Below are 224595 nucleotides of genomic sequence, written 5' to 3'. Positions count from 1 at the left end.
CGGCCGCAACCAGCGCGAAGGCGCCAAAACGGTCCAGCCGGCGCAGTTCCTTGGCGGGAATGAGGGCTTCGGGACTCCAGCCGCCTTCCGGATCTTCTTCCAGCGAAGGCACGCGGCCCGCCACGGAGGCGCCGGTGCCGGCACTGACTTCGGGGTCCAGAGGACGCACGCCCGACTGCCCGGCCAGCAGCCGCTGCCAGGCCAGTTCCACGTTGCAACCCAGCGGAGAAACCAGCCCCAAGCCGGTGATCACGACACGTCGACCCATAACCGCACCTTTCGCTTGCCAGGGCTGCAGCATGCCGGCCCGGCTCTATTGATGATGGCCGTCATCATAATTGAGTTTTGATGATGGGTATCATCTAACCCATGAAAGTCAGCAAAGCCCAAGCCGCCGAACACCGCGCCGGCATTGTCGATGCCGCGGCCCGGCTGTACCGCGAGAAAGGCCTGGAGGGCGTCGGGGTCGCGGAGATCACGCGCGATGCCGGCCTCACGCATGGCGGGCTCTACCGCCACTTCGAGTCCAAGGATGCGCTGGCGCGCGAGGCCTGCCTGCGCGCTTTCGAATGGACCATCACGCCGCTCGACGGCCTGGAGCAGGACGCCCATGCTTCGTCCATGGAAAAGCTCCAGGCCATGGTCGACAGCTACCTGTCCACCAGCCACCGCGACCATCCTGGCGAAGGCTGCCCCGCCGCCGCGCTGGCCACCGATGCGGCGCGCGCCGGCCCGGAAATGTCCGAAGTCTTTGCCCAGGGCGTGGAGCGCAACATCCAGCGCTTCATGCGCGTGCTCGAAGGCGGGCCCGCGCAAAAGCGCGCCCAGACCATCGCCCTGCTGAGCAGCATGGTCGGCGCGCTGGCGCTGGCGCGCGCCACGGCGGCCGGCAATCCCGCGCTGTCGGAAGAAATCCTGCGCACGCTGCGCGAACAGCTGGTTGCGGGCGCGCGGGCCGCGGGATAGAGGAATTTGCCCCTGGGGACGATGCAGATGCTGGCAGCCATGGCCAGGGAAAACCCTAGGAAAATGTAAACTGCGGTCGAGGTTTTGCCATTTCGCGCTCCCGGCCTTTTTCCTGATTTCTCCATCGCATCCGTCGCCGGCCTCCTGGGGCCGGTGGCGTTCCCATTGCCCGCCCGCCCATGGTCAACCCCGTCATACCATCTCCATCCCATCCGGCCTCCGCCAGCAGTTCCGACCGTTCCTTCCTCAAGGCCCTGCTGGCCCTGGGCGTGGGCGGCTTCAGCATCGGCACCGGCGAATTCGTGATCATGGGCCTGCTGCCCGATGCGGCCCGGGACCTGGGCGTTTCCATTCCGCACGCCGGCCATCTGATCAGCTCCTATGCGCTGGGCGTGGTGATCGGCGCGCCGGTGCTGGCCGTGCTCGGCGCGCGCATGCAGCGCCGCGCGCTGCTGATGGCGCTGATGCTGCTTTACGCCATCGGCAATTTCGCGAGTGCCATCGCGCCCGGCTATGCGGCCATGGTGCTGATGCGCTTTCTCAGCGGCCTGCCGCACGGCACCTACTTTGGCGTCGCGGCGCTGGTGGCCGCGCACCTGGCGCCGCCGGGCCGGCGCGCACAGGCCGTGGGCTATGTGATGCTGGGGTTGACCACGGCCACCCTGGTCGGGGTACCGCTCGCGGCCGGACTGGGCCAGTGGCTGGGCTGGCGCGCGGCGTTTGCGCTGGTCGGCGCCATCGCGGTACTTGCCGTGGCCCTGGTCTGGCGCTGGATTCCTGCGCTGCCCGCGCCCGCCGGCGCAAGCCCGTGGCGCGAACTGGGCGCGCTGCGCAGCAAGCAGGTCTGGCTCACGCTGGGCATTGCCGCGATCGGCTTTGGCGGCATGTTCTCGGTGTTCAGCTACGTCAAGCCGACGCTGATGAACCTGGCCGGCCTGCCCGAGCACGGCGTGCCGCTGGTGCTGGCGCTGTTCGGTGTCGGCATGGTGGCCGGCAACCTGGTCGGCTCGCGCCTCGCGGACAAGGCCCTCATGCCCACCATTGGCGGCCTGCTCACCTGGTCGGCCGCGGTGCTGCTGCTGTTTTGCTTCACCGCCCACCACCTGTGGCTGGGCGCGTTCAACGTGCTGCTGGTGGGCACCGCCGTGGCGCTGGGCCCGGCCTTGCAGATCCGGCTGATGGACGTGGCGGGCGAGGCCCAGACCCTGGCCGCCGCGCTCAACCACTCGGCCTTCAACCTGGCCAATGCGCTCGGCGCCTGGCTGGGCGGCATCACCATCTCGCTGGGCCTGGGCTGGGAATCCACCGGCTGGGTCGGCATGCTGCTGGCGCTGGGCGGCCTGGTGATCTTTGCCTGGACCTGCGCCGACAAGAAGCGCAACGGCTGAGGCCGCGCCCGGATCACGCGCCGAAAAGCAGCGCCTTCAAGTCCATGCTGAGGATGCAGGCGCCTGCCAGCATGAGCAGGCCGCCGATGCAGCGGCGCGCAATGGTCGCCGGCCGCAGATGCCGGCGCCCGTGCCCCGAGGTGCGAAGAGAAAAAGCCATGGCGAACTCCTTGTCTGCCAACGCTGGACCATTGTGCGCGCCGGCCCACCCGCCCGCAAGCGGGTGGACCGGCAGCGCCGTCAGGCGTAGGCGCTGCTCATCACCAGCGAACCATTGACGCCGGCCGGGAAGAATCCGCCCTTCGAAGCCGCTTCCTTGTTCAGGTAGACGATGTTCAGCACATCGCCAGGCGAGCGGCTGTAGGCGATGCCGTTGGCATCGAGCGGCACGATGTTCGAGGTCGTGGCGTCGCCGGTGATGCCCTGGTCCACATCGCTGGCGCCATCGAGCGTGTCGCGCGCGTCGGAGATGGCACCAGCGGCATCGCGCAGCGCCGGCGTGGCCAGCCCCTTGGCGTACAGCACGGTGCGCACCAGGCCGGCGTGGTAGGCCTCGGCCGCCAGGATGCCCGCCGCGGCTTCGAGATAGGTCTTGTTGGTGATCAGCGGCGACGCGCCCTTGTAGGCCGTCACGCCCACGTCCTCGAAGATGAACGCGCCCAGCAGGAAGTTCTCGTCGCTGGCATAGGGATCGAAGGCCACGCCGGCGCCGACCAGCCCCGCGGCGCGCGCCGCGACTGAAAACGCACCGTTGGGATCGGTGCCGCCAATGTCGATCTGCGGCTGCGCCACGGCGGCGGCACCCAGCGCCTGGCGCAGGAAGGCCACATGCGCGATCTCGTCCTGAGCGATCTCCTTGGCGTACTGCGCCACCACCGGATCGCGGAAGGCCACGGCGCGCCCGCCGATCACCGCCCCCTGCGGGCCCACACCGGCTTGCAGGTTGGCCGGCAGGCCGGTGCCGAACACCGCGTAGTGATAGAACTGCGACTCCAGATATTCCAGGTTGAGCGCGAAGTTCAGGATCTCCTCGTCGGTCGGCCCCGAGGACTGGGCAATCGCATCGCCGCCCCCGCCGCCGCAGGCGGTCAATATCGCGCCGCCCGCCATCCCCACGGCAACCCCGCCGGTTTTGCGGAAGAACTGGCGCCGGTCTTCGAGCTTCTGCGCACGTTTTTGCAAGACACCCATCAACACTGATTCGTCGGACATGGTGATTCCTCTCGATTCGCGCCAAGCGCGGGTACCCAGGTGAGATGCGCCTTCGGTGGAAAGCACATGGTGTGGCAAGGGATGCAGGCAGCCATCCCCTGCTGTCTGGAAGTACGCACTGCCGCAGCAGGCTGGATGCAGGTTTCTGGTCGGATTTGTAACCAGATCACCACTTTTGCCTGGCTCTGAACGAATCCACGCCGTGGCGCGAAATTGTTGAATCCAGTGCCCTCACTTCTTGCGTATTCGTAGCAGCTGAACCGATTCGGCTATCCCCCCAACTCAAGGAGCATTCCATGGCATCGATTCAAACCACCCGCAAGATCGCCTCGTTCGGCCTGGCCGTCGTGATGTCGGCCGCCTCCGTGGCGGCCATGGCCGATGTGATGGTCGGCGGCGCGCCCATGCTGGCGTCGAAGGACATCATCGACAACGCGGTCAACTCCAAGGACCACACGACCCTCGTGGCCGCGGTCAAGGCCGCCGGCCTGGTCGACACGCTCAAGGGCCCGGGCCCGTTCACGGTGTTTGCACCGACCAACGCGGCTTTTGCCGCGCTGCCCGCCGGCACCGTCGACACCCTGCTCAAGCCCGAGAGCAAGCCGGCGCTGACCAAGGTGCTGACCTACCACGTCGTGGCCGGCAAGTGGGATGCGGCGGCGATCGCCAAGATGATCAAGGACGGCAACGGCATGGCCAGCATCAAGACCGTCAGCGGCGGCACGCTGGTGGCGAAGTCGAATGCCGGCAAGGTCATGCTGACCGATGAGATGGGCGGCACGGCCACGGTGACGATTGCCGATGTCTACCAGTCCAACGGCGTGATCCATGTGATCGACAAGGTGCTGCTGCCCAAGTGATCGCGCGGCACGGCGGCGTGGCGGGCCGCGTGCCGCCCGCCGGCCGCTCTCAGCGCCCCCGGGCCTTGCGCCAGGCGGCGAAGTCGTCGCGGCGGGCTTCATCGGTAGGCGGATAAAGGCCCAGGATCGAGCGGCCCGCCATGACCTGCTCCTGCACGAAGTCCTCGAACACCGTCATCTCGCTGGCCTCGGCGCTCACCTCGTCGGCCAGATGGGAGGGAATCACCACCACGCCTTCACCATCGCCCACGACCACATCGCCGGGAAACACGGCCACGTCGCCGCAGGCGATGGCGCCGTTGATCTCGATGGCCTCGTGCAGCGTCAGATTGGTCGGGGCGCTGGGGCGGCTGTGGTAGGCGGGCATGGCGTAGCGCGCGATCTCCGGGCTGTCGCGCAAGCCGCCATCGGTGACCACGCCGGCCGCGCCGCGCTGCATCAATCTCGCCACCAGGATGCCGCCGGCCGAGGCGGCGCGCGCGTCCTTGCGGCTGTCGATCACCAGCACCGCGCCCGCCGGGCATTGCTCCACCGCCTGGCGCTGCGGATGCTGGCGGTCCTGGAACACCGCGATGCCGTTGCGGTCCTCGCGCGCCGGGATGTAGCGCAGCGTGAACGCTTCACCCACCATGTTGGGCAGGCCCGGGTTGAGCGGGCGCACGTCCTGGATGAACTGGTTGCGCAGGCCGCGCTTGAACAGCGCGGTGCAGAGCGTGGCGGTGCTGACCTTTTGCAGCGCGGCGCGGGTTTCTGGGTGCATGTCGTGGCTCCGGGTCAGAAGATGTCGGGTTCGGGCACGGGTTTGCCGAACGTGGTTTCAAGGAAGTCGAAGTCGCAGCCATCATTGGCTTGCTTGATGTGGCGACCGAACATCCAGCCGTAGCCGCGCTCGTAGCGGGGCGGCGCGGGCGTCCAGGCGGCGCGCCGCGCGGCCATCTCCTGATCGGAAATCTCCAGGTGAATGGAGCGCGCGGGCACATCGACGCGGATGCGGTCGCCGGTCTGCACCAGCGCCAGCGGCCCGCCGACCGCGGCCTCGGGCGAGCAGTGCAGCAGGCAGCCGCCGTAGCTGGTGCCGCTCATGCGCGCGTCCGACAGCCGCAGCATGTCGCTCACGCCCTGCTTGAGCAGCTTGGTGGGAATCGGCAGCATGCCCCATTCCGGCATGCCCGCGCCCAGCGGGCCGGCGTTGCGCAGCACCAGGATGTCCTCGCCGGTCACGTCCAGATCGGGATCGTCGACGGCCTGCTTCAGGCTGGGATAGTCGTCGAACACCAGCGCGCGCCCGGTATGGCGCAGCAGGTGCGGCGCGCAGGCGCTGGGCTTGATGATGACGCCGTCGGGCGCAAGGTTGCCCTTGAGCACGGCCAGCGCGCCCTCGGCGTAGATCGGGTTGTCCAGCGGCCGGATCACGTCGTCATGGAACACCTCGCTGCCCGCGACGTTCTCGCCCAGGGTCTTGCCGTTCACGGTCAGCGCCTCGGTCTTCAGGTGCGGGCGGATGCGCTCGAGCAGCGCGCGCAGGCCGCCGGCATAGAAGAAGTCCTCCATCAGATAGGTGCTGCCGCTGGGCCGGATATTGGCAATCACCGGCACCGTGCGGCTCATGGCGTCGAAGTCTTCCAGGCCCACGGGGTGGCCCGCGCGGCGCGACATCGCAATCAGGTGGATGATGGCATTGGTCGAGCAGCCCATGGCCATCGCGCAGGCGATGCCGTTCTCGAAATTGGCGCGCGTCAGCAGCCGCGCGGGCGTCTGGTCCTGCCACACCATCTCGACGATGCGGCGACCGCATTCGGCGCTCATGCGCACATGGTTGGCATCGGCGGCCGGGATGCTGCTCGCGCCCGGCAGCGTGAGCCCCACGGCTTCGGCAATGCCCATCATGGTCGCGGCCGTGCCCATGGTCATGCAGGTGCCGTGGCTGCGCGCGATGCCGGATTCCATCTCCTGCCAGGCCTGGTCGGACAGGCGGCCCGCGCGGCGCTCGTCCCAGTACTTGAAGGCATCGGAGCCCGAGCCCAGCACCTTGCCGCGCCAGTTGCCGCGCAGCATCGGGCCCGCGGGCAGGTAGATGAAGGGCAGGCCCATGGATAGCGCGCCCATGGTCAGTCCGGGCGTGGTCTTGTCGCAGCCGCCCATCAGCACCGCGCCATCGACGGGGTGGCTGCGCAGCAGCTCCTCGGTCTCCATGGCAAGGAAGTTGCGGTACATCATGGTCGTGGGCTTGACCATGCTTTCGGACAGGCTGATGGCCGGCAGTTCCAGCGGAAACCCGCCGGCCTGCAGCACGCCGCGCTTGACGTCCTCCACGCGCTGCTTGAAGTGCGCATGGCACTGGTTGGCATCGCTCCAGGTGTTGACGATGGCAATGACGGGCTTGCCCACCCAGTCTTCATAGCCGTAGCCCATCTGCAATACGCGCGAGCGATGGCCGAAGCTGCGGAAGTCGTCGGGGGCAAACCAGCGCGCGCTGCGCAGGCTCTCGTAGGTTCTTTGCATGCTTGTTTCTCTCCGGGCCCGGCCCTGCCAGGGCCCCTGGATATGGGAAGGACTGCGCGCTCAGTAGCTGCCGGCAAATGCCGGCTTCCCGGTTTCGGGCCGGCCGCGAAAGCGCGCGGCCGCGCCGTCCAGGCCGTCGCGCAGCAGCACGGTATCGAGCGCCACGGCGACGAACTGCGCACCCAGTTCCAGGCATTCCCGGGCCCGGGGCTCGTCCACCATCAGGATGCCGGGCGCCTTGCCGCAGGCACGGATGCGGCGGATCGCGTCATCGATGGCGCGGTTCACCGCGGGGTGGCGCGCCTGGCCGGGATAGCCCAGGCTGGCCGACAGGTCGGCCGGGCCGATGAAGATGCCGTCGATGCCGTCAACGGCCGCAATCGCCTCGATCTGCTCCAGCGCCTCGGCGGTCTCCACCTGCACCAGCAGGCACAGTTCCTCGGCGGCGCGGGCCACATAGTCGGTGGTGCGGCCGAAGTTGGCGGCGCGCGTCGAGCCGCCCATGCCGCGGATGCCGGCCGGCGCATAGCGGATGGCGCGCACCGCGGCCTCGGCTTCCTGCGCGTTCTGCACGAAGGGCAGCAGCAGCGTCTGGGCACCGATGTCGAGATAGCGCTTGATGAGCACCGGGTCGTTCCAGGCGGGGCGCACCACCGCCTGCGTGGGCAGCGCACCCGGCGCCGGCTGGGCCGCGGCCACGGCCTGGAGCTGATTCAGCATCAGCGGCACGTCGGTCGGGGTGTGCTCGGTATCGAGCAGCACCCAGTCGTAGCCTGCGCCGCCGATGATCTCGCAGACGAAAGGCGAGGGAATGGTGGACCAGAGGCCGATCTGCGCCTGGCCGGCGTGCAGCGCACGCTTGAAATGATTGGTGGGTAGCATGCTCATTGGACCTGGATGTTGGCTTTCTTGACCACGTTGCTCCAGCGCGCCACTTCCGCGGAAATGAAGCCCATGGCCTGCTCAGGCACGCCGGGCGTGGCCTCGTTGCTCATGCTGGCCAGGCGCGCGGCGAAATCGGGTTCCGCCAGGATAGCCTGGCAGGCGTCGTTGAGTTTCTTCACGATGTCGGGCGGCATGCCGGCCGGGCCGGCAAGACTGGTCCACGAATAGTTGATGACGCGCGGCTGCCCGGCCTCGGGCATGGTCGGCACATCGGGCAGCGCCGCGAGGCGCCGGTCGCCGGTCACCGCCAGCGCGCGCAGCTTGCCGCCCTGCACGAAGGGAATGGCCGACGTCGCCGGCACGAACAGCAGGTCGGCCTGGCCGCCGATCACATCGGTCATGGCCGGCACGTCGCCCTTGTAGGGCACGTTGTTGAAACCCACGCCCGCGGATTGCTTGAGCAATTCGGTCGTCATGTGGCTGGAAGAACCGATGCCTGTCAGCGCCATGTTCAGCGAATCGGGCTTGGCCTTGGACAGCGCCACCACCTCGGCCACCGAATTCGCCTTCAGCGTGGGCGAGGCCAGCAGCAGCATCGGGCCGCGGGTGAGCATGGCGATATGCGTGAAGTCCTTGCGCGTGTCGTAGCGCACATTGGAGTTCACCAACTGGTTGATGGCATGCGTGCCCGGCCCGCCGATCACCAGCGTGTAGCCGTCGGGCTTGGCGCGTGCCACCAGATCCGATGCCAGCGAGCCGTTGACGCCGGGCTTGTTCTCGACGACGACCGGCTGGCCCAGGCGCTTCGACAGGCGGTCGCCCACCAGCCGGCCGATGGCATCGGTCTGGCCGCCGGGCGGAAACGGAATGACCAGCGTGATGGGCTTGGCGGGATAGGCCGTCTGGGCGCCCGCCGCCAGCGGCGCGAGCGCGGCGGCGATCGCCACTGTCAGGACAACGCGTCGGCCGGGCGTGAACTTTTGCATGAACGTCTCCTTGCTTTGCATGATTGCGCAATCATTCCAGTTCGCGAGCCACACTTCCATTCGGGCGTACACGGAGGTTCGGTCTGGCGACGATGACAGCAATCATGGCTATCATGACAGCGCAATCATGTGTCGCACACGCACGCACCGAAGGATCCGCCATGCCGAACCGCTCCACCCGCAGCTCCGCTGCCCCCACCCTCAAGGATCTGGCCCGGCTGGCCGGGGTCTCGCCGATCACGGCGTCGCGCGCGCTGCACCGGCCGGAACTCGTGGCCGAGGCGACGCGCGCGCGCGTGGTGCAGGCCGTCGAGCAGTCAGGCTATGTGCCCAACTCGCTGGCCGGCGGCCTCACCTCGCGCCAGACGCGCCTGGTGGCGGCCATCGTGCCCTCGGTGGGCCATTCGCTGTTCTCGGACATGCTGAGCGCGCTGATCACCACGCTGGCGGCGCAGCGCTACGAGACCACGCTGGGCATTTCCAGCTATGAAGTCGAGCACGAGGAAACCTGGCTGGCGGCCATGCTCAGCCGCCGCCCCGACGGCGTGGTGCTCACGGGAACGGAACACACGGCGCGCACCCGGCGCCTGCTGCTCAACGCCGACATTCCGGTGGTGGAGCTGTGGGACTACATGCCCCACCCGCTCGACGTGGCCATCGGCTTTTGCCAGGAGGATGCGGGCCGGGCGGCGTTCCGCCACCTGCGCGCCTGCGGCTACCGCCGGCCCGCCATCGTGCGTTCGGACGACAGCCGGGCCCAGCGCCGCGCCCAGGGTTTCCTGCGCGCTGCCGCCGAGGCGGATGCGCCCGAGCCGGCGCAGATCGTCTTCTCCGAGCAAAGCCCGCAGGCGGGACGCGGACGCAAGGTGCTGGATGCGTTGCGCGCCGAAGCGCCGCAGGCCGACGCCGTGTTCTGCAGCTCGGATGCGCTGGCCCAGGGCGTGCTGGCGCATGCCCACGCGCTGGGCCTGCAGGTGCCGCAGCAGCTGGGCGTGCTGGGGTTTGGCGACCAGGCGCTGGCCGCCGACTGCATTCCCCCCTTGTCCACGGTGCGCGTCGATGGCGCCCAGATCGGCCGCCTGGGCGCCGAGGCATTGATGGCGCGCATGCGCGGCGCGGCCGTGGCCGCCGCGCAGGACGTGGGCTTCGAGATCATCGCGCGGGCCAGCACCAGCCTGGGAGCGCCCCCAGCCTCCTGAGGCGGCATGACGCCGGGCTCTGCAACGGTTCAGCCGCACGCCCCGGCAGCCGCGGTCATGGCGCTGTGCTGCCAATGCATGCGCGCCAGGCCGATGGCACAGGCCGTGCCCTCGAAGCACGGGATGCCGCAGGCCTGCGCCAGCGCCGGCCCGCAGCCGCACAGCACGGCTCCGGCCAGCACGATGCTGTCGGCGCCGCGCGCGCGCAGCGCGCGTGCGCCCTGCGCCAACAGTGCGGCCGCGGAGGCGGGCAAGGCATTGTGCGCTCCGGCCGCGAATGCCTCGGGCGCATCGGGCGCCTCGACGCCGACGCAGCGCGCCTCCAGTCCCAGCGCGCGCACATGCGCGGCATACAGCGGCGCCATGGCCGGGCCCACGGTCAGCAGGCCAAAGCGCGCGCCGGCGGTGCAGGCCGCCAGGCAGGCCGCCTCGGTCATGCCGATCACCGGCTGCGGGCCGCGCTGGCGCCGTGCCGCGTCAAGGCCGCAGTCCAGCGAGATGCCCAGCACCAGCGCGTCATAGCCGCCGCCATGCCGCGCGGCCAGCGCCAGCACCTCGCTTTCGGCGGCGCCGACCTGTTCGGGCGTGCGCACCATTTCGGGGCCGTCTTGCGAGGTCAGCGTGTCCAGCCGTTCGCCGGGCAGCAGCATCGCGCGGGCGGGCGCGGCCAGCCGTTCGGTGACCCACGCCGAGCGGTTGGGATTGATCAGCAGGATGCGCATGCCATGTCACTCCCGCAGAATGCTCTCGAGGTCGTCCCCGCCCTCGCCAGGCCACAGCACCAGGCTCTGCTCGATGTGCGCCAGATGCTCGCGCACCAGCTGCTGCGCCTTGGCCACGTCATGCTGCGCGATGGCATCAATCAGTTCGGCATGTTCGTCGGAACGGCAGCTGTGCCTGGTGGGAGCGTTGTACAGCGAAATGATCAGGCAGGTCACCGCGCACAGGTCGCGCATGGCGCGTGCCAGCGCCGAGTTGCCCGCGAGCTCGGCCAGCAGCACATGGAACTCTCCCGACAGGCGGATGATGGCGCGCTGGTCGCCGGCCAGCCGGGCCGCGGTCTCGGCGGCCACATGCCGGCGCAGCTGCGCCAGCTTGGCCGGCGTCAGCGTGGCGATCAGCCGCTGCACGACGGCCGGCTCCACGACCTGGCGCGCCTCGAAGACATCGCGCGCCTGCTCGGGGCTGGGGCAGGCGACGAAGGCGCCGCGCTGCGGCACGATCTCCACCAGCTGCGCATGCGCCAGCTGGGTCAGCACCTGGCGGATGCGCGCGCGGCTGACGGCGAAGATGTCCGCGAGCCGGTCCTCCCCGAGTTTGGTGCCGGGCAGCAGGCGGTGCTCGAGGATGGCGTTCTGCAGCCGCGCATGGATGTCGCTGGCGCCGGGCCGGGACGTATGCGCGGCACCATCGCCAGCCTGCGGCGCGCGCAGGGCGGCCGATTTACTCCCAGCCATACAGCCGCCCCCAGCCCTTGACCTGCTGCGTCGGCACGCCGATCTTGCGCAGCATGCCCCACACCGTGGTGCTGACCGTGTCGAGCAGTGGAATGCCGGTCTGCTGCTCCACCTCGGCCGCGAGCTGGGCCGCGCGCAGGTTGGTGCAGTAGGTCACGATGGCCTGCGGCGCGGCGGCGGCGACCTGCGCGATGCGCTGCTGCAGCAGCTGCGGCGCCAGCGCGGCGAAGTCATGGTTGACGCTGATGCCCTCGTGCGTCTCGGCCACGACTTCGATGCCCGCCGCGCGGTAGTTGCCGACGATGCGCTGCTGCACGTCCGCGGTGTAGGGCGACACGATGCCCAGGCGCGTGGCGCCGCGCAGCGCCAGCAGCTCGTTGAGCGCCAGGATGGCCGTGGTCGCGGCAATGCCGGTATGCGCCTCGATGCGCTCGGCCAGCAGGACGTCCTTCTCGAAGCCCAGCCAGCCAGCCGCGGTGCCGCTCCAGCCGATCACGTCGACCCTGGCGTCCGCAAGCAGGTCGGCCGCGGCAAGGATATGGCTGTCGTCGAACTGGCCCGATGACGCAGCACCCAGCGAAATCTCGGTGACCTTGAAGCGCGCGAAATGCACCGACACATTGGGCAGGCCGGCGACGATCGCATGCGTCAGCGGCTCCAGCGCGGTATTGGACGATGGCGTCAGCACGCCCAGCTTGAATTTTTCTGGCATCGGTAGTGGCTTTCGGAAATGTCGACAAGAAAATGCCCTGGGCGACCAGGATTGTCGACATTGCTGCAAGCACGTTTGGTGCCAAACCCACGCCATCGGCGCGATCTGGCACAGCAATTGCGTTGAACGGTGACCATGAGCACCTTCAAGCCCTTTTTCGCACCAACATGTTCCGTCGACACCGGTGTCGACACTTTTTCGGTGCATGCGTGCCCACGCAGGGGCGCCGCATGAACGCGCCGCTTGACCTGATCGTGCGCAATGCCCGCGTCGCGACCGCCAGCGACTGCTTCGACGCGGACATCGGCATCCAGGACGGCCGCATCGTGCAGCTGGGCCAGGGCCTGCGGGGCGCGGCGCGCAGCATCGACGCGGCCGGCCGCGTCGTCACCCCGGGCGGCGTCGACGCCCACTGCCATCTGGACGAGATCACCAGCGGCCCGGTGCGCATGGCGGACGACTTCGACACCGGCAGCCGCGCGGCCGCCTGCGGCGGCACCACCACGCTGATCCCGTTCGCGGCGCAGCAGCGCGGCCATTCGCTGCGCGCCGCGGTCGAGCAGTACCGCGAGCGCGCGGCCGGCAAGGCGCATGTCGACTACGCCTTCCATCTGATCGTCACCGACCCCACGCCCGCGGTGCTGCAGCAGGAGCTGCCGGCGCTGATCCGCGAAGGCTTCACCTCGTTCAAGATCTACATGACCTACGACGACATGAAGCTCGACGACGGGCAGATCCTCGACGTGCTGTCGGTGGCCAAGGCGCATGGCGCGCTGGCCATGATCCACGCCGAGAACGCCGACTGCATCCAGTGGCTCACGCGGCGCCTGCTGGCCGCGGGCCGCAGCGCGCCGCGCTTCCATGCCCAGTCCCGGCCGATGCTGGTCGAGCGCGAGGCCACGCACCGCGCGATCGCGCTGGCGGAACTGGTCGACACACCGATCCTGATCGTGCATGTGTCCGGCCGCGAGGCCATGGAGCAGATCCGCTGGGCGCGGGCGCTGGGGCTGCAGGTCTTTGCCGAGACCTGCCCGCAATACCTGTTCCTCACCGCCGACGACCTGGGCCTGGACGACAGCTACCACGGCGCGCGCTGCGTCTGCAGCCCGCCGCCGCGCGACGCCGCCAACCAGCAGGTGGTCTGGAACGGCCTCACCGAAGGCCTGTTCTCGGTGTTCTCCTCGGACCACGCGCCGTTCCGCATGGACGGCAGCCAGGGCAAGCGCCCCGAGGGCTGCGAGGTGTCGTTCGACCGCATCCCGAACGGCATTCCCGGCATCGAGACGCGCCTGCCGCTGCTGTATTCGGAAGGCGTGCTCGGCGGCCGCATCACGCTGCAGCGCTTCGTCGAACTGACCGCCACCAACCCGGCCAAGGCCTATGGCCTGCACCCGCGCAAGGGCTCGATCGCCATCGGCTGCGATGCCGACCTGGTGATCTGGCAGGAGGGCGAGCGCGTGCTGCGCAACGCCGACCTGCACCACAACGTCGACTACACGCCCTACGAGGGCCGCACCCTGCGCGCCTGGCCCGCGCTCACGCTGGCGCGCGGCCAGGTGGTGTGGGAGGGCCAGTTCCATCCTTGCCACGGCCGCGGCCAGTTGCTCGAATGCGGCCCCTCGTCCCTGGTCCCTGCGCGCCGCGCCCACTGATTCCCCTGTGCCGACCTTCCACTTCGCCCCTCAGATAGGACTTTCCATGAACCGCACCTCACGCCTTTGCCGCACCGTCGCCGCCGTCTCCGCCGCCTGCGCCCTGTGGTCTTCCGCACACGCCCAGGCCCCCGTGACCTACAAGGTGATCGGCCAGCCGGCCGCCACCGGCCTGGTCCAGAAGAACGTGGAAAAGCCCTTCTTCGATGATTTCGCGGCGCGCACCGGCCTCAACATCCAGGCCGACTACAAGCCCGTCGACCAGCTCGGCATCAAGGACACCGAACAGCTGCGCGTGATGAAGGCCGGCCTGTTCGACATCGTCTCGCTGCGCGTGTCGCAGAACTCGCGCGACGAGCCCACGCTGCTGGGCCTGGACCTGGTCGGCGCCGCGCCCGACTACGCCACCGCGCGCAAGGTCTACGACGCCTACAAGGGCGTGCTCGACACGCGCCTGCAAAAGCAGTTCCAGGTGAAGCTGCTGGGCGCCTGGCCCTTCGGCCCGCAGATCCTGTTCTGCAAGAAGCCCGTGGCCTCGCTGGCCGACCTCAAGGGCCTGAAGGTGCGCACCTACGACCAGAACCTCTCGAAGTTCATGGAAAGCGTGGGCGCCACGCCCGTGCCGCTGTCCTTCACCGAAGTGCACCAGTCGCTGTCGCTGGGCGTCGTGGATTGCGCCATCACCGGCCCCAGCTCGGCCAACAGCTCGGGCTGGCCCGAGGTCACCACGCACCAGTACGGCCTGGGCGTGCAGATGGCGGTCAATGCCTATGCCATCAGCATGAAGGCCTGGAACAAGCTCAAGCCCGAGGAACAGGCCAAGCTGCAGGCGGCGTTCACCAAGCTGACGGATGACATCTGGGCCTACTCGCAGGAGCTGACCATCGACGCGATGGACTGCAACACCGGCAAGCCGTCGTGCAAGCTGAACAAGCCCTACAAGCTGGTCGATTCGCCGCTCAAGGAAGCCGACAAGAAGACCCTCACCGACGCCGTCGCGCGCATCTCCGTGCCGACCTGGGCCGAGATCTGCGACAAGGCGAACAAGAGCTGCTCCGCCGACTGGAAGGCCACGGCCGGCAAGGTGCTCGGCATCCAGTAAACCCTGCGGGGCGGCGCGGGCCGCCCCCATCATCCCTTCCATCGAGGTCACCCCATGAAAATCACCATGGAACGCTGCCTGAGCATCATTTTCGGATTGATCTTCCTCGGACTTTCCGTGGTGGTGGCTCTCGAAACCGTGCTGCGCAAGCTTTTCAACGTCTCGCTGCAGGGCGCGGACGAGCTCGGCGGCTATGCGCTGGCCATCGGCGCCACGCTGGCTTTCACCGTGGCGCTGATCGGCCGCAGCCATGTGCGCGTGGACGTGCTGCTGGTGCGGTTTCCCAGGCGCGTGCAATCGGTACTGAACTGCATCTCGGCGGTGTGCCTGATGGGCTTTTCCGTCCTGCTGGCGGTGCTGGCCGGCTTCACGCTGCAGGACTCGCGCGAGTACCAGAGCGTGTCCCAGACACCCTGGGCCACGCCGCTGGCCTATCCGCAGGCGCTGTGGCTGCTGGCGCTGGCGATCTTTGCCGTGCTGGCCAGCTGGCAGGCGCTGAACGCGCTGCGCTGGCTCTGGCGCCGCGACTGGCAGCGCATCGACGCGATGCTCGCGCCGCGCTCCGCGCAGGACGAGGTGCAGGATGAACTCGAGGACCTGCGCGCCCGCAGCGGCGAAGGGCCGGGCGTCGCCACGCCGGGCGTCGTCACGCCGGGCGTCGCCACGCCGGGCGTCGCCACGGCCGACGCCGCCTCCTCCGCAACACCGCTGTCCGCCAAAGGAGTTTCCGCATGATTGCCGCCGTCCTGTTTGGTTTCGCCGGCATGCTGGCGATGATGCTGGTCGGCCTGCCGATCGCGGTGTCGATGGCCGTGGTCGGCATCGTCGGCGGCATCGCCGCCTATGGCCTGCCGTTCATGAACTCGATAGCGCCCGTGGTCTGGGGCGTGCACAACGACAACCTGCTGACCTCGATTCCGCTGTTCGTGCTGATGGGCGAGCTGCTGCTGCGCTCGGGCATCGCCGACCGGATGTTCGGCGCGCTGGCCGCCTGGCTGGGCCGGCTGCCCGGCGGCCTGCTGCACACCAACATCGGCTGCAGCGCGCTGTTTGCCGCGACCTCGGGTTCCTCGGTGGCGACCGCAGCGACGGTGGGCACCGTGGCCCTGCCCTCGCTGTACAAGCGCGGCTATCCGATGAGCATGTCGCTGGGCTCGATCGCCGCCGGCGGCACGCTGGGCATCCTGATCCCTCCCTCGGTGAACATGATCGTCTACGGCTCGCTGACCGATACCTCGATCGGCCAGCTGTTCATCGCCGGCCTGCTGCCCGGCCTGCTGCTGACCGGCATCTTCATGCTGTGGATCGCCGCGCACGCGCTGCTGACCGGCAACCACCGCACGGAGGACAAGGTGCCGCTGCGCCAGCGCCTGCACCTGCTCAAGGACCTGATCGCGCCGGGCGTGGTGTTCTTCGTGGTCATGGGCAGCCTCTACTCGGGCGTGGCGACCACCACCGAGTCGGCGGCGCTGGGCCTGATGTGTGCGCTGTTCTTCACCTGGCGCAGCGGCAAGCTGTCGTGGCGCCTGCTGGAGAACTGCTTCATCCAGACCGCGCGCACCAGCGGCATGATCCTGCTGGTGATGACCGCGGCCTTCATCCTGAACCTGGCCATCGGCCTGACCGGCGTGGCCGAGGCCATGACGCAGTGGGTCACCTCGTTCGGGCTGTCCACCACGGCCATGCTGCTGATCCTGGTGATCTTCTACCTGCTGCTGGGCATGTTCATGGACGTGATGAGCATGATGGTGGCGACGGTGCCGATCACCTTCCCCATCGTCAGCGCGATGGGCGTGGACCCGGTCTGGTTCGGCATCTTCATCGTGCTGATGTGCGAGCTGGGCCTGATCACGCCGCCGGTGGGCATGAACCTGTTCGTGGTGCATGGCATCCGTCCGGACCGCGGCTCGATCCGCGATGCGATCACCGGCGCCGTGCCCTACGTGCTGATCCTGCTGTGCTTCACGCTGCTGCTGATCCTTTTCCCGGCCATCGTGACCTGGCTGCCGGAGCAGTTGCGGTGAGCGCGGCGCCACGGACTCCCCTGTGGCAGGCCAGCGCCGCGGCGCTGCAGCAGGCCTTCGCCAACGGCACGGCGACGCCGCTGCAGGCGCTCGACAGCTGCCTGCAGCGCATCGCCGAAGTCCAGCCGCAGCTCAATGCCTTCGTCGCGCTGCGCACCGCCGCGGCGCGCGACGAGGCCCGGGCCAGCACGCAGCGCCATGCCGCGGGCCGGCCGCTGTCGCCGCTCGACGGCGTGCCGGTCTCCATCAAGGACAACCTGCTGACCCGCGACCTGCCGACCACCTGGGGCACGCGCGCGCTGCGGCAGTACCAGCCGGGGCACGAGGAACTGGCCGTCACGCGGCTGCGCGCCGCGGGGGCGATCATCGTCGGCAAGACCAACGTGCCCGAATTCACGCTCGAGGGCTATACCGACAACCCGCTGTTCGGCGTCACGCGCAACCCCTGGAATCCGGCGCTCACGCCCGGCGGCTCCAGCGGCGGCGCGGCCGCGAGCCTGGCCGCGGGCTGCACGCCGCTGGCACTGGGCACCGACGGCGGCGGCTCGATCCGCCGGCCGGCCGCGCATTGCGGCGTGCTGGGCCTCAAGCCGACGCTGGGCACGATTGCGCGCACCCACGGCCTGCCGACGCTGCTGCTCGACTACGAGGTCGTGGGACTGATGGCGCGCACCGTGTCCGACCTGCGCCTGCTGCTGGCCGTGGTCGAAGGCCCCGACATCGGCGATACCTCCTCCTGGGCCGCGCAGGCGCTGCGCGCGCGCGCGGATGGCGCGCATGCGCCGCTGCGCATGCTCTACGCCGCGACGCTCGACGCCGCGCCGGTCGACCCCGGCATCGCCGCCGCCTGTGCCCGGGCCGTGCGCCAGGGCTGCGCCGAACACGGCCACCGGCTGGAGCACGGCGCCCTGCCGCTCGACCTGCAGGCGCTCAACCAGGGTTGGCCCCGGGTGGCGCAGATGGGCCTGGCGCAGATGTTCGGCGCGCATCCCGAATGGGGCGCGCAGGCCTCGGAAAAATACCGCGCCATGGCGCGCCAGGGGATGGAGCGCGGCGCCGCCGAGCTCTGGCAACTGCTCGACACCACGGCGCAGCTGCGCCGCGACTGCGCGCAGATGTTCATGCAGTGGGACGTCGTCGCCATGCCCTGCACGGCGGCCCAGCCCTGGCCGGCGCGCGAAGCCTATCCCGCCGAGATCGACGGCCGGGCTGTCGGCCCGCGCGGCCATGCGGTGTTCACCGGCTGGGTCAATGCCGCGGGCCTGCCGGCGATCTCGGTGCCCGTTGGCTTCGACGCCAACGGCCTGCCGATCGGCCTGCAGCTGGTGGCCCGGCCCGGCGCCGAGCCGCTGCTGCTGCAGCTCGCGCAGCAGTTGCAGCCGCGCCCCGGCGGCGCGCCCGCATGGCCGCCGCTCTAGGCGCCAGGCCCCTGCCGCGCGGGGGCCTGGCGCTACAGCTGCACGCTGGCCTGTCCGATGCCGGCAAACGCCACCTGCACCAGATCGCCGGGCCGGGCCTGCAGCAGGCCGACCCAGGTGCCGGTGGTGACCACGGTGCCGGCGGGGATCGCCGCCACCTGCGCCGTGGCCTGGCGCAGCCAGGGCAGCAGCACGGCCGCCGGGTCGCCCAGCGAATGGCTGCCCTGGCGCTGCACCGCGGGCGCAGCGCCGCAGCGCGCCGTGCAGGCCTGGGCCTGCCAGTCCAGCCGGCGGTAGGGTTGCCAGGCGCCCAGCACCAGCGCGCTGTGCGACTGCAGGTCGGCCAGCCTGAGCAGGTCCGGCGCGTCCATCGCCTGCTGCCAGCGGCTGTCGACCAGCTCGATGGACACCGCCATGGCATCGACCAGACCATGCACCGACTCCGGCGTCAGCCGCGCCACCTGCGCGGCGGTGACCGGCTGCCCCAGCCGCAGCGCGATTTCCGCCTCCACGCCGCGCATCTGCATGGGCCAGGCGCGCGCATCGGCGGGGCTGTCCCAGATGCCGCGGTCCGGCAAGGGCGCGCAGGTCACGGGCGACCCCGCGTCCGGCGCGCCCGCCTTCCAGCGGAGCGGCACCGGCGTGGCCCACCAGTCCAATGCCCGGCCCAGCGCCCAATGCACGGCGCCGGCCTGCGCCAGCGTCTGCAGCGCGGCGGCCCCGGGCTGCAACGCATCGGCGGCCACCCCGCTGCGGTGTGCCTGCTGCAAGGCTGCGGCCACGGCGTTCACTGCTTCATCCATTTCATCACTCCAGGTTGTCATGCCTGACCCTGCTTGCAGATTGCATGCCAACCCAACACCTCCAGCCATGAGCCATCGCCTATTCAATCCGCAGATCTCCCGCTCGCCCTTGCGCTGGCCCGAAGGCCGCGGCCTGGCCATCTCCTTCGTGCTCAATATCGAGGAAGGCGCCGAACACCACCTGAGCGCGGGTGATGCCGGCAACGAAGGCGTGCACGAAGTGGTCAACGCGCTGCACGGCGTGCCCGACTTCTGCATGGAGACGCATTTCGAGTACGGCGCGCGCGCCGGCTACCCGCGCATCGCCCGGCGCTTCATCGATGCCGGCCTGCCGCTCACGCTCAATGTCTGCGGCCGCGCGCTGGGCATGACGCCCTGGGTCGCGCGCGATGCGCTCGCGCACCACTCGGAGCTGTGCGGCCATGGCTGGCGCTGGGAGTCGCCCGCGCATTTCAGCGCCCCAGAGGAGCGCGCCGACATCGCCCGCACCTGCGCGGCCATCCGCGCGCACTGGGGCCGCGCGCCCGCAGGCTGGCACTGCAAGTCCTCGGCCTCGGCGCACACGCGCACGCTGCTGCAGGAGCTCGGTTTTGCCTATGACAGCAACGACTACGGCGGCGAGGTGCCGCGCCTGGAGGCGACGCCCGCGGGCGCGCCCTATGTGGTGCTGCCGTATGCGTTCGACACCAACGACATGCGCTTCTACCAGCAGGGCGGTTTCGTGCATGCCGAGGACTTCGCGCGCTACACCGCCGCGGCCGTGGACTGCCTGCTCGAGGAAGCCCGGCACGCGCCGCGCCTGCTGACCATCGGCCTGCACACGCGCATCCTGGGGCGTCCCGCGCGCATCGGCGCGCTCGATCAGATCCTGGCCCACATCGGCCGCCGGCAGGAGGAGACCGCAGCGATCTGGGTCGCCACGCGCGAAGCGATTGCCATGCATTGGCGCGAACTGCACCGACACGCCGCGCCGGCGCAATGAGCGCCGGGGCGCGCCCGCGCTTCAGCGCGTTCCTGCCTCCGGCGTCCAGCCATAGCCCAGCGCCTCGAAGACCGGCGCATGCGCCTGTCCAATGGCCTGCGCCAGCTCCTGCGGCATCAGCTTTTGCCAGTGGCCGGGCGCGCCTTTCCAGAAATGGTTGTTCGACGAGGTCGGCCGCAGCTTTTCCAGGGTCAGCTCCGGCAGCACCTCTTCGAACGGCTTCAACGGCGGGCCATGGCGCTCCGTCACGGCTGCGAGCGCCGTGGCGGGATCGCGCACCAGCTCCTCATAGCGCACCTGCAAGCCGCCGGACTGGTTCCACCACTGCGGCGTGACCGACAGCAGCGTGGCCGCACGCGGGCCGGTGGCATAGGCATGGAATTCCGGGCTATCCACGGCCTTGCCTTTGATGGTGTCCTCATTGCCTTCCCGGCCGGACAGCCAGCTCCCGGTGTCCGGTTCATGCGTGGAAAACTGGTGGATGGACAAAAGCACATCGAGTGGATGGCGCGCGATCGTCAGCGCATCGAACCCGGACTCGGCCAGCGTGGCCAGGAATTGCGGCGTGCGGTCCCAGTGCAACTGCACGATGCAGCGGTCGGGCAGCTGCTTCCAGTCCAGCGCATCGGGCGTGTGCACCGCGTGCTGCTCGAGTTGATAGAGGTTTGCGAGCATCAGCCGCAACCAGGTGTTTCCCGAGCGCGGCGTGCTGGTCAGCAACAGCTTCATGCAAGTCTCCCGTTTGTTTTAGTAAGAAAAAACCGTTCATCTATAAAAAAACCCCGCGGATCGGGTCCTGCGGGGTTCCTGGGCGGCATGCCGGGCATGCCGGGCATGACGCGGTGGCGCGGTATCAGACGTTGCATACCATTGGCATATTTTATGAAATATGAACACATTAGAAGCTAAGAAAAATAACAACTTAGCCGAAATAATGTGTCAATGTTTGGAGTCCTCAATATAGACACATGATGGCTCGAAGTGTTCATCGATTGGAGGCTAGTCGGCCCCTTGAATCGCCCCACATTGAAGCGCCGTCCTCCAACGCTGTTGGCGCCGATTCAAAATTGAGCCACCGTGCCGATTGAATTTTGAGCCAGGGCTAATGGCCAACCTGTGAAGGTCGGCTGTGGATAAGTGTAGTGCCTTGGGTCGGTTTTGGTCTCCTTGGTGATCGAGCTCGGTGGTCGTCCGTTGAGGGCAAGCCGCGCAGGGCGAAGCCCGTAGCGGCTTGCCCTTGAACCGCTCAGAACGGCTCAGCCTTCTTGGCCTGTTCGCGTGCCTTGATGCGTTTCTTGGCCACGGCTGTGCTGTGCATGAACCTGTGGGACTCGTTGCCCGTCTCGACGATGTGGCAGTGGTGCGTGAGTCGATCCAGCAGTGCCGTGGTCATCTTGGCGTCGCCGAACACGCTGGACCATTCCTTGAAGTCCAGGTTGGTGGTGATCATCACGCTGGTCTGCTCGTAGAGCTTGCTCAGCAGGTGGAACAGCAAGGCGCCGCCTGCCTGGCTGAAGGGCAGGTAGCCCAGCTCATCAAGGATGACCAGGTCCATGCGCTGCAAGCTCGCTGCGATGCGGCCTGCCTTGCCTTGGGCCTTCTCCTGCTCCAGTGCGTTGACCAGATCCACCGTGGAGTAAAACCGCACGCGTGAGCCATGGCGCGTGATGCCCGCCACGCCGATGGCCGTGGCCAGATGCGTCTTGCCCGTGCCGGGGCCACCCACTAGCACCACGTTGTGCGCCTGCTCGGTGAACGCCATGCTGGCCAACTGCTCGATGAGCTTTTTGTCCACGGGCGAGCATTCGAAGTCGAAGCCCGCCAGGTCGCGGTGCACGGGGAACTTCGCCGTGTGCATCTGGTAGCTCACTGAGCGCATGGCCCTGTCCGTGACTTCCGCTTGCAGCAGGTGCTCCAGCAGCCAGCGCGAGCTCTCCAGCGTGGCGTGGCCGCCTTGCTTGACCAGGTCCTCCCAGGCCCCGGCCATGCCGTACAGGCGCAGCTCTTTGAACTCCTTGTCCAGCTCACGCATGATCGGCCTCCTGCATGTCGCTGCCAGCGCGCAGGCTGTCATAGCGCGCCGTGTCGGCCAGGGGTGTCTGGCTCACTTGCAGGTTGGTCGCAACCGTCTCGGGCAGGGGCTGCGCTTGCAGGCGGCCGAGCACGTTGATGAAGTGCTCGGTGCTCACCCGCCCCGATGGCGGCGCACTCTCCAGGGCCAACTCCACCGCCACCAGCACGGCGTCCAGCCCTTGCTTGGGCACCTCGGCCAGTACCTGCGCCATCACCCTGTCGCCCCCCTCCTGGTGCAGCAAGCCTTTGCGCATGCGCTGCAATGGCTCGGGCAGGTCTGCAAAGGGCGCGCCGTTGCGCAGCGCGCCCGGCTTGCGCTCGATCAGCGGCACGTAATGCTGCCAGTCGTAGCGGGTCTGGTTGCGATCGCTCAGGCGCTCGTGCGTGGCCACCATAGCATCGCCGGCCACCACCACGATCTGCGCCGGGTACAGGTGTGTGCTGACCATTTGCCCCGCCCATTCGCAGGGCACCGAGTAGCGGTTGCGCGCCACCGTCACCAGGCAGGTGCTGCTCACCTTGGCCGGGTTCTCAACATAGCCATCAAAGGCCACCGGCATCGGCATCAGGTGGCTTTGCTCCAGCTCCAGCATCTCGGCGATGCTGAACGCTTTGTGCTGCGGGTGGCGCAGCTCTCGCCACAGAGCCCGGCAGCGCTCGCCCAGCCACGCATTGAGCTCGGTAAAGCTGCCAAAGCGCCGTTGCCCCGCCTCCACCCAGATGCGACGGCGGCTGTCTTGCACATCCTTCTCCACGCGCCCCTTCTCCCAGCCGCTGGCACGGTTGCAAAAATCAGGGTCGAACAGATAGTGCGCGCACATGGCTGCAAAGCGCGCATTGACCACGCGGCCTTTGCCCTTCTTGACTTTGTCGACCGCCGTCTTCATGTTGTCGTAGATGCCACGGCGTGCCACGCCACCCAGCGCTGCAAAGCTGCGGGTGTGCGCATCGAACAGCATCTCGTGGCCTTGGCTGGGGTAGGCCACCAGCCAGAAGGCCCCACTGGCACACAGCTTCATGTGCGAGACCTGCATGCGGTAGTACACCCCGCCCACCAGCAAGCCGTCTTCGCTCCAGTCGAACTGGAAGGCCTCGCCAAGCTCGAAGGTCAATGGCACGAAGGCCTTGCAGGCCGCCTGTTGGCCTTCACCTTGGCGCCACTTGCGGATGAAGTCCGTCACCCGCGTGTAGCCACCTTCGTAGCCCGCTGCCTTGATCTGCGTGAACAAGGCCTTGGCCGTGCGCCGCTCCTTCTTGGGCCGCTTGGCATCGGCCTTCAAGGCTTGCTTGAGCTCCGCCTCGTGCGCCGACAGCTTGGTCGCCTTCGCCGCCTCCCGGCGGTACTTGGGCTCGACCGGCTGCGCCTCGTCCAGCCACTTGGCCACCGTGTTGCGCGACAGACCCGTGGCCCTCGATATCTCCCGCTTCGTCTTCTTGTCCCGGCGATGCATCCGCCGTATCTTGCCAATCATGTCCATGGTGATCACCCTCTTCATTCCCTTGCTGCACAAAACAGCAGGGTAGGTAAAACACCTGGCTCAGTTTTAGGTCGGCATCACACCAAAAAGTGGCTCAGTTTTCGGTCGGCGTCAACACTGGATTGGCAGCAGCACCAGAATGATGAATACAAGTGCTTTGCGCTCGTAACTAATGGTAGCAGCCTCAATGGCCAGGACCAATGAATCTGCCGAGTTCGCGCGCCTTCTTGGCCTGCGCTGGCACAGTTGGCAATGCACAGTCATACAACCATACCTGGGATCGAGAGCAGCACCTCTCGCAAGTAGTCCACGAAGGTGCTGATGAGCCATGGTCCGGCAATGAGCAGCACGACGATGGCGGCCACCAATTTGGGGATGAACGACAGCGTGTTTTCATTGATTTGCGTCACCGCCTGGAAGGTGCTAACGATCAGGCCCACCAGCAACACTACGAGCAGGATAGGCGCGGCGGTCATCAGCAACATGTGCAGTGCCGCCTGCGCAATGGTCAGGACTTGTTGCGAACTCATAAGGGGGTCCTCAAAGAAGGAGCCATAGGGAAATGTTCGGACGAGTGCCGCTGCGAACTAGCGGCGCGGTCCGGCACCTCACTGCGCATCGAGTCACGACGGGACGTTTGATGGTTTACCGCCTGCGCGCGGACTGCCGCGCACAGGGGCAGTCACGCGAAGGCTTCGTGCAGAAAGGGATATTTGGGGGGCCACCGCACACTGGTGGCAGACGCGCGCCGAGGACGCGTATTCAGGCCAGCGCCATCGGGGGACGCAGCAGGCCGTCCAGTGAGGGCGGCGAATAGCGTGGTGCCTGCTCAGGAATTAGGTCCGCCCGAGGCACGCTCGGAACTCCGAGCGCCAATGTCAGGATCAGCCCCGCAAGCATCAGCCCCTCATCTGTATGCAGATGAGAGGCTGATGCGTTTTCATGCATGAACCGGTCTTCATTAGCTTGGTGCGCCACGTGTGTGAAAACTACCAGGTGCTCAAACTGGTCGGCGCGGGGTGCTCCTGCAAAGGGATTGACCATGCTAATTGCCTGCCAGAGAAGGGCAAGCACGAGCATGGCCGATTGCACGCGGTGGGACATGACGCCGGATTCTAGGCTAGCCACACGCGAACCGACACACAGTGCGCAGCACTTTACAAATCTGTCAAAAACGTAATCTTGCAGTCACTGCCTCGATGGTGCGCGATTTTTAGACTTCTCTCCGTGGTGCAAAAAAAGCATCTCCCGGTTGCCAAGAGGCAGCCGGTGCAACAGGAGATTCTCATGAAAGTTCGCAACGCACTCATCATTGTTGGCCTGGCCACCGTCGCTACCGCTTCGTTCGCCGGGTCGGCGTATCACGCCAGCCCAGTGCAGGAGCAGGGAGCAGTTTTTACTCCCGACCATCTGGGCAACACCGTGAGCCGGGAGTCAGTTCGCAACGCTGTGCTCGTAGCGCAGCAAGACGGCTCGCTCCAATGGATCAGCCGTGGCTATCCCGCCACCTATCCGCTCGTGAAGGCTCCTGCCCTGAGCAAGACCCGCGAGCAGGTCAGGCAAGAACTGGAGTACTCACGCAAGAACCCCGTTACCGCTGACGGTATGCGCGACATGGGCGGCGAAGCTGGATGGGTCAACGCCCGACAGTTGCCCTAACACCATCCAATCAATCTCATTCATTCAAAGGAACCACCATGAACTTCAAGACCGCACTGCTGATCCTCTCGTTGGGCGCCGCACCCGCATTCGCTGCCGACCAGTCGGCACCTCTGACCCGTGAACAGGTTCGCGCAGAACTCTCGCAGGCGATGCGTAGCGGCGAGATGTTGTCCCGCGGCGAGGCAAGCATGACGTTGCGCGAAATCAATCCGCGTGCTTACCCAGCCCCCGCAGCCACTGTTTCAAAGACACGCTCGCAAGTGGCTCAGGAACTGAACCAGGCGATGCGGACAGGAGAAATTCTGGCCGCCGGTGAGTCCGGTGCCAAGCTCAACGAAATTGCACCCGGCAGCTATCCATCGCAGGCAGTGACCGCACAGGCCAAGACGCGAGACGAGGTTCGCCACGAACTGGAGGAAGCCATCGTCCACGGCGAGATGATGGCAAACGGCGAAGACGGCCGCTCGGTCAAGGAAGTATTTCCTGGCCTCTACCGTGGTAGCCACACTGACGTTGCCACTGAGCGTGGCTTCACGGGCCACTCCCAAAGTCTTTAAGGCGCTGACTGGCTCCGTTCTTTGACGCAGGCAGTCGAGAAGACTGGCTGCCATGCTAGAATAAAAAAATGAGTCGCTGGGTCGTCGCTTTGATGCTCGCATTGCTACCGCTCCAGTTTAGCTGGGCAGCGGTAGCTACGTATTGCCAGCATGAGCGATTTACGTCCGCCTCTACCGTGCAGCATGTAGGTCACCACGAACACCAGCATGATTCAGGTGCCTCTGGCGGCAAAACCAAAGCAGGCGAAAAGAACCTCGATAAGTTCGACCCCGATTGCCGCTCATGCCATGGCCTTGGACTCGGTGCAGTCCACGTGCCAGTTGCCAAAATGCCTGCCAATCGCGGCAGCGGCATGAATGCTCCGGTCTTGTCACCGTTAGCTGGCATCAGCCCCATCCCGCCCGATCGCCCTCAGTGGCCCTCCCTCGCCTAGTCGGCGGGGCTTCTTACTCGATCCATTTTTCATCCGCCTTCGATAAGGCGGTATCGCCGCGCGCGCCGTGGCCGAAATGGACTTGAACAGCCAGGCATCTTTGTCGGTGCCGTACCGCCGATTTCCTCGTGTTTCAAGGTCACTGGAGAATCGGATGTTCAAGGGAATTCATATTTCAAATGGCCTGGTCGCTGCGCCCGGCCGGAAGAATTTTGCGGTCACAACGATCGTTGCAGCCACGTTGTTTGCGGCTGGATCAATCGCGCTCGCCCAGGGCGTGTCTTCGGGCGCCGTGGGAAGCCAGCCGGTAGTTGTTCACAGCGCCTCGGCATCGTCCGCTGCTCCGATGTCGTTGGCCAGGGCCATCGACTTGGCGCTGGAGGGAAATGCAGACGTTGCTGCGGCCACGCGTCAGGTTGAGGCGACGGAAGGGCAAGTCATTCAAGGACGCGCGCGCCCAAACCCAGATTTCGCGTACTCGCTCGAAGACACACGCTCGAAAACGCGCACGCAAAGCTGGCAGCTCAACCTTCCGATCGAACTTGGCGGGAAGCGTGCTGCACGGACTAAAGCCGCGCAAAGTGCTCGGGAGCAAGCACAAGCTCAGCTCACCGAGGTGAAATCCACGGTACGCGCCAGCGTGGTTGCCGCTTACTTTGACGCACTGACTGCCCGAGAGCGGCTGGCACTGGCAAAGGACAGCGCAACGCTTGCCAAGTCATCCACTGACACCGTTGCGAAGCGTGTCGCGGCTGGCAAGGTCTCCCCGGTCGAGGAGACAAAGGCACGCGTTGCTGAAGCTGGAATACGCGTGGAGCTGACGCAGGCGGCGAGCGAAGAGCGCAATGCGCTGACCCGCCTCTATGCATTGTTGGGCCGCAGCACCGCGGTCACTCTCCAGCTGGAAGGCGATGCCGAGAGCATTCCAACCGTTCCTGATCTTGCTGCGCTGCAATCATTGGTCGCGTCATCACCAGCCGTTGTTGTCGCCAAGGCTGAAGTGGATCGGCGCAAAGCTTTGACCGAGGTGGAACAAAGCAAGCGCGTGCCGGACGTGACTGTGAGCGCAGGTATGCAGCGGAGCAACGAGACACAGCGCAACATGCTCCTGCTCGGAGTGTCGGTACCTCTACAGGTATTCGACCGCAACCAAGGCAACCTGCTGGAGGCCCTGAAGCTTGAAGACAAAGCCAGGGACGAGCTGCAAGGCACCACCGTGCGGCTGCACAGCGAGGTGACCCAAGCCCATGATCGACTGTCAACGATCAGTACCGAAGTGCAGGTGCTGCAGAGTGACGTGCTTCCCGGTTCCAAGTCAGCCTACGACGCGGCAACCATTGGGTTCGAGAACGGCAAATTCAATTTTCTCGAAGTTCTAGACGCACAACGCACGTACTTCACTGCCAAGTCGCAATACCTCAAGGCGTTGGCCGAGGCCCATCGAGCAGCCGCGGAGATCGACCGCCTGCTGGGCAACCCGACGCCCAATGCACCGACCAACCAGCAAAACTGAGATCGACCATGAACTCCATCAAATCAAGCATCAGCAAGAAGCATCTGATCGCCATCGCCGTCGTCATCGCGATGGGCGTTGGTGCTGGCGCCCTCATTCTGCAGGGTGGCAAGACGAAGGCAGCAGCCAGTGAGGGAGATGGCCACGGCCACGGCACACACACTGAAGCCAAGGGGCACGGAGACGGCGAGCACCATGGCAAAGCGGATGGCAAAGGCCACGACGACGACAAAGGTCATGCCGACGGGGAGCATCACGAGAAAAGTGAGTCGAAGGGTGCGAACGGCGGCAGCCTCTTCAAGGAAGGCGACTTCGGGCTGGAAGCCCTGCTCGCAGAAGACGGCGGCGAGCCACGCCTTCGCGTCTGGATGTTCGACAAGGAAAAGCCACTGCCCCAGAGCGCCGCCACTGTCGCCGCAACAATTACCCGGCCGACGGGGGAAAAGCAGACGCTCTCATTCATTCAGGAAAAGGCTGGATGGGTGAGCCGCGAGAACGTGGCAGAACCGCATGTGTTTGACATTGAGATCATTGCGCAAAAGGGCAATGAGCCTTTCCTTTTCGTGATGAGCAAGGAAGAAGGCAAGGTCGAGCTGACAGATGCCCAGATTAAGGCGTCAGCTATCAGCATTGACTCGGCATCCCCTGCGAGCATCAAGTCTGCGCTGCTGCTGCCCGGCGAGATCCGTCTCAACGAAGATCGCACTTCGCACGTGGTCCCGCGCCTTGCAGGCGTGGTGGAAAGCGTCAACGCCAGCTTGGGCCAGGTTGTCAAGAAGGGGCAGGTGCTGGCCGCTATCGCAAGTCCCACAGCATCGGAGCAACGCAGCGAGCTGCAGACGGTCCAAAAGCGCATGGCGTTGGCAAAGACGACCTACGAGCGGGAGAAAAAGCTCTGGGAGCAGAAGGTTTCGGCAGAGCAGGACTACCTGCAAGCTAAACAGGCTCTCAGCGAAGCCGAAGTGGCCGTCGCAAACGCTAACCAGAAGCTGGGTGCACTGGGCCTTTCGTCCTCATCCGCCTCTGGTTTGAACCGGATTGAACTGCGTGCGCCCTTTGATGGGATCGTCATCGAGAAACATCTGAGCCTTGGTGAAGCCGTCAAGGAAGACGCTGCTGTGTTCACGATTTCGGACCTGAGCCAAGTTTGGGCTGAGATCAACGTGCCAGCCAAAGATTTGCCTCAGGTGCGAGTTGGCGAGAAAGTCACTATCAAGGCCACCGCTTTCGACGCTTCAGCGACGGGCACAGTGGCCTTCGTGGGCGCGCTCATAGGCGAGCAAACCCGAACCGCCAAAGCGCGGGTGGTACTGGATAACCCCAAGGGGGCATGGCGGCCAGGTCTGTTCGTGAACGTCGAGGTCGTGGCTGATGAAGCCACAGTGCCCGTGACGATCGCTGCAGACGCGGTCCAGACGGTTGGAGAAAAGCCGGTTGTCTTCCTCAAGGTCAATGGAGGCTTCATTGCCCAACCAGTGCAACTGGGGCGCAGCGACGGCAAACGGATCGAGGTCCTGCAAGGCATCAAGCCTGGAACGCCTTATGCAGCGTCCGGCAGCTTCGTAGTGAAGTCCGAACTGGGCAAGGCGTCCGCCGAGCACACGCACTGATCACGGAGCCTTACACATGTTTGAAAAACTGATTCGATTCTCGATCGAGCAGCGGTGGCTGGTGCTGCTAGCCGCCCTTGCAATGGGCGCCTTAGGTGTCTTCAACTACCAGAAGCTTCCCATCGACGCCGTCCCGGACATCACCAACGTCCAGGTCCAAATCAACACTCAAGCAGCTGGTTACTCGCCGCTTGAGACTGAGCAGCGCGTGACCTACCCCATCGAGACAGTCATGGCGGGCCTGCCCAATCTTGAGCAGACAAGGTCATTGTCTCGCTATGGACTTTCCCAGGTCACCGTGATCTTCAAGGACGGCACGGACATCTACTTCGCGCGCCAACTGGTGAATGAACGCATCCAGGAGGCCCGAGATAAGTTGCCGGCAGGCATTACCCCTGCGCTGGGACCGATCTCGACCGGCCTCGGAGAAATCTACCTGTGGACGGTTGAAACCAAGGATGGCGCCAAGAAGCCAGACGGCAACCCCTACACCCCGACAGACTTGCGTGAGATTCAGGACTGGATCATCAAGCCGCAATTGCGCAATGTGCCTGGCGTCACCGAAATCAACTCCATCGGCGGCTTTGCGAAGGAGTACCAGATTGCGCCAGTCCCCGAGCGCCTGGCCTCGCTCGGCGTGACGCTGCAAGACATCGTCACTGCTTTAGATCGCAACAACGGCAATGTTGGCGCCGGCTACATCGAGAAGCGCGGCGAACAGTACCTGGTTCGCGCACCTGGCCAAGTCAAGTCAATGGAAGACATAGGCAATGTGATCCTGAGCAGCGCCAACGGTGTGCCTGTGCGTGTGCGGGATGTCGCCGACGTATCCATCGGCCGGGAACTGCGCACTGGCGCCGCCACGGACAACGGCCGTGAAGTCGTGCTCGGTACAGTCTTCATGCTTATCGGCGAAAACAGCCGTACTGTGTCTCAAGCTGTAGACAAGAAGATGGTGGAGATCAACCGCAACCTACCCGAAGGCGTGCACGCGGTCACGGTCTACGACCGGACTGTCCTGGTGGACAAGGCCATCAGTACGGTGAAGAAGAACCTCATGGAAGGCGCGATCTTGGTGATCGTGATCCTCTTCCTGTTCCTGGGCAACATCCGGGCTGCGGTGATCACGGCAACGGTGATTCCGCTGTCGATGCTTTTCACGTTCACCGGGATGGTGAACTACAAGGTAAGTGCCAACCTGATGAGCCTTGGAGCGCTGGACTTCGGCATCATCATTGACGGAGCGGTTGTGATCGTCGAGAACTGCGTTCGCCGCCTGGCGCATGCACAAGCGCATCACGGTCGGCCGCTGACCCGAGCCGAGCGCTTCCATGAAGTGTTTTTGGCATCCAAAGAATCACGCCGCGCCCTGCTGTTCGGTCAGCTCATCATCATGGTGGTGTATCTGCCGATCTTCGCCCTCACAGGTGTTGAAGGAAAGATGTTCCACCCGATGGCGTTTACCGTGGTGGCAGCGCTTGTCGGCGCAATGATCCTGTCGGTAACGTTCATCCCCGCCGCAGTCGCGCTGTTCATCGGCAACCGGGTCAGCGAGAAGGAGAACTTCCTGCTCGGTCATGCGAAGCGAATCTATGCGCCCCTGCTGGATCGAGTCATGTCCGCCAAGGCCTTGGTGCTCTCCATTGCCGCGGTGGCCGTAGTGCTCTGCGGATTGATCGCGACCCGAATGGGCAGCGAGTTCGTTCCCCAGCTCAATGAAGGCGACCTCGCCATCCAGGCGCTGCGCATCCCCGGTACCAGCCTCTCGCAATCTATCGCCATGCAGCGTCAGATCGAAGGGACGCTGAAAGAGAAGTTCCCTGAGATAGACCGGGTATTTGCCAGAACCGGGACTGCAGAAATTGCCTCGGACCCGATGCCGCCGAACATCTCGGACGGATACATCATGCTCAAACCCATGGACCAGTGGCCCGAGCCGCGAAAGACCCGCGACGAACTGCTTACCGCGATCCAGGAAGTGGTTGGCAAGATCCCTGGCAACAACTACGAATTCTCTCAGCCGATCCAATTGCGCTTCAACGAGCTTATTTCCGGTGTGCGCAGCGACGTTGCGGTCAAGATCTTTGGGGACGACATGGACGTCCTGAACAAGTCTGCAGAAGAGATCTCGTCGATGCTGCAGAAGATCCAAGGGGCATCGGAGGTGAAGGTGGAGCAGACAACCGGGCTGCCGATGCTCACCGTGAATATCGACCGCCAGAAGGCTGCTCGCTATGGCCTGAATGTGGCCGACATCCAGGACACCGTGGCCACAGCCATTGGTGGACGTGAAGCGGGAACGATGTTCGAGGGTGATCGGCGATTCGACATCCTGGTGCGCCTGCCCGAAGCGATCCGCAATGATATGGAAGGCATGAAGCGACTGCCTATCCCGCTGCCTCGCTCAGCGGGTACCGCCGAAGCACGGACCAATTTCATCCCGCTTGCCGAGGTCGCTTCTTTTGAACTCGCCCCTGGCCCCAATCAAGTCAGCCGCGAGAACGGAAAGCGCCGCATAGTGGTCAGCGCCAACGTGCGTGGCCGCGACGTGGGATCTTTCGTTGCGGAGGCAGAGCAAGGCCTGGCTCAGATCAAGATACCAACGGGCTACTGGACGAGCTGGGGCGGAACATTCGAAAACCTGCAATCTGCCTCCAAGCGTTTGCAGATTGTGGTGCCCGTCTCACTGCTGCTGGTCTTCGTTCTGTTGTTCGCAATGTTTGGAAATGCCAAGGACGGGCTGCTGGTCTTCACCGGAATTCCATTCGCGCTAACTGGTGGCATCTTGGCACTATGGCTTCGCGACATACCCATGTCGATCTCTGCGGCCGTTGGCTTCATCGCGCTTTCAGGCGTTGCTGTTCTTAACGGGCTTGTGATGATTTCATACATCCGGACGTTGAGAGAGGAAGGCGTTCCGCTGGACGATGCCATCCGCGATGGAGCGTTGACACGTCTGCGACCTGTGCTTATGACCGCTCTCGTGGCGTCTCTGGGCTTCATTCCAATGGCCATTGCAACAGGCACCGGCGCTGAGGTTCAACGCCCACTAGCAACCGTGGTTATTGGCGGCATTCTTTCCTCCACTCTGCTCACTCTGTTGGTGCTGCCAATCCTCTATCGACTGGCTCACAAGCCCGACGAGAAGGACGAAGACGTGTCGGCAGAGCCCGTGCACTCTGTTCCCTCCGCCCACTGACAAGTGGGCCTTCGGGCTCCGCAAATTGCGGGGCCCATTTTTTTCTTTCACTTACTCAGGAAACACCATGAAAGCAATGCATATCCTTCTCGCGCTGGCCTTGTCCATTTCTGGAACTGCGATGGCCGCGGACAACCATGACGCAAAACCAATGCACGGAGGCATCGTTTCACAGGCAAAAGACATCCACTACGAACTGGTGACCAGCGCAGCCAAGTTGCAGCTTTACGTACGGGATCATGGCAAGCCTGCCGACGTTTCCGGAATGACTGCGAAGATAACGCTTTTGACAGGCTCAGAAAAGCAGGACGTCGAGTTGCTGCCGGTGGATGGAAAGCTGGAGGCGTCGGGAAGCTTCAAGCTTGCCGCAGGCACAAAAGCCGTCGCAGTAGTCTCGAAAGGCGGCAAGTCCGTCGCATCGGTCCGCTTCGCTTTGAAGTAATCCAATTGCGATGAGCCGTCATCGTTGCAATTGCCCCTGGCGATGCACCTCGTCGCACAGGGTCCAGGTGTGGTCAGCACGTTGAACGGTTTCAAAGATGGGTTACGGACTCGCCGCAAAGCTTTTTTGGATCTGGATCAGCCTGATCGTGACAGTGATCACATTCTGGCGGGTCCGCCACATGTGGCTAAAACGGCATCCAGAACGGGACAAGGGCCTCAAGTACAGCCAGCGCTTGGCCAAGCGGCTCAGAGATCGTAGGGTGCTGCAGTTGCAATCCCGGCAGGGAAAGAACATCGATAGGCGCCGCCGCCATTGATGCTGAGATAGTGGTAGTGCAAATGCTTTTTAAATAAGCGAAAACATAGGATGTACCGGTATGAGTGCCTCACACGAACATGCATTACCAACAACTGGGAATGAGCGACGGCTTTGGATCGCTCTTGGGCTGACGGCGTCTTTCATGATCGCCGAGGTTGTTGCGGGGATTCTCACCAACAGCCTCGCGCTTATTTCCGATGCGGCACACATGCTGACCGACGCGGCCGCTTTGGCTATCGCCCTTGCTGCAGTACAAATCGGCAAGAGGAAGGCAGACTCTCTCCGGACTTTCGGTTACTACCGATTTGAGATTTTGGCGGCAGCTTTCAACTGCCTGATGTTGTTTGGGGTTGCGATCTATATCCTGATAGAGGCTTACTCTCGCTTTAAGAATCCACCGGAGGTACAGACCGGCGCGATGATGCTGGTCGCAATCCTGGGCCTGGTCGTAAATCTGATCAGCATGAAGTTGCTGCAGAGCGGCAAGGATGCAAGCCTCAACGTTAAAGGTGCCTACCTCGAGGTCTGGAGCGACATGCTTGGCTCACTGGGTGTGATCATCGGAGCGATCATCATCCGTTACACGGGCTGGACGACGGTAGACGCAATCATCGCCGTGCTGATTGGACTGTGGGTCTTGCCGCGCACGTGGGTTCTTCTTAAGGAAAGCTTGAACATCCTGCTGGAGGGTGTGCCAAATGGGATGGACATTGCCGAGGTCAGGAACAGCATCGCCAAAGTAAGCGGCGTGACGTCGGTTCACGACCTGCACATCTGGGCCCTGACCAGTGGCAAACCCAGCCTCACGGCACATGTCGTGCACGACCCTTCGTCCACTCCTGAGATCGTGCGGGAAGCCATCAATGCGATTCTTGCTGACAGGTTCGCAGTTTTTCATACGACCCTACAGATGGAGTCGGTTTCCTGTCGTCTGGCGGATGAGATGGACACCTTTACGGCGCCGGCAAAGCACGTTGGTAGACAAGCAGAAGGCCATGCATAGCGCAAGGCGAATCTGACGACGCACTATCGTGAAGCTTGGCCAAGAAACGAGGACACTGATGTCGAAACCAGAAGGATTTGGCAACGAGCCAGATGAACTTTCGGACGATGGCGACTTGACGGACATGCTGGGGGAGCTTCGGGTTCTATTGCCGACCGCGCAGCTACTTTCTGCTTTCCTGATAACTGTGCCATTTACCCCCGGCTTCAGTGCAATCGCCAACGCGGAGAAATGGGTCTTCCTTGCGACGTTTGTTCTGGCTGTTGTCGGCTTGGTACTTCTGAGTGCGCCGGCTGTGCAGCATCGCTTGATTCGGCCGTTGCTTGATCGACCTCGATTCAAGTCGCTTGCTTCCCGCCAGATTCTGGTGGGAGCGGTCGCGCTCGCGAGCGCTCTCGTTTCCGGCGCGCAGCTTGTACTGTCCACAATATTTGGACATGTGGTCGGGAGCTTGGCAGCTGCGCTGGTCGCCGGGTTGATATTTCTCCTATGGTGGTGGCTGCCGCGTCGATGGAAGCAATCCGGAAAACTGTAGATCACCATGCGATCTTGCAACTTGCAGTGCCGCTAGATGCGCCGAGGTGATCTCCATGGTTTGATACAGCGGGCGCAAGTTCCTGAACGTGGCACCAATTGTTGGCGCTGCTGACTCGGCCGTTGGCTGAGGCGTAGAGGAAACGGGCGAGCACCGTCTCAAACTGCTTTGCGTGAAGCAGGGCTCGCCGGCCTGCTGGCGCAGCTGCAGCGTAAGCGCGCGGCGATCCCATCTTGACCGACAGCTTTGGATAGCCGCGAGCACCCGCTTTGGGCGCCCAAATCTGACTTTGCACAGGCTTACTTGAGTGACCGCATTGCAGCGGTTGAACGAGTAAGTGGCAACAACCCCAAACTATGCCGAAAACACGGCACGTTGTTAATCGGCAAGTGCACCGCGCAACCAGGGGTCGACGGTACCGCCCCGGCCGTCGAACGACTCGACGAGATAGTCCATGAAAGCACGCGTGCGTGCCGGCACGTATTTGCGGGTGGGCATGGCGGCATACAAGGTGGTGGTGAGCATGTGCCATCCGGGGCGCACGCGCTCCAGTGCTTTGCCGCGCAGTGCGTCGGCCACCACAAACGATGGGAGCCCGGTAATGCCCATGCCCGCCAAAGCCGCTGCAAACATGGCCAAGGCCCAGTCCACCGACACGTCGGGGCTGCGGCCCGTCTCGCGGGCAAAGATGCGCTCGAAGGAACGCTGCGAGGCGGCCCGGCTGGCCGGATCGCTGGGTTCGAAGAACATCGTCGTGTACTGCTCCAGCGTTGCAGGCCCCTGTGCTGCCAAGTCGTAAAAGAGTTGCTCGCCCGCCTTGACGAGTTTGCCGGGCGGTGTTGTCGAGATCAGGACTGCATGGCTGACGCTGGCGCCGAACATGGCGACATAGATCTGCGCCACGATGCCGCCGAAGGACCAGCCGCCGATGACCACATCCTTGAGGCGCAGGCCATCGATCAGATCTTTGGCATCCTTGACCAGCGCGCTGGGGTTGTAGGAGCGTTCACCGGTCGACAGGCCCATACCGGAATGGTCGAACGTGATGACCTGAAAGCCCTGCGCAGCAAGCGCGTCGATGAACGCCGGGTCCCACAGGTCAAGCACGCCCCGAAAGCGGTGGGCCAGCACGATCGGCTTGCCCTTGCCGACGCTGCGGTAGGCCAGCTTGCGGCCACCGCTTTCAACGAACAGCGTGTCGGCGTATCCTGCGCCTGCAGCCTTCGCAACCGCTGGCACAGCAATGGCCAACACGGCAAGGACCCCGGCGCCGCCCAGGAGGGCATGTCGGCGGGACGCTGCGGGGAAGCCGACTGCAGAAGCGTCGGGACGAGTGGATGAGATGGCAGGCATGGGTACTCCTTGGTGGTGGTGCACCTCACTGTGCCGGTACTGGCGGATGCGCGCACTCGCTGAAAGCGCCGATCAGCCAACCAAACGCGCCAGTTCTTCGTGCCCGTTGGCGACTTGCGCGGACGCCTCGTTGCTGAACCCTGCCTCGAAAAGATTTGAAGGACATCACCGGGCCAGCTTGATCGGCGAACTGTTGCCTCACCGCTGGAGAGCGCAGAAGTATGAGACGCAGGCCGCCATTGCGTCTCCGGTACTATGGCCGCTGTCGGTCGAGGCTGTGTGGAAACGCTCACCGAGCATACGTGCCAGCCCCATCCCGCAGCACCGAGCCGCATTTTCCACCAGCGCTTCGGTCGAGCCGTTTCTGGCGCACCTGGACCTTTTGACGCGTTCCTGACGCCTTTCTCGGCCTTTAAAAAATGCCATAAAGGCCTCAAGCCTTCGCCATCCGCATCGCCTTCATCATCTGCACGATACCCATCACGCCCATCACCCTCTTGAGGTTGTAGGCCAGGACATGCAGGCTCATCTCGGTGCCCACGTGCTTGAGGGTCTTCATCAGGAAGTGCGTTGAGCCCATCCAGTGCTTGAGCGTTCCGAAGACATGCTCCACGGTGGACCTGCGCAATGTCATCGCCTCGGGGTTGCTGTCCAGCCGTTGCTGAACGCGCTCCAGCACTTCTTCGTGTTCCCATCGCCGGATACGTCGGTATTTGCTGGTCGTGCATTGCTCGCGCAGCGGGCAGTGCGGACAGGCACTTGACCAATAGATGCTCAGGCTCAGGCCTTTCTCGATCGTTTTGAACCGATGGATCGCACGCTCACCTGCCGGGCACTGATACTCGTCATCCTTGGCGATGTAGATGAAGTCGCCTTTGTCGAAGCGCCCCTCGGCTTTCGCGTTGGATGTCATCGGCTTGGGCACGAAGGTCGTGATGCCAGCGTCCTCGCAGGCCTTGAGCTGCGGGCCACTGAAGTAGCCTCGGTCGGCGAAGGCTTGCAGGTTTTCGCTTCCCATGGCCTGGTCTGCGGCACAGGCCATGCTGTGCAGTTGTGCCCGGTCATTGCCGACGTTCGTGACCTCGTGCGCGACGATCAGGTGGTGCCTGGCATCGACAGCGGTCTGCACGTTGTAGCCCACCAGACCCGATCCCTTGGCCTGGGTGGCCATCGAACGTGCATCGGGGTCGGTGAGGGAGACCTGGCCATCCGGCAGGCTCTTCAATTGCTCCTTGAGCCCATCGAGTTGCCGCATCTGTTCGCGCAGCTTTTGAAGCTTCTCCTGCAGCCGTTCTGTCTTGGCTTCGACCTCAGCGGGCTGCGTGCGGTCTGCGGTCTCCAGCGCGTCCAGGTAACGCTGGATGCTCTGCTCGATCTGCTGCTGACGGGCCTCGATCTTGCCGGTCGTGAAGTTGCGGTCACGGCTGTTGACGGCCTTGAACTTGCTGCCGTCGATGGCCACGATGGCCTGCGAGAAGAGGTTCAACTGTCGGCACATGGCGATGAAGCGCTTGCAGACGTTGCGGATGCCGGTGCCATTGCTTCGACGGAAGTCCGCAATGGTCTTGAAGTCCGGCGCAAGGCGCCCGGTCAGCCACATCAGCTCGACATTGCGCTGGGCTTCGCGCTCCAGCCGGCGGCTGGACTGGATGCGGTTCAAGTACCCGTAGATGTAGAGCTTGAGCAGCACGGCTGGGTGGTACGCAGGCCGGCCAGTGACTGCCGGATTGATCCCATCGAAACCGAGTGCACGAAGATCCAGCTCTTCGACAAACACATCGACAACGCGCACCGGGTTGTCCTCTGCGATGTAGTCGTCCAGGCACTCCGGTAGCATGGTGACCTGTTGTCGGTCTTCGCCTTCGATGAATCGCTTCATGGGGCACCTCGCTTGAATCGGGTGCCGCTATTTTAGTTTTAGGTAACGGCTGCGGGTCGTGTTTTCACACAGCCTCGGCCAAAAGCAGACCGTCGCACCAGCGGCGAATCTGCCAACAGCCACCTCCACAGCGCATGCATAATCCGGCTTGAGCTCATAAGCTCATCGCGTTGCGCAATGCGCGCGGCCATCACTTAGCTCCAAAGGCTGAGTGAGGTTGAATCGCCCCGGCTGAACTAGACACCTTTGAATCGCCCCGGTTTCCGCGGAGGCTGTTTGGTTTAAGTCAGGTCACCACAGCAGTGGCCTGATTGGCGAATTGCCGGTAGTAGTTTGCCTCAGCCTCAGCAGGCGGGATATACCCGATGGGTTCGAGCAGGCGATGGTGGTTGAACCATGACACCCATTCGAGTGTTGCAAACTCCACCGCCTCTTTGGTTTTCCAGGGTGCCCGGCGGTGGATGAGTTCTGCCTTGTACAGGCCATTGATGGTTTCCGCCAAGGCGTTGTCGTAGCTGTCGCCCTTGCTCCCTACCGATGGTTCGATGCCCGCTTCTGCCAATCGCTCGGTGTATCGAATACTGACGTATTGGGACCCTCTGTCCGAATGACAGACCAAGCTGCCATCGCGCTCTGGTTGCCGGGCATAGAGGGCTTGCTCCAGGGCGTCGAGCACGAAGTCGGTACGCATCGAATTGCTGACTCGCCAGCCCACGATGCGCCTGGCATACACATCGATGACGAAGGCCACGTACAGCCAGCCCTGCCAGGTCGAGACATACGTGAAGTCGCTGACCCACAACTGGTTGGGCCTCTCTGCCCGGAACTGCCGGTTTACCCGGTCCAGCGGGCACGCAGCCTTGGCGTCACCGATGGTGGTGCGTACGACTTTGCCACGCATCACTCCGCGCAGTCCCATGCTGCGCATCAGCCGCTCGACAGTACAGCGAGCTACGGTCACGCCTTCGCGCGCCAGTTGCCGCCACACCTTGTCGGCGCCGTAGACCTGCATGTTGGCCTGCCAGACGCGTTGAATCTGCGGCATCAGCAACTCGTCGCGTTTGGCCCTGGCGCAGCGCTTGTGGGGCTGGCGCAGCAGCGCGGCATGACGTCGATACGCCGACGGGGCAACCTGCAGAACCTTGCAGAGCGGCTCGACCCCGAAAGCATTGCGATGCTGGTCGATGAAGGTCTTCAAGACTTCAGGCGGCGGTCGAGCTCCGCCTGGGCGAAAAACGCGCTGGCCAGCTTCAATATCTCGTTGGCCCGGCGCAGTTCCTTGACCTCGCGCTCCAACTCCTTGACCCGCTGTGCTTCGGCTGTGGTGACGCCTTCGCGCTTGCCTGCATCAACTTCGGTGCGCTTGACCCATTCGTTCAACGTCTGTGGCACGCAACCAATCTTGGGGGCAATGGATTCGATGGCTGCCCACAGTGACGGGTACTCCCCGCGCTGCTCCTGCACCATCCTCACTGCGCGCTCACGCACCTCGGGTGAGAACTTGTTCGTCTTCGTCATGGCTCAATCCTCTCAGAGTGTTGCGCCTCCTCAAAACCCGGGGCGATTCACCTTCGAGCCTCAAACCTGAGGCCCAATAGGAGGTGCCATGACAAAGCAGCCATATCCCGAAGAGTTCAAGATCGAAGCGGTCAAGCAGATAACGGAGCGAGGCCACCGAGTAGCCGATGTATCCGCCCGGATCGGCGTGAGCCAGCACAGCCTGTACAAGTGGATCAAGGTCTATTCGGTGCCTGCGCCAGAACGACAGATGCAGACGTCCCAGACCGAGGAGCTGCGACGGCTGAAGGCTGAACTCAAGCGCGTGACCGAGGAGCGTGACATCCTAAAAAAAGCCGCCGCGTACTTTGCCAGGCAGTCCGGGTGAGGTACGCGTTCATCAAGCAGCATGCGCAGGAACACAGCGTACGGCGCATGTGCAAGGTGATGCAGCTACACCCCAGCGGCTACTACGCGTGGAAGGCAGCGCCGCATAGCCCACGGGCCAAGGACGACCACAGGCTTCTGGGCTTGCTCAAGCAGGCATGGCTGGAGAGTGGCGGTGTCTACGGCTACCGCAAACTCACGCTGGACATGCGCGACCTGGGCGAGCGTTGCGGCAAGCATCGCGTGGCGCGGTTGCTCAAGATCGAAGGCCTGCGATCGCAGACGGGCTACGGCCGCCGGCCTGGAATGCGAGGCGGCAAGCCCGCCGTGGTCGCACCAAACCATCTGAAGCGTCAGTTCAAGGTGGATGAGCCCAATCAGTCTTGGGTCACTGACATCACCTACATCCGAACCCACGAAGGCTGGCTGTACCTGGCGGTTGTGGTCGATCTGTTCTCACGCCAGGTAGTGGGCTGGTCCATGGGCAGCCGCATTGACACGAGCCTGGTCCTCGATGCACTGCTGATGGCGCTATGGCGCCGCCAGCCGCGTGCACCTGTCATGGTTCATTCCGATCAAGGCTGTCAGTTCACCGGCCACGAGTGGCAGACCTTCCTGCGCGACCATAATCTGGTCAGCAGCATGAGCCGGCGTGGCAACTGCCACGACAACGCTGTGGCTGAGAGCTTCTTCCAACTGCTCAAGCGCGAACGCATCCGCAGGCGGGTCTATGCAACCCGTGATGATGCGAGAGCGGACGTCTTCAACTACATCGAAATGTTCTACAACTCACAGCGCCGTCATTCATCGGCGGCAGGACTATCCCCTGTAGAGTTCGAACAGAGACATTCCCAACGGCTCAAAAGTGTCTAGATAAGCCGGGGCGATTCAGGTGGAGCGTTCTCGCGTTGTTGGTCAGGTGTTTAATGATTCCTTGAATGCGGCATGGCGAGACCTCTTTGTCCGCCTGGCACCGGACGAGCCATTCATCCCCGCCTTCGCTTTGCCCCAGGCAATAAAGGGTGGCTTCGAAGCCAGGCTGGAGACCCACTACCGAGATGGCAGTAAAGGCGGAAATCCAAGGGCCATGCTCAGTGCCGGGAATCTCAACACGGCCGCGCTGACGCTGTTCTTCGCGCTCCATCTGTCCGTAAAGCCGCAGCTGCCTTGGTGGATCATCGATGACCCGGTGCAAAGCATGGACGAGGTTCACATTTCGCAGTTCGCTGCTTTGTTGCGAACACTCTCGAAGCAGCATGGCCGTCAGGTCATCCTCGCCGTGCACGAGAAGCCGCTCTTCGACTACCTGTGCCTGGAACTCAGCCCAGCGTTCGATGGCGACCGATTGATCACGGTAGAGCTGGGGCGCGCGGCCAATGGCGAGTCGGTGGCGAATACTACAGTCAGAGAGTGGAAGCAGGATCTGGCGATTGCAGCGTAGACGTTCGTACTCGCTCTAGACGGCCCTTAGCCTGGAGCGGCCGAGTGGTTGGGACGAGGTCTTCGCCTCCGATGCGGCCGCCTGGGCTTAACCGTCGAACGACCGGTCTTAGCCAGTTTGGCGAAGGGCCGCTCCTGGCCGGTTGCCGCCATCGTAGCAGGGCAGCACCTAGCCCATAGCCGAGGTCTAGCCGCCGCAGAGACCTGCGGTCAAGATGGGATCACCACCCGCTTACTGACGCTCCATCGTCCGGCGCGAAGTGAATCGCCCCGGGTTTTGAGGAGGCGCAACACTCTGAGAGGATTGAGCCATGACGAAGACGAACAAGTTCTCACCCGAGGTGCGTGAGCGCGCAGTGAGGATGGTGCAGGAGCAGCGCGGGGAGTACCCGTCACTGTGGGCAGCCATCGAATCCATTGCCCCCAAGATTGGTTGCGTGCCACAGACGTTGAACGAATGGGTCAAGCGCACCGAAGTTGATGCAGGCAAGCGCGAAGGCGTCACCACAGCCGAAGCACAGCGGGTCAAGGAGTTGGAGCGCGAGGTCAAGGAACTGCGCCGGGCCAACGAGATATTGAAGCTGGCCAGCGCGTTTTTCGCCCAGGCGGAGCTCGACCGCCGCCTGAAGTCTTGAAGACCTTCATCGACCAGCATCGCAATGCTTTCGGGGTCGAGCCGCTCTGCAAGGTTCTGCAGGTTGCCCCGTCGGCGTATCGACGTCATGCCGCGCTGCTGCGCCAGCCCCACAAGCGCTGCGCCAGGGCCAAACGCGACGAGTTGCTGATGCCGCAGATTCAACGCGTCTGGCAGGCCAACATGCAGGTCTACGGCGCCGACAAGGTGTGGCGGCAACTGGCGCGCGAAGGCGTGACCGTAGCTCGCTGTACTGTCGAGCGGCTGATGCGCAGCATGGGACTGCGCGGAGTGATGCGTGGCAAAGTCGTACGCACCACCATCGGTGACGCCAAGGCTGCGTGCCCGCTGGACCGGGTAAACCGGCAGTTCCGGGCAGAGAGGCCCAACCAGTTGTGGGTCAGCGACTTCACGTATGTCTCGACCTGGCAGGGCTGGCTGTACGTGGCCTTCGTCATCGATGTGTATGCCAGGCGCATCGTGGGCTGGCGAGTCAGCAATTCGATGCGTACCGACTTCGTGCTCGACGCCCTGGAGCAAGCCCTCTATGCCCGGCAACCAGAGCGCGATGGCAGCTTGGTCTGTCATTCGGACAGAGGGTCCCAATACGTCAGTATTCGATACACCGAGCGATTGGCAGAAGCGGGCATCGAACCATCGGTAGGGAGCAAGGGCGACAGCTACGACAACGCCTTGGCGGAAACCATCAATGGCCTGTACAAGGCAGAACTCATCCACCGCCGGGCACCCTGGAAAACCAAAGAGGCGGTGGAGTTTGCAACACTCGAATGGGTGTCATGGTTCAACCACCATCGCCTGCTCGAACCCATCGGGTATATCCCGCCTGCTGAGGCTGAGGCAAACTACTACCGGCAATTCGCCAATCAGGCCACTGCTGTGGTGACCTGACTTAAACCAAACAGCCTCCGCGGAAACCGGGGCGATTCAAAGAGAGTCAAGGAATGCTGGCACAAATGCGATCCCGGAGCCGAACGAGCGCTGATCGACAGGCGCGGCATTGATGCAAGGGGCCCTAGGTGCCAAGGGAATATATTGTTCAGCCAATCGACCGACAGGCCGCTGAAATGTCCAGGCCCTGCTCATAGACCTGAGTCGACACACCCAGTAGCCCAAGTACAGAGTGAAAGAGGTTGTCATGCGACATGGCGGCCGAGGATTTTTCTTTCAAGCAATCACTGTTGACCATGCGACTCTCCTTGAAGCCGTCCGACAACCACCAAACCATGGGTACCTTGGTCTGTTCGTCAGGTGCAATCGCCCTGGGCAAGCCGTGAAGAAACAGCCCTTTCTCGCCCAGCGACTCGCCGTGGTCGGACACGTAGAGCATCGCCGTATCGAAGCGGCTCTCCTGGCGCTTGAGAAAGGCTACAGCCTGCCCCAGAACATGGTCGGTGTAGAGCACTGCATTGTCATAGGCATTCACTATGCTCTGACGATCGCACTTGCGCAGCTCGCCCGTGTCACAGGTGGGTTCAAAGCGCCTGAAAGCTGCAGGGTAGCGCTTGAAATAGGCGGGCCCATGGTTACCGAGCATGTGCAGAACTATGACCGTAGTGGTTTCGGAGGCCTCTGCGACGGACTCCAACCCATGCAGGAGCGCTTCGTCAAGACACCTACCCTCAGAGCACAGGCCCGCCGCGGCCGGCGGATCCACAGGAATCACGCTGAGGCCATCACAGACGCCCTTGCAGCCTGACTGGTTGTCCTTCCAATGCACCGCAATGCCGGTACGAGCCAAGACGTGAAGCAGCGACTCGGACGAGCGAATTCGGGCCTCATCGTAGTCTCGCCTTCCAATCGCCGAGAACATGCATGGAAGTGAAGTTTCTGTGTCTGTTCCGCAGGCTGTGACATTGCCAAAGTTCAGAGCGTTGAGCGCCTGAAGGTTCGGTGTGGTTTGCCGCTCATAGCCGTTAAGACCCCAATTGCTTGCTCTCACAGTCTCTCCCACGACGATGAAGAGCAATTTAGGCTTCTGGGTTCTCGATGGCGCTGCCACGCGCGCATCCAAGCCGACGGACTGCCTGATCTTGGGCTTCTCGGCATCGGTCGATAAGACGCGGGCTGTCGAGTAGATCACGTTGGCCGGCGTGATGAGGTAGCGCAACTCCTTCTGGTTTCTCATCAACGCAGAGAAGTCCTGGAAGATGAGGAGAACAGCCGCCACGACTGCCACCGCGCAGGAGGCACTGAAGGCAATGCGCCGCAGGACGGCGCGCCATAGGGAAGTTCGTGTGAGGCGAACGCGCCATATCGCCCACAATGGGACTGCCGAGTACAGCGAGACGTGAGCGATCAAGCTCCATGTGATCAACTCGCTGGCTTCAGCAGTGTCTGTCCGCAGCACATTGCGCAGCATGCTTGGGTCGTAGTAGACGCCGTAGCGTTGCATGTAGAAGGTTGCAAAAGCTGCAACCAGCACCGATGCTGTGAGCAGAGGGCGAACACTCCACCTGGCCACAGCGATGCTGAAGATCAGCCCGTGCAGCGCACTCAATGAAATTACCAGTGCGCCGACAAAAAACCATGTTTCTGTCGCCTCCCAACTGCGGCCAGTCGTGGTCGCCCTCAGGAAAGAGCCGTTGTAGGCCAGCGCGACGTACACGCTGATCCACAAAACCAAACTCTCTGTTGCCATTGAAGGGCGTCGCAGGAGCAACTGCCCCCAACGAGTGGGCCATCGCCCAGGCTCCGCGAAGCCGCGCTGTCTAAAGCTCATCTCGTGTCGAGGGCATTGATCAGTACGGTGGATCGACCCACAATGGGCCGCATGTACTCAAGTGAAGGTTGGCTATCGCAGTAGGTCTACCGTGACGCGATGGAGGTCACGCAGGGAGCACCTATTCCGTCGGTGCACCTGGTGTGCGGCAGATCAGCCGCCATGCATCTCTTTCAGCTTGGCCTTCTCCTGCGGCGTCATGCTGAGAAACTCGTTGCGGACTTGCTCTCGGGTCTTTGCCGGTTCAGTGGCCTTGGTCGGCACCACACCTCCTCGAGACAGAATGGCCAGCGATCCGTCTTTGCGTGCAGCGTCAACCGTCCGCTGCACTTCGCTGCGCATCAGGTCATCGGAGGTGTGGCTCGGATTAGTTGTTGCGCCGATTTCGCCACCTGCGTCGTGATACAGGGACGAGGCCATCGCTGCACTTGGGGCCAGAAAGGCTGCGGCAGTCAGCGAGAGAATGAGTTTTGTCTGTTTGTTCATGGTGTTTGCCTTTTGATATGGTCCTCACAACGTGCGACGACCTTCAGCGAACTCTAGAAAGGCAGGGGGGACAAGTTGCAAACACTCAGATTACGAATTGTAATCGATGCTGCGATCGATCTCCGGGAGAATCAATGCATGAAAATCTTGGTCATTGAAGATGAGATCAAGCTCGCCGAGTACCTCAAAAAAGGGCTCGGCGAAGCGGGGTACAACGTCGATATCGTTCACAACGGTGTTGATGGGCTGTTGGCGCCGATTCAAAATTGAGCCACCGTGCCGATTGAATTTTGAGCCAGGGCTAATGGCCAACCTGTGAAGGTCGGCTGTGGATAAGTGTAGTGCCTTGGGTCGGTTTTGGTCTCCTTGGTGATCGAGCTCGGTGGTCGTCCGTTGAGAGCAAGCCGCGCAGGGCGAAGCCCGTAGCGGCTTGCCCTTGAACCGCTCAGAACGGCTCAGCCTTCTTGGCCTGTTCGCGTGCCTTGATGCGTTTCTTGGCCACGGCTGTGCTGTGCATGAACCTGTGGGACTCGTTGCCCGTCTCGACGATGTGGCAGTGGTGCGTGAGTCGATCCAGCAGTGCCGTGGTCATCTTGGCGTCGCCGAACACGCTGGACCATTCCTTGAAGTCCAGGTTGGTGGTGATCATCACGCTGGTCTGCTCGTAGAGCTTGCTCAGCAGGTGGAACAGCAAGGCGCCGCCTGCCTGGCTGAAGGGCAGGTAGCCCAGCTCATCAAGGATGACCAGGTCCATGCGCTGCAAGCTCGCTGCGATGCGGCCTGCCTTGCCTTGGGCCTTCTCCTGCTCCAGTGCGTTGACCAGATCCACCGTGGAGTAAAACCGCACGCGTGAGCCATGGCGCGTGATGCCCGCCACGCCGATGGCCGTGGCCAGATGCGTCTTGCCCGTGCCGGGGCCACCCACTAGCACCACGTTGTGCGCCTGCTCGGTGAACGCCATGCTGGCCAACTGCTCGATGAGCTTTTTGTCCACGGGCGAGCATTCGAAGTCGAAGCCCGCCAGGTCGCGGTGCACGGGGAACTTCGCCGTGTGCATCTGGTAGCTCACTGAGCGCATGGCCCTGTCCGTGACTTCCGCTTGCAGCAGGTGCTCCAGCAGCCAGCGCGAGCTCTCCAGCGTGGCGTGGCCGCCTTGCTTGACCAGGTCCTCCCAGGCCCCGGCCATGCCGTACAGGCGCAGCTCTTTGAACTCCTTGTCCAGCTCACGCATGATCGGCCTCCTGCATGTCGCTGCCAGCGCGCAGGCTGTCATAGCGCGCCGTGTCGGCCAGGGGTGTCTGGCTCACTTGCAGGTTGGTCGCAACCGTCTCGGGCAGGGGCTGCGCTTGCAGGCGGCCGAGCACGTTGATGAAGTGCTCGGTGCTCACCCGCCCCGATGGCGGCGCACTCTCCAGGGCCAACTCCACCGCCACCAGCACGGCGTCCAGCCCTTGCTTGGGCACCTCGGCCAGTACCTGCGCCATCACCCTGTCGCCCCCCTCCTGGTGCAGCAAGCCTTTGCGCATGCGCTGCAATGGCTCGGGCAGGTCTGCAAAGGGCGCGCCGTTGCGCAGCGCGCCCGGCTTGCGCTCGATCAGCGGCACGTAATGCTGCCAGTCGTAGCGGGTCTGGTTGCGATCGCTCAGGCGCTCGTGCGTGGCCACCATAGCATCGCCGGCCACCACCACGATCTGCGCCGGGTACAGGTGTGTGCTGACCATTTGCCCCGCCCATTCGCAGGGCACCGAGTAGCGGTTGCGCGCCACCGTCACCAGGCAGGTGCTGCTCACCTTGGCCGGGTTCTCAACATAGCCATCAAAGGCCACCGGCATCGGCATCAGGTGGCTTTGCTCCAGCTCCAGCATCTCGGCGATGCTGAACGCTTTGTGCTGCGGGTGGCGCAGCTCTCGCCACAGAGCCCGGCAGCGCTCGCCCAGCCACGCATTGAGCTCGGTAAAGCTGCCAAAGCGCCGTTGCCCCGCCTCCACCCAGATGCGACGGCGGCTGTCTTGCACATCCTTCTCCACGCGCCCCTTCTCCCAGCCGCTGGCACGGTTGCAAAAATCAGGGTCGAACAGATAGTGCGCGCACATGGCTGCAAAGCGCGCATTGACCACGCGGCCTTTGCCCTTCTTGACTTTGTCGACCGCCGTCTTCATGTTGTCGTAGATGCCACGGCGTGCCACGCCACCCAGCGCTGCAAAGCTGCGGGTGTGCGCATCGAACAGCATCTCGTGGCCTTGGCTGGGGTAGGCCACCAGCCAGAAGGCCCCACTGGCACACAGCTTCATGTGCGAGACCTGCATGCGGTAGGTAAGCGTCAGCTCAGCACCCTCTTGACGAGGTCCTTATGGGATAGTCAGACGTCCAGGATGTGTCGCAGCAAGCCGAAGCCTACGCGCCACTGCGTGCCATCACCGGGGTCGATGGTTGCAGTGCGGCTGTTGATGCGCACGATGGTGCCCACCACGGTCTGCAGGTACTTGTCCTCAAAGGCGACCTTCTCGCCGCAGCGAAAGTCGTTGCGCGTCGGTCGGGGGGCGGCCGGCGGCTCTGGCGCCACAGCTTGAGGGCGTGTTGCAGGATCGGGCAAGGGCGGTTCGATCGCGGCGTAAGGCAACTTCCACTCTTTGCGCTCGCGCAGGTCTTGCAACGTGACCTGCGTGTCACGCATGGCCACCACTGTTGATTTCCACCCAGAAGTGACCCACTAACCCCCGGTTTTTCCATCTCAATCTGATCCACGCATTAACCCTAGCCTGCTGCTTTCTTGTGCAGTAGGAGACCAGGAGTGATTGACGTGGCTACTTTGAGTGTCATCAGACGCTGGGCTCTACGTGAGCACCTGTCCATCCGAGAGATCGCCCGCAGAACCGGACTTTCTCGCAATACCATCCGCAAGTATTTGCGCTCCGATGTTGTGCAACCTCGTCTTGCACAGCGAATGATCGTTGCCAAGCTCGACCCATTCGCCAGCAAGCTGTCTGGCTGGCTGCGCACAGAAGCCAACCGCTCTCGTAAGCAGCGGCGCACGATCAAGCAGATGTTTCTGGACTTGCAGGCGCTGGGCTATGCCGGCTCCTACAACCGGGTCGCTGCCTTTGCCAGAGTTTGGAAGGCTCAGTGTCATGCGGCTGAGCAGACATCAGGGCGAGGCGTTTTTGTGCCCCTGGTCTTCGGTGCTGGCGAAGCCTTCCAGTTCGATTGGAGTGAAGACTGGGCTGTGATTGCAGGTGTGCGCACCAAGCTACAAGTGGCTCACTTTAAGCTCAGCCACAGCCGAGCCTTCTATCTGAGGGCATATCCGCTGCAAACCCATGAGATGCTGTTTGATGCCCACAACCATGCCTTTGCGGTTTTTGGAGGCATCCCCAGACGAGGGATATACGACAACATGCGCACAGCCGTCGATCGTGTCGGTCGTGGCAAGCTCAGAGAGGTCAATGCCCGTTTCAGTGCCATGGCCAGCCACTTCCTGTTCGAGGCACAGTTTTGCAACCCGGCCTCGGGATGGGAGAAGGGGCAAGTCGAGAAGAATGTTCGGGACGCTCGCCATCGCATCTGGCAATCTGTACCAGCGTTTCCTACACTGCGGACACTCAACGATTGGCTAGAGCAGCGGTGCCAGCAACTGTGGCAAGAGATTGCGCATGGGCAGTTACCAGGCTCTGTCGCCGATGTGTGGAAACAAGAGCGCTCAGACTTGATGCCGATGCCTCGGCCGTTTGATGGGTTTGTCGAGCATGCTAAACGGGTCTCGCCCACCTGCCTGGTGCACTTTGAGCGCAATCGCTACAGCGTGCCAGCCTCTTATGCCAACCGGCCCGTTAGCTTGCAGGTTTATGCCGACCGCCTGGTCGTCGTGGCCGAAGGCAGGGCAATCTGCGAGCACCAGCGCATCATTGAGCGCAATCATCAGGGCATCGGTCGTACGGTGTATGACTGGCATCACTACCTAGCGGTATTGCAACGCAAACCCGGAGCATTACGCAACGGAGCTCCATTTGCCGAGCTGCCAGACGCTTTCAAACTGCTGCAAACTCTGCTGCTCAAGCAGCCTGGCGGTGACCGCGAGATGGTGGAGATCCTTGCTTTGGTGTTACAGCACGATGAACAGGCTGTCTTGGCATCTGTGGAGTTGGCATTGGAGGATGGTGTGCCTCGCAAGACCCACATCATCAATATCTTGCACCGCCTGATTGATGGAGTGCAGCAACCTGAGCCCATCCATTCACCACAAGCCTTGGCCTTGATCGTTGAGCCACAAGCCAACGTCGTGCGCTATGACCAACTCCGACAGGTGCGCCATGCGTCATGACCCCGCCATTGCAGCAATCATCATCATGCTCAGGCAGCTCAAGATGTTTGGCATGGCTCAGGCCGTAACAGAACTTGCCGAGCAAGGCTCACCAGCCTTTGAAGCTGCACACCCCATACTGTCGCAACTGCTCAAGGCCGAGAGCGCAGAGCGAGAAGTGCGCTCCATTGCCTATCAACTCAAGGCTGCCAAGTTCCCCGTCTATCGAGATTTGGCGGGCTTTGACTTCGCCCACAGCGAGGTCAATGAAGCCTTGGTTCGCAACCTTCATCGCTGTGAATTCATTGAGAAGGCCAACAATGTAGTGCTTGTCGGTGGACCCGGTACTGGCAAGACACACATCGCTACAGCACTAGGTATTCAAGCCATCGAGCACCACCGCCAAAGGGTGCGCTTTTTCTCCACCGTGGAGTTAGTCAATGCATTGGAACAAGAGAAGTCCCAAGGCAAAGCCGGGCAGCTCGCCCACAGGCTGGTGCATACGGATTTGGTGATACTCGATGAACTGGGCTATCTGCCCTTCAGCTCATCTGGTGGTGCGTTACTGTTTCATCTGCTCTCAACGCTTTACGAACGCACCAGCGTGGTGATCACCACAAACCTGAGCTTCAGCGAATGGGCCAGCGTGTTTGGGGATGCCAAGATGACCACCGCATTACTGGACCGTCTGACCCATCACTGCCATATTCTGGAGACAGGTAACGACAGCTACCGCTTCAAGCACAGCAGTGCAGTTCAGCAACCATCCACAAAGAAGGAGAGAAACAAAACCTTATCCACATCTTGAGCCTTACGGCTCAAGTCAAAGGGTGGGTCAGTTTGAGATGGAAATGGCGGGTCAGATTTGCGTGGAAATTAACACAACACTGGGGCGTCGCGAGGGCGCCCCCCCCCAGCCAGGCTTCGTACTACTTCAGCGTGAAGCGAACGGAGGCAACCGACTTGCCGGCCTTCGAAACGGCGACGACGGCTTTGGTACCGGCGGGGACTTTGAAACTGCCCGTGGCTTCCAGCTTGCCGTCACCGGCTTGGAGCTGGACATCCTGTTTCTCGCTGCCTGCCAGCAGCGTGACCTTGGCGGTCATTCCCGCCACGGCAACTGGCTTTCCATGGTCGCGCATATAGAGCTGCAGCTTGTCGGCGCTGGCAACGAATTCGTACTCGACCTCCTTGGCTTCTGCGACAGCACCACCGTGCATCGGCTTTAGGTCGTGGCCGTGATTGTCCGCAGCGAAGGCTGCGCCCGAGATCGACACTGACAGGGCGAGAATGAGTTGGGAGAGTTTCATGACAGTTCCTTAGGGGTTGGAGAAAGGGGACGGTCCCGCAATCAGCGAGCGGGACCGTTTCAACTACACGGGCGCAGACACGTCCGGGGGATGCGATGGCTCAGCAGACACATCCTCATCTTCCTCATCGGGTCGGTGGGCCAGACGGTAAAGAATCGGCAGTACGAGAAGCGTGAGCAGCGTGGACGAGAGAATTCCGCCGATCACTACAGTGGCCAGGGGACGCTGGACTTCAGCGCCGGTACCTGTCGCAATGGCCATGGGAATGAAGCCCAGCGAGGCCACAAGGGCAGTCATCAGAACCGGCCGTAGCCGGGTGAGCGCTCCGTCACGGATTGCTTCGTCAAGACCCACACCGCCTTCCCTCAAGCTGCGGATGTACGAAATCATCACCAGACCATTGAGCACGGCCACCCCAGAAAGCGCGATGAAGCCGACCGCCGCAGAGATAGACATCGGAATGTCGCGAAGCCAAAGCGCCAGGATGCCCCCCGTCAAAGCGAATGGGATGCCGGTGAAGACCAGCAGACCATCCTTGACGTTGCCGAACATAGCGAATAGCAGCACAAAAACCAGCAGCAGGGACACCGGCACGACGATCTGCAGGCGCTGAGTGGCCGACTGCAAGTTCTCGAAGGTTCCCCCCCAGCTCGTCCAATAGCCGGTAGGAATCTTGATCTGGGCCAGGCCTTGCTCAGCCTCTGCGACGAAAGAGCCCACATCGCGCCCGCGCACGTTGGTGCTCACGACGATGCGGCGCTTGCCGTTTTCTCGGCTCACCTGATTCGGGCCAGGAGCGAGCTCGAACGTTGCCACTTCGCCCAGCGGGATGAAGTTCGTCTTGGCATCCGTACCACTGGCAGAACGCGGCAGCGGTATCGGCAGCCGCTTCATCCCTTCCAAGTCGTTACGCAGTGCCTCAGGCAAGCGAACCAAGATGTCAAACCGGCGGTCTCCCTCGAACATGGTGCCCGCCTCACGACCACCAATCGCGGTGGCCACGGTGTCTTGGATGTCGGCGACGTTCAGACCATAGCGGGCGGCCTTTTGGCGGTCGATGTTCACTGTGAGCATAGGAAGGCCCGTCGTCTGCTCCACCTTCACCTCAGAGGAACCTTGGATCTTCTGCAGCATCGCAGATACTTCTTCAGCGGACTTGTTCAGGACATCCATGTCGTCACCGAAGATCTTCACGGCCACGTCACTGCGCACCCCGGAGATCAGCTCGTTAAAGCGCAGCTGAATGGGCTGGGAGAACTCATAGTTGTTGCCGGGGATTTTCCCGATGACTTCCTGAATCGCCGCGAGTAGTTCGTCGCGGGTTTTTCGAGGTTCGGGCCATTCGGCCGTTGGCTTGAGCATGATGTACCCGTCCGAAATGTTCGGCGGCATGGGGTCTGAGGCGATCTCCGCTGTTCCGGTTCTGGCGAAAATGCGCTCGATCTCGGGGAATTTCTCTTTCAAGGTCCTTTCAATCTGCTGCTGCATTTGGACTGACTGGGAAAGACTGGTGCCTGGGATGCGCAGCGCCTGGATCGCAAAGTCGCCTTCATTGAGATTGGGCACAAACTCGCTGCCCATGCGCGTGGCGATCAAGCCGCACAAGACCACCGCAACTGCGGCTGCGGTCAGTACGACCGCCTTTGCGGCCATGACACGGTCGAGCAGCGGACCGTACAAGCGCTTGGCATGGCCCAGCAGGAAGTTCTCCTTCTCGCTGACCCGATTGCCGATGAACAAGGCTACCGCTGCGGGGATGAAGGTTACCGACAGGATCATTGCGCCCACCAAAGCAGCGACCACAGTGAAGGCCATGGGGTGGAACATCTTTCCTTCCACCCCCGTGAGCGCGAAGATGGGCAGGTACACCACCATGATGATGAGCTGGCCGAACAGCAATGGGCGCCTTGACTCCTGGGATGCCAAGAACACCTCATGGAAGCGCTCGGCCCGCGTCAGTGGCCGACCGTGGTGCGCTTGTGCATGGGCAAGGCGCCGTACGCAGTTCTCAACGATCACCACAGCGCCATCGATGATGATGCCGAAGTCCAGCGCTCCCAGGCTCATCAGGTTGGCGCTCACCTTGTACTGGACCATACCCGTGAAGGTGAAGAGCATCGACAAGGGGATGACCATTGCCGTGATGATGGCAGCGCGGATGTTGCCCAGAAAGAGGAACAGGATCACGATCACGAGAACCGCGCCCTCCAGCAGGTTCTTCTTCACCGTGCTGATGGCTTTGTCAACAAGCACGGTACGGTCGTAGACCGTCACCGCGTGCACTCCCTCTGGGAGGCTCTTGTTGACTTCCAACATCTTCTTGTCCACTGCCTGCGAGACGGTCCGGCTGTTCTCACCGATCAGCATGAACACCGTGCCGAGGACCACTTCGCGCCCGTTGTCGGTTGCGGCACCGGTGCGCAGCTCTCGGCCAATGCCCACCTCTGCCACGTCGCGCACGCGCACAGGAACACCGTTGGCACTGCTGAGGATCACGTTTCCAATGTCTTCCAGCGATTTGACTTGACCGGGCGCGCGAATGAGGTACTGCTCGCCGCGCTTTTCGATATAGCCCGCGCCCACGTTGCCGTTATTGCGGTCCAGCGCAGTGACTACATCCTGCAATGTCACGCCCAAGGATGCCAGTCGTTCTGGGATGGGTGCAATCTGGTACTCCTTGGCAAAGCCACCAATGGAGTTGATCTCGGTCACGCCAGGAACATTTCGCAGCTGTGGCTTGATGATCCAGTCCTGAATCTCGCGCAGGTCTGTCGCGGTATAGGGCGAGCCGTCAGGCTTCTTCGCCCCGTCCTTGGTTTCGACAGTCCAGAGATAGATTTCGCCCAGCCCGGTCGAGATGGGCCCCAGCGCTGGCGTGATGCCTGCAGGCAGCTTGTCACGCGCCTCCTGGATACGCTCGTTGACGAGCTGGCGAGCAAAATAGATGTCGGTTCCGTCTTTAAAAATGACGGTCACCTGCGACAGACCGTACCGCGAAAGCGACCTGGTCTGCTCCAGGTTTGGCAGGCCAGCCATGACCGTCTCAATGGGGTATGTAACCCGCTGCTCAGTCTCCAAAGGCGAGTAGCCTGCGGCCTGGGTGTTGATCTGAACCTGGACGTTCGTGATGTCAGGGACCGCATCGATAGGCAGCTTTTGGTAGCTGAAGACGCCAAGCGCCGCCATGCCCAGGGCCGCTAGAAGCACCAACCATCGCTGTTCGATCGAGAATCGAATGAGTTTTTCAAACATGTATGCGCTCCGCGATCAGTGCGTGTGTTCGGCAGATCCCTTGCCGAGTTCAGACTTCACGACGAAGCTGCCGGTCGAGGCGTAGGGCATACCAGACTTGAGTCCCTGAAGGACCTCGATCCGCTTGCCATCGCTTCGACCAAGTTTCACTGGCTGGGTAATGAAGCCGCCGTTGACCTTGAGGAACACAACAGGCTTTTCTCCGACGTTCTGCACGGCGTCAGCCGAGATCGTCACAGGCGCCGCCGTTTCTTCGGACACAACTTCAACGTTCACGAACAGGCCGGGACGCCAGGCGCCCTTGGGATTTTCCAGAACCACGCGGGCCTTCGCTGTGCGGGTCTGCTCCCCGATCAGCGCGCCCACAAAAGCGACGGTGCCAGTGGCGGATGCCTCAAACGCCGTGGCCTTGATGGTGACCTTCTCGCCCACCCTCACCGACGGCAGGTCTTTTGCCGGAACGTTGATCTCCGCCCACACCTGGGTGAGATCCGAGATGGTGAACACGGCTGCATCTTCTTTCACGGCTTCGCCGAGACTAAGGTGCTTCTCGATGACGATGCCGTTGAAAGGCGCACGCAGTTCGATGCGATTCAAACCAGACACCGACGAGGTGGACAGGCCCAGCGCACTCAGTTTCTGATTGGCGTTGGCTACAGCCACCTCCGCTTCGCTCAGGGCCTGCTTGGCCTGGAGGTAGTCCTGTTCAGCCGAGACCTTCTGCTCCCACAGCTTCTTCTCCCGCTCGTATGTGGTCTTGGCCAGCGCCAATCGCTTTTGAGCGGTCTGCAACTCGCTGCGCTGCTCTGAGGCGGTCGGGCTTGCGATGGCGGCCAGCACCTGCCCTTTCTTGACGACTTGGCCAAGGTTGGCGCTGACACTTTCCACCACTCCCGCAAGACGGGGGACAACGTGCGAAGTGCGGTCTTCGTTCAGCCGGATCTCGCCGGGCAAAAGCAGTGCCGTCTTGATGTTGGCTGCCGACACGGTGTCCACACTGATCGATGCCGCCTTGATCTGTGCGTCGGTCAGTTCGATCTTTCCTTCTTCCTTGCTCATCACGAACATGAAGGGCTCTGTGGCAGTCTGCGCAATGATCTCGATGTCGAACGCATGGGGTTCGGCAACGATCTCGCGGCTGACCAGGTTGTCTTTTTCCGCAGCAAATGTCAGCTTTTGCTTTTCGTCCGTCGGGCGGGTCACTGTTGCCGTGACCGTTGCCGCGTTCAGGGGTAGCGCCTTGTCTTTGTCGAACAGCCAGATTCGCAGCCGAGGCTCGCCACCATCTTCCGACAGCAGTGCTTCCAGACTGAAATCGCCTTCCTTGAAAACGGTGCCGCCATGGGCACCCTTGGCTTCGCTCTCTTCGTGGTGCTCGCCGTCCGCATGGCCCTTGTCATCGTCGTGGCCCTTTTTCCCGCCTTTGCCATGGTGCTCACCATCGCCGTGCTCCTTGGCCTCGGTGTGGCCGCCGTGACCGTGGCCATCACCCTCGGCGGCCGCGGCTTTGGGTTTACCGCCGCCCTGAAGGATGAAGGCTCCCGCTCCGACCCCCAATGCAAGGACGGCGGCAATGGCGATCAAGTGCTTTTTGCTGATGATGGATTTGCTGGTGTTCATAGTCATTTTCAGTTCTGCGTTGCGATCAGGCGTGGACCGGCAGGGCCGCCCAGCAGACGGTCAACATCGGCTGCTGCGCGATGTGCCTCGCCAAGTGCTTTGAGATATTGGGATTTGGCGGTGAAGTAGGTGCGCTGCGCATCGAGTACCTCCAGGAAATTGAACTTGCCGTTTTCGAAACCAATGGTTGCGGCGTCGTAAGCGGACTTCGCGCCCGGAAGGACGTCCTGACGCAGTGACTGGACCTCTGCCGTGATCGTGGACAGCCTCTCCTGGGCCTGCGCCACTTCGCTGTGCAGGCGCACGGTGGCCCCCTGCAACTCGTCTCGGGCCTTGTCCTCCAGCTTCAGTGCTTCGAGGAGATTGCCTTGGTTTCGGTCAAACACGGGCAGAGGTACGGAGACACCGAAAAGAAGAATGTTTCGCTGCGTTTCGTTGCTGCGCTGTATACCAGCGCTGACGGTGATGTCCGGCACCCGCTTGCTTTGTTCCAGGTCGGTCAAGGCCTTGCGTCGATCCACCTCGATCCTTGCCAGGACAACCGCTGGCGAAGAAGAAATAAGGGACTGAAGATCGGCGAGTTTCGGTACAGGGGGGAGGTTGTCAGCCTTGCCCTCCAGGACCGTGAAAGGCGCTTCGATCTTTCCCAATAGCGTGAACAGACGAGACCGGGCATTGCGTTGTTCGCTCGCAGCCTGGGCGAGCTCGACGCGAATACCCGCTTCCGCAACCCGGGCCTTGGACTCTTCGACAGGCGACACTTTGCCGGCAGCCACCCGCTTGGCGACAGTGTCGGTTGAAGACTTGGCCAGCGCCACGCTGTCCTTGGCGAGCACCAGGCGCTCTTGCGCAGTCAGCACGTCGAAATAGGCTGCAGCCACGTTGGCTCGCAAGGCTGCCTTCAGCTCGTTGAGCTGGGCCTGCGCCTGCTCGCGGGACTTTTCAGCTGCCTTGGTGCGCGCAGCACGCTTCCCCCCCAGTTCCACCGGAAGATTGAGCTGCCAACTTTGCGTGCGCGTTCTGGAGCGCGCGTCTTCCAGCGAATAGGCGAGCTCTGGATTGGGGCGTGCGCGCCCTTGCAGAACTTGCCCCTCGGTTGCCTCCCACTGGCGCGTCGCCGCTGCCACCTCGGGACTTCCCTCCAAAGCCAGTTCGATTGCCTTGGTCAGCGACAGCGGCGTAGCGGGTGCTGTTGCGGCAGTCTGAAGTGCTTCCTCGCCAACGACGGGCCGTTGTGACACGCCCTGCGAAAGGGCACTGCCGGAGGCGGCGACCAGCAATATGGCCGCCGCGCTAGCTGCGAGCCCGATTTTCTTGCGGCCGCGCCATGCCTGCGGCTTTCCTTGAAGGTAAATACCCTTGAACATTCGATTCTCCAGTGATTTCAAAACACAAAGGAATCGGCGGGGTGGCATCCGTGCAGTTGCCTGACAACTCGTCGCTCATCACAGCCGCGACACGCGCAACTACATCCGCCAGAGGGGCGGACACGAATGACTGAAGGAAGGAGAGATGCCCCGCCGATTAGGCGAGGACGGACCACTGAGGGCGGTCAGGGGGGTTGGGCGTTACACAAGCCAACCGCTCGCTGGGCTGGGCACCCAAACTACTGTCGTGAGAGCCGCCTTGCTTGGCATAGGAGAAGTTGAAGACGCCGATGCCGACGCCATGGCAAACCCAGCAATCGGAATCAACCTGGTCGGCGTTTTTCCCGTTCTTGTCTGCTGGGTCAACCACGCTTTTGGCCTCATGCTCATGCTCATGATGCCCCACATGTTGTGTCTGAGCCGTAGCGCGTTCATGCATGCAATAGCTAGCAACCGCAGACCAGCTGAACTGGAGCGGTAGCAATGCCAGTATAAAAACAGCTATCAAGCGGCGCATTTTTTGAGTCTAGCACGCGACAATGAAGTCTTCGTGTGAGCAAGGATAGACTCTGGATAGAGGCGATGCGTTGAAAATCAGCTGCCGGAGTACAGTTCCTTCATACGCTGTTTTTCAGCGGCAGACATGCTCAGGTATTCCTGTTGCACCTGCTCACGGGTCTTGGAGGGGTTCATTGCCTTGACAGGCAGAGCACCACCGCGCGCGATGATCGCCAGTGTGCCGTCCTTACGGGCGACGGTCACCGCCTGAAGAGCGTCGGCACGGGACATCGCGCTCTGGAAATGGTCGGGATGGGTGGTAAATCCCACTTCGCCATCTGCGGGGTGATACAGCGAGGATGCAGACGCCAAACCTGGAGCCGCGATGGCAAGGGCGATCAGGGAAAGCGCTAGGGGTTTGCGAACAATCATGGTTTTTTCTCTGGGTTCAGGTAAGCCCTTGGCGATTTGCCTAGGCGATGCCTTGCGACACGAGATGAACTTTAGAAAGCGAACCGCGACAAGACACCAACAGCCAGATGACAAATTCGTAATATTCGAATGCCCCGCATGCTTCGAGAATGGCGTCATGAAAATCTTGCTCATTGAAGACGAAGTCAAGCTTGCCGAGTACCTGCGCAAGGGACTAGGAGAGGTCGGCTACGTGGTGGACGTGGCCCACAACGGCGTGGATGGGCTACACATGGCCCTCGAAGGCGGGCACGACCTGCTGGTGCTGGACGCGATGCTCCCAGGGATCGACGGTTTCAGCCTCCTTACCGCTTTTCGTAAATCCAGGCAGACACCCGTTTTGATGTTGACAGCGAGGGTGAGCGTCGAGGACCGCGTGCTGGGACTGCAGACAGGTGCTGACGACTATCTGGTCAAGCCCTTCGCGTTTTCCGAACTGAACGCACGCATCCAGGTGCTCCTGAGGCGCACGCATGGCACACGGGATGCGGCAGAGCCCACGCAACTGCGCCTTGCCGATCTCGACGTGGACTTGGTGCGGCGCAAGGCGTTCCGCAGCGGTCAGAAGTTGGAGCTGACCGCCAAGGAGTTCCAGCTTCTGACGCTGTTCCTGCGAAGAAACGGCGAGGTACTGTCGCGCACCGAGATTGCCGAGCAGGTGTGGGACATGAATTTCGACAGCAACACCAACGTGGTGGAGGTCGCCATCCGGCGCTTGCGCAACAAGATCGACGCGCCCTTCGAGAAGGCACTGCTGCACACCGTTCGGGGTATGGGTTACATCATGGAAGAGCGCAACGAATGAATGCACTGATCCAACATCGCTCACTGCGCCAGAGGCTGTCGTGGTGGTTGGCGTTGCAAAGCTTTGCAGGCTTGGGCTTGGTCTGCCTGGCCGTGTATCTGGTGACCGAGTTCAACTTTCGTGATCGCCAAGAGGACACGTTGGCGCAAAAGGAAAACGTCATTCGGCATCTACTGGCGGATAGTAAAGAGCACAAGAATTCGGAAGATCTCGCTCACAAGCTCGACGATTTCCTGGTGGGACACGGAGATCTGTCGCTCGAATTAGCGCAGGCCGATGGGTTTGTCCTCTATGCCCATGCCCGCAACCAGAATGCGAAGACGGTGTGGCGTCAACGGCAGTTCGAGGTTGCACAGACTGCGGGCCAGCCCCCCTCCAAGGTTTTGCGCGTCCGGTTATCGTTGGACATCCAAACGGACAACCAGCTGCTGCACCGGCTTGCACTTACCTTGCTGGTGGCAGCCATCGGAGGGGCCATCGTGGTTTCGCTGGGTGGCTTCTCCCTGGTCAACCTGGGCCTGGCGCCCGTTCGAAGACTGGTCAGCCAGACGCGTGCGTTGTCGGCGGACAACCTGCACCACCGGCTCGACGGCGCAGAACAACCCCTTGAACTCGTGCCCCTAATCGACCAGTTCAATGCGCTCCTGGAACGCATCGAAAAGGCCTACTCACAGATGGAGGGCTTCAATGCCGACGTAGCGCACGAGTTGTGCACGCCACTGGCCACGCTCATTGCCAACAATGAGCTGGCGCTAAGGCGCCCTGAACAGGCGGACATGCGAGAGGTCCTAGCCTCCAACCTGGAGGAACTACATCGCCTGACCGGCATTGTCAACGACATGCTGTTCCTGTCCCAGGCGGATCGGGGCGTGGGCGCACGCCGCGTTCCCGTTGCGAGCCTTGCATCGATGGCTGCAGACGTGTTGGACTACCACGAGGCGGCGCTGGCCGAGGCCGACCTCACCGCCAAGGTGGTGGGCGATGCCCATGGCGCCTTTGACGTGCCGCTGTTGCGCCGAGCACTGTCCAACCTGCTGGGCAACGCCACCCGATACGCAAAAAATGGTTCGATCGTCCAAGTCACCTTCAAGCCCTCTGATGGAGGCCGCGTGTTGCTCAGCGTCACTAACTGCGGAGATACCATCGATCCAGAAATACTTCCGCACCTGTTTGATCGATTCTTCCGCGGCGATCCTGCTCGCAGCCATGGGCAAAGCAACCATGGCCTCGGCTTGGCCATCGTTGGCGCGATCGCTCGCATGCACCAGGGTGAGCCGGTTGCATGGTCAGAAAACGGGGTGACGATTGTCGGGATGAAAATCCGCGCTCTGTAAGGGGCTCTGTTGCCGGTGATCCTACTTACGCATCCATGATGCGTTCGTGTTTTCGGGTTGGATTTTCTGCAATTGACCGAAGCGACTCCATCGCACTTACTCCCATGCAGGATATTTTCCCATGTCTTCATGGTAGGACCTTGTCACCGCGATAAGGTCAAAAACAGCAAAAGATGACAGAAAAGTCATCGTGCTGTCCGCGTTCTGTTGGGTCAGGGTTTCTACGATGAACACATCTCATCATCGCCTAGCAAAGGCATGGGAGATGCAAGTTTTATTGACTTCTACAAGGACCTTAGCCATGACTCAACGTCGTCTCTCCCCTTCTTCCATGATTGCAGCAGTGGCCGCAGTGGTCACCCTGGGTCTACCGGGGATGGCTTCGGCAGCATACGAGCATCCTGCCAACAATGAAAAGGGCATCATCGTTCACCCGGAACACTGGAAGAGCGATAAGACGCGAGAGCAGGTTATCGCGGAAACCAAGGCTGCCATGCAGCAAGGACTCCTGTCTTATGGCGAGAGCAACTACCCAATGCCTGTGCCTAATGTGGGCCCAGGGAAAACTCGTCAGGAAGTGATCAACGAAATGCTGAACGAGTCACCTGCCGAACGCGACGCACGTCAGCGTCTCTACTACCCGGGTTGATCGCCCTCAGTTGCGGTTCCAGCGGATCATGGCGAATCCAGCCTATAAGATCGCTGGCGTCGGCCTGACTAACCTCGAGAAAGCCCAGGCCGCCGCCCAATTTCCCATGCCACCCCACTGCCGCGCACCGTCGCGGCAACCTGCTTTCCCAACGGCTGCTCGATCACCGGTTTCCACGGCACCAGGCTAAATCCCAAGCCGTCATTGAGCATGGCGTAGCGCCCGCTGGCGAGCATCACGCTTCGCCGGTAGATGCCAGCTACGCGCTCCCCATCGGTGAGGGACCGATGCTCCAGCCCGGTTTCAGCGGCAATGTCTTCGCGGCATGCGACAGCTCGCGGTTTCGCAGCGTCGCCAGACGATTGCACGTCAGGATGATGCGCTGGCCGCGCCGCTCGGCCAGGCCCTGGTCGGCCAGGAAGTCGGCGCATTTCTGTAGTACCTCCTTGGCCTCGCTGCCAAACCCTAGTTAGCCCAGCTCTTTACCGCCGCCGATCAACTGCTGGTCCAGCCAGGCGGCCCCAATCACGCGCGCCTGCCGCTCAATGGGCAGGTGCGTCATTCCCACGGCCACGTCGATCGACAAAGCCTTGAGTCGGTGCGCGCGTTCCCTGCGCCTCTTCCTTCTTGTGATCCGATGCTATTGAAAACCCTGTAGCGGGTGCAGAGTCAAGTTCACAGGTTTTACAGTGACCGAGACATGCGTATAGCCCGACGATGAGGCAGCCAGCTGCCCGCGAAGTTCAGCTCATTGGGTCTGCACAAACACGCACCTTGCGCGCTGCTGCAGATGACAAATTTGTCATCCAGATGATCGCGATCTGTTGGTTACGGATCGCTAGAGTCCCTCATGTCGCCCCAAGGCGTCACTGCGCCGGCATCGGCGGCGCGGTCATCATCAAGAAGGAGCTCTACATGCGTTCGACTCGTCTCATCCAGGTGGCCATTATTTTCGGCATGGCCTCTGCGTCTGCCATGGCAGCTGACACGTTTGCCAACGGTCAATCGTTCTACGGTCAACCCGCTCAGCAGGCCGCCAAAGCCCGAGTCGTGGATGTCTCAACCGCCCGGCACCTGAACGTTGCCTACGGTGATACGGTCACGTTCCGCAGCGAAGGCAAGGAGTTCTCGTGGACGTTCAACGGACTCGATCGCCGGCCCGTGGACCTGGCAAAGATCGCGCCAGCCGGATTCACGGGCAAGTCGCTCAACGTGTATGTCGCGCAAAACCCGCTGAACCGGAACTAAGGGGTCACGCGCCGCGCCTGAGGGTTGCTGTCAAGCAGGGAGGGGCATCATTGGATATCTTTGGTCGCCACGTCGTACAGCAGCGGCACGAAAAAATCGGACTGTGCATCACCCTCGGGCGGCCGGCGCGCGTCAAGGTAGGGTTGGTAAGTCAGTGCTTGACGCCGCGCTGTTTGGTACCGGTACCGATTTCGCGATGCACTCCAGGCAGATGCGACTCGATGGGTGGGGCTGGTGGGATGTGGTTGTGTTGACGCGCGGCAATTACCAGACCGCCCAAGATGCCGCAGTCCCCGGCCAAATGACCAGATGAACACTGCCGCTGCAAACTGCGCAACTCTGCTTCCAGCGCCTGAAGTTCTCGAATACGGTCAACCACGTGCCCGATATGTGCCTGCAGCAGCGCGTCCACCGCGCCGCAGTTCTCACCGGGCGCGTCTTTGAAATGCAGCAGCACGCGGATCTCATCGAGTGTCATGTCCAGGCTGCGACAGTGCCGGATGAAGGCCAGACGCTCGACGTGGCTACCGTCGTACACCCTGTAGTTGCTTTCCGTGCGCTTTGCTGTCGGCAGCAGTTGCACCCGCTCGTAGTAGCGGATGGTTTCTGTCTGCGTGCCGGTGGCCTTGGCCAGTTCGCCAATTTTCATTGCTCCGCTTTCAAAAATGAGCTTGCTGTAGAACGCCGCACGATGCATTTTCTGTGCTACCACTTGACTTTAAAGTCACTATAGGGTTTCCAATTAGGCCATGAAACCAGAAACCAGCACCTCCACAAGCGTTGACTCCTGCTGTTCCGCAGGTCGTTCAAGTCCTGCCACGCCTGGCAATGTGACCGCCAGCGTTTCTGGCCAGGCCAGGCTTTTCAAAATCGCGACCATGGACTGCAGCGCCGAGGAGGCGGAAATCCGCCGGGCGCTGGAGCCACTGGAAGGTATCCGCTCTTTGGGATTTCAGCTTGGTGCGCGCACGCTGAAGATCGATGCGCAAGAAAGTGCGTATCCCTTGGCCCTGGAGGCGATCCGCAAAGCGGGATTCGATCCGCAGCCCGTGGCCACGGCATCAGCCCCCCAAATCAGCCAGGGCAAGCTTTTCAAAATCGCGACCATGGACTGCAGCGCAGAGGAGGCGGAAATCCGTCGGGCGCTGGAGCCACTGGAAGGTATCCGCTCTTTGGGATTTCAGCTTGGTGCGCGCACGCTGAAGATCGATGCGCAAGAAAGTGCGTATCCCTTGGCCCTGGAGGCGATCCGCAAAGCGGGCTTCGATCCGCAGCCAGTGGCAGACGCGGGCGAAGCCAAGGGGGGACACGTGGTTGGATCCGCCGAAGGCGACGACCATGGACATGGTTTTGCAGGCGGCATCTCACGTTTGGTTGCCGCACTCGTGTTCGCCACGGGGGCTGAGGTTCTCGCGTTCTTCGCGCCAGACCAGATGGCTTGGAAAGTGGCCGGCATGGCGATTGCCGCTCTGGCTATCTGGCTGGCCGGCATCGACACCTACAAAAAAGGCATTGCGGCGCTGCTGCGCGGCAGGCTGAACATCAATGCGCTGATGTCGGTGGCCGTCACCGGCGCATTCCTCATTGGTCAGTGGCCAGAAGCCGCGATGGTGATGGCTCTGTACGCGATTGCGGAGCTCATCGAAGCCAAGGCAGTGGACCGGGCCCGAAACGCTATCAAGGGCTTGCTGGAACTGGCGCCCGAAGAGGCTTTGGTACTGGGCACCAACGGAGCATGGACCGCTACACCGGTGGCCTCGGTGGCCATTGGAGCGACCGTGCGCATCAAGCCTGGCGAACGCGTGCCGCTGGATGGTATGGTGACCAAGGGCAACGGCGCCATCAACCAGGCCCCTGTGACTGGCGAGAGCATCCCCGTGGACAAGGCACCTGGAGACCAGGTGTTCGCCGGCACGATCAACGAGACCGGTGAACTGGAGTTCGAGGTTACGGCCTTGTCGAGCAATACCACCTTGGCCAGGATCATCCAAGCTGTCGAACAAGCGCAAGGAACGCGCGCTCCGACGCAGCGATTTGTGGACCGGTTCGCCTCTATCTACACCCCCGCAGTTTTCGCCATTGCCGTGGCGGTAGCTGTCCTTACTCCTTTTCTGATGGGCCTTACCTGGCTGGAGGCGCTCTACAAGGCCCTGGTTCTGCTGGTGATCGCCTGCCCGTGCGCTCTGGTCATTTCCACGCCGGTCACGGTGGTCAGCGGATTGGCTGCAGGAGCGCGCCGCGGGATCCTGATCAAGGGCGGAACCTACCTGGAAGATGCCCGGCTCCTTAAGGCGGTGGCGCTCGACAAGACCGGCACCATCACCGAAGGCAAACCCAAGCTGGTGAAGTGGCAGGTGTGGGGTGGTGCTGATGAAACGGAAGTCCAGCAAATGGCTGCCAGCCTTGCGGTTCGGTCCGACCACCCTGTCTCTAAGGCAATCGTCCAGGGACTGGAGATCAAGGGGCCCGAGGCTGAAAACTTCAAAGCGCTGCCCGGGCGCGGCGTCGAAGGCATGGTCAATGGTGTGCGGTTGACGCTGGGCAATCACCGTCTGATCCATGAGCAAGGACTGTGCGGTCCGGAGTTGGAGGCGGAGCTGGCCATCCAAGAAAAACAAGGCCGCACGGTCACCCTCCTGGCGGACGAATCGCGCGTCCTGGCGCTGTTTGCGGTAGCGGACACCATTCGCGAGACGTCGAAACAGGCCATCGTCGACCTCAAGGCGCTGGGAGTGACGCCGGTGATGCTGACGGGTGACAACGCGGCCACGGCAATGGCCATCGCTGCCCAGGCCGGAATTGATGAAGCCCGTGGCGATTTGCTCCCCGAAGCCAAGCTCGACGCCATCAAGGAAATGCAAAAGCGCTATGGCGCCACTGGAATGACCGGCGACGGCATCAACGATGCGCCGGCGCTAGCGCAGGCTGACATCGGTTTTGCCATGGGTGCGGCGGGAACCGACACGGCCATGGAAGCAGCCGATGTGGTCATCATGAACGACGATCTGCAGCGTGTAGCCGAGACGGTGCGACTGTCCAAACATACTCACGCCGTTCTGTGGCAGAACATTTCTTTGGCACTGGGTATCAAAAGCGTCTTCCTGGTGATGGCGGTGGTCGGCACCGCGACCATGTGGATGGCGGTCTTCGCAGACATGGGGGCCAGCTTGCTGGTCGTGGGCAATGGCCTGCGCCTTCTTCGAAGGGCACGAAGGTAGCCAGACCGCATAGCTGGCTGAACATGCTCACTTCCACTAGGGGCTGTTGAGAATCAAGCGCAACGGCTCGGAGGGCTGTGATGCAATAGGCGCATGAGCATTCGATGGGTACTGACAGACGAGCAATGGGCCAAGATGGAGCCTCAATGCCTTGGCAAGCCAAGTGATCCTGGACGCAGCGGCACAGACAACCGCCGCTTCGTTGAGGCAGTGCTGTGGATTGCCCGCACAGGCAGCCCCTGGCGAGACCTGCCGCCAGAGTTCGGCAAGTGGAACACGGTGTTCAAACGCTTTAGAGACTGGGTTAAGGCCGATGTGTTCCAACGTCTGTTCGATGCAGTGAGCGAGCAGCCGGACATGGAATATGCGATGGTGGATGCCACGATTGTGAAAGTGCATCGGCACGGCCAGGGGGCAAAAGGGGGACTTCGGGCCAGGCCATAGGCCACTCGAGGGGCGGCATGACCACGAAGATACTGGCGCTGACAGATGCATTGGGCAATCTGGTGAAGTTCGTCTTAATGCCAGGGCAGCGCCACGACACCAAAGGGGTCAGAGAGCTGATTGCCGGTGTGCGCTTTGATGCCTTGCTTGCCGACAAGGCCTTCGATGTGAATTGGCTGATCCAGGAGTTGGGTAAGCGCGGGGCGCAGGTGGTGATCTCACAGATGCCCCGCAGGAGAGCGCCACTGGAGATTGACCTGGAGGTCTACAAATGGCGCCACTTGATCGAGAACTTCTTTTGCAAGCTCAAGGAGTTCAAACGTATCGCAATGCGCAGCGACAAGACGGATAGCAGCTTCGCAGCGATGATCTATCTCGCAGCTGGGGTTATCAACTCTCGCTGATTCTCAACACGTCCTAGCTAGTTTCGGCGCTATGAGCCGACCGCCTTGGCTCTTGAGTGGAAGAGTTGGCCACACGAAAAATCCAAGACTTCATACTATCCACTGCAATACGCACCAAAATGACAACGGCCATTTCGGGAAGTCTGTTGCGGGAGGTCGCCCGTTTGTTCACACAATCGCAAAGTAGGTCAGTGGAACGCAACAGCAAGATGAACAGCCAATGCAATCTGCTCGCCGAACTGGAGCGCTCCGGGACGCTTGCGATGACTGAACTGGGCAGGCGGGTTGGACGCGAAAAAAGTTGGGTGTCGCGTTCTGTTGACGCACTGGCGACCCGTGGTCTGGTCGTCAAGGAGCCCAATCCCGCCGATTCCCGGAAATGGTTGGTCACGCTCACCGACGAAGGGTTTCAGTCAGTCAATCATTGGAATGCTGCCCTGGATGACCACGCAGTGCAATTGCTTGCCTGCCTGAGTGAGCGGGATCGTGCCGCAGTCGAGAAATCCCTTCTGTTGTTGTTGACGGCCCTGAGAGAAGACCAATCAGTCTACTGACTGATTCCTTCAATCAAGGATTTCGGATGCAAGCCGCCACCCCTGACCGATGCTGGCGCCTTTTGGACTGCGTACCTCGATGGTCGAGCCAGGGTGTGTGATTTTGGAGCGTGCCACTCATCACGGCCATTGGGGCGAATCGCATTTCCCGAGCCGCCACTCGCCATGCAAATAGGAGTGGATTTAGCCGGCTTATATTTCAATAATTGGTGTATTCATGAGAAATGAATGAGCCTGAAGTTGTCCGCTCGCTTGCAGCGCTTGCTCAAGAGGTACGCCTCCGTGTCTTCCGCGCACTCGTCGTGGCAGGCAAGGATGGTCTCACCCCTGGCGCAATCTCCGAGCAGCTGGGAGTAGCCTCCAACACCCTGTCGTTTCACCTCAAAGAGTTGGCCCATGCTGGCCTGGTGAGCCAGGAGCGCCACGGGCGCAACCTGGTGTATCGCGCCTCGTAGTCGCGCACGATATGCACGCTCACCCCGGCATCAAGGGCCAGCCGGGACACCGTGTAGGCGTTCATCGAACACCTCCTTTTCCTCACCCGGCGCAGCAGGAAAGCTGCTTCACGTCCTTGTTGAAGGTCTGCGCCGCGAGTTTCAGCCCCTCGACCATCGTCAGGTAGGGGAACAACTGGTCGGCCAGCTCCTGCACCGTCATCCGGTTGCGAATCGCCAGCGCGGCGGTCTGGATCAGTTCGCCCGCTTCCGGCGCGACCGCCTGCACGCCGATCAGGCGTCCGCTACCTTCTTCAACGACCAGCTTGATGAAGCCGCGTGTGTCAAAGTTGGCAAGCGCCCTCGGCACGTTGTCCAGCGTCAGCGTGCGACTGTCGGTTTCGATGCCGTCATGGTGTGCTTCCGCCTCGCTGTAGCCCACGGTCGCTACCTGCGGATCGGTAAACACCACGGCCGGCATCGCGGTCAGGTTCAGGGCCGTGTCACCGCCGGTCATGTTGATGGCGGCACGGGTGCCGGCCGCCGCCGCCACATAGACGAACTGCGGCTGGTCGGTGCAGTCGCCGGCGGCGTAGATGTGTTCCACGCTGGTGCGCATGCCGGGGTCGATGACGATCGCGCCTTGCGGGTTGAGCGTGACGCCCGCAGCATCCAACGCCAGGCTGCGCGTGTTGGGTGAGCGGCCGGTGGCGATCAGCAGCTTGTCGGCGCGCAGTTCGCCGTGCGTCGTGGTGAGCACGAATTCGCCGTCCCCTTCACCATTGATATAGGCGACCTGACTGGCCTGGGTGTGTTCCCGCACCTCGATGCCTTCCATGCGGAATGCGGCCGTGACGGCTTCGCCGATGGCCGTGTCTTCTCGGAAGAACAGCGTGCTGCGCGCCAGGATCGTCACCTTCGCTCCGAGTCGGGCGAACGCCTGCGCCAGTTCCAGCGCGACGACCGATGAGCCGATCACGGCCAGGCGCTTAGGGATAGTCTCGCTGACCAGCGCCTCGGTGGAAGTCCAGTAAGGGGTGTCTTTCAGGCCTGGAATCGGCGGCACGGCCGGACTCGCGCCGGTGGCGACCAGACAGCGGTCGAACGTCACGATGCGCTCGCCGCCGCCGTTGAGTTGCACGACCAGGTTGCGATTGTCTTTGAAGCGGGCTGCGCCATGCAGCACGGTGATGGCCGGGTTGCCGTCCAGGATGCCTTCGTATTTGGCGTGGCGCAGTTCATCGACGCGGGCCTGCTGCTGGGCCAGCAGCGCCGTGCGCTGGATGGTCGGCTCGGCGGCCGTGATACCACTATCGAACGGGCTTTCCCGGCGCAAATGGGCGATATGGGCAGCGCGGATCATGATCTTGGACGGCACGCAACCGACATTGACGCAGGTGCCGCCGATGGTGCCGCGCTCGATCAGCGTGACGCGCGCGCCTTGCTCGACGGCTTTCAACGCCGCCGCCATCGCAGCGCCGCCGCTGCCGATCACGGCGATGTGGAGCTTGCCCCCGTCCCCGCCAGCCTTGTCCTCACTGCCCAGCCATTCGCGCATCTTGCCAAGCAGTCCGCCACCCACCGGAGCCACGGGCGCATCGGCGAGCGTGGCCCGATAACCTAGTCTGGCCACAGCGGCCGTCAGCGCGTCGGGTGACGTGCCGGCCTCGATAGCGAGCCGGGCGCTGCCCTTGGCGTAGGACACTTCCGCCGAGCGCACACCGGGGACTTTCTCCAGGGCGTCCTTGACGTGAACCGCGCACGAGTCGCAGGTCATGCCGGTGATGTTGAGAGTGGTCATACCATCGTTCCTTATTCGTGTGGGCCGCCGTCTAGCACGGTCAGCCGTGTTTCGCAGGGAGTTCGCAACCATCCGGGCCGCAGCGGCGATGCGCCGGCGACACGAAGTCCCAGATCGACACCCCAATCATCAAGGCCAGGCCGACGTACATCAGGTTCGCCGTCCACCAGTTGCCGAGCAGCCAGACTGTGGCCGCGAACACGATGGCCGGCCCGATCATGCCGAGCAGACTGCGCAGCCATTGCCGATGACTGAACCAACCCAGCGCGTTCGCCAGGAAGGCCAGCGCGGCAAACAGCGGCAGCAGGCGGCTGATGAACAGTCCCTCGTACTGGCTCAAGAAGCCCAGCCCGATGGCCGCGCCGAAGCTGGCGAGGGCTGGAAAGCAGGCGGCGCAGCCCATCGCGGAAACGACGCTGCCGAGCGCGCCGGTTTTATCGGCAATGCGTGTCATCAGTCCCATGAAGCGGCTCTCGCTGTTGTCGTTGGCTTGCTGGCTCACTGCTTGACGCTGGACGGATAGCCGGCGTCTGCGGTGGCCTTGGTCAGCTTCTGTACGCTGGCCTTGGTGTCGTCAAAAGTGACGACGGCCTCGCGCTTCTCGAAGCCCACATCGACCTTGCTCACGCCTTCGACCTTGGAGAGCGCTTTCTTGACTGTGATCGGGCAGGCGGCGCAGGTCATGCCGGGCACCGCTAGCGTGACGGTTTGGGTAGCGGCCCACACGGGAGCAACAACGGCGGCGAGGGCAAGGGAGGCAAACAGTTTCTTCATGATGAACTCCTGGTTAATAGAAAAAGGGAACGACATAGGGAAATCCAAGCGCGACCAGGACCAGCACGGCCACGATCCAGAAAATCAGCTTGTAGGTGGCGCGCACCTGCGGAATCGCGCAGACCTCACCTGGCTTGCATGCCTGCACGGGCCGGTAAATACGCTTCCAGGCGAAGAACAGCGCCACCAGCGCCGCGCCAATGAAAATCGGCCGATACGGCTCCAGCACCGTCAGGTTGCCGATCCAGGCCCCGCTAAAGCCCAGGGCGACCAGTACCAGCGGCCCTAGGCAGCAGGTTGAAGCGAGGATGGCGGCCAGCCCGCCGGCGAAGAGCGCACCGCGCCCGTTTTGCGATTCAGACATACGTTGGCCTTTTGAATTTGGATTGGATAGCGTAACCTTACTTCCGTACTCATGTACGGAGTCAAGCGATATGGAAAATACTTTGGAGAACCTAACCATTGGCGTTTTTGCCAAGGCGGCCGGCGTCAATGTGGAGACGATCCGGTTCTATCAGCGCAAGGGCTTGCTGCCCGAGCCGGACAAGCCTTACGGCAGCATCCGCCGCTATGGGGAGGCGGATGTAACGCGGGTGCGGTTCGTGAAATCCGCTCAGCGGTTGGGCTTCAGCCTGGATGAAATCGCCGAGCTGCTGCGGCTCGACGATGGCACCCACTGCGAGGAAGCCAGCAGCGTGGCCGAGCACAAGCTCAAGGACGTGCGCGAGAAGATGGCCGACTTGGCGCGCATGGAAACCGTGCTGTCTGAACTCGTGTGCGCCTGCCATGCACGAAAGGGGAATGTTTCCTGCCCGTTGATCGCGTCACTACAGGGCGGGGCAAGCCTGGCAGGGGCGGCGACGCCTTAGCGTGCTTTATTTTCCGTTTTCTGAGACGACCCCGTGAAGAAAGGTCGCGTGGTGCTACTTAGTGAGCCCGCACAGATTCCCCTGGAGCCGGGACTCGCATCAATTTTTCGTACGCTTTCTGTTTCGCGTGAGTATTTGGATTGAGATATATGTCGGGTTTAAGGGAAAGCGTCCTCCTCATAGCCTCTCATTGCGTGTTGGTCCAGTTGCTAGCGGGGCGGTGGTGCTGGAAGATACCGCAACTGTGGAACTAATTCAGTCGCAGAATAGAAAAACTATAGGGGTTGAGATGGAGGCCTATGGTGTATTGAGTGCGGTTTTCTATCTTGGTCAAACTGATACACGTGCAATTGTTCTCAAATCCGTCTGTGATTTTGCAGACCCTGCAAAAGGAGATGAGTGGCAAGCGTATGCTGCGTATACAAGTGCTCAGTATTTAGACAGATTGCTGATCAACAAAATATTTGTGAAATAGGTTCACTACAGAGATGGTCCTGAAAATCTGTACAGTCCGATAAGCGCAGTCTCCCCCTGAACGGGCCTGAGAATGGCCCCCGAGACTGGAGCAAGTAATGAGCAGAAGACCCCGCCGCAATCACTCGCCGGCATTCAAGCCGCAAGTGGCGCTGGAGGCCGTACGTGGCGACAAGACTCTGGCCGAGCTGGCGCAAAAACACGACCTGCACCCCACGCAGATCATCAAGTGGCGCAAACAGTTACTGGACCGCGCCGCCGACGTGTTCGGTGCCGACAGCAAGCCAGATGAGCCTGTCATTGACCTCAAGGATCTGCACGCCAAGATCGGTCTGCTGACCTTGGAGAACGATTTTTTGCAAGGAGCGCTCAGCAAGGCGGGACTGCTGAGCGTAAAGCGATGATCGACCGCGATCACGACCTGCCCGTGAGCCATCAGGCCCGGCTACTGGGCATCAGCCGGGGCACGGTGTACTACCAGGCACAGGAGGCCAGCGAGGATGATCTCAAGCTGATGCGTCGCATCGACGAGCTGCACCTGGACTATCCCTTTGCCGGCAGCCGCATGCTGCGTGACATGCTGCGCCGCGAAGGCTTCATGGCGGGGCGTCGGCATGTGCGCACGCTGGTGCATCGCATGTGCGTCCAGGCGATCTACCGCAAGCCCAACACCAGCAAGAAGCACCCCGGCCACAAGGTCTACCCGTACCTGCTGCGCGAGCTCACCATCGACCGCGCCAATCAGGTCTGGGCCATGGACATCTGAATCGCCACGGCTTTCGTGGAGGCAAAGTGGTTTAAGTTAGGCAACCGCTGCATCGTTTCGTGCAACGGCTCATATGCTTGGGAATGGGAATCATCGCACTTGGACGAGCCGACCCAATTTCAAAAGTCGGTTCTCCTCCTCGAACTGTTTGACTTGCGCGCGCAGGTCGTAAAGTTCGTGGAGTAGGGCCAGCTCCCGGTCCAGGGACTGGTCCAGCCTCCTCGTAATTTCGCCAATGGCTTGGCGAAGGGCTGGCACAGGGTCTGAGGCGACTTCGCCCTCGGCCTGGTCCTTAGCTGCAGCCTCAATGGCCGTGATTAGTTCAGCGTAGGCTGGCCTAGACTTCTTGATGCTGCCCCTACCGCATCCCGCCTCGAGAGCCACGGCATCATTGTTGATTGGCTTTTTGCGGACCTTCAAACGCTCCAGGGCGGCGAAGTACTTGTCGACTTGTACCCTGGCGCTCATTCGGCCTCCAGGAATTTTTGGCGCGCTTTGAGGAGTACCCGCAGGTGGTCAACTTCCAGTCGGTGCTCCACGCTGCCTTGATCTTCCTTCGCCAGTGTCGCGACCACCGTCTCTTGTGTCTTGATGAGCATGCCAAGGCGTTTGCCGAACACGACTGCGTTGGGACAGTCCTTCTCCACGCAGTCCCAAGGGATGGGTTCCAATGGCGTGTGATCGCAGCCTTCCACGGCGGTACACCCTCCCAGAACAGTCTCCCTGTAGGCCAGTTTGCCGTCACGAAAGAGCTTCAGTGTCTCTTGCCGGGAGCGGCTGGATACCGTTTTCGCCATCCTCGCGGCCCCGCGGCCGCTAACCTGCCCAATGAGGTCCTCGTCCGAGAACAGCAATGCCATGCTGTAAGCCAGAAAGCTCGACTCTGCCTTGGCGGCAGTCCATTCGTGGCTGAAGTGGTCCTTGTCGAAAACTAGGTTGACGGCCCGGCAGAACCCGTCACTGTAATACGCTCGCATTTCGTCGGTGATGTGTTGCAACTGCCCTTTGAGGGCCGGCAGGCTCACCATGCCCGAGCGATGGGCATATACCGACAGGCTACGGCGGTATTGATGGAAGGTCAGCGGCCAGGGATTCCCGACCTTAATCCCCTCGCGCAGCCAATTCCGCTCCAATTCCATAGCATTAAGTTCATCAATGTCGGCCTGCGTGACGATGGGACAGATTGAAGGGATAAGTTGATCGTTCAATCTCTTGTAGATTGGCGGAGCTCCCGCCTTCTTGTACGGGTTGTCCAGCGTGCAGAACAAAAATGCATCGTCATCCGTTCCGGGGATGTAATTCTTCAACACGTCTAGGACGGTCGACGAGATCCGCTTAGCAAGCAGTATCGCCCGATACCCCTCACGACTTGTAACCCAACTGGCCGGCTTCTTGCGACCTCCATTTAGCTTGTGCGTGTAGCCATTGAGCACATAATGCAAGGCCCCTCCGTAGTCCACCTCTTCAAGCACTCCTTTCAGCGGCAGAATCCTCGCCTCTCCGATTCGCATACCTGTGAAGGCAATCACGAGGTTCATTAACTTGAGCTGAACGAAGGAGAGTTCACCAGCGATAAACCCGCGGAGGCTCGCATGCCCCCATCCTTTCGTCCTCATAACCTTGTGGACTTCTTCGAGCTGGATGTTGCGATGCATGCTCAGCTTTCCTGGGCTCAGGTTTTCCGGCGCATACAGAGTGGCAGCACGCTCCTGTCGATAGGCATCCAACAGAGTGTCTAGATCTCGCTCAAGCACATCCAAACTGTCCAGTAGACTGCCCAGGATTGCGCAATAGATTCGTGAGGGAATGATGGGCGTCTGGTTCTTGGTCTCCTTTGAGGGGGCGGATCGCCGGATCGTCTCACTCAATCGCTTCTGATGGACTTCAACCCGAATCTTGAGGAAGTCGCGGTGGCGCCAAAGCGTCCTGAGCAGGGCTCTAGCAGACTGGGCATAGTTGGAGTTTAGCTCCGCCGACTCTTCGCCAAGCATCTCCGGTTCGCAGAACAAATCGAACAACGTGACACCGCGTTGGTAGGCACCTTGGGCGAGCCTGGTCAGCGTGTTATTCGACGTTACGGTCGTTCTCGAGGCCCTTTGGCGCCCAGTATCAATATGTAGCCACAACAGCGCCTTTTGCTGCTCGCGGATGAGCGCAGCCAATTCGGGTCTGCTGGCTTCAGGTGAAACTGATAGAGCCTGTGCTTCGAAAAAGTAGAGGTTGCACGATGTGTGCATGCCGTCCATATTCATCGAACTTAGGTCCCACACCCGATCCCGGTAACGACTCAAAGGCTGGTCCTGACTGTCCCGGGTGACGACAGTTTGAGAATCGAAGTATGGCTCCACTCCCGAAGCCGTCGACGATCCTAGAATATCACCATGAACATGCGTCGGAGGCGCTGCTTCCAGAAAGGCCAGCCCCTCCTGCAACAGGCTCGGAGCAGTGCCGCGCTGAGTCTGAAGGTCTGTTTTTCTCATGTATGGTCGTTCGAGATTAAACGTCGGCAAAAGCAAAAATGCAGTGGAGGCGAGACGCAGCTAGCCGGCATCGTGGAGTCGGGAGTTAGGCGGCGACAGCAGACCAAGCAAGTGCAGCTGTTGGAGCTTGCTAGACCAGTAGCGGCTGAGCCTACCTTCATGTTCAACTGCCACCCGAGCTCGTTCATGCGCTTCAGGATTGAGTCGTTTCATCTCATTGAGCAGGACACCGATGCGACCGATCACAACGGCATAGACCCGTTCGGCCGCACCGGTGCTACCGGGGCCAGGGGTTAAGCGCTCCAGCACCGATCGGCACGACATCAACTTGATGCAGTCCCCTTCGTCGGCATGGACGTGGTACTTGTCGCAGAAGAAGCAACCTTCGGTTTTCTTGCAATCGGGCCTCACCAGCGGCTCCTCCGTCAGAGCCCTCGGATGGCCGTGGTCTGCGCAGCCCCCGATAGGGATGGCGGTGAGAGGAGTGTCACTCTTCAGCTTCTCGGCTTCCAACCGGTTCCGGACTACGGAAGTCAATGAGGTGAGGAAAGGGGCCACTTCCGACTGCGACTCTGCCTCGGTGATCTTGCTGTATTTGCGGATCGCCGTGCTGACCGAATTCCCCATCATGTCGGCAGCCACCTTGGGGTTGTGCTCTCTGATAACTATGCCAGATTTATAGACACGCAACTGCTGCATCGTGACCGCAGGCAAGTTAATACCTACGAAGCGGAACTTCCTGCGCAATAAAGCAGTGAAGTTCGATCCCAGAGGAGTAATACCTAGCGGCATTTCGGTGCGAGCGCGCAATCCATAAACCGTTTGAATGAACATCGGACTGATGTCCTGGCAGCCAAGCCGCAAACGAAGCGCTTCCCGGAGGCGCAAGTAGGACCGCAAGCGTGTGAAGGTGGTAACAGTCAGGTGGACCGGCACCTCCTTTCCTCCGGCTCGGAACTTGATGACCTTGTGGCGCAAGTTGATCTTTTCTGGGTTCGCCAGTTGCTCTTGCATATCCTCCGGTTCTTCGTAGGACTGTATCGCAGCGAGGTTGGCCCCCGAGTCACCCAAGCACAATCCTGCGTAAGCGACACACCCAAGCTCCATCAGTCGCTCAATGCGAGTCTGAGGAGGAATCTCGACCGAGTGCGCAATCTCGCCCGTATCCCAACGCAGGGCGCCGAGCGGCGCTTCTTTTCTGGCATCCAACTGAGCATCGAGCGTGATCTCCGTCACCGAGTCGAAGACTCCTTGCAAGCATGCCATGAAGCCGGCCACACTTTCAGTTTTGGGAGGCTTGACACCTTCGCTATGGAAAAACGGAATAGGTTCAATCTCGTCGCCGTATTCCCGGTCGTGAACCACGGACATCATCTTGATGGCATTGGTGTCGAGGTTCGACGCTGCCGCCTGGCCGAAGTTATTCCCGGTGCGATTTGCCTGCATTCGCTGCCGCACGTAGCTGTGGTGCTGTTTGAGCGCCTCCAGTGCCAGGTCGGGGTCGCTCAGGACTGCTTCATAGCGTCCCTGGTGGTTAGGCTCGTCTAGCCAGTTCAGAATGCTGGCCAGAAAGTGTAGTCCCTGAGTTACCGTCCGAGGGCGGGCGTTGTCAAATCGGAATCGCTTGGACAGGCGCTCGATAACCCTGGACATATCCTTAACTCGCTGCGCAGATAGGCTGGAGGGATTGAACTGATAGAACTTGCCGGGCAGCAACTTTCGCTCTAGGTAACACCACAAGTGGGTGTGCATCTGCGCCCCGTCCGACATGCGCAGAATGGTGCGCTGAGGGACGTAGAACTCAGGCGCGTCTCCCACCAAGGGAAAGGCTAGCTTGGGTAGCTCAGCGCAATAGGCCCTTCCCGCTTGGGCCCAGTCGGTCAACCGCATATGTTCTGCCTGCTTTCTCTTTCTTGCCATGTCCTTCGCACGTTCAAGCGGAGCGAATCAGCTCATGCAGATGCCTGTTCCAGTCGGCATCGGCCTGTTCGAGTTGGTGCATGTGCTGGCGGTACTGGAGGTAGCGGTCGGTCGTGATTGCATTCGCGTGCCACAGGAGTTTACGCAGTTGGTCCCGAGCCCAGTTGTAGCGCTGGTGGGTGTCTTGATCCTGCAAAACGGCATCAACCCAGTTGACCCCGAAGGATGCCCTGAGGTCATGAAACTTGAAGGAGAAATTCGGAATCGTCTTCCGGACCTCAGGGATGAGGTAGTCGGTCATGAAGCTCCGGAGGTTCTGGCCGGTCGGGGACGAGCGTTTCAGCGGTTCATCGGAGTTCCGCGCGACGTTGAGATCGTCCTTCGACTCGTAGTGAGGGCCACCCCGATTGGAGAGGAACAGATAGTTTTCAGGGGACTCCTTTAGGTCGGACTTGACGCGCCTCGCCATAGCTTTTTCGGACACTGCGTAGGTATGGAGCCATTCATAGAGGTCCCTCTGCACCGATAGGTACACGTCGGTCACATTGTTCTTGGTGTCGATGCCTGTCCCCGGCCCGCAGCGCAGCTTAAACGGCCACTGGTTGACCTGGCTGGGTGGCATGGCGAAGTCGCCCCAACGCAGCGTGAGAACAGTCTGAATCCGGGCGCCAGTCAGGAGCGCAACTAGGTGCATGAGTTCATATTCGCGATTCCCGAGCTTCTTCAACGCGTGGATCAACCCCTTTTGCTCATTCTGAGACAGCGGAACCAAGTTCCCTCCATCATGAATTCCGCGGTCCCAGGCATAGTCTCGCTTTGGGACTTTGACTGACAAGTCAGTTGACTGGACCACTTTGACCTGCTTGAAGCCTTGGGTATCGCGGTACTGAAGGCCGACGGTTAAGTCAACCCAGGGGGCGTTCTGGGGCCGGAAGGCCATCCTTTCGGTCTCCTTCAGAAACCGGTAGAAGCTCACCACCGTTTGCATACGGCCGCTGGCGGTGCTGCGCTTGATGGCGCCGCTGTTGATCAAGTCCTGAAGGTGGGTCTTGTAGAGATAGGTGGGACGAAGATACTTGTCCACCGCTGAGAAATCGTCCCAGTCAAGCCCTACCTCATCGAGGAACCTCTTATAGGCCCGCAACCCCTGGGCAAGGGGGTTCAGCGAAGATGCTTTGAGAGGGTTCGCTCGCGCTCGATCTACCAACCACAGGCAGGCGGGTGCCCACGGTGACCCATCGGCATTCAGAACTAGAGGGAACTTAGGGAACGTTTCCCACTTGATCAACTTGGAGGCGCGTAGCTCTCGCCAGTACTTGACTCGTTCGCCCTTGACCATGTGGTCAACCGGAATGCGTCGAGAACCCGGCTCTTCAGCAACTTGGGTGTTGCGGAAGATAGGTAGGGTGTAGATCGACGGCCCTTCGAGCATGGAGAGTCCTGTATGTAAACATAGCAAGTGTGTCCATACAGGAGCTTCCAGTCAAATGTGTTTTCGCTCGGTGAACCTGTTAATGGAACAGGAAGTTCAGCACGTCGCCGTCCTTGACCACATAGTCCTTGCCTTCGGCGCGCATCTTGCCCGCATCCTTGGCAGCCTGTTCGCCCTTGAGCGCGATGTAGTCGTCAAACGCAATGGTCTGCGCGCGGATGAAGCCGCGCTCGAAATCGCCGTGGATCACGCCCGCGGCCTGGGGCGCGGTGGCGCCGACGGGCACGGTCCAGGCGCGGACTTCCTTCACGCCAGCGGTGAAGTAGGTCTGCAGGCCCAGCAGGCGGAAGCCGGCGCGGATCAGGCGGTTCAGGCCGGGTTCGTCCTGGCCCATCTCGGCCAGGAACATGTCGCGGTCCTCATCGCTCATCTCGGCCATCTCGGCTTCCATCTTGGCGCAGATGGCCACGACGGGCGCGCCCTGGGCCGCGGCGTATTCCTTCAGGCGGTCGAGCAGCGGGTTGTTCTCGAAGCCGTCTTCGCTGACGTTGCCGACGAACATCGCGGGCTTGGCGGTGATCAGGCAGAAGGGCTTGAGCAGCGGTGCGTCTTCCTTGGACACCGGCACCACGCGCGCGGGCTTGCCTTCGTTGAGCGCAGCAAGGATGGGCGTGAGCAGCGACACCAGCTTGGCGGCTTCCTTGTCGTTGCCCGACTTGGCGGCCTTGCTGTAGCGGTTGATGGCCTTCTCGACGGTGTTCATGTCGGCCAGGCACAGCTCGGTCTGGATGACTTCGATGTCGGAGATCGGGTCGACGCGGCCCGCGACGTGGATCACGTTGTCGTCTTCGAAGCAGCGCACCACGTTGACGATGGCGTCGGTTTCACGGATGTGGGCCAGGAACTGGTTGCCCAGGCCTTCACCCTTGCTCGCGCCCGCGACCAGGCCCGCAATGTCGACGAACTCGACGATGGCCGGCACGATGCGCTCGGGATGGATGATCTCGGCCAGCTGGTCCAGGCGCGGATCGGGCACTTCGACCACGCCGGTGTTCGGCTCGATGGTGCAGAAGGGGTAGTTTTCGGCCGCAATGCCGGCCTTGGTCAGTGCATTGAAGAGGGTGGACTTGCCCACGTTGGGCAGGCCCACGATGCCGCATTTCAGGCTCATGGCAGGGCTTTCTGGAGATCTGGGGACAAACCGAGTATTTTAAGCCTTACCCGCATATCCTTGCCGGCCATGCTTTTGGCGCATGGCCAGGCGGCGTCATCCTGTGCCCCGCGCGGGCTCAGAAGGCGTGCGACATGCCCACGCCAAACGCGGTGCGCGACGCGACGTTCGCATCGCGCTTGTGGCCCAGGCTCGCGTACAGCGTGGTGCGCTTGGACAGCGCATAGTCCGCGCCCACCGACGCAAAGCGGTTGGTGTCCTGGTTCAGGCGCTGGTGGCCATACCCGGCCTTGAGCGTGGTCGCGCCCATCGTGTAGGTGCCGCCCAGCGTGGTGGCGCGCGACTTGGCGACGTTGCCGGCGCTGCGGCTGTCGTCGTAGGCCAGCATCAGCGCGGCGTTGCCGAAGCGGTATTTGCCGGCAAGAAAGCTGTCCTTGTCGCCCACGCTGTTGCGCTCGTAGGCCGCCAGCGCCGACACGCCCTGGTTTTCATACTCCAGCGCCGCGGCATACGGGCGCTGCGTTGCGCCCAGTTCGCTCTGGCGCTCGGGCGACGCGCTCAGGCGCACGGTGAAGCCGGCCATCTTCGGCGAGTCGTAGAAGATGCCGTTGTTGATGCGGCCGTACTCGGCCGTGCCATTGTTGCCGAACGGATCGCTGGGCGTGAGCGCATGCCACTGGTACCAGGCCGGCGAGGCGATGCGGTTGAAGTTGCCCCAGGGATCGAACTTCCAGTCCTGCGCCCACATCGGCGTCAACGCGCGGCCGATGCGCAGCGTGCCCCAGCCGGCCTGCAGGCCCACGGTGGATTCGTCATGCCAGAAGGGCTTGACGCCCGCGCCCTCGGACTCGCCGGTGTCGAGCTCCAGGCGCGTGCTCAGGCGGAAGATGGCCTTCATGCCGCCGCCCAGGTCTTCGAAGCCCGAGATCGCGACATTGCTGCGCTGGATGGTGCCCAGCTGGTTCACGCCATCGAAGCTGCGGTAGACGCCGGCATCGAGCAGGCCGTTGATCGATACCGAGGATTGCGCCCAGGCGGGCACCGAAGCCGCGAAGCTGCCAAGAACGGCACAGGCCAGGAGCCGGGGGGAATTGCAGCGCATGATGAATTTCTCTCCTTTGAACGGATCGTTTCCGGCAAGGCTTTTCCGCGGGCGGAAAGCGGGCGCCAGCCCGGGGCGGGTCGGCGTCTGGAAACGATGGGTTTGGGGCAGGTGCCCCAGGCGATGGCCGGGCCGCGCGTCTTGCGCGCAGCACCCGCCAGCAAGGAACTGCACCGGCACGCATCAGGCGCAGCCAGGGTCCGGAGACCATGGCCGCGGCGCGCACGCCAGCAGTCGAGAAAGCCGCCGGGAGTGCGGGCTCGACGTACGGGGCGCAGGCAACGCATTGCCGTCCTCGGCCGAACCCATGGCCCGGCGGCCAAAGGCAGATCGGCGGGGCCTGAGCCGCCGCCTTCCAGCGCGCATTCTAGCCAGCGCATCCCGCAGGGACGGATGGAAAAACCGCGCGCTGCCCTGCTGCTTTGGCGCGGCTTCAGCCAGCCGCGCGATCGTCGGTTATGGTGAGCACGCGCGCGCCCGTGCGCAGCACCTGCCCCAGGCCGCGGGCCACGATCGCATGCCGGCCGAATGTCACTGCGCCCTTCACGCGCGCATCCTGGCGGTAGCTGCGCAATGTCCGGCCGACCTCGGGCGAGGCCAGTGCGGTCAGCGGGTCGATGTCGGGAATCGGGCAGCGCGTGCAGGGCTTGGCCAGCTGCAATTGCACCTCGCCGATCCGCAGTTGGGCCAGATGGTCCTCGGCATGCGGCGCCAGGCCGTCGAGCACGATGTTCGGTCGAAAACGCTGCATGCCCACGGGCGCATGGCCTTGGGCCGCGAGCCGCGCATTGAGCCCGTCCAGCGCGCCCTGCGTGATCACCAGCACCGGGTGGCCGTCGGCAAACTGGTTGGGCGCCTCGATTCCGCCCGTCCATTGGAGGCTGGTCAGGCGGCGCTCGCGGCTGTCGAAACGCACCAGCCGGCACTCCTTGCCGAGAAACGCGCCCAGCCGGCGCGCGGCCTCGTCGCCCAGGTCCCAGGCCTGCAACTGGTCCTTCCAGACCCGCACCGTGCGCGACACGCCGCCCTCGGCCAGCGGCACACGCAGTTCGGTGCCGCCAAACGCCAGCACCAGCGCATCGGCTTCGAGCCGCGGCTGCACCAGCGCCATGCGCGCCAGCGTGCGCTGGCTCAGGAAAAGCCCGTTGGCATCGACCAGCATCCAGCTGCGGTCCCAGGCCAGCCCGGTGGCCTGCAGTTCGGCCGAATCGACCTCGATGCCGGCAAAGGATTTGACCGGATAAATCCACAGCCGGGCAATCCGGCCGGGCGTGGCGGCCGATGGCGGGAACGTTCCCGCATTTTGATTGTCTATATGCACCATGCACGCGATTCTCCCAGCGATTGACAGTGCGCAATGCGCGCTGGACGCCGAGGAATTCCCAGCCTCCTACAATCCCCCGCATGGCGCAAACCTTTGATATCTGTATCCGTGGGGCCGGCATCGTCGGCCGTACCCTGGCCCTGCTGCTTGCCCGCGAGCGCCTGCGCGTTGCGCTGGTGGCGGCTCCCGCGGCAACCGCCGGGCACCATGACGTGCGGGCCTATGCCCTGAACGCGGCCTCGCGCCAGTTGCTCGAATCGCTGCGCAGCTGGCCCGACGCCCAGCACGCCACGGCCGTGCGGCACATGGAAGTGCATGGCGATCTCGACGGCAACGTGCATTTCGATGCCCAGGCCCAGGACGTCGATGCGCTGGCCTGGATCGTCGACGTGCCCGCGCTCGAAGCCCGGCTTGGCGAGGCCGTGCGCTACCAGCCCGGCGTCGAGCTGGTCGATGCGCCAGTGGCCGCGCCGCTCACCGCGGTCTGCGAAGGCCGCGCCAGCCGCACGCGCGCCGAGTTCGGCGTGGAGTTCGCGATCACGCCCTACGGCCAGCATGCGATTGCCACGCGATTGCACTGCGAACTGCCGCACGGTGAAAGCGCGCGCCAGTGGCTTGCGCCCGAAGGCATCCTGGCGCTGCTGCCGCTCGACGGCCCGCAAGGCCATACGGTGGCCGTGGTCTGGTCGATCGCGCAGGAAAACGTCGCCGCCTGGATGAACGCCAGCCCCGAAGCCTTCACCCAGCGGCTCGAAGACATCAGCCAGGGCGCGCTGGGCCGGCTCACGCTCGCCAGCGAACGCGTCGAATGGCCGCTGCAGCAGGCCCTGGCCGACCGCTGGAGCGGCACGCTGGGCGATGGCGGCAGCTGGGTGCTGGTCGGCGACGCCGCGCACAACGTGCATCCCCTGGCGGGCCAGGGGCTGAACCTGGGCCTGGGCGATGCGCAGGCCCTGGCGCGCGTGCTGCAAGAGCGCGATGCCTGGCGCAGCACCGGCGACCTGCGGCTGCTGCGCCGCTACGAGCGCGAACGCAAGGCCGCGCTGGCGCCGATGGGCCTGGCCATGGACGGCCTGCAGCAGCTCTTCACGCGCCGCGAGGCGCCATTGCAGGCGCTGCGCAACTGGGGCATGAAGGGCTTCGAGCACAGCGGCCCGATCAAGGCCTGGATGGCACGCCAGGCCATGGGACTTGGGACCTGAGGGCATGGCCCTCGTTGACTACGGAACATTTGCTATGAAATTGATGACTTCGCTGCTTGCAGCAGGCCTTTTGTCCATTGGAATGACCGCGCAGGCCCAGGACGCGGCGCTGAAGAAGACGCTGACCGAACGCATTCCCCAGCTCGACAAGATCGAGGAAGTGCGGCCCACGCCCATGCCCGGCCTGTTTGAAGTGCGCATCGGCACCGACCTGTTCTACACCGATGCCAAGGGCAACTACCTGATCCAGGGCGAGCTGATCGACACCAAGGCGCGGCGCAACCTGACCGAGGACCGCATCAACCAGCTGACCTCGGTCGACTTCTCGGCGCTGCCGCTCAAGGACGCCTTCACCATCGTGCGCGGCAACGGCGCGCGCAAGATGGCGGTGTTCGAAGACCCGAACTGCGGCTACTGCAAGCGCTTCGAGCGCGACCTGCAAAAGGTCGACAACGTCACCATCCACCTGTTCCTCTATCCCATCCTGAGCCCGGACTCGGCCGAGAAATCGCGCAACATCTGGTGCGCCAAGGACCGCGTCCAGGCCTGGCATGACCACATGCTGCGCGACAAGGTCACGCCCGCGGCCAGCTGCGACACCGCGGCGCTGCAGCGCAACCTGGCGTTCGGCCGCAAGTACAAGATCACCGGCACGCCGACGCTGATCTTCGCCAACAACGCACGCGTGCCCGGCGCCATCAGCGCCGCCGAAGTCGAGAAGCATCTCGAGGCCCGTTGACCCCGGAGCGCCCGGCGCCCTTTTCCATTCACGGCCCGCGGGCACGGCATTGCACGCGTCCGGGGCACAGTCCTGAATCGACCCGCCCATGCCCGCCACCCCAGCCGCCCTCCTTCCCGCCCCCGTGCACTACCGCGTCAGTGCGCAGGATCTCCAGGCCCGCCTGTTTGCCATCGAACTGCTGGTGCAGGCGCCCGCCGCGCAGCAGCAGGTCTCGCTGCCGGTGTGGATTCCGGGCAGCTATCTGGTGCGGGAATTCGCGAAGAACCTGCAAGGCCTGGAGGCCACGCAGGCCGGCGCCAGCGTGGGCGTGCGCCAGCTCGGCAAGCAGCGCTGGCAGATCGACTGCCAGGCCGGCGTGCCCTTGACGCTGCGCTACGAGGTCTGCGCCTATGACAACTCGGTGCGCACCGCCTGGCTCGATGCGCAGCGCGGCTTCTTCAACGGCACCAGCCTGTGCCTGCGCGTGCTGGGCCAGGAAGACGCGCTGCACAGCCTCGAACTCGCGGCCACGCCGGCAACAGCGAACTGGTCGATTGCCACCGGCCTGGAACCCGTGCATATCGACGGCCAGGGCTTTGGCCTGTACCGCGCGCAGGACTACGACGAGCTGGTCGACTGCCCGGTCGAGATGGGCCGTTTCTGGAGCGGCTTCTTCGAGGCCGGCGGCATCAGCCACCAGTTTGTCGTGGCCGGCGCGGCCGAATCCTTCGACCACGCGCGCCTGCTCGAAGACAGCCGCCGCATCTGCGAGGCCGCGATCGGCTTCTGGCATGCGCATGACGGCAGCCGCGCGCCGCATGGCCGCTATGTGTTCATGCTGAATGTCGTCAACGACGGCTACGGCGGGCTCGAGCACCGCAACTCGACGGCGTTGATCTGCAGCCGCCGCGACCTGCCGCGCACGGGCGACGGCAAGACCAGCGACGGCTACGCGACGCTGCTGGGCCTGATCAGCCACGAATACTTCCACACCTGGAACGTCAAGCGCCTGCGCCCCGACGCGTTCGCGCGCTACGACTACGACCAGGAGAACTACACCGAGCTGCTGTGGTTCTTCGAAGGCTTCACCAGCTACTACGACGACCTGCTGCTGCTGCGCGCCGGGCTGATCGACGAGGCGCGCTACCTCAAGCTGCTCGCCAAGACCATCAACCAGGTGCTGCAGACGCCGGGCCGCCAGCTGCAAAGCGTGGCGCAGTCGAGCTTCGATGCCTGGGTCAGGTACTACCGCCAGGACGAGAACACGGCCAACAGCACCGTGAGCTACTACACCAAGGGCGCGCTGGTCGCGCTGTGCCTGGACCTGACGCTGCGCCGCGAAGGCAAGGGCTCGCTCGACGCCGTGATGCGCGTGCTCTGGCAGCGCTGCCAGGGCGGACCGATGTCCGAAGCCGATGTGCTGGCCGTGCTCGAGCAGGTCGCGGGCCGCAGCTATGCCGAGGAACTCGCGCAATGGGTGCATGGCACGGCCGAGCTGCCGCTGGAAGAGTTGCTGGCCGCGCACGGCGTGCGCCTGCAGGCCGAGCCGCCCCAGCCCGCGCAGCGCCTGGGCCTGCGCGTGCAGGAGAACCACAGCATCCAGATCAAGGCCGTGCTGCGCGGCGGCCTGGCCGAGCGCGCGGGTTTCATGGCCGGCGATGAATGGCTGGGCATCGAACTGGAGAGCGGCGCGGGCTGGCGCCTGACCAAGCTCGAAGACATCGCGTTCTACGCGGGCCAGGCGCAGCAGCTCACGGCGCTGGTGGCGCGCGATCAGCAACTGCTGTGGCTGCCACTGGCGCTGAACGAGCCGCAAGGGGCGCTGGCGGCGAATGTGGGGCTGGCGGTTGCGGATGGGGATCTGGCGAAGCGCTGGCTGCGGAATGCGGCCACCGTTCGTCCTGAGCCTGTCGAAGGATGACCGGCCTGCCCTCAAGACCACCCCTGCCCTCCCTTGGTTATAGTGTCCAAGCCATCACAACTACGACTCGGAGATATCCCCTTGGCCTACGAAATGATCGAAGTTCGCACCGAAGCCGAAAAAGTCGGCGTCATCACCCTCAACCGCCCCAAGCAGCTCAACGCGCTCAATGACCAGCTCATGACCGAGCTGGGCGCGGCGCTGCAGGCGTTCGATGCCGACGAGAACATCGGCTGCGTCATCATCACCGGCAGCGAGAAGGCGTTTGCCGCGGGTGCCGACATCGGCGCGATGGCCAAGTACAGCTTTGTCGATGCCTACAAGGGCGACTACATCACGCGCAACTGGGAAGCCATCCGCAGCATCCGCAAGCCGGTGATCGCGGCCGTGTCGGGCTTTGCGCTGGGCGGCGGCTGCGAGCTGGCCATGATGTGCGACTTCATCATTGCCGCCGACAACGCGAAATTCGGCCAGCCCGAGATCAAGCTGGGCGTGATTCCCGGCGCGGGCGGCACGCAGCGCCTGCCGCGCGCCGTGGGCAAGTCCAAGGCCATGGACATGGCGCTCACCGGCCGCATGATGGACGCGACCGAAGCCGAGCGCGCAGGCCTGGTGAGCCGCGTCGTCGCGCTCGACAAGCTCATGGACGAAGCGCTGGGCGCGGCGCTGCAGATCAGCGGCTTCTCGCAGATCGCGGTCATGGCGGCCAAGGAATCGGTCAACCGCGCCTTCGAGGGCAGCCTCAGCGACGGCGTGATGTTCGAGCGCCGCCTGTTCCACGCGCTGTTCGCCACGCAGGACCAGAAGGAAGGCATGGATGCGTTCGTCAACAAGCGCCCGGCCCATTTCACGCACCAGTGAAGCCCAAGATTTTTTGCAGGAAATCCATGAAGCGGCGATTTTTCGCCTATAATTGCTGGCTTCGGTCGTATAGCTCAGTCGGTTAGAGCGCAGCATTCATAATGCTGATGTCGCAGGTTCGAGTCCCGCTACGACCACCAGACAGAAAACCGCAGTGTTTGCAAAGACACTGCGGTTTTTTCTTTGCGGCAGCGAAATTTCAGGCGCCGGTTCGGCTTGGGGATAAAGATGCCCCAGTTGGCGGCAAAGGCCATTTCTTCCTATACAATCGCGGACCATCGGTCGTATAGCTCAGTCGGTTAGAGCGCAGCATTCATAATGCTGATGTCGCAGGTTCGAGTCCCGCTACGACCACCAGATTCAAGCCCCAAGCGCGCAAGCGCCTGGGGCTTTTGGTTTTTGGCCAGGCCGCATGCGGCCCTCCCCCATCTTCGGAAACAGGCGCGGCAAAGACGTATTTCTTTGTTACGCGGTGCATCCAAGCGCCGACCTTGCGGGTAGAAGAACAGTCGGGCACACCAAATCGCAACAAAACAGCGTGCATGACATTTCCTCCACTTCAAGGACAAGCAAATGCATCGATTCCAGATCTTTCGCCCGGTAGCGGTCATGTCGGCTGTTTTCGCACTTGCTGCCTGCGGCGGCGGCGGTGACGACACCCCGCCGGCGCCGCCCGAGGTCACGCTGGGCAACACCATTGCCGTCACCGCGTCGGGCCGGGTCATCAGCTTCGACCGCGCCACGCCCGGCGCGCTCAGCAGCAACGCCGCGCTGTCGGGGCTGGCGACCGGGGAAACGCTGGTCGGCATTGACGTGCGCCCGGCCGATGGCCTGATCTACGCGGTCAGCTCGACCAGCCGCATCTACACGCTGGATGCCAAGACCGGCGCGCTGAGCTTCAAGTCGGCGCTCAGCATCGCGCTGGCCGGCAGCCAGTTCGGTGTCGACTTCAACCCTGTGGCCGACCGGCTGCGCCTGGTCAGCAACACCGGCCAGAACCTGCGCGTCGATGTGAACACGGGCGTGGCCACCGCGGATGGCGCGATCAATGGCGTGGCGGGCGCGGCGATCACCGCTTCGGCCTATACCAACGCGTTCGCGGGCGCGACCACGACCCAGCTCTACAACCTCGATGCCGCGGGCACGCTGTACCTGCAGGATCCGCCCAACAACGGCACGCTGGCCAACCCGGTGGCGCAGAACGTGACGTTCTCGGCCAGCAACGGCTTCGACATCGATGCGCGCAACAACCAGGGCTATGCCGCGCTGGCCGTGAACGGCACGGCCCAGCTCTACACGATTGCGCTGAGCGGCACGGCGGGCGCCAAACTGGTGGGCACCATCGGCACCGGCGAGGCGCTGGTCGGCCTCACGCTGACGCAGCCAGCCGCGCCGCTGGCCTATGTGCTCGATGATGCGGCCCAGCTGCGCAGCTTCGCGCCGGCCACGCCGGGCACGCTGTCGGCGCCGGTGAAGATCGCAGGACTGGCCACGGGCGAGAACGTGCTGGGCATGGATTTCCGCCCGGCCAACGGCCGCCTCTATGCGCTGACCAGCATCGGCCGCCTGCTGACCGTGGATCCCGCCACGGGCGCCACGGCGCATGCCGCGACGCTGAGCCCCGATCCGGCCGATACCACCGCGCCCTATGCGCGCCTGAACGGCGCGAGCTTCGTCGTCGACTTCAACCCCGTGGCCGACCGCCTGCGCGTGATCAGCAACCTGGGCCAGAACCTGCGCATCAACGTCGACACGGGCGGCACCACGACCGACGGCGACATCAACCGCGCCATGCCGCCGGTGGTGTCCGCCGGGGCCTATACCAACAGCTTTGCGGGCGCGACCGCCACCGATCTCTATGACATCGAACGCGCGCAGAACGTGCTGGCCAAGCAGACGCCGCCCAACGACGGCACGCTGGTCGATGTCGGCCCGCTGAACGTGACCGCCAACGGCACCGCGGCGCTGGACATCGCCGGCGGCGCCAACGGCCTGGTGCTGGCCGCGCTGCGCTCCACGCCCACCGGTCCTTTCAGCCTCTACACGCTGTCGCTGACCACCGGGGCGGCCACGCTCTACGGCAACACCAGCGGCGATGCCACGCGCTCGTATATCGGCGGCGCGGCAGGTCCGGTGGTGCTCGATATCGCGATCCGCTATTGAGGCATTGACGCGGCGCCGGCGACTGGCCTTCGCGGCAGCGCGCGGCGCCGCGCAATTTCCAGATATCGAAGCATGAAAAGCTTCGTTGGGCAAAACGGCAGCAAAACCTAGCATGGACAGGCCAGCGCTCGTCCGCCCGCCCCGGGTGGACCGCAGCGACTTCCCCACCTGCCGCCAGAGTTTCCATGCCTCCCACCCAGACTCCCCAAGCCCCCCAAGCCCCCTCCGCCGGCCTCGATACGCGCGTGCGCGTGGCCGTCGATGTCGGCGGCACCTTTACCGATGTCGTGCTGCTGCACGGCGCGCGCAAGCACACCGTGAAGGTGCTCACCACGCCGCAGGCGCCCGAGCAGGCCGTGCTGTCGGGCGTCGAGGAGATCCTGCGCCTCGCGGAGCTCGACTGGACGCAGGTCGAACTGCTGATCCTGGGCACGACGCTGGCCACCAACGCGCTGATCGAGCGCAAGGGCGCGAAGACCGCGCTGATCACCACGCACGGCTTTCGCGATCTGGTCGAGATCGGCCTCGAAGACCGCTTCGCGCAATACGACGTGTTCCTCGAAAAACCCGCGCCTCTGGTGCCGCGCCACTGGCGCCATGGCGTCGTGGAGCGTGTGAATGCCGCGGGCCAGGCGCTGACGGCGCTCGATGAAGCCCAGGTCGAGGCGCTGGCCAAGCAGCTCGTGGCCGATGGCATCGAGAGCGTGGCCGTGTGCTTTCTGCATGGCTATGCGAATCCGGTCCACGAGCGCCGCGTGCGCGCCATCCTGGCGAAACATGCGCCGCAGCTGTGGGTCTCGCTGGCCTCCGATGTGTGCCCCGAGATCCGCGAATACGAGCGCCTGTCCACGGTGTCGGCCAATGCCTATGTGCAGCCGCAGGTCGCGGGCTATCTGCGCCGGCTGCAGCAGGGCCTCACGCAGCGCGGCCTGCACTCGGAACCCTTTTTGATGACCTCGGGCGGCGCGCTCACCACGCTGCAAAGCGGCATCGACGAGCCGGTGCGCCTGGTCGAATCCGGCCCCGCGGGCGGCGCGGTGCTGGCGCGCCAGGTGGCCGAGCAGATCGGCGCGGCGCGCGCGCTGTCGTTCGACATGGGCGGCACCACGGCCAAGATCTGCTTCATCGACGACTACCAGCCGCAGGTCAGCCGCAGCTTCGAGTTCGGCCGCGTGCACCGCCACCTCAAGGGCTCGGGACTGCCGATCCGCATTCCGGTGATCGAGATGGTCGAGATCGGCGCGGGCGGCGGCTCGATCGCGCGCGTCAACCACCTGGGCGTGGTGCAGGTCGGCCCCGACAGCGCGGGATCGAGCCCGGGCCCGGCGGCCTATGGCCTGGGCGGCGCGCAGCCCACCGTGACCGATGCGCATGCGGCGCTGGGCCATGTCGACCCGGCGCGCTTTGCCGTCGGCAAGGTGCAGCTCGATCCGCGATTGGCCCGCGCCGCGCTGGAGCGCGGGCTCGGTGCGCAGACCGGGCTCGAGGCCGAACCCGCGGCCCAGGCCGTGATCGACATCGTCACCGAGAACATGGCCAACGCCGCGCGCGTGCATGCGTCGGAGCTGGGCAAGTCTGCCGATGAAAGCACGCTGATCGCGTTTGGCGGCGCGGCACCGCTGCATGCCGCATTGCTGGCGCGCAAGCTGGGCATCGCGCGCCTGGTGGTGCCGAATTCGGCGGGCGTGGGCTCGGCGCTGGGCTTTCTCTGGGCGCCCGTGGCCTACCAGACGGTGCGCAGCCTGCACCAGCGCCTGGGCCGCATCGACCACACGGCCGTCGAGCGCCTGCTGGGCGAACTCACCGAAACCGCCGATGCCGTGGTGCTGCGCGCCGCGCCGGGCGAGGTGCTGGTGCGCCAGCGCCAGGTGTTCATGCGCTACGCGGGCCAGGGCCACGAGATTCCCGTGGCCCTGCCCGACGGGCCCTTCGACGCCTCGGCTTCTTCCCTGCTGCACCAGCGCTTCGAGCAGCGCTACGCCGAGCTCTATGGCCGCAGCCTGCCGCACATCGCGGCCGAGGCCGTGAGCTGGTCGGTGGCGGTGCAGGCCGGCGAACATGCGGCGCCCGCGCCTGATCACATTCCCGCCGACCAGGCGCGCGCGGTTTCCACGCAAAGCCGCGAGGTCTACGACGCCGACAGCGGCCAATGGCAGGCCGTGCCGGTCTACGAACGCCAGCTGCTCAAGCCCGGCCAATGGCTTGCCGGCCCGGCGCTGATTGTCGAAGATGAAACCACCACCCATGTGATCGCGGGCTTCGAAGTGCGCCTGAGCCAGCTGGGCGCGCTGATTCTCGACGACACGCAGCAGCTGGCGCGGGCGGCCGAGGCAGAAGCCGAACTGGTGGTGGCCGCATGAGCGCCGCCGCACAACGCCAGGCCCTGCGCCAGACCATCCGCCGGCAACTGATCTGGAGCCGCCTGCTGGCCGTGGTCGAAGAGCAGGCCCAGGCGCTGATACGCACCGCCTTCGGCACCTCGACGCGCGAGGCCGGCGACCTGTCGGCGGGCGTGTTCCTGCCCGACGGCCGCATGATCGCGCAGGCCGTCACGGGCACGCCGGGCCATGTGAACTCGATGGCCGACTCGGTGCTGCATTTCCTGCGCGCCTACCCCGCCGAGACCATGCGCGATGGCGATGTGTTCATCACCAACGACCCATGGAAAGGCACGGGCCACCTCTATGACGTGGTGATGGTCACGCCGGTGTTCCACCAGGCGAAGATCGTCGCGCTGTTTGCCTCGACGGTGCATGTGGTCGATATCGGCGGCCTGGGCGCGGGGCCCGACGGCCTGGAGATCTACCACGAAGGCCTGTTCCTGCCGCTGCTGCATTTCGTGCGCGAAGGCGTGCTGCAGGAGGCGATCCTGGCCATCGTGCGCGCCAATGTGCGCGAACCCGAACAGGTCGAGGGCGACCTGCATGCGCTGGTGGCCTGCAACGCCGTGGGCGCGCGCCGGCTGCAGCAGCTGCTGCGCGAATTCGCGCTCGATGACCTGCGGGCCCAGGGCGACTACATCGTGGAGCGCTCGGCGCGCGCCATGCGCGAGGCCCTGCGCGCATGGCCCAAGGGGACCTGGCACAACCACATGACGGTGGATGGCTACGACGCGCCGCTGGAGCTGCATGCGGCCGTGACCATCGATGAGGACGGCGTGCGCGTCGACTTCACCGGCACCTCGGGCACGGTGCCGCGCGGCATCAACGTGCCCAAGGCCTATACCGATGCCTACACCTCGTTTGGCATCCGCTGCCTGATCGGCTCCGACGTGCCGAACAATTCGGGCTCGCTGGCCGCGATCCAGGTCACCGCGCCCGAAGGCTCGATCGTCAACGCGCTGCCGCCCGCGGCCGTCACGGCGCGCTCGGCAATCGGCCAGATGCTGCCGGACCTGGTGTTCGGCGCACTGCGCCAGGCGCGCCCCGACCGCGTGCCGGCCGAGGGCGCGTCGTCGCTGTGGAACATCCATCTCGTCGGCGGCCGGCCGTTCCCGGGCGGGCCCAACGAGGCGCTGGCCCAGGCGCGGCGCTTCTCGATCACCAGCTTCACCACTGGCGGCACGGGCGCGCGGCCGGGCCAGGACGGGCTCTCGGCCACGGCCTATCCCAGCGGCGTGCGCAATGTCTCGCTGGAGATCCTCGAGACGCAGGCGCCGCTGCTGTTCCGGCGCAAGGAGTACCGCGCCGACTCGGGTGGCGCGGGCGCGCAGCGCGGCGGCCTGGGCCAGACGATTGCCGTGGAGAACGCCGACGGCGCGCCGATGGTGCTGGCCGCGAGCTGGGACCGCGTGCGCTTCGCGCCGCGCGGCGCGCTGGGCGGCGGCGATGGCGCCACAGGCCGGGCGCGGCTGCAGAACGCGGGCACGCTGCTGCGCGGCAAGGGCCGGCAGCTGATTCCCGCAGGCGAAGTGCTGATCGTCGAGACCCCCGGTGGCGCGGGCCTGGGCGATCCGCGCGAACGCGACCCCGCGCGCCTGGCGCGCGATCTGCAGGCCGGCCTGGTCTCTGCCGAAGGCGCAGCGCAGTATTCGGCTGCGGCGGAGGTGCCGGCATGAGCGACGCAAAGCAAGTCATTCGCCAGCAACTCGCGTGGAACCGGTTGTTGTCCGTGGTCGAGGAACAGGCGCAGACGCTGATCCGCACCGCCTTTGGCACGCCCACGCGCGAGGCCGGCGATCTGTCGGCCGGCGTGTTCCTCCCCGACGGCCGCATGGTCGCGCAGGCCGTGACCGGCACGCCCGGCCATGTGAATGCGATGGCCGAATCGGTCAAGCATTTCCTGCATGCGTTCCCGCTGCACGGCATGCGCGACGGCGATGTGTTCCTCACCAACGACCCGTGGAAAGGCACGGGCCATCTGTTCGACATGACCATGGTCACGCCGGTGTTCCGCGCGGGCCGCGCCGTGGCGCTGTTCGCGGCGACGCTGCATGTGGTCGATATCGGCGGCATCGGCTCAAGCCCCGACGGCCTGGAGATCTACCACGAGGGGCTGTTCCTGCCCATCCTGCGCTTCATTCGCGCCGGCGAGGTGGACCCGGCGGTGCTGGCCATCATCCATGCCAATGTGCGCGATCCGGCCCAGGTCGAAGGCGACCTGTTCGCGCTGGTCGCCTGCAACGAAGTCGGCAGCCGGCGGCTGAAGACGCTGATGCAGGAGTTCGCGCTGGACGACCTCGAGGCGCTGGGCGACTACATCATTGCGCAGTCGGCGCGCGCCATGCGCAACGCGCTTGCGCAGTGGCCGCGGGGCGTGTGGCACAACACGCTGGTGTCCGACGGCTACGACGCGCCGGTCACGCTCACGGCCAGCGTCACCATCTCCGACGACGGCATCGACGTGGACTTCAGCGGCACCTCGGGCACGGTGGCGCGCGGCATCAATGTGCCCAAGGCCTATACCGACGCCTATACCTCGTTTGGCGTGCGCTGCCTGGTCGGCGCCGATGTGCCCAACAACGCCGGCTCGCTGGCGCCGATCCGCATCGCTGCGCCCGAAGGCTGCATCCTCAACGCGCTGCACCCTGCCGCGGTCACGGCGCGCCATGTGATCGGCCAGTTGCTGCCCGACGTGGTGTTCGGCGCGCTGCGCCAGGCGCGTCCCGATCTGGTTCCGGCCGAAGGCGCGTCGTCGCTGTGGAACCTGCAGCTGGTGGGCGGCGAGGGCCTGAGCGGCGCGAGTGCCGAGGACAACGCCGCGCTGCGCAACGGCCCGCGCTTCAATGCGATCAGTTTCTCGACCGGCGGCACGGGCGCGCGCCCGGGCCAGGACGGGCTTTCGGTCACCGCCTACCCCAGCGGCGTGCGCAATGTATCGCTGGAAATCCTCGAGACCCAGGCGCCGCTGCGCTTCGAGCGCAAGGAGTTCCGCACGGACTCGGGCGGCGCGGGCGCGGCGCGCGGCGGGCTGGGCCAGGTGATCGAAGTGCGCCATGCCGACCCAAAGGCCGCGCTGCTGATTGCCGCGGCCTTCGACCGTGTGCACCACCCGGCGCGCGGCGCGCTCGGCGGCCTCGACGGCGCGCCCGGGCGCCTGTACCTGGCCTCGGGCGCCACGCTCCAGCCCAAGGGCCGCCAGGTCGTGCCCGCGGGCGACCGGCTGATCGTCGAGACCCCGGGCGGCGGCGGCCTGGGCCTGCCCGCGCAGCGCCCCGCCGAGCGCATCGCGCAAGACCTGCGCCATGGGCTGATCTCGCCCGAAGCGGCCGCAGCCTATGCGCAGGCCGCTGGTCCCGGCTAACCGTTCGTGGTGAGCCTGTCGAACCATGCAAACCGTTCGTGGTGCGCCTGTCCGTTCGTGGTGAGCCTGTCGAACCATGCAAACCGTTCGTGGTGAGCCTGTCGAACCATGCAAACCGTTCGTGGTGCGCCTGTCCGTTCGTGGTGAGCCTGTCGAACCATGCAAACCGTTCGTGGTGAGCCTGTCGAACCATGAACGGCCACGTCCCCCAATCCTTCCCTCTGCATTCCCGTTCCAAGCCATGAAGCATCCATTCACCTTCCGCACCCGTTCCCTGCTGGCCGCCGCGCTGCTGGGCATCGGCCTGGCCAGCCACGCCGCGCCGCCCGACCATTCCGGCACGCTCACGCTGCTGCTGCCCACCGAGCCCACCGCGCTGGTCACGGTGAGCAATGTCGCCACGCCGATCCTGAGCGTCAGCGCCAAGGTCACCGAAGGCCTGCTCAAGTACGACTACGGCGTCAACCCGCAGCCGCAGCTGGCCACGAAGTGGAGCATCAGCCCCGACGGCCTGACCTATACCTTCCACCTGCGCCAGGGCGTCAAGTGGCATGACGGGCGCGAGTTCACCTCGGCCGACGTGGCCTTCTCCATCGACCTGCTCAAGAAGATCCACCCGCGCGGGCGCAACACCTTCGCCAACGTCAGCGGCATCGACACGCCGGACAAGCACACGGCCATCATCCGCCTGTCCAAGCCCGCGCCCTATCTGATCCGCGCGCTGGTGGCGTCCGAGACCCCGATCGTGCCCAAACACCGGTACGAAGGCACGCCGGCCCAGTCCAACCCCAACAACAACGCGCCCGTGGGCACGGGCCCGTTCAGGTTCAAGGAATGGGTGCGCGGCAGCCACATCGGCTATGAGCGCAACGCCGATTACTGGGACAAGCCCAAGCCCTATGTCGACCAGCTGATCGTGCGCTTCGTCGGCGCCCCGGCGGCCGCGGCGGTGGCCTTCGAGACCGGCACCGTGGATCTGGGCTACCGCACGCCCGTGCCGCTGGCCGATCTCGAGCGCCTGAAGAAGATTCCCACGCTGCGCTTCGAGACCAAGGGCAACAGCTATTCGCACAATGTCACGCGCCTGGAGTTCAACCTCGACAACGAGTACTTCAAGAACGACAAGGTGCGCCAGGCGGTGGCGCATGCGCTGGACCGCAACGTGATCGTCAAGGTCGTGAACTACGGCTACGGCAAGGTCAGCTACTCGCCGATCGCGCCGGGCCTCGCCGCCTACCACGACCCCGCGCCCTCGCCCTATGCGTACGACCTGAAGAAGGCCAACGCGCTGCTCGATGAAGCCGGCTACCCGCGCAAGGCCGGCGGCGTGCGCTTCGCGCTGCCGCTGGACTTCAACCCGATCAGCGCCGAAGGCACGCGCCTGCCCGACTACATCCGCACCGCGCTGGCACGCATCGGCATCGCCGTGACGGTGCGCGCCCAGGACCCGAGCGCCTTCATCAAGCGCATCTACACCGACCGCGACTTCGCGTTCACCACCAATGGCGCGAGCAACCTGTTCGACCCCACGGTGGGCGTGCAGCGGCTGTACTGGTCGAAGAACTTCATCAAGGGCGTGCCTTTCTCCAATGGCACGCACTACAACAGCCCCGTGGTCGACAAGCTGCTGGAAGACGCGGCCGTCGAGAACGACCCGGTCAAACGCAAGAAGCTGTTCAAGGACTTCCAGGACCAGGTGGCGCGCGACGTGCCGGACCTGAACCTCTACCAGCCCGAGTTCATCACCATTGCGAACCAGCGCGTGCACGACCATTCGCTCACCGCCGATGGCGTCGAGTCGAACCTGGCCGATGTCTGGTTGGAACCGAAGAAGTAAGCGCCTGCGCCTGGCGGATGCGGGTCCGCCCGGTGTTCATCGGCGCGAAGACGGGAGGGAGTGGCGCTGAAACCAAGCTGTCATAAATACGAAATACAGCAAAAGTAACATTTGCGTACATCGTTTCTTCCCAGCTGTCATGCGCGATCTCCCCGAGTACCTCAGCGGCGTCCGGCCGCGCTTTCGCCAGCCCAGTGCCGCCGATCTGTGCATCGAGGTGCCGAGCATGGCGCCCGACGAGACCAATGAAAAGGTCATGGAGGTCTTCGGCCGGCACAAGGACCTGGTGAGCCTTCCCGTGGTCGAAGGCCAAAAGCCCATCGGCCTCATCAGCCGCAGCATCTTCCTGTCGCAGATGAGCAAGCAGTTCCGCAACGAGCTGTATGGCAGGAAGAGCTGCATTGCGTTCATGGACAAGGAGCCGCTGGTCGTCGACGCCGCCCTCGACATCGACGCGCTGACGCGCAAGACCGTCGAATACGGCGAGAAGGCGCTGACCGATGGCTTCATCATCACGCGCGACGGCGCATTCGCGGGTACCGGCAACGGCTTGCAGCTGATGCGCGTGGTCGCCGACATGCAGGCCTCGCGCAACCGCCAGATCATGCACAGCATCGAATATGCGAGCGTGATCCAGCGCTCGACGCTGCGCAGTTCCCTGGAGGCCCTGGCGCGCGCCTGCCCGCAGGCGCATCTGGTGTGGGAGCCGCGCGACATCGTGGGCGGCGATTTCTACCAGTTCTGCACCGCCGAAGACGGCTGGTTCGCCACCGTCGCCGACTGCACTGGCCACGGCGTGCCGGGTGCGTTCATGACGCTGATCGCGTCCACCAGCCTGAGCCAGGCGATCGAGCAGAACGGCCCCAAGGACCCGGCCGGGCTGCTGGGCCATGTCAACCGCAGCATCAAGCAGATGCTGGGCCAGGTCGACGGCCAGGACGACACGCCGGGGTCGGACGACGGCATGGATGCGGCCTGCTTCTGGTTCGAGCCCGCGAGCGGCCAGCTGGTGTTTGCGGGTGCGCGGCTGACGATGTTCGTGCTGCGCCCCGGTGCCGACGGCGTGGAGATGCTCGACGGCCAGCGCCAGGGCGTGGGCTATGTCGACAGCGATTTCAACTACGTGTGGCGCAACCAGGAACTGCAGCTGCCCGCGGGCAGCCTGGTGTTCGTGAGCACCGACGGATTGATCGACCAGATCGGCGGGCCGCGCGGCATTGCCTTCGGCAAGCGCCGGGTGCGCGAACTGCTGCGCGAACACCACGCCCACACCCCGGCGCAGGTCAATGCCGCGCTGGTGGAGGCCCTGCGCGACTGGCAGGGCGAGCAGCCGCGCCGCGACGACCTGACCTTCTTTTGCTTCCGAACCTGAGCCCTGCCCGCCATGCCCTCCCCGCTGATTGCCGAAAAGTACGGCGCCTTCTTCCACCTGGCGCGCCAGCACCAGGTCATCTTCTACTACGTCGGCTACTTCTCGCAGCACATCGTGGCCGCGATGGCCGATGCGGTGAAGCTGCAACTCGAAGTCGCGGGCGTGCCCGCGCCCACGCGGCGCAAGCTGTTCTCGTCGTTTGTCGAGATGGCGCAGAACATCATCCATTACTCGGCGGATGCGCTGACCCCGCCGAGCCAGAACAACGGCGAGCTGCGCCACGGCTCGGTGTGCATCCGCCGCGAGGCCGACGGCAGCTTCCTGCTGCTGTGCGCCAACCCGATCGCGCCGCCGGTGGCCGAGGAACTGCGCGTGAAGCTCGGGGCGCTGCGCAACATGACGCTGGACGAAATCAAGCAGGCCTACCGCCAGACGCTGCGCGAGGACACGCCCGAAGGCAGCAAGGGCGCGGGCATGGGATTTCTCACCGTGGCCCGGGATGCAAGCCAGCCCCTGGAGTTCGATTTCGACACCGCTGACGCTTCGGGCGACTCGCCGGTCTTCTACCTGAAGGCCGCCATCTAGGCCCGCCCCGCCCGCCAACGCAGCAAGATTGCCCATGGAAAACCTCTACATCGCCCCCACGCCCAGCTCTCCCGAGGTGGATTTCCAGTTCGACGCGCGCAGCCTGAGCCTGCGCGGCGAGTCCTATCCCGAGAACGCCGCGGCTTTCTATGGCGACATCATTGCGCGCCTCAAGGCGTTTCTTGCGGCGCAGTCGGGCAGCGCGCTGGAAGTGCACATCGCGCTGGCCTACTTCAACAGCTCCAGCACCAAGATGCTGTTCAACCTGATCGAGGCGCTGAGCAATGCCGCCGAGGACGGCAACCCGGTGCGCCTGAACTGGTACCACGATGAAGAAGACGACACGATTCTCGAATTCGGCCAGGAGCTGAGCGAGGATTTCCCGGCCATCGACTTCGTCACCCGCGCGGTGGGAGGTGCCTGAATGGCCTGCGCCGACGCCGGGCCCGTGCCCGATCTGTTCGATGCCGAGAACCAGGCGCTGCAGGCCGCGAAGTCGGCGCATGCGGCCGCCGCGCCAGCGCCGGGCGGCGAGGCGCTGGCCGACCTGATCGTCGCCTACGAGCGGCTGCTGCGCGAGACGCGCCGGCTGGTGCGGCGCAGCGACAAGGCGGAGCTGGAGATGAACCAGCTGAACACGCGGCTGCAAGACCTCGCGGCCGAGCTGGAGCACCGCGCCAACCACGATCCGCTCACCGGCGTGCTCAACCGCGCGGCGATCATCGACCGCGTGAACCGCATGTTCGCGCACCAGGACCTGGCGCTGATCGTGCTCGACATCGACCACTTCAAGCGCATCAACGACAGCTTCGGCCATCCCATGGGCGACCGCGTGATCCTGGGCGTGGTGGCCTGCCTGCAGGCCGTCGTGCCCGCGTCCGCCCACGTCGGCCGCGTGGGCGGCGAGGAGTTCACCGTCGCCCTGCCGCGGCACAGCGGCGCCGAGTCCGAGCAGGTGGCGCAGGCGCTGCGGCGCGCCATCGAGAACCATGCGTTCAATCTGCCCGACGGCAGCCGCGTCACCGCCAGCTTCGGCGTCTGCTGGGCCGGCGCGGGCGGCGATTTCGACAGCGCCTACGGGCTGGCCGACGAGGCCTTGTTCATCGCCAAGCGCGCGGGCCGCAACCAGGTCCGGCAGGCAGCCGCCTGCCTGCATGCCGCCGAGCATGTGGTCTGAACCTGCACCGGGCCCGCGTGCCGTGCCCGGCGCGCGCGTGGCCGCGCCCGACGATACGCCCGCCTGGCGCGTGCTGGTGGTCGACAACGACCCCGACGTGCATGCCGCGACCTGCGCCGCGCTCGAAGGCCAGCTGCTGTTCGGACGCCCGCTGGTGTTCATGCATGCGTTCTCCGGCGACGAGGCGCGCGCCCTGCTGCTGCGCGAACACGACCTGGCCATGGTGCTGATCGACGTGGTGTCCGAGCCCGGCAGCTCGGGGCTGGAACTGGTCGATTTCATCCGCCACAGCGCGGGCCTGGGCAACACCCGCATCGTGCTGCGCACCGGCCGGCCCGGGCAGGTGCCCGATCTCGAGACACTGCTGCGCTACGACATCAACGACTACCGCACCAAGGCCGAGCTGACGCGCGACCGGCTGCTGGCGATGGTCGTCACCGCCGTGCGCTCCTACAAGCAGCTGTGCGCGGTGCACGCCAGCGCCTACCACGACCCGCTGGTCAATCTGCCCAACCGCGCGCACTTCATCGACCGCGTCAATGCCTGTGAACAGCGCGGGCTCGACGACCATATGGTGGCCTTGATCGACATCGACGATTTCAGCGCGACCAACGACATGATGGGCCACCATTTTGGCGACCGCCTGCTTGAACAGGTCGCACGCCGCCTCGAAAGCTCGCTGCCCGCGGGCGTGCTGCTGGCGCGGCTGGGCGCGGACACGTTCGCGGTGCTGGGCCCGGTGCCGCAGGTACAGCCCCGGCGCCTGCTGGAGTGCGTGCGCCAGCCATTGCATTTCGAGGGCGTGGCGCACAAGGTGTCGCTGACCTGCGGCTATGTGCTGCTGCCCAAGGCGCCGCAACCGGGCGCCGATCTGATCAAGGATGCGACGATTGCGCTCAAGCGCGCCAAACGCGACCACCGCGGCCAATACCTGCAATATGCCGACCAGATGGGCACCGAGGCGCGTGCGCGCGCGCGGCTGCTGTCGGAGCTGCGCGATGCCATCGAGAAGCAGCAGCTGTTCCTGGTGTACCAGCCGCAGCTCGAGCTCGGCACGCGCCAGGTCACCGGGCTCGAGGCGCTGCTGCGCTGGCGCACCGAGGACCAGCGCTTCATTCCGCCAGACCAGTTCATTCCCGTGGCCGAGCATTCGGGCCTGATCGTGGCGCTGGGACAATGGGTGCTGGAGACCGCCTGCGCGACCATGCGCGAACTGCTTGACGCCGGGCTGGCGCCGCGGCGCATGGCGGTCAATGTCTCGACCGTGCAGTTGCGCGACCCGGGCTTCTTCGACCTGGTGTGCGCGGCGCTCGCGGCGCACGGCTTGCAGGGGCGGCATCTGGAACTGGAGATCACCGAATCGGTGGCGGCGCTTCCGACCCAGCTGCTGGACCTCACGCTCTGCGCCTTGCGCGCCGAGGGCATCTCGATTGCCATCGATGACTTTGGCACCGGCTATTCATCGCTGAGCTATCTCGAACGCCTGCCGCTGGACCGCATCAAGATCGACCGCTCCTTCACGCGCCAGCTTGGCGATCCGCATGGCGCGCGCATCGCCGAAATGGTCGCGCAACTGGGACGCAAGCTGGGCTTGAGCGTGCTGGCCGAGGGCATAGAGGATGCGGCCGCCTGGCATGCGCTGCGCGCCATGGGCTGCCACGAAGGCCAGGGCTACCATATCGCCCGGCCCATGGACAAGGCGGCGCTGCTGCCCTGGCTGGGGCAGCATGCCCACCTGCAAGCCGCCTGAGCGCCGCGGGCTGCGTGCCCCGGGCTGCGCGCCCCGAGCTTCAGGCTGCGCGGCGCTGCTGCGCGCCGGGCACGGCGGCAATCAGGCTGCGCGTGTAGGCGTGCTGCGGCCGCTGCCAGATGTCCTCGTGGCTGCCGGACTCGACGATCCGGCCCTGGTGCATCACCAGCACCCGGTCGGCAAAGTAACGCACCACCGACAGGTCGTGCGAGATGAACAGATAGGACAGCCCGAAGTCCTCCTTGAGCTCGACCAGCAGGTTCAGGATCTGCGCCTGCACCGACACATCGAGTGCCGACACCGGCTCGTCCAGCACCACCAGCGCGGGCCGCACGATCAGCGCGCGCGCGATGCCGATGCGCTGGCGCTGGCCGCCCGAGAACTCGTTCGGGTAGCGCGCCGCGGCATCGGCCGGCAGGCCCACGCGCTCGAGCATCGCCGCGATGCGCTGGCGGCGCTCCTCGCGCTGCGCCACGCCATGCACGCGCAGCACGCTGTCGAGGATGTCGAACACGCTGCGCCGCGGATTGAGCGAGGCATACGGGTCCTGGAACACCATCTGGATGCGCGGGCGCCAGGGCTTGAGCGCGCGCGCGTCGAGCGCCGCGATATCGGTGCCATCGAGCACGATGCGCCCGCTGTCGGGATCGAGCAGGCGCAGCAGCGTGCGCGACAGCGTCGACTTGCCGCAGCCCGACTCGCCGACCAGACCCAGCGTCTCGCCCGGCGCGATGTCGAACGACACGCCATCGACCGCGTGCACCACGCCGCCGGCGCGCGTGGCATAGCTGGTGCGCAGCTCCTGCACCGACAGCAGCGCGGTGTTGGCAGCCGGCGCAGCCCGCCGCGCGGGCGCCACGGGCCGGTGCAGCGTGAAACGGCGCTCGCGCGTCGCCGCATCGGTGGCCACGCGGATCTCGGGCAGGCGCTCGGCGGTGTAATGCAGTTCGCGGCCGCCATGCAGCGAGGCGCCCAGCAGCCCGCGCGTATAGGCATGGCCGGGCGCGGCAAACAGCTGTGCCGTGGCCGCCTCCTCCACTTTTTCGCCGCCGTACATCACGGCCACGCGGTCGGCCCATTGCGCCACCAGGCCCAGGTCATGGGTGATCAGCAGCAGCGCCATGTCGAACTCGCGGCGCAGGCCGTCGAGCAGCTCGAGGATCTGCGCCTGCACCGTCACGTCGAGCGCGGTGGTCGGCTCGTCGGCCACCAGCAGCCGCGGGCGGCAGGCCATGGCCATCGCAATCATCACGCGCTGGCGCTGGCCGCCCGAGAGGTGGTGCGGAAAGTCGCCCAGGCGGCGCTGCGGCTCGGGAATGCGCACCAGGTCGAGCAGCTCGACGGCGCGCCGGCGCGCGGCCGCCGCGGACAGGGGCTCGTGCTGGCGCAGTGTTTCCACGATCTGCGCGCCGATGCTGTGCACCGGGTTCAGCGAGGTCATCGGCTCCTGGAACACCATGGCGATGTCGCGCCCGCGCAGCGCGCGCAGCGCGGCCGGCGCCATGGCCAGGATGTCGCGCCCGTCGAACAGGATGTTGCCGCGCAGCGTGGCGCCCGGCGCCAGCAGCCGCAGGATCGACAGCGCCGTCGTCGATTTGCCGCAGCCCGATTCGCCCACCAGTGCCAGCGTTTCGCCGCGCTGGATCTGCAGGTCGAGCCCGCGCACCGCCTGGATGGGGCCGTGCGCGCCGCGGAACTGGATGTCGAGGCCGCGGATATCGAGCAGCGGCGCGGGGGGAGCAAGGAGTTCGGGTGCCATGTCAGCGGTTGCGCAGTCGGGGGTTGAGGGCATCGTTGAGGCCTTCGCCCACGAGATTGAGCGCCAGCACCGTCAGCACGATGGCCGTGCCGGGCAGCGCGCACAGGTACCACGAGGTGCGCAGCAGTTCGCGGCCCTCGCCGATCATGCTGCCCCAGCTCACGGTGTTCGGATCGCCCATGCCCAGGAAGGACAGCGCCGATTCGATCAGGATGGCGCTGGCCACCAGCACCGAGGTGGTCACGATGACCGGCGGCAGCGCGTTGGGCAGCATCTCCTGCAGCATGATGCGCAGGTGGCCGAAGCCCTGGCTGCGCGCGGCCAGCACGAACTCCATCTCGCGCAGCGTGCGGAACTCGGCGCGCACCAGGCGCGCGATCACCGGCCACGAAGCCAGGCCGATGGCCAGCACGATCACCGCCATCGACGGCTGGCCGATGGCCACCACCACGATCACGAACAGGAACGAGGGCATGGTCTGGAACAGCTCGGTGATGCGCACCAGCACATCGTCGACGCGGCCGCCGAAATAGCCGGCCGTGGCGCCGACCACGATGCCGATCAGCAGGCTCAGCACCGCGGCCACCACGCCCACCGACAGCGACATGCGCGCGCCATGCGCAATGCCGGCCAGCACGTCGCGGCCCATCGAATCGCTGCCCAGCGCAAACCCCGGGTCCTGCCCGGGCCACAGCAGCGGCGTGGCCACCATGTCCAGCGGATCGCCCGGAAACAGCCAGGGCGCGAGCAGCGCCATGGCCAGCACGGCCAGCAGGAATACCACCGCGCCTACGGCTGCGGCATTGCGCGCAAAGGCATGCAGCGCGGCGCTGCGCCCGGCATGGGGCGTGGGCACCGCGGCGGCGGCCGGCCCGGCGCGCCGCAGGCGGCGCCAGAGCGTGGGCAGCGCCGGCGCGGGGCGCGCGTCGGTCACGGGAAAGGGAGTGGACATGGAAGGGTTCTCGAATGAATTCAGCGCAGCTGGATGCGCGGGTCGAGCCAGGCATGCAGCAGATCGACCAGCATGTTGGCCAGGATCACCAGCAGCGAGGACAGCAGCAGGATGCCCAGCAGCACGGTGTAGTCGCGCGCCATCACCGACTCGAAGGCCAGCCGGCCCAGGCCGGGCCAGCTGAACACCGTCTCGACCACCACCGCGCCGCCCAGCAGCGTGCCGAAGTGCATGCCCGCCACCGTGGTCACGGGAATCAGCGCATTGCGCAGCACATGGCCCAAAGTGACGCGCAGCGGATGCAAGCCCTTGGCCATCGCGGTGCGCACGAAGTCCTGGCGGCTGACTTCGAGCATCGAGGCGCGCGTGAGCCGCGCGAAGATCGCGACATAGAAGCCCGACATGGCCAGCGCCGGCAGCACCAGGTGGCGCAGGCGGTCGACCAGGCTGTCCCAGCCCGTCATCTGCACGCCGATGCTGGCGCTGCCGCCCGTGGGCAGCCATCCCAGGTGCACCGAGAACAGCACCACCGCCATCAGGCCGAGCCAGAAGCTGGGCGTCGAATACAGCAGCAGCGCCAGCACCGACAGCACGCGGTCCGGCCAGCGCCCGACGCGGCTCGCCATCAGGCTGCCCAGCAGCACGCCCGCCACCAGCGCCGTGCCCAGCGCGGCCAGCATCAGCAGCAAGGTATTGGGCAGCCGCGAGGCAATCAGTTCGGTGACGGGCAGGTTGTAGCGCGGCGAGGTGCCGAGGCTGAAATGCGCGAGGTTGTCGAGGTAGGCGCCCAGTTGCTCGAGCACCGGCAGGTCCAGGCCGAAATGGCTGCGCAGCTGCGCCATGGACTCGGCCGTGGCCGAGCCCGATTCGGCGGCAATGACATCGGCCGCATCGCCGGGCACCAGTTGCAGCAGGCAGAAATTGAGGATGACCACGCCAATCACGGTCGGCACGGCCTGCCATAAGGTGCGCCGCAGAACCCGGCCGGCTTTGAGAAGATTCATGGGAAAGGGGTGCCTTGGAAAACGCAAATCGGCTGCGTCCGCCAGCATAGGAGCGCCGCCCGGGCGCGCGCAACGAACGAAACCGAGTAAGCAAAATCGGTTTTTCCCGCATCGGTGTCCGGCACGATCGTCGCTAGCATTGCCGCCATGCAACGCTTCACCATTTCCCTGCAAGACCGCCTGGCCCAGGAATTCGACGCCTACATGGCGCGCACGGGCCACAGCAATCGCTCCGAGGCCATCCGCGACCTGCTGCTCACGCACCTGGGGCAGCAACGCGAGGCGGCGCAGGCCATGGGTCCCTGCGTGGCCAATCTGTCGTATGTCTACGACCACCACGAGCGCGAGCTGTCCGAGCGCCTGGCGCGGCTCCAGCATGCGCACCACCACCTGACCATTGCCACGACCCATGTGCACCTCGACCACTCGCGCTGCCTGGAGACGGTGATGCTCAAGGGACCGGCCGAGCAGGTGCGCCAGTTCGCCAACCAGTTGATGGCGGAGCGCGGCGTGCACCATGGGCAACTGAACGTCGTCATGGGCAGCGACGCAGCCGATACGCACCAGCATCGACACGCCTGAGGCCGGCGCGCGCACCGCGCGCGTGCGCCCGCACTGCAACGGTGCGTCCGGCGGGCGCATTGGCTGGTATGAAGTTTGCTCAAAAGTTCATACATGCCCTTTCCTACCGCCTTCCCGCCCTGCCGCCGCGCGCGGCTCACTTGCGCCTTCGTTCTCTGCCTGCCCCTGGCCGCTGCAGCGCAGGAACTCGACGCCATCACCGTCAAGGGCCAGGCGCTTGAAACCAGCCGCGCCGCCTACTCGGTGCCCACGCTGGGCCGCGAGGACATCCAGGCCGCGGCGGTCTCCGAAGTCGAGGCCTTGTGGCGCCAGGTGCCGGGCATGCATGTCAACGACTACCAGCTCAGCGGCGTCGCCAACAGCGTGGTGCTGCGCGGTTTCGGCGGCGGCGGGCATGGCGGCGACATCGCGGCCACGCTGGATGGCATCTCGCTCAACGAGGCCATGTCGCATGCCGATGGCTACTTCGACTTGAACGTGGTCGTGCCGCTGGAGCTCGAGGAAGTCGCGGTGCACCAGGGCCCGGTCTCGGTGCTGCAGGGCAACTTCAACCGCGCCGGGCTGATCGAGCTGCGCACGCGCCGCAGCGGCGAATACCGCGATGTCGCGCTGCAGGCCGGCAGCCATGGCACGCGCGATGCCCAGGCCGCGCTGGGCCTGCGCCTGGGCGCGGCCAGCGAGCTGTTCGTTGCCGCGCAGCATGCGCGCGGCAACGGCACGCGGCCCGATGCCGGTTACGAGCGCAGCACGCTCAGCGCGCGCTGGCAGCACCAGCTCGATGCGCGCCTGCGCGTGGCGCTGTCGGGGCGCCTGCATGCGGCCGATGGCGACTCGCCCGGCTATCTGGGCCTCGCGCAGTGGCGCCTCGATCCCCAGGGCAAGGACCCGCGCGTGGCGGGCGATGGCGCGCAAAAGCACTTCAAGACACTGCGCCTGGATGTGAACTACGACCTGGACAACGACACGCGCCTGCTGGCCTATGCCTACGGCACGCAACAGGATTTCGTGCGCTGGTTCACGCGCCCGCGCGGCGGCCGCTGGGCGCAGCGCGAGGAGCGCTATGACCGCAGCGTTTCCGGCACCGGCCTGAACCTGAGCGGCGATGCGCGCTGGGCCGGCGGCCCGGCACAGTGGACGCTGGGCCTCGAAGCGCTGCGCGAATCCACCGGCTACGGCTATTGGGACGATCTGCAAAACCGCCAGCGCAGCGCGCCGGCCATCAGCAACCGCCAGGCCACGCTGGACAATGCCGCGGTATTTGCGCAGCTGGCCTGGCAGCCGCATCCGCTGCTCCAGCCCAGCCTGGGCCTGCGCCGCGACCGCTTCACCGGCGATTGCGAGCGGCTGGGCGCCGAGACCGGCAGCGATCCCTGCACGCGCATGCAGCCGGTGGCGCATACCAGCCCCAAGCTGGGCATCAGCGCCCAGGTGCATGAGCGCGTGGCGCTGCGCGCGAGCTGGAGCGAAGGCTTCGCGCTGCCCGGCAACTTCGCCAAATATGCGCTGGGCGCCGCGCAGCTCGACCCGAACATCTTCCGCCAGACCGAAGTCGGCTTGCAATGGCGCGCCAGCCACAAGCTGTGGCTCGACCTGGCGCTGTACCGCATGGCCTCGAGCCAGGAAATCCGCAACGTCGCGCCCGGCATCTACGAGAACTTCGGCCAGACGCTGCGCGAGGGTGCCGAACTCCTGGCCCTCTGGACCCCCGTCAACGCCGTCGAGTTGCGCTGGAACTATGGCCGCGCCGCGTCGCGCGTGACGCAGAACGCCAATGCCGCGCTGATCGGCCGCCAGGTCGCGGGCGTGCCCAGCTACACCAGCACGCTGCAGGCGCGCTGGCGCATGAATGCCGACTGGGCAGTGCAAGGCGCGCTGCGCCATGTGGGCCGCATGGCGGTCGATGCCGCCAACACCGTTTCCAACCCGGCCTATCACGTCGCCGATCTGGGCCTGCAGTACCGCCTGCCGGCCTCAACCGGCCTGGCCGACGGCACGCTGAGCGTGACGCTGCGCAACCTGGCCGACAAGGCCTATGCGTCCAGCATGTCCGTGATCGGCGGCGAAGTGCTGGTCGCCCCGGGTGCGCCGCGCACGCTGCTGCTGGGACTGACTTTCTCGCTTTGACAAGGGAACAACGACATGCAGACCCTCACCTTGCTCGCGCGCCGCGCGCGCCATGCCGCGCTGTGCAGCGCCGCCTTGCTGGCCGGCGCGGCCCTGGCGCACAACGTCTGGCTCGAACCCGATGCCCAGGGCGGCTATCTGATCCAGTTTGGCGGCCATGCAGGCCAGCTCGAAGCCTTTGCGCCCGAGAAGCTGCAAAGCGTGCGCGCCTTCGACCGGCGCGGGCGCAGCACCGAGGCACGCGTCGCGCCGGCCGCGCAAGGACTGCGCGTGCTGCCCGCGCCCGAGGCGGCCCTGATTGCCGTCGAACTCGACAATGGCTTTTTCAGCGGCAGCGCGGGCGGCGCGATGCGCAACCTGCCCATGGACCACAATCCCGGCGCCACGCGCGGCGTGCATGCGCGCAAGTTCCACAAGACGGTGATCGTGTGGAACGCGCTCACCCAGCGCGATATCGGCCAGGCCTTCGAGATCACGCCGCAGCAGGGCCGCGCGCCGCATGCAGGCGACTGGCTGGAACTGCAGGTGCAGTTGCAGGGCAAACCGCTGGCGGGCGCGCGCGTGAGCCTGGGCGAAAACGGCCCCCCGGCCACCACCGACGCCCAGGGCCGCGCGCGCCTCCAGACCGTGCGCGGCACCAACCATGTACAGGCCATCTTCCGCCAGCCGGTGGCGGGAGATGCCCAAATCACCGAAAGAAGCTACGAAGCCCTATTGAGCTTCGCCGTGCATTGACGCCTTATTTTTCCGGCACGAACTGGTAGCCGTCGCCCTGCTTGCGGATACGGCCCAGCGCCGGCAGCGGGAAGTGGAAGCCGCCGACCAGGCCGCCCTCCTGCGCCATGCGCGCCAGCAGCGCGTGGCGCGTGGCGCGGGCCTGCGCCGGGTCCATGTCGAACTGCACCTGCCAGTCGGGGTTGCGCACGAACAGCGCCGGGAAATGCGCGGCATCGCCCAGATAGGTGAAGCGTTCGTTGCCCGAGCGCAGTGCGAGCGCCGTATGGCCCGGCGAGTGGCCGAAGGCGGCAATGCTCTCGATGCCGCCGACCACGGCCATGCCGGGCTCGAACAGGCGCAGCTGGTCGGCCGGATAGTCCTGGAACACGCGTTGCACCGCCATGAAGCCGGCGCGCGCGGCCTCGGGCGCGGCGTTGCGCCGGTCGGCATCGAGCCAGAACGCATGCTCGGGCGCGGGCACATAGACCAGCGCCTGCGGAAACACCAGGCTGCCGTCCTTGCGGCGCAGGCCGTTGATGTGGTCGCCGTGCAGATGGCTCAGCACCACGGCGTCGATGGACTCGGGGTCGATGCCCGCAGCGCGCATGTGCTTCACGAGCTGGCCCGTGCCCGGCGGGCCGTTGTCGGCAAAGCCGGTATCGAGCAGATAGCGCTTGCCCTCGGTTTCCAGCACGAAGCAGGTGTAGGGCACATCGATGTAGTCGGTGGGCAGGTCCTGCGCCGCCAGCGTGGCCTTTACCTGGGCCAGCGTGGCGTTGCGCACGAAGCCCTCGGCCAGCGGCCTGCGGCCCACGCCGTCGCTCAGCGCCACCACGCGCGCGTTGCCGACCTTGCGGCGCACGAATCCCGGCGCGCCGCCGGGCGCGCTGGCAGGCGCTGGCGTGTTCGCGCAGCCCGTGATGCCCGCGGCCGCAGCCACGCTACCCGCTCCCCAGACCAGCCATTGACGGCGTGTTGCTTGCATAGTCGATCATCCTCGTAGGTGCAGACAAAGAAACGCCCGGCTCCCGCAGAACGGGCTCGGGCCCTGATGGCGGCCGCCCTCGCGGGCAAACCCTGTGCCGGGCCAATGTAGCACTCCGTAGACTGGCGCACCGATTTTCGACGCATGGAAACTTTGATGACTGCACCCCTCGACACCACGCTGGACCGCCGCCAATGGCTGCAATTCGCACTGGCCGGCAGCCTGGGCGCGGCGCTGAACCCGGCGCTGGCCCAGGCCGGCTATCCCAGCAAGGCCATTCGCCTGGTCATCCCGTTCACGCCCGGCGGCTCGGCCGATATCCTCGGCCGCGCCATCGGCCACGAACTCACGCTGGCCTGGGGCCAGTCGGTGGTGCCGGAGAACATCGCGGGCGCGGGCGGCAGCATCGGCGCCGACCGCGTGGCCAAGGCCGCGCCCGATGGCCATACGCTGCTGATGGGCCATGTCGGCACGCTGGCCATCACGCCCGGGCTGTATCCCAGGCTGCCCTACGACCCGGTCAAGAGCTTCACGCCGATTGCCTGGGTCGCGCGCGTGCCCAACGTGCTGGTGGTGCATCCGTCGCTGCCGGTCAAGGACCTGGCCTCGTTCATTGCCTACGCCAGGGCCAACCCCGGCAGGATCAACTACAGCTCGGGCGGCAACGGCAGCGCCGCGCACATGACCATGGCCTATCTGGCGCAGCAGACCGGCATCGACATGCAGCATGTGCCCTACAAGGGCACGGCACCGGCCGTCAACGACCTGGTCGCGGGCCAGGTGCAGGCCCTGTTCACCGGCGTTCCCGCGGTGCTGGCGCAACTGCGCGCGGGCCAGATCAAGGCGCTGGCGGTGTCATCGCCGCAGCGCGTTGCCGTTCTGCCAGAGGTGCCGGCGGTGGCCGAGACGCTGCGCGGCTTCGAAGCCGACCAGTGGTATGGCGTGGTCGGCCCGGCCGGCATGCGCGCGGAACTCGTGGCGCGCATCAATGCGCAGATCAACGCCGCGCTCAAGAGCCCCGCCATTCTCGAGCGGCTGCAGGCCGAAGGGGCGCAGCCCATGCCCAGCAGCCCCGCGGTCTTCGGCCAGCTGATTGCCAAGGACCTCGCGCGCTGGGGCAAGGTCATCAAGGACAGTCACATGACGCTTTGAGGCTGGCGCCGCAGCCAGCCCAGGCCGGCGCTGGTCGCGCCCGCGGGCAGGTATTCGCAGCCGACCCAGCCCGCGTAGCCCAGCTCGTCGAGCAGCGCAAACAGATAGGGATAGTGGATCTCGCCGACATCGGGCTCATGGCGCCCGGGCACGCCCGCGATCTGCAGGTGGCCGACGCGGCCGCCGGGCAGGTACTGGCGCAGCTTCATGGCCAGGTCGCCTTCGCCGATCTGGCAGTGGTAGAGATCCATCTGCACCTGCACGTTGGCCGCGCCGATCTCGGCCAGCAGCGCATGCGCCTGGGCCTGGCGCTGCAGGAAATAGCCGGGCATGTCGCGGCCGTTGATCGGCTCGATCATCAGCGTGACGCCCAGCGGCGCGGCCAGCGCCGCCGCCAGGCGCAGATTGGCGACATAAGTGGCATGCGCGCCGTCGATGCACCCCGGCACGATGCCGGCCATCACATGGATGCGCGGGCAGTTCAGCTGCTGCGCATAGTGCAGCGCCTGTTCGATGCCGGCGCGGAATTCGTCCTCGCGCCCCGCAATGCAGGCCAGCCCGCGCTCACCCGCGTCCCATTGGCCGGGCGGTGCATTGAACAGCACCTGCGCGAGGCCGTGCGCCTGCAGTTGCGCCGCCAATTGCGCGGGCGCATGCGCGTAGGGAAACAGATACTCGACGCCCTGGAAACCATCGGCCGCGGCCGCGGCAAAGCGCTCGAGGAAATCGACTTCGCGGTAGAGCATCGAAAGATTGGCGGCAAAGCGTGGCATGCGGGTCCTCGTTGGCAACCGGCCGATTATGACGACGGCGCGCAGCGACATTTTTGCTTTGCGGCTACAATGGCGCCCGTCCCTGAGCCCCGCGCTCGCGCTGCAAGCCCTGCAAATTGCCGATTTGCCGGGCTTTTGCTTTTATCAGAGGCCCTTGCCTGCTGCCCCGCGCAGCCACGGCAGGCCAAACCCCGATTTCTCCCCTGTCCGTTGCTGGCGCAGCCGCGCCTGGTGGCGGCTGCCGCACGCCCGGACAACCGGCGAACTGGCGCAAGGGGCCTTTTGACCAGCAAGGATCGACGTGTCTTCCATTCCCCATACGGCTGAAGCAGCATCAGCCCCCTCCGAGATCAACGGCTACAGCTGGAAGGCCCTCGCGGGCTCGGCCGTGGGCTATGCCATGGACGGCTTCGACCTGCTGATCCTGGGCTTCATGCTGTCGGCGATCTCGGCCGATCTGAACCTGACGCCAGGCCAGGCCGGCTCGCTCGTGACCTGGACGCTGATCGGCGCCGTCGCCGGCGGCTTCTTCTTCGGCGCGCTCAGCGACCGCTACGGCCGCATCCGCGTGCTGACCTGGACCATCGTGCTGTTTGCGGTGTTCACCGGCCTGTGCGCGTTTGCGCAAGGCTATTGGGACCTGCTGGTCTACCGCACGATTGCCGGCATCGGCCTGGGCGGCGAATTCGGCATCGGCATGGCGTTGGCCGCCGAAGCCTGGCCCGCACGCCACCGCGCGCGCGTGTCGTCGTATGTGGCGCTGGGCTGGCAGGTCGGCGTGCTGGCCGCCGCGCTGCTCACGCCGCTGCTGCTGCCGATGATCGGCTGGCGCGGCATGTTCCTGGTCGGCGTGATCCCTGCCCTGGTCGCCTGGGTGATCCGCAACAAGCTGCACGAGCCCGAAGTGTTCGTGCGCAAGCAGCGCGTCAAGCAGCCGCGCTTCCATGCGCTCAGGCTGCTGATGGCCAATGCGGCCACGACGCGCGTGAGCATAGGCATGATCGTGCTGACCTCGGTGCAGAACTTCGGCTACTACGGCATCATGATCTGGATGCCCAGCTTCCTGTCCAAGCAACTGGGCTTCAATCTGACCAAGTCCTCGCTCTGGACCGCCGTGACGGTGCTGGGCATGATGGCCGGCATCTGGGTCTTCGGCCAGCTTGCCGACCGCATCGGCCGCAAGCCCAGCTTCATCCTGTTCCAGGTCGGCTCGGTGGTCATGCTGCTGACCTATTCCCAGCTCAGCGATCCCACGGCCATGCTCTGGGCCGGCGCGCTGCTGGGCCTGTTCGTCAACGGCATGATGGGCGGCTATGGCGCGGTGATGAGCGAGGCCTACCCGACCGAAGCGCGCGCCACCGCGCAGAACGTGCTGTTCAACATCGGCCGCGCGATTGGCGGCCTGGGCCCGATCGTCGTCGGCGCCGTGGCCATGGCTTACTCCTTCCAGGTGGCGATTGCGCTGCTGGCCGCGATCTACGTCCTGGACATGATTGCCACGGCCTTGCTGATTCCCGAACTCAAGGGCCAGGAACTGCAATAAGGCGCCGCCTTGCGGCGTCCAGCCCGGCGGGTGCTGCCGCCAGGGCTGCGCTTCAGGAAACCACGGCCAGCGCCAGCGCGGAGGCCGGCACGCGCAGCAGCACGCGCGTGCGCGCACGCAGCCCGCTCGCGGCTTGCGCAAACCCCACCATGTGCACGCCCGCATCGAGTTGCGCCGCGACTTCGTCGCCGCCGTCGCCGCGCGCCACGCGCGTGACGCGCGCGGGCCACCAGTTCTCGTGCGCCGTGGCCGGCGCACCCGTCATGGGCTGCACCTGCACCGCCGTGGCCTTGGCCAACGCCAGCACCGGCAGGCCCGGCGCGAGACCCAGCAGCTCGGCGCTTTCCCGCGTGATGCGCGCTACCAATTGCAGCGCCGCTGCATCCGCGCCGCGCAGTTGCACCCGCACCAGTGGCCCCTGGGCCTGCAGGGCCTCGACCACGCAAGGCCATTGGTTGCGCATGCTGGTGCGCAGCGCCAGCCGCGCCGCCACCGGCGCCTGGCCGCTCAGGCGCGCGAGCACGTCGGCACGCGCCGCATCCATGGCGGCGGCCGCATCGAGCAGCGCCCGGCCCGCGGCCGTGAGTTCGGCGCCGCCGCCGCCCGCGCCCCCGACCACGCGTTCGACCAGCGGCACGCCCGCCAGGTTGGTGAGCGTGTCCAGCGCCTGCCAGGCGGCCTTGTAGCTCACGCCCACGCTGCGCGCGGCCTCGGAAATCGAGCCGCCCGCGCCGATCTGGCGCAGGATGGCAATGCGCCGGTCGGCAGGGCCGTGGTCCAGCGCCGCGGCCAATGACAGGGAGGAAGACGGATCGTGCATGCCGCCATCATGCCGCGGATCCTGCTGCCAGGCGGCCGCGCGGCCGATAATGCGCCATGTCCTCCGCCGCCAGCCCCCTGCCCTCGCTTGCCCCCCTGCATCCGCAGACCGTCGCGCTGCATCGCCTGGAGGCCGATGGCGCGCTCCAGGTACAGACGCAGCAGCGCACGCTGGCCAGCGAAGTGCCGGTGGCGCTGGTCTTCAACGGCATCTCGCATGCGGTCATGCTGGCCACGCCGCTGGACCTCGAGGATTTCGCGCTGGGCTTTGCGCTCAGCGAAGGCCTGATCGACAGCGCGGCCGACTGCTTTGGCGTCGACGTCGCGCCGGTCGCGGCCAGCGCCGCGGGCCTGCCCGAGGGCATGGACGGCATGGAAGTGCAGATTGAAATTTCCTCGCGCTGCTTTGCGCGCCTCAAGGACCATCGCCGCAGCATGAGCGGGCGCACCGGCTGCGGTGTCTGCGGCGTGGAAAGCTTCGCGGCGCTGGACCTGTCGTTTGCGCCGCTCCCCGCGCGCGACTGGGTGGGCGGCATCGAACTGCCGCAGGTGCTGCGCGCCATGGAAGCGCTGCGCGGCAAGCAGCTGCTCAACGCCGAAGCCGGCGCGATTCATGCGGCCGGCTGGGCGCTGGCCGATGGCGCGCTGCAGGATGTGGTCGAGGACGTGGGCCGGCACAACGCGCTCGACAAGCTGCTGGGCCGCCTGGCGCGCACCGGCCGGCTGGGCGAGCCCGGCTTCGCCGTGTTGTCGAGCCGCGGCAGCCATGAGCTGGTGCGCAAGTGCGCCAAGCTGGGCATAGGCGCACTGGCCACGATTTCCGCGCCCACGGCCATGGGCGTGCGCCTGGCCGAGCTCACGGGCCTGCGTTTTTGGGGCCTGTCCCGCGCGCCCGGCGCCGTGCTTTACGCGCCCGGCGCGGGCCAGCCGCCGATTGCCCGCTGAGCGCATTGCCCGACTGCGGCGCTGCGCCACGGCGCAGTCCGTAGAATCGCGGCCTCAGCCACTGGATATACACCATGCACCGCTGTTTCCGATTCCCCTTGCTGCGCGCGCTCGCAGGCAGCCTGCTGCTGCTGGCCGCCGCCGCGCCGCCGGCCCAGGCACAGCCTGCACCGGCCGTGACCGCTGCCGCCGCCGGCACGCGCAACTTTCCGCCCGATGCCCAGCGCGGCAAGCTGGTCATCGGCACCATGCCCGAGGTCATGCTCAACGGCAAGCCCATCCGCACCACCCCGGGCTTTCGGCTGTTCAGCCCCGAAGGCCGGCTGCTCATGGCCTACCAGTTCGCCGGGCAGAACCTGCTGGTCAACTATGTGATCGAGCCCAGCACGCAGTGGCTGCACACCGCCTGGGTGCTGACGCCTGAAGAAGCTGCGCTCAAGCGCCCCTGATTTCGCGGCCGCGCGCCCGCGCTGCAACCTGGCCGCTGCGCTCCGCAGCAGCCTACCGCTTTCCGAGAATTCCACGATGTCCAAAAAAGTATTTATCAAGACCTTCGGCTGCCAGATGAACGAGTACGACTCGGACAAGATGGCCGATGTGCTGGGCGCGGCCCAGGGCTATGAACCCACGCAGGATGTCGACGAAGCCGACCTGATCCTGTTCAACACCTGCTCGGTGCGCGAGAAGGCGCAGGAAAAGGTGTTCAGCGACCTCGGCCGCATCAAGCACCTCAAGGAAAAGGGCGTGCTGATCGGCGTGGGCGGCTGCGTGGCCAGCCAGGAAGGCGCCGAGATCATCAAGCGCGCGCCCTATGTCGACGTGGTGTTCGGTCCGCAGACGCTGCACCGCCTGCCCGAGCTGCTCAACGCGCGCGCCGCCAAGGCCAAGCCGCAGGTCGACATCAGCTTTCCCGAGATCGAGAAATTCGACCACCTGCCGCCGGCGCGCGTCGAGGGCGCCTCGGCCTTCGTGTCGATCATGGAAGGCTGCTCCAAGTACTGCAGCTACTGCGTCGTGCCCTATACGCGCGGCGAGGAAGTCAGCCGGCCGTTCGACGACGTGCTGGTCGAAGTCGCGGGCCTGGCCGACCAGGGCGTGAAGGAAGTCACGCTGCTGGGCCAGAACGTCAACGCCTACCTCGGCAAGATGGGCGACACCCAGGAAATCGCCGACTTCGCGCTGCTGCTCGAATACGTCAGCGAGATCCCGGGCATCGAGCGCATCCGCTTCACCACCAGCCACCCGAACGAATTCACGCCGCGGCTGATCGAGGCCTACGCCAGGCTGCCCAAGCTGGTGAGCCACCTGCACCTGCCGGTGCAGCATGGTTCGGACAAGATCCTGATGGCCATGAAGCGCGGCTACACGGCCATGGAATACAAGAGCACCATCCGCAAGCTGCGCGCGATCCGCCCCGAACTGGCCATGAGCAGCGACTTCATCGTCGGCTTCCCGGGCGAGACCGAGGAAGACTTCCAGAAGATGATGAAGCTGATCGACGACGTGCGCTTCGACAACAGCTTCAGCTTCATCTTCAGCCCGCGTCCGGGCACGCCTGCCGCCAACCTGCACGACGACACGCCGCACGAAGTCAAGCTGCGCCGCCTGCAGGAGCTGCAGGCCGTGATCAACCGCAATATCAAGGACATCAGCGAGGAGCGCGTGGGCACCGTGCAGCGCCTGCTGGTCGAAGGCCTGAGCAAGCGCGACGGCAGCGAACTGATGGGCCGCACCGAATGCAACCGCGTGGTGAACTTCGCCGGGCAGGAGCGGCTGATCGGGCAGATGATCGATGTGAAGATCACCGAAGCCAAGGCCTACACGCTGCGCGGCGAAGTCATAATCAGCAACACCCCCTGAGCGACTCACGTCGCTTCCCCCTCTCAACCTTCGGTGGAGGGGGGGCGCCCGGCTAGGGACGGCGCCCTCGCTGCGGGGCGGCCCTTGCTCGGCGCCCCCATGTTGGAGCGCGCCTGTCTCATGCGCCGTGAACCAAGCTCAGCTCAGCCGGCAAACACCGTGCGCGCTTCGGTGAAGCGCTTGCTGAAATAGACGTTGTCCATGTCGACCACGCGCACGATGCCGCCGCTCGAGGGCGCATGCACGAAGCGCTCGCCGCCGACATAGATGCCCATGTGCGAATAGCGCCCGCCCGAGGTGTTGAAGAACACGAAATCGCCGCGCTGCAGGTCGCGCCGGTTCAGCGTGGTGCTCACGCTGGCCCACTGGCTGGTGCTGCGCGGCAGGCGCTTCTCGGTGATGCCCTGCAGCGCGTACTGCACCAGCCCGCTGCAGTCGAAGCCGCCTTCGGGCGTATTGCCGCCATAGGTATAGGGCGTGTTGACCACGAGCATGGTGCGTGCATAGAGCGCATCGCGCAGCGTGCCATCGAGCGCCAGCGGCACCACCGGCGGCGGCGCCGGACGGCCGCGGCGCGCGGGTGACGAACTGCAGCCAGCCAACACGGCAGCGCCAGCGAGCGCCGCGGACAGAAGAAGCCGGCGTGGCGGCGCGGCATGGATTTCAGGCAGCGTTTGCATGCGGCCATTATGGGCAAGGGGCGCAGAGGGGCCAAATCCGAAGTCTTTGTCCTGAGACGGACGGGGTCTACCGTTCGTCATAAGCCTGCTGACAACCGCTCGTGTTGAGCGCTGCGACAAACCGTTCGTGGTGAGCTTGCTGATAAACGTTCGTGGTGAGCCCGTCGAACCATGGACGGCCACATCTCAAAACCTGACCACAGGCGCGCCATCCTTCGACAAGCTCAGGACGAGCGGAGGAAAACCATATGTGGTGAGCGTTGCAAGAACCGTTCGTGGTGAGCCCGCCTGCGCGGCCCGGTCGAACCATGAACGGCCGGCCCTCCAGCAGCCTGGCGCGCCAAAAAAAAACCGGCCCGCGCATCACGCAAGGCCGGTTTTGGCAGGAAACCGAAGAAAGATCAGAACGGCAGCTTGGGCATGCCGCCGCCGCCCATCATCCCCTTCATGGCCTTCATGCCGCCCATGCGCTTCATCATCTTCATCAGGCCGCCGCCCTTCATCTTCTTCATCATGTCCTGCATCTGCTCGAACTCCTTGAGCAGGCGGTTGACTTCCTGCACCTGCACGCCCGCGCCCATGGCAATGCGCTTCTTGCGCGTGGCCTTGATCAGCTCGGGCTTGGCGCGCTCCTTGGCGGTCATCGAGCAGATGATGCCTTCCTTGCGGCGCACCTCGCGCTCGGCCTTGTCCATGTCGACCTGGCCGGCCTTGGCCGTGAGCTGGCTTGGCAGCTTGTCCATCAGGCTGGACAGGCCGCCCATCTGCTTCATCTGCTGGATCTGGCCCAGGAAGTCGTTGAGGTCGAAGCCGTCGCCGCTCTTGACCTTGGCGGCGAGGCGCTGCGCGGCCTCCATGTCGACGCCGGCCGTGACCTGCTCGACCAGCGCGACGATGTCGCCCATGCCCAGCACGCGGCCCGCATGGCGCTGCGCGTCGAAGACTTCAAGGCCGTCGAGCTTTTCCGAGACACCCGCGAACTTGATCGGCGCGCCCGTGATCTGGCGCACCGACAGCGCCGCACCGCCGCGCGAGTCGCCGTCGAGCTTGGTCAGCACGATGCCGGTCAGCGGCAGCGCTTCCTTGAAGGCCTTGGCGGTGTTGATCGCATCCTGGCCCTGCATGGCATCGACGACAAACAGCGTCTCGACGGGCTTGAGCGCGCCGTGCAGTTCCTGGATTTCGCGCATCAGCGCTTCATCGATGGCCAGGCGGCCCGCGGTATCGACCAGCAGCACATCGAAGAAATGGCGCTTGGCGTAATCGAGCGCGCCGCGCGCGATATCCAGCGGCTTCTGGTCGGGCGTGCTCGGGAACCATTCGGCGCCGGCCTGGGCCGTGACCGTCTTGAGCTGTTCGATGGCCGCGGGGCGGTACACGTCGCCCGACACCGTGAGCACCTTCTTCTTGCGCTTTTCAATCAGGTGCTTGGCCAGCTTGGCAGTGGTGGTGGTCTTGCCCGCGCCCTGCAGGCCGGCCATCAGGATCACCGCCGGCGGCTGGGCATTGAGGTTGATGTCGCTCACGCCCTCGCCCATGGTCGCGGCCAGTTCGGCGTTGACGATGGACACCAGCACCTGGCCCGGCTGCAGCGAAGACAGCACTTCCTGGCCCAGCGCCTTTTCCTTGACGCGCGCGATGAAGTCGCGCACCACGGGCAGGGCCACATCGGCCTCGAGCAGCGCCATGCGCACCTCGCGCAGCATGTCCTGCACGTTGGATTCTGTGATGCGGGCCTGGCCACGCATCTCCTTGACGAGGCGCGAGAGTTTTTCGGTAAGAGCGGAGGCCATAGGCGGGAAATTCCGGTAGATGCTGCGGCCGCGATTGGGTCCGGGCGCGCCGATGGGCACGCAGAGGCGGCAGCAGGCAGGAGTGAAGGCTTGAATTTTACCTGCTGGTGCGGCCTGCGGCAGCCGCCCATGCCCTTGCCGGCGCGGGTTCGCGGGGATTGGCGGCAGCGGGCAAACGTGTACGATTTGACACATCCACGCCGCGGGGTGCGCCACGCGGCCCTGCCGGCGCGGAGCCTGCCTGCGCCGGTCTATCATTGAGCGATGGTTTCCTTTGCCTCCATGCATTCTCCCTCCCCGACCCTGACCTGGCTGCTGGCCCTGTCCGCGGCCTGCGCCTATGCCGTTCCCGCGCTGCGCATCGGGGAAACCGCGGCGCGCTGGGCGCTGGCCGTGGCCTGGGCGCTGCACGCGGGCTCTCTGGCCTGGGGGCTGCTGGGCACCGCGCCGCATTTCGGCTTTGCCACGGCGCTGTCGGTCACGGCCTGGCTCATGCTCACCGTCTATGGGGTCGAGCAGCAGCTCTATCCCCGGCTGCGCACGCGCGCGCTGCTGGGGCTGCTGGGCGCGGCCGCGGTGGTGCTGGCGGCGTTGTTTCCGGGCCTGCCGCTGCAGGTCAACTCCTCGGTCTGGCTGCCGCTGCATCTGGCGCTGGGCATTGCATCCTATGGCCTGTTCACCGCGGCCGTGGTGCATGCGGCGCTGATGAACCACGCCGAAAAGCGCATCCGCCTCGCGGCCGACGACGACAGCGGCATCCCGCTGCTGGCGCTCGAACGCCTCACTTTCCGCTTCGTGGGCGCGGGCTTCTGGCTTCTGACCGCCACGCTGCTGGCCGGCTGGCTGTTCGGCGAGGCGCTGTACGGCCGCGCCTGGCGCTGGGACCACAAGACCATCTTCTCGCTGCTGTCGTGGATCACGTTCGCGACGCTGCTGGTCGGGCGCGCGCGCTTTGGCTGGCGCGGCCGGCATGCGGTGCACATGCTGTATGCGGGCGCACTGCTGCTGCTCTTGTCCTATGCGGGTTCGCGCTTCGTGATGGAAGTGCTCCTCGAACGCTTCACATGAAATATCTCCTCGTTCTTCTGGTCGTCGTGATTGCCGTCGGCATCTGGCGCAGCAACCGCCGCCGCGCCGAACAGGTGGCGCGCCCGGCGGCGCAGCGTGAGACCCGGCTGCAGCCGCCCCAGGACATGGTGGCCTGCGCGCGCTGCGGCTTGCATCTGCCGCGCAGCGATGCGCTGGCGCTGGGCGGCCCGGCGCAGCCCACCTATTACTGCTGCGCCGAGCATCGCGCGCAAGGCCCGGCCTGAGCCGGCGCTGCGCCCAGGCCATGGCTGCAGCCCCTGCCCCGCCCCGCCCCTTCCCGGCCGAGCCGCAGGCCGTGCGGCTTTGGAACGGCTTTCTCAATGGCCGCGTGCTGGTGGCCGCGGTGCTGCTGGCGCTGCAAGGGCTGAGCCTCACGGTACAGAGCCAGAACGCGCCGCTGCTGTGGACCGTCTGCGCGGTTTATCTGGCGCTTGCGCTGTTCACGCGCATTGCCGGGCGCCGCACGCCGCCGCCGCCGCAGGCCGGCTGGCACTGGCTGCCGCTGATCGGCGTCGACATTGCCGTGGTCTGCCTGTTGCAGCTGCAGCAGACCAGCCCGATCAACTATGCGCCGCTGCTGGCGCTGCCCATTCTCATGGCGTCGGCGCTGGGCACGCTGCTGCTGGCGTTTGCCACCACGGCCGGCGTCACGCTGCTGCTGCTGGGCTGGACCGGATGGACCGGCCGCCTCGGCATGTCGGATCTCACGCAGCAGTACTTCCAGACCGCGTTGACCTGCGCCGGCTATTTCCTGATGGCCTACCTCACGCACCAGCTGGCGCAGCGCCTGCAGCGCGAGCAGCAGCTGACGCAGCAAAGCCGCGAGGCGGCGCATCTGCAGGAGCAGGTCAATCACCTCATCATCCACCACCTCGACGACGGCGTGCTGGCCATCGACCGCCAGGGCCTGGTGCATACCGCCAATCCCGCGGCGCTGCTGCTGCTCGACTGCAGCGCGGGCCCGCAGCTGCCGTTCGCGCTGTCCGCCACCGAAGGCAATGCACCGCTGTCGACGCTGGTCGAGCAGACCTTTGCCAGCGGCGCGGCGCTGACCGCGGACATGGACCTGGTGCACGCCGCCCACAATCCGCTGGGGCTGCATGTGCGCACCTGGCTCACCGCGCCGATGCAGGGCGATGCGCCCGCGGCGGCGCAGTGGTGCGTGGTGTTCCTGCATGACCTGCGCGAGATGCAGGCCCGGCTGCGCACCGAGAAGCTGGCGGCGATGGGCCGCATGTCGGCGGCCGTCGCGCACGAGATCCGCAATCCGCTGGCCGCGATCAGCCAGGCCAACGCGCTGCTGGCCGAGGACCTGAGCGATCCGGGCCAGCAGCGCCTGAGCGCCATGGTCGCGCACAACGCCCAGCGCCTGGCGCGCATCGCCGAGGAAGTGCTCGACATCGCGCGCGTGCAGCAGCAGATCCATGCGGCCGAGGCCAGCGCGCTGCCGCTGGACGAGCAGGTCGCGGCGATCTGGGACGAATGGCGCGCCCAGGGGGGCGAGGCGCGCGAGGCCCGCGTCTTGCTGCACGCCGAGCAGGCGCTGGTGGCCTTCGATGCCGAGCACCTGCGCCGCGTGCTGGTCAACCTGCTGGACAACGCCCAGCGCTTTCGCAGCGGCGCAGCCGACGGCCTGCAGCTGCTGACCGGCCATGCGGGCCCGGTGCCGATGCTCGGCGTGCCGCAGGTGTGGCTGCAGGTCTGGAGCGATGGCGCGCCGCTCGACGCGTCGGTGCAACGCCATCTGTTCGAGCCTTTTTTCTCGTCGCACAGCCGCTCGACGGGCCTGGGGCTGTACATTTGCCGCGAGCTTTGCGAGCGCTACGGCGCGCGCCTGGGCTACCAGCGGCTGGCGCGCGACACCACGCGCGGCAGCATCGAGGGCAATGCCTTCACGCTGGTGTTCTATCCGACCGCCGTGCTGGGCACCCCCGCGTCCCGCCTCGACACCCTCGTTGTCTGACACCTGCCCATGCCTGACATTGCCGCCTCCATCCTGGTCATCGACGACGAGCCCGACCTGCGCACGCTCTACGAGCTGACGCTGCTGCGCGAAGGCTACCGCGTCGAGACCGCCGACAGCGTACAGGAGGCGCGCGCCCAGCTGCAGGCCCAGCGCTTCGACGCCGTGCTCACCGACATGCGCCTGCCCGACGGCCTGGGCCTGGACCTGCTGCTGGAGCTGCGCGCGCAGCAGCGCTCCGAGCGCTGCGTGGTCATCACCGCGCACAGCTCGGCCGAGAATGCGGTCGAGGCGCTGCGCGCGGGCGCCTTCGACTACCTGAGCAAACCCGTGGACCTCAAGCAGTTCCGCGCCGTCGTCGCCTCGGCCGTGCATCGGCCCGCGACCGGCGGTTCGTCCGCGGCGCGTGGCACGCGCGCCCCGGCCGCGGGCGGGCGCGAGTCCGAGCCGCGCCTGGCCGATCCGGCCGGCGCGCTGGCACTGCTGGTGGGCGAATCGCCGGCCATGCGCGCGGTCAAGCAGAACATTCTCAAGGTCGCCAAAGGCATGGCGCCAGTGCTGGTGCAGGGCGAATCGGGCACCGGCAAGGAACTGGTGGCGCGCGCGCTGCATGCCAGCAGCCACCGCGCCGACGGCCCGCTGGTGGCGGTGAACTGCGGCGCGATTCCCGACAACCTGCTCGAGGCCGAGTTCTTCGGCGCGCGCAAGGGCTCGTACACCGGCGCCACGCAGGATCGCGGCGGCTATTTCCAGGCCGCGCGCGGCGGCACGCTGTTTCTCGACGAGATCGGCGACCTGCCGCTCGCCATGCAGGCCAAGCTGCTGCGCGCCATCCAGGAGCGGCGCGTGCGCCCGCTGGGCTCGACCCAGGAGGAGACGGTCGATGTGCGCATCATCAGCGCCACGCACCGCGACCTGGCCGCCGAAGTCGCCGCGGGGCGCTTCCGCCAGGATCTCTATTACCGGCTCAACGTCATCGAGATCCGGCTGCCGCCGCTGCGCGAACGCCGCGAGGACCTGCCGGCGCTGTGCGAAGTGCTGCTGGCGCGCATTGCCGCCGAAACCGGCTGCCCGGTGCCGCCGGTCACCCCGCAGCTGCTCGAGCAGCTCGCACGCCTGCCGCTCACCGGCAACGTGCGTGAACTTGAAAACCAGCTGCACCGCGCGCTCACGCTCAGCGAAGACCAGCAGCTGTCGCTCGGCGCGGCCGCCGATGAAACGCTGGCGCCCGTGCCCGTGCCAGCTACCGCCGCCGCGCCCCTTGCCGCGGACGCCGGCCACCTGCCGCATGACCTGCAGGCCTGGCTCGACCAGCAGGAGCGCGACATCCTGGTGCGCGCACTGCGGGAAATGGGCTTCAACCGCACCGCCGCCGCGGCGCGGCTGGGCATCAGCCTGCGCCAGATCCGCTACCGCATTGCCCGCCTGAACATCTCCGCCCCCCATGACAGCGAAGCCCCCGACAGCCCCGAACACTGAAGCCGCAGGCCGCTGGCCGGCCAGCCCCTGGAACGGCGGCTGGTACCTGCCGGCGCAGATCCTGCCTTCGCCCAACTTCGGCGCGCGGCCCGAGGGCGCGCAGATCGATCTGCTGGTACTGCACTCGATCAGCCTGCCGCCCGGCGAATACGGCACGGGCGCGGTGCAGCAGCTGTTCACCAATCGGCTCGACTGGGATGCGCACCCCTATTACCAGGGCATACGCGGCGTGGAGGTCTCGGCGCACTTCTTCATCACGCGCGAAGGCAGGGTCTGGCAGTTCGTCGACTGCGGCCAGCGCGCCTGGCACGCGGGCGCGTCGCACTGGCGCGGGCGCGGCAACTGCAACGACGACTCGATAGGCATAGAGCTCGAAGGGCTCGAGGGGCTGACGTTCGAGCCGGCGCAGTATGCGGCGCTCGCGCAGCTGTGCGCCGATCTCGCCGCGCATTACCCGATTCGCCATGTGGCCGGCCATGAACATATCGCGCCGGGCCGCAAGCGCGATCCCGGGCCGGGCTTCGACTGGCCGCGGCTGCGCAGTGCGCTCGCGGGCCAGGCCCTGCAATGGCCTGCGGCTACCGCAGCGGACGTCTAAGGCGTTTTTCCACCAGCGTCAATCCATGACCATCGGGAGGCCGGCTTTTTCGCCACGCCGGCAAAATTTTTTGTCGTCCCGGCCATGCGGCGCAAGCCCGCGCGGGCCTTGGTTTTTGTGGTTTTCACCGGCGGCTTTCCTGCGCCAAGACAAGGTTTTTCCAGCGCGGAACATGCTCTTGGCGAAGCCATCGCGCTACACTAGCCCTCGAAGCAAAGACACTACCTGTAGTGGTCAATAGCCTCCACAGGCACTACATTTAGTGTTAAAAACTTGTGCACAGTGTGTGTACGGCTTGTGGACAATCAGTTTCGCGCTGCCGGCCCCGGCGGCTGCAGCGCCATCACCTAAACGCCCAAGAGGAATCCATGCAAGAAGCGTTGAACCCCGTCTCCTCCGCGTCCGCCGATGCGGCGACCACCGCGGCCAATCAGCAGTACCACGTCATGCGCCGCAGCGGTGATGTCGTGGACTTCACGCCGCAGAAGATCGCCGTTGCCGTGACCAAGGCCTTCCTCGCCGTGCGCGGCGCCCAGGGCGCGGCCTCGGCCAGCGTGCGCGAGATGGTGGACGAGCTCACGCAAGGCGTGGTGCGCGCGCTGGTGCGTTCGCGTCCGGGCGGCGGCACGTTCCACATCGAAGACATCCAGGACCAGGTCGAACTGGGCCTGATGCGCGGCGGCCACCATGAAGTCGCGCGCGCCTACGTGCTGTACCGCGAGCGCCGCAACCAGGAACGCGCCGAGCAGAAGAAGGCCACCCAGGCCGCGGCCGCCCCGGCGCCCGAACTGCAGGTCACCGACAACGGCCAGCGCGTGCCGCTGAACCGCGAACGCCTGGTGGCGCTGATCGAATCCGCGTGCCAGGGCCTGAACGCCGACATCCAGTCCGCGCCCATCGTGCAGGAAACCCTGCGCAACCTGTACGACGGCGTGCCCATCGACGAAGTGTTCAAGGCCGCCATCCTGGCCGCGCGCACGCTGATCGAGAAGGACCCCGACTACACCTACGCCACCGCGCGCCTGCTGCTGCACACCATCGTGCGCGAAGTCATGGGCCGCGATGTCGCGCCGGCCGAAATGGGCGCCGCCTATGCCGAATACTTCCCCGGCTTCGTGCAAAAGGGTGTCGACAACGAACTGCTCAACCCCGAGCTGCTCACCTATGACCTGCCGCGCCTGGCCAAGGCCCTCAAGGCCGAACGCGACCAGCAGTTCGACTACCTGGGCCTGCAGACGCTCTACGACCGCTACTTCCTGCACGTCAAGAAGACCCGCATCGAGCTGCCCCAGTCGTTCTTCATGCGCGTGGCCATGGGCCTGGCGCTAGGCGAGTCCGACCGCAACGCGCGCGCCATCGAGTTCTATGAGCTGCTGAGCTCGTTCGACTTCATGAGCAGCACGCCCACGCTGTTCAACAGCGGCACGCTGCGTTCGCAGCTCTCGAGCTGCTACCTGACCACGGTGCCCGACGACCTCGACGGCATCTACGAATCGATCAAGGAAAACGCGCTGCTGTCGAAGTTCGCCGGCGGCCTGGGCAACGACTGGACGCGCGTGCGCGCCCTGGGTTCGCGCATCAAGGGCACGAACGGCGAGTCGCAGGGCGTGGTGCCCTTCCTCAAGGTGGTCAACGACACGGCCGTGGCCGTGAACCAGGGCGGCAAGCGCAAGGGCGCGGTCTGCACCTACCTGGAAAGCTGGCACCTCGACATCGAGGAGTTCCTGGAGCTGCGCAAGAACACCGGCGACGACCGCCGCCGCACGCACGACATGAACACCGCGAACTGGATCCCCGATCTGTTCATGCGCCGCGTGATCGAAAAGGGCAGCTGGACGCTGTTCTCGCCCGCCGACGTTCCCGACCTGCACGACCTGTTCGGCGCCGACTTCGAGAAGGCCTACACCGCCTACGAAGCCAAGGCCCAGAGCGGCGAACTCAAGCTGCACAAGACGCTGCCCGCCACCGACCTGTGGCGCAAGATGCTGTCGATGCTGTTCGAGACCGGCCACCCCTGGATCACGTTCAAGGACCCCTGCAACATCCGCTCGCCGCAGCAGCATGTGGGCGTCGTGCACTCGTCCAACCTGTGCACCGAGATCACGCTCAACACCAGCGACACCGAAACCGCGGTCTGCAACCTCGGCTCGGTCAACCTGGTGCGCCACATCAAGGACGGCCAGCTCGACCACGAAAAGCTGCGCAAGACCATCACCACGGCGATGCGCATGCTCGACAACGTGATCGACATCAACTACTACGCGGTGCAGAAGGCCAAGGACTCGAATCTGCGCCACCGCCCCGTGGGCCTGGGCCTGATGGGCTTCCAGGATGCGCTGTATGAGATGCGCATGCCCTACGCCTCGCTGTCGGCCGTGGAGTTCGCCGACCAGTCGATGGAAGCCATCTGCTACTACGCCTACTGGGCCTCGACCGAGCTGGCCAAGGAACGCGGCAGCTACTCGACCTTCAAGGGCTCGCTGTGGGACCGTGGCATCCTGCCGCTGGACACCCTGGACCTGCTGGAAAAGGCGCGTGGCGGCCATGTCGAAGTCGACCGCTCGATGCGCCTCGACTGGGACGGCCTGCGCAAGAAGATCGCGGCCGACGGCATGCGCAACTCGAACTGCGTGGCCATCGCCCCCACGGCGACGATCTCCAACATCGTCGGCGTCGATGCCTCGATCGAGCCCTCGTTCGGCAACCTGTCCGTCAAGTCCAACCTGTCGGGCGAGTTCACCATCATCAACAACTACCTGGTGCGCGACCTCAAGCGCCTGGGCCTGTGGGATGACGTGATGGTCATGGACCTGAAGCACTTCGACGGCTCGCTGCGCCCCATCGACCGTGTGCCCCAGGAAATCAAGGACCAGTACGCCACGGCGTTCGAAGTCTCGCCCGAATGGCTGGTCGAAGCCGCGTCGCGCCGCCAGAAATGGATCGACCAGGCGCAGAGCCTGAACATCTACATGGCCGGCGCCTCGGGCAAGAAGCTCGACGACACCTACAAGCTGGCGTGGCTGCGCGGTCTGAAGACCACCTATTACCTGCGCACCACCAGCGCCACGCAGGTCGAGAAGTCGACCGTGCAAAGCCGCACGCTCAACGCCGTGTCGTCGTCGGCTCCCGCTGCTGCCACGGCGGCCGCCGCCACGGCTGCGGTCACCGTCGCATCGGCCGCGGCCGCCGCCGTGCCCAGCGCGCTGGAAAAGGCCGCTGCCGCCGCGCTGGCCAGCACGCCCGCCACGGACATCAAGTTCTGCGCGATCGACGACCCGGGCTGCGAAGCCTGCCAGTGATGGCACCGGGCACAGGCCTCAAGCCCTAGCGCTTCGGGCCTGCGCCACCCGCCCGCCGGCGCCCTGCGCCGCGCGGGCGGCTCCCTCTTCCAGCCTGGCCCGTGGCTTCGCTGGACCCTGCCAAGGCCGCCGTCGCCCCACGCCACCGCGCCTCTTGCAGCCCTCTTCAGGAACACACCATGCTGACCTTCGACGACGACACCACCCCCAGCACCTCCGCCAGCAATGCCGCGGCGACTCCCGCCGCCTCCGTCAAGCGCGTCAATGCCGCCGACAAGCGCATCATCAACGCCAAGACCGACGTCAACCAGCTGGTGCCGTTCAAGTACAAGTGGGCCTGGGAAAAGTACCTGGCCACCTGCGCCAACCACTGGATGCCGCAGGAAGTGAACATGACGCGCGACATCGCGCTGTGGAAGGACCCGAACGGCCTGACCGAAGACGAGCGCCGCATCGTCAAGCGCAACCTGGGCTTCTTCGTCACGGCCGACTCGCTGGCCGCGAACAACATCGTGCTGGGCACCTACCGCCACATCACCGCGCCCGAATGCCGCCAGTTCCTGCTGCGCCAGGCCTTCGAGGAAGCGATCCACACCCACGCCTACCAGTACATCGTCGAGTCGCTGGGCCTCGAGGAAGGCGAGATCTTCAACGCCTACAACGAGATCAAGTCGATCCGTGACAAGGACGAGTTCCTGATCCCCTACATCGAGGCGATCATGGACCCGAACTTCCACACCGGCACGCCCGAAACCGACCAGACGCTGCTCAAGTCGCTGATCGTCTTCGCCTGCCTGATGGAAGGCCTGTTCTTCTACGTCGGCTTCACGCAGATCCTCGCGCTGGGCCGCCAGAACAAGATGACCGGTGCCGCCGAGCAGTACCAGTACATCCTGCGCGACGAGTCGATGCACTGCAACTTCGGCATCGACCTGATCAACCAGCTCAAGCTGGAGAATCCGCACCTTTGGACCAACGAGTTCAAGGAAGAAATCAAGGCGCTCTTCATCAAGGCCGTCGAGCTCGAATACGCGTATGCCGAAGACACCATGCCGCGCGGCGTGCTGGGCATGAACGCATCGATGTTCAAGGGCTACCTGCGCTACATCGCCAACCGCCGCGCGACGCAGATCGGCCTCGAGGAACTCTTCCCGGGTGAGGAAAATCCCTTCCCCTGGATGAGCGAGATGATCGATTTGAAGAAGGAACGTAACTTCTTTGAGACACGCGTGATCGAGTATCAGACCGGCGGCGCACTTTCCTGGGATTAATCGCTCTTCCGCAGGCACAATGGCACTCATCAACCGCCCCATGCAAATCACCTTGCGTCAAGGTGCTGCACGGGGCGATTCCGAGTTCATTGCGATGCGTCACTCCACATCGCTATGGATCGCTTCCTGCCGATGCGCAGTCGAAGTGTTTTGTGCAAATCGACCAAGGAGAAGATGATGGCAACTGCGAAGAAAACGGCCGACAAGAAGGCCACGACTGCGACCCCGGCAGAGACCGCGAAGAAAGCGGCTCCCGCCACCAAGACGGCAACCAAGGCCACGACCGTGACCAAGGCTGCGGCACCGAAGAAGGCAGCAGCTGCGCCCAAGGCCGCAGCCAAGCCCGCCACGGCCGCCGCTCCAGCCAAGAAGGCTGAAGCCGCCAAGCCCGCAGCCGCCAAGAAGACCGCTGCTGCCAAGCCGGCCGCAACCTCTACCAAAGCCGCGGTGAACAAGACCTCCACGGCTTCGGCCAAGGCTGCTGCTCCTGCCAAGGCCAGCACGGCCAAGAAGACCGGCACCGCGGCCAAGGCGGCAACGCCGGCCAAGGCTGCTGCACCGGCGAAGAAGTCTGCAGCTTCTGCCAAGGCTGCCGCACCGAAGTCTGCAGCTTCTGCCAAGGCGGCCGCACCGAAGTCTGCTGCATCCGCCAAGGCTGCCGCACCAAAGGCTGCTGCTTCCGCCAAGGCCGCCGCACCGAAGTCTGCGGCATCCGCCAAGGCCGCTGCGCCCAAGGCTGCTGCACCGGCACCGGCCACCTCGGCAAAGGCCGCGGCCCCCGCCAAGAAGGCTGCTGCTCCAGCAAAGGCCCCGGCCCCCGCCAAGAAGGCCGCTGCTCCAGCAAAGGCTGCGGCCCCCGCCAAGAAGGCCGCTGCTCCAGCAAAGGCTGCGGCACCCGCCAAGAAGGCCGCCGCTCCTGCCTCTGCCAAGGCTGCGGCACCCGCCAAGAAGGCCGCCACTCCTGCCTCTGCCAAGGCTGCTGCGCCCGCCAAGAAGGCTGCTGCTCCGGCAAAGGCCCCCGCTGCAGCCAAGACCGCTGCTCCGGCAAAGGCCACCGCTCCAGCCAAGACCGCTGCTTCGGCCAAGGCCGCTCCGGCACAGGCCGCCTCTGCCAAGAAGGCCGCTGCAAAGAAGCCGGCAAAGGCCGCTGCTGCACCGGCCGCCGTGGCCGCGGCACCCGTGGCACAGACCCAGCTCCAGCCCCAGGCCGCATGGCCCTTCCCGACGGGCACCAAGCCCTGAGCGATGGCACTCGCCAGCAAAGCCCGAAGCCGCAAGGCCTCGGGCTTTTTTCATTCAGGCTTGTGCCAGATCCGCTGCCACAGTTCGATCAGGGCTTCGCGCACCGGAACCTCCAGCGGCTGCTGCGCGATGACGGTCCGGCCCGCGCGGATTTCCTCCGGACTGCCGAGCCGGAAACGAAAGCTGTAGCGGCCTTCGCTGCCCATGCGCAGATCGCTGAGATAAAGCGCGTCGTCTTCCTGTTCAAGCTTCATGAAGCCATCGGCAAAACGCGCCAACTGCGCAATCGCCGGCGCGTGCGGCGCATATTGGGACTGCAGCGCAGTACCGCGTTCATGGCGCGTCCAGGCCGTCGCGCGGTTCTTGTCGAACACCGAGTGATAGCCTTCCCAATAATGCGTATCGTCCATGGCCACCACGCGCCACAGCAGCGTATTGAGCGGAGTCGGCGTCACCAGCAGCTGCGGCGCCGCGATGTCTTGCGCTGCCAGCGAGGCGCGCGCAACGCCACTCACATGCTGCTGCGCCAACACGCTCCAGGCCAGATACAGGCTGCTGAGCAGCAACCCGACCTGGTTGCCACGCAGCCCGGCAAACGACTTGCGGCACAGCGCGACCCCGACGCCGATCAGCAGCGGCAGCGTATAGAGCGGATCGATCACGAACACGCTGCCCAGGCCGTAGGCCTCGCGGCTGAACGGCCGCAGCAGCTGCGTGCCGTAGACCGTGAACCAGTCGAGTACCGGGTGCGTGACCAGCACCAGTGCCATTGCCAGCGACCAGCGCCGCCAATATGCGCCCTCGCCCTGCAGCCGCGCGATGCACCAGCCCAGCAGCGGCGACAGCAGCAAGAGGTACAGCAGCGAATGGCTGTTGCCGCGATGGTTGATCATGTTGGCCAGCGCGTTGCCATGGTCGATGAACACATCGAGGTCGGGCAGCGTGCCCGCGACCAGCCCCCAGAACGCGGACTTCCAGACGGCCGTGCGGCGGCCCATGGTGGCAATGGTCAGCGCTGAACCCAGCGCGATCTGCGAAACGGAATCCATGGACGTCCAGGCTCAAAAAGGCAAATTCCACCATGGACGCATGGCGCGCCCATGACCGGGCGCGCGGCTTATTCCGCCGCGAAGTCCAGGCGGTAGTTCTGCGGACCCTTGCTGGCGATCTTCAGCGCCCCGACGCGGTTGCCCAGTTCGGCGCAGCGCACCAGCGGCCAGCCCTTTTCCAGCCCGAACAGCAGCGCGCCGCGCCAGGCATCGCCGCAACCCGTGGGATCGACGACCTGCTTGGGCACCACCGGCGGCACATGCGTCTTTTCGCCCTGCTCCCAGACTTCGCAGCCTTCGGCGCCCAGCGTCACGACCAGGCCACGGACCTGCTGCGACAACGCCGCGAGGTCCATGCCGGTGCGGTCGCACAGCACCTTGGCTTCGTAGTCGTTGACGGCAATCCAGTCGGCCTGCGCGATGAAGGCCTTGAGCTCTTCGCCATTGAACATCGGCAGGCCCTGGCCCGGATCGAACACAAACGGAATGCCGGCTTCGTGGAACTGGCGCGCATGCTGGAGCATGGCTTCGCGGCCATCGGGTGCGACGATGCCCACCGCAGCCGGCGTCTCGGACGTGACCTGCAGCAGATGGGCATGCGACATCGCGCCGGGATGGAAGGCGGTGATCTGGTTGTTGTCGGCGTCGGTCATGATCATCGCCTGCGCGGTATAGATCTCGCTGCTCTCGCCGACATGGCGCGTCGAGATGCCGAGATTGCGCATGTGCTCGAGATAGCTTTCGCCATCGCTGCCCAGCATGGCCATCGGCAGCGGCTCGCCGCCCAGCAGCTTCAGGCTGTAGGCGATGTTGCCGGCGCAGCCGCCGAAATCGCGGCGCAGCGTCGGCACCAGGAACGAGACATTGAGTATGTGCAACTGGTCCGGGAGGATCTGGTCGGCAAAGCGGCCCTCGAAGGTCATGATGGTGTCAAACGCGAGGGATCCACAAATGAGGGCGGCCATGTTGGTAAGGTAGTCAGGGGTAGAAGACAAGCGCACGATAACCCGCGATGCGGGCTGGCGTGGCGGTGACGGCCAGCGGAACGCGCGCGCTCCACTCGGCCTGGGCGCCCAGCGTGGCCGGGGCCTGCAGATCGGCGGGCAGCAGCACGCGGCGCAGCACCGGCTGGTCCTGCAGGTCGGTGAGCGTGAGCTCCACCGCGGGCATGGCCAGTTCGGTACTGGCCTGGTTTTCAATGGTCAGCGTAAGCAGGTAGCTGCCTTCCTGCGCGGTGCGCGTGAAGGCCGAGGCCGTGATCACGATCTGCGCGATGTCCTGGCGCGCCGACAGCGTGCAGCCGGACAGCGCGCACAGGCCTTGCAACGCCGGGCGCAGCGCGGGATTCCACGCGGCCAGCGCATTGCGCTCCTGCAGCGCGACCTGCAGCGCCAATGCCAGCAGCAGCACCGTGCTGCCCGCGGCAAGTGCCGCGCGCACGCCGCGCGACTGCCAGAACGCCTTGCGCCGCGCGGTGCGCATGAAGCCGGGTTCGGCTTCGGTCTGGGGCGGCCGCTCGCCGTGCGACCGCGCAAACGGGTCTGGCGCGGCGCCGGCAAGCGGTAGCGGCGCCAGTTCGGATTCGTGGCGCAGATCGATATCCAGATCGACTTCGGGCTGGCGCTCCAGCGGCGGCTGCGGCCCCGATTCGAGATCAGGGTCGGCTTCCGGTTCAGCTTTCAGTTCCGGCTCCGGCTCCGGCGCCGGTTCCGGCAACGCTTCAGCGCCCGGCTCGGATGCACCAGACGGCTGCGGCTGCGCTTGCGCGTCGAACTCCGGCGCGTCAGGCGCCAGCGGCAGATCGTCTTCATCGTCGACGGCTGCCGGCAGCGCGTAACCGGACTCCTGCGCCGGCACCTGCTCGGCTACGGCGGCCACGGGTGCTGCGGGTACCGCCGGCACGGGCGCAGCTGCGGCCGCATCCAGCGTCAGCGTGGCGTCGAAGACCTCCTGGCACTGGCCGCAGCGCACCCAGCCTTCGGAGATCCGCAACTGGTCGGCCACCACCTTGAACCTCGTTCCACAAGAAGGGCAGCGCGTCGTCTGGCTCATCGGCAGTTCCTGGCAAAAGTGGGGCGAACCGGTGCGCCGGTCAGCGCGTGGCGGTCATCAGGATCCAGCCGTCTTCGCTGTCCGCGACCTCGAGCTGAATATAAGGCGCATAGGCCTCTTTGAGCTCGTCGGCCTGGCGTTCGAGGATACCGGCGAGCACCAGGTGGCCGCCCGCGGCCACATGCGCGCACAACAGCGGGGCCAGCACCTTCAGCGGCGAAGCCAGGATATTGGCCAGCACCGTGCCATATTCGCCCTTTGCCTTGTCGGGCAGGCCTGCGGACAGCTGCACCTCGTTGGCCTGCGCATTCTGCAGCGTCGACTCCACGGCCGCGGTGTCGATGTCGACGGCATCGATGTCGACCGCGCCGAACTTGGCGGCGCCAATGGCCAGGATGCCCGAGCCGCAACCGTAATCCAGCACGCGGCCCAGCGATCCCTGCGGCTGGCGCGCGATCCAGCGCAGGCACATGCGCGTGGTCGGGTGCGTGCCGGTGCCAAATGCCAGGCCCGGGTCGAGGCGGATGCTGACCCTGGCTTGCTCGGGCAGTTCATGCCAGGTCGGCACGATCCAGAACTCGGGCGTGATGTCCACGGGCGTGAACTGCGATTGCGTGAGCCGCACCCAGTCCTGCTCGGGCACGTCGTTCACGCCCAGCACGGTGCAGCCGGCGAAGAAGTCCTGCAGGCTCAGCAGCTGGCGCGCTTCCTGGGCCAGTTCCTCGGTGGGAAACAGCGCCACCACGCGGCTGCGCTGCCAGCCATCCTTGGGCGGCGGCATGCCGGGCTCGCCGAACAGGGCCTGTTCGGCCTCGGTCTGCGCATCGGCGTCTTCGACCGACACGCTCAATGCGTCCAGCGCATCCAGCGCGTCGCTGATGGTTTCAACCCGGTCTTCCGGGCACAGCAGGGTCAGTTCAAACATGACGCCGTTCCTTGTAAAAATGAAAATGCCGGCCCCCGTTGCCAGAGGCCAGCATGTGCGGTCACAGCCCGATGGCCTGACTCATCGCTTGGGGTTGCGCAGCTGCAGCCACTCTTCCAGGTAATGGATGTTGGTGCCGCCTTCCATGAACTTGGCATCCACCATCAGGTCCTTGTGCAGCGGCACGTTGGTGTTGATGCCTTCGATCACGGTCTCCAGCAGCGCCGTGCGCATGCGCGCCAGCGCCTGCTCGCGGGTGTCGCCGTGGACGATGATCTTGCCGATCATCGAGTCGTAGTTCGGGGGCACGAAGTAGTTGGTGTAGACATGCGAGTCGACGCGCACGCCCGGGCCGCCCGGCGCATGCCAGGTGGTGATCCGGCCGGGGGACGGCGTGAACTTGTACGGGTCCTCGGCATTGATGCGGCACTCGATCGCATGGCCGCGCAGCTCGATCTGGCGCTGCGTGAACGGCAGCTTCTCGTCGGCCGCGACCATGATCTGCGTCTTCACGATGTCCACGCCCGAGATCATTTCGGTCACGGGGTGTTCGACCTGCACGCGGGTGTTCATCTCGATGAAGTAGAACTCGCCGTTCTCGTAGAGGAACTCGAACGTGCCCGCGCCGCGGTAGCCGATCTTCTTGCAGGCCGCGACGCAGCGCTCGCCGATGCGCTCGATCAGCCGGCGTGGAATGCCGGGCGCGGGCGCTTCTTCGATCACCTTCTGGTGGCGGCGCTGCATCGAGCAGTCGCGCTCGCCCAGGTAGACGGCGTTCTTGAACTTGTCGGCCAGCACCTGGATTTCAATGTGGCGCGGGTTCTGCAGGTACTTTTCCATGTAGACCGCAGGATTGCCGAACGCCGCACCGGCCTCGGCCTTGGTCATCTGCACCGCATTGATCAGCGCGGCTTCGGTATGCACCACGCGCATGCCGCGGCCACCGCCGCCGCCCGCGGCCTTGATGATCACCGGATAGCCCACGGCCTTGGCGATGCGCCGGATCTGCACCGGATCATCGGGCAGCTCGCCATCGGAGCCGGGCACGCAGGGCACGCCGGCCTTGATCATGGCCTGCTTGGCCGAGACCTTGTCGCCCATGATGCGGATCGACTCGGGGGTCGGGCCGATGAACTGGAAGCCGCTCTTTTCCACGCGCTCGGCGAAGTCGGCGTTCTCGCTCAGGAAACCATAGCCGGGGTGGATGGCTTCGGCGTCGGTCACTTCGGCCGCGGAAATGATGGCCGGCATGCTGAGGTAGCTCAGCGGAGACGGCGCGGGGCCGATGCAGACGGCTTCGTCGGCCAGCTTGACGTACTTGGCGTCGCGGTCGGCCTCGGAGTAGACCATCACGGCCTTGACGCCCAGCTCGCGGCAGGCACGCTGGATGCGCAGGGCAATCTCGCCCCGGTTGGCCACCAGAATTTTCTTAAACATGGAAGTCCTCGCGGCGCAGTGCCTGCGTATGGGCGCACGCCACAGTCATGGGCTCAGCCGGCGCCAGGGCGCGGCCGCTACTTGTTGCTTCACGCAGCATCGATCGCCGATCACTCGATCACGAACAGCGGTTGTCCGTACTCTACCGCCTGGCCGTTCTCGCCCAGGATGCGGGTGATCTTGCCGGACTTGTCGGCCTCGATCTCGTTGAGGATCTTCATCGCTTCGATGATGCAGATGGTGTCGCCTTCCTTGACCTCGGTGCCGACATCGACGAAGGGCTTGGCGCCCGGGCTCGACGAACGGTAGAAGGTGCCGACCATGGGCGACTTCACGACATGGCCGGACTCGGCGGCAGCGGCGGGTGCGGGCAGTTCGGCTGCGGGCGCTGCGGCAGGCGCGGCGGCAACAGGAGCGGCCACCGGGGCGGCGACATACTGCTGAACGATCTTGCCTTCGCTCTTGACGATACGGACCTTGCCTTCGGCTTCGGTGATTTCCAACTCTGACACGTTGGATTCAGAGACCAGGTCGATCAAGGTCTTGAGTTTTCGCAAATCCATGGGAGCTCCAGCGACTAAAACTTGTTAAGGGCGCGAATTTACTCCAATTTCGCCCTATTTCACGTTTCGTGGCACATTTTTCACCAACATCACCAGGGGGATTAGGGAAAAAAGCAATGTCGCGGGCTAGCTTCGAGCCCAATCGGCGAGATCCTGCGCGCTCAATTCGCCTATTTTACGTTGCCGCAACTTTCCATCGCTGCCCAGAAAGACCGTGAACGGCAGTCCGCCGTTGATATTGCCCAGTTCGCGCGTGAGCTGGCTGCCGTCCGCCGCCATGCCGACCGGGAATGCGAGCGGCTGGCGCTGCAGGAATTTCTGCACTGCCGGCTCCTTGTCCACCGCCAGGCCCACTACCTGGATGCCATGCGCGGCCTTGCGGCCGGCAAACTCGCTCAGCAGCGGCAACTCGCGCACGCACGGCGGGCACCAGGTGGCCCAGAAATTCACGATCAGCGGCTGGCCGCGCCATTCGGCAAAAGCCAGCGGCGCGCCATCGGGCGTGGAGAAGCTGCGCTGCCAAAGCGCCTCTTCGACCCCGGGCAGGGCCGCGCCGGGCGCCAGGCGCCACCAGGCCACGCCTGCGCCCGCCACGGCCGCCGCGGCGGCCACGCCGGCACCCAGCCACAGCCGGCGGCGCGGGGAATGCGTGGAAGAGGGATCAACGGACTGGTGCAAGGGATTCGTCATGATTTCCATTTTCTTCGGACAGCAGCCGGCGCACGGCGGCGGTATCGCCGCGCGGACTGCGGCCGCGCGCATCGGGCTTGAGCGCTCCGCGCAGATCGTCGAGATCGTAGACCAGCAGGTGCAAGCCGATGATCGCGCCCAGTTCGCGCGACATCACGCCCAGGCTCAAGGCCTCGACATCCTCGCCATGGAAGCCGGTCACCGTGCTCGGGTCGTAATCGACATGGTGGTTGATCAGCGCGATCTCCGCCGACTTGCAGTCATCGCAGAACAGCTGGATATAGATGTCGGACGCGCGCGTGGCGGTGCCGCGCCAGACCGCCCCACCCAGATGCGGGCGGAACTCGGCCATGCGCTCCATCCACTCCAGCGCCAGACGGCGCAGCGCGCGCAGTTCGGCGGGCTGCGTGTCGGCGCAGAACAGCGCAATGTATTCGCGCACCGCATCCTCGACATGGTCGTTGTCGGGCAGCGCGGTGCGCGCCGGCAGACCCAGTTCGCGCAGCGCACGCCGCTTGGCGGCGCCCCAGTCCAGGCCGTCCTCGACGACCAGGCGCGCAGCGGTGTGGGCGATTTCATCCATGAGTGAGTCTTGCTGCATATAGCCCCCCGAAAAACGCCAGTCCGGCAACCACCTGCAGCGCAGGCCTTGCCGACAGGATAACGGCATGGCGCCGTTCCGGCATGCCAGCGGAAATTCCAGATGCCGTGCGCCAGGCATGGGATGCAGGCATCACGCCATTAAATGCCCGGACCGGCTTTTTTTGCAACCCCTGGTGTCCGCGCACGACCCGCAGCGCCGGCCACCGCCGGGCCAAACGTAGAATCCCGGGCCATGCACATACATATATTGGGGATTTGCGGGACCTTCATGGGCGGCGTGGCCGCGCTGGCACGCGAAGCGGGCCACCGCGTGACCGGCTGCGATGCCGGCGTCTACCCCCCGATGAGCGACCAGTTGCGCGCGCTCGGCATCGAGCTGATCGAGGGCTATGACGCCGACCAGATCAGCCTGCGTCCCGACATGTTCGTGGTCGGCAACGTGGTCAGCCGCGCGCGCCTGCCCGACGGCCGGGCCAAGTATCCGCTGATGGAGGCCATCCTCGATGCCGGCGTGCCCTATACCAGCGGCCCGCAATGGCTCAGCGAGCATGTGCTGCGCGGCCGCCATGTGCTGGCCGTGGCCGGAACCCACGGCAAGACCACGACCACCTCGATGCTGGCCTGGATCCTCGAATGCGCGGGCCTGCAGCCCGGTTTCCTGGTCGGCGGCGTACCGCTGGACTTCGGCGTCTCGGCACGGCTGGGCGCGGCCACGCGTCCCGTTGCCGGGCCCGGCCCGGCGGGCGCCGAGCCGCTGTTCGTGATCGAAGCCGATGAATACGACACCGCGTTCTTCGACAAGCGCAGCAAGTTCGTGCACTACCGCCCGCGCACCGCCATCCTGAACAACCTCGAGTTCGACCACGCCGACATCTTCGACGACCTGGCCGCGATCGAGCGCCAGTTCCACCACCTGGTGCGCACCGTGCCTTCGTCGGGGCGCATCGTGACCAATGCGCTCGAGGAGAGCCTCACGCGCGTGCTGCACCAGGGCTGCTGGAGCGATGTCTGCGACTTCGGCTCGGCCGTGAGCGACTTCAGCGCCCAGGGTGAACCCAATGCCTTCGACGTGCTGCAGCGCGGCCGGGTCGTGGCCCGGCTCGAATGGGCCCTGGGCGGCGTGCACAACCAGCTCAATGCGCTGGCCGCGATTGCCGCGGCCCAGCATGTGGGCGTCACGCCAGCCCAGGCCTGCGCGGCGCTGGCGCGTTTCCAGAACGTCAAGCGCCGCATGGAACTGCGCGGCACGGTGCGCGGCATCGCGGTCTACGACGATTTCGCCCACCACCCCACCGCCATCCGCACCACGCTGGACGGCCTGCGCCGCTCGACTTCCAGCGACCAACGCATCCTGGCCGTCTTCGAGCCGCGCAGCAACACCATGAAGCTGGGCGCGATGAAGGCGCTGCTGCCCTGGTCGCTCGAAGGCGCCGACCTGGTCTTCTGCCACACCGCCGGGCTCGACTGGGACGCGGCCGCCGCGCTGGCCCCGTTGGGCGTGGGCCCGGGCCGGCGCGCACAGACCGCCGCGGACATCGACACGCTGGTGGAACAGGTCGCCGCGGCGGCCCGGCCCGGGGATCAGATCGTGTGCATGAGCAATGGCGGGTTTGGCGGCATCCACGCCAGACTGCTGGAGCGGCTGGGACGCCAAACTCCCTGAGGAGCCAGCACGGGCGTCGCCACTCGAAGGACCGCAGACATCGAGGGCCGGCCGTCCGTGGTTCGACGGGGTCGCCTAGACCGGGCCGCGCAGGCGGGGTCGCCTAGACCGGGCCGCGCAGGCAGGCTCACCGCGATCGGTATTAGCAAGCTCTCACCACAAACGGTTACTGGCAGGCTCACCACGAGCAGTTTGCTCCCAAGCCCGTCAGGAAACAGCGCCCTGGCAGCCTGGAAATATCAATATCCGACCGTCATCCCCGGCACATCCACGCGTACCACGGGCCGCGCCGTGACGCCGGTGGCGGCGCGCGCATAGGCAAACAGCCAGTCGGGGTCCGACAGGCGCCGCGCGCCTGCGGCGTGTGCGACCGTGAGCAGCTTGTCGGCCAGCAGCACCTTGCCGCTGGGCCGCAGCGGTTCGCAGTCGAGCGCGATGAACTGGTCATCGAGCCACTTGCGCGCGGCTTCGTGGCCCAGCGGCTCGACGCCGCGCAGATCGGCATGGAATTCCTGTTCGGGGGCCAGGGTCACGGTCACTTCGCTGTGCATGGGAAAAACCTTTGATCGGGAACTGAAGAAGCGGCGCGGCGCACCGGGATGCATCAGCTTAAACACAATCGCGACGCGGGCGCCAGCGGGTCAGCGAGCAGTGGCGGCGCGGGCTGGCTAAAATCGCCCTCCCTTTCTCACCACAGGCAATCCCCATGTCCCTCACTGCCCAGCACGCGGAAATCCGGGAGCAGCTCCAGGTCCTGCAGGAGCACCTGCAGGCGCTCGACCTGTGGTCTGCGGCGCCGCCGAGTGCCGAAGCCATGGCGTCGACCATGCCCTTCATGTATGACACGCTGGAATTCCACCAGTGGCTGCAGTGGGTGTTCGTGCCGCGGCTGCACGCCTTGATCGAAGCGGGCCGCCCCTTGCCCGGCAACTGCAACACCCATGCGCTGGGCGAGCATGAATTCGCGCGCCTGGCGCCGCGCGACGTGAGCGCGCTGCTGGCCGTGCTGCTGCGCATCGACCAGCGCCTCAACGCGGGCCCGGCGGGCTCAGGCTCCGGCCCGCACTGAGCCCGGCCCTCAGGCCAGCTCGGCCGTCGCCGCTTCGGCGGGCGCTGCCTGGCGCGCGCGCCGTGCCAGCACGGCCTGCGACAGGCCGGCCAGGGTCTGCACCGAATCGTCCCAGTCGATGCAGGCATCGGTGATGCTCTGGCCGTACTTCAGACCGCACACCTCGTCCTTGCCCGGCGTGAACTTCTGCGCGCCGCCATGCAGGTGGCTTTCGATCATCAGCCCGAAGATCGAGTCCGAGCCGCCGGCGATCTGCGCGCCGATGTCGCGTGCCACGTCCTTCTGGCGTTCGTGCTGCTTGGAGCTGTTGGCATGGCTGCAGTCGACCATCAGCGTATCGGGCAGGCCCGCCGCGCGCAGGTCGGCGCAGGCCGCGGCCACGCTGTCCGCGTCGTAGTTGGGGGTCTTGCCGCCGCGCAGGATCACATGGCAGTCCTGGTTGCCGGTGGTATTGACGATGGCCACCTGGCCGTTCTTGTGCACCGACAGGAAGTGGTGGCCGCGGCTCGCCGACTGGATGGCGTCGGTCGCGATGCGGATGTTGCCGTCCGTGCCGTTCTTGAAGCCGATGGGCGCCGAGATGCCCGAAGCCAGTTCGCGGTGCACCTGGCTTTCGGTGGTGCGCGCGCCGATCGCGCCCCAGCTGATCAGGTCGGCAATGTACTGGGGCGAGATCACGTCGAGGAACTCGCTGGCGGCCGGCACGCCCAGGCGGTTGATGTCGATCAGCAACTGGCGCGCGATGCGCAGGCCCTCGTCGATGCGGTAGCTCTGGTCGAGGTAAGGGTCGTTGATCAGGCCCTTCCAGCCCACGGTGGTGCGCGGCTTCTCGAAGTACACCCGCATCACGATCTCCAGCGTGTCCTTGTACTGCTCGCGCACCACGGCCAGGCGGCGTGCGTACTCCAGCGCCGCGGCCGGATCATGGATCGAGCAGGGGCCGATCACCACCAGCAGCCGGTCGTCTTCCCGCGCCATGATGTTGTGGATCGTCTGCCGGGTGTTGGCGATCAATGCCTCCACCGGGGTTCCACAGATCGGGAAGAAGCGGATGAGATGCTCTGGAGGGGGTAACACAGTGATGTCCTTGATACGTTCGTCGTCAGTCTGGCCGGTTTTGTGCACAGAGCTGCGATACCAGGAATCGCTGGAAGCGTTGGGAGCGGTCATCGTTGGCTTTCGTGGATTGCGTGGAAGGCTGGGGAATCGGGGGGCAAAAAAAAACCGCCGGGCTTTTCAGCTTCGGCGGTTTTCAGAGGTTTGTTTCGGGTGCTTGTGCGCTCGCCTCTCATCCGCCGGGGACCGAGAACCAAAAATAGGCAAAGTAAGCGCGTGCTGCATTCATAGGCACAAAATGTAGCACACCCCTATCGGACCACAATGCGCGCATGCGTTGCAACAAAACCACAAGACAATCAATAAACCTGCATTCATACTCAATTCATCAAGTTAAACGCAATTTTCATGCGATTAACGTCGTCTTTTAGACTGAATTCGGCATTTATCCAGAAAATTAAAAATCGCATTTTTGGCCTGAAATGCGGTCGGGACAGGCGACGAACATGTGGATGGACGCAAAAAAAAAGAGGGCCTCGGCCCTCTTCTACTGGATGTGCCAAAGACGTTCAGGCCGTGCCGCCCACCGTCAGGCCGTCGATGCGCAGCGTCGGCTGGCCCACGCCCACCGGCACGCTCTGGCCTTCCTTGCCGCAGGTGCCGACACCGCTGTCCAGGCGCATGTCGTTGCCGATCATGCTGATCTTCTTGAGCGACTCGGGGCCGCTGCCGACGATGGTGGCGCCCTTGACCGGGTACAGGATCTTGCCGTTCTCGACCCAGTAGGCCTCGCTCGCGCTGAACACGAACTTGCCGCTGGTGATGTCGACCTGGCCGCCACCGAAGTTGGTGGCGTACAGGCCCTTCTTGATGCTGGCGACGATTTCCGCGGGATCGCGGTCGCCGCCGGTCATGTAGGTGTTGGTCATGCGCGGCATCGGAATGTGCGCATAGCTTTCGCGCCGGCCGTTGCCGGTGGGCGCCACGCCCATCAGCCGCGCGTTCATCGAGTCCTGGATATATCCCTTGAGGATGCCGTCCTCGATCAGCACATTGCGCTGGCTGGGGCAGCCTTCGTCGTCGACATTGAGCGAGCCGCGGCGGTCGGCAATGGTGCCGTCGTCCAGCACCGTGACGCCCTTGGCCGCCACGCGCTGGCCGATGCGGCCGCTGAACGCGCTCGAGCCCTTGCGATTGAAGTCGCCTTCAAGGCCATGGCCCACGGCTTCGTGGAACAGCACGCCGGGCCAGCCCGGGCCCAGCACCACGGTCATCTCGCCGGCCGGCGCGGGCCGCGACTCGAGGTTGACCAGAGCCGCCTTCACGGCTTCGTCGACATACTGGCTGATCTGCTCTTCGCTGAAATACGCCAGGCCGAAGCGGCCGCCGCCGCCGGCCGAGCCGACTTCGCGCCGGCCCTTGTGCTCGGCAATGACGGTGACCGACAGGCGCACCAGCGGGCGCACATCGGCGGCCAGCGTGCCGTCGGCGCGCGCCACCAGCACCACGTCGTATTCGCTGGCCAGGCCGGCCATGACCTGCACCACGCGCGGGTCCTTGGCGCGGCCGAGCTGCTCGACGCGGCCCAGCAGTTCGACCTTGGCCGTGCTGTCGAGCGAGGCGATCGGGTCGATGCCCGGATACAGCGAGCGGCTCGAAGCGATCTTCGGGCGCACGAGCTTGGCGCGTCGGCTTTGCGCGGCGCTGGAGATGCTGCGCACGGTGCGCGCCGCGTCCAGCAGCGAGGCTTCTGAAATATCGTCGGAATACGCAAACGCCGTCTTCTCGCCGCTGACCGCGCGCACGCCCACGCCCTGGTCGATGCTGAAGGAACCGGTCTTGACGATGCCTTCCTCGAGGCTCCAGCCCTCGGCGCGGGTGTACTGGAAGTACAGGTCGGCGTCGTCGACCTGGTGCGAGCGGATCTCGGCCAGGGCGCGGGCAAGGTGGGATTCATCCAGGCCGAAGGGTTCGAGCAGCAGGCTGCGCGCCGTGGCCAGGCGTTCGATGGTGGGTTCGCGGGAGATCATGCGTGCATTGTAGGCACCGCCCCATGCCCTCTTTCGCTGCGGGCCAGCAAATCCCCGCGGGCCGCGGCCCTCAGCCCAGGCGCACGCCGGACAGGGCGCTGCGGCTCAGCGTAGCATCCTGCGGCAACTGGCGCTGCGAGCGCCCCACCGACATCAGCACGCCCAGCGCCAGCCCCAGCGTGACCATCGCCGTGCCGCCGTAGCTGACGAAGGGCAGCGGCACGCCCACGACGGGCAGGATGCCGCTGACCATGCCCATGTTGACGAACGCATAGGTGAAGAAAATCATCGCCACCGCCGCCGCCATCAGCCGCGCGAACAGCTGCTGGGCGCGCATGGCAATGACCAGTCCGCGCCAGACCAGGAACAGGAAGGCGACGATCAGCAGCAGGTTGCCCAGCAGGCCGAACTCCTCGGAATACGCGGCGAAGATGAAGTCGGTGGTGCGCTCGGGAATGAATTCGAGGTGGGTCTGCGTGCCGGCCATGAAGCCCTTGCCCCAGACACCGCCGGAGCCGATGGCGATCATGCCCTGCAGGATGTGGAAACCCTTGCCCAGCGGGTCGCGTGTCGGGTCGAGCAGCGTGCAGACGCGCGTCTGCTGGTACTCATGCAGCACCGGCCAGCGCACGCCCTCGGCGCACAGCTGCGGCTCGAACCAGACGATCAGCACGATGCCCACCAGTCCCAGCACCACCGGCGGCAGCACCAGTTTCCAGGGCAGTCCGGCAAAGAAGATCACCGACAAGCCCGCAGCCATGACCAGCAGCGAGGTCCCCAGGTCGGGCTGCTTCATGATCAGGCCCACGGGCACCAGCAGCAGCGCCATGGCCACGGCGAAATCGGCGCGCCGCAACTGGCCTTCGCGGCGCTGGAACCACCAGGCCAGCATCAGCGGCGTGGCGATCTTGAGCAGTTCGCTGGGCTGGATCACCACCCCCACGTTGACCCAGCGCTGTGCGCCTTTCTTGGTGATGCCGAACACCGCCACCGCAATCAGCAGCGCCACGCCCAGCAGGTACAGCGGCACGGCCACCTTCATGATGTGCTGCGGCGGCACCTGGGCGACGACGAACATCAGCGTCGCGGCGATCAGCATGTTGCGGCCATGGTCGACAAAGCGCGTGCCATGGTCGAAGCCCGAAGAATACATGGCGGTGAGGCCGATCGAGGCCAGCACCAGCACCAGCAGGATCAACGGCCCGTCAAAGCCGCGAAACAGCGGCACGATGCGTTGGAGGAGCGAGGGCTTGTCGAATTCTGCGGCGGACATGGGCGTGGATTATCCTTTGCCAGGCAATTCCATCGTCCGCCGCGGGCCAGCCCCTGATGCCATGACCACCACCCATCTGCTCTATCTGCACGGTTTTCGCTCCTCGCCACAGTCCGCCAAGGCGCGCCAGATGGCCGCGCATGTCGCGGCGCAGCACCCCGGCGTGAACTGGTGGTGCCCGCAGCTGCCGCCCTCGCCGCGCGCAGCCGCCGAAATGCTGCTCGCAGGCACGGCCGCGTGGCCGCAGGCGACCACGGCGGTGATCGGCTCGTCGCTGGGCGGCTTCTACGCGAGCTGGTTCGCGCAGCAGCGGCGCTGCCCCAGCGTGCTGCTCAACCCTGCGGTGTTTCCCGCTCGCGACCTGGAAAAGTACATCGGCGCACAGACCGCCTGGCACGACCCCGCGCTGCAGTTCTTCTTCAAGCCGGAATACATCGCCGAACTGCAGGCGCTCGATACCAACGCATTGCCCGCGGCCGCGCCCGAACTCGCATTCATCGCCAAGGGCGACGAAGTGCTGGACTGGCGCGAGATGCTGGCGCGCTACCCGCAAGCGCAGGTGGCTCTGCTCGAAGGCGGCGACCATGCGCTCAGCGACTTTGCGCAGCACATCCCCCGCATCGGCCGCTTTCTGGCGCTCGGCTGACCGCGGGCACGCGGGGAAATGCGCAGCAGCCACCCCGCGCCTCATGGGACAATTGCACGATGCACGCATTGTTTGAAGAAGCCGGCAAATTCCTCGCCGGCCGCATCCTGTCCGAAACCGACAGCTCCGCCCAGATCGAACTCGATACCGGCAAGCGGGTCAAGGTCAAGACTGCCCACATCCTGATCAAGTTCGAGAAGCCGGCGCCGGCCGAATTCATGGCCCAGGCGCAGGCCCAGGCCGAAGGCATCGAGCTGGACCTGGCCTGGGAATTCGCGCCCGAGGAAGAATTCGGCTTTGCCGAACTCGCACGCGACTATTTCTCGGAAAACGCCACGCTGGCCCAGCAAGCCGGCACGCTGCTGGCCCTGTACGACGCGCCGCACTACTTCCGCCGCGCCGGCAAGGGCCGTTTCCGCAAGGCCTCGGCCGAGATCCTGCAGCAGGCACTCGCAGCGATCGAAAAGAAGAAGCTGGTGCTGGCGCAGATCGACGAATGGGCCGCGCAGCTGGGCCGCGGCGAATGCCCGGCGCCGGTGCGCGAGCAGCTCTACAAGATCCTGTTCCGCCCCGACAAGAACGCGCCCGAATACAAGGCCGTGGTCGAGGCCAGCCGCGCCACGCACCTTGCGCCGCTCGACCTGCTGCAGCGCGCCGGCGCCATCGACTCGGCCTACGAGTTCCACTGGAAGCGCTTTCTGTTCGACAACTTCCCCAAGGGCACGGGCTTTCCCGCGCTGGCCGCGCCGCAGCCGCCGCAGGAGTTGCCGCTGGCCAATGTCCAGGCCTACTCGATCGACGATTCGCAGACCACCGAAATCGACGATGCGCTGTCGGTGCAGGGCCTGGGCACGGGCGTCGTGACGCTGGGCGTGCACATTGCCGCGCCGGGCCTGGCCATCGTGCCCGGCACGCCGCTCGACCAGCTGGGCCGCAACCGCCTGTCGACGGTCTACATGCCGGGCTACAAGATCACCATGCTGCCCGACGAGGTGGTGCAGGTCTACACGCTCGACGAAGGCCGCGCCAATCCCGCCGTCTCGCTGTACGTGCAGATCAATGAAGAGACGCTGGAATTCATCGCCAGCGAGACGCGCCTGGAGCGCGTGCCGGTGCAGATCAACTTCCGCCACGACAGGCTCGACCACATCGTGACCGAGGAATGGCTGGCAGATCCCGCGCTCGAAGTCGAAGGCACGCCCGCCGCGCTGCAGGAAAAGCGCAGCGAGTTCAGCTTCCTGCACCGCCTGGCAAAGCACCTCAAGGCGCAGCGCGAAGTGGTGCGCGGCAAGCCCGAAACCTTCAACCGCCCGGACTACAACTTCCGCCTGGCCAACAGCGCCGGCGGCGAACCCACGGGCCACGAGCAGGTGCAGATCACCACGCGCAAGCGCGGCGCGCCGCTGGACCTGATCGTCGCCGAGGCCGCGATCGTCGCCAACAGCACCTGGGGCAACCTGCTGGCCGAGCACGGCGTGCCCGGCATCTACCGCAGCCAGGCCAGCCTGGCGCCCGGCGTCAAGGTGCGCATGGGCACCAAGGCGCTGCCGCACGCCGGCATCGGCGTCAAGAGCTATGCCTGGGCGACCTCGCCGCTGCGCCGCTATGTCGACCTGGTCAACCAGTGGCAGATCATCGCCTGCGTGCGCCACGGCAAGACCGCGGCGCTGGCCGCGCCGTTCAAGCCCAAGGACGCCGACCTGTTTGCCATCATCAGCAGCTTCGACACCGCCTACAGCGCCTACAACGGCTACCAGGCCGGCATGGAGCGCTTCTGGACGCTCAAGTACCTGCAGCAGAACGCCATCACCGAGATCGAGGCCAGCGTCATCAAGGAAGGCCCGGGCGGCAGCTTCCTGGTGCGCGCCGAAACCCTGCCGCTGGTGCTGCCGGTGCTGGGCGCGCAGGGCCTGCCGCGCGGCGCGCGCATCAAGGTGCGCCTGGGCGAGATCGACGAGATCACGCTGGACGTCAACGGCACGCTGATCGAACGCCTCGACAGCCCTGAAGCCTCGGCCGGGGCCGCGGGAGCCGGCGCCGAGGAGGAGGTCGCGGAGGATGAGGACGACGCCGTTGCCGGCCCGATCGCCATTGCCGTCGACATGAACGAGACCGACACCACCACGCCACCCGCACCGTGAAACTCCCCGCCGCGCTCCGCTCCCTGACTACCTTGCAGATCGCGCTCGGTCTGTCGCTGGCGCTGCATGCGGCGGTGCTCACGGTGCGTTTCGTCCAGCCGCAGGCTTTCAACCGGGTGTTCCAGGACACACCGCTCGAAGTCATCCTGGTCAACGCCAAATCGCAGGAGCGCCCCGACAAGGCCCAGGCCATTGCCCAGGCCGCGCTGGCGGGCGGCGGCGACGCGGCCGCGGGCCGCGCGACCAGCCCGCTGCCCTACTCCGCGCTGACTGCGATCGGCGACGACTTCGAGGAAGCCCAGCGCAAGCTCGATGAAATGCAGCAGCAGCAGGCCGTGATGCTGACGCAACTGCGCCAGCGCGTGGCCAGCATGGCGCCGCTCGATCCGCGCGAGACCGCGCCCACGCCGCAGCAGATCAACGAGCAGGAGCGCCGGCTGCAACTGGTCAAGCTGCTGGCCGAGATCGAAAAGCGCATCAACGAGGAGAATGCGCGGCCCAAGAAGCGCTATATCAGCCCGGCCACGCGCGAAGAGGTCTATGCGGTCTACTACGACGCGCTGCGCCGCAAGGTCGAGGACAAGGGCACGCAGAACTTTCCCGAGCAGGCGGGGCGCAAGCTGTATGGCGAGCTGACCATGATCGTCACCGTCAACCACGACGGCCAGGTACTGGGCACCGAGGTCGTGCAGGGTTCGGGCAACGCACTGCTGGACAGCCGCGCCGCGGCCATTGCGCGCGCCGCGGGCCCGTTTGGCCACTTCGGCCCCGCCATGCGCGCCAAGGCCGACCAGATCGCCGTGGTCTCGCGCTTCAAGTTCACGCGCGAGCAGACGCTCGAGACCGACGTGCGCTGATCCCGGCATTGCGCCACTGTTTTTTTCCCAACCGACATGCCATCCACCGCCGATCTCTACTGCGTCATGGGCCACCCGGTCGAGCACAGCCGCTCGCCCTGGATCCACGCCCGCTTTGCCGAACTGACCGCGCAGTCCCTGCACTACACCCGTGAACTCGTGGCGCTGGACGGCTTTCCCGCCGCGGTGCGCGCATTTGCCGCGGCCGGCGGGCGCGGCTGCAATGTCACCGTGCCCTTCAAGCTGCAGGCGGCCGAACTGGCCGACCAATGCAGCGAGCGCGTACAGCTCGCGGGCGCGGCCAACACGCTGGTGCTGGCCGAAGGCCGCATCGCGGCCGACAACACCGACGGCCTGGGCCTGGTGGCCGACATCACGCGCAACGCCGGCGTCGCCATTGCGGGAAGCGACCTGCTGCTGATCGGCGCGGGCGGCGCATCGGCGGGCGCGCTCGGCCCGCTTCTTGCGCAACAGCCGCGGCGCATCGTGGTCGTCAACCGCACCGTGGACAAGGCCCGGGCACTGGTGGCGCGCCATGCGCCGCTCGCCGCGCGCCATGGCGTCGCGCTGCAGGCCCAGGGCCTCGATGTCGCGGGCGATTTCGACCTGGTGATAAATGCCTCGGCCAGCAGCCTGGGCGGCGCCGAAGTGCCCGTGCCGGCGAGCGTGCTGCGCTCGGGCTGTCTGGCCTACGACATGATGTACGGCCCCGCGGCCCAGGGTTTTCTCGACTGGGCCGCAGCCCATGGCGCGCGCGGGCGCGACGGCCTGGGCATGCTGGTCGAGCAGGCGGCCGAAGCATTTGCGCTGTGGCGCGGCGTGCGCCCCGAGGGCGCACCGGTGCTGGCCGAGCTGCGCACGCTGCTCGCGGCATGAGCATGCATCCGGTCTGGCGCTGGCTGGCATTGCTGCTGTGCGGCGCGCTGCTGCTGGAGCTGTTCTTCGTCGGCCGCATCGCGGCCATGGCGGTGCTCGACCCGGCGTCGACCACGGTCCAGCGCTCCGAAGCCTGGCAGCTGCTGGGGGAAGGCAAGCTGCGCCAGTGGCGCCACCAGTGGGTGCCGTACGCGCAGATCTCCGACCATCTCAAGCGCGCCGTGGTGGCCGCCGAGGACGACGGCTTCGTCGACCATGGCGGTGTCGAGTGGGATGCGATCGAGAAGGCCTGGGAGCGCAACCAGCGCGCCGAGGCGCGCGCCCAGGCAGCGGGTCGCGCGCCCGCAAGAATCTATGGCGGCTCGACCATCACCCAGCAGCTCGCCAAGAACCTGCTGCTGTCGGGCGAGCGCCAGTTCACGCGCAAGGGCCAGGAGCTGGTGCTGGCGAAGCTGCTGGAGCTGTTTCTCACCAAGCAGCGCATCCTCGAGATCTACCTCAACCATGTCGAGTGGGGCCCGGGCGTCTTTGGCGCCGAGGCCGCGGCCGGCTACTATTTCGGCAAGCCCGCCGCGCGCCTGAGCCCCGCCGAAGCCGCGCGCCTGGCCGTCATGCTGCCCAAGCCCAAGCGCTTTGCGCTGCAGCCCGAATCGCGTTACCTGGCCCAGCGCGCGCGCCTGATCATGCGCCGCATGGGCCAAACCACATTACCCTAAGAACTCTTGCATGCGCATTCTTGGCATTGACCCCGGCCTGCAGACCACGGGCTTTGGCGTCGTCGACGTGGACGGCCACCGCCTGAGCTATGTGGCCAGCGGCACCATCCGCACGACGGCGCTCGACCGCGGCGACCTGCCCGGCCGGCTCAAGCTGCTGTTCGACGGCATCACCGAAGTCGCGCAGCGCTACCAGCCCGACAGCTCGGCGGTGGAAATCGTCTTCGTCAACACCAACCCCCAATCCACGCTGCTGCTGGGCCAGGCCCGCGGCGCGGCGCTGGCGGCGCTCGTCACCAGCCTGCTGCCCGTGGCCGAATACACGGCCTTGCAGATGAAGAAGGCCGTGGCCGGCCACGGCCGCGCGGGCAAGGACCAGATCCAGGCCATGGTGCAGCGCATGCTGCAGCTGCCGGGCCTGCCTGGCCCCGATGCGGCCGATGCGCTGGGCATCGCCATCACGCACGCGCATGTGGGCGCGGCCATGGCGCGCATTGCCGAGGTCGCGCCGCTGCAGCGCCGCCAGCATGCGATGTACAAGGCGGGACGGTCGTACTGAGGGCGCGCATTCTGCACGATCCATCGACGATCTCGAGGCAGGCGGTCCACCCTTCGATGCGCTCAGGGCGAACGGTCGAACCAGCCGCCGCGGCCATTGCGCGACAATGCAAAAACCCGCCCCACGCAAGGCGGGACGGGTTTCCAAAGGCCGGTCCAGGCCCAGTGATCAGCGGCTCAGGATCAACTGCGCGATCACGCCCGTGGCAATCGCCACCAGCAGGTAGTCGCCGCCGTTCTGCACCCATTGGTAGCCCCGCGGAGGTGCCGACAGGTGGTGGCCGCGCCAGTCGTTGACCACATAGTGGCGGGTGCGGTACTGCACGGGAACACGCGAGCCGCGCACCCAGTTGTGGTTCGGGCCGGCGCCGTGGCGGCCGCCATGCGCATGCGGCGGCGGGCCCGGGCGGTGCATTTTGCGGTCGTGCTTGTCGTACTTGCCGTGCCTGTCGTGGCCATGGCCTTGCGAATGGCCGGGAGGGCCGCGGCGATGGTCGGGCTGGGCTTGGGCCAGCGTAGCGCTCAGGCCCAGTGTCAGTGCGACAGCGGTGGCAACTGCGGAGGTGGTCCAGCGGGTCATGGTGTTTCCTTTCAGGAGAGGCGCTGCCTTGCGGCAGCGCGTGATCAATGCGTGATGACCTGGGCAATCAGGCCGGTGGCGACGGCTACCAGCAGGTAGTCGGAACCGACCTGCACCCACTGCTGGCCGCGTCCCGGGCGCTGCAGGTGGTGGCCGCGCCAGTCATCGACCACATAGTGCTTGGTACGGTAATGCGGGGGCAGCTTGCCACCACGGTACAGGTTGTGGTCGGGGCCGGCGCCGCGCGGGCCATGGCCCTGGGCGTGCGCGGGCGGGCCTGGCGGGTGCTGCGGGCCCTTGCCGGGGCGGGCCGCTGGCTGGTGCGGCGGCGGCGGGGCAGGCTGGTGCGCACCCGGGCCGTCGCGGTAGGAATCGGCGGGCCGGGGCTGGGCCGAAGCCAGCGGCGCGAAAGCCGTCAGTGCCATGCCTGCTGCTACCGCCCAGATGCCGGTTTGGATTGATTTTTGAAGTGTCATGTCATCCCCTTGCAGTGGTTGGTTCGACTGCATGATGACCCATCCACGAGCGGTTTGCAGGTCGGAGACGACCGCTTTACACAAGTTTTGCGCAAGGCTTGCGCTCCTTCACAGGAGCAGCGAATCGACACACATAATGGCGCGCAAATGTATCCAAATGGAAACGTATCGACGCTGCCCGACGGCGGCAATCAGGCGATCCGTCCCAACAGCAGGACGGCAAAGAACGCCAGTGCGGCAATGACCATCCATTTGAGGATCAGCAAGCCCCAGCGCTTGTAGCCGGGCTGGCCGGTGCCGAGATAGAACGCGAAGCACAGCAACGAAGCGACCAACAGGAAGCCCACCAGGGCGCGGAAGATCAGCATGCCAGCGTGCTCACCAGGCGTGCACCGTCTGGGCAAAGCCCTTGGGTGCCTGGCGCTCGTTCTCGAAGGTCACGATCTCCCAGGCATCGGGCTGCTCCAGCAGCGCGCGCAGCAGCTGGTTGTTCATGCCATGGCCCGAGCGGAAGGCGCTGTAGGCGGCAAGCAAGGGCTTGCCGATGACGAACAGGTCGCCAATGGCATCGAGAATCTTGTGCTTGGCAAACTCGTCGTCGTAGCGCAGGCCGTCGCTGTTGAGTACCTTGTAGTCGTCCATGACGATGGCATTGTCCAGGCCGCCGCCCAGCGCCAGGCCGCTGGTGCGCAGCATCTCGACATCCTTGGTGAAGCCGAAGGTGCGCGCACGCGCGATGTCGCGCACGTAGTTGCCTTCGCCCAGGTCGAACTCGACGCACTGGCCCGTGGAATCGACCGCGGGATGGGCAAAGTCGATCTCGAAGCGCAGCTTGAAGCCATGGTAGGGATCGAAGCGCGCCCACTTGAGATTCTTGCCTTCGCCCTCGCGCACCTCGACCGGACGCTTGACGCGGATGAAGCGCTTGGGTGCGTTCTGCAGTTCGATGCCCGCGCTCTGCAGCAGGAACACGAAAGACGACGAGGAGCCGTCGAGGATGGGCACCTCTTCGGCGGTGATGTCGATATACAGGTTGTCGAGCCCGAGGCCGGCGATGGCCGACATCAGATGCTCGATGGTATGCACCTTGGCGCCGCCGACGCCAATGGTCGAGGCCATGCGCGTGTCGGTGATCGCATAGGCCGAGATCGGGATATCGACGGGTTCGGGCAGGTCAACGCGCCGGAACACAATGCCCGTGTCGACCGGCGCCGGACGCAGCGTCAGCTCCACGCGCTGGCCGCTGTGCAGGCCCACGCCCACGGCACGGGTCAATGTCTTGAGGGTGCGTTGCTTCAACATGCGGGTATTTTAATTTGTCCAGCCTTGTCCCGGCCAGCGCATGGACGCAGTATTGGCTATTGCCGCGATCAATTCCGCGGTGTGCCAAACCATTGACGTAGAGCCTGCGTTATGAACAGCAGTGGCTGCGGGAGGACTGGCCGTCCATCCTTCGACGGGGTGGCCTAGACGGGGTCGCCTAGACGGGGTCGCCTAGACTGGCTCAGGCCCTTCGACAGGCTCAGGGTGCTCGGGGGCCCTTCGACAGGCTCAGGGCGAACGGGGGCTCACATCGCGCGCAGCGTAGAAACTGGCGCGGCCTGGCATGGGGGCAGCGAGCAAGGGCCGCCCCTGGGCGGGCCCCCGCAGCGAGGCTGCCGTCCCTGCGCGGGCCGCCCCCTTCCACCGAAGGATGAGAAGGGGAAGCCGCGTAAGCGGCTCAGGGGGTTAATCCGCTTGCTTGCGCAGGAAGGCCGGGATTTCCAGGTCTTCCATGCCGCCCGACGACAGCGCATCGACGCGCGCCGCGGCCTGGGTACGGTTGGTGCGCCAGACGCTGGGCACGGACATGTTGCCCATGTTGCCGAAGTCGGTGCCCGAGCCGCCGTTGCCCGCGAGTGCGCTGCCCATCTGGCCAGTGGGCAGCTGGTAGCTCAGGTTGTCGGTGCCGGTGCGCAGGCCGCCTTGCAGCACGGCCATGTTCTGGCGGCGTGCGTTCTGGCGGGCCAGGCCCGTGGCGACCACGGTGACGCGGATTTCGTCGCCCAGGCTGTCGTCGTAGGCGGCGCCGAAGATCACGTGCGCGTCGGGCGAAGCGTAGGCATTGATGGTGTTCATGGCCAGGCGCGACTCCGACAGCTTGAGGCTGCCCTTCGACGCCGTGACCAGCACCAGCACGCCCTTGGCGCCCGACAGGTCGATGCCTTCGAGCAGCGGGCAGGCAATGGCTTGCTCCGCGGCAATGCGCGCACGGTCGGGGCCCGCGGCCGTGGCCGTGCCCATCATGGCCTTGCCGGGCTCGCCCATCACGGTGCGCACGTCTTCGAAGTCGACGTTGACCTGGCCGTACTCGTTGATGATTTCAGCGATACCGCCGACGGCGTTCTTCAGCACGTCGTTGGCGTGCGCAAACGCTTCGTCCTGGGTGATGTCGTCGCCCAGCACGTCGAGCAGCTTCTCGTTGAGCACCACGATCAGCGAGTCGACATTGGCTTCGAGCTCGTTGAGGCCGTTGTCGGCGTTGGTCATGCGGCGGCCGCCCTCCCAGTCGAAAGGCTTGGTCACCACGCCCACCGTGAGAATGCCCATCTCCTTGGCCACGCGCGCGATCACGGGGGCGGCGCCGGTGCCGGTGCCGCCGCCCATGCCGGCAGTGATGAACAGCATGTGCGCGCCGTCGATCGCCGAGCGAATGTCTTCGACGGCGGCTTCGGCGGCTTCGCGGCCCTTCTCGGGCTTGCTGCCCGCGCCCAGGCCGCTCTGGCCGAGCTGGATGGTGCGGTGCGCGGCGCTGCGGATCAGCGCCTGGGCATCGGTGTTGGCGCAGACGAACTCCACGCCTTGGACATTGCGGGCAATCATGTGCTCGACGGCATTGCTGCCGCCGCCGCCCACACCGATCACCTTGATCTGTGTGCCCTGGTTGAACTCTTCGGCTTCGATCATTTCGATGGTCATGTTGCTGCTCCTGAAACTCTGGAAATTAGGGGGTCACGGCCGATAAAAGGGAAAATTCTGCAAACACGCGTATTCGGACATCCGTGGGCGGGCCGGTGATGCGCAGACGGGCGGCGCTCATGGCTAGAAGTTTCCCACAATGAAGTCTTTGAAACGGCCAAAAGCGGTCTTCATCGAGCCACTCTTTTGTGCCACCTTGAAACCGCGCAGGCGCGCCAGGCGCGCTTCGTCAAGCAAACCCATGACTGTAGCCGAGCGCGGCTGGGCCACCATGTCAGCCAAAGCGCTGGAATACTTGGGAATGCCGCGGCGCACGGGTTTGAGGAAGATGTCCTCGGCCAGTTCGACCATGCCCGGCATGACCGAGCTGCCGCCCGTGATCACGATGCCCGACGACAGCACTTCCTCGTAGCCCGACTCGCGGATCACCTGCTGCACCAGCGAAAAGATCTCCTCGACGCGCGGCTCGATCACGCCGGCCAGCGCCTGCTTGCTGATCATGCGCGGGCTGCGGTCGCCCAGGCCGGGCACCTCGACCTGGCTGTCGGGGTCGGCCAGCAGCTGCTTGGCATAGCCGCTCTCGACCTTGATGTCCTCGGCGTCCTTGGTCGGCGTGCGCAGCGCCATCGCGATGTCGCTGGTGATCAGGTCGCCCGCGATCGGGATCACGGCGGTGTGGCGGATCGCGCCGCCGGTGAAGATCGCGACGTCGGTCGTGCCGGCGCCGATGTCGACCACGGCCACGCCCAGTTCGCGCTCGTCATCGGTGAGCACCGCCTGGCTCGAGGCCAGCGGGTTGAGCAGCAGCTGCTCGACTTCGAGGCCGCAGCGGCGCACGCACTTGATGATGTTCTCGGCCGCGCTCTGCGCGCCCGTGACGATGTGGATCTTGGCCTCGAGGCGGATGCCGCTCATGCCGATCGGCTCCTTCACGTCCTGGCCGTCGATCACGAACTCCTGCGGCTCGACCAGCAGCAGCCGCTGGTCGGAGGAGATGTTGATCGCCTTGGCGGTCTCGACCACGCGCGCGACGTCGGTGGGCGTGACTTCCTTGTCCTTCACGGCCACCATGCCGCTGGAATTGAGCCCGCGGATATGGCTGCCGGTGATGCCGGTGCATACGCGCTGGATCTTGCAGTCGGCCATCAGTTCGGCCTCCTTGAGCGCGAGCTGGATGCTCTGCACCGTGGCGTCGATGTTCACCACCACGCCGCGCTTGAGCCCGTTGCCCGGGGCCACGCCCAGGCCCGCCAGCTTGAGCTCGCCATTGGGCAGCACTTCGGCCACCACGGCCATGACCTTGGCGGTGCCAATGTCCAGGCCGACAACCACATCTTTGTATTCTCTTGCCATATCAGAGTCCGCCCTCGGTTGGTCCCATCTTGTTCTGTTGCATATGCCGACCTTTCAGCGCCGCGCCGCAGCCGGCTTGGGCTGGGGTTGGGGACGCGGGGGCGGCATCTTGCCCTGTACTGTGCTCACGCCATGCAGCCGCAGCGCATAGCCATCCTCATAGCGCAGATCGGCCGATTCCAGTGCATCGGCCTTGCGTTGGTATTGCGCGGTGACGGTGGCCAGCGTGCGCACGAAACGCTGCACGCGCTGCAACACCTGCTCCACCGTGCCGCCGCCAAGTTCCATCTGCGCGCCGTTGGCCAGCTTCGCCCGCCAGCTGCCGCGCTCGCTGAGCGTGAGTTCGTCGATCTCCAGCGCCAGCGGCGCCAGCGCCGGCGCCAGCATGCGGTAGACCTGCAGCACCTGCTGCGAGGTGCCCGCCGGGCCCTGCAGCCGCGGAATGCCGTCGCGCTCGACCTCGCCGATATTGGCCTCGAAGACCTCGCCGAAGCTGTTGACCATCTCCGCGCCCGTGTCCGGGCCCCAGAAGGCTTCGGCGACATGCTCGTGCAGCTCGACGCGCAGGCTGTTCGGGTACTCGCGCTTCACCTGGGCTTCGCGCACCCAGGGCACTTCCTCGAAGGCCTCGCGGGCCGCGCGCAGGTCGATGGTGAAGAAATTGCCGGTGAGGCTGGGCGCGACGTTGGCGCGCAGCGTGAACGCGTTGTTGTGCACCATCTCGCCCTCGACAATGATGCGGCTGATCGAAAAAGCCGGGTGGCGCACCACCCACCAGCTGGCCGCCGCCAGCACCAGCGCAGCGCAGCCCACGAACAGGACCGAGGCGGTCACGTTCATGAGCTTGACGTCAAGCGGTGCGGGCAGCGTGCGCTTCATGGCCGGCCTGTGCCTCCATCGAGCGCGGCATTGGCCAGGATGCGCAGGCACAGGTCTTCGTAGCTGATGCCCGAAGCGCGTGCCGCCATCGGCACCAGCGAATGGCTGGTCATGCCGGGCGAGGTGTTGATTTCCAGCAGGAAGGGCTTGCGGTCGCTGGCGCGGACCATGATGTCGGCGCGCGCCCAGCCGCGGCAGCCCAGCGTGCGGAAGGCCTTCTCGACGATGCGCTGGATGTCCTGCTCCTCCGACTGCGGCAAGCCGCTCGGGCAGTGGTACTGCGTGGTGTCGGTGAAGTACTTGTTCTGGTAGTCGTAGTTGCCTTCGGGCGCGACGATGCGGATCACCGGCAGTGCGTTGGCGCGGCCAGCGCTCTCGAGCACCGGGCAGGTGGTTTCATCGCCGTCGATGAACTGCTCGCACAGCACCTCGGGGTCGTACTGCGACGCCAGCGCATAGGCCTGCGCGCATTGCTCGGCGTCCACGACCTTGGTCAGGCCGATGGTCGAGCCTTCGCGCGCCGGCTTGACGATCATCGGCGCGCCCAGCGCGGCGAGCGCGGCGCGGGTTTCGTCGGCGCTGGCCACCAGGCGCCAGTCGGGCGTGGGCAGGCCTTCGAAGCGCCAGATGCGCTTGGTCATGATCTTGTCCATGGCAATGCTCGATGCCATGACACCCGGGCCGGTATACGGAATGTCCAGCAGTTCGAGCGCGCCCTGCACCGTGCCGTCCTCGCCATAGCGGCCATGCAGCGCGATGAAGCAGCGCGCAAAGCCTTCGGCCTTGAGCGCCGACAGCTCGCGCTCGGCCGGGTCGAACGCATGCGCATCGACGCCGCGCGCGCGCAGCGCGTCCAGCACGCCCTGGCCCGACATCAGCGACACCTCGCGCTCGGACGAGCGCCCCCCCATCAGCACGGCGACCTTGCCGAATGCCTTCACATCGATATCCATATGCGCCTTCGCATCCAATCCGCTCATATCCCGACCTTCTCTTCGCTGGGCTGCTGCGCCAGCATCTGCACCAGCCTGCCCGGCACCGCGCCAATCGAGCCCGCGCCCATGCACAGCACGACATCGCCGGGCCGCGCATTGTCGGCGATGGCACGCGGCAGATCGGCAACCTCCTGCACAAATACCGGCTCCACACGTCCCGCCACGCGCAGCGCGCGCGCCAGCGAGCGGCCGTCGGCGGCGACGATGGGCGTCTCGCCCGCGGCATAGACCTCGGTCAGCAGCACCAGATCGGCTTCGCCGATGACCTTGACGAAATCCTCGAAGCAGTCGCGCGTGCGGCTGTAGCGGTGCGGCTGGAAGGCCAGCACCAGGCGCTGGCCCGGAAACGCGCCACGCGCCGCGGCCAGCGTCGCCGCCATCTCCACCGGGTGGTGGCCGTAGTCGTCGATGACGCTGAATTCGCCGCCCGCACAGGGCAGCACGCCATAGCTCTGGAAGCGCCGGCCCACGCCCTTGAAGTTCTGCAGCGCGCGCAGCAGCGCGGCGTCGTCGATCTCGAGCTCCATGGCAATGGCCACTGCGGCCAGCGCGTTGAGCACGTTGTGCCGGCCCGGCAGGCTCAGCACGACGTCCAGGTCGGGGTAGCCGCCATTGCCCGGCTGCGCCTCGCGGCGCACGGTGAAATGCATCTCGGCGCCGCGCGCCTGCACGTTGACGGCGCGCACCTGGGCGTCTTCGCTGAAGCCGTAGGTGGTCACGGGCCGCGCCACCGTCGGCAGGATGTCGCGGATCGCCGGGCTGTCCGTGCACAGGATGGCGCGGCCATAGAAGGGCATGCGGTGCAGGAATTCGACAAACGCGCTCTTGAGCCTGCCGAAGTCATGGCCGTAGGTTTCCATGTGGTCGGCATCGATGTTCGTCACCACGGCCATGCAGGGCAGCAGGTTCAGGAACGAGGCATCCGACTCGTCGGCCTCGACGACGATGTAGTCGCCCTGCCCCAGCTGCGCGTTCGCGCCCACGCTGTTGAGCTTGCCGCCGATGACGAAGGTCGGGTCGAGCCCGGCTTCGGCCAGCACGCAGGTCACCAGGCTGGTGGTCGTGGTCTTGCCATGCGCGCCGGCAATCGCAATGCCGTGCTTGAAGCGCATCAGCTCGGCCAGCATCAGCGCGCGCGGCACGACGGGAATCTTGTTCGCGCGCGCGGCCAGCACTTCGGGGTTGTCGGCCGTCACGGCCGTCGAGGTCACGACGACGTCCGCGCCTTCGATATGCTTGGCCGCATGGCCGACGCAGGTGGTGATGCCCAGGCTCTTGAGGCGCTGCAGGCTGGGGCTGTCGACCAGGTCGGAACCCGAGATCCGGTAGCCCAGATGGTTCAGCACTTCGGCGATGCCGCTCATGCCGGCGCCGCCCAGGCCGACAAAATGGATGTGGTGGATGGCGTGTTTCATGCCGCCAGTTCCTCGCACGCGCGCACCACGGCCGTGGTCGCCTCTGTCTTTTGCATCTTCTTCGCTCGTTCCGCGCGCTCCAAAAGCGTGGAACGCTGCATATTTAATAGCATATTGGACAACATTTCGGCGTTCATTTCACGCTGCGGCAGCAACCAGCCCCCGCCGGCGTCAACTATGAAACGCGCGTTGCGCGTCTGGTGGTCGTCCACGGCCGAAGGGAAAGGTACGTAAACCGCGGCCGCGCCCACGGCGGCGATCTCGGTCACGGTGCTGGCGCCCGCGCGGCAGACGATCACATCGGCATCGGCAAAGGCCTGGGCGGTGTCGTCGATGAAGGGCGTGAGCGTGGCTTCGACGCCCGCCGCCGCGTAGTTCGCGCGCAGCGCCTCGATCTGCTGGGCGCCGCTCTGGTGCAGCACCTGCGGACGCTGATCGGCGGGCATCAAGGCCAGCGCCTGGGGCACGGTTTCATTGAGCGCGCGCGCACCCAGGCTGCCGCCCACCACCAGCAGGCGCAGCGGGCCGCTGCGGCCCGCGAAGCGCTCGGCCGGCGCCGGCTGCTGCGTGAATGCCGGGCGCAGCGGATTGCCGACCCATTGGCCCTTCTTGAAGACCTGGGGAAACGCGGTGAACACGCGGTCGGCGACGCTGGCCAGCACCCGGTTGGCCATGCCGGCCACCGAATTCTGCTCATGCAGCACCAGCGGCTTGCCGGCCAGCACGGCCATCATGCCGCCAGGAAAGCTGATGTAGCCGCCCAGGCCCACGACCACGTCGGGCTTGACGCGGCGTACCACGGCCAGCGCCTGCCAGAAGGCCTTGAGCAGGCGCAGCGGCAGCAGCGCCAGCGTCACCAGCCCCTTGCCGCGCACGCCGGAAAAGTCGATCGTCTCGAGCGTGAAGCCCTGGGGCGGCACCAGCCGCGACTCCATGCTGCCGGGCGCGCCCAGCCAGTGCACCTGCCAGCCGCGCTCGCGCAGCGCGTGCGCCACGGCCAGGCCCGGGAAGATGTGGCCGCCGGTGCCGCCGGCCATGATCAATGCGGTCTTGCTCATGGATGTCCTCCGCGCATGAGTTCCTTGTTCTCGTAATCCACGCGCAACACCACGGCCAGCGCCACCAGATTCATCAATATCGCCGACCCGCCAAAGCTCATGAACGGCAGCGTCAGCCCCTTGGTCGGCAGTGCGCCCAGGTTCACCCCCATGTTGATGAAGGCCTGGAAGCCGACCCACACCGCGACGCCCTGCGCCACCAGCCCGGAGAACACGCGGTCGAGCGCCACCGCGCGGCGGCCGATGTGCATGATGCGGCGCGTGATCCAGAGGAACATGATGATCAGGATCAGCACGCCCATCAGGCCGAATTCCTCGCCGATGACGGCCAGCAGGAAGTCGGTATGCGCCTCGGGCAGCCAGTGCAGCTTCTCGACGCTGCGCCCCAGGCCGACGCCGAAGATCTCGCCGCGGCCGATGGCAATGAGCGCATGCGACAGCTGGTAGCCCTTGCCCAGCGCGTGCTTCTCGTCCCAGGGATTGAGATAGGCGAAGATCCGCTCGCGCCGCCATTCGGAGAAGCCGATCATGATCACGAACGCCAGCACCACCAGGAACGCGATCAGGAAGAACATGCGCGCGTTCACGCCGCCGAGGAACAGGATGCCCATGGCGATCACCACGATCACCATGAACGCGCCCATGTCGGGTTCGGCCAGCAGCAGCACGCCGACCACCACCACCGCCGCGCCCATGGGCAGCACGGCGCGGAAGAACCGCTCCTTCACCGCCATCTTGCGCACCATGTAGTCGGCCGCATAGATCAATACCGCGAACTTGGCGAGCTCCGACGGCTGGAAGTTCATGATGCCCAGCGACAGCCAGCGGCGCGCGCCGTTGACCACGGTGCCGACATGCGGAATCAGCACCGCGACCAGCAGCACCAGCGAGACCAGGAACAGCTTGCGCGCGATGCGCTCCCAGGTCGCCATCGACACCTGGAAGGCCAGCAGCGCGCCGACGAAGGCCATGCCGATCGACATGCTGTGGCGCAGCAGGAAGTGGGTCGGCGCGATCTTGCCGAAGCGCGGGTTGTCGGGCATCGCGATCGAGGCCGAATAGACCATCACGATGCTCCAGGCCAGCAGCCCGATCACCATCCAGATCAGCGCCTGGTCGAGGCCCAGCACGCTGGCCGGCGTCACGGTGGGTCGGCGGTACTGCGGCCCGCCGACGCGCACCGGCAGCACATCGACGGCCTTTTCCGACAGGCCGCCAAACCAGGCGGCCATGCGCTGGGAGATGGAAGCGGCGCTCACAACCCGCCCTCCAGGTCATGGCCGGCGTCATGCGCCAGGTCCTGCACCGCCTGCACGAACTGGCGCGCGCGGTCTTCGTAATCCTTGAACATGTCGAAGCTCGCACACGCCGGCGACATCAGCACCGCCTCGCCGGGCCGCGCCTGGGCGTGGGCCATGGCCACGGCATCGGGCATCGTCGCCGCAGCGTGCAGCGGCACGCCCTGGCCTTCGAGCGCGGCGCGGATGCGCGGCGCATCGCGCCCGATCAGCACCACGGCACGCGCATAGCGCGCGACCGGCGCGGCCAGCGGCGAGAAATCCTGCCCCTTGCCTTCGCCGCCCATGATCACCACCAGCCGGCGGTCGGCACCCAGGCCGGTGAGCGCGGCCACGGTGGCGCCGACATTGGTGCCCTTGCTGTCGTCGAAGAATTCGACGTCGCCGACCACGCCCACGGGCTCGACGCGGTGCGGCTCGCCGCGGTATTCGCGCAGGCCGTACAGCATGGGCGCGAGCGCGCAGCCCGCGGCCGAGGCCAGCGCCAGCGCCGACAGCGCATTGATCGCGTTGTGCCGGCCGCGGATGCGCAGCGCATCGGCGGGCATCAGCCGCTGGATGTGCAGATCGTCCTGCGGCGCGCGTGCGCGCTTGCCGGTTTCATCGGCTTCGAGCGCGCGCACCAGCCAGGCCATGCCAGCCACGACCTCGATGCCGAAGTCGCCCGGGCGGCGCGGCATGTCGCCGCCAAAGGTGACATGCTGGCGCTCCTGCGGGCGCTGCAGCTTGACGCGCGTGGGCGCGGGCAGCATCTGCATCACGGCCGGGTCTTCGCGGTTGAGCACCATCAGGCCGTCGCCGAAAATGCGCGCCTTGGCCGCGGCATAGGCGTCGAGGCTGCCGTGCCAGTCCAGATGGTCCTGGCTGATATTGAGCACCGCCGCGGCCGTGGGCGAAAAGCCCGTGGCGGCCTCGAGCTGGAAGCTCGACAGCTCCAGCACCCAGGCCTGCGGCAGCGTGCCGGCATCGATATGGCCGGACAAGGTGTCCAGCAGCGTCGGGCCGATGTTGCCGGCCACGGCCACGCTCATGCCCGCATGCGCCAGCAGCTGTCCCGTGAGCGAGGTGACCGTGGTCTTGCCGTTGGTGCCGGTGATCGCCAGCACCGCGGGCTGGTAGCCATGGCCGCGGGCCAGCGCCTGCAGCGCCAGCGCGAACAGATCGAGTTCGCCGCTCAGGCCCAGGGCCTGCACCCGCGCGGCTTCGAGCACGGGCGCGAGCTGCGCCGGGCTCAGGCCGGGCGAACGGTAGACGGTCGTGAAATTCTGGCCGTCGAGCAGCGCGGCATCGAACGCGCCTGCCACGAAGCGCACCTGCGGCAGCTCCTGCTGCAGCACCGCCAGCTGCGGCGGCGCCTGGCGCGTATCGGCCACCGTGACCTGCGCCCCGAGGCGCGCGCACCAGCGCGCCATCGCCAGGCCCGAGGCGCCCAGGCCCAGCACCAGCAGTTGCTGGCCGGCCAATGGCAGTTCCTGCGCATCGGCTGCCTGCGGCCAGCCCGCGGGCACGGGCGGCAATTCGGGCGCGGCTTCGGCCTGGGCTTGCGGCGCCACCTCGGCCTCGGGCTCGCCGGCGGGCGCGGCCACCTGCGCGAAGATCTGCGCGACAAAGGCTTCGGCGTCCTGCGCCGCACGCAGGCTGCTCAATGGCGGCACGGGCGCGGCGGCGGGCACGGCCGTCTCGGCCGGCGCTTCGCCAGCCGGGGCATCGTGCGCCGCGTCATTCAAGACGGGCGCAGCCGCGTCCAAGCCGGGCGCAGGCTCGGCCTGGTCCACGGCGCACAGGGGCGCGGCTTCGTCCGGCAGCAGGCCGTCGACGGCGGTTGAGGGGGTGTCGGGCGTATTCATCGCAGTTTCAGCGTGGACAGGCCGATCAGGCACAGCAGCATGGTGATGATCCAGAAACGCGTGACGACCTGCGTCTCCTTCCAGCCGCTCTTCTCGAAATGGTGGTGCAGCGGCGCCATCTTCAGCAGGCGCCGGCCTTCGCCATAGCGTTTCTTGGTGTACTTGAACCAGACCACCTGCAGCATCACCGACACCGCTTCGGCGACGAAGATGCCGCCCATGATGGCCAGCACGATTTCCTGGCGCACGATCACCGCGATGGTGCCAAGCGCGCCGCCCAGCGCCAGCGCGCCGACGTCGCCCATGAACACCTGGGCCGGGTGCGCGTTGAACCACAGGAAGGCCAGGCCCGCGCCGGCCATGGCCGCGCAGAACACCAGCAGCTCGCCCGAACCCGCGATGTGCGGGAACAGCAGGTACTTGGCGAAGCTGACGCTGCCCGTGACATAGGCAAAGATGCCCAGCGCCGAGCCGACCATGATCACCGGCATGATGGCCAGGCCGTCGAGGCCGTCGGTCAGGTTGACGGCATTGCTCGCGCCGACGATGACCAGATAGGTCATGATCACGAAGCCCAGCACGCCCAGCGGGTAGCTGACTTCCTTGAAGAATGGCACCAGCAGGCCGGCCTTGGGCGGCAGGTCCATGGCAAAGCCCGACTGCACCCAGCGGATGAACAGTTCGAACACCTGCATGTTGCTGTTCTCCGAGATGCTGAACACCAGGTACAGCGCGGCCAGCAGGCCGATGACCGACTGCCAGAAATACTTCTCGCCCGAGCGCATGCCCTCGGGGTCCTTGTTGACGACCTTGCGCCAGTCATCGACCCAGCCGATGGCGCCGAAGCCCAGCGTCACCAGCAGCACGATCCAGACGAAGCGGTTCGACAGTTCGAACCACAGCAGCGTGGAGATCGCGATCGACAGCAGGATCAGCACGCCGCCCATGGTGGGCGTGCCGCTCTTGGCCAGATGGGTTTCCATGCCGTAGCCGCGCACCGGCTGGCCGATCTTCAGCGAGGTGAGCAGACGGATCACGCGCGGCCCGGCCACCAGGCCGATGACCAGCGCCGTGAGCGCGGCCATCACGGCGCGCAGCGTCAGATACTGGAATACGCGCAGAAAACCGAATTCCGGCGACAAGCCCTGCAACCATTGAAAAAGCATCAGCAGCATGCGGCCTCCGCTGCTGCACTGTCCGCGCACGCCGAAATGGCCTGCACCACCTGTTCCATCTTCATGAACCGAGATCCCTTGATCAACACGCTGCCCACCATGGGCAGCCCTTCGCGCAGCGCTGCCAGCAGCGCCGCCATGTCTTTGAAATGCTGTGCCGTCTCGCCGGCGGCGGCGGCCGCATGCGTGCCTTGCTCCCCAAGCGCCAGCAGCCGCTCGATGCCTTTTTCACGCGCATAGGCGCCGGCTTCGGCATGGAACTGCGGGCCCTGGTCGCCGACCTCGCCCATGTCGCCCATCACCAGCCAGCGCGGCGCGGGCAGCTCGGCCAGCACGTCGATCGCGGCCCGCATCGAGTCGGGGTTGGCGTTGTAGCTGTCGTCGATGACGGTGATGGCGCGCCCGCCGATGCGCACGCTCAGCGCGCGCGAGCGGCCGGTCACAGGCACAAAGCTGCTCAGGCCCGCGGCAATTGCCGCCAGCGGCACGCCCGCGGCCAGCGCGCAGGCCGCGGCGGCCAGCGCATTGCGCACGTTGTGGCGGCCCGCAATCTGCAAGCGCGCATCGAATTCGCCCGCGGGCGTGGCAACGCGTACCTGCCAGGCGCCCTGCTGCCACTCGGCCTGCAGCGCATGCACCTGGGCACCTGCCGCAGCATCGCCGAACCGCAGGCATTGGCGCTGCCCGGCCAGCCGTTGCCAGACCGGCGAATATTCCTCGCCCGCCGGGAACACCGCCACGCCATCGGCCGGCAGGGCCGCCAGCACCGCGCCGTTTTCCTCGGCCACGGCCTGCACGGTGTGCATGAATTCCAGGTGCTCGCGCTGCGCGTTGTTGACCAGCGCCACCGTGGGCTGCGCCATGCGCGCCAGCCGGGCGATTTCGCCCGGGTGGTTCATGCCCAGCTCGACGACGGCCAGGCGGTGTTGCGCTGTCAGCCGCAGCAGCGTCAGCGGCACGCCGATCTCGTTATTGAGATTGCCGCGCGTGGCCAGCGCCTGCGCGCCGGCCTGCGCCGCCAGGATGGACGCGACCATCTGCGTGACCGTGGTCTTGCCATTGCTGCCCGTGACCGCGATCAACGGCAGCGCGAACTGCGCGCGCCAGGCGCGGGCCAGCGCGCCCAGCGCCGCCAGCGTGTCATCGACCTCGATGCCGGGCAGGCCGCCACCGGCCAGCCGGCCCGGGTGGGCCAGGGCCGCGGCCGCGCCGCCGGCCTGCGCCTGGGCCAGGAAATCATTCGCATCGAAGCGCTCGCCCTGGAGCGCGACAAACAGGTCGCCCGGCTGCAGGCTGCGCGTGTCGGTATGCACGCGCGCAAGCGGGGTCTGGCCATCGCCGGCAAGGCGGGCCGTGGGGATCTGCGTCTGGATCAGTGCCAGCGCCTGGTTCAGGGTCATCATGACCGTTTCATTCCTTCTCGCGCCGCCAGCGCCTTGCGCGCCTCGGCCATGTCGGAGAACGCGCGCCGCTGGCCCGCGATCTCCTGGTAATCCTCGTGTCCCTTGCCGGCAATCAGCACCACGTCCTTGGGACCTGCCGCGGCCAGCGCCTGGCCGATGGCCAGGGCGCGGTCGGCTTCCGAGCGCAGATGCTCCGACGGCGCCATGCCGCCCAGGATCTGCGCGATGATCGCGTCGGGGTCTTCGCCGCGCGGATTGTCGCTGGTCACGACCACGCTGTCGGCATGGCGCTGCGCCATCTCGCCCATCAGCGGGCGCTTGCTCGCATCGCGGTTGCCGCCGCAGCCGAACACGCACCACAGCCGGCCGCCGCGCTGGCGCGCCGCGGGCCGCAGCGCCTTGAGCGCCTGCTCCAGCGCATCGGGCGTGTGCGCATAGTCCACAGCCACCAGCGGCTGGCTGGCCAGCGCGATCTGCTGCATGCGCCCGGGCACGGGTTCGAGCTGATCGCAGGCGGCCACGGCCTGGTCCAGGCTCAGGCCCAGCGCGCGCAGCGCGGCCAGCACGCCCAGCAGGTTGGCGACGTTGTACTGTCCGACCAGGCGCGTCTTCAGCACATGGCTGTGCGCATCCTCGATCACGGTGAACTGCAGGCCCTCGGGCCCCAGGCTGATGTCCTTGGCCTGCAGCCGCGCCGGCCCCAGCGTGGAGACGCTCCAGACATCGAGATCGCGCGACTGCAGGCTGGCCCACAGGCGCGCGCCATGCGCATCGTCGACGTTGACCACCGCCGCCTGCAGGCCGGGCCAGTCGAACAACGCCTTCTTGGCCTGCCAGTAGGCCTCCATGCTGTGGTGGTAGTCGAGGTGGTCCTGGGTGAAATTGGTGAAGATCGCCACGCGGATGCGCAGGCCCGCGAGGCGGTGCTCGGCCAGGCCGATCGAGGAGGCCTCCATCGCGCAGGCGGCCACGCCCGCATCGAGGTACTCGCGCAGCACGCGCTGCAGGCGCACCGGATCAGGGGTGGTCATGCCCGTGTCTTCGAGCCGCGGCGGCACGCCCACGCCCAGCGTGCCGATCATGGCGCAGCCGTGGCGGCCGTCGATGGCGTGCTGGGCCAGCGCATGCGCAAGCCACCAGGCGGTGGTGGTCTTGCCGTTGGTGCCGGTCACGGCCAGCACGCGCAACTGCTCGCTGGGATGGTCGTACCAGAGCGCGGCAATCTCGCCGCTCGCGGCCTTGAGGCCGGGCAGCGCGGCGATGCGCGCGTCGGAAAAATCAAAGGCCTCGACGCCCTGGGCTTCGACCAGGCAGGCCGCAGCGCCGCGGGCCAGCGCCGCCGCCACATGCGCGCGGCCGTCGGTGGCCGCGCCGGGCCAGGCGATGAAGGCGTCGCCAGCAGCGACCAGGCGGCTGTCGGTCTGCAGCCGGCCCGTGATCCGGCCGCGCAGCCAGCGCACCGCGTCCGGCACCGAAGTCAGTTGCACCAGGCTCATAGCGACTCCTCCACCGGATTGGCGACGATCTGCGGCACCACGGCCATGTCGGGCTGCACGCCCATCAGCCGCAGCGACTGCTGCACGACCTCACTGAATACCGGCGCGGCCACCGTGCCGCCATAGAAGCTGCCGGCGCTGGGCTCGTCGACCATCACGGCGACGATCACGCGCGGCTTGTCGACGGGCGCCAGGCCCGTGAACCAGGCGCGGTACTTGCCCGCGGCATAGTTCTTGCCGACCTGCTTGCGCGCCGTGCCCGACTTGCCGCCGACCGAGTAGCCCACGGTCTGGGCCTTCTGGCCGGTGCCGCCCGGGCCGGCCGCGAGCGCCAGCATCTGGCGCACCTGGTTGGCGGTGCGCTCGGAGAAGATCGGCACGCCCACCGGCGGCTCGTCGCGCTTGAGCATGGTCGCGGGAATCACCCGGCCGTCATTGGCGAACACGGTGTACGAGCGCGTCATCTGCAACAGGCTGGCCGACAGGCCGTAGCCATAGGACATCGTGGCCTGCTCGACGGGACGCCAGGTCTTGTACGGGCGCAGGCGGCCGCTGGCCGCGCCGGGGAAGGCAATCTGCGGCTTCTGGCCGAAGCCCACGGCCGAGAAACCTTCCCACATCTGCTGCGCGGTGAGGCTCTGCGAGATCTTGGTCGTGCCGACGTTGGAGGACTTCTGGATCACGCCGGCCACCGTGAGCAGGCCGTAGTTGTGCGTGTCGGAAATCGTCGAACCGGTCACATTGATGCGTCCGGGCGTGGTGTCCACGGGCGTCTCGGGCTTGAACTTGCCGGTCTCGAGCGCAATGCCGACGGTGATCGGCTTCATGGTCGAGCCGGGCTCGAACACGTCGGTGATGGCGCGGTTGCGCAGCTGCTCGCCGGTCAGGTTCTTGCGCTTGTCGGGCACGTAGCTCGGGTAGTTGGCCAGCGCCAGCAGCTCGCCGGTGCGGGCGTCCATCACCACCACGCTGCCGGCCTTGGCCTTGAACTTCTCGACCTGATCGCGCAGCTTCTGGAAGGCAAAGTACTGGATCTTGCTGTCGATCGACAGCTGGATGTCCTGGCCGTCCATGGGCGGCACCTCTTCGCCCACGCCTTCGACGACCCGGCCCATGCGGTCCTTGATCACGCGGCGCGAGCCGGCCTTGCCGGCCAGCTCCTTGTTGAAGGCCAGCTCCATGCCTTCCTGGCCGTGGTCCTCGACGTTGGTGAAGCCGACGACGTGGGCCGAGGGCTCGCCCTCGGGGTACTGGCGCTTGTATTCCTTGCGCTGGTAGATGCCCTTGATGCCCAGCGCCTTGATCTGCTCGCCCACGTCCCAGTCGAGCTGGCGCTTGATCCAGACGAAGGTCTTGTCCTCGTCGGCCAGCTTGGCGTCCAGCGCGGCCGGCGTCATCTCCAGCAGCGGCGCGAGCTTGCGCAGCTTGGCGGCGACTTCGGGGTCGTCCTTGTCGACGTCCTCGGGAATCGCCCAGATGCTGGCCGCGGGCACGCTCGAGGCCAAAATCAGGCCATTGCGGTCGAGAATGCGGCCGCGGTTCGCGGGCAGCTCCAGCGTGCGCGCGAACCGCACCTCGCCCTGGCGCTGGAAGAAATCGTTGCCGAACACCTGCACATAGGCGGCACGCGCCCCCAGACCGACGAAACCCAGCGCCAGCATGGCAACAATCATCTTGCTGCGCCACAGCGGCGTCTTGCTGGCCAGCAAGGGGCTCGAGGTATAGAGCACGCTGCGCGTCATGGCGCGGTCTCCAGGCGGCCGTTGTCCTGCACATACTGGGTGATGGCGGGCGTGGCGGAATGCATCTTGAGCTGGTCGCGCGCCAGGCCTTCGACGCGCAGCGGCGTGGCCTGGGCGCGCTTTTCGACTTCGAGGCGCTGGTTTTCGGTGGCAAGCCGGCGCGACTCGCTGACCGCGCGGTCCAGCTCGGTGAACAGCCGGCGCGACTCGTACTGCGAGTGCACCAGGAAGATCGCGCTGGCCATCAGCGCCAGCAGCAGCATCAGATTCAGGCGCAGCATGGCCGGCCTTTCTGTGCGAGCGCCGGCACGGCCGGCCGGCCGCCATGGCTGGAGCGCGGTGGCATGCTCACGCAGGCACCTCCGTGCGTTGCGCCACGCGCATCACGGCAGAGCGCGAGCGCGGGTTGGCCTCGACTTCGGCCGCGCTGGGCTTGATGCGGTCGAGCGCCTCAAGACGCATCGGCGTCGGCGGCGCGAACGGCGCGCGGCGGTCGAAGACTTCCTTGGAATGCTTGGCAATGAATTGCTTGACGATGCGGTCTTCGAGCGAATGGAAGCTGATCACCACCAGCCGCCCGCCGGGCGCCAGCACGCGCAGGCTGGCTTCTAGCGCCTGTTCGAGTTCCTGCAGTTCGGCATTGATGAAAATCCGAAGAGCCTGAAAGGTGCGGGTTGCGGGGTTCTGCCCCGCTTCACGCGTGCGGACGGCGCCAGCCACGAGCTCGGCAAGCTCGCCGGTGGTTGCGAGAGGGCCTTTGTCCTGGCGCCGCGCAACAATCGCCTTTGCAATAGGCCCAGCAAACCGTTCTTCGCCATAGTCACGTATCACCTCTGCAATCTGCTGCATTTCCGCATCTGCGAGCCATTCGGCCACGCTCTGGCCACGCGTGGTGTCCATGCGCATGTCGAGCGGCGCGTCGAAACGGAAACTGAAGCCGCGCTCTGGAGTATCGATCTGGGGCGAGCTCACGCCCAGGTCCATCAGCACGCCCTGCACGCTGGCATCGGGCAGATCGGCAAGGTGGCTGAAGCCCTCGTGCTGAATGGAAAAACGCGCATCGGTGATGCGCGCGGCTTCCTGGATGGCTTCAGGGTCCTTGTCGAAGGCCCTGAGCCGCCCCTGCGGCCCGAGGCGCTCGAGAATGCGCCGCGAATGGCCGCCGCGGCCAAAGGTGCCGTCGACCCATTCGCCCGCGGGAGACGCGCCGGCAGCGCCCAGCAGTGCATCCACCGCTTCATCAAGCAGTACCGTAATGTGTTGGAGGGGCTGGTTCAATCGCACGCCCTTTTTTAGAAAGCAAAATCCTGGAAAACGTCGGGCATCTGGGCCTGCATGGCCTGAGCCTCCTGGGCGTCATAAGTGGCTTTGTCCCAAAGCTCGAAGTGGTTGCCCATTCCCAGCAGCACGGCATCGCGGCTCAGGCCCACGGCCTGGCGCAGCTCGGGCGAGACCAGTACGCGGCCGGTGCCGTCCATCTCCACGTCCATGGCATTGCCCAGGAAGATGCGCTTCCACCATTGCGCCGACATCGGCAGCTGCGCGATCCGGTCGCGAAACAGCAGCCACTCGGGGCGCGGGAAAAGCATCAGGCAGCCATGGGGATGCTTGGTGAGAGTGACCTGCCCCGCAGCCATTTCATTCAAGGCGTCACGATGCCGGGTCGGCACGGAAAGCCGACCCTTCGCATCGAGACTGAGCGAAGAAGCCCCTTGAAACATGATTGCCCTTGGACTGGCGCCTGCGCTTCACCGCCAACTGCGGCGGCAATGGCAGGTTTCACCACTTAATTGCACTTTTTTCCACTGTAGCAGCAAAACGCTGCGAAGCCTCAGGGGGTGTGACAATTATTTGCAATGAAATCAACGACTTAGATCAATGGCGAATCGGTGTTTTAGGAAAAACCCGTTGCCCCATAAGCACTTACTCAATTCAATGCATGTGAACTCTAAGCCGGCCGCAGGCTGCAGGCGAAACCTGCAGTGCGGTCAAACGTATACAAGGGTTACCTACATTCCAGTATTTACACCGGCAAATGTCACAAAATGAAACGTGAAAGATCCTCGTCCTGGCTCAGGGTCTGGAGCCGGGCATCGACATAGGCGGCATCGATGCTGATGGCCTGGCCCGAAAGGCGCGCGGCGTCAAAGCTGATGTCATCGAGCAAGCGCTCCATGACCGTGGACAAGCGGCGCGCGCCAATGTTCTCGGTACGCTCGTTGACCTGAAACGCGGTATGCGCAAGCCGCGTGATGCCGTCGGGCGTGAATTCGAGCGTCACGCCTTCGGTGGCCAGCAGCGCCTGGTACTGCTTGACCAGCGACGCATGGGTCTGCGTCAGGATGGCCTCGAAATCCTGCACCGACAGCGATTCCAGCTCCACGCGGATGGGAAAACGCCCCTGCAGCTCGGGAATCAGGTCGCTGGGTTTGGACAGGTGGAATGCGCCAGAGGCGATGAACAGCATGTGGTCGGTCTTGACCATGCCGTATTTGGTCGACACGGTCGTGCCTTCGACCAGCGGCAGCAGGTCGCGCTGCACGCCCTGGCGCGAGACATCGGCGCCGCTGCTTTCCTGGCGCGTCGCGACCTTGTCGATCTCGTCGATGAAAACGATGCCGTTCTGCTCGGCATTGGCGATCGCGCGGGTCTTGATGTCCTCCTCGTTGACCAGCTTGCCCGCCTCCTCGTCGATCAGCAGCTTGAATGCCTCGGCGATCTTGAGCTTGCGCGTGCGCCGGCGCTCCTGGCCCATCTGGCTGAACATGCCGCGCAGCTGCTCGGCCATTTCCTCCATGCCCTGCGGGCCCATGATCTCGAGCTGGGGGCGCGCATCCGCGAGTTCGATCTCGATTTCCTTGTCGTCGAGCTGGCCTTCGCGCAGCTTCTTGCGGAACACCTGGCGGGCCGTGCTGTCGGTGGGCGCATCGGCCGTGCGCGCCTGCGGCAGCAGCACGTCGAGGATGCGGTCCTCGGCAGCATCCTCGGCGCGCATGCGCAGCTTGCGCACATCGGCTTCGCGCGTCTGCTTGACAGCGATCTCGGCCAGGTCGCGGATGATCGAATCCACGTCCTTGCCGACATAGCCGACCTCGGTGAACTTGGTCGCTTCGACCTTGATGAACGGCGCATCGGCCAGCCGCGCCAGCCGGCGCGCGATCTCGGTCTTGCCGACACCGGTCGGGCCGATCATCAGGATGTTCTTCGGCGTGATTTCCTGGCGCAGGCTGCCTTCGACCTGCTGGCGGCGCCAGCGGTTGCGCAGCGCAATGGCCACGGCGCGCTTGGCGCCCTGCTGGCCGACGATGTGGTGGTCGAGTTCGGAAACGATTTCCTGAGGGGTCATGGAAGACATGTTTTTCAATCCAATGGGCCTGCCACGCGGCAGGCCGGCAACAAGAGGGGCCGGCGGGTCAAAGAGTCTCGATGGTGTGGTGCATGTTGGTGTAGATGCACAGCTCGCCCGCGATTTCCAGCGACTTCTTGACGATCTCGGCCGCGCCCAGCTCGGTGTTGGCCAGCAGCGCCTTGGCCGCGGAATGCGCATAGGCGCCGCCTGAACCGATGGCCACGATGCCCTGCTCGGGTTCGAGCACGTCGCCATTGCCGGTGATGATCAGCGAGGCGCTCTTGTCGGCCACGGCCAGCATGGCCTCGAGGCGGCGCAGCACGCGGTCGGTGCGCCAGTCCTTGGTGAGCTCGATGGCCGCGCGCGTCAGGTGGCCCTGGTGCTTTTCCAGCTTGGCCTCGAAACGCTCGAACAGCGTGAAGGCATCGGCCGTGGCGCCGGCAAAACCCGCTAGCACCGTGCCGTGGTAGAGGCGGCGCACCTTGCGCGCCGTGCCCTTGACCACGATGTTGCCCAGGGTGACCTGGCCGTCGCCGCCGATGGCGACCTGAATGCCGTCCGCCGTCTGGCGGCGGACGCTGAGAATGGTGGTGCCGTGATACTGTTCCATAGCGTTGGCATGTGGGGGCGGACGCCGGCATTGCAAGCAGCCCTTGCGCCGGCGCCAGCGGCTCAATCGCGGCGCGGCACCAGTTGCGCGTGCTCGCCGACGCCGACCATGGCAAGAAACACGGCCACCAGCTGGTGCAGGCGCTCGAAGCGCAGCGCCACGCCTTCGGACTGCAGGCGCGCCGCCCAGTTGAGCACCGAACCCGCGGCCGCAAAATCCAGCCGCAGCAGCTCGGCGCAGTCGACCACCAGCACTTGCCCCGGCAGCACCTGCGCCTCGAGGGCAGCCAGCGCGGGCGTGGCATCGCCGTCGATGCAGCCGGCCAGGCCGGCGCCCGGCGCCTGCGCCGTCCCGGGTGCCTCGGCAGCATCGTCGACCAGCGCGTCGCGGTAGTTGCTGCGCGGCGGCGCCCACGAGGGCGGCGACACCTCGTAGGTGACGCAATAGTCGAGTGCCACCAGCTCGAAGCTGTCGGGCTGATCCATCAGACGCAGCGCCGCCATGCGCAGCCGCCAGCCGTCCTCGGGCACCGCGCGGTCGCCGGACACCGTGAGCGCCTGCAGGCACTGGGCCAGCACCGGCGCGTCGAGGAAAAACAGCGGGCCCGGCGTCTGCGCCCATTCGGTGAATACTTGCTCGAGCGCGGCCACGGCATCGGCCTCGATGCACTCCAGCCCGCCCCAGAACAGCGTCCAGGGCGCGGGCGCAGCGGCCTTGGCCTGCTCCAGCGCGGCCACCGACGCACGCGTCAGCACTGCAGGCGCGGTCCAGCGCAAGGGTGGCGCCTGCAGATCCAGCGCAGGCGCGTCTTCCCAGCGCATGCCGATGTCCGGCGCACCGGCGCCCGGCGCAGCGGCGCCCGGCGCAGCGGCGCCCGGCGCAGCGGCGGCGCTCGATACAGCGGCGCCGGGAATGGTCCAGGCGTGCTGGGGCGACAGCGCAAACCACAGCGGCGCCGAACGCCCGAAGCGCGCGGCATAGTCGATGGCCAGATCCTCGAAGCGCGCACCCATGCCGGCGGCGCGGTACAGGTCGAACAGGGCGTGCCACACCGGCATCTGGGCTTCGGGCTGCGCGGTGCGCTGCAACAGCAAATCCAGCAGCATGGCTTCGGCGCCCGTGGCGGCGCCATTGGCAAACGCGATGGCGGCCGCCTCGAAATCGGGGTCGTGCACGAAGGGGCCGCTGGCCACGGGCCAAGGCTGTGCCGGCGCGCTCCAGGCCGGCGGATCAAGCGGGATGGTGGTCGCAAAGGTTGGAGGCTCAGGCGCCGGGACCGCTTGCGCCAGGGGAGGCTCCGGCGCGGCGGCGGCGCCGACATCCCAGTCCAGCGGCGCAGTGACGGCAAATCCCGGCGTCGCGCTGGCTTCGGACGCCGCAGCGGCAGTTGCGCCCGCCACATGCACGGAATCGGGTTGGGGAAAGGACGACAGCAGGTACATCGGCAGCGTCGAGGCATCGGCCGGCTGCTTGTTGCGCCACCACTGCTGCGACATCTGCTCCTCGATGGCGTCGATCTTCTTCAGCGTGACCGCACGCGCGTCGGATGGGGTCTGGCTGCTTTGCAGGCTTGCGGGCTGGCTCGAGGCGTCACCCGGCGTTTCACTGGCGGCGGCCTCTTTCTGGCGCAGCCGGCGCAGCTGCTCGAATTCGCGCTGGCGCACGAAATCATTGCGGCGCTTGCGCTCGAGTGTCTGGCGCAGCACCTCGCGGTCGGCCTGGCCCAGCGGGTCATCGGCCTGCGCATCCAGCTCGGACCAATGCAGCGTGGGGTGGCGCACAAAGCGCACCACCTTGGAAAAAAGGCCACCGGGCTTGCTGTCATCCGTACTCATGGACGGTCAGCGTAGCGCAAGTGGCCTGTGGTGCGAGGTGGAATTCCCCTTAATCGCCAAACATTTTTTGCTTGAGTTCGCGGCGTTGCTGGGCTTCGAGCGACAGCGTGGCCGTCGGGCGGGCCAGCAGGCGGCCGACGCCGATGGGCTCGCCGGTCTCGTCGCAGTAGCCGTAGTCGCCGGCGTCGATGCGCGCGATCGATTGCTCGATCTTCTTGAGCAGCTTGCGTTCGCGGTCGCGCGTGCGCAGTTCCAGCGCATGCTCTTCTTCGATCGTGGCACGGTCGGCGGGATCGGGCACGACCACCGTGTCCTCACGCAGATTCTCTGCAGTCTCGCCGGCGTTGTTGTGCATGTCCTGTTTGAGCAGAACCAGCTTGTGGCGGAAAAACGCCATCTGCTTGTCGTTCATGTACTCTTCTTCGGGCATGGCGAGCACTTCGGCATCAAGCAGCTCTTCCGCGGGTTTGGTCTTCCAGTTGTTGGCCAATTGAGGATCTTTCTTTGCAGCAGTCATCGAAGTTGCTTGCATGGTTGTGGGCATGGTGTTGATGTAACTGGCTTTGGCGGCATCGAAGGCCGCCGCCGGGGCCATGGAGGGAACGGTCAATTGGGCCAGGCGGGCGGAAGGCCGGGTGCTGCGCACCAGGCCGGCACCAGCGGCGGCGGCCGGCGCCAGAGGAGGAGGCGCGGGATGGACCGCAGCAGGAGGCACAGGCATCTTCGCAGCCTGTGTAGCGGTCTTGGCAGCCACCTTGGCAGCCACCTTCTTGGCGGCGGGCTTGGCAACTGCTTTCACTTTGCGGGTCTCGGCATTCACTTCCTGTCTCCTCTCGGTGCGACCGGCCCCTGGCTGGGGAGCAAGCCCAGTGGGTCTTGCCTTCCGGGTTCTCTTTAGGGGCGCGATTGTATCGATCACCAGCGGGTGCCAACACAGCGTTGTGTTTCCCCCACATTCGGGTTATTCACCTAACGCGTTCATTTGCACTCAAGTCGCCACAAATGCGCGCATTTCCCTACAACGCCATCAGCCCCAGCCGAAATCCGACCTCGACTATCGCCTCCGTCCTACCGTTTGCGCAAGCTTCAGACCTGGCACTGGTCCAAGCCGGACCGGAAGATGTCCTGCGGCAGGTCGATGCCGATGAACACCATCTTGCTCTGGCGCTTTTCATTCTCGTCCCAGGCCGGGCCGAGATCGCTGCCCATCAGCTGGTGAACGCCCTGGAAGATCACCTTGCGCTCCGTGCCCTGCATGTTCAGCACGCCCTTGTAGCGCAGCATCTTCGGACCGTAGATGTTGACGATGGCACCCAGGAAGTCCTCCAGCTTGGCCGGATCGAATGCGCGGTCCGCACGGTAGACGAAGCTTTTCACATCGTCATCGTGGTGATGGTGGTGCGGGTGGTTGCAGGCCTCGCCGGGCGCGTGGTCGTGGCCCGCATGCGCGTCATGTTCGCAATGGCCGTGGTCATGGTCGCAATCTTCATGGTCATGGCCGTGGTCGTGCCCATGGCCATGGGAATGGCCGTCGTCTTCCTTGAGGAACTCGGGGTCGATGTCGAGCTTGGCATTGAGATTGAAGCCACGCAGGTCCAGCACCTGGTTCAGCGACACATCGCCGAAATGCACGGCCTGGATCGGCGCGCGCGGGTTCATGTGCTTGAGGCGGTGGATCAAGGCCTGCTGCGCCTCGTCGCTGACCAGGTCGGTCTTGGACAGGAAGATCTGGTCGGCAAAGCCCACCTGGCGGCGCGCTTCCTGGCGCGTGTCCAGCTGCTGGTCGGCATGCTTGGCGTCGACCAGGGTGATGATGGAGTCGATCAGATAGGACTCGGCCACCTCGTCATCCATGAAGAAGGTCTGTGCCACCGGGCCGGGATCGGCCACGCCCGTGGTTTCAATGATCACGCGGTCGAACACCACCTCGCCCCTGCGGCGCTTGGCGGCCAGTTGCTGCAGCGTCTCGCGCAGGTCCTCGCGGATGGTGCAGCAGATGCAGCCGTTGCTCATCTGCACGATCTGCTCCTTGGACTCCGTCTTGAGGATGTCGGAGTCGATGTTTTCCTCACCGAACTCGTTTTCAATGACGGCAATCTTCTGGCCATGGGATTCGCTGAGCACGCGCTTGAGCAGTGTGGTCTTGCCCGAGCCCAGGAAGCCGGTGAGGATGGTGACAGGAATGAGAGACATGGAATCGCCTAGAAGTGGATGCTCGAGGTGCGCCGGACACAGGCGCCTGCATGGCCAGCAGGCCGCAGGCCCTGCCTGAAACGGGTCATATGGGGAGTCTAGCGGCGGATTCAAGGGGCGGCCGCCAGCGGCCTGCTCAACGCTTGCGTCTTGCGCGCGGATGGGCGTTCTCGTACGCCTGGGCCAGATGCTGGAAGTCCAGGCGGGTATAGATCTGCGTGGTGGCGATGCTGGCATGCCCCAGCAGCTCCTGCACCGCGCGCAGGTCGCCGCTGGACTGCAGCAGGTGGCTGGCAAACGAATGGCGCAGCACATGCGGATGCACCGAGGTCGTGAGGCCCGCCTGGCGCGCGCGTGCGCGCAGGCGCACCCAGACCGACTGCGCCGTGAGCCGCGCGCCGCGCCGGCCGATGAACAGCGCCGGCTCGAGCGCACCGGCTGCAATGGGGTGCGCGCGTATCGCCAGCCAGGAATGCAACGCCTGCACGGCAGCGTTTCCCACGGGCACGATGCGCCGCTTGCTGCCCTTGCCCAGCACATGGGCCTCGCCGGCCGCCAGATCGATCCAGCCGCGCGCCAGGCGCTCGGTATCAGGCCCGGGGGCGACATCGAGGCCGACCAGCTCCGCAACCCGCAGGCCGCTGCCGTAGAGCAGTTCAGCCATCGCCGCATCGCGCGCTTCTAGCCATGGATCGGCTTCGGCATTCACATGATTGACCAACTGCAAGGCATCCTCCACACCCAGCGCCTTGGGCAGCGGCTTGGGCGCGCGCGGGGCACGCACGCCCTCGACGGGATTCATTGGCACCAGGCCCTGGCGCGCGGCCCACTGGAAGAAGCCGCGCCAGCCCGAGAGGATCAAGGCAATGCCGCGCGCGCTGCGCCCGGCGCCGTGCATCTGCGCGGCGAAGCGCCGGATGTGCGCGGGCTGCAGCGCCAGCAGTTCGACCTGGGCGGCCTGCGCAAAACCGGCCAGCTTCTGCAGGTCCAGCGTATAGAGCGTGTGCGTGCGCGGCGCCAGGCGCTTTTCGACGCGCACATGTTCGAGATAGGCCAGCGCCGGGGCGGGCAGCGCCGGGGCGCAAGGCTCGGACGCTGCGGACTCCATGGCTCAGACCGCGCTGAGCGTGCGCGCGGCCGGGCGCATGCGCACCAGCGCGGCACTCGCCTGCTCGGCAATGCGCATCAGGAATTCGGTGCCCATGGTCGCATCGAAGCGCAGCGGATCGGGCGATCCCAGCACCAGCATGCCGAACGCGGGCGACGCCGCGCCCACCGGGCCCGTGCGCAGCGGCAGCAAGGCCAGCGACTGCACGGAATCGGCGCGCGAGAGCCAGCCCACGGGCTCGAATCCCAGGTTGGGGCCGCAGAACGGCAGCGTCAGCGAGGAGGCAAAGGCCTTCACATCGCTGCTCACGCCCATGGTGAACAGCGAGCCCGAAAACGGCGCCGCCACATCCCAGACCCGGATCGCGGCCTCGGGCACGTCAAACACCTGGCGCAGGCCCTCGGTGATCGCATGCGGCAGGTCGCGCGCCTCGACCACGGCCGCGAGGTCGCAGCTCCAGCGGTGGATCTTCTGCGCGATGGCCGCGTTCTCGCTGCTGTTGCGCATCATCTCCATGATGCGCTGCTCCAGGCCCTTGATCTTGTCGCGCAGCATCTCGGCCTGGCGCTCCTGCAGGCTCACCGCGCGGTGGCCGTGGACGCTGGTGAGGCGCACGCCGGTCAGCACTTCGGCATGGCGTTCAAAGAAGTCCGGGGACTTGGTCAGGTAGGCGGCAATGCTGTCTTCGCTGGTAGCCAATGCGTGGTCGAGGCTCGTGCTGTCGTTCATGGTGCTTCGGGAATTTCAATCTGTCCGTCAAAAACAAAGGTCGCAGGGCCGGTCATGAAGACGCTGTCGGCGTCGTTTCCGGACCAGGCAATGCCCAGCAGGCCGCCGCGCGTATGCACCTGCACCTGCGTATCGAGCAGGCCCTGGCGGATGCCGGCCACGACGGCCGCGCAGGCGCCCGTGCCGCAGGCCAGCGTCTCGCCCGCGCCGCGCTCGAACACGCGCAGCCGCACTTCGCTGCGGCTCAGGCGCTGCAGGAAGCCGGCGTTGACGCGCTGGGGAAAGCGCGGATGGCGCTCGATCTGCGGGCCCAGCACGGCAACGGGCGCGGTATCCGCGTCGTCGACCCAGAGCACGGCATGGGGATTGCCCATCGATACCGGCATCACCCACTGCGTCGATGCATCGTCCAGGAGCAGCGGCCACAGCTGCGCCGCGCCCTCGCTGCGCGGCGCGAGGCCCGCGGCATCGAACGGTACCTGCGCGGGCCGCAGCTCGGGCCGGCCCATGTCGACGCGCACCCGGCCATCGGCCACGAGTTCGGGCGCGATCACGCCGGAAAGCGTCTTGACGCGGATCACGCTCTTGTCGGTCAGGCCGCGGTCGTGCACATAGCGCGCAAAGCAGCGCGCGCCATTGCCGCACTGCTCCACCTCGCCGCCATCGGCGTTGTGGATCGCGTATTCGAAATCGATGCCGGCCTCCGGCGCGGGCCGGACGCTGAGGATCTGGTCGGCGCCGACGCCGAAGTGGCGGTCGGCCAGGAAACGGTACTGGGCAGGCGACAGGCCCAGCAGGCCCCGGGTTTCATCGAGCACGACAAAGTCGTTGCCCGCGCCCTGCATCTTGGTGAAGCGGATTTGCATGGTCGGCAATTATCCGCCAGTCGCGCGCCGATGCCATGACCGCAATGACAAGGGCGTGCCCGCCACTGCGACGGACACGCCCTTGAAGGCAAACCAGCGGGCAGCGCGAGAGCCGCCCGGCAGGCATTACAGGTTGATCTTGTGGATGCGCGCGCCCTGCAGCGAGGCACCGGCTTCCAGGCCGGCATTGGTCATCACCCAGCTCGACACGGGCTGCTGGGCGGTCGTGGTGTCGATCGTGCCATTGGCACCGACGCGGCCCACGGCCACGGTGGCGTCGACGCCGGCCGACCAGCCGTTGCCGTTCACGAACTTGTCCAGTGCCTCCTGGGTGTTGAACACATAGATGACCGCCTTGGACTGGCCGCCGGCCTGCCAGCCGATCGAGGCCGCGGTGGTGCTGTAGTAGCCCAGCGTGCGCGAACCCGAGCGCAGCGCCCCGCGGCCGTGCTCGGCGCCGAGCACGAAGCTGCCGCCGATGACGGTGGGGAACACCAGCACGGCCTTGGAGCGCGCCACCAGCTCACGCGAGCCGGGAACGGTGGAGTACAGGCGCGCCAGCGTGGCGTCGACTTGCGCGTCCATCGAGCTGCTCGTGGCGCGCGGCGCAGTCTGAACGTCGGAGGGAGAGGTTGTGGTGCAACCGACCATGGCCACGCCGCCCACGGCGACAGATGCAGCGATCAGCAGGGAGCGAACGGATTGGGTCATCATGAAAATTTCCTCCAGTTGTTGATTGGTGCCCGCTTGCGCCACCGGCGTTGCAGGCGTTTTTTCTGGCCGATGGATGGTTGGCCTGATGCGATCCTAGAGGCGTTCCAGGCATTTGTATCATTGCAAATGCAGCTTGGCCTCCAGGCCTACAGGAACACGGGAAGCAGTCCTGCAAAGCCCCAGGCGATTGGCTTGCTCGCAACGCTGGCGCGACATTGGCGCGCAAGCAACAGCCAGGCGCCGCATCTTGTGGCACAAAGCATCCATTGACCTTGGCGGCGCCCCCCATCAGGGCCGCCATCCGATTTTTCATTGCGAGAGGAAACCCATGAATTTCTGGTCCCACCTGCACCATCCCCGCGCCGCAATGGCGCTGCTGCGCATCACGCTGGCACTGCTGCTGCTGTTCCATGGCTGGGCCAAGATCACGCACGGCATCGGCGGCATCGAGAAGATGGTGGCCAGCCATGGCCTGCCGACCTGGCTGGCATACGGCGTCTATCTGGGCGAGGTGGTCGCGCCGGTATTGCTGCTGATCGGCGTGTGGGTGGTGCCCGCGGCATTGATCGTCGTCGGCAACATGCTGGTGGCGCTGCTGCTGGTGCATACCGGGCAGTTCCTGTCGATCGGCAACTCGGGCGGCTGGGCTCTCGAACTGCAGGCATTCTTCCTCATCACCGCGCTGGTCATCGCCCTCGGCTATTCCAAGGGCAAGTAAGCCGCCGTCCCCGCCATGAACCGTCCGAGCCAGCTCCTGCGCGTCCAGCGCCCCCCCGTTGCCCCCCGGCCCGCGGCCACCGTCCTGCTGCTGCGCGACAAGAGCGGCGGCGGCATCGAGGTGCTGATGACGCGCCGTTCGCCCACGGCCAGCTTCCTGCCCGGCGCCTATGTGTTTCCGGGCGGCGGCATCGATGAACTCGACGCGCGCTCGCACGCCGCCGCCGCGCGCCGCCCGACGCAAAGCGATGCGCACCTGACGCAGGCGATCGCTGCGATCCGCGAAAGCTTCGAGGAGCTGGGCGTGCTGCTGGCGCGCCGGGCCGACGGCCGCATGGCCGATGCCGAGGACATCGCGGCGCTCGACCGCTGCGCGCCGTTTGCCGCGCAATGCGTGGCGCGCGGCCTGACGCTCGCCGCCGACGAACTGCATGCCCTTGCGCACTGGACCGGCGACCGCAACATGCCCAAGCGCTTCGCCACGCAATTCATGGTCGCGCGCATGCCCGCGGGCCAGACCCCGGTGGCCGACGAGAGCGAGCAGTTCGAGCCGCAGTGGATCACGCCGGCCGACGCGCTCGAGCGCCATGCGCAGGGCGGTTTCCTGATCATCTTTCCGACCATCAAGACGCTGGAAAAGCTCGCGCGCTTCGAGTCCACCGACGCGCTGTTCGCCGCGCTCGCGCACGAGGAAGTGCTTTGGGACTGCTGCCCGCGCACCGGCCTGATCGGCGGCCAGGAGCGGCGCCACATGGAGGACGAATCGGCCTATGGCGAACTGGAGATGGTCAGCCCCGACGGGCAGATCTTCCACCCGCTGGACTGGCAAAGCGAGCAGCCCGTGGCGCTGCGGCGCAATGTGCTGCGGCTCACGGCGCCCAACGCGGGAGTGATGACCGGGCCCGGCACCAACAGCTACCTGGTGGGCGAGGCCGCGACCGGTTTCATCGCCATCGATCCCGGCCCGAATGATCCCGCGCATGTGCAGCGGCTGTTCGAGGCCGCGGGCGGCGACATCCGGCACATCGTCTGCACCCACTCGCATGCCGACCACTCGCCGGGTGCCGCGCTGCTGCAGGCGCTGCTGGCGCAAGGCGGGCGCCCGCCGCCAGTCATCCGCGGATTGCCCTCGGCGCCGACGGCACGCCCGGCAAGCCGCTTCTCGCCGGACCGTCCACTGGCGGATGGCGAACGCCTGGTGCTCAGCGGCACCAGCGCCGAGGGCGCGGTGAGCCACAGCCTGCAGGCGGTGTTCACGCCCGGCCATGCGGCCAACCATGTCTGCTTTCTGCTGGAGGAAGACGCGCTGCTGTTCAGCGGCGACCATATCCTCAATGGCAGCACCACGGTGATCGACCCGCCCGACGGCAACATGGCCGACTACCTGCAATCGCTGGACAAGCTCGATGCGCTCTGCGCGCAGCATGGCGTCGACTTCATCCTGCCCGCGCATGGCCATGTGCTGGGCAATGCGCGCCGCGTGATTGCGCGGCTGCACAGCCACCGGCTGGCGCGCGAGGCCAAGGTGCTGCGCGCCATGCAGGCCGCGCCCGACGGCACGCCGCAGGATTGGGTGCGCCTGGCCTACGACGACGCGCCGCCCGCGCTCTGGCCCGTCGCCGAAAGATCCCTACTGGCCCATGTGGAACGCATTCGTGCCTTAGGCTTGCGGCATGTCTCAAACTGAATCCGTCCGCCTGTCCAAGCGACTGGCGGAACAACAAGATTGCTCGCGCCGCGAAGCCGAGCTGTATATCGAAGCCGGCCATGTGCAGGTCGACGGCAAGGTGGCGCTGGTTCCCGGCACGCATGTCGGCCCCGGCCAGCAGATCCGTCTGGCGCCTGGCGCCAAGGCCGAGGCGATCCCGCCCGTGACGCTGCTGCTGCACAAGCCCGCCGGCTACACCCAGGGCCAGCCCTATGGCCGCGTGCCCAGCGCGCACGGCCTGCTGACCGAAAAGAACCTCGCCGAATACGACGCACCCGCGCCGGTGCGCGTGCTCGAGCGCCACTTTGCCGACCAGCTGGCCTTCCTGCCGATTCCCGTTCCCGCCAGCGGCCTGGTCATCTACACCCAGGACCCCCGCATTGCGCGCAAGCTCGAGGAAGACGCCTATGCGCTCGAGCAGGAAATCGTCGTCGGCGTCAAAGGCCAGATCGTGGAAGGCGGCCTGCAGCGCCTGTGCCACGGCCTGATCGCCGACCGCCAGCCGCTGCCGCCGGCCAAGGTCAGCTGGCAGAACGAAAACCACCTGCGGTTTGCGATCAAGGGCTTCTGGCCCGACAAGATCGACGCCATGTGCGAGCAGGTGGGCTTGCAGGTGGTGAGCATGCGCCGCCTGCGCATCGGCCGCGTCTCGATGGCCAAGCTGCCCGAAGGGCAGTGGCGTTATCTGCTGCCCTGGGAAAAATTCTGAAGGGTCGACGCGACGTTCGATGTCTCCTTCGACAGGGCAGGACGTTCATGGTTCGACAGGCTCACCACGAACGGTTTTTTCGTTTGTCCTGCGCTCAGAACCCGTTCGAACCGTTCGTGGTGAGCTCCCCTCGGCGGGCCCGTCGAACCATGAACGGCCTGCCCTCGAAAAAAAAGCGCCTGGCAAACCACCAGGCGCTTTTTGCATGAAAAGTGTGAAGCCCACCGATAAGCCGGATTCTGTGCACCGCCGATTCCCTTGCGAGAATCGGCGGCGTGACCGCCATTACTCTTGGCTGGTGGTCGCCCAACCAGCTCGATGCTACCTACCCGCACACTCCGGGGGCCCCGTCAACGTGTGCCTACTTGGTATTGCTGCGCGTAGAGATTGCCCGTTTCACCCGCACTCAAGCGGCTCGTCTCTGTTGCTCTGATCCTCACCTCGCGGTGGACAGCCGTTAGCTGCTACGCTGCCCTATGCAGTCCGGACGTTCCTCCAGTGCGGCCTTTCGGCGCCAGCACCAGCGGCGGTCTGGTGGACTTCACGCGGCGGATTATCGCCCAGCCGCAATGCCCCGCGCGCGCATCCTGCCTCCAGCGCATAAGAATATGCGCCAGATCGCAGATCAACTGCGCCAGAATGTCAGATCAACCCCGCAATCGCCAAGGAGCTTCCATGAAAGTCGACAGCATTCTGCAAACCATCGGAAACACCCCCCATGTGCGCATGGGCCGCCTGTTTGGCGCCACGGCCCAGGTGTGGATCAAGTCCGAGCGCAGCAATCCCGGCGGCTCGATCAAGGACCGCATCGCGCTGGCGATGATCGAAGACGCCGAGAAGTCCGGCCGGCTGCAACCCGGCGGCACGATCATCGAGCCGACCAGCGGCAACACCGGTGTCGGCCTGGCGCTGGTGGCAGCCGTCAAGGGCTACAAGCTGATCCTGGTCATGCCCGACAGCATGTCCGTCGAACGCCGCCGCCTGATGCTGGCCTATGGCGCAACGTTCGACCTGACGCCCAAGGAGAAGGGCATGAAGGGCGCGATCGCGCGCGCCGAGGAACTGGCCGCGCAGACGCCCGGCGCCTGGATTCCCCAGCAGTTCGAGAACCCGGCCAACGTCGAGGTGCACGAGCGCACGACGGCGCAGGAGATCCTCGCCGACTTCCCGGACGGCATCGATGTGCTGATCACCGGCGTCGGCACCGGCGGCCACCTCACGGGCGTGGCGCGCCAGCTCAAGGCCAAGTTCCCGCAGCTCAAGGTGTATGCCGTCGAACCCGCGGCCTCGCCCGTCATCTCGGGCGGCGCGCCCGCGCCGCATCCCATCCAGGGCATTGGCGCGGGCTTCATCCCGAAGAACCTCGACACCAGCCTGCTGGACGGCGTGATCCAGGTCGAGGCCGAGCCCGCGCGCGAATATGCGCGCCGCGCCGCACGCGAGGAAGGCCTGCTGGTCGGCATCTCGTCGGGCGCGACGCTGGCCGCCATTGCCCAGAAGCTGCCCGAGCTGCCCGTGGGTGCCAAGGTGCTGGGCTTCTCCTACGACACCGGCGAACGCTACCTGTCGGTGGACGGTTTCCTTCCCACCTGATCCGGACAAGCTCCCCAATGAAGACACTGCCTTTGCGGCAGTGTCTTTTTTTTATGTCCTGTTGACCAACACCTGGGCAGCGCAGGGAATAGCCGGCTAGCGCGCCACGATGCCGTCCCTCGGCCTAAGATCAGGTGGTCTACGAAGGGCTGATCTTGTTTGGATTTTTTGAAAAACGCATCCCCCCCTACCCCGCCAGCGAACCGGCGCCGCTGCCGCGCGGTTTCCTGGCGTTCGTCTGGGCCTGCACCCAGGGCCTGCGCGGCTATGTGCTGTCGATGGCGCTGCTCGCCGGCTTGACGGCAGCCTATGAAGCCTGGCTGTTTTCCGTCATGGGGCATGTGATCGATTGGCTGACGCGGGTCGAGCCGGCGCAACTGCTCACCGACTACCGCGGCCCGCTGATCGCGCTGGCCAGCGTCATGCTGCTGAGCATTGGCGTGGTCGCGCTGCAGACCATGGTCAAGCACCAGGTGCTGGCCATCAACTTCCCGCTGCGGCTGCGCTGGAACTTCCACCGGCTGATGCTCGGCCAGAGCATGGCGTTCTATGCCGATGAATTCGCGGGCCGCATCACGACCAAGATCATGCAGACCGCGCTGGCCGTGCGCGACATGATCTTCACGACCACCGATATCGTGGTCGGCATGACGGTCTATCTGATCACCATGATGGTGCTGGCCGCCAGCTTCGACACCTGGCTGCTGGTGCCGCTGGTGCTCTGGACCGCGGCCTACATCGCGGCCTGCTGCTACTTCGTGCCGCGGCTGGGCGCGGTGGGCAAGGCCCAGGCCGATGCGCGCTCGCAGATGACCGGGCGCATCACCGACGCCTATACCAACATCGCCACCGTCAAGCTGTTCGCGCATACGCGCCGCGAAGCCGAATTCGCGCGCTCGGCCATGGAGGCCTTCCGCCTCACCGGCAATGCGCAGATGCGGCTGGTGAGCCAGTTCGAGATCGTCAACCACACGCTGGTCGTGCTGCTGATCCTGGGCAGCAGCGGCCTGGCGCTGTGGCTGTGGGCGCAAGGCCAGGTCGGCGCGGGCGCGGTCGCGGCCGTCACGGCCATGGCGCTGCGCATCTCGGGCCATGCGCATTGGGTGATGTGGGAGATGACCAGCCTGTTCGAGAGCGTGGGCACGATCCAGGACGGCATCAACACCCTGACCCACCCGCCCGCGGTGCTCGATGCACCGCAGGCCAAGCCGCTGCACGTGACGCGCGGCGAAGTGGTGTTCGAGGATGTGTCGTTCGGCTACCGCGACGGCAAGGCCGTGATGGAGCATCTGAACCTGAGCATCCGCCCGGGCGAGCGCATCGGCCTGATCGGCCGCTCCGGCGCGGGCAAGTCGACGCTGGTCAACCTGCTGCTGCGCTTTCACGACCTGCGCTCGGGCCGCATCCTGATCGACGGCCAGGACATCTCCCAGGTCACGCAGGACAGCCTGCGCCAGGCGATCGGCATGGTCACGCAAGACACCTCGCTGCTGCACCGCTCGATGCGCGACAACATCCTCTATGGCCGGCCCGATGCCAGCGAAGCCGACCTGCAGGCCGCGATTGCGCGCGCCGAGGCCAGCGACTTCATTGCCCAGCTCAACGACCGCCATGGCAACCATGGGCTCGACGCCCAGGTCGGCGAGCGCGGCGTGAAGCTCTCGGGCGGCCAGCGCCAGCGCGTGGCCATCGCGCGCGTCATGCTCAAGGATGCCCCGCTGCTGCTGCTGGACGAAGCCACCAGCGCGCTGGACTCCGAAGTCGAAGCCGCGATCCAGCAAAGCCTCTACAAGGTCATGGAAGGCAAGACCGTGATTGCCATTGCGCACCGGCTGTCGACCATTGCCGCCATGGACCGGCTGATCGTCATGGACAAGGGACGCATCGTCGAGGAAGGCTCGCACCAGCAGCTGCTGCAGCTCGGCGGCGTCTACGCGCGCCTGTGGGCGCACCAGAGCGGCGGTTTCCTGGGCGAACCGCTCGACGGTCCGCTTTGAAACGCGCCGCCCCGGCGGCGGCTCAACGCGGCTCGTGCACTTCCAGCGGTTTGTAGGGATCGACACGGCTGCCGGCATGGCTGCTGTAGCCCTGCGTGCCGCTGCCCTGCTGCACCGCCGCGCCATCGGTGGGCGTGTTGCTCCAGGGCATCCAGGATTTGCCGCCGGCGCAGCCGGACAGCGAGAGAACGGCTACGACACAGGCCGCGGCCAGGGCGGAGGAATTGCGCTTCATACAGACCTTTCAGAGTTTCGGGTTAACCCGTGGCCAAAGGATGCGCGCTGGCGGACGCTGCCGGCGAGGACAGCGCGGCAATCAAGGTAAGTTTGAGACACAAAGTCGTTATTTGCTTCGGGAACGTAATTTTTCTGAAACAGGCCGCACACAGTGCTTAATCCGATCGGCATTCAAGGTCGCCGCAGCGGCGCGCATCTGCGCGGCGGCATTTGCCTTACCATCGCCGCCTTGCTTGATAGACCCGAGCCATGATCCGTATCGCAGAACTCAAACTCCCGCTGTCGGCGATCACCTTCGATCCCGAGAACCACACCGAATTCCACCCCGAGGCCCGGCTGCGCACGCTCGCCGCCCAGCTGCTGGGGCTCGCGCCCGCCGAGCTGGGCACGCTGCAGGTCTTCAAGCGCAGCTTCGACGCGCGCAAGGCCGACCTGCAGGCGGTCTATATCGTCGACATCGGGCTTGCCGATCCAGCGCAGGAAGCCGCACTGCTGGCGCGCTTCGAGAACCATCCGCATGTGAATGCCACGCCCGACATGGCCTGGCAACCCGTGGGCCAGGCGCCGGCCGGGCTCGCGCAGCGCCCGGTGGTCGTGGGCTTCGGCCCCTGCGGCATCTTTGCCGCGCTGGCGCTCGCGCAAATGGGCTTCAAGCCCATCGTGCTCGAACGCGGCAAGAACGTGCGCGAACGCACGCAGGACACCTGGGGCCTGTGGCGCAAGCGCGAGCTCACGCCCGAATCCAACGTGCAGTTCGGCGAAGGCGGCGCCGGCACCTTCTCCGACGGCAAGCTCTACAGCCAGATCAAGGACCCGCGTTTCCTGGGCCGCAAGGTCATGCAGGAATTCGTCGACGCCGGCGCGCCGCCCGAGATCCTCTACGCGGCGCACCCGCATATCGGCACCTTCAAGCTGGTCAAGGTGGTCGAGAACATCCGCGCCCAGATCATCGCGCTGGGCGGCGAAGTGCGCTTCGGCCAGCGCGTCGAAGACGTGCTGCTCGACGATGCCGAGGGCGAGGGCATGCGCCGCGTGCGCGGCCTGGTGGTGCGCGACCTGGCCACCGACACCTGCTCCGAGCTCGCGGCCGAGCAGGTGGTCATTGCGCTGGGCCACAGCGCACGCGATACCTTTGCCCGGCTCTACCAGCGCGGCGTGAGCATGGAAGCCAAGCCGTTTTCCATCGGCGTGCGCATCGAACACCCGCAAAGCATCATCGACCGCGCGCGCTGGGGCCGCCATGCGGGCCATCCGCTGCTGGGCGCGGCCGACTACAAGCTGGTGCACCATGCGGCCAACGGACGCGCGGTCTACAGCTTCTGCATGTGCCCCGGCGGCACCGTCGTGGCCGCCACCAGCGAGCCCGAGCGCGTGGTGACCAACGGCATGAGCCAGTATTCGCGCAACGAGCGCAATGCCAACGCCGGCATGGTCGTGGCCATCGACCCGGTGGACTATCCGCGCACGCCCGAAGCCTTTGCCGCGGCCTTTGGCGGCGAGACCTATGGCGTCGAGCATCTTGCCGACGGCGAGTTCCACCCGCTGTCGGGCATCGTGTTCCAGCGCCAGCTCGAGTCGCGCGCCTATGTGCTGGGCGGCAGCAACTACAACGCGCCGGCCCAGCGCGTCGAGGATTTTCTCGCCGGACAGCCCTCGACGGCGCTGGGCGAGGTCGAGCCTTCGTACAAGCCCGGCGTGCACCTGATCGATCTGCAGGCCGCGCTGCCGGCCTATGCCATCGAAGCCATGCGCGAAGCCCTGCCGGCTTTCGGCAAGAAGATCCGCGGCTACGACATGCCCGATGCGCTGCTCACCGGCGTGGAAACCCGCACCTCGTCGCCGCTCAAGATCGGCCGCGACGACAGCCTGCAAAGCCTCAACACGCGCGGCCTTTATCCGGCCGGCGAAGGCGCAAGCTACGCCGGCGGCATCCTGTCGGCGGGCGTCGATGGCATCCGCGTGGCCGAGGCCGTGGCAAGGCAGATCCTGGGCCTGCCCGTACCCGCCAACCGCCGCTGACCACCATGGCACAGGCAATTGCTTTCACCGCGCCCACGCGGCGCGCGCTGGTGCAGGCCACGCTGGCCATGGCCGCCGTGGTGCTGGCATCCAACATCCTGGTCCAGTTTCCCATCAACGACTGGCTCACCTGGGGCGCGATCACCTACCCGTTTGCCTTCCTGGTCAGCGAACTCGCCAACCGCGCGCACGGCCCGGGCCATGCGCGGCGCATTGCCTGGGTCGGCTTTGCGGTGGCCGTCGCGGCCTCGCTGGTGCTGGCACCGCTGCGCATTGCCGTGGCATCGGGCGCGGCCTTCCTGTGCTCGCAGCTGCTCGACATCCAGGTGTTCGACCGCCTGCGCCAGGGCCGCTGGTGGCGCGCCCCGCTGATTGCCACGCTGCTGGCCGCGGTGCTCGACACGGCGCTGTTCTGGAGCATCGGCTTTGCGGGTGAAGACCTGCCCTGGATCACCTGGGCGATTGGCGATCTGGGCGTGAAACTGGCCATGGGCGTCTCGCTGCTGCTGCCGTTCCGCCTGTGGATCGGACGCCGCGCCAGTCTGCGCCAGTCTCCCCGTTCGTCCTGAAGCGGGCCGTTAGCCGCTCACCCTGAGCCACCTCAAGGGTGTAGGGCTTAGACGCCCTTCGACAGGCTCAGGGAGAGCGGGACCTACCCCTCCCCAGGCGAAAAAAAGCCCACGTCCTTCAACGCGGGCTTTTCATGCAGCACACGGGGCCCAGCCCCGGAGGTCAGGCCTTTTGCAGTGCGGCAATGCGCTCTTCCATCGGGGGATGGGTGGAGAACAGCTTGCCGATGTTGCCGGTGATGCCCAGCGTGGCCACGCTCTTGGGCAGCTCGCCCGGATGCATGCCGCCCAGGCGCGCCAGGGCGTTGATCATCGGCTGCTTGCGGCCCATGAGCTGCGCGGCGCCGGCGTCGGCGCGGAACTCGCGCTGGCGGCTGAACCAGGCGACGATCATCGCGGCCACGAATCCCAGCAGGATGTCGAGCACGATGGTGGTCACGTAATAGCCGATGCCCGGGCCCGAGCTTTCGCTGTCGTTCTTGCGCAGGAAACTGTCCACCGCATAGCCGATCACGCGCGACAGGAACACCACAAAGGTGTTCATCACGCCCTGGATCAGCGTCATGGTGACCATGTCGCCATTGGCAATGTGCGCGACTTCATGGCCGATGACGGCCTCGACTTCCTCGCGCGTCATGCCCGACAGCAGGCCGGTCGACACCGCGACCAGCGCGTTGTTCTTGAACGCGCCCGTGGCAAACGCATTCGGTTCGCCTTCATAGATGCCGACCTCGGGCATGCCGATGCCGGCCTTGTCGGCAAAGCCGCGCACGGTGTTGACGATCCAGGCCTCATCGGCATTGCGCGGCTCGTTGATCACGTGCACGCCCGACGACCACTTGGCCACGGGCTTGCTGATCAGCAGCGAGATGATCGCGCCGCCAAAGCCCATGATGAAGGCGAAGCCCAGCAGCGCACCGAGGTTGAGCCCGTTGGCGGTGAGGTAGCGGTTGACGCCCAGCAGGCTGGCGACGATGCCCAACACCGCCACGACGGCAATGTTGGTCAATAGAAAAAGAGCAATACGTTTCATGGGGATGGGTACTCCATATGGAGAAAAGCGGCGCATTCACCGCAAGACCCTATCTGGGGGCGGGTGATGCACGGTTCAAGTCACGCAGCGGTGCCGTCTTTCTGTTGTATGGGCTTGTGAGGCCGGGCGCTGCGAAACACGCGGGGATCATCATAAAAGCAAACCTGTTCATTCCCCTGCCACCAGCCCGGCACGCCCAGCACCGGCAAGGGGCTAAAGGGTTTTTGCGCGAGCCATCCGGCACTGCATTGGCCGGCCAGCGCGGCGTCGACTTCGGCATCGGCGATTGCCGCAGGCAGGCACAGCACATGCGCGGTGATCGACTTGCGCGGCTGCACCAGCTTTTCCAGCAGTGCATGGCCCAGCGGCAACAGCCGCGCCTGCCGCCACAGCTGGCGCAGCCCGATGCCCAGCCGCTGCCAGTCGCGCAGGCGCAGCGCCTGCTCCAGCGCGGGCGGCGCCAGCAGCAGCGCGCCGTTCTCGTCCAGCAGCGTGGCCGCATCGCGCAGCGGCCCGCGCCGCGCGCCCACGCCGTCCTGCGCGATCTGCTGCGCCTGCAGCGCATTGAGCTGCAGCTTGAGCTGCGGATAGTGCAGCCAGACCATTGCATTGAAGAAGTCGTGCAGATTGCAGCGCGTGGGCACCGCATGCTCGCGGCGGATGAACGCCTCGTAAGCCATGCTCGGCGGCAATGCGGCCTGCGGCACGAAGCGCCAGCCCGCGAGTTCCTTCAGCCGGCCCTGTGCCTGCAGCGCGGCCAATCCGGCATTGACGGCATCGGCGACCTTGCCTCCCGCGACGATGCGCGCGTGGATGGGCTCGGCCACGGCGCGCAGGCTTTGCAGCCAGGGCGCCGACCAGTCGACGGCAGGCGTCAGACCAGCTTCCAAGGCAGCGCTTCGCCCGAGCGCAGCGGCTTGAGCTGGGCTTCGCCAAACGCGAAGCTTTCGGGCGGTGTCCAGGATTCGCGGCGCAGCGTGATGGTGCCGGTGTTGCGCGGCAGGCTGTAGAAGTCCGGCCCGTTGAAGCTCGCAAACGCTTCGAGCTTGTCGAGCGCGCCCGCGTTGTCGAAGGCTTCGGCATACATCTCGATCGCCGCATGCGCGCTGTAGCAACCCGCGCAGCCGGTCGCATGCTCCTTGAGATGGGCGGCATGCGGCGCGCTGTCGGTGCCCAGGAAGAACCTGGCGTTGCCGCTGGTCGCGGCCTCGACCAGCGCCAGGCGGTGGGTCTCGCGCTTGAGCACGGGCAGGCAGTAGTAATGCGGGCGGATGCCGCCGGTGAAGATCGCGTTGCGGTTGAACAGCAGATGCTGGGGCGTGATGGTCGCGCCGACAAAACGGTCGGCCTCGGTCACATACTGCGCGGCTTCGCGGGTGGTGATGTGCTCGAAGACGATCTTCAATTCGGGGAAATCGCGGCGCAGCGGAATCAGCTGCTGCTCGATGAAGGCCGCCTCGCGGTCGAACAGGTCGATCTCGCTGCCCGTGACCTCGCCATGCACCAGCAGCAGCAGGCCCTCGCGCTGCATGGCCTCGAGCGTCGAATAGGTCTTGCGCAGGTCGGTCACGCCGGCATCGCTGTTGGTGGTCGCACCCGCCGGGTAGAGCTTGAGCGCCACCACGCCTGCGGCCTTGGCACGCACGATTTCCTCGGCCGGGGTGTTGTCTGTGAGGTACAGCGTCATCAGCGGCTCGAAGGAGATGCCTTCGGGCACGGCCGCGAGAATGCGTTCGCGGTAGGCCTGCGCCTGCGCGGCCGTCGTGACCGGCGGCTTCAGGTTGGGCATGATGATCGCGCGCCCGAACTGGGCGGCGGTATGCGGCACGACGGTGTACAGCGCCTCGCCGTCGCGCACATGCAGGTGCCAGTCGTCGGGGCGGGTGATGGTGAGGGAATCGATGGGGGCGGTCATAAAGCGGTATTTTCCCATTGCAAGCGCGACGCTCGCAAAAATGCCCATTCATCCTGCAATCCCTCGCAAAACTCAGGATCAGGAAGAACGGGCATTGTTCCTTGGCTGACGCGCACTGCGCGTCAGGGAGATTAGTGTTGCAGGATCTTGTTGAGGAAGTCCTTGGTGCGTGGCTGGCGCGCCTCGGGGTTCTTGAAGAACTCGTCGCTGGAGCAGTCCTCGAGGATCTTGCCACCGACGTCCATGAAGATCACGCGGCTGGCGACCTTGCGCGCAAAGCCCATTTCATGCGTCACGCACATCATGGTCATGCCTTCGTTGGCCAGGCCCACCATCACGTCGAGCACTTCGCCGACCATTTCCGGGTCGAGCGCCGACGTGGGTTCGTCGAACAGCATCACGATCGGGTCCATCGACAGCGCGCGCGCGATCGCCACGCGCTGCTGCTGGCCGCCCGAGAGCTGGCCCGGGAACTTGTCCTTGTGCGCCGTGAGGCCCACGCGGTCGAGCATCTTCAAGCCGCGCTGGCGCGCTTCGTCGGCGCTGCGGCCCAGCACCTTGATCTGCGCGATGGTCAGATTCTCGGTCACCGACAGGTGCGGGAACAGCTCGAAGTGCTGGAACACCATGCCCACGCGGCTGCGCAGCTTGGGCAGGTTGGTCTTGGGGTCGTGCACCGGCGTGCCGTCGACGAAGATCTGGCCTTGCTGGAAGGGCTCGAGTGCGTTGATGGTCTTGATCAGCGTCGACTTGCCCGAACCCGACGGGCCGCAGACCACCACCACCTCGCCCTTGCTGATGTTCGTCGAGCAGTCGGTCAGCACCTGAAAGCTGCCGTACCACTTGGAGACGTTCTTCATTTCAATCATTTTTACTCTCCGACTCGTGTCAGTTGTCCATTGCTGCGCAGCGGCTCAAGGGATCGTTTAGCGAATGATGGCAATCTTCTTGTGCAGGCGCTTGACCAGCCAGGACAGCGCGAAGCACAGCACGAAATAGGCCACGGCCGCGGCCAGGTAGGCCTCGATCGGCCGGCCATAGTTCTTGCCCGCGACCTCGAAGCCCTTGAGCATGTCGTAGGCGCCGATGGCATAGACCAGCGAGGTGTCCTGGAACAGGATGATGGTCTGCGTCAGCAGCACCGGCAGCATGTTGCGGAAAGCCTGCGGCAGTACCACCAGACGCATGTTCTGGCCGTAGGTCATGCCCAGCGCCTGGCCGGCGTTCACCTGGCCACGGGCGATCGACTGGATGCCCGCGCGCATGATCTCGCTGAAGTAGGCGGCCTCGAAGGCAATGAAGGTGATGTAGGCCGACAGTTCCGCGCCGATCGGCTTGCCGATCAGTGCCGGCATCAGCAGGAAGAACCACAGGATCACCATCACCAGCGGAATCGAGCGCATGCCGTTGACGTAGATCGTCGCCGGCACTTCCAGCCACTTCCTGCCCGACAGGCGCATCAGCGCCAGCAGCGTGCCGAACAGGATGCCGCCAATGGTCGCGACCACGGTCAGCATCAAGCTGAAATACAGGCCCTTGAGCACAAAATTGCTCACCAGGTCCCAGTTGTAGAAACCAAAGTCGAGATGCAGGCCCATGCTCAGTGTCCTCCTGCGCTCGAAGCGGAAATCATGCCGGGCACGCGCGCGCGCTTTTCAATCCAGGCCATGAGACGGTTGATGGTGAAGGCCGAAACCACGTACAGGCCGGTCACGGCCAGGTAGACCTCGATGCCGCGGCCGGTTTCTTCCTGCGCCTGCATGGCGAACATGGTCAGTTCGGTCACGGAAACGGCAAACGCCACCGACGAGTTCTTGAAGATGTTCATCGTCTCGCTGGTCAGCGGCGGAATGATGATGCGCAGCCCCATGGGCAGCAGCACGTAGCGGTAGGTCTGCCAGGTCGTGAAACCCACGGCCATGCCCGCGTAGCGCTGGCCGCGCGGCAGCGATTGCAGCCCGGAGCGCACCTGCTCGGCGATACGCGCCGAGGTGAAGAAACCCAGGGCCAGCACCACCAGCACGAAGCCGGGCACGGACTTCATTGCCGGGATGAACGCCGGCACCACGTGGTACCAGAGGAAGATCTGCACCAGCAGCGGAATGTTGCGAAACAGCTCGACCCACGCGTTGCCGAAACGCACCAGCCACGGGCTGTCGGGCAGCGTGCGCAGCACGCCGATCACTCCGCCCACCACCAGCGCCAATATCAACGCCAGCAGCGATACCGACACCGTCCACCCCCAGGCGGACAGCATCCAGTCCAGGTAAGTGATATCGCCGCCCTTGCCGAAGCAGCCCTGTACCGCGACGCGGTCCAGGGTGTCCTCGCAGAACACCTGCCAATCCCAAGCCATAGGATTTCCTTTATTGCCTCAAACCGAGGGCGCGCAAAACGCTGCATGCATCTTCGGCACCACACAAAAAACCCCCTTCAGCAGGCCGAAGGGGGTTTTATCCCAAACGTCAGACCAGTTTACTTGTTGAAAGCTTCCTTGGGCTTGTTGTTGGGGTTCTTCCAGGCGTTCTTGGTGGCGTCCGACAGAGGCAGGCCGACCTTCTGGTTGGCGGGCGGAATCGGTTGCATGAACCACTTGTCATACAGCTTTTCCAGGCTGCCATCGGCGACCTGACGCTGGATGCTGGTGTCCACGGCCTTCAGGAAGGCGGTGTCGTTCTTGCGCACCATGCAGGCAATCGGCTCGACCGACAGCACTTCGCCGACGATCTTGAAGTCGTTGGGGCTCTTCGACTTGGAGATGTTGCCGGCCAGGATGGAGCCGTCCATCACGAACGCATCGGCGCGGCCCGACTCGAGCAGCAGGAAGCTGTCGGCGTGGTCCTTGCCCATGACTTCCTTGAAGTCGATGCCCTGTGCGCGTTCGTTCTTGCGCAGGATCTGCACCGAAGTGGTGCCCGTGGTGGTGGCGACCGACTTGCCGTTCAGGTCCTTGATGCCGTTGATGCCCGAGTTGGCCTTCACGGCAATGCGCACTTCTTCCATGTAGGTGGTCATGGCGAAGTCGACATCCTTCTGGCGGTTGGTGTCGTTGGTGGTCGAGCCGCACTCGAGGTCGACGGTACCGTTGGTCACCAGCGGAATGCGGTTCTGCGACGTGACGGGCTGGTACTTGACGTTCAGCGCCGACAGGCCCAGCTGCTTTTGCAGGTCGCGCGCAACGCGCTCGGCCATTTCGGTGTGGAAGCCCACATACTTGCCGTCGCCCAGCGTGTAGGCCAGTGCGCCCGAGGATTCGCGCACGCCCAGCGTGATCGTGCCCGAGGACTTGATCTTGGCCAGGGTGTCATTGGTTTGCGCCATGACGGTGCCAGCAAGCAGACCGGTGACAGCAATGGCCAACAAATGTTTCTTCATACCTACTCCTCTGATGACGGGGGACAAAAAACGCAACCCGGGGAAGCGTTGGGGCTTGTTGCAAAAACTGACTGTAGAGGCATTTTGCTACTGTGGTAAGGATTCGATAGCTATACCCACAGGGAAAGTTCCCAAACAATGCATAAATGCGACCACTTGAGGGTAAACACCTAGCAAAAAACGGGCCTGCGGCGTTACAAGCTGCTTCCTCAGCCCAGTTCCAGTGAATTTCCATGCTCCTGCAGGAAGGTCCAGAGGTTCTGCGCCACGCCCTTGGGCGAGTCCTTGGTCGGTTTCTCGCGGTAGGCGCGCACATCCATCGGCATGCGAAACGACTCCTCGCCCGCGGGTTCGGCACTGACCAGCCGTCCGGACTCGAGCTCGGTGCGCACGGCGCTGTAGGGCAGGAAGGCCACGCCATGGCCTTCGAGCGCCATGGCCTTGAGGCCCTCGGCCATGTCGGTCTCATAGACGCGTTCGAGGTGGATTGCCTCGCCGGCCTGCTTCAGTATCAGCTCGGTCACGCGGCCCAGATAGGCCCCGGAGGCATATCCCAGGTAGGGCAGCGGCTGGCCCTGGGTGCCGGGCAGCAGGTGCAGCGGCCGGCCTTCGGCGTCGGGCTTGGAATACGGCGCGAGAATCTCCCGCCCCAGGCTCACCATTTCATAGCGGTCCGGATCGAGCTGGAAAGGCTGCGACGGGTGGTGGTAGGCAATCAGCAGGTCGCAGCCGCCTTCGACCAGGCGCATGACCGCATCGTGCACGTTGAGTGCAAACAGCCGGCTGCGAAACGGCCCGAACAGCCCATGCAGCTTCGATACCCAGGCGGGAAAGAAGGTGAAGGCCAGCGTGTGCGGCACCGCAAAACCAATCATTCCCTTGCCTGCACTGACGTGCGCACGCAACATGCTGCGGGTACTTTGCAACGATTGGAGCATTTCCAGCGCCTGCTCGTACATCGTCTTGCCCGCGGGCGTGAGCCGGGTCGGATAGGAGCTGCGGTCGACCAGATCGGTCCCGGCCCAGGCTTCGAGCGCCTGGATACGGCGCGAAAACGCGGGCTGTGTCACGTGGCGCAATTGCGCCGAGCGGCTGAAACTGCGGGTCTCAGCCAAGCTCACAAAATCTTCAAGCCATTTGGTTTCCATCCCGCCATTATCAGCGCGCCGGCAAGCGCTGCCTCGGGGCAACCCGCATGGTCAGCCGCGCGACCGGGCCAGATAATCATTTTGCCCACTTCACCCGGCGGGCGCGCGTCAGGCCCCGCGGTACACGACACCTTCGGGCATGGCGAAAGTCGCTTCCCCGTTGCCCTGCGTTTTCCTGACTGTCCGCGCCCATGCCCTCTGACCAACTGCCTCCCGACCACGACGCGTCGGCCCCTCCCCGCTCCCTGCGCATCGAAGACTGGCTCACCGTCATCATCATGGCCGCGCTGGCCCTGATCACCTTTGCCAACGTGCTGGTGCGCTACCTCACCAATTCCTCGTTTGCCTGGACCGAGGAGATCTCGGTTTTCCTGATGATCCTGCTGGCCATGGTCGCGGGCTCGGCCGCCGTGGCGCGCGACCAGCACATCCGCATCGAATACTTCTCCCATGGCGGCTCGGCCGTGCGCCGGCGCCGGCTCGCGCGCCTGGGCTCGCTTATGGTGGCGCTGCTGTTCGGCCTGATTGCCGTGCTCAGCGTGCGCGTGGTCTGGGATGATTTCCGCTTCGAGGAAACCTCGCCCGGCATTGGCGTGCCGCAGTGGTGGTACTCGATCTGGCTGCCGGTGTGCTCGACGGCCATCGTGCTGCGCGCGCTGGGCCTGTACCGGCGCCAGGGCCTGCGCCCCGTGGCGACCGAAGCCGAATCCACCGCACCAGAGCGCCAGCCATGATTGCCACACTGCTGTTCGTGGCCTTTGTGCTGCTGATGAGCGCGGGCGTGCCGATCGGCGCCGCGCTGGGCTTGGCGGGCGCGGCCTGCATCGCGCTGGCCAATGCCGACGCCCAGTGGTTCGGCCTGCTGGCCGTGCCGCAGAACTTCTATGCCGGCCTGGGCAAGTACCCGCTGCTGGCCATTCCGATGTTCGTGCTGGTGGGTGCGATCTTCGACCGCTCCGGCGTGGCGCTGCGGCTGGTGAACTTCGCGATCGCCATCGTCGGGCGCGGCCCGGGCATGCTGCCGCTGGTGGCGATTGCGGTGGCCATGTTCCTCGGCGGCATCTCGGGCTCGGGCCCGGCCAATGCCGCGGCCGTGGGCGGCGTGATGATCGCGGCCATGAGCCGCGCCGGCTACCCGGGCTCGTTCTCGGCCAGCGTGGTCGGCGCGGCCGCGGCCACCGACATCCTGATCCCGCCTTCGGTGGCGTTCATCATCTATTCGGTGCTGGTGCCCGGCGCTTCGGTGCCGGCGCTGTTTGCGGCCGGCATGATTCCGGGCGTGCTGGCCGGCATTGCGCTGATCGTGCCCGCCGTGTGGCTGTCGCGCCGGCACAAGATGGGCGCATTGGAGGCCACGCTGCCGCGCCCGCCGTTCTGGAAGAGCCTGCGCGAAGCCGCCTGGGGCCTGGCCGCGCCGGTGCTGATCCTGGGCGGCATGCGCGCGGGCTGGTTCACGCCCACCGAGGCCGCCGTGGTCGCGGTGTTCTACGGGCTGTTCGTGGGCATGGTGGTGCACCGCACCATTTCGGTGCGCGACCTGTTCCCCATCCTGCGCGAAGCCGGTGAACTGTCGGCGGTCATCCTGCTGGTGGTGTCGCTGGCCGGCATCTTCGCGTTCTCGCTGTCGACGCTGGGCGTGATCGATCCGGTGGCCAATGCCATCGTCAACTCGGGCCTGGGCGAATACGGCGTGCTGGCGCTGCTGATCCTGCTCTTGATCACCGTCGGCATGTTCCTCGACGGCATCTCGGTGTTCCTGATCTTCGTGCCGCTGCTGCTGCCCATCATGCAGCACTACCAGTGGGATCCGGTGTGGTTCGGCGTCATCCTGACGCTCAAGGTCGCGCTGGGTCAGTTCACGCCGCCGCTGGCCGTGAACCTGATGGTCTCGTGCCGCATCGCAGGCGTGCGCATGGAGTCGACCGTGCGCTGGGTCGGCCCGATGCTGCTGGCGATGTTTGCCGTGATGCTGCTGGTCATTGCCTTCCCGCAGCTTGCGCTGTGGCTTCCCCACCGCCTCGGATATTGAATAACAACCTCTAGGAGACAAGCATGAAACTGCGCAGCTTTCTGACCACCGCGCTGGCCGCGGCCGCGGCACTGGCCTTGACCGCTCCCGCGGCGCTGGCCCAGAACTACAAGAGCGAATACCGCATGTCGCTGGTGCTGGGCCCGCCATCGCCCTGGGGCCAGGCCGGCGAGATCTGGGCCAGGCTGGTCAAGGAGCGCACCCAGGGGCGCATCAACATCAAGCTCTACCCCGGCGTCTCGCTGATCCAGGGCGACCAGACGCGCGAGTTCAGCGCACTGCGCCAGGGCGTGATCGACATGGCCGTCGGCTCGACCATCAACTGGTCGCCCCAGGTCAAGTCGCTGAACCTGTTCTCGCTGCCGTTCCTCACGCCCGACTACGCCGCCGTCGATGCGCTGACGCAGGGCGAAGTCGGCCAGGACATCTTCAAGAACCTCGAGAAGGCCGGCGTGGTGCCGCTGGCCTGGGGCGAGAACGGCTACCGCGAGGTCAGCAACTCCAAGCGCGCGATCCACAAGCCCGAGGACCTCAAGGGCCTGAAGATCCGCGTGGTCGGCTCGCCGATCTTCTCCGACATGTTCAGCACTCTGGGCGCCAATCCCACGCAGATGAGCTGGGCTGACGCGCAGCCGGCGCTCGCCAGCGGCGCGGTGGACGGCCAGGAGAACCCGCTGTTCATGTTCACGGTGCTGAAGATGCACACCGTGGGCCAGAAATACGTGACCACCTGGGGCTACATGGCCGACCCGCTGGTGTTCGTGGTCAACAAGGACATCTGGGGCTCGTGGACCCCGGCCGACCAGGCCATCGTGCGCCAGGCCGCGCTCGATGCGGGCAAGCAGGAAATCGCGATCGCGCGCAAGGGCCTGGTCGAAGCCGACAAGCCCATGCTCAAGGAAATCGCCGGCATGGGCGTGACCGTGACCCAGCTGAGCCCGGCCGAACGCGAAGCCTTCGTCAAGGCCACGCGCCCGGTGTATGAGAAGTGGAAGGGCCAGATCGGCAACGATCTGGTCAACAAGGCAGAAAAGGCGATTGCAGCGAGAAAGCAGTAACCGCGCTGCCCGGCGCCCCGTTCGTGGTGAGCCTGCCTCGCCGGCCGCGTCGAACCATGAACGGCCCCCGCAAGCTAAAGCATTGCTCCCTCACACCGGCGACACCAGCGGCCGCCCCTCGAGGTGGCAGCGCAGATTGGCAATGAACCGGTCCACCGCCGCCTGCACCGCCTCGGGCGACCAGCCGGCGACATGCGGCGTGAGCACCACCTTGTCGAGATCGAGCAGTTCGGCCGGCGGCAGCGGCTCGCTTTCATAGACATCGAGCCCCGCGCCCGCAATGCGGCCGGCGCGGATGGCTTCGGCCAGCGCGGCGGTATCGACCACGCTGCCGCGCGCGATGTTCACCAGATGGCCGTTCGGGCCCAGCGCTTCAAGCACCTCGGCATTGACCAGATGGCGGGTCTCGGCACCGCCGGGAATGGCTACCACCAGCACATCGGACCAGGCGGCCAGCGCGCGCACCCCGTCGAAGTAGCGGTGGGCCACGTCGCTGCGCGGGCTGCGGTTGTGGTAGCCGATCTCCATCTCGAACCCCTGCGCGCGCTGCGCAATGCGCTGGCCTATGGTGCCCATGCCCAGAATGCCCAGCCGCTTGTGCGACAGCTGCGGCGGCATGGGCAGCGCCGTGCGCCAGACGCCGTCGCGCGTGAGCCGGTCCAGGCGCACGATGCCGCGCAGCGAGGCCAGCATCAGGCCCATCGCATGGTCGGCCACGCTTTCGTCATTGGTGCCCGCGCCATTGCCCACCTGGATGCCATGCGCGCGCGCATGCGCGACATCGATGTTCTCGTAGCCCACGCCCAGCGCGCAGACCAGCTGCAGTGCGGGCAGGGCCTGCATCTGCGCCGCGCTCAGGCCCGTGGAGCCAATGGTCAGCACCACCTGCACGCGCGCGCCATGGGTGGCGATGGCCGCGGCGCACTGCGCCGCGTCGGGCTCGTAGACCAGCTCCAGCGTGGGAAAGGCCTGGGCCAGCTGGGCCCGGTGCTCCGGGGAAAGGAAGTTCAACGCAAGCAGTACAGGTTTCATGGCGGATGGCGCAACAGAAAAAATACATTGTCCACCCTCGCCACGTCTGCCGCGCTCAGGCCAGCGCCGGCGCGGTGCCGTCGTCCACGGCCAGGCTCTGCTGCAGCGCCCACATGCTGGCATAGCGCCCGCCCAGCGCCAGCAGCTGGCGATGGGTGCCGCGCTCGAGCACCTGCCCGGCCTCGAGCACCAGGATTTCATGCGCATCGACCACCGTCGACAGCCGGTGCGCAATCAGCAGCGTGGTCTTGTTGCGCGCCGCGCTCTGCAGCTCGGCCTGGATGGCGCGCTCGTTGGCCGAGTCCAGCGCCGACGTGGCTTCGTCGAAGATCAGGATGGGCGGATTCTTCAGCAGCGTGCGCGCGATCGCCACGCGCTGCTTCTCGCCGCCCGACAGCTTGAGCCCGCGCTCGCCCACGCGCGTGGCATAGCCCTCAGGGGTGGCATCGATGAAGTCATGGATGCGCGCCGCGCGCGCCGCGGCCACCACCTCGTCGTGGCTTGCGCCCGGCCGGCCGTAGGCAATGTTGTATTCGACGCTGTCGTTGAACAGCACCGTGTCCTGGGGCACGATGCCGATGGCCTGGCGCAGGCTGGCCTGGGTCACGCTGCGGATGTCCTGGCCCGCGATCGTCACGCGGCCCTGCTGCACATCGTAGAAACGAAACAGCAGCCGCGCCAGCGTCGACTTGCCCGATCCGGACGGCCCGACCACGGCCACGGTCTTGCCCGCGGGAATCTCGAAATCGACGCCGCGCAGGATGGGCCGCGCCGGGTCGTAGGCGAAGTGCACGTTCTCGAAGCGCACCGCCTGGGTGCCGGCGAGCTGCAGTGCGGGCGCGCCGGGCGCATCCGCGACTTCGCGCGCGCGGTCCATGAGCTCGAACATCCGGTCCAGGTCGACCAGGCTCTGCTTGATCTCGCGGTAGATCACGCCGAGGAAGTTCAGCGGGATGTAGAGCTGGATCATGAAGGCGTTGACCATGACCAGGTCGCCCAGCGTCAGCCGGCCGTCGACCACGCCTTGCGTCGCGCGCCACAGCATGGCCACCAGCGCCGAGGCAATGATGATCTGCTGGCCCGCATTGAGCAGGCTCAGCGTGGTCTGGCTGCGCAGGCGCACGCGGCGCAATTCCTCGAGGTTCTCGTCGTAGCGCCGCGCCTCGAAACCCTCGTTGCCGAAATATTTGACGGTCTCGTAGTTCAGCAGCGAATCGACGGCCTTGGTGTGCGCCGCCGACTCCTGGGCATTGGCCTCGCGGCGAAAGCGCGTGCGCCAGCCCGTGACCTGCACGGTGAACACGATGTACACCGCCAGAGCGGCCAGCGTGATCAGCGCGAACCAGGCATCGAAGCGCAGCGCGAGGATGGACAGCACCAGCGCCATCTCGATCAGCGTCGGCAGGATGCTGTAGAGCGAATACGAGATCAGCGACTCGGTGCTGCGCACGCCGCGCTCGATGTCGCGCGTCATGCCGCCGGTCTGGCGCTCGAGGTGAAAGCGCAGGCTCAGCGCATGCAGGTGCTCGAAGGTCTTGAGCGCGATGCTGCGCGCCGCGCCCTGCGTGGCCTTGGCGAACACCAGGTCGCGCAGCTCGGTGAACAGCGAGGTGGAAAAGCGCAGCGCGCCATAGGCCAGCAGCAGCGCCGCGGGCACGACCAGCACCGCGGCCGGGTCGCCGGGCTTGAGCGTCAGCGCATCGACCAGTTGCTTGAGCAGCAGGGGCACACCGACATTGGCCAGCTTGGCGGCCACCATGAACAGCAAGGCCGCGAGCACGCGCCACTTGTACTCCCAGAGATAGGGCAGCAGCCGTTGCAGCGTGGACCAGCCGGCGCGGGAAGCTGGAGAAGCGGATAAGGGTAAATCCTGAGAAGACTCGGCGGAGCGGCGCATCGGGGACAATTTCGGTTGTTATATTTCCGATTGTGCCAATGCCACCGCGTCAAGACCTTCCTCCCCACCCATTGCCCGCAGACAAGGTTCTCGTGCTCAAGGTGATTCCCATGCCTGCCGATGTCAACGCCAATGGCGACATCTTCGGCGGCTGGGTCATGGCGCAGGTCGATCTTGCGGGTTCGGTGCTGCCCTCGCGCCTGGGCCCGCGCATGGTGACCGTGGCGGTCAATGAATTCATCTTCAAGCAGCCGGTGCGCGTCGGCGACATCCTGTCGTTCTATTCGAGCGTGCAACGCGTGGGCCGCACCTCGGTGACGGTCGATGTCGAAGTCTATGCCGAGCGCTTTGCCGACCAGGGGCGCTTCGTCAAGGTGACCGAGGCCTTGCTGACCTATGTCGCCATCGATGCGCAGGGCAAGCCGCAGGCGCTGCCCGAGAACGCGCAGATCGCCGCGTGGCGCGCGGCGATAGCGCGCAACGCGGCGCAAAAAACCGATTGAACGTTGCGGCCAGCCCCGGCATGCTGGCCGCGGCTGGAAGGCAAAACCTGGCTCAGGCGGTAGCGCCGGCCACCTGGCGTGGCTGGCTGGCCACCGTGGCCGGGCTGCTGGCGACCGCAGCCGGCGCCGCCGGCGTGACAATGGCGGCCGGCGTGCTGTTGCCCAGGGCGATGGCGGGCGCGGCGCTGCGCGCCGAAGAACCGGCCTCGATCTGGCCCGTGAGTTCGCCGCCCTCTTCGATCACCACCTTGCCGTAGCGGATCTTGCCGCTGACCTTGCCCGTGCCGTAGATCACGAGCTTCTCGCGCACCACCAGCGTGCCGTCGAACACGCCGCGGATTTCCGCCACATCGATTTCGGCCGTGCCGTGGAAAGCGCCCTGTTCGGCAATCTCGATCACACGCGAATCCATGGTGGCTTCGACCGTGCCTTCGACTACCAGCGTGTCGCAATCGGTGATTTCAACGCCCTTGAGCTTGATGTTGGGGCCGACGATCAGGCGGCTGCCGCCCTGGCTCTGCCCCTGGGCCGCAGCGGCGCCCTGGACAGCCTGGGTGCTGCCGCTCGGGGTGCTGGCCTGGGATGCGCCATAGCTGTTGCCGGTCGATGCCAGACCGGTTGCGGGAGTACGGGGGGTGAAACTGTCGTTGTCACGCTTGCCAAAAAAGGGGTTCTGCACAGCCATGGTCTCTCCTAGAAAGCGTCCATGCTAGAGCCCCATCTTGGCAATAATTCCCCTCATCACGCAATAAAAGTAACCAAGTCCTTCGAGAGACGCATCTGCTTGCAAGCGTTTCTTGATTACACATCTATAAGTGCTTGGCTGACAGACCTGTCGCCGGACCTACACCTTGCTGAAGTCGGGGTGGCGCTTTTCCAGGAAGGCCGAAACGGCTTCGCGCGCCGCAGGCTCATGCAGCATGCGGCCGAAGCTCTGGCCTTCCTCGGCCATGCGGGTGCGCACCAGGGAGGCTTGGCCCGATTTCATCAGGCGCTTGGACTCGACCAGCGCCGACAGCGGCTTGGCGGCCAGCTTGCGCGCCTGGCGCTGGGCCAGGGCGTTGCATTCGCTGGGCGGCACCACGCGGTTGACCAGGCCGACTTCGAGCGCGGCTTCGGCGAGGAAAGGCTCGCCCAGCAACAGGGCCTCGGCCGCGCGGTGGTAGCCCATCAGCTGGGGCAGCAGCAGGCTGGAGCTGAACTCCGGGCACAGGCCCAGGTTCACGAAAGGCAGCGAGAACGCCGCGTTGTCGCCTGCATAGACCAGGTCGCAATGCAGCAGCATGGTGGTGCCGATGCCCACGGCGGGGCCGCAGACCGCGGCGATGACCGGCTTGGGGAAGTCGGCGAGGTTGTGCATGAAGCGCATGACCGGGGTGTCGCCGGCCACGCTGTTCTGGGCCGCGTTGAGAAAGTCGCCCAGGTCGTTGCCGGCACTGAAGATCGCCAGGTCGCCCTGGAACACGAGCACGCGCACCGCGGCGTCTTCGCGCGCGGCGGCCAGCGCATCGGCCATCGCGCCATACATCTCGGAAGTGATCGAGTTCTTCTTCGCGGCGCGGTTGAAGGTGAGCGTGCAGACACCGTCTTCGGTGTGCACCAGGATGTCGGAGGAGGTGGTAGCTGTCATGGCGTCATTTTCCCTTGCGCGGCGCGCGTTTCATTCCTTGAAATAGACAATCTGGTGGCTGGTGGCAAGCAGATAGCCGGCCTCGTTCCAGAGCTGCGCCGTCTGGTCGAAGAAGCCGTTGCGAAACTCCTGGCCGCGCGCCTGGCCCAGCAGATAGCCCGTGCCCGTGGTCTGCAGCTGCGCCTGGCTGGCGTGGAAATAGACCGTGATCGATACCGTGCCCGCCGGCACCCGGCGCGCGCGGCGCAGCCAGACGCGGGGAAAGAACACATCGGCCAGCGCGGCCAGCGCGCAGAAGTCCAGCGGCCGCGGCGGGTCGTCGCGCATCCACAGCTGCGACAGGCTGGAGCTGACCGCACCATCCCAGTCCTTGGGCAGCGCCCCCTGCACCGGGCGCATCTCGTAGCGCGAGAGCCATTCGACGCCAAAGCCCGGAGCAATGCGCTGCAGTTCGCCCGGCGGCACCACCTCGGGCATGGGTTCGTCGGACATGCTCCAGGTCTCGCGCCGCACCGCGGTCACGACGGTGGCCGTGGTCGTCACGACGAGTTCGCCTTCGCCATCGACCTGCAGCACCGACAGCGTCCAGTGCTGGGTCGAGCGGTTGGTGCGCACCGGCGTGACCTGCAGCGTGAACGTGCCCGCGGTGAGCGCGCCGGCGTAGTTCACGGTGAGCGACAGCGGTTCGCCCAGGCGCTGCGGATGGTCCATGACCGCCTTGACCAGCGTGGCCGCGGTGATGCCGCCAAACGGCCCCACCATGTTCCAGTAGCCGGGGCTGGTTTGTCCTTCGTACTGGCCTGGGGACACCGGTTGCAGTTGTAATGCCGAATCAAGAGGATGGGTCATGGTCATGGCGCAAGTGTGGGCGGGAAAAGCCGGGACGGCGGTCGTTTTGGCGACTGTAGCGCTCACACGCGCTCGAAGATGCCTGCGGCCCCCTGCCCCATGCCGACGCACATGGTCACCATGCCGTATTTGAGCTGGTTGCGGCGCAGCGCATGCACCACCGTGGCCGCGCGGATCGCTCCGGTCGCGCCCAGCGGATGGCCCAGCGCAATCGCGCCGCCCATCGGGTTGACCTTGGCCGGGTCGAGGCCCAGCGTGTTGATGACCGCCAGCGACTGCGCCGCAAACGCTTCGTTGAGCTCGAACCAGTCGATGTCCTGCTGGTTCAGGCCGGCATAGCGCAGCGCTGCGGGAATCGCCTCGATCGGGCCGATGCCCATGATCACCGGCGGCACGCCCTTGCTTGCAAAGCTCACGAAACGCGCCAGCGGCGTCAGGCCGAAGCGTTTGACGGCCGACTCGCTGGCCAGGATCAGCGCGCCCGCGCCATCGCTGGTCTGCGAGCTGTTGCCCGCGGTCACGCTGCCGCGCGCCGCAAACACCGTGCGCAGCTTGGCCAGGCCTTCGAGGCTGGTGTCGGGGCGTGCGCCTTCGTCCAGCGACACGGTGCGCGTGTTCAGCGCGATCTCGCCCGAGACCAGGTCCAGCGCGTGGTCGGTGACTTCGATCGGCGTGATCTCGTCGGCGAATGCGCCCGCAGCCTGGGCCGCGAGCGCCTTCTGGTGCGAGGCCAGCGCGAAGGCATCCTGGGCCTCGCGGCTCACCTTCCATTGCTGCGCGACCTTCTCGGCCGTGAGGCCCATGCCGTAGGCGATGCCCACGTCGCCGTCGCGCGCGAAGATGCTGGGCGACAGGCTGGGCGCATTGCCCATCATCGGCACCATGCTCATGCTCTCGACGCCCGCGGCAATCATCACGTCGGCCTCGCCCACGCGGATGCGGTCGGCCGCCATCTGCACCGCCGACAGGCCCGAAGCACAGAAACGGTTGACGGTGATGCCGCCGACGCTGGTCGGCAGGCCCGCGAGCACGGCCGCGATGCGCGCCACGTTCAGCCCCTGCTGGGCCTCGGGGATCGCGCAGCCGCAGACGATGTCCTCGATGCTCGCCGGGTCGAGCCCGGGCACCTGGGCCAGCGCGCTCTTGAGCGTCGTGGCCAGCAGGTCGTCGGGCCGGTAGTTGCGAAAGAAGCCCTTGTGCGAGCGGCCGATGGGCGTGCGCGTCGCGGCAACGATATAGGCGTCCTGGATCTGTTTCATGTTCTATTCCTTTGCCACATCAATTGCGCAGTGGCTTGCCGGTGGACAGCATGCCCAGGATGCGCTCCTGGCTCTTCGGGTGCGCAATCAGCCCGCAGAAAGCCTTGCGCTCGAGTTGCATCAGGTACTCCTCGCTGACCAGCGTGCCGGCGTCGACATCGCCGCCGCAGACCACCCCGGCAATCAGCGTCGCGATGTATTGGTCGTGGTCGCTGATGAAGCCGCCATCGCGCATGTTGACCAGCGAGCCGCGGATCGTTGCAATGCCGCTGCGCCCGGCGACCGGGAACAGCCGCTTGTGCGGCGCGCGCCAGCCGCTCGAAGCCAGCGCCCGGGCTTCGTTGAGCGCCACGAACAGCACTTCGTCCTTGTGCGCGACGATGATGTCGCTGTCGAGCAGATAGCCCAGCTGGCGCGATTCCAGCGCGCTGGTGCCGACCTTGGCCATGGCCGCGGCCGTGAAGCCTTCTGTCAGGAAGGGCAGCAGGTCCTTGCCGGTCGAGGTGGCGGCGTTCTCGGCCGCGCGCCGCGCGATGTAGGTCAGCCCGCCCGCGCCCGGCACCAGGCCGACGCCGACTTCGACCAGCCCGATATAGCTTTCCATGTGCGCCACGCGGCGTGCGCAGTGCACGGCCAGCTCGCAGCCGCCGCCCAGCGCCATGCCGTGGATGCCGGCCACGACCGGCACCTGCGCATAGCGCAGGCGCAGCATCAGCTGCTGCAGCTCCTGTTCGATGCTCTCCACCGCATCGGCGCCGCCGACGACAAACGCCGGCATGGTGGCCTGCAGGTCGGCGCCGACGCTGAACGGCGCGTCGCCCGACCAGATGACCATGCCCGCATACTCGGCTTCGGCCAGTTCCAGCGCTTCCATGAGCCCTTCCATCACGGCCGGGCTGATCGCATGCATCTTGTTCTTGATGCTGGCAATCAGCACCCGGTCCTCGCCTTCATCGAGCGTCCACACGCGCAGCGCATCGGTTTCGCTGAGCGTCGTGCCCGCGGTCTCGAAGCCTTCGCCCGCCTCGCCCAGCAGCCGCTCGGGAAACAGCTGGCGCGCATAGACCGGCAGATCGCGGCGCGCAACGAACTGGCGCTGCGCCGGGCTCCACGAGCCTGCGGCCGTGTGCACGCCGCCGGCCTCGGCCACCGGGCCCTCGAACACCCAGGCCGGCAGCGGGGCGCGGCTCAGCGCCTTGCCGGCATCGATATCTTCCTGCACCATTTTTGCGACCTCGAGCCAGCCGGCTTCCTGCCACAGCTCGAACGGCCCCTGGCGCATGCCGAAGCCCCAGCGCATCGCCTGGTCGACGTCGCGCGCGCTCTCGGCAATGCCCTCCAGATGCACGGCCGCGTAATGGAAGCTGTTGCGCAGGATGGCCCAGAGGAACTTGCCGGGCGCGCCCTCGGCATTGCGCAGCAGCTTCAGGCGCTCGGCCGCGGGCTTTTTCAGCATGCGCGCATAGACCTCATCGGCCTTCGCGCCGCCAGGCACGTAGTCCTCGCTGTCGAGCTCGAAGCGCAGGATGTCGCGCCCGACCTTCTTGTAGAAGCCCGCGCCCGACTTCTGGCCCAGCTGGCCCAGGTCGAGCAGCTTTTGCAGCACCGGCGGCGTGGCGTAGCTGGCGTAGAACGGATCGCTGTCGGCGCTGAGGTTGTCCTGCAGCGTCTTGATCACATGCGCCATGGTGTCCAGGCCCACGACATCGGCGGTGCGGAAGGTGCCGCTCGATGCGCGGCCCAGCTTCTTGCCCGTGAGGTCGTCGACCACGTCGTAGCCGAGGCCGAAGTTCTCGACCTCCTGCATCGTGCCCAGCATGCCGGCGATGCCGATGCGGTTGGCGATGAAGTTCGGCGTGTCCTTGGCGCGCACCACGCCCTTGCCCAGCGTGCTGGTCGCGAAGGCTTCGAGCTGGTCGACCACCTGGGCATCGGTGGCCGGCGTGGCGATCAGCTCCACAAGTTGCATGTAGCGCGGCGGGTTGAAGAAGTGGATGCCGCAAAAGCGCGGCCGCAGCGCCTCGGGCAAGGCCGCGCCCAGCTGCGTGATCGACAGCCCGGAGGTGTTGCTGGCGACGATGGCGTGCTTCGCGACGAAAGGCGCGATCTTCTGGTACAGGTCGGTCTTCCAGTCCATGCGCTCGGCAATGGCCTCGATGATCAGGTCGCAGCCCTTGAGCAGCTTGAGGTGCTGCTCGTAGTTCGCGGGCTGGATCAGATCGGCATCGCCGGCCACGCCCAGCGGCGACGGCTTGAGTTTCTTCAGGTTGGCGATCGCCTTTTCGGCAATGCCGCTTTTCGGGCCGTCCTTGGCCGGCAGGTCGAACAGGATGACCGGCACCTTGACGTTGACCAGATGGGCGGCAATCTGCGCGCCCATCACGCCGGCGCCAAGCACGGCGACTTTCTTCACTGCAAATCGTGACATGGGAATTCCAGGTAATGCGCCCCGCGCCTGGCGCGGGGCCGCGAAACAGAGGGCTTACTGCACGCGCACCCAGGTCTGGGTGCGGCCGAACGGCCCGATCGAGCCGCGCACATCGAGCTTGGCTCCGCTGTCGGTGGGCGTGAGCCGCAGGGTGTAGGACTTGCCCGATTCGGGGTCGAGGATCTTGCCGCCTTCCCAGACCTCCTTGCCTTCGGCCTTCTTCGCGCCGCGGATGATTTCCAGTCCGACCATGGGCTGGTCCTTGCGCTCGTCGGTGCAGGCCGTGCAGCGCGCGGCCGCATCGGCGCCCGGGCGCAGCAGCTTTTCCACGCGCCCGCTGAGCTCGCCGCCCTGCTCCGTGATGCGGATCTCCGACTTGGGCTCGCCCGTCTTGTCGTCGACGCTTTTCCACAGGCCCACGGGCGTCATCTGCGCCCAGGCGGGTACGGCAATGCCAAGGCAGACCAGCGTAGCAAAAGCTTTGAACATGAGCATCTCCTTGAAGAAAAAAGGCAAAAGTCCGATGAAAAGGGCCGGGGCGGGGACCCAGCCCCAGGCCTCAGGCCAGCGCCGCGTCGCTGTCCATCAGCACCCGGCTGCCGGCACGCGCGGTGCGCATCAGCGTCGCGGTCTCGGGGAACAGCTTGGCAAAGTAAAAGCGCGCGGTCTGCAGCTTGGCCAGGTAGAACGGGTCGCTGTTGCCGGCGGCGATCGCGCGCAGCGCGACCTGGGCCATGCGCGCGAACAGGTAGCCGAACACCAGATGGCCGGCCACGCGCAGGTAGTCGACCGAGGCCGCACCGACCTCATCGGGGTTCTGCATGCCCTTGAAGCCGATCTCGGTGGTGAACTTGGTCATCTGCTCGCCGAGCAGCGCGATCGGGTTGATGAATTCGGCCATCTTCTCGTTGACGCCCTCCTCCTCCACCAGCCGCGCCACCAGCTTGCCGAACTTCTTCAGGCTCGCGCCCTGGTTGCCCAGCACCTTGCGGCCCAGCAGGTCGAGCGCCTGCACGCCATTCGTGCCTTCATAGATCATGTTGATGCGCGCATCGCGCACGAACTGCTCCATGCCCCATTCCTTGATGTAGCCGTGGCCGCCATAGACCTGCTGGCTCAGCGTGGTCGCGGTCCAGCCGTTGTCGGTCAGGAAGGCCTTGACCACCGGCGTGAGCAGCGCCACCAGTTCGGCGCTGTCCTTGCGCACCTTCTCGTCGGGGTGGTGCAATTCCTTGTCGATCAGCACCGCGCAGAACGTGGACAGCGCGCGCCCGCCTTCGGCATAGGCCTTGGCGGTGAGCAGCATGCGGCGCACATCGGGATGGACGATGATCGGGTCGGCCGGCTTGTCCTTGGCCTTGGTGCCCGACAGGCTGCGCATCTGCAGCCGGTCCTTGGCATAAGCCAGCGCGTTCTGGAACGCGACTTCGGTCAGGCCCAGCGACTGGTTGCCCACGCCCAGGCGCGCGGCATTCATCATCACGAACATCGCTGCCAGGCCTTTGTGGGGCTGGCCGACCAGCGTGCCGACAGCGCCATCGAGGTTCAGCTGGGCCGTGGCGTTGCCATGGATGCCCATCTTGTGCTCGAGCCCGCCGCAGAAGATCGGATTGCGCTCGCCCAGGCTGCCATCGGCGTTGACCAGGAACTTGGGCACGACAAACAGGCTGATGCCCTTGGAGCCGGCCGGCGCATCGGGCAGGCGGGCCAGCACCAGGTGCACGATGTTTTCCGTGAAGTCATGCTCGCCGGCGCTGATGAAGATCTTGTTGCCGGTGAGCTTGTAGCTGCCGTCGGGCAGCGGCTCGGCCTTGGTGCGCAGCAGGCCCAGGTCGGTGCCGCAGTGGGCCTCGGTCAGGCACATGGTGCCGGTCCACTCGCCGCTGGTCAGCTTGGGCAGGTACAGCTGCTTTTGCGCCTCGGTGCCATGCGTGTGCAGGGCTTCATAGGCACCGTGCGACAGGCCGGGATACATGGTCCAGGCCTGGTTGGCGCTGTTGAGCATTTCATAGAGGCACTGGTTGACGACGAACGGCAGGCCCTGGCCGCCGTATTCGGGGTCGCAGCTCAGCGCCGCCCAGCCGCCCTCGACATACTGGGCATAGGCTTGCTTGAAACCTTCGGGCGTGGTCACTGCATGGGTGTCGCGGTCGAGCGTGCAGCCTTGCTCGTCGCCGCTGATGTTCAGCGGAAAGACCACATCGGCCGCGAACTTGCCCGCCTCTTCCAGTACCGCGTTGATGGTGTCGGCATCGACCTCGGCATGCCGCGGCATGGCCTGGAACTCCTGCGTGACCTCGAACACTTCGTGCAGCAGGAACTGCATGTCACGCAGGGGCGGTTGATAGCTGGGCATGGGTTGTCTCCTCCAATGAAATGGTGATGGTTGCGCTCAGATGCTGCGCGGGGCGGAAGGCGCGTTGCTGAAGCGCGCCAGAATGTTCTCGAAGCCCTGGCGTGCACGCTGCATCGCGCCCTGGGCGCGCAGGAAACGGGCCTCGTAATGCAACGCCAGAATGAGCCCATGGACCTCAAAAAGCAATTGGGCTTCATCCGTATCGGCATGTAGGTCGCCCTGCTCACGGCATTGAACGATGGTGCGGCGCATCGCGGCATGCCAGGTGTTGACCGAGTCGGCCAGCGCATCGCGCACCGGACCGGTGCGGTCGTCGAATTCCACCGCGCCGCTGATATAGATGCAGCCCGAATCCAGCTCGACCGAGGTGCGCTTCATCCACAGGTCGAACAGCGCGCGCAGGCGCGGCAGCCCGCGCGGCGCCTGCATGGCCGGGAAAAACACCTCCTGCTCGAAGCGCTGGTGGTACTCGCGCACGACGGAAATCTGCAGTTCCTCGCGCGAGCCGAAATGGGCAAACACGCCGGACTTGCTCATGCCCGTGGCCGCGGCCAGCGCGCCTATCGACAGGCCCTCAAGGCCCGCCTGCGATGCCAGGTGCAGCGCCGCGTCGAGGATATGGGCCTTGGTCTGCTGCCCCTTGTGCAACCCGCGCGGCTCGCTGCGCGCAGTGGAGGGGTGGTCGGAAAGCACAGAGGAAACAGGCATGGCAAGGAAATAAAACGAACGTTCGTTCTATTCTGCCCGACAAATTTCTGACCTGGATGCGCCACAGGGGTAAATACCTAGATGCACATGCTCCGCGCCGGCCATGCCGACCGCGGCGGCAAGGGCAATGCGCGCGCTCCCTTGCGCGGCCATGCTGAAATCTTTTCGTCACCAGCCGGTGCGACGTCCTCCCTCTGGATTTGAAAGGAGTGCCATGAACCGCCATCTTTCCTCTGCCGCCCTGACGCTGGCGTTGTGCCTGAGCGCCAATGCCTGGAGCCAATGGAGCGTGGATCCGCAGAAAAACACGCCGCTTGCCAATGTTGCCGGCGCGGCCCAGGTCCAGCCGCAGATTGCCGTGCGGGAAGATGGCTACTGGTGGATCAGCTGGCTCGCGCTGCATCCGCAAGGCACGCCGCCGCAAGGCTATGACGTGTATCTGCAACGCCTGGGGCCTGACGGCAGGGAACAGTTCGCGCACCAAGGCGTCCAAGTGGCCAAGCTGGGCGTGGGCTGGACCGAAGACTACGGCCTGGCCGCCGATGTCCCGGGCAATGCCGTGCTGACGTTCCAGGACGATCGCCCCAATCCCCCCCAGCGCGCGATCAGCGCCAGCAAGATCGACAGCGCCGGCAAACTGCTGTGGAACGCCCAGACCGCGCATTCCGGCCACGCGCCCCACGTTTCGATATTGCCCGACGGCCAGTCATTCATCGGCTGGAGCGCCGACACCGAGAACAGCGTGCGGCTGCGCAAGCTCGATGCACAGGGACGCCCGGTGTGGCACGACGATTCCGGCGCGCCGCTGGATTTCCTGTTGGCCGAGCCGAATTTCACCTACGCCCTCGCGGATCTGCAGGCGACGGCTGACGGCTCGGTGATCGTTTCCTTTGTGCGCAGCCGGGGCTTTTCCGGCGCCAAGCATCTCTATGCCAACAAGATCTCGCCCAGCGGCCAGCTGCTCTGGGGATCGAACCATGTGAAGGTCTTTGAAGGCGGCTCGCTGCAGCAAGGCAATTTCCCGCGCTTCGTGGCCGATGGCAAGGGCGGCGCAGTGTTTGCCTGGTACAGCATCGATCCCAAGCTCCAGGTCTTTGCGCAGCATGTGCTGGCCAACGGCCAGCTGGCTTTTGCGGCCAATGGCGTGCCGGTGTCAACCGACGTGCAACAGGCGCGCGTGAGTCCGGCTGTCTCCTACCAGCCAGCCACCGGCGAGATCACCGTGCTGTGGACCGAACTGGACAACGCCATGGCGCAGCACCGCCGCGGCCTGTATGCGCAGAGGATCAACGCCAGCGGAGCGCGCCAATGGGGCGAGACCGGCCGTCCGCTGCGGCCGCTGGCGCTGCATGACATCGGAGACCTGCAGAGCATTGCTGCGGACGACGGCACGCTGGCCTTCTGGATCGAGACCAACCCCGGCCAACCCAACAGCATCCAGGGCATCAAGCTCGATGCTGCCGGCGCGCCCCTGTGCCCCCAGTTTGTGGTGTCCACCCGTGCCACGAACAAGTCACGGCTGGCCTCGGCCTCGGCGCCCTCGGGTCAGGTGCTGCTGGTCTGGGAAGAGCAAGGCCAGACCCAGGGCTCGGATATCTACCTGCAAGGCGTGCGCCGGGACTGCAAGCTCGGAGGGCAATGAGGCCGGTGCTTCAGAGCATCAGCGCCAGGCTTTGCTCGAGATGCTCGGTCGGCAGGCGGCGAAAGCCGGAACGCGAGAAGCGCTGCAGCCGGCCGAGCGCAAACGAGGTCAGCACGCTGGCTGCGACCTGCGCATCGACCGTGGGCTTGGCCGACCCGCGCGCATCGGCCACCGGACGCAGGCACTGGCGCAACGTGGATTCAATGCGGTCGAAGAACTGGTTCATGCGCTGCTGCAGGCGTTCGTGCTCGAACACCAGCGCATCGCCCACCATCACCCGCGCCATGCCCGGATTGCGCTCGCCGAACTGCAGCACCAGTGCAATGACGCGTGCCGCCTGGCGCGCGCCATCGAGTCCCGGCTGCTGGCCGCCGACAAGCTCGGGAGCGGGAATGTCCCGGCCGACGATCTGCTGCACCAGCGTGAACACCGATTGCTCGACGAAATCGATCAGGCCTTCGAACATTTGCGCCTTGCTGGCGAAATGCCGGTACAGCGCGGCCTCGCTCACCTGCAGGTGCGAAGCCAACGCAGCCGTCGTGATGCGCTCGGCGCCCGGCTTTTCCAGCATCGTGGCCAGTGCTTGCAGGATCTGCTCGCGGCGCTCGCCCGGCTTGGGCCGCTTGCGCGGTGCCGGCGTCGCGTTGGCGGAGGAAACATCGCTGTCGCCAACGCTGGCAGCAGGCACGAAGGGGGAGGACAGGACTTCAGACTCAGACATAGGCGATCAGCATTTTGTAATTTATTCTCTCACAGCAACCCGGCCAAATGTCCTACTGTTGCGATCCCGAATGTTATTGCTTTTTTTTGGTTGCAAAAATCGCGATGTCTGCTTCATGACTTGTCAAAGCGCGGCAACCGGTTCCTTCGGGAAGGCCAGCAGCACGCGCAATCCCCTGCCGTCGGCGCCCTCGCCCAGCTCCAGCCGCGACTGGTGCAACTGGGCAATTTCCTCGGCAATCGCCAGGCCCAGGCCTGATCCTTCGCCCGTGGCGCCCGGCAGGCGATAGAAGCGCTGCACGATGCGCTCGCGCTCGGACGCGGGCACGCCCGGGCCGTCGTCTTCTATTTCGAGAAAGGCGCTGTTGCCGCGCACGCCGCAGCGCAGCGTCACGCGGCCGCCGTCGGGGTTGTACTTGAGCGCGTTGTCGACCAGGTTGCTCAGCAGCTCGCGCAACAGCCAGGCATGCCCCCATACGCTGGCGGGCGCCACTTCCAGGCCGAAATCGATGTTCTTCGCCGCCGCCTGTTCGAAAAAGGCTTCGAGCAGGCTTTCGCACAGGTCCTTGAGGTCCACGCGCTGCAGCGGCTGCGCCTGGGCATGGCGCGCATCGGCACGCGACAGCGCCAGCAACTGGCGCGCGAGCTGCGAGGTACGGCGCGTCGCATCGCGCAGCTGGTGGATCTGCGTCGCGCCCAGCACCAGCGTGCGCTCGCGTGGCGGCTGCGCCACGGACGCCGCCGCAGCCGAGCCTTCGGACGCACCGGGCGCGGGTGCGGACTGCACCATCAGCGCCCATGCCTCGACCTGGGCCTGCAGCGCGGCCAGCGGCGTGCGCAGCTGGTGCGCCGCATCGGCAACGAAGCGGCGCTGCTCCTGGGCCTGGGCATCGACCAGCGCAAACAGCCGGTTCAGCGACCGCACCAGCGGCCTGACCTCATCGGGCGACGCGGCTTCATCGATGGGCTGCAGGTCGCGCGGCGAGCGGCGCTCCACGGCACCCGCAAGCGCCACCAGCGGCTCGAAGGCGCGGCGCACCGACCAGTAGATGGCCAGCCCGGCGGCCGCGATCAGCAGCACGTTGGGCAGCAGCACGCGCAGCAGCAGTTGCTGCGCCCATTGCTGGCGCGCATCGGAGCCGTCGGCGAGCGCCAGCACCATCTCGCCCGCGCCCGCGGTCTCGCTGCGCAGCACAGCCACGCGGTAGGTGAGGCCGCCGAACTCCTGGCTGTGGAACTCGGCGACGCGCGTCGTGGGCACCTCGACGCGGATCCAGGTATCGCCCGCCAGCACCCGGCCCTTGAGATCGGCAATGGCATAGCCGGCCTCGTTCTGGCGCTGGCGCAGGAATTCCTCGATGGTCGGCGGCAGCATGACCAGCGGCGGGCCCTGGGACGCCATGGGTTCGGCCAGCACCGCATCGGCCAGCGCCGGCAGCAGGCGCATCAGCCGCAGGTCATGCTGGCCTGCGGCCGCTTCGGCCGAGCGGTAGGCGAACCACGATCCCATCAGTGCCAGCACGCTCAGCGGCAGCACCAGCAGCAGCAGCAACCGGAAGCGGAGATTGGAGGTCATGGCGCGCGGCGCCGCGGCATCATGCGGGAGGTGCCACCAGCTCCAGCCGGTAGCCGAAACCACGGATGGAGCGCAGGGCCACGCCAAATGGCTCGATCTTGCCGCGCAGCCGCGAGGCATAGACTTCCACCGCGTTGGGCGTGATTTCCTTGTCCCACCCGGTGAGCGCCTGCAGCAGCTTGTCCTTGCTGGCTGGCTTGGGAGCGTGGATCAGCAGATATTCCAGTACCGTCCACTCGCGCGGTCCCAGGTCGATGGGCTGCAGATGGCTGCCGGCGGCGGAATCATCGGGCACGCGCGCGCCCACGCTGCGCGCCGCGGTATCGAGCTCCAGCGGGCCGAAGCTCAGCACCGCCGTGGTGGCGGCCTGGGAGCGGCGCGCGAGCGCGCGCAGCCGCGCCAGAAGCTCGGGCAATTCGAACGGCTTGACCATGTAGTCGTCGGCGCCCATGTCCAGCCCCTGCACGCGGTCGAGCAGCGCATCGCGCGCGGTCAGGATCAGGATGGGCATGGAGGCGCTGTCCATATTGCTGCGGCGCAGGCGCTGCGTCAGCTCCAGGCCGCTGATGCCCGGCAGGCCGATATCGATGACTGCCAGATCGAAGGATTCGTCGGCCAGCACCTCGAGCGCACGCTCGGCGCTGCCGACCCAGTCGACCGCATAGCCGGCATCGCTGAGGCCGAGCTTGATGCCGCTGGCCACCATCACATCGTCTTCGACCAGCAGCAGGCGCATCGTCAGTTCTCTTGCAACGATCCGCGCTCAGTGGCTGCGGATCATCGTGCCGTAGGCCTGTTCGGTCAGGATTTCCAGCAGCATCGCATGCGGCACGCGGCCGTCGATGATGTGCACCGCGTTGACGCCGGCCTTGGCCGCGTCGAGCGCGCCGGAGATCTTGGGCAGCATGCCGCCCGAGATCGTGCCGTCGGCGAACAGTCCGTCGATCTCGCGCGCCGTGAGGTCGGTCAGCAGCTGGCCGGCCTTGTCGAGCACGCCCGGGGTGTTCGTCAGCAGCATCAGCTTTTCCGCCTGCAGCACCGTTGCCAGCTTGCTGGCCACGACGTCGGCATTGATGTTGTAGCTCTCGTTGTCCTCGCCGAAGCCGATCGGGCTGATCACCGGAATGAAGGCATCGTCCTGCAGCGCCTTGACCACGCTCGGGTCGATGGCCACGATGTCGCCGACCTGGCCCAGGTCATGCTCGATGCTCGGATCCTTGGCGTCCGGAAGCTTGAGCTTCTGCGCCCGGATCAGCCCGCCGTCGCGCCCCGTGAGACCCACTGCCTTGCCACCGGCCTGGTTGATCAGGCCGACGATATCCTGCTGCACCTCGCCGGCCAGCACCCACTCGACCACTTCCATGGTTTCGGCGTCGGTGACGCGCATGCCCTGGATGAACTCGCCCTTCTTGCCCAGTCGGTTGAGTGCCGTTTCAATCTGCGGGCCGCCGCCATGCACCACCACCGGGTTGATCCCCACCAGCTTGAGCAGCACCACATCCTCGGCAAAGTCGGCCTGCAGGGCCGGATCGGTCATGGCGTTGCCGCCATACTTGATGACCATGGTCTTGCCATGGAACTTGCGGATGTAGGGCAACGCCTGGGCCAGGATTTCGGCCTTGTCGCGGGGAGCAATGGAGAGGATATCGTTCATGGTGCAGGCAGGAAGGAAGTAATCAACAACAAGCGGGGAATTGTGCCGCAACTGCAGTGCCGCAGCGCGCTATCGGGGCGCAACGGCTCACTTCTGCAGCCAGCCAGGCACCTTGAACCGCACGATGGCCAGGTAGGCGCAGACGTAGCCGATCATAAACAGCGCGCAAAACGCCATCAGCACGGGTGTATTGCGCCAGAACAGCACGGCCGGCAGCACCGTGAGCAGCGTGAAGGCCCAGAGATAGGGCGAGGTGCGGTTGTTGCGCATCAGCATCTGGCGCGACTCGTCATCGTGGAACACGCCCCAGACGATGCGCCGGTAGACCAGCTGGTGGAAATGCAGCGCATCCGCCATGCCCGGGGAATCGCCGCGTGCCAGCTTGCGGTAGACCGAGAACACCGTCTCCCAGACCGGATAGATCAACAGCAGCATCGGGAACCAGGGCGAGACCAGCGCATGGCGCTGCACCAGCAGGATGCTGGAGAACGCAATCACCACGCCCCAGATATAGGCGCCGCCGTCGCCCGCAAACAGCATGCCGCGTGGATAGTTCCAGATCAGGAACCCGGCCGTGGCCGCGGCGGTGCTGAGCAGCAGCGCGGCCAGCGTGCGGTCGCCGACCTGCAGGCAGACATGGGCCAGCGCCAGGCAGACGATGATCGCGACCATGCCCGCCAGTCCGTTGTAGCCGTCGATGATGTTGAACGCATGCGGCAGGCCCGCAATCGCCAGCAGCGCGATGCCGAAGCCCACCCAGGGCGCCCAGGCCAGCAGGCTGTCGATCCAGGGCAGGTCCAGCCGCGGCACCGCGAGATCGAGCAGCCAGATGCCCAGCACGCCGGTGAGCCCGGTCAGCAGCAGCCGGTAGCGCACCGACAGCCGCTGGGTGAGATCTTCCGCCAGCCCGCCGACGACTGCCGGCAGGATGGCCACGATGAACCATCCGACCCAGGCCTGCATGCGCAGCACCGAGCCGTCGCCAAAGAACGCGGTCGAGACCATGCCCGCGCCCCAGGCCAGCAGCAGCGCCACCAGCATCGCCAGCCCGCCGATGCGCGGCACATTGCCGCGGTGGAAGCGCTGGGGCATGTCTTCGCTGTAGACCACACGCAGGCGGCGCGACCAGCGGATGATCATGCCGCCCGAAACCAGGGCGATGAAAAACGCAGTGACGGACAACCAGATCATGGAGCGATATGTCCCTGATGACGCAAGCGACGAAGGGACTTTGCATAGGCCGGAGACTGCCACAAGGTCCACAAGCTGCGTACATGCCACTTGAAATGCTGCCATTGGCGGCCGCTGGCGCGCTGTCCCGCATGCACGATGCGCACCGGCGTCGCGGCCAGCTTCCAACCACCGAGCTGCACCCGCAGGCTCAGGTCGACATCTTCGCAATACATGAAAAAGCTTTCATCAAAACCCGCGACCGCATGCCAGACCGGCGCCGGCAAAACCACACAAGCGGCGTTCACCCAGTCGCAACGCCGCGGCTTGCGGCCCAGCAGCCGGCGCTGCAACAGACTCAGCGGCGTGGTCAACTCGCGCCGGCTGTCTTGCTCCACACCCGCGGCGTCGACCTGCACTGGATAGGCAATGCCCACCCCAGCGCCGGCTGCGGCCTGGCAGAGCGCGGCCATGACATCGCCCTCGGCCGGCAGCAGCACGACATCGGGATTGAGCACGCAGACGAAGCGCTCGCTTGCACCCGCAAGTGCCCGGTTGTGGTTGGCACCGAAACCCAGGGGAGCCGCATTGCGCGTGATCTGCAAGGCAAACGGCCAGCCGCCCGGCGGCGCGGCAAAAGCCGCTTCCGGCTCAGGCACGTTCAGGGTCAGCACGACCCGCGCCACGCTCGCGCCGCAGCAGTCGGCCAACTGGCACAGCAGGGCGGCAACCTGCGGTGCATGGCCATGGCTCACGATGGAAACGACCAGTCCATCCCCGGCAGGGGCGGAGTTCATGCAAACACTTCGGCAGCGGCAAAGCTCGGCGCCACCGCATCCTTCGCGGACAGGCTGGGCGCGGCCTCGACAGGCCACTCGATGGCCAGCTGGGGATCGTTCCACAGGATGCTTCGCTCCGAAGCCGGCGCGTAGTAGCTCGTGGTCTTGTACAGGAACTGCGCGCTGTCGCTCAGCACCAGGAATCCGTGGGCAAACCCCGGCGGCACCCAGAGCTGGTGGTGGTTCTCGGCGCTCAGATGCGCGCCGACCCACTGGCCAAAGCTAGGCGAACTGCGGCGGATATCCACCGCGACGTCGAAGACCGCACCTTCGACCACCCGCACCAGCTTGCCCTGCGCGTGCGGCGGCATTTGATAGTGCAGGCCGCGCAGCACGCCCTTGGAACTGCGGCTGTGGTTGTCCTGCACGAACTCGTAATGCCGGCCCACGGCGTCGTCGAAACGCTGCTGGCTGAAGCTTTCGAAGAAGAACCCGCGTTCGTCGCCAAACACCTTGGGTTCGAACAGGATGACATCGGGAATTGCCAAGGGCGTGGCCTTCATGCGTTCACCTTTTCCTTCAGCAGCCGCAGCAGGTACTGCCCATAGCCGTTCTTGGCCATGGCCTGGCCCAGGCTTTCCAGTTGCTTCGCATCGATCCAGCCCTGGCGGTAAGCCAGTTCTTCGGGACAGGCGACCTTGAGGCCCTGGCGGTTTTCCAGCGTGGCAATGAACTGGCCGGCTTCGAGCAGGCTTTCATGCGTGCCGGTATCGAGCCAGGCATAGCCGCGGCCCATGATCTCGACCTGCAGCTGGCCCTGCTCCAGATACATGCGGTTCAGGTCGGTGATCTCGAGTTCGCCGCGTGCCGAGGGCTTGAGGCGCCTGGCCATCTCGACCACCTGGCCATCGTAGAAATACAGGCCGGTCACCGCATAGTTGCTCTTGGGCTGCGCCGGCTTTTCCTCGAGCGACAGCACCCTGCCCGAAGCATCGAACTCGGCCACGCCGTAGCGCTCGGGATCATGCACATGGTAGGCAAACACGCTTGCGCCCTGCTCGCGGTCCCGGGCACGCGCCAGCAGATGCTGGAAGTCGTGGCCATAGAAGATGTTGTCGCCCAGCACTAGCGCGCTGGGCGCACCGTCCAGGAACTGCTCGCCGATGAGGAACGCCTGGGCCAGGCCATCGGGGCTGGGCTGCACTGCGTACTCGAGGCGCAGGCCCCACTGGCTGCCGTCGCCAAGCAGTTGCTCGAAACGCGGCGTGTCCTGGGGCGTGCTGATGATCAGGATCTCGCGGATGCCGGCGAGCATCAGCGTGCTCAGCGGGTAGTAGATCATCGGCTTGTCGTAGACCGGCAGCAGTTGCTTGCTGATGGCCAGTGTCGCCGGGTGCAGCCGGGTGCCCGAGCCCCCGGCCAGGATGATGCCTTTGCGTTGTGTCATGGGATCTTCAAAGAGTTTCTTGGAGCATGCGGACCACTCCCTGGCGCCAGTCGGGCAGGTGCAGGCCGAAACGGTCCTGCACCCGCGTCGTGTCCAGGCGCGAATTCAAGGGCCGCCGGGCCGGGGTCGGGAAAGCGCTGGTGGGCACGGGCGCGATCTCGCTGACGCGCAGCGCCAGCTCGGGGCGCAACGCGCGCGCGGTCTCGATCACGAACTGCGCATAGGCGTGCCAGCAGGTCTCGCCCGAGGCCACCAGGTGGTACAGGCCCAGGTCCTGCGGGGAATGCGCCACATGCCGGATGGCATGGGCGGTGACGTCGGCAATCAGGTCGGCCCCGGTGGGCGCGCCCCATTGGTCGTCAATGACGGTAAGGCGCTCGCGCTCCTGCGCTAGGCGCAGCATGGTCTTGGCGAAGTTGCCGCCGCGGGCGGCATAGACCCAACTGGTGCGAAAGATCAGATGCCTGCAGCCAGCCTCGGCAATGGCGCGCTCGCCTTCGAGCTTGGTGCGGCCATAGACCGACAGCGGCGCCGTCTCGGCGTCTTCGCTGCGCGCGGCGCTGCCGCTGCCATCGAATACGTAATCGGTGCTGTAGTGCACCAGCAACGCGTCCAGGGCTGCGGCTTCGCGCGCCAGCAAACCGGGCGTCGCGGCATTGAGCAGGCGCGCCAGTTCAGGCTCAGCCTCGGCCTTGTCCACCGCCGTATGCGCGGCGGCGTTGACGATCACATCGGGGCGCAGCGCACGCACGCTGCGCGCCACGGCCTGCGGATCGCTGAAATCGGCCGCGTGCGGCGTGCCCTGACGGCCCAGGAGAACGACGTCGCCCAGCACGGCCAGGCTGCGTTGCAGTTCCCAGCCCACCTGGCCGGTGGGGCCCAGAAGAACGATTTTCATGCGCTGGCGTATTGGGTCTGCACCCAATCCCGGTAGGCGCCGCTTTGCACCTGCGCCACCCATTCGGGATTCTCCAGGTACCACTGCACGGTCTTGCGGATGCCCGACTCGAAGGTCTCGGCCGGCTTCCAGCCCAGCTCGCGCTCGAGCTTGCGCGCGTCGATCGCATAGCGGCGGTCATGGCCCGGCCGGTCCTTGACATAGGTGATCTGGCCAGCATAGCTCTGGCCGTCGGCACGCGGACGCAGTTCGTCGAGCAGGGCGCAGACGGTGTTGACGATCTCGACATTGGGCTTCTCGTTCCAGCCGCCGACGTTGTAGGTCTCGCCCAGGCGTCCCCCCTCGAGCACGCGGCGGATGGCGCTGCAATGGTCCTTGACGTAAAGCCAGTCGCGCACCTGCATGCCGTCGCCGTAGATCGGCAGCGGTTTGCCAGCCAGCGCGTTGACGATCATCAGCGGGATGAGCTTTTCCGGGAAGTGCAGCGGGCCGTAATTGTTGCTGCAGTTGGTGGTCAGCACCGGCAGCCCGTAGGTGTGGTGCCAGGCGCGCACCAGGTGGTCGCTGGCGGCCTTGCTCGCGGAATACGGGCTGTTGGGCTCGTAGAGATGGTCTTCGGTGAACGCCGGCGCGTCGGCAGCGAGCGAGCCGTAGACCTCGTCGGTGGAGACATGCAGAAAACGAAAGCCCTGTTTTTCCGCGTCGGGCAGCGCATTCCAGTAGCCACGCACGGACTCAAGCAGCCGGAAGGTACCGACCACATTGGTCTGGATGAAATCCTCGGGGCCGTGGATGGATCGATCGACATGGCTTTCGGCGGCGAAATTCACCACCGCACGCGGACGGTGTTCCTGCAGCAGCCGCGACAGCAGCGCGCTGTCGCCGATGTCGCCTTGCACGAAGACATGCCGCGCGTCGCCCTTCAGGCTCGCCAGATTATGCAGATTGCCGGCATAAGTCAGTTTGTCGATGTTGACGACGGGCTCTTCGTTGGTGGCAAGCCAGTCGAGTACGAAATTGGCACCGATAAAACCTGCGCCGCCTGTGACGAGAATCATGGGAAAAATAAAGAGGCGCCTGTTGGCGAAGCGGGAAATTATCGCATCCACTCCTGTCTCGAAGAAACAGGGGTAGTCACGGACGGTAATGTGTGCAGCGCGATGAAGCACCCCGCTCGCCGGCACAGAGTGCGTTTGCCCAGCCATTGGCCCTGGTTTCCAGACGATATGCCGGCAAAACGAAAAGTAATTGCTTACATCCTACCCAAAGAAATGCCGCCAACTTATTCGCGTAAATCTGCAACTTCTGTAACCTGAAAAGGCAAACAGTTGCTTAAATCTTCCAGCGCTGCGCGGCAATCACCAACAGGCCGTCGAAAATCAGGTTGTCGATGAGCTCGAACGGGCGCGTCATGCTGGGCGCCATCTTCCAGCCCGCGCCACCGGCCATGATGCAGGCCGGCGCCTCGCCGCAGCGCGCTGCCAGATGCTGGTAGATGCGCTCGACGGCGCCGGCAATCGCATAGGTGCCGCCACTGGTCAGCGCGTCGCTGGTGTTGGTGGGAAACAGCGTGACCTCGCCGGTCGGCACGTGGAGGCCGGCGGTGCCGGTTTCCAGCGCGCGCAGCATGATGCCGTGGCCCGGCAGGATCAGACCGCCGAGAAAGTGGCCGCTGGCGTCGAGCGCGTCGACCGTCACCGCGGTGCCGACCATGACCACGACAAGCGGGCGCGCCCGGCCCTGGCGCAGCACCTGGTGGCGCGCCCCGATCATCGCCACCCAGCGGTCGGCGCCCAGGCGCGTGGGATGGTCGTAGCCATTGGTGACGCCGGCTTCGGCCGCCGAGGGCACGACCCATTGCGGCACGACATCCCAATGCGCCATCTGCTCGATCTGCTGCTGCACCCGGCGCATGACGGCGTCGCCGGCCACCACGCAGCCGAGCATGCGATCGGGCGCGGGCAGGCCCGCCCAACCGGTTTCAGACAGTTGATCGATGTGCTCGAGAAACTCGGCGCCATGCGCCAGCAGGGTGGCGCCAGGGTGCGCCGCGTCGTACATCGCCCACTTGAGGCGGGTGTTGCCGACGTCGATGGCCAGAAATGTCATGCGGCGGATTATCCGGAGTTTTGCGCCGACCGGGGCGCTGCAGGCGACTGCGGCCGACATATCGCTGCGGGCATGGGGCGCATGGACAGGCACTTATCCGACGCGGCAGCATGGCATCCACGGCTAGAGTGAAGTCTCTTTGCTTTTCACAGGAGTCATCCCATGGGCCTTTTCAATTT

At 65.5% G+C, this 224595-nt stretch carries 204 protein-coding genes, 2 tRNA genes, 1 other RNA gene, 6 pseudogenes and 2 other annotated features (2 of these 215 cut by a window edge); of the genes and pseudogenes, 89 read left to right on the top strand and 124 right to left on the bottom strand.

Annotated elements, in window-relative coordinates; translation table 11 throughout:
• Nucleotides 1-268: the 5' portion of a beta-ketoacyl-ACP synthase II gene (fabF, locus tag HUK68_RS03055; protein WP_175502862.1), read on the bottom strand. The gene continues 1004 nt to the left of window position 1, outside the view; the window shows 268 of its 1272 coding nt (coding positions 1-268); it begins with the start codon at nucleotides 266-268; its stop codon lies beyond the left edge, outside the window.
• 101 nt (nucleotides 269-369) lie between these two features.
• On the opposite strand from fabF, the gene HUK68_RS03050 reads away from it, so the two are divergent.
• Both HUK68_RS03050 and HUK68_RS03045 read left to right on the top strand, forming a co-directional pair.
• The gene (locus tag HUK68_RS03050) at nucleotides 370-966 is read left to right on the top strand and encodes a TetR/AcrR family transcriptional regulator (RefSeq protein ID WP_175502861.1); all 597 of its coding nucleotides are present in this window, start codon (nucleotides 370-372) and stop codon (nucleotides 964-966) included.
• A 179-nt stretch (nucleotides 967-1145) separates the two neighbouring features.
• Nucleotides 1146-2354: an MFS transporter gene (locus HUK68_RS03045; RefSeq protein WP_175502860.1), complete on the top strand. Its 1209-nt coding sequence runs from the start codon at nucleotides 1146-1148 to the stop codon at nucleotides 2352-2354.
• A 13-nt stretch (nucleotides 2355-2367) separates the two neighbouring features.
• Here HUK68_RS03045 and HUK68_RS03040 read toward each other — a convergent pair whose 3' ends face one another.
• Complete coding sequence (locus HUK68_RS03040; RefSeq protein ID WP_175502859.1) at nucleotides 2368-2514, bottom strand: hypothetical protein; 147 nt, start codon at nucleotides 2512-2514, stop codon at nucleotides 2368-2370.
• Between the two features lie 80 nt (nucleotides 2515-2594).
• The gene (locus HUK68_RS03035) at nucleotides 2595-3566 is read right to left on the bottom strand and encodes a ferritin-like domain-containing protein (RefSeq protein ID WP_175502858.1); all 972 of its coding nucleotides are present in this window, start codon (nucleotides 3564-3566) and stop codon (nucleotides 2595-2597) included.
• Between the two features lie 296 nt (nucleotides 3567-3862).
• Between HUK68_RS03035 and HUK68_RS03030 the strand changes: the two genes are divergently transcribed.
• The gene (locus HUK68_RS03030; protein WP_175502857.1) at nucleotides 3863-4426 is read left to right on the top strand and encodes a fasciclin domain-containing protein; all 564 of its coding nucleotides are present in this window, start codon (nucleotides 3863-3865) and stop codon (nucleotides 4424-4426) included.
• A 49-nt stretch (nucleotides 4427-4475) separates the two neighbouring features.
• Here the strand turns inward: HUK68_RS03030 and HUK68_RS03025 are convergent, their stop codons facing one another.
• From HUK68_RS03025 to HUK68_RS03010, 4 genes are read right to left on the bottom strand one after another with little or no spacing between them, the layout of a single operon-like run.
• Entirely contained in the window at nucleotides 4476-5186 is a 711-nt protein-coding gene (locus HUK68_RS03025) for a ribonuclease activity regulator RraA (RefSeq protein ID WP_175502856.1), read from the bottom strand.
• A gap of 14 nt (nucleotides 5187-5200) precedes the next feature.
• Nucleotides 5201-6928: an L-arabinonate dehydratase gene (gene araD / locus HUK68_RS03020; protein ID WP_175502855.1), complete on the bottom strand. Its 1728-nt coding sequence runs from the start codon at nucleotides 6926-6928 to the stop codon at nucleotides 5201-5203.
• A 60-nt stretch (nucleotides 6929-6988) separates the two neighbouring features.
• Nucleotides 6989-7816: an HpcH/HpaI aldolase family protein gene (locus HUK68_RS03015; protein WP_175502854.1), complete on the bottom strand. Its 828-nt coding sequence runs from the start codon at nucleotides 7814-7816 to the stop codon at nucleotides 6989-6991.
• The gene (locus tag HUK68_RS03010; protein WP_175502853.1) at nucleotides 7813-8799 is read right to left on the bottom strand and encodes a Bug family tripartite tricarboxylate transporter substrate binding protein; all 987 of its coding nucleotides are present in this window, start codon (nucleotides 8797-8799) and stop codon (nucleotides 7813-7815) included. Before HUK68_RS03010 ends, HUK68_RS03015 begins: the two co-directional genes overlap by 4 nt.
• Nucleotides 8800-8960: 161 nt before the next feature.
• Here HUK68_RS03010 and HUK68_RS03005 point away from each other — a divergent pair, with 161 nt between their 5' ends.
• A complete protein-coding gene (locus tag HUK68_RS03005; RefSeq protein WP_175502852.1) occupies nucleotides 8961-9998 on the top strand; it encodes a LacI family DNA-binding transcriptional regulator in 1038 nt (345 codons plus the stop codon).
• Nucleotides 9999-10027: 29 nt separating this feature from the next.
• On the opposite strand, the gene HUK68_RS03000 is transcribed toward HUK68_RS03005, so the two are convergent.
• The 3 genes from HUK68_RS03000 to HUK68_RS02990 are packed head-to-tail and all read right to left on the bottom strand — an operon-like array spanning nucleotide 10028 to nucleotide 12167.
• Nucleotides 10028-10720 carry an aspartate/glutamate racemase family protein gene (locus HUK68_RS03000; protein WP_175502851.1) on the bottom strand — a complete coding sequence of 231 codons (693 nt, stop codon included), beginning with the start codon at nucleotides 10718-10720 and terminating at the stop codon, nucleotides 10028-10030.
• 6 nt (nucleotides 10721-10726) lie between these two features.
• Nucleotides 10727-11455 carry a GntR family transcriptional regulator gene (locus HUK68_RS02995; RefSeq protein ID WP_175502850.1) on the bottom strand — a complete coding sequence of 243 codons (729 nt, stop codon included), beginning with the start codon at nucleotides 11453-11455 and terminating at the stop codon, nucleotides 10727-10729.
• The gene (locus HUK68_RS02990) at nucleotides 11442-12167 is read right to left on the bottom strand and encodes a maleate cis-trans isomerase family protein (protein ID WP_175502849.1); all 726 of its coding nucleotides are present in this window, start codon (nucleotides 12165-12167) and stop codon (nucleotides 11442-11444) included. Before HUK68_RS02990 ends, HUK68_RS02995 begins: the two co-directional genes overlap by 14 nt.
• A gap of 230 nt (nucleotides 12168-12397) precedes the next feature.
• Here HUK68_RS02990 and hydA point away from each other — a divergent pair, with 230 nt between their 5' ends.
• Genes hydA through HUK68_RS02965 form a run of 5 tightly spaced genes read left to right on the top strand, consistent with a single transcriptional unit; the run spans nucleotide 12398 to nucleotide 18363 of the window.
• On the top strand, nucleotides 12398-13819 hold the full coding sequence (gene hydA / locus HUK68_RS02985) for a dihydropyrimidinase (protein ID WP_175502848.1): 1422 nt from the start codon (nucleotides 12398-12400) through the stop codon (nucleotides 13817-13819).
• 46 nt (nucleotides 13820-13865) lie between these two features.
• The gene (locus tag HUK68_RS02980; RefSeq protein WP_175502847.1) at nucleotides 13866-14921 is read left to right on the top strand and encodes a TRAP transporter substrate-binding protein; all 1056 of its coding nucleotides are present in this window, start codon (nucleotides 13866-13868) and stop codon (nucleotides 14919-14921) included.
• Between the two features lie 54 nt (nucleotides 14922-14975).
• Nucleotides 14976-15656, top strand: a complete 681-nt coding sequence (locus HUK68_RS02975; RefSeq protein ID WP_175502846.1) for a TRAP transporter small permease subunit — start codon at nucleotides 14976-14978, stop codon at nucleotides 15654-15656.
• On the top strand, nucleotides 15653-16945 hold the full coding sequence (locus tag HUK68_RS02970; RefSeq protein ID WP_175502845.1) for a TRAP transporter large permease: 1293 nt from the start codon (nucleotides 15653-15655) through the stop codon (nucleotides 16943-16945). The genes HUK68_RS02975 and HUK68_RS02970 overlap by 4 nt, the downstream gene beginning before the upstream one ends.
• A complete protein-coding gene (locus tag HUK68_RS02965) occupies nucleotides 16942-18363 on the top strand; it encodes an amidase (RefSeq protein ID WP_244146237.1) in 1422 nt (473 codons plus the stop codon). Before HUK68_RS02970 ends, HUK68_RS02965 begins: the two co-directional genes overlap by 4 nt.
• Before the next feature lie 32 nt (nucleotides 18364-18395).
• Here HUK68_RS02965 and HUK68_RS02960 read toward each other — a convergent pair whose 3' ends face one another.
• Nucleotides 18396-19166, bottom strand: coding sequence for a fumarylacetoacetate hydrolase family protein (locus HUK68_RS02960; RefSeq protein ID WP_244146236.1), 771 nt, complete (start codon nucleotides 19164-19166; stop codon nucleotides 18396-18398).
• Nucleotides 19167-19233: 67 nt separating this feature from the next.
• On the opposite strand from HUK68_RS02960, the gene HUK68_RS02955 reads away from it, so the two are divergent.
• Complete coding sequence (locus tag HUK68_RS02955; RefSeq protein WP_175502843.1) at nucleotides 19234-20148, top strand: polysaccharide deacetylase family protein; 915 nt, start codon at nucleotides 19234-19236, stop codon at nucleotides 20146-20148.
• A gap of 21 nt (nucleotides 20149-20169) precedes the next feature.
• Here the strand turns inward: HUK68_RS02955 and HUK68_RS02950 are convergent, their stop codons facing one another.
• The 5 genes from HUK68_RS02950 to HUK68_RS02930 all read right to left on the bottom strand — a co-directional run bounded on the left by HUK68_RS02950 (nucleotide 20170) and on the right by HUK68_RS02930 (nucleotide 24803).
• The gene (locus HUK68_RS02950; protein ID WP_175502842.1) at nucleotides 20170-20877 is read right to left on the bottom strand and encodes a sulfotransferase domain-containing protein; all 708 of its coding nucleotides are present in this window, start codon (nucleotides 20875-20877) and stop codon (nucleotides 20170-20172) included.
• Nucleotides 20878-21394: 517 nt separating this feature from the next.
• Nucleotides 21395-22180: an IS21-like element helper ATPase IstB gene (istB, locus tag HUK68_RS02945; protein ID WP_024815605.1), complete on the bottom strand. Its 786-nt coding sequence runs from the start codon at nucleotides 22178-22180 to the stop codon at nucleotides 21395-21397.
• Nucleotides 22173-23699 carry an IS21 family transposase gene (gene istA, locus HUK68_RS02940; protein ID WP_175502841.1) on the bottom strand — a complete coding sequence of 509 codons (1527 nt, stop codon included), beginning with the start codon at nucleotides 23697-23699 and terminating at the stop codon, nucleotides 22173-22175. Before istA (HUK68_RS02940) ends, istB (HUK68_RS02945) begins: the two co-directional genes overlap by 8 nt.
• 260 nt (nucleotides 23700-23959) lie before the next feature.
• Nucleotides 23960-24229 (bottom strand): flagellar biosynthesis protein FliQ, encoded by a 270-nt coding sequence (gene fliQ / locus HUK68_RS02935; protein WP_087743463.1) that lies wholly within the window; start codon nucleotides 24227-24229, stop codon nucleotides 23960-23962.
• A 232-nt stretch (nucleotides 24230-24461) separates the two neighbouring features.
• Entirely contained in the window at nucleotides 24462-24803 is a 342-nt protein-coding gene (locus tag HUK68_RS02930) for a hypothetical protein (protein ID WP_143218418.1), read from the bottom strand.
• Between the two features lie 183 nt (nucleotides 24804-24986).
• On the opposite strand from HUK68_RS02930, the gene HUK68_RS02925 reads away from it, so the two are divergent.
• The 8 genes from HUK68_RS02925 to HUK68_RS02890 all read left to right on the top strand — a co-directional run bounded on the left by HUK68_RS02925 (nucleotide 24987) and on the right by HUK68_RS02890 (nucleotide 34975).
• Complete coding sequence (locus tag HUK68_RS02925) at nucleotides 24987-25358, top strand: hypothetical protein (RefSeq protein ID WP_087748137.1); 372 nt, start codon at nucleotides 24987-24989, stop codon at nucleotides 25356-25358.
• A gap of 38 nt (nucleotides 25359-25396) precedes the next feature.
• Nucleotides 25397-25918, top strand: a complete 522-nt coding sequence (locus HUK68_RS02920; protein ID WP_157667093.1) for a DUF4148 domain-containing protein — start codon at nucleotides 25397-25399, stop codon at nucleotides 25916-25918.
• A 588-nt stretch (nucleotides 25919-26506) separates the two neighbouring features.
• Nucleotides 26507-27865: a TolC family protein gene (locus HUK68_RS02915; RefSeq protein ID WP_175502840.1), complete on the top strand. Its 1359-nt coding sequence runs from the start codon at nucleotides 26507-26509 to the stop codon at nucleotides 27863-27865.
• A gap of 8 nt (nucleotides 27866-27873) precedes the next feature.
• Nucleotides 27874-29475, top strand: a complete 1602-nt coding sequence (locus HUK68_RS02910; protein WP_087743473.1) for an efflux RND transporter periplasmic adaptor subunit — start codon at nucleotides 27874-27876, stop codon at nucleotides 29473-29475.
• A gap of 16 nt (nucleotides 29476-29491) precedes the next feature.
• Nucleotides 29492-32674 carry a CusA/CzcA family heavy metal efflux RND transporter gene (locus HUK68_RS02905; protein WP_087743475.1) on the top strand — a complete coding sequence of 1061 codons (3183 nt, stop codon included), beginning with the start codon at nucleotides 29492-29494 and terminating at the stop codon, nucleotides 32672-32674.
• Between the two features lie 67 nt (nucleotides 32675-32741).
• Nucleotides 32742-33116 (top strand): hypothetical protein, encoded by a 375-nt coding sequence (locus tag HUK68_RS02900; RefSeq protein WP_087743476.1) that lies wholly within the window; start codon nucleotides 32742-32744, stop codon nucleotides 33114-33116.
• A 379-nt stretch (nucleotides 33117-33495) separates the two neighbouring features.
• Nucleotides 33496-34440, top strand: a complete 945-nt coding sequence (locus HUK68_RS02895) for a cation diffusion facilitator family transporter (protein WP_087743477.1) — start codon at nucleotides 33496-33498, stop codon at nucleotides 34438-34440.
• Nucleotides 34441-34498: 58 nt separating this feature from the next.
• Nucleotides 34499-34975 carry a DUF6328 family protein gene (locus HUK68_RS02890; RefSeq protein ID WP_087743479.1) on the top strand — a complete coding sequence of 159 codons (477 nt, stop codon included), beginning with the start codon at nucleotides 34499-34501 and terminating at the stop codon, nucleotides 34973-34975.
• Nucleotides 34976-35353: 378 nt separating this feature from the next.
• Here the strand turns inward: HUK68_RS02890 and HUK68_RS02885 are convergent, their stop codons facing one another.
• The 3 genes from HUK68_RS02885 to HUK68_RS02875 all read right to left on the bottom strand — a co-directional run bounded on the left by HUK68_RS02885 (nucleotide 35354) and on the right by HUK68_RS02875 (nucleotide 39725).
• Nucleotides 35354-36328, bottom strand: coding sequence for an alpha/beta fold hydrolase (locus HUK68_RS02885; protein ID WP_175502839.1), 975 nt, complete (start codon nucleotides 36326-36328; stop codon nucleotides 35354-35356).
• A gap of 433 nt (nucleotides 36329-36761) precedes the next feature.
• On the bottom strand, nucleotides 36762-38207 hold the full coding sequence (locus HUK68_RS02880) for an IS1182 family transposase (protein ID WP_175502838.1): 1446 nt from the start codon (nucleotides 38205-38207) through the stop codon (nucleotides 36762-36764).
• 286 nt (nucleotides 38208-38493) lie between these two features.
• A protein-coding gene (locus tag HUK68_RS02875) for an IS3 family transposase (protein WP_175502835.1) occupies nucleotides 38494-39725 on the bottom strand; the annotation gives its coding sequence in 2 pieces (ribosomal slippage) (nucleotides 38494-39434 and nucleotides 39434-39725; 1233 coding nt in all).
• Nucleotides 39331-39447 (bottom strand) — a sequence feature (AL1L pseudoknot). (Overlaps the previous gene by 117 nt.)
• Before the next feature lie 88 nt (nucleotides 39726-39813).
• Here HUK68_RS02875 and HUK68_RS02870 point away from each other — a divergent pair.
• From HUK68_RS02870 to HUK68_RS02860, 3 genes are all read left to right on the top strand, one after another.
• Nucleotides 39814-40964, top strand: a protein-coding gene (locus HUK68_RS02870) for an IS3 family transposase (protein ID WP_175502837.1) whose coding sequence is annotated in 2 segments (ribosomal slippage) — nucleotides 39814-40051 and nucleotides 40051-40964 — 1152 coding nt in all. Because the reading frame shifts where the segments join, the coding sequence is not laid out codon by codon here.
• A 19-nt stretch (nucleotides 40965-40983) separates the two neighbouring features.
• Nucleotides 40984-41532, top strand: a complete 549-nt coding sequence (locus tag HUK68_RS02865; protein WP_175502836.1) for a hypothetical protein — start codon at nucleotides 40984-40986, stop codon at nucleotides 41530-41532.
• 310 nt (nucleotides 41533-41842) lie between these two features.
• Nucleotides 41843-43074, top strand: a protein-coding gene (locus HUK68_RS02860) for an IS3 family transposase (protein WP_175502835.1) whose coding sequence is annotated in 2 segments (ribosomal slippage) — nucleotides 41843-42134 and nucleotides 42134-43074 — 1233 coding nt in all. Because the reading frame shifts where the segments join, the coding sequence is not laid out codon by codon here.
• Nucleotides 42121-42237: a sequence feature (AL1L pseudoknot), on the top strand. It overlaps the preceding gene by 117 nt.
• Before the next feature lie 148 nt (nucleotides 43075-43222).
• Here HUK68_RS02860 and HUK68_RS02855 read toward each other — a convergent pair.
• Together HUK68_RS02855 and HUK68_RS02850 are read right to left on the bottom strand one after the other, a co-directional pair.
• Nucleotides 43223-44824: a phosphoethanolamine transferase gene (locus tag HUK68_RS02855; protein WP_244146235.1), complete on the bottom strand. Its 1602-nt coding sequence runs from the start codon at nucleotides 44822-44824 to the stop codon at nucleotides 43223-43225.
• A gap of 234 nt (nucleotides 44825-45058) precedes the next feature.
• A complete protein-coding gene (locus HUK68_RS02850) occupies nucleotides 45059-45391 on the bottom strand; it encodes a DUF4148 domain-containing protein (protein ID WP_175502833.1) in 333 nt (110 codons plus the stop codon).
• Between the two features lie 138 nt (nucleotides 45392-45529).
• On the opposite strand from HUK68_RS02850, the pseudogene HUK68_RS02845 reads away from it, so the two are divergent.
• Nucleotides 45530-45640, top strand: a pseudogene (locus HUK68_RS02845) (DNA-binding response regulator); the annotation flags it as partial.
• Between the two features lie 196 nt (nucleotides 45641-45836).
• On the opposite strand, the gene istB (HUK68_RS02840) reads toward HUK68_RS02845, so the two are convergent.
• From istB (HUK68_RS02840) to HUK68_RS02830, 3 genes and pseudogenes are all read right to left on the bottom strand, one after another.
• Nucleotides 45837-46622: an IS21-like element helper ATPase IstB gene (istB, locus tag HUK68_RS02840; RefSeq protein WP_024815605.1), complete on the bottom strand. Its 786-nt coding sequence runs from the start codon at nucleotides 46620-46622 to the stop codon at nucleotides 45837-45839.
• A pseudogene (gene istA / locus HUK68_RS02835) lies at nucleotides 46615-47703 on the bottom strand (IS21 family transposase); the annotation flags it as partial. The gene istB (HUK68_RS02840) and the pseudogene istA (HUK68_RS02835), both read right to left, overlap by 8 nt.
• 47 nt (nucleotides 47704-47750) lie before the next feature.
• Entirely contained in the window at nucleotides 47751-48065 is a 315-nt protein-coding gene (locus HUK68_RS02830) for a hypothetical protein (RefSeq protein ID WP_238324274.1), read from the bottom strand.
• Between the two features lie 117 nt (nucleotides 48066-48182).
• Here HUK68_RS02830 and istA (HUK68_RS02825) point away from each other — a divergent pair, with 117 nt between their 5' ends.
• Complete coding sequence (istA, locus tag HUK68_RS02825; protein ID WP_175502832.1) at nucleotides 48183-49709, top strand: IS21 family transposase; 1527 nt, start codon at nucleotides 48183-48185, stop codon at nucleotides 49707-49709.
• Nucleotides 49699-50496 carry an IS21-like element helper ATPase IstB gene (istB, locus tag HUK68_RS02820; RefSeq protein ID WP_175502831.1) on the top strand — a complete coding sequence of 266 codons (798 nt, stop codon included), beginning with the start codon at nucleotides 49699-49701 and terminating at the stop codon, nucleotides 50494-50496. The genes istA (HUK68_RS02825) and istB (HUK68_RS02820) overlap by 11 nt, the downstream gene beginning before the upstream one ends.
• A 121-nt stretch (nucleotides 50497-50617) precedes the next feature.
• Here istB (HUK68_RS02820) and HUK68_RS02815 read toward each other — a convergent pair whose 3' ends face one another.
• The 6 genes from HUK68_RS02815 to HUK68_RS02795 form a co-directional block, all read right to left on the bottom strand.
• On the bottom strand, nucleotides 50618-50998 hold the full coding sequence (locus tag HUK68_RS02815; RefSeq protein WP_024815608.1) for a hypothetical protein: 381 nt from the start codon (nucleotides 50996-50998) through the stop codon (nucleotides 50618-50620).
• 63 nt (nucleotides 50999-51061) lie between these two features.
• Nucleotides 51062-54250, bottom strand: coding sequence for a CusA/CzcA family heavy metal efflux RND transporter (locus HUK68_RS02810; protein WP_024815609.1), 3189 nt, complete (start codon nucleotides 54248-54250; stop codon nucleotides 51062-51064).
• A 15-nt stretch (nucleotides 54251-54265) separates the two neighbouring features.
• The gene (locus HUK68_RS02805) at nucleotides 54266-55876 is read right to left on the bottom strand and encodes an efflux RND transporter periplasmic adaptor subunit (protein WP_175502830.1); all 1611 of its coding nucleotides are present in this window, start codon (nucleotides 55874-55876) and stop codon (nucleotides 54266-54268) included.
• A 2-nt stretch (nucleotides 55877-55878) separates the two neighbouring features.
• The gene (locus HUK68_RS02800; RefSeq protein ID WP_175502829.1) at nucleotides 55879-57237 is read right to left on the bottom strand and encodes a TolC family protein; all 1359 of its coding nucleotides are present in this window, start codon (nucleotides 57235-57237) and stop codon (nucleotides 55879-55881) included.
• Between the two features lie 157 nt (nucleotides 57238-57394).
• Nucleotides 57395-57754, bottom strand: coding sequence for a cation efflux protein, CzcI family (gene czcI / locus HUK68_RS23480; protein WP_350355229.1), 360 nt, complete (start codon nucleotides 57752-57754; stop codon nucleotides 57395-57397).
• Between the two features lie 77 nt (nucleotides 57755-57831).
• Complete coding sequence (locus HUK68_RS02795) at nucleotides 57832-58167, bottom strand: DUF4148 domain-containing protein (RefSeq protein ID WP_175502828.1); 336 nt, start codon at nucleotides 58165-58167, stop codon at nucleotides 57832-57834.
• A 157-nt stretch (nucleotides 58168-58324) separates the two neighbouring features.
• Between HUK68_RS02795 and HUK68_RS02790 the strand changes: the two genes are divergently transcribed.
• The 3 genes from HUK68_RS02790 to HUK68_RS02780 all read left to right on the top strand — a co-directional run bounded on the left by HUK68_RS02790 (nucleotide 58325) and on the right by HUK68_RS02780 (nucleotide 60994).
• Entirely contained in the window at nucleotides 58325-59011 is a 687-nt protein-coding gene (locus HUK68_RS02790; protein WP_175502827.1) for a heavy metal response regulator transcription factor, read from the top strand.
• Complete coding sequence (locus HUK68_RS02785; RefSeq protein WP_035242061.1) at nucleotides 59008-60345, top strand: heavy metal sensor histidine kinase; 1338 nt, start codon at nucleotides 59008-59010, stop codon at nucleotides 60343-60345. The genes HUK68_RS02790 and HUK68_RS02785 overlap by 4 nt, the downstream gene beginning before the upstream one ends.
• 301 nt (nucleotides 60346-60646) lie before the next feature.
• Nucleotides 60647-60994 (top strand): DUF4148 domain-containing protein, encoded by a 348-nt coding sequence (locus tag HUK68_RS02780; protein ID WP_024815616.1) that lies wholly within the window; start codon nucleotides 60647-60649, stop codon nucleotides 60992-60994.
• A gap of 68 nt (nucleotides 60995-61062) precedes the next feature.
• Here the strand turns inward: HUK68_RS02780 and HUK68_RS02775 are convergent.
• Nucleotides 61063-61610 (bottom strand): annotated as a pseudogene (locus tag HUK68_RS02775) (DUF3363 domain-containing protein); the annotation flags it as partial.
• A gap of 158 nt (nucleotides 61611-61768) precedes the next feature.
• Between HUK68_RS02775 and HUK68_RS02770 the strand changes: the two are divergent.
• Nucleotides 61769-62242: a CzcE family metal-binding protein gene (locus HUK68_RS02770; RefSeq protein WP_162150984.1), complete on the top strand. Its 474-nt coding sequence runs from the start codon at nucleotides 61769-61771 to the stop codon at nucleotides 62240-62242.
• Between the two features lie 151 nt (nucleotides 62243-62393).
• Here HUK68_RS02770 and cadR read toward each other — a convergent pair whose 3' ends face one another.
• Nucleotides 62394-62891 carry a Cd(II)/Pb(II)-responsive transcriptional regulator gene (gene cadR, locus HUK68_RS02765; RefSeq protein ID WP_024815618.1) on the bottom strand — a complete coding sequence of 166 codons (498 nt, stop codon included), beginning with the start codon at nucleotides 62889-62891 and terminating at the stop codon, nucleotides 62394-62396.
• A gap of 93 nt (nucleotides 62892-62984) precedes the next feature.
• A complete protein-coding gene (locus HUK68_RS02760; protein WP_175502826.1) occupies nucleotides 62985-63122 on the bottom strand; it encodes a hypothetical protein in 138 nt (45 codons plus the stop codon).
• Between HUK68_RS02760 and HUK68_RS02755 the strand changes: the two genes are divergently transcribed.
• The 4 genes and pseudogenes from HUK68_RS02755 to HUK68_RS02740 form a co-directional block, all read left to right on the top strand.
• Entirely contained in the window at nucleotides 63121-65460 is a 2340-nt protein-coding gene (locus tag HUK68_RS02755) for a heavy metal translocating P-type ATPase (RefSeq protein WP_024815619.1), read from the top strand. The genes HUK68_RS02760 and HUK68_RS02755 overlap by 2 nt on opposite strands.
• A gap of 93 nt (nucleotides 65461-65553) precedes the next feature.
• Nucleotides 65554-66308 (top strand): IS5 family transposase gene (locus tag HUK68_RS02750; RefSeq protein WP_155886562.1). Its coding sequence is split into 2 segments (ribosomal slippage): nucleotides 65554-65887 and nucleotides 65887-66308, totalling 756 coding nucleotides; the frame shifts between segments, so codons are not numbered across the junction.
• 119 nt (nucleotides 66309-66427) lie between these two features.
• On the top strand, nucleotides 66428-66862 hold the full coding sequence (locus HUK68_RS02745) for a MarR family winged helix-turn-helix transcriptional regulator (protein ID WP_024815622.1): 435 nt from the start codon (nucleotides 66428-66430) through the stop codon (nucleotides 66860-66862).
• Between the two features lie 224 nt (nucleotides 66863-67086).
• A pseudogene (locus HUK68_RS02740) lies at nucleotides 67087-67314 on the top strand (ArsR/SmtB family transcription factor); the annotation flags it as partial.
• Here the strand turns inward: HUK68_RS02740 and HUK68_RS02735 are convergent.
• From HUK68_RS02735 to merT, 5 genes and pseudogenes are all read right to left on the bottom strand, one after another.
• A pseudogene (locus HUK68_RS02735) lies at nucleotides 67305-67382 on the bottom strand (transcriptional regulator MerD); the annotation flags it as partial. The pseudogenes HUK68_RS02740 and HUK68_RS02735 overlap by 10 nt on opposite strands.
• A 17-nt stretch (nucleotides 67383-67399) precedes the next feature.
• Nucleotides 67400-69097, bottom strand: coding sequence for a mercury(II) reductase (gene merA / locus HUK68_RS02730; RefSeq protein ID WP_024815623.1), 1698 nt, complete (start codon nucleotides 69095-69097; stop codon nucleotides 67400-67402).
• Between the two features lie 40 nt (nucleotides 69098-69137).
• A complete protein-coding gene (gene merC / locus HUK68_RS02725; RefSeq protein WP_434082455.1) occupies nucleotides 69138-69599 on the bottom strand; it encodes an organomercurial transporter MerC in 462 nt (153 codons plus the stop codon).
• Nucleotides 69596-69871 carry a mercury resistance system periplasmic binding protein MerP gene (gene merP / locus HUK68_RS02720; RefSeq protein ID WP_024815624.1) on the bottom strand — a complete coding sequence of 92 codons (276 nt, stop codon included), beginning with the start codon at nucleotides 69869-69871 and terminating at the stop codon, nucleotides 69596-69598. The genes merC and merP overlap by 4 nt, the downstream gene beginning before the upstream one ends.
• Nucleotides 69872-69884: 13 nt before the next feature.
• Nucleotides 69885-70235, bottom strand: coding sequence for a mercuric ion transporter MerT (gene merT / locus HUK68_RS02715; protein WP_024815625.1), 351 nt, complete (start codon nucleotides 70233-70235; stop codon nucleotides 69885-69887).
• Nucleotides 70236-70305: 70 nt separating this feature from the next.
• Between merT and merR the strand changes: the two genes are divergently transcribed.
• The 3 genes and pseudogenes from merR to HUK68_RS23190 form a co-directional block, all read left to right on the top strand.
• Nucleotides 70306-70740 carry a mercury resistance transcriptional regulator MerR gene (gene merR, locus HUK68_RS02710; RefSeq protein WP_004636746.1) on the top strand — a complete coding sequence of 145 codons (435 nt, stop codon included), beginning with the start codon at nucleotides 70306-70308 and terminating at the stop codon, nucleotides 70738-70740.
• Nucleotides 70741-70867: 127 nt separating this feature from the next.
• Complete coding sequence (locus HUK68_RS02705) at nucleotides 70868-71215, top strand: hypothetical protein (protein ID WP_175502825.1); 348 nt, start codon at nucleotides 70868-70870, stop codon at nucleotides 71213-71215.
• A gap of 97 nt (nucleotides 71216-71312) precedes the next feature.
• Nucleotides 71313-71977: pseudogene (locus HUK68_RS23190) on the top strand (IS3 family transposase); the annotation flags it as partial.
• 93 nt (nucleotides 71978-72070) lie between these two features.
• Here HUK68_RS23190 and HUK68_RS02690 read toward each other — a convergent pair.
• From HUK68_RS02690 to HUK68_RS02660, 7 genes are all read right to left on the bottom strand, one after another.
• Complete coding sequence (locus tag HUK68_RS02690) at nucleotides 72071-72448, bottom strand: hypothetical protein (RefSeq protein ID WP_024815627.1); 378 nt, start codon at nucleotides 72446-72448, stop codon at nucleotides 72071-72073.
• Complete coding sequence (locus tag HUK68_RS02685; protein ID WP_238324277.1) at nucleotides 72445-74460, bottom strand: hypothetical protein; 2016 nt, start codon at nucleotides 74458-74460, stop codon at nucleotides 72445-72447. The genes HUK68_RS02690 and HUK68_RS02685 overlap by 4 nt, the downstream gene beginning before the upstream one ends.
• A gap of 60 nt (nucleotides 74461-74520) precedes the next feature.
• A complete protein-coding gene (locus tag HUK68_RS02680) occupies nucleotides 74521-76380 on the bottom strand; it encodes a hypothetical protein (protein ID WP_244146234.1) in 1860 nt (619 codons plus the stop codon).
• 13 nt (nucleotides 76381-76393) lie between these two features.
• Nucleotides 76394-77812 (bottom strand): site-specific integrase, encoded by a 1419-nt coding sequence (locus HUK68_RS02675; RefSeq protein ID WP_175502824.1) that lies wholly within the window; start codon nucleotides 77810-77812, stop codon nucleotides 76394-76396.
• A 79-nt stretch (nucleotides 77813-77891) separates the two neighbouring features.
• Nucleotides 77892-78983 (bottom strand): redox-regulated ATPase YchF, encoded by a 1092-nt coding sequence (gene ychF, locus HUK68_RS02670; protein ID WP_175502823.1) that lies wholly within the window; start codon nucleotides 78981-78983, stop codon nucleotides 77892-77894.
• 118 nt (nucleotides 78984-79101) lie between these two features.
• A complete protein-coding gene (locus tag HUK68_RS02665) occupies nucleotides 79102-80085 on the bottom strand; it encodes a porin (protein ID WP_175502822.1) in 984 nt (327 codons plus the stop codon).
• Between the two features lie 433 nt (nucleotides 80086-80518).
• Complete coding sequence (locus tag HUK68_RS02660) at nucleotides 80519-81409, bottom strand: MOSC domain-containing protein (RefSeq protein ID WP_175502821.1); 891 nt, start codon at nucleotides 81407-81409, stop codon at nucleotides 80519-80521.
• Between the two features lie 80 nt (nucleotides 81410-81489).
• Between HUK68_RS02660 and HUK68_RS02655 the strand changes: the two genes are divergently transcribed.
• From HUK68_RS02655 to HUK68_RS02580, 16 genes are all read left to right on the top strand, one after another.
• Nucleotides 81490-82611: an FAD-dependent monooxygenase gene (locus HUK68_RS02655; protein ID WP_175502820.1), complete on the top strand. Its 1122-nt coding sequence runs from the start codon at nucleotides 81490-81492 to the stop codon at nucleotides 82609-82611.
• A gap of 34 nt (nucleotides 82612-82645) precedes the next feature.
• Complete coding sequence (locus tag HUK68_RS02650) at nucleotides 82646-83350, top strand: DsbC family protein (RefSeq protein WP_175502819.1); 705 nt, start codon at nucleotides 82646-82648, stop codon at nucleotides 83348-83350.
• Between the two features lie 88 nt (nucleotides 83351-83438).
• Nucleotides 83439-85253, top strand: coding sequence for a M61 family metallopeptidase (locus HUK68_RS02645; RefSeq protein WP_175502818.1), 1815 nt, complete (start codon nucleotides 83439-83441; stop codon nucleotides 85251-85253).
• A gap of 81 nt (nucleotides 85254-85334) precedes the next feature.
• Nucleotides 85335-86114, top strand: a complete 780-nt coding sequence (locus tag HUK68_RS02640; RefSeq protein WP_175502817.1) for an enoyl-CoA hydratase — start codon at nucleotides 85335-85337, stop codon at nucleotides 86112-86114.
• Between the two features lie 63 nt (nucleotides 86115-86177).
• Nucleotides 86178-86254: transfer RNA gene (locus HUK68_RS02635), tRNA-Met, on the top strand.
• Nucleotides 86255-86394: 140 nt separating this feature from the next.
• Nucleotides 86395-86471, top strand: a tRNA-Met gene (locus HUK68_RS02630).
• Nucleotides 86472-86687: 216 nt separating this feature from the next.
• Nucleotides 86688-88277, top strand: coding sequence for a DUF4394 domain-containing protein (locus HUK68_RS02625; RefSeq protein ID WP_175502816.1), 1590 nt, complete (start codon nucleotides 86688-86690; stop codon nucleotides 88275-88277).
• A gap of 185 nt (nucleotides 88278-88462) precedes the next feature.
• A complete protein-coding gene (locus HUK68_RS02620; RefSeq protein ID WP_175502815.1) occupies nucleotides 88463-90637 on the top strand; it encodes a hydantoinase/oxoprolinase family protein in 2175 nt (724 codons plus the stop codon).
• Complete coding sequence (locus HUK68_RS02615) at nucleotides 90634-92334, top strand: hydantoinase B/oxoprolinase family protein (RefSeq protein ID WP_175502814.1); 1701 nt, start codon at nucleotides 90634-90636, stop codon at nucleotides 92332-92334. The genes HUK68_RS02620 and HUK68_RS02615 overlap by 4 nt, the downstream gene beginning before the upstream one ends.
• Entirely contained in the window at nucleotides 92331-94019 is a 1689-nt protein-coding gene (locus HUK68_RS02610; RefSeq protein ID WP_175502813.1) for a hydantoinase B/oxoprolinase family protein, read from the top strand. The genes HUK68_RS02615 and HUK68_RS02610 overlap by 4 nt, the downstream gene beginning before the upstream one ends.
• Before the next feature lie 241 nt (nucleotides 94020-94260).
• Nucleotides 94261-95856: an ABC transporter substrate-binding protein gene (locus HUK68_RS02605; protein ID WP_175502812.1), complete on the top strand. Its 1596-nt coding sequence runs from the start codon at nucleotides 94261-94263 to the stop codon at nucleotides 95854-95856.
• A gap of 139 nt (nucleotides 95857-95995) precedes the next feature.
• Nucleotides 95996-97228 carry a SpoIIE family protein phosphatase gene (locus HUK68_RS02600; RefSeq protein ID WP_175502811.1) on the top strand — a complete coding sequence of 411 codons (1233 nt, stop codon included), beginning with the start codon at nucleotides 95996-95998 and terminating at the stop codon, nucleotides 97226-97228.
• Between the two features lie 12 nt (nucleotides 97229-97240).
• Nucleotides 97241-97813, top strand: a complete 573-nt coding sequence (locus HUK68_RS02595; RefSeq protein WP_175502810.1) for a SiaB family protein kinase — start codon at nucleotides 97241-97243, stop codon at nucleotides 97811-97813.
• A gap of 34 nt (nucleotides 97814-97847) precedes the next feature.
• On the top strand, nucleotides 97848-98237 hold the full coding sequence (locus tag HUK68_RS02590; RefSeq protein ID WP_175502809.1) for a DUF1987 domain-containing protein: 390 nt from the start codon (nucleotides 97848-97850) through the stop codon (nucleotides 98235-98237).
• The gene (locus tag HUK68_RS02585; RefSeq protein ID WP_175502808.1) at nucleotides 98238-98990 is read left to right on the top strand and encodes a GGDEF domain-containing protein; all 753 of its coding nucleotides are present in this window, start codon (nucleotides 98238-98240) and stop codon (nucleotides 98988-98990) included. It begins immediately after the preceding gene.
• Complete coding sequence (locus HUK68_RS02580; RefSeq protein WP_175502807.1) at nucleotides 98980-100740, top strand: putative bifunctional diguanylate cyclase/phosphodiesterase; 1761 nt, start codon at nucleotides 98980-98982, stop codon at nucleotides 100738-100740. The genes HUK68_RS02585 and HUK68_RS02580 overlap by 11 nt, the downstream gene beginning before the upstream one ends.
• Before the next feature lie 40 nt (nucleotides 100741-100780).
• Here HUK68_RS02580 and HUK68_RS02575 read toward each other — a convergent pair whose 3' ends face one another.
• The 3 genes from HUK68_RS02575 to HUK68_RS02565 are packed head-to-tail and all read right to left on the bottom strand — an operon-like array spanning nucleotide 100781 to nucleotide 104455.
• The gene (locus HUK68_RS02575; protein ID WP_175502806.1) at nucleotides 100781-102499 is read right to left on the bottom strand and encodes an ABC transporter ATP-binding protein; all 1719 of its coding nucleotides are present in this window, start codon (nucleotides 102497-102499) and stop codon (nucleotides 100781-100783) included.
• 1 nt (nucleotide 102500) lies between these two features.
• Nucleotides 102501-103451: an ABC transporter permease gene (locus HUK68_RS02570; protein ID WP_175502805.1), complete on the bottom strand. Its 951-nt coding sequence runs from the start codon at nucleotides 103449-103451 to the stop codon at nucleotides 102501-102503.
• A gap of 20 nt (nucleotides 103452-103471) precedes the next feature.
• Nucleotides 103472-104455: an ABC transporter permease gene (locus HUK68_RS02565; RefSeq protein ID WP_175502804.1), complete on the bottom strand. Its 984-nt coding sequence runs from the start codon at nucleotides 104453-104455 to the stop codon at nucleotides 103472-103474.
• Nucleotides 104456-104602: 147 nt separating this feature from the next.
• On the opposite strand from HUK68_RS02565, the gene nikR reads away from it, so the two are divergent.
• From nikR to HUK68_RS02550, 3 genes are all read left to right on the top strand, one after another.
• The gene (nikR, locus tag HUK68_RS02560; protein WP_175502803.1) at nucleotides 104603-105037 is read left to right on the top strand and encodes a nickel-responsive transcriptional regulator NikR; all 435 of its coding nucleotides are present in this window, start codon (nucleotides 104603-104605) and stop codon (nucleotides 105035-105037) included.
• 93 nt (nucleotides 105038-105130) lie between these two features.
• Nucleotides 105131-107161 carry a TonB-dependent receptor gene (locus HUK68_RS02555; RefSeq protein WP_175502802.1) on the top strand — a complete coding sequence of 677 codons (2031 nt, stop codon included), beginning with the start codon at nucleotides 105131-105133 and terminating at the stop codon, nucleotides 107159-107161.
• A gap of 15 nt (nucleotides 107162-107176) precedes the next feature.
• A complete protein-coding gene (locus HUK68_RS02550; RefSeq protein ID WP_175502801.1) occupies nucleotides 107177-107896 on the top strand; it encodes a DUF4198 domain-containing protein in 720 nt (239 codons plus the stop codon).
• Between the two features lie 4 nt (nucleotides 107897-107900).
• Here the strand turns inward: HUK68_RS02550 and HUK68_RS02545 are convergent, their stop codons facing one another.
• A complete protein-coding gene (locus HUK68_RS02545) occupies nucleotides 107901-108863 on the bottom strand; it encodes an MBL fold metallo-hydrolase (protein WP_175502800.1) in 963 nt (320 codons plus the stop codon).
• Nucleotides 108864-109019: 156 nt separating this feature from the next.
• Between HUK68_RS02545 and HUK68_RS02540 the strand changes: the two genes are divergently transcribed.
• On the top strand, nucleotides 109020-110015 hold the full coding sequence (locus HUK68_RS02540) for a Bug family tripartite tricarboxylate transporter substrate binding protein (protein ID WP_175502799.1): 996 nt from the start codon (nucleotides 109020-109022) through the stop codon (nucleotides 110013-110015).
• Here the strand turns inward: HUK68_RS02540 and otnI are convergent.
• Nucleotides 110000-110788 (bottom strand): 2-oxo-tetronate isomerase, encoded by a 789-nt coding sequence (gene otnI / locus HUK68_RS02535; RefSeq protein ID WP_175502798.1) that lies wholly within the window; start codon nucleotides 110786-110788, stop codon nucleotides 110000-110002. The two genes, HUK68_RS02540 and otnI, sit on opposite strands and share 16 nt — an antisense overlap.
• A 400-nt stretch (nucleotides 110789-111188) precedes the next feature.
• Between otnI and HUK68_RS02530 the strand changes: the two genes are divergently transcribed.
• Nucleotides 111189-112331 carry an MFS transporter gene (locus HUK68_RS02530; protein ID WP_175505709.1) on the top strand — a complete coding sequence of 381 codons (1143 nt, stop codon included), beginning with the start codon at nucleotides 111189-111191 and terminating at the stop codon, nucleotides 112329-112331.
• Between the two features lie 52 nt (nucleotides 112332-112383).
• Here the strand turns inward: HUK68_RS02530 and HUK68_RS02525 are convergent, their stop codons facing one another.
• Complete coding sequence (locus tag HUK68_RS02525; protein WP_175502797.1) at nucleotides 112384-113151, bottom strand: TOBE domain-containing protein; 768 nt, start codon at nucleotides 113149-113151, stop codon at nucleotides 112384-112386.
• A 56-nt stretch (nucleotides 113152-113207) separates the two neighbouring features.
• Here HUK68_RS02525 and fdhD point away from each other — a divergent pair, with 56 nt between their 5' ends.
• The 3 genes from fdhD (at nucleotide 113208) to miaB (ending at nucleotide 115955) form a co-directional block, all read left to right on the top strand.
• On the top strand, nucleotides 113208-114095 hold the full coding sequence (gene fdhD / locus HUK68_RS02520) for a formate dehydrogenase accessory sulfurtransferase FdhD (RefSeq protein WP_175502796.1): 888 nt from the start codon (nucleotides 113208-113210) through the stop codon (nucleotides 114093-114095).
• 74 nt (nucleotides 114096-114169) lie between these two features.
• On the top strand, nucleotides 114170-114544 hold the full coding sequence (locus HUK68_RS02515; RefSeq protein ID WP_175502795.1) for a hypothetical protein: 375 nt from the start codon (nucleotides 114170-114172) through the stop codon (nucleotides 114542-114544).
• 76 nt (nucleotides 114545-114620) lie between these two features.
• A complete protein-coding gene (miaB, locus tag HUK68_RS02510) occupies nucleotides 114621-115955 on the top strand; it encodes a tRNA (N6-isopentenyl adenosine(37)-C2)-methylthiotransferase MiaB (protein ID WP_175502794.1) in 1335 nt (444 codons plus the stop codon).
• 143 nt (nucleotides 115956-116098) lie between these two features.
• Here miaB and HUK68_RS02505 read toward each other — a convergent pair whose 3' ends face one another.
• Together HUK68_RS02505 and ffh are read right to left on the bottom strand one after the other, a co-directional pair.
• On the bottom strand, nucleotides 116099-116635 hold the full coding sequence (locus HUK68_RS02505; protein WP_175502793.1) for a C40 family peptidase: 537 nt from the start codon (nucleotides 116633-116635) through the stop codon (nucleotides 116099-116101).
• Between the two features lie 401 nt (nucleotides 116636-117036).
• Nucleotides 117037-118428: a signal recognition particle protein gene (gene ffh / locus HUK68_RS02500; protein ID WP_175502792.1), complete on the bottom strand. Its 1392-nt coding sequence runs from the start codon at nucleotides 118426-118428 to the stop codon at nucleotides 117037-117039.
• Nucleotides 118429-118692: 264 nt separating this feature from the next.
• Between ffh and HUK68_RS02495 the strand changes: the two genes are divergently transcribed.
• The 8 genes from HUK68_RS02495 to HUK68_RS02460 all read left to right on the top strand — a co-directional run bounded on the left by HUK68_RS02495 (nucleotide 118693) and on the right by HUK68_RS02460 (nucleotide 129369).
• On the top strand, nucleotides 118693-119496 hold the full coding sequence (locus HUK68_RS02495) for a cytochrome C assembly family protein (protein WP_175502791.1): 804 nt from the start codon (nucleotides 118693-118695) through the stop codon (nucleotides 119494-119496).
• Nucleotides 119493-119741, top strand: a complete 249-nt coding sequence (locus HUK68_RS02490) for a PP0621 family protein (protein ID WP_175502790.1) — start codon at nucleotides 119493-119495, stop codon at nucleotides 119739-119741. Before HUK68_RS02495 ends, HUK68_RS02490 begins: the two co-directional genes overlap by 4 nt.
• 20 nt (nucleotides 119742-119761) lie before the next feature.
• Complete coding sequence (locus tag HUK68_RS02485) at nucleotides 119762-121480, top strand: ATP-binding protein (RefSeq protein ID WP_175502789.1); 1719 nt, start codon at nucleotides 119762-119764, stop codon at nucleotides 121478-121480.
• 9 nt (nucleotides 121481-121489) lie between these two features.
• Nucleotides 121490-122959, top strand: a complete 1470-nt coding sequence (locus HUK68_RS02480) for a sigma-54-dependent transcriptional regulator (RefSeq protein ID WP_175502788.1) — start codon at nucleotides 121490-121492, stop codon at nucleotides 122957-122959.
• Entirely contained in the window at nucleotides 122925-123557 is a 633-nt protein-coding gene (gene ampD, locus HUK68_RS02475) for a 1,6-anhydro-N-acetylmuramyl-L-alanine amidase AmpD (RefSeq protein ID WP_175502787.1), read from the top strand. The genes HUK68_RS02480 and ampD overlap by 35 nt, the downstream gene beginning before the upstream one ends.
• A gap of 368 nt (nucleotides 123558-123925) precedes the next feature.
• Nucleotides 123926-126856 carry a ribonucleoside-diphosphate reductase subunit alpha gene (locus tag HUK68_RS02470; RefSeq protein WP_175502786.1) on the top strand — a complete coding sequence of 977 codons (2931 nt, stop codon included), beginning with the start codon at nucleotides 123926-123928 and terminating at the stop codon, nucleotides 126854-126856.
• 179 nt (nucleotides 126857-127035) lie between these two features.
• Entirely contained in the window at nucleotides 127036-128127 is a 1092-nt protein-coding gene (locus tag HUK68_RS02465; protein ID WP_175502785.1) for a ribonucleotide-diphosphate reductase subunit beta, read from the top strand.
• A 114-nt stretch (nucleotides 128128-128241) separates the two neighbouring features.
• Complete coding sequence (locus tag HUK68_RS02460; RefSeq protein WP_434082454.1) at nucleotides 128242-129369, top strand: hypothetical protein; 1128 nt, start codon at nucleotides 128242-128244, stop codon at nucleotides 129367-129369.
• Nucleotides 129370-129419: 50 nt separating this feature from the next.
• Here HUK68_RS02460 and HUK68_RS02455 read toward each other — a convergent pair whose 3' ends face one another.
• From HUK68_RS02455 to HUK68_RS02420, 8 genes are all read right to left on the bottom strand, one after another.
• Nucleotides 129420-130418: a metal-dependent hydrolase gene (locus tag HUK68_RS02455; protein ID WP_175502784.1), complete on the bottom strand. Its 999-nt coding sequence runs from the start codon at nucleotides 130416-130418 to the stop codon at nucleotides 129420-129422.
• Nucleotides 130419-130486: 68 nt separating this feature from the next.
• Complete coding sequence (locus HUK68_RS02450; RefSeq protein ID WP_175502783.1) at nucleotides 130487-131383, bottom strand: carbohydrate kinase family protein; 897 nt, start codon at nucleotides 131381-131383, stop codon at nucleotides 130487-130489.
• Nucleotides 131384-131396: 13 nt separating this feature from the next.
• Nucleotides 131397-132470, bottom strand: coding sequence for a zinc-ribbon and DUF3426 domain-containing protein (locus HUK68_RS02445; RefSeq protein WP_175502782.1), 1074 nt, complete (start codon nucleotides 132468-132470; stop codon nucleotides 131397-131399).
• Nucleotides 132471-132510: 40 nt separating this feature from the next.
• Nucleotides 132511-133395 (bottom strand): 50S ribosomal protein L11 methyltransferase, encoded by an 885-nt coding sequence (prmA, locus tag HUK68_RS02440; protein WP_175502781.1) that lies wholly within the window; start codon nucleotides 133393-133395, stop codon nucleotides 132511-132513.
• A gap of 81 nt (nucleotides 133396-133476) precedes the next feature.
• Nucleotides 133477-134832 carry an acetyl-CoA carboxylase biotin carboxylase subunit gene (gene accC / locus HUK68_RS02435; RefSeq protein WP_175502780.1) on the bottom strand — a complete coding sequence of 452 codons (1356 nt, stop codon included), beginning with the start codon at nucleotides 134830-134832 and terminating at the stop codon, nucleotides 133477-133479.
• Between the two features lie 110 nt (nucleotides 134833-134942).
• A complete protein-coding gene (gene accB, locus HUK68_RS02430) occupies nucleotides 134943-135395 on the bottom strand; it encodes an acetyl-CoA carboxylase biotin carboxyl carrier protein (RefSeq protein WP_175502779.1) in 453 nt (150 codons plus the stop codon).
• 126 nt (nucleotides 135396-135521) lie between these two features.
• Complete coding sequence (locus tag HUK68_RS02425) at nucleotides 135522-136085, bottom strand: TlpA family protein disulfide reductase (protein WP_175502778.1); 564 nt, start codon at nucleotides 136083-136085, stop codon at nucleotides 135522-135524.
• Entirely contained in the window at nucleotides 136057-136668 is a 612-nt protein-coding gene (locus HUK68_RS02420) for a hypothetical protein (RefSeq protein ID WP_244146232.1), read from the bottom strand. Before HUK68_RS02420 ends, HUK68_RS02425 begins: the two co-directional genes overlap by 29 nt.
• Before the next feature lie 252 nt (nucleotides 136669-136920).
• Between HUK68_RS02420 and mpl the strand changes: the two genes are divergently transcribed.
• Nucleotides 136921-138351 (top strand): UDP-N-acetylmuramate:L-alanyl-gamma-D-glutamyl-meso-diaminopimelate ligase, encoded by a 1431-nt coding sequence (mpl, locus tag HUK68_RS02415; protein ID WP_175502776.1) that lies wholly within the window; start codon nucleotides 136921-136923, stop codon nucleotides 138349-138351.
• 239 nt (nucleotides 138352-138590) lie between these two features.
• On the opposite strand, the gene HUK68_RS02410 is transcribed toward mpl, so the two are convergent.
• Nucleotides 138591-138902, bottom strand: a complete 312-nt coding sequence (locus HUK68_RS02410) for a hypothetical protein (protein WP_175502775.1) — start codon at nucleotides 138900-138902, stop codon at nucleotides 138591-138593.
• Nucleotides 138903-139057: 155 nt separating this feature from the next.
• Here HUK68_RS02410 and HUK68_RS02405 point away from each other — a divergent pair, with 155 nt between their 5' ends.
• Nucleotides 139058-139420 (top strand): YqcC family protein, encoded by a 363-nt coding sequence (locus HUK68_RS02405; RefSeq protein WP_175502774.1) that lies wholly within the window; start codon nucleotides 139058-139060, stop codon nucleotides 139418-139420.
• 9 nt (nucleotides 139421-139429) lie between these two features.
• Here the strand turns inward: HUK68_RS02405 and HUK68_RS02400 are convergent, their stop codons facing one another.
• The 3 genes from HUK68_RS02400 to rodA form a co-directional block, all read right to left on the bottom strand.
• Nucleotides 139430-140590, bottom strand: coding sequence for a 3-deoxy-7-phosphoheptulonate synthase (locus HUK68_RS02400; protein ID WP_175502773.1), 1161 nt, complete (start codon nucleotides 140588-140590; stop codon nucleotides 139430-139432).
• 455 nt (nucleotides 140591-141045) lie between these two features.
• The gene (gene tldD, locus HUK68_RS02395) at nucleotides 141046-142506 is read right to left on the bottom strand and encodes a metalloprotease TldD (protein WP_175502772.1); all 1461 of its coding nucleotides are present in this window, start codon (nucleotides 142504-142506) and stop codon (nucleotides 141046-141048) included.
• A 70-nt stretch (nucleotides 142507-142576) separates the two neighbouring features.
• On the bottom strand, nucleotides 142577-143779 hold the full coding sequence (gene rodA / locus HUK68_RS02390) for a rod shape-determining protein RodA (protein WP_175502771.1): 1203 nt from the start codon (nucleotides 143777-143779) through the stop codon (nucleotides 142577-142579).
• A gap of 61 nt (nucleotides 143780-143840) precedes the next feature.
• Between rodA and HUK68_RS02385 the strand changes: the two genes are divergently transcribed.
• Genes HUK68_RS02385 through ruvC form a run of 6 tightly spaced genes read left to right on the top strand, consistent with a single transcriptional unit; the run spans nucleotide 143841 to nucleotide 149574 of the window.
• Nucleotides 143841-144425, top strand: coding sequence for a YqiA/YcfP family alpha/beta fold hydrolase (locus HUK68_RS02385; RefSeq protein ID WP_175502770.1), 585 nt, complete (start codon nucleotides 143841-143843; stop codon nucleotides 144423-144425).
• A gap of 59 nt (nucleotides 144426-144484) precedes the next feature.
• On the top strand, nucleotides 144485-146566 hold the full coding sequence (locus tag HUK68_RS02380) for a ribonuclease catalytic domain-containing protein (RefSeq protein ID WP_175502769.1): 2082 nt from the start codon (nucleotides 144485-144487) through the stop codon (nucleotides 146564-146566).
• Complete coding sequence (locus HUK68_RS02375; RefSeq protein WP_175502768.1) at nucleotides 146563-147423, top strand: energy transducer TonB; 861 nt, start codon at nucleotides 146563-146565, stop codon at nucleotides 147421-147423. Before HUK68_RS02380 ends, HUK68_RS02375 begins: the two co-directional genes overlap by 4 nt.
• A 36-nt stretch (nucleotides 147424-147459) precedes the next feature.
• Nucleotides 147460-148299 (top strand): shikimate dehydrogenase, encoded by an 840-nt coding sequence (gene aroE, locus HUK68_RS02370; protein ID WP_175502767.1) that lies wholly within the window; start codon nucleotides 147460-147462, stop codon nucleotides 148297-148299.
• 2 nt (nucleotides 148300-148301) lie between these two features.
• Complete coding sequence (gene mtgA, locus HUK68_RS02365) at nucleotides 148302-149015, top strand: monofunctional biosynthetic peptidoglycan transglycosylase (RefSeq protein ID WP_175505707.1); 714 nt, start codon at nucleotides 148302-148304, stop codon at nucleotides 149013-149015.
• A gap of 10 nt (nucleotides 149016-149025) precedes the next feature.
• Entirely contained in the window at nucleotides 149026-149574 is a 549-nt protein-coding gene (ruvC, locus tag HUK68_RS02360) for a crossover junction endodeoxyribonuclease RuvC (protein WP_175502766.1), read from the top strand.
• 168 nt (nucleotides 149575-149742) lie between these two features.
• Here ruvC and HUK68_RS02355 read toward each other — a convergent pair whose 3' ends face one another.
• The 19 genes from HUK68_RS02355 to mraZ form a co-directional block, all read right to left on the bottom strand.
• Entirely contained in the window at nucleotides 149743-150153 is a 411-nt protein-coding gene (locus HUK68_RS02355; protein WP_175502765.1) for an RcnB family protein, read from the bottom strand.
• Nucleotides 150154-150197: 44 nt separating this feature from the next.
• The gene (locus HUK68_RS02350) at nucleotides 150198-150578 is read right to left on the bottom strand and encodes an RcnB family protein (RefSeq protein ID WP_175502764.1); all 381 of its coding nucleotides are present in this window, start codon (nucleotides 150576-150578) and stop codon (nucleotides 150198-150200) included.
• A gap of 242 nt (nucleotides 150579-150820) precedes the next feature.
• Nucleotides 150821-150997: a hypothetical protein gene (locus HUK68_RS02345; protein ID WP_175502763.1), complete on the bottom strand. Its 177-nt coding sequence runs from the start codon at nucleotides 150995-150997 to the stop codon at nucleotides 150821-150823.
• A 10-nt stretch (nucleotides 150998-151007) separates the two neighbouring features.
• Entirely contained in the window at nucleotides 151008-151931 is a 924-nt protein-coding gene (gene lpxC / locus HUK68_RS02340; RefSeq protein WP_175502762.1) for a UDP-3-O-acyl-N-acetylglucosamine deacetylase, read from the bottom strand.
• 426 nt (nucleotides 151932-152357) lie between these two features.
• The gene (ftsZ, locus tag HUK68_RS02335; protein WP_175502761.1) at nucleotides 152358-153587 is read right to left on the bottom strand and encodes a cell division protein FtsZ; all 1230 of its coding nucleotides are present in this window, start codon (nucleotides 153585-153587) and stop codon (nucleotides 152358-152360) included.
• A 123-nt stretch (nucleotides 153588-153710) separates the two neighbouring features.
• Nucleotides 153711-154940 carry a cell division protein FtsA gene (gene ftsA / locus HUK68_RS02330; protein WP_175502760.1) on the bottom strand — a complete coding sequence of 410 codons (1230 nt, stop codon included), beginning with the start codon at nucleotides 154938-154940 and terminating at the stop codon, nucleotides 153711-153713.
• A 54-nt stretch (nucleotides 154941-154994) separates the two neighbouring features.
• Complete coding sequence (locus HUK68_RS02325) at nucleotides 154995-155819, bottom strand: cell division protein FtsQ/DivIB (RefSeq protein ID WP_175502759.1); 825 nt, start codon at nucleotides 155817-155819, stop codon at nucleotides 154995-154997.
• Nucleotides 155816-156799, bottom strand: a complete 984-nt coding sequence (locus HUK68_RS02320; protein ID WP_175502758.1) for a D-alanine--D-alanine ligase — start codon at nucleotides 156797-156799, stop codon at nucleotides 155816-155818. Before HUK68_RS02320 ends, HUK68_RS02325 begins: the two co-directional genes overlap by 4 nt.
• A complete protein-coding gene (murC, locus tag HUK68_RS02315; protein ID WP_175502757.1) occupies nucleotides 156796-158229 on the bottom strand; it encodes a UDP-N-acetylmuramate--L-alanine ligase in 1434 nt (477 codons plus the stop codon). Before murC ends, HUK68_RS02320 begins: the two co-directional genes overlap by 4 nt.
• Nucleotides 158226-159287, bottom strand: a complete 1062-nt coding sequence (murG, locus tag HUK68_RS02310) for an undecaprenyldiphospho-muramoylpentapeptide beta-N-acetylglucosaminyltransferase (protein WP_175502756.1) — start codon at nucleotides 159285-159287, stop codon at nucleotides 158226-158228. Before murG ends, murC begins: the two co-directional genes overlap by 4 nt.
• Nucleotides 159284-160519 carry a putative lipid II flippase FtsW gene (ftsW, locus tag HUK68_RS02305; RefSeq protein WP_175505706.1) on the bottom strand — a complete coding sequence of 412 codons (1236 nt, stop codon included), beginning with the start codon at nucleotides 160517-160519 and terminating at the stop codon, nucleotides 159284-159286. The genes murG and ftsW overlap by 4 nt, the downstream gene beginning before the upstream one ends.
• Nucleotides 160520-160542: 23 nt before the next feature.
• Nucleotides 160543-162432: a UDP-N-acetylmuramoyl-L-alanine--D-glutamate ligase gene (gene murD, locus HUK68_RS02300; RefSeq protein WP_175502755.1), complete on the bottom strand. Its 1890-nt coding sequence runs from the start codon at nucleotides 162430-162432 to the stop codon at nucleotides 160543-160545.
• Entirely contained in the window at nucleotides 162429-163607 is a 1179-nt protein-coding gene (gene mraY / locus HUK68_RS02295; protein ID WP_175502754.1) for a phospho-N-acetylmuramoyl-pentapeptide-transferase, read from the bottom strand. Before mraY ends, murD begins: the two co-directional genes overlap by 4 nt.
• Complete coding sequence (locus tag HUK68_RS02290) at nucleotides 163598-165010, bottom strand: UDP-N-acetylmuramoyl-tripeptide--D-alanyl-D-alanine ligase (RefSeq protein ID WP_175502753.1); 1413 nt, start codon at nucleotides 165008-165010, stop codon at nucleotides 163598-163600. Before HUK68_RS02290 ends, mraY begins: the two co-directional genes overlap by 10 nt.
• Nucleotides 165007-166506, bottom strand: a complete 1500-nt coding sequence (locus tag HUK68_RS02285; RefSeq protein ID WP_175502752.1) for a UDP-N-acetylmuramoyl-L-alanyl-D-glutamate--2,6-diaminopimelate ligase — start codon at nucleotides 166504-166506, stop codon at nucleotides 165007-165009. The genes HUK68_RS02290 and HUK68_RS02285 overlap by 4 nt, the downstream gene beginning before the upstream one ends.
• Complete coding sequence (locus tag HUK68_RS02280) at nucleotides 166503-168248, bottom strand: peptidoglycan D,D-transpeptidase FtsI family protein (RefSeq protein ID WP_175502751.1); 1746 nt, start codon at nucleotides 168246-168248, stop codon at nucleotides 166503-166505. The genes HUK68_RS02285 and HUK68_RS02280 overlap by 4 nt, the downstream gene beginning before the upstream one ends.
• Nucleotides 168245-168529, bottom strand: coding sequence for a cell division protein FtsL (ftsL, locus tag HUK68_RS02275; protein WP_175502750.1), 285 nt, complete (start codon nucleotides 168527-168529; stop codon nucleotides 168245-168247). Before ftsL ends, HUK68_RS02280 begins: the two co-directional genes overlap by 4 nt.
• 67 nt (nucleotides 168530-168596) lie before the next feature.
• Nucleotides 168597-169526, bottom strand: coding sequence for a 16S rRNA (cytosine(1402)-N(4))-methyltransferase RsmH (gene rsmH, locus HUK68_RS02270; RefSeq protein ID WP_175502749.1), 930 nt, complete (start codon nucleotides 169524-169526; stop codon nucleotides 168597-168599).
• Between the two features lie 14 nt (nucleotides 169527-169540).
• The gene (gene mraZ, locus HUK68_RS02265; RefSeq protein ID WP_175502748.1) at nucleotides 169541-169969 is read right to left on the bottom strand and encodes a division/cell wall cluster transcriptional repressor MraZ; all 429 of its coding nucleotides are present in this window, start codon (nucleotides 169967-169969) and stop codon (nucleotides 169541-169543) included.
• Nucleotides 169970-169977: 8 nt separating this feature from the next.
• Between mraZ and HUK68_RS02260 the strand changes: the two genes are divergently transcribed.
• Nucleotides 169978-170193, top strand: coding sequence for a hypothetical protein (locus HUK68_RS02260; RefSeq protein ID WP_175502747.1), 216 nt, complete (start codon nucleotides 169978-169980; stop codon nucleotides 170191-170193).
• Between the two features lie 93 nt (nucleotides 170194-170286).
• On the opposite strand, the gene hslU is transcribed toward HUK68_RS02260, so the two are convergent.
• The 9 genes from hslU to HUK68_RS02215 form a co-directional block, all read right to left on the bottom strand.
• Nucleotides 170287-171603 (bottom strand): ATP-dependent protease ATPase subunit HslU, encoded by a 1317-nt coding sequence (gene hslU, locus HUK68_RS02255; protein ID WP_175502746.1) that lies wholly within the window; start codon nucleotides 171601-171603, stop codon nucleotides 170287-170289.
• 58 nt (nucleotides 171604-171661) lie between these two features.
• Nucleotides 171662-172207 (bottom strand): ATP-dependent protease subunit HslV, encoded by a 546-nt coding sequence (gene hslV / locus HUK68_RS02250; RefSeq protein ID WP_175502745.1) that lies wholly within the window; start codon nucleotides 172205-172207, stop codon nucleotides 171662-171664.
• Between the two features lie 62 nt (nucleotides 172208-172269).
• Nucleotides 172270-174042, bottom strand: a complete 1773-nt coding sequence (locus HUK68_RS02245) for an STAS domain-containing protein (RefSeq protein WP_175502744.1) — start codon at nucleotides 174040-174042, stop codon at nucleotides 172270-172272.
• A 49-nt stretch (nucleotides 174043-174091) separates the two neighbouring features.
• Nucleotides 174092-174862, bottom strand: coding sequence for an RNA polymerase-binding protein DksA (gene dksA, locus HUK68_RS02240; protein WP_244146231.1), 771 nt, complete (start codon nucleotides 174860-174862; stop codon nucleotides 174092-174094).
• Between the two features lie 266 nt (nucleotides 174863-175128).
• Nucleotides 175129-176235, bottom strand: coding sequence for a CobW family GTP-binding protein (locus HUK68_RS02235; protein ID WP_175502743.1), 1107 nt, complete (start codon nucleotides 176233-176235; stop codon nucleotides 175129-175131).
• Between the two features lie 136 nt (nucleotides 176236-176371).
• The gene (locus HUK68_RS02230) at nucleotides 176372-177343 is read right to left on the bottom strand and encodes a tyrosine recombinase XerC (RefSeq protein WP_175502742.1); all 972 of its coding nucleotides are present in this window, start codon (nucleotides 177341-177343) and stop codon (nucleotides 176372-176374) included.
• A gap of 3 nt (nucleotides 177344-177346) precedes the next feature.
• Entirely contained in the window at nucleotides 177347-178072 is a 726-nt protein-coding gene (locus HUK68_RS02225) for a DUF484 family protein (RefSeq protein ID WP_175502741.1), read from the bottom strand.
• Complete coding sequence (gene dapF, locus HUK68_RS02220) at nucleotides 178069-178938, bottom strand: diaminopimelate epimerase (RefSeq protein ID WP_175502740.1); 870 nt, start codon at nucleotides 178936-178938, stop codon at nucleotides 178069-178071. The genes HUK68_RS02225 and dapF overlap by 4 nt, the downstream gene beginning before the upstream one ends.
• A gap of 126 nt (nucleotides 178939-179064) precedes the next feature.
• On the bottom strand, nucleotides 179065-179652 hold the full coding sequence (locus HUK68_RS02215; RefSeq protein ID WP_175502739.1) for a BPSL1445 family SYLF domain-containing lipoprotein: 588 nt from the start codon (nucleotides 179650-179652) through the stop codon (nucleotides 179065-179067).
• A 328-nt stretch (nucleotides 179653-179980) separates the two neighbouring features.
• Here HUK68_RS02215 and HUK68_RS02210 point away from each other — a divergent pair, with 328 nt between their 5' ends.
• The 3 genes from HUK68_RS02210 to HUK68_RS02200 are packed head-to-tail and all read left to right on the top strand — an operon-like array spanning nucleotide 179981 to nucleotide 182786.
• Nucleotides 179981-180370 carry a DoxX family protein gene (locus HUK68_RS02210; RefSeq protein WP_175502738.1) on the top strand — a complete coding sequence of 130 codons (390 nt, stop codon included), beginning with the start codon at nucleotides 179981-179983 and terminating at the stop codon, nucleotides 180368-180370.
• A gap of 15 nt (nucleotides 180371-180385) precedes the next feature.
• A complete protein-coding gene (locus HUK68_RS02205) occupies nucleotides 180386-182056 on the top strand; it encodes an MBL fold metallo-hydrolase (protein ID WP_175502737.1) in 1671 nt (556 codons plus the stop codon).
• Nucleotides 182043-182786, top strand: a complete 744-nt coding sequence (locus HUK68_RS02200; RefSeq protein ID WP_175502736.1) for an RNA pseudouridine synthase — start codon at nucleotides 182043-182045, stop codon at nucleotides 182784-182786. The genes HUK68_RS02205 and HUK68_RS02200 overlap by 14 nt, the downstream gene beginning before the upstream one ends.
• Before the next feature lie 212 nt (nucleotides 182787-182998).
• Here HUK68_RS02200 and rnpB read toward each other — a convergent pair.
• Nucleotides 182999-183329, bottom strand: an RNA gene (gene rnpB, locus HUK68_RS02195) — RNase P RNA component class A.
• 132 nt (nucleotides 183330-183461) lie between these two features.
• Here rnpB and cysK point away from each other — a divergent pair.
• Nucleotides 183462-184379 carry a cysteine synthase A gene (cysK, locus tag HUK68_RS02190; RefSeq protein WP_175502735.1) on the top strand — a complete coding sequence of 306 codons (918 nt, stop codon included), beginning with the start codon at nucleotides 183462-183464 and terminating at the stop codon, nucleotides 184377-184379.
• A 155-nt stretch (nucleotides 184380-184534) separates the two neighbouring features.
• Complete coding sequence (locus tag HUK68_RS02185) at nucleotides 184535-186376, top strand: ABC transporter ATP-binding protein (RefSeq protein ID WP_175502734.1); 1842 nt, start codon at nucleotides 184535-184537, stop codon at nucleotides 186374-186376.
• Between the two features lie 22 nt (nucleotides 186377-186398).
• Here the strand turns inward: HUK68_RS02185 and HUK68_RS02180 are convergent, their stop codons facing one another.
• Nucleotides 186399-186611: a hypothetical protein gene (locus HUK68_RS02180; RefSeq protein ID WP_175502733.1), complete on the bottom strand. Its 213-nt coding sequence runs from the start codon at nucleotides 186609-186611 to the stop codon at nucleotides 186399-186401.
• A gap of 251 nt (nucleotides 186612-186862) precedes the next feature.
• Here HUK68_RS02180 and HUK68_RS02175 point away from each other — a divergent pair, with 251 nt between their 5' ends.
• Both HUK68_RS02175 and HUK68_RS02170 read left to right on the top strand, forming a co-directional pair.
• Nucleotides 186863-188632: an NAD(P)/FAD-dependent oxidoreductase gene (locus tag HUK68_RS02175; protein ID WP_175502732.1), complete on the top strand. Its 1770-nt coding sequence runs from the start codon at nucleotides 186863-186865 to the stop codon at nucleotides 188630-188632.
• Nucleotides 188633-188637: 5 nt separating this feature from the next.
• Entirely contained in the window at nucleotides 188638-189201 is a 564-nt protein-coding gene (locus HUK68_RS02170) for a VUT family protein (RefSeq protein WP_175502731.1), read from the top strand.
• A gap of 163 nt (nucleotides 189202-189364) precedes the next feature.
• On the opposite strand, the gene htpX is transcribed toward HUK68_RS02170, so the two are convergent.
• The 8 genes from htpX to HUK68_RS02130 form a co-directional block, all read right to left on the bottom strand.
• Nucleotides 189365-190234, bottom strand: a complete 870-nt coding sequence (gene htpX / locus HUK68_RS02165) for a protease HtpX (protein ID WP_175502730.1) — start codon at nucleotides 190232-190234, stop codon at nucleotides 189365-189367.
• A gap of 80 nt (nucleotides 190235-190314) precedes the next feature.
• Nucleotides 190315-191112: a DUF3025 domain-containing protein gene (locus tag HUK68_RS02160; protein ID WP_175505704.1), complete on the bottom strand. Its 798-nt coding sequence runs from the start codon at nucleotides 191110-191112 to the stop codon at nucleotides 190315-190317.
• Nucleotides 191109-192149, bottom strand: coding sequence for a dihydroorotase (gene pyrC, locus HUK68_RS02155; RefSeq protein ID WP_175502729.1), 1041 nt, complete (start codon nucleotides 192147-192149; stop codon nucleotides 191109-191111). Before pyrC ends, HUK68_RS02160 begins: the two co-directional genes overlap by 4 nt.
• Nucleotides 192150-192280: 131 nt before the next feature.
• The gene (locus HUK68_RS02150; RefSeq protein ID WP_175502728.1) at nucleotides 192281-193018 is read right to left on the bottom strand and encodes an amino acid ABC transporter ATP-binding protein; all 738 of its coding nucleotides are present in this window, start codon (nucleotides 193016-193018) and stop codon (nucleotides 192281-192283) included.
• Between the two features lie 57 nt (nucleotides 193019-193075).
• A complete protein-coding gene (locus HUK68_RS02145; RefSeq protein ID WP_175502727.1) occupies nucleotides 193076-193747 on the bottom strand; it encodes an amino acid ABC transporter permease in 672 nt (223 codons plus the stop codon).
• A gap of 2 nt (nucleotides 193748-193749) precedes the next feature.
• Nucleotides 193750-194505: an amino acid ABC transporter permease gene (locus tag HUK68_RS02140; RefSeq protein WP_175502726.1), complete on the bottom strand. Its 756-nt coding sequence runs from the start codon at nucleotides 194503-194505 to the stop codon at nucleotides 193750-193752.
• 119 nt (nucleotides 194506-194624) lie between these two features.
• Nucleotides 194625-195524 (bottom strand): amino acid ABC transporter substrate-binding protein, encoded by a 900-nt coding sequence (locus HUK68_RS02135; protein WP_175502725.1) that lies wholly within the window; start codon nucleotides 195522-195524, stop codon nucleotides 194625-194627.
• Nucleotides 195525-195733: 209 nt separating this feature from the next.
• Nucleotides 195734-196672, bottom strand: a complete 939-nt coding sequence (locus HUK68_RS02130) for a LysR substrate-binding domain-containing protein (protein ID WP_175502724.1) — start codon at nucleotides 196670-196672, stop codon at nucleotides 195734-195736.
• A 191-nt stretch (nucleotides 196673-196863) separates the two neighbouring features.
• Here HUK68_RS02130 and HUK68_RS02125 point away from each other — a divergent pair, with 191 nt between their 5' ends.
• The 3 genes from HUK68_RS02125 to HUK68_RS02115 are packed head-to-tail and all read left to right on the top strand — an operon-like array spanning nucleotide 196864 to nucleotide 199759.
• On the top strand, nucleotides 196864-197406 hold the full coding sequence (locus HUK68_RS02125) for a TRAP transporter small permease (protein ID WP_175502723.1): 543 nt from the start codon (nucleotides 196864-196866) through the stop codon (nucleotides 197404-197406).
• The gene (locus HUK68_RS02120) at nucleotides 197403-198701 is read left to right on the top strand and encodes a TRAP transporter large permease (protein WP_175502722.1); all 1299 of its coding nucleotides are present in this window, start codon (nucleotides 197403-197405) and stop codon (nucleotides 198699-198701) included. The genes HUK68_RS02125 and HUK68_RS02120 overlap by 4 nt, the downstream gene beginning before the upstream one ends.
• A gap of 23 nt (nucleotides 198702-198724) precedes the next feature.
• Nucleotides 198725-199759 carry a DctP family TRAP transporter solute-binding subunit gene (locus HUK68_RS02115; protein WP_175502721.1) on the top strand — a complete coding sequence of 345 codons (1035 nt, stop codon included), beginning with the start codon at nucleotides 198725-198727 and terminating at the stop codon, nucleotides 199757-199759.
• Between the two features lie 90 nt (nucleotides 199760-199849).
• Here HUK68_RS02115 and HUK68_RS02110 read toward each other — a convergent pair whose 3' ends face one another.
• Both HUK68_RS02110 and HUK68_RS02105 read right to left on the bottom strand, forming a co-directional pair.
• Nucleotides 199850-200791 (bottom strand): 2-hydroxyacid dehydrogenase, encoded by a 942-nt coding sequence (locus HUK68_RS02110; RefSeq protein ID WP_175502720.1) that lies wholly within the window; start codon nucleotides 200789-200791, stop codon nucleotides 199850-199852.
• A gap of 55 nt (nucleotides 200792-200846) precedes the next feature.
• A complete protein-coding gene (locus HUK68_RS02105; protein ID WP_175502719.1) occupies nucleotides 200847-202688 on the bottom strand; it encodes an ABCB family ABC transporter ATP-binding protein/permease in 1842 nt (613 codons plus the stop codon).
• A gap of 38 nt (nucleotides 202689-202726) precedes the next feature.
• Between HUK68_RS02105 and HUK68_RS02100 the strand changes: the two genes are divergently transcribed.
• On the top strand, nucleotides 202727-203191 hold the full coding sequence (locus HUK68_RS02100; protein ID WP_175502718.1) for an acyl-CoA thioesterase: 465 nt from the start codon (nucleotides 202727-202729) through the stop codon (nucleotides 203189-203191).
• Nucleotides 203192-203243: 52 nt separating this feature from the next.
• Here HUK68_RS02100 and HUK68_RS02095 read toward each other — a convergent pair whose 3' ends face one another.
• The 8 genes from HUK68_RS02095 to HUK68_RS02060 form a co-directional block, all read right to left on the bottom strand.
• On the bottom strand, nucleotides 203244-203876 hold the full coding sequence (locus HUK68_RS02095; protein WP_175502717.1) for a bactofilin family protein: 633 nt from the start codon (nucleotides 203874-203876) through the stop codon (nucleotides 203244-203246).
• Nucleotides 203877-204035: 159 nt separating this feature from the next.
• On the bottom strand, nucleotides 204036-204821 hold the full coding sequence (locus HUK68_RS02090; protein ID WP_175502716.1) for an enoyl-CoA hydratase: 786 nt from the start codon (nucleotides 204819-204821) through the stop codon (nucleotides 204036-204038).
• A gap of 30 nt (nucleotides 204822-204851) precedes the next feature.
• Complete coding sequence (locus HUK68_RS02085; RefSeq protein WP_175502715.1) at nucleotides 204852-205676, bottom strand: acyl-CoA thioesterase; 825 nt, start codon at nucleotides 205674-205676, stop codon at nucleotides 204852-204854.
• A 56-nt stretch (nucleotides 205677-205732) separates the two neighbouring features.
• Nucleotides 205733-206929, bottom strand: coding sequence for an acetyl-CoA C-acyltransferase (locus tag HUK68_RS02080; RefSeq protein ID WP_175502714.1), 1197 nt, complete (start codon nucleotides 206927-206929; stop codon nucleotides 205733-205735).
• A gap of 19 nt (nucleotides 206930-206948) precedes the next feature.
• Nucleotides 206949-209357: a 3-hydroxyacyl-CoA dehydrogenase/enoyl-CoA hydratase family protein gene (locus HUK68_RS02075; RefSeq protein ID WP_175502713.1), complete on the bottom strand. Its 2409-nt coding sequence runs from the start codon at nucleotides 209355-209357 to the stop codon at nucleotides 206949-206951.
• A 54-nt stretch (nucleotides 209358-209411) separates the two neighbouring features.
• A complete protein-coding gene (locus tag HUK68_RS02070) occupies nucleotides 209412-209846 on the bottom strand; it encodes a DUF2147 domain-containing protein (protein WP_390887725.1) in 435 nt (144 codons plus the stop codon).
• 70 nt (nucleotides 209847-209916) lie between these two features.
• Nucleotides 209917-211713: an acyl-CoA dehydrogenase C-terminal domain-containing protein gene (locus tag HUK68_RS02065; protein WP_175502711.1), complete on the bottom strand. Its 1797-nt coding sequence runs from the start codon at nucleotides 211711-211713 to the stop codon at nucleotides 209917-209919.
• A gap of 36 nt (nucleotides 211714-211749) precedes the next feature.
• Nucleotides 211750-212421, bottom strand: coding sequence for a TetR/AcrR family transcriptional regulator (locus tag HUK68_RS02060; protein WP_175502710.1), 672 nt, complete (start codon nucleotides 212419-212421; stop codon nucleotides 211750-211752).
• Between the two features lie 214 nt (nucleotides 212422-212635).
• Between HUK68_RS02060 and HUK68_RS02055 the strand changes: the two genes are divergently transcribed.
• Nucleotides 212636-214063 carry a hypothetical protein gene (locus HUK68_RS02055; RefSeq protein ID WP_175502709.1) on the top strand — a complete coding sequence of 476 codons (1428 nt, stop codon included), beginning with the start codon at nucleotides 212636-212638 and terminating at the stop codon, nucleotides 214061-214063.
• Between the two features lie 10 nt (nucleotides 214064-214073).
• On the opposite strand, the gene slmA is transcribed toward HUK68_RS02055, so the two are convergent.
• From slmA to HUK68_RS02000, 11 genes are all read right to left on the bottom strand, one after another.
• Nucleotides 214074-214784, bottom strand: coding sequence for a nucleoid occlusion factor SlmA (slmA, locus tag HUK68_RS02050; protein WP_175502708.1), 711 nt, complete (start codon nucleotides 214782-214784; stop codon nucleotides 214074-214076).
• A 123-nt stretch (nucleotides 214785-214907) separates the two neighbouring features.
• On the bottom strand, nucleotides 214908-216359 hold the full coding sequence (locus tag HUK68_RS02045; RefSeq protein ID WP_175502707.1) for a sensor histidine kinase: 1452 nt from the start codon (nucleotides 216357-216359) through the stop codon (nucleotides 214908-214910).
• Nucleotides 216360-216378: 19 nt separating this feature from the next.
• Nucleotides 216379-217095: a response regulator transcription factor gene (locus HUK68_RS02040; RefSeq protein ID WP_175502706.1), complete on the bottom strand. Its 717-nt coding sequence runs from the start codon at nucleotides 217093-217095 to the stop codon at nucleotides 216379-216381.
• A 27-nt stretch (nucleotides 217096-217122) separates the two neighbouring features.
• A complete protein-coding gene (argB, locus tag HUK68_RS02035; RefSeq protein ID WP_175502705.1) occupies nucleotides 217123-218013 on the bottom strand; it encodes an acetylglutamate kinase in 891 nt (296 codons plus the stop codon).
• An 87-nt stretch (nucleotides 218014-218100) separates the two neighbouring features.
• The gene (locus HUK68_RS02030; protein ID WP_175502704.1) at nucleotides 218101-219204 is read right to left on the bottom strand and encodes an MraY family glycosyltransferase; all 1104 of its coding nucleotides are present in this window, start codon (nucleotides 219202-219204) and stop codon (nucleotides 218101-218103) included.
• The gene (locus HUK68_RS02025) at nucleotides 219201-219980 is read right to left on the bottom strand and encodes a glycosyltransferase family 2 protein (protein ID WP_175502703.1); all 780 of its coding nucleotides are present in this window, start codon (nucleotides 219978-219980) and stop codon (nucleotides 219201-219203) included. The genes HUK68_RS02030 and HUK68_RS02025 overlap by 4 nt, the downstream gene beginning before the upstream one ends.
• A complete protein-coding gene (gene rfbC, locus HUK68_RS02020) occupies nucleotides 219977-220525 on the bottom strand; it encodes a dTDP-4-dehydrorhamnose 3,5-epimerase (RefSeq protein WP_175502702.1) in 549 nt (182 codons plus the stop codon). Before rfbC ends, HUK68_RS02025 begins: the two co-directional genes overlap by 4 nt.
• A complete protein-coding gene (gene rfbA, locus HUK68_RS02015; protein ID WP_175502701.1) occupies nucleotides 220522-221409 on the bottom strand; it encodes a glucose-1-phosphate thymidylyltransferase RfbA in 888 nt (295 codons plus the stop codon). The genes rfbC and rfbA overlap by 4 nt, the downstream gene beginning before the upstream one ends.
• Before the next feature lie 7 nt (nucleotides 221410-221416).
• The gene (gene rfbD, locus HUK68_RS02010; protein WP_175502700.1) at nucleotides 221417-222307 is read right to left on the bottom strand and encodes a dTDP-4-dehydrorhamnose reductase; all 891 of its coding nucleotides are present in this window, start codon (nucleotides 222305-222307) and stop codon (nucleotides 221417-221419) included.
• Complete coding sequence (gene rfbB, locus HUK68_RS02005; protein ID WP_175502699.1) at nucleotides 222304-223365, bottom strand: dTDP-glucose 4,6-dehydratase; 1062 nt, start codon at nucleotides 223363-223365, stop codon at nucleotides 222304-222306. The genes rfbD and rfbB overlap by 4 nt, the downstream gene beginning before the upstream one ends.
• A gap of 274 nt (nucleotides 223366-223639) precedes the next feature.
• The gene (locus HUK68_RS02000) at nucleotides 223640-224416 is read right to left on the bottom strand and encodes a type III pantothenate kinase (RefSeq protein ID WP_175502698.1); all 777 of its coding nucleotides are present in this window, start codon (nucleotides 224414-224416) and stop codon (nucleotides 223640-223642) included.
• Nucleotides 224417-224578: 162 nt separating this feature from the next.
• On the opposite strand from HUK68_RS02000, the gene lysM reads away from it, so the two are divergent.
• Nucleotides 224579-224595, top strand: partial view of a peptidoglycan-binding protein LysM gene (lysM, locus tag HUK68_RS01995; protein ID WP_175502697.1) — the 5' end (the start) only. It continues 484 nt past the right edge of the window; the window shows 17 of its 501 coding nt (coding positions 1-17); its start codon is at nucleotides 224579-224581; the stop codon falls past the right edge of the window.

This window comes from Comamonas antarctica (genome assembly GCF_013363755.1).
GTDB lineage: Bacteria > Pseudomonadota > Gammaproteobacteria > Burkholderiales > Burkholderiaceae_C > Comamonas > Comamonas antarctica.
Note: the sequence above shows the minus strand (reverse complement) of the source record. Positions and strands in the feature narration are given on the sequence as shown.

Excerpts from the sequence above, each read along its gene's own strand:
- HUK68_RS03050 (WP_175502861.1), top strand. The coding sequence starts at position 370 with ATGAAAGTCAGCAAAGCCCAAGCCGCCGAACACCGCGCCGGCATTGTC.
- HUK68_RS03045 (WP_175502860.1), top strand. The coding sequence starts at position 1,146 with ATGGTCAACCCCGTCATACCATCTCCATCCCATCCGGCCTCCGCCAGC.
- HUK68_RS03040 (WP_175502859.1), bottom strand. The coding sequence starts at position 2,514 with ATGGCTTTTTCTCTTCGCACCTCGGGGCACGGGCGCCGGCATCTGCGG.
- HUK68_RS03035 (WP_175502858.1), bottom strand. The coding sequence starts at position 3,566 with ATGTCCGACGAATCAGTGTTGATGGGTGTCTTGCAAAAACGTGCGCAG.
- HUK68_RS03030 (WP_175502857.1), top strand. The coding sequence starts at position 3,863 with ATGGCATCGATTCAAACCACCCGCAAGATCGCCTCGTTCGGCCTGGCC.
- HUK68_RS03025 (WP_175502856.1), bottom strand. The coding sequence starts at position 5,186 with ATGCACCCAGAAACCCGCGCCGCGCTGCAAAAGGTCAGCACCGCCACG.
- araD (WP_175502855.1), bottom strand. The coding sequence starts at position 6,928 with ATGCAAAGAACCTACGAGAGCCTGCGCAGCGCGCGCTGGTTTGCCCCC.
- HUK68_RS03015 (WP_175502854.1), bottom strand. The coding sequence starts at position 7,816 with ATGAGCATGCTACCCACCAATCATTTCAAGCGTGCGCTGCACGCCGGC.
- HUK68_RS03010 (WP_175502853.1), bottom strand. The coding sequence starts at position 8,799 with ATGCAAAAGTTCACGCCCGGCCGACGCGTTGTCCTGACAGTGGCGATC.
- HUK68_RS03005 (WP_175502852.1), top strand. The coding sequence starts at position 8,961 with ATGCCGAACCGCTCCACCCGCAGCTCCGCTGCCCCCACCCTCAAGGAT.
- HUK68_RS03000 (WP_175502851.1), bottom strand. The coding sequence starts at position 10,720 with ATGCGCATCCTGCTGATCAATCCCAACCGCTCGGCGTGGGTCACCGAA.
- HUK68_RS02995 (WP_175502850.1), bottom strand. The coding sequence starts at position 11,455 with ATGGCTGGGAGTAAATCGGCCGCCCTGCGCGCGCCGCAGGCTGGCGAT.
- HUK68_RS02990 (WP_175502849.1), bottom strand. The coding sequence starts at position 12,167 with ATGCCAGAAAAATTCAAGCTGGGCGTGCTGACGCCATCGTCCAATACC.
- hydA (WP_175502848.1), top strand. The coding sequence starts at position 12,398 with ATGAACGCGCCGCTTGACCTGATCGTGCGCAATGCCCGCGTCGCGACC.
- HUK68_RS02980 (WP_175502847.1), top strand. The coding sequence starts at position 13,866 with ATGAACCGCACCTCACGCCTTTGCCGCACCGTCGCCGCCGTCTCCGCC.
- HUK68_RS02975 (WP_175502846.1), top strand. The coding sequence starts at position 14,976 with ATGAAAATCACCATGGAACGCTGCCTGAGCATCATTTTCGGATTGATC.
- HUK68_RS02970 (WP_175502845.1), top strand. The coding sequence starts at position 15,653 with ATGATTGCCGCCGTCCTGTTTGGTTTCGCCGGCATGCTGGCGATGATG.
- HUK68_RS02960 (WP_244146236.1), bottom strand. The coding sequence starts at position 19,166 with ATGGATGAAGCAGTGAACGCCGTGGCCGCAGCCTTGCAGCAGGCACAC.
- HUK68_RS02955 (WP_175502843.1), top strand. The coding sequence starts at position 19,234 with ATGAGCCATCGCCTATTCAATCCGCAGATCTCCCGCTCGCCCTTGCGC.
- HUK68_RS02950 (WP_175502842.1), bottom strand. The coding sequence starts at position 20,877 with ATGAAGCTGTTGCTGACCAGCACGCCGCGCTCGGGAAACACCTGGTTG.
- istB (WP_024815605.1), bottom strand. The coding sequence starts at position 22,180 with ATGCGTGAGCTGGACAAGGAGTTCAAAGAGCTGCGCCTGTACGGCATG.
- istA (WP_175502841.1), bottom strand. The coding sequence starts at position 23,699 with ATGGACATGATTGGCAAGATACGGCGGATGCATCGCCGGGACAAGAAG.
- fliQ (WP_087743463.1), bottom strand. The coding sequence starts at position 24,229 with ATGAGTTCGCAACAAGTCCTGACCATTGCGCAGGCGGCACTGCACATG.
- HUK68_RS02930 (WP_143218418.1), bottom strand. The coding sequence starts at position 24,803 with ATGTCCCACCGCGTGCAATCGGCCATGCTCGTGCTTGCCCTTCTCTGG.
- HUK68_RS02925 (WP_087748137.1), top strand. The coding sequence starts at position 24,987 with ATGAAAGTTCGCAACGCACTCATCATTGTTGGCCTGGCCACCGTCGCT.
- HUK68_RS02920 (WP_157667093.1), top strand. The coding sequence starts at position 25,397 with ATGAACTTCAAGACCGCACTGCTGATCCTCTCGTTGGGCGCCGCACCC.
- HUK68_RS02915 (WP_175502840.1), top strand. The coding sequence starts at position 26,507 with ATGTTCAAGGGAATTCATATTTCAAATGGCCTGGTCGCTGCGCCCGGC.
- HUK68_RS02910 (WP_087743473.1), top strand. The coding sequence starts at position 27,874 with ATGAACTCCATCAAATCAAGCATCAGCAAGAAGCATCTGATCGCCATC.
- HUK68_RS02905 (WP_087743475.1), top strand. The coding sequence starts at position 29,492 with ATGTTTGAAAAACTGATTCGATTCTCGATCGAGCAGCGGTGGCTGGTG.
- HUK68_RS02900 (WP_087743476.1), top strand. The coding sequence starts at position 32,742 with ATGAAAGCAATGCATATCCTTCTCGCGCTGGCCTTGTCCATTTCTGGA.
- HUK68_RS02895 (WP_087743477.1), top strand. The coding sequence starts at position 33,496 with ATGAGTGCCTCACACGAACATGCATTACCAACAACTGGGAATGAGCGA.
- HUK68_RS02890 (WP_087743479.1), top strand. The coding sequence starts at position 34,499 with ATGTCGAAACCAGAAGGATTTGGCAACGAGCCAGATGAACTTTCGGAC.
- HUK68_RS02885 (WP_175502839.1), bottom strand. The coding sequence starts at position 36,328 with ATGCCTGCCATCTCATCCACTCGTCCCGACGCTTCTGCAGTCGGCTTC.
- HUK68_RS02880 (WP_175502838.1), bottom strand. The coding sequence starts at position 38,207 with ATGAAGCGATTCATCGAAGGCGAAGACCGACAACAGGTCACCATGCTA.
- HUK68_RS02855 (WP_244146235.1), bottom strand. The coding sequence starts at position 44,824 with ATGGCAACAGAGAGTTTGGTTTTGTGGATCAGCGTGTACGTCGCGCTG.
- HUK68_RS02850 (WP_175502833.1), bottom strand. The coding sequence starts at position 45,391 with ATGAACAAACAGACAAAACTCATTCTCTCGCTGACTGCCGCAGCCTTT.
- istB (WP_024815605.1), bottom strand. The coding sequence starts at position 46,622 with ATGCGTGAGCTGGACAAGGAGTTCAAAGAGCTGCGCCTGTACGGCATG.
- HUK68_RS02830 (WP_238324274.1), bottom strand. The coding sequence starts at position 48,065 with ATGCGTGACACGCAGGTCACGTTGCAAGACCTGCGCGAGCGCAAAGAG.
- istB (WP_175502831.1), top strand. The coding sequence starts at position 49,699 with ATGCGTCATGACCCCGCCATTGCAGCAATCATCATCATGCTCAGGCAG.
- HUK68_RS02815 (WP_024815608.1), bottom strand. The coding sequence starts at position 50,998 with ATGAAACTCTCCCAACTCATTCTCGCCCTGTCAGTGTCGATCTCGGGC.
- HUK68_RS02810 (WP_024815609.1), bottom strand. The coding sequence starts at position 54,250 with ATGTTTGAAAAACTCATTCGATTCTCGATCGAACAGCGATGGTTGGTG.
- HUK68_RS02805 (WP_175502830.1), bottom strand. The coding sequence starts at position 55,876 with ATGACTATGAACACCAGCAAATCCATCATCAGCAAAAAGCACTTGATC.
- HUK68_RS02800 (WP_175502829.1), bottom strand. The coding sequence starts at position 57,237 with ATGTTCAAGGGTATTTACCTTCAAGGAAAGCCGCAGGCATGGCGCGGC.
- czcI (WP_350355229.1), bottom strand. The coding sequence starts at position 57,754 with ATGCGCCGCTTGATAGCTGTTTTTATACTGGCATTGCTACCGCTCCAG.
- HUK68_RS02795 (WP_175502828.1), bottom strand. The coding sequence starts at position 58,167 with ATGATTGTTCGCAAACCCCTAGCGCTTTCCCTGATCGCCCTTGCCATC.
- HUK68_RS02790 (WP_175502827.1), top strand. The coding sequence starts at position 58,325 with ATGAAAATCTTGCTCATTGAAGACGAAGTCAAGCTTGCCGAGTACCTG.
- HUK68_RS02785 (WP_035242061.1), top strand. The coding sequence starts at position 59,008 with ATGAATGCACTGATCCAACATCGCTCACTGCGCCAGAGGCTGTCGTGG.
- HUK68_RS02780 (WP_024815616.1), top strand. The coding sequence starts at position 60,647 with ATGACTCAACGTCGTCTCTCCCCTTCTTCCATGATTGCAGCAGTGGCC.
- cadR (WP_024815618.1), bottom strand. The coding sequence starts at position 62,891 with ATGAAAATTGGCGAACTGGCCAAGGCCACCGGCACGCAGACAGAAACC.
- HUK68_RS02755 (WP_024815619.1), top strand. The coding sequence starts at position 63,121 with ATGGACTGCAGCGCCGAGGAGGCGGAAATCCGCCGGGCGCTGGAGCCA.
- HUK68_RS02760 (WP_175502826.1), bottom strand. The coding sequence starts at position 63,122 with ATGGTCGCGATTTTGAAAAGCCTGGCCTGGCCAGAAACGCTGGCGGTC.
- HUK68_RS02745 (WP_024815622.1), top strand. The coding sequence starts at position 66,428 with ATGACAACGGCCATTTCGGGAAGTCTGTTGCGGGAGGTCGCCCGTTTG.
- merA (WP_024815623.1), bottom strand. The coding sequence starts at position 69,097 with ATGACCACTCTCAACATCACCGGCATGACCTGCGACTCGTGCGCGGTT.
- merP (WP_024815624.1), bottom strand. The coding sequence starts at position 69,871 with ATGAAGAAACTGTTTGCCTCCCTTGCCCTCGCCGCCGTTGTTGCTCCC.
- merT (WP_024815625.1), bottom strand. The coding sequence starts at position 70,235 with ATGTCTGAATCGCAAAACGGGCGCGGTGCGCTCTTCGCCGGCGGGCTG.
- merR (WP_004636746.1), top strand. The coding sequence starts at position 70,306 with ATGGAAAATACTTTGGAGAACCTAACCATTGGCGTTTTTGCCAAGGCG.
- HUK68_RS02690 (WP_024815627.1), bottom strand. The coding sequence starts at position 72,448 with ATGAGCGCCAGGGTACAAGTCGACAAGTACTTCGCCGCCCTGGAGCGT.
- HUK68_RS02685 (WP_238324277.1), bottom strand. The coding sequence starts at position 74,460 with ATGAGAAAAACAGACCTTCAGACTCAGCGCGGCACTGCTCCGAGCCTG.
- HUK68_RS02680 (WP_244146234.1), bottom strand. The coding sequence starts at position 76,380 with ATGGCAAGAAAGAGAAAGCAGGCAGAACATATGCGGTTGACCGACTGG.
- HUK68_RS02675 (WP_175502824.1), bottom strand. The coding sequence starts at position 77,812 with ATGCTCGAAGGGCCGTCGATCTACACCCTACCTATCTTCCGCAACACC.
- ychF (WP_175502823.1), bottom strand. The coding sequence starts at position 78,983 with ATGAGCCTGAAATGCGGCATCGTGGGCCTGCCCAACGTGGGCAAGTCC.
- HUK68_RS02665 (WP_175502822.1), bottom strand. The coding sequence starts at position 80,085 with ATGCGCTGCAATTCCCCCCGGCTCCTGGCCTGTGCCGTTCTTGGCAGC.
- HUK68_RS02660 (WP_175502821.1), bottom strand. The coding sequence starts at position 81,409 with ATGGTGCATATAGACAATCAAAATGCGGGAACGTTCCCGCCATCGGCC.
- HUK68_RS02655 (WP_175502820.1), top strand. The coding sequence starts at position 81,490 with ATGGCGCAAACCTTTGATATCTGTATCCGTGGGGCCGGCATCGTCGGC.
- HUK68_RS02650 (WP_175502819.1), top strand. The coding sequence starts at position 82,646 with ATGAAATTGATGACTTCGCTGCTTGCAGCAGGCCTTTTGTCCATTGGA.
- HUK68_RS02645 (WP_175502818.1), top strand. The coding sequence starts at position 83,439 with ATGCCCGCCACCCCAGCCGCCCTCCTTCCCGCCCCCGTGCACTACCGC.
- HUK68_RS02625 (WP_175502816.1), top strand. The coding sequence starts at position 86,688 with ATGCATCGATTCCAGATCTTTCGCCCGGTAGCGGTCATGTCGGCTGTT.
- HUK68_RS02620 (WP_175502815.1), top strand. The coding sequence starts at position 88,463 with ATGCCTCCCACCCAGACTCCCCAAGCCCCCCAAGCCCCCTCCGCCGGC.
- HUK68_RS02615 (WP_175502814.1), top strand. The coding sequence starts at position 90,634 with ATGAGCGCCGCCGCACAACGCCAGGCCCTGCGCCAGACCATCCGCCGG.
- HUK68_RS02610 (WP_175502813.1), top strand. The coding sequence starts at position 92,331 with ATGAGCGACGCAAAGCAAGTCATTCGCCAGCAACTCGCGTGGAACCGG.
- HUK68_RS02605 (WP_175502812.1), top strand. The coding sequence starts at position 94,261 with ATGAAGCATCCATTCACCTTCCGCACCCGTTCCCTGCTGGCCGCCGCG.
- HUK68_RS02600 (WP_175502811.1), top strand. The coding sequence starts at position 95,996 with ATGCGCGATCTCCCCGAGTACCTCAGCGGCGTCCGGCCGCGCTTTCGC.
- HUK68_RS02595 (WP_175502810.1), top strand. The coding sequence starts at position 97,241 with ATGCCCTCCCCGCTGATTGCCGAAAAGTACGGCGCCTTCTTCCACCTG.
- HUK68_RS02590 (WP_175502809.1), top strand. The coding sequence starts at position 97,848 with ATGGAAAACCTCTACATCGCCCCCACGCCCAGCTCTCCCGAGGTGGAT.
- HUK68_RS02585 (WP_175502808.1), top strand. The coding sequence starts at position 98,238 with ATGGCCTGCGCCGACGCCGGGCCCGTGCCCGATCTGTTCGATGCCGAG.
- HUK68_RS02580 (WP_175502807.1), top strand. The coding sequence starts at position 98,980 with ATGTGGTCTGAACCTGCACCGGGCCCGCGTGCCGTGCCCGGCGCGCGC.
- HUK68_RS02575 (WP_175502806.1), bottom strand. The coding sequence starts at position 102,499 with ATGGCACCCGAACTCCTTGCTCCCCCCGCGCCGCTGCTCGATATCCGC.
- HUK68_RS02570 (WP_175502805.1), bottom strand. The coding sequence starts at position 103,451 with ATGTCCACTCCCTTTCCCGTGACCGACGCGCGCCCCGCGCCGGCGCTG.
- HUK68_RS02565 (WP_175502804.1), bottom strand. The coding sequence starts at position 104,455 with ATGAATCTTCTCAAAGCCGGCCGGGTTCTGCGGCGCACCTTATGGCAG.
- nikR (WP_175502803.1), top strand. The coding sequence starts at position 104,603 with ATGCAACGCTTCACCATTTCCCTGCAAGACCGCCTGGCCCAGGAATTC.
- HUK68_RS02555 (WP_175502802.1), top strand. The coding sequence starts at position 105,131 with ATGCCCTTTCCTACCGCCTTCCCGCCCTGCCGCCGCGCGCGGCTCACT.
- HUK68_RS02550 (WP_175502801.1), top strand. The coding sequence starts at position 107,177 with ATGCAGACCCTCACCTTGCTCGCGCGCCGCGCGCGCCATGCCGCGCTG.
- HUK68_RS02545 (WP_175502800.1), bottom strand. The coding sequence starts at position 108,863 with ATGCAAGCAACACGCCGTCAATGGCTGGTCTGGGGAGCGGGTAGCGTG.
- HUK68_RS02540 (WP_175502799.1), top strand. The coding sequence starts at position 109,020 with ATGACTGCACCCCTCGACACCACGCTGGACCGCCGCCAATGGCTGCAA.
- otnI (WP_175502798.1), bottom strand. The coding sequence starts at position 110,788 with ATGCCACGCTTTGCCGCCAATCTTTCGATGCTCTACCGCGAAGTCGAT.
- HUK68_RS02530 (WP_175505709.1), top strand. The coding sequence starts at position 111,189 with ATGGACGGCTTCGACCTGCTGATCCTGGGCTTCATGCTGTCGGCGATC.
- HUK68_RS02525 (WP_175502797.1), bottom strand. The coding sequence starts at position 113,151 with ATGCACGATCCGTCTTCCTCCCTGTCATTGGCCGCGGCGCTGGACCAC.
- fdhD (WP_175502796.1), top strand. The coding sequence starts at position 113,208 with ATGTCCTCCGCCGCCAGCCCCCTGCCCTCGCTTGCCCCCCTGCATCCG.
- HUK68_RS02515 (WP_175502795.1), top strand. The coding sequence starts at position 114,170 with ATGCACCGCTGTTTCCGATTCCCCTTGCTGCGCGCGCTCGCAGGCAGC.
- miaB (WP_175502794.1), top strand. The coding sequence starts at position 114,621 with ATGTCCAAAAAAGTATTTATCAAGACCTTCGGCTGCCAGATGAACGAG.
- HUK68_RS02505 (WP_175502793.1), bottom strand. The coding sequence starts at position 116,635 with ATGCAAACGCTGCCTGAAATCCATGCCGCGCCGCCACGCCGGCTTCTT.
- ffh (WP_175502792.1), bottom strand. The coding sequence starts at position 118,428 with ATGGCCTCCGCTCTTACCGAAAAACTCTCGCGCCTCGTCAAGGAGATG.
- HUK68_RS02495 (WP_175502791.1), top strand. The coding sequence starts at position 118,693 with ATGGTTTCCTTTGCCTCCATGCATTCTCCCTCCCCGACCCTGACCTGG.
- HUK68_RS02490 (WP_175502790.1), top strand. The coding sequence starts at position 119,493 with ATGAAATATCTCCTCGTTCTTCTGGTCGTCGTGATTGCCGTCGGCATC.
- HUK68_RS02485 (WP_175502789.1), top strand. The coding sequence starts at position 119,762 with ATGGCTGCAGCCCCTGCCCCGCCCCGCCCCTTCCCGGCCGAGCCGCAG.
- HUK68_RS02480 (WP_175502788.1), top strand. The coding sequence starts at position 121,490 with ATGCCTGACATTGCCGCCTCCATCCTGGTCATCGACGACGAGCCCGAC.
- ampD (WP_175502787.1), top strand. The coding sequence starts at position 122,925 with ATGACAGCGAAGCCCCCGACAGCCCCGAACACTGAAGCCGCAGGCCGC.
- HUK68_RS02470 (WP_175502786.1), top strand. The coding sequence starts at position 123,926 with ATGCAAGAAGCGTTGAACCCCGTCTCCTCCGCGTCCGCCGATGCGGCG.
- HUK68_RS02465 (WP_175502785.1), top strand. The coding sequence starts at position 127,036 with ATGCTGACCTTCGACGACGACACCACCCCCAGCACCTCCGCCAGCAAT.
- HUK68_RS02460 (WP_434082454.1), top strand. The coding sequence starts at position 128,242 with ATGGATCGCTTCCTGCCGATGCGCAGTCGAAGTGTTTTGTGCAAATCG.
- HUK68_RS02455 (WP_175502784.1), bottom strand. The coding sequence starts at position 130,418 with ATGGATTCCGTTTCGCAGATCGCGCTGGGTTCAGCGCTGACCATTGCC.
- HUK68_RS02450 (WP_175502783.1), bottom strand. The coding sequence starts at position 131,383 with ATGGCCGCCCTCATTTGTGGATCCCTCGCGTTTGACACCATCATGACC.
- HUK68_RS02445 (WP_175502782.1), bottom strand. The coding sequence starts at position 132,470 with ATGAGCCAGACGACGCGCTGCCCTTCTTGTGGAACGAGGTTCAAGGTG.
- prmA (WP_175502781.1), bottom strand. The coding sequence starts at position 133,395 with ATGTTTGAACTGACCCTGCTGTGCCCGGAAGACCGGGTTGAAACCATC.
- accC (WP_175502780.1), bottom strand. The coding sequence starts at position 134,832 with ATGTTTAAGAAAATTCTGGTGGCCAACCGGGGCGAGATTGCCCTGCGC.
- accB (WP_175502779.1), bottom strand. The coding sequence starts at position 135,395 with ATGGATTTGCGAAAACTCAAGACCTTGATCGACCTGGTCTCTGAATCC.
- HUK68_RS02425 (WP_175502778.1), bottom strand. The coding sequence starts at position 136,085 with ATGACGAATCCCTTGCACCAGTCCGTTGATCCCTCTTCCACGCATTCC.
- HUK68_RS02420 (WP_244146232.1), bottom strand. The coding sequence starts at position 136,668 with ATGGATGAAATCGCCCACACCGCTGCGCGCCTGGTCGTCGAGGACGGC.
- mpl (WP_175502776.1), top strand. The coding sequence starts at position 136,921 with ATGCACATACATATATTGGGGATTTGCGGGACCTTCATGGGCGGCGTG.
- HUK68_RS02410 (WP_175502775.1), bottom strand. The coding sequence starts at position 138,902 with ATGCACAGCGAAGTGACCGTGACCCTGGCCCCCGAACAGGAATTCCAT.
- HUK68_RS02405 (WP_175502774.1), top strand. The coding sequence starts at position 139,058 with ATGTCCCTCACTGCCCAGCACGCGGAAATCCGGGAGCAGCTCCAGGTC.
- HUK68_RS02400 (WP_175502773.1), bottom strand. The coding sequence starts at position 140,590 with ATGACCGCTCCCAACGCTTCCAGCGATTCCTGGTATCGCAGCTCTGTG.
- tldD (WP_175502772.1), bottom strand. The coding sequence starts at position 142,506 with ATGATCTCCCGCGAACCCACCATCGAACGCCTGGCCACGGCGCGCAGC.
- rodA (WP_175502771.1), bottom strand. The coding sequence starts at position 143,779 with ATGTCCGCCGCAGAATTCGACAAGCCCTCGCTCCTCCAACGCATCGTG.
- HUK68_RS02385 (WP_175502770.1), top strand. The coding sequence starts at position 143,841 with ATGACCACCACCCATCTGCTCTATCTGCACGGTTTTCGCTCCTCGCCA.
- HUK68_RS02380 (WP_175502769.1), top strand. The coding sequence starts at position 144,485 with ATGCACGCATTGTTTGAAGAAGCCGGCAAATTCCTCGCCGGCCGCATC.
- aroE (WP_175502767.1), top strand. The coding sequence starts at position 147,460 with ATGCCATCCACCGCCGATCTCTACTGCGTCATGGGCCACCCGGTCGAG.
- mtgA (WP_175505707.1), top strand. The coding sequence starts at position 148,302 with ATGCATCCGGTCTGGCGCTGGCTGGCATTGCTGCTGTGCGGCGCGCTG.
- ruvC (WP_175502766.1), top strand. The coding sequence starts at position 149,026 with ATGCGCATTCTTGGCATTGACCCCGGCCTGCAGACCACGGGCTTTGGC.
- HUK68_RS02355 (WP_175502765.1), bottom strand. The coding sequence starts at position 150,153 with ATGACCCGCTGGACCACCTCCGCAGTTGCCACCGCTGTCGCACTGACA.
- HUK68_RS02350 (WP_175502764.1), bottom strand. The coding sequence starts at position 150,578 with ATGGCACTGACGGCTTTCGCGCCGCTGGCTTCGGCCCAGCCCCGGCCC.
- HUK68_RS02345 (WP_175502763.1), bottom strand. The coding sequence starts at position 150,997 with ATGCTGATCTTCCGCGCCCTGGTGGGCTTCCTGTTGGTCGCTTCGTTG.
- lpxC (WP_175502762.1), bottom strand. The coding sequence starts at position 151,931 with ATGTTGAAGCAACGCACCCTCAAGACATTGACCCGTGCCGTGGGCGTG.
- ftsZ (WP_175502761.1), bottom strand. The coding sequence starts at position 153,587 with ATGACCATCGAAATGATCGAAGCCGAAGAGTTCAACCAGGGCACACAG.
- ftsA (WP_175502760.1), bottom strand. The coding sequence starts at position 154,940 with ATGGCAAGAGAATACAAAGATGTGGTTGTCGGCCTGGACATTGGCACC.
- HUK68_RS02325 (WP_175502759.1), bottom strand. The coding sequence starts at position 155,819 with ATGAAGCGCACGCTGCCCGCACCGCTTGACGTCAAGCTCATGAACGTG.
- HUK68_RS02320 (WP_175502758.1), bottom strand. The coding sequence starts at position 156,799 with ATGAGCGGATTGGATGCGAAGGCGCATATGGATATCGATGTGAAGGCA.
- murC (WP_175502757.1), bottom strand. The coding sequence starts at position 158,229 with ATGAAACACGCCATCCACCACATCCATTTTGTCGGCCTGGGCGGCGCC.
- murG (WP_175502756.1), bottom strand. The coding sequence starts at position 159,287 with ATGAGCAAGACCGCATTGATCATGGCCGGCGGCACCGGCGGCCACATC.
- ftsW (WP_175505706.1), bottom strand. The coding sequence starts at position 160,519 with ATGGCCGCCTGGTTTGGCGGCCTGTCGGAAAAGGCCGTCGATGTGCTG.
- murD (WP_175502755.1), bottom strand. The coding sequence starts at position 162,432 with ATGAATACGCCCGACACCCCCTCAACCGCCGTCGACGGCCTGCTGCCG.
- mraY (WP_175502754.1), bottom strand. The coding sequence starts at position 163,607 with ATGCTGCTGATGCTTTTTCAATGGTTGCAGGGCTTGTCGCCGGAATTC.
- HUK68_RS02290 (WP_175502753.1), bottom strand. The coding sequence starts at position 165,010 with ATGATGACCCTGAACCAGGCGCTGGCACTGATCCAGACGCAGATCCCC.
- HUK68_RS02285 (WP_175502752.1), bottom strand. The coding sequence starts at position 166,506 with ATGAGCCTGGTGCAACTGACTTCGGTGCCGGACGCGGTGCGCTGGCTG.
- HUK68_RS02280 (WP_175502751.1), bottom strand. The coding sequence starts at position 168,248 with ATGACGCGCAGCGTGCTCTATACCTCGAGCCCCTTGCTGGCCAGCAAG.
- ftsL (WP_175502750.1), bottom strand. The coding sequence starts at position 168,529 with ATGCTGCGCCTGAATCTGATGCTGCTGCTGGCGCTGATGGCCAGCGCG.
- mraZ (WP_175502748.1), bottom strand. The coding sequence starts at position 169,969 with ATGTTTCAAGGGGCTTCTTCGCTCAGTCTCGATGCGAAGGGTCGGCTT.
- hslU (WP_175502746.1), bottom strand. The coding sequence starts at position 171,603 with ATGTCTTCCATGACCCCTCAGGAAATCGTTTCCGAACTCGACCACCAC.
- hslV (WP_175502745.1), bottom strand. The coding sequence starts at position 172,207 with ATGGAACAGTATCACGGCACCACCATTCTCAGCGTCCGCCGCCAGACG.
- HUK68_RS02245 (WP_175502744.1), bottom strand. The coding sequence starts at position 174,042 with ATGAGTACGGATGACAGCAAGCCCGGTGGCCTTTTTTCCAAGGTGGTG.
- HUK68_RS02235 (WP_175502743.1), bottom strand. The coding sequence starts at position 176,235 with ATGTCTCTCATTCCTGTCACCATCCTCACCGGCTTCCTGGGCTCGGGC.
- HUK68_RS02230 (WP_175502742.1), bottom strand. The coding sequence starts at position 177,343 with ATGGAGTCCGCAGCGTCCGAGCCTTGCGCCCCGGCGCTGCCCGCCCCG.
- HUK68_RS02225 (WP_175502741.1), bottom strand. The coding sequence starts at position 178,072 with ATGAACGACAGCACGAGCCTCGACCACGCATTGGCTACCAGCGAAGAC.
- dapF (WP_175502740.1), bottom strand. The coding sequence starts at position 178,938 with ATGCAAATCCGCTTCACCAAGATGCAGGGCGCGGGCAACGACTTTGTC.
- HUK68_RS02215 (WP_175502739.1), bottom strand. The coding sequence starts at position 179,652 with ATGATGACCCAATCCGTTCGCTCCCTGCTGATCGCTGCATCTGTCGCC.
- HUK68_RS02210 (WP_175502738.1), top strand. The coding sequence starts at position 179,981 with ATGAATTTCTGGTCCCACCTGCACCATCCCCGCGCCGCAATGGCGCTG.
- HUK68_RS02205 (WP_175502737.1), top strand. The coding sequence starts at position 180,386 with ATGAACCGTCCGAGCCAGCTCCTGCGCGTCCAGCGCCCCCCCGTTGCC.
- HUK68_RS02200 (WP_175502736.1), top strand. The coding sequence starts at position 182,043 with ATGTCTCAAACTGAATCCGTCCGCCTGTCCAAGCGACTGGCGGAACAA.
- cysK (WP_175502735.1), top strand. The coding sequence starts at position 183,462 with ATGAAAGTCGACAGCATTCTGCAAACCATCGGAAACACCCCCCATGTG.
- HUK68_RS02180 (WP_175502733.1), bottom strand. The coding sequence starts at position 186,611 with ATGAAGCGCAATTCCTCCGCCCTGGCCGCGGCCTGTGTCGTAGCCGTT.
- HUK68_RS02175 (WP_175502732.1), top strand. The coding sequence starts at position 186,863 with ATGATCCGTATCGCAGAACTCAAACTCCCGCTGTCGGCGATCACCTTC.
- HUK68_RS02170 (WP_175502731.1), top strand. The coding sequence starts at position 188,638 with ATGGCACAGGCAATTGCTTTCACCGCGCCCACGCGGCGCGCGCTGGTG.
- htpX (WP_175502730.1), bottom strand. The coding sequence starts at position 190,234 with ATGAAACGTATTGCTCTTTTTCTATTGACCAACATTGCCGTCGTGGCG.
- pyrC (WP_175502729.1), bottom strand. The coding sequence starts at position 192,149 with ATGACCGCCCCCATCGATTCCCTCACCATCACCCGCCCCGACGACTGG.
- HUK68_RS02150 (WP_175502728.1), bottom strand. The coding sequence starts at position 193,018 with ATGATTGAAATGAAGAACGTCTCCAAGTGGTACGGCAGCTTTCAGGTG.
- HUK68_RS02145 (WP_175502727.1), bottom strand. The coding sequence starts at position 193,747 with ATGGGCCTGCATCTCGACTTTGGTTTCTACAACTGGGACCTGGTGAGC.
- HUK68_RS02140 (WP_175502726.1), bottom strand. The coding sequence starts at position 194,505 with ATGGCTTGGGATTGGCAGGTGTTCTGCGAGGACACCCTGGACCGCGTC.
- HUK68_RS02135 (WP_175502725.1), bottom strand. The coding sequence starts at position 195,524 with ATGAAGAAACATTTGTTGGCCATTGCTGTCACCGGTCTGCTTGCTGGC.
- HUK68_RS02130 (WP_175502724.1), bottom strand. The coding sequence starts at position 196,672 with ATGGAAACCAAATGGCTTGAAGATTTTGTGAGCTTGGCTGAGACCCGC.
- HUK68_RS02125 (WP_175502723.1), top strand. The coding sequence starts at position 196,864 with ATGCCCTCTGACCAACTGCCTCCCGACCACGACGCGTCGGCCCCTCCC.
- HUK68_RS02120 (WP_175502722.1), top strand. The coding sequence starts at position 197,403 with ATGATTGCCACACTGCTGTTCGTGGCCTTTGTGCTGCTGATGAGCGCG.
- HUK68_RS02115 (WP_175502721.1), top strand. The coding sequence starts at position 198,725 with ATGAAACTGCGCAGCTTTCTGACCACCGCGCTGGCCGCGGCCGCGGCA.
- HUK68_RS02110 (WP_175502720.1), bottom strand. The coding sequence starts at position 200,791 with ATGAAACCTGTACTGCTTGCGTTGAACTTCCTTTCCCCGGAGCACCGG.
- HUK68_RS02105 (WP_175502719.1), bottom strand. The coding sequence starts at position 202,688 with ATGCGCCGCTCCGCCGAGTCTTCTCAGGATTTACCCTTATCCGCTTCT.
- HUK68_RS02100 (WP_175502718.1), top strand. The coding sequence starts at position 202,727 with ATGCCACCGCGTCAAGACCTTCCTCCCCACCCATTGCCCGCAGACAAG.
- HUK68_RS02095 (WP_175502717.1), bottom strand. The coding sequence starts at position 203,876 with ATGGCTGTGCAGAACCCCTTTTTTGGCAAGCGTGACAACGACAGTTTC.
- HUK68_RS02090 (WP_175502716.1), bottom strand. The coding sequence starts at position 204,821 with ATGACAGCTACCACCTCCTCCGACATCCTGGTGCACACCGAAGACGGT.
- HUK68_RS02085 (WP_175502715.1), bottom strand. The coding sequence starts at position 205,676 with ATGACCATGACCCATCCTCTTGATTCGGCATTACAACTGCAACCGGTG.
- HUK68_RS02080 (WP_175502714.1), bottom strand. The coding sequence starts at position 206,929 with ATGAAACAGATCCAGGACGCCTATATCGTTGCCGCGACGCGCACGCCC.
- HUK68_RS02075 (WP_175502713.1), bottom strand. The coding sequence starts at position 209,357 with ATGTCACGATTTGCAGTGAAGAAAGTCGCCGTGCTTGGCGCCGGCGTG.
- HUK68_RS02070 (WP_390887725.1), bottom strand. The coding sequence starts at position 209,846 with ATGTTCAAAGCTTTTGCTACGCTGGTCTGCCTTGGCATTGCCGTACCC.
- HUK68_RS02065 (WP_175502711.1), bottom strand. The coding sequence starts at position 211,713 with ATGCCCAGCTATCAACCGCCCCTGCGTGACATGCAGTTCCTGCTGCAC.
- HUK68_RS02060 (WP_175502710.1), bottom strand. The coding sequence starts at position 212,421 with ATGCCTGTTTCCTCTGTGCTTTCCGACCACCCCTCCACTGCGCGCAGC.
- HUK68_RS02055 (WP_175502709.1), top strand. The coding sequence starts at position 212,636 with ATGAACCGCCATCTTTCCTCTGCCGCCCTGACGCTGGCGTTGTGCCTG.
- slmA (WP_175502708.1), bottom strand. The coding sequence starts at position 214,784 with ATGTCTGAGTCTGAAGTCCTGTCCTCCCCCTTCGTGCCTGCTGCCAGC.
- HUK68_RS02045 (WP_175502707.1), bottom strand. The coding sequence starts at position 216,359 with ATGACCTCCAATCTCCGCTTCCGGTTGCTGCTGCTGCTGGTGCTGCCG.
- HUK68_RS02040 (WP_175502706.1), bottom strand. The coding sequence starts at position 217,095 with ATGCGCCTGCTGCTGGTCGAAGACGATGTGATGGTGGCCAGCGGCATC.
- argB (WP_175502705.1), bottom strand. The coding sequence starts at position 218,013 with ATGAACGATATCCTCTCCATTGCTCCCCGCGACAAGGCCGAAATCCTG.
- HUK68_RS02030 (WP_175502704.1), bottom strand. The coding sequence starts at position 219,204 with ATGATCTGGTTGTCCGTCACTGCGTTTTTCATCGCCCTGGTTTCGGGC.
- HUK68_RS02025 (WP_175502703.1), bottom strand. The coding sequence starts at position 219,980 with ATGAACTCCGCCCCTGCCGGGGATGGACTGGTCGTTTCCATCGTGAGC.
- rfbC (WP_175502702.1), bottom strand. The coding sequence starts at position 220,525 with ATGAAGGCCACGCCCTTGGCAATTCCCGATGTCATCCTGTTCGAACCC.
- rfbA (WP_175502701.1), bottom strand. The coding sequence starts at position 221,409 with ATGACACAACGCAAAGGCATCATCCTGGCCGGGGGCTCGGGCACCCGG.
- rfbD (WP_175502700.1), bottom strand. The coding sequence starts at position 222,307 with ATGAAAATCGTTCTTCTGGGCCCCACCGGCCAGGTGGGCTGGGAACTG.
- rfbB (WP_175502699.1), bottom strand. The coding sequence starts at position 223,365 with ATGATTCTCGTCACAGGCGGCGCAGGTTTTATCGGTGCCAATTTCGTA.
- HUK68_RS02000 (WP_175502698.1), bottom strand. The coding sequence starts at position 224,416 with ATGACATTTCTGGCCATCGACGTCGGCAACACCCGCCTCAAGTGGGCG.